Origin of the sequence: Microbacterium sp. NPDC057944, assembly GCF_042887445.1 — a bacterium.
Classification (GTDB): Bacteria; Actinomycetota; Actinomycetes; order Actinomycetales; family Microbacteriaceae; genus Microbacterium; species Microbacterium natoriense.
Map to the genome: position 1 here is coordinate 18,870 of NZ_JBHVPJ010000002.1, position 228,000 is coordinate 246,869.

Annotated in this window: 214 protein-coding genes and 4 tRNA genes (1 of these 218 cut by a window edge); 159 read left to right on the forward strand and 59 right to left on the reverse strand. The window is 68.3% G+C overall.

What is annotated here, in order from left to right; genetic code table 11:
* The first annotated feature begins 4 nt into the window (after positions 1-4).
* The 11 genes from ACFVRO_RS09480 to ACFVRO_RS09530 all read left to right on the forward strand — a co-directional run bounded on the left by ACFVRO_RS09480 (position 5) and on the right by ACFVRO_RS09530 (position 10,940).
* Positions 5-1,405 carry an aldehyde dehydrogenase family protein gene (locus ACFVRO_RS09480; protein ID WP_341941789.1) on the forward strand — a complete coding sequence of 467 codons (1,401 nt, stop codon included), beginning with the start codon at positions 5-7 and terminating at the stop codon, positions 1,403-1,405.
* Between the two features lie 46 nt (positions 1,406-1,451).
* Positions 1,452-2,231 carry a 3-oxoacyl-ACP reductase gene (locus ACFVRO_RS09485; protein ID WP_105676864.1) on the forward strand — a complete coding sequence of 260 codons (780 nt, stop codon included), beginning with the start codon at positions 1,452-1,454 and terminating at the stop codon, positions 2,229-2,231.
* Entirely contained in the window at positions 2,224-2,958 is a 735-nt protein-coding gene (locus tag ACFVRO_RS09490) for a gamma-glutamyl-gamma-aminobutyrate hydrolase family protein (RefSeq protein WP_386951673.1), read from the forward strand. Before ACFVRO_RS09485 ends, ACFVRO_RS09490 begins: the two co-directional genes overlap by 8 nt.
* Positions 2,959-3,002: 44 nt before the next feature.
* The gene (locus ACFVRO_RS09495) at positions 3,003-3,893 is read left to right on the forward strand and encodes a ParA family protein (protein WP_105676861.1); all 891 of its coding nucleotides are present in this window, start codon (positions 3,003-3,005) and stop codon (positions 3,891-3,893) included.
* A 172-nt stretch (positions 3,894-4,065) separates the two neighbouring features.
* On the forward strand, positions 4,066-4,827 hold the full coding sequence (locus ACFVRO_RS09500; RefSeq protein WP_386954438.1) for a segregation and condensation protein A: 762 nt from the start codon (positions 4,066-4,068) through the stop codon (positions 4,825-4,827).
* A complete protein-coding gene (scpB, locus tag ACFVRO_RS09505; protein ID WP_341941791.1) occupies positions 4,817-5,398 on the forward strand; it encodes an SMC-Scp complex subunit ScpB in 582 nt (193 codons plus the stop codon). The genes ACFVRO_RS09500 and scpB overlap by 11 nt, the downstream gene beginning before the upstream one ends.
* 256 nt (positions 5,399-5,654) lie before the next feature.
* Positions 5,655-6,458 (forward strand): pseudouridine synthase, encoded by an 804-nt coding sequence (locus ACFVRO_RS09510; protein ID WP_386951675.1) that lies wholly within the window; start codon positions 5,655-5,657, stop codon positions 6,456-6,458.
* Positions 6,455-7,594, forward strand: coding sequence for a prephenate dehydrogenase (locus ACFVRO_RS09515; RefSeq protein ID WP_223586215.1), 1,140 nt, complete (start codon positions 6,455-6,457; stop codon positions 7,592-7,594). The genes ACFVRO_RS09510 and ACFVRO_RS09515 overlap by 4 nt, the downstream gene beginning before the upstream one ends.
* Positions 7,587-8,294 (forward strand): (d)CMP kinase, encoded by a 708-nt coding sequence (cmk, locus tag ACFVRO_RS09520; protein ID WP_105676854.1) that lies wholly within the window; start codon positions 7,587-7,589, stop codon positions 8,292-8,294. The genes ACFVRO_RS09515 and cmk overlap by 8 nt, the downstream gene beginning before the upstream one ends.
* A gap of 40 nt (positions 8,295-8,334) precedes the next feature.
* Positions 8,335-9,807: a ribosome biogenesis GTPase Der gene (gene der, locus ACFVRO_RS09525; protein ID WP_386954441.1), complete on the forward strand. Its 1,473-nt coding sequence runs from the start codon at positions 8,335-8,337 to the stop codon at positions 9,805-9,807.
* Positions 9,808-10,046: 239 nt separating this feature from the next.
* A complete protein-coding gene (locus ACFVRO_RS09530; RefSeq protein WP_386951678.1) occupies positions 10,047-10,940 on the forward strand; it encodes an NUDIX domain-containing protein in 894 nt (297 codons plus the stop codon).
* 307 nt (positions 10,941-11,247) lie between these two features.
* Here ACFVRO_RS09530 and ACFVRO_RS09535 read toward each other — a convergent pair whose 3' ends face one another.
* The 3 genes from ACFVRO_RS09535 to ACFVRO_RS09545 form a co-directional block, all read right to left on the reverse strand.
* Positions 11,248-12,777: a DUF222 domain-containing protein gene (locus tag ACFVRO_RS09535; protein ID WP_386951680.1), complete on the reverse strand. Its 1,530-nt coding sequence runs from the start codon at positions 12,775-12,777 to the stop codon at positions 11,248-11,250.
* 91 nt (positions 12,778-12,868) lie between these two features.
* On the reverse strand, positions 12,869-14,242 hold the full coding sequence (locus ACFVRO_RS09540) for an MFS transporter (RefSeq protein ID WP_386951682.1): 1,374 nt from the start codon (positions 14,240-14,242) through the stop codon (positions 12,869-12,871).
* Positions 14,243-14,352: 110 nt separating this feature from the next.
* On the reverse strand, positions 14,353-15,495 hold the full coding sequence (locus ACFVRO_RS09545) for a PucR family transcriptional regulator (protein WP_386951684.1): 1,143 nt from the start codon (positions 15,493-15,495) through the stop codon (positions 14,353-14,355).
* 151 nt (positions 15,496-15,646) lie between these two features.
* On the opposite strand from ACFVRO_RS09545, the gene ACFVRO_RS09550 reads away from it, so the two are divergent.
* Positions 15,647-15,961, forward strand: a complete 315-nt coding sequence (locus ACFVRO_RS09550; protein ID WP_386951686.1) for a pyrimidine/purine nucleoside phosphorylase — start codon at positions 15,647-15,649, stop codon at positions 15,959-15,961.
* Between the two features lie 4 nt (positions 15,962-15,965).
* Here the strand turns inward: ACFVRO_RS09550 and ACFVRO_RS09555 are convergent, their stop codons facing one another.
* Genes ACFVRO_RS09555 through ACFVRO_RS09570 form a run of 4 tightly spaced genes read right to left on the reverse strand, consistent with a single transcriptional unit; the run spans position 15,966 to position 18,043 of the window.
* Positions 15,966-16,328: an RNA-binding S4 domain-containing protein gene (locus tag ACFVRO_RS09555; RefSeq protein ID WP_386951689.1), complete on the reverse strand. Its 363-nt coding sequence runs from the start codon at positions 16,326-16,328 to the stop codon at positions 15,966-15,968.
* Positions 16,328-16,987, reverse strand: a complete 660-nt coding sequence (locus tag ACFVRO_RS09560; RefSeq protein WP_386951692.1) for a lysoplasmalogenase family protein — start codon at positions 16,985-16,987, stop codon at positions 16,328-16,330. Before ACFVRO_RS09560 ends, ACFVRO_RS09555 begins: the two co-directional genes overlap by 1 nt.
* Positions 16,987-17,442, reverse strand: coding sequence for a hypothetical protein (locus ACFVRO_RS09565; RefSeq protein ID WP_386951695.1), 456 nt, complete (start codon positions 17,440-17,442; stop codon positions 16,987-16,989). The genes ACFVRO_RS09560 and ACFVRO_RS09565 overlap by 1 nt, the downstream gene beginning before the upstream one ends.
* Before the next feature lie 16 nt (positions 17,443-17,458).
* Positions 17,459-18,043, reverse strand: a complete 585-nt coding sequence (locus ACFVRO_RS09570; RefSeq protein WP_386951698.1) for a GNAT family N-acetyltransferase — start codon at positions 18,041-18,043, stop codon at positions 17,459-17,461.
* A gap of 110 nt (positions 18,044-18,153) precedes the next feature.
* Here ACFVRO_RS09570 and ACFVRO_RS09575 point away from each other — a divergent pair.
* Positions 18,154-18,227, forward strand: a tRNA-Pro gene (locus ACFVRO_RS09575).
* 98 nt (positions 18,228-18,325) lie between these two features.
* Here the strand turns inward: ACFVRO_RS09575 and ACFVRO_RS09580 are convergent.
* Positions 18,326-19,687, reverse strand: a complete 1,362-nt coding sequence (locus ACFVRO_RS09580; protein ID WP_386951701.1) for a metallophosphoesterase — start codon at positions 19,685-19,687, stop codon at positions 18,326-18,328.
* 275 nt (positions 19,688-19,962) lie between these two features.
* On the opposite strand from ACFVRO_RS09580, the gene ACFVRO_RS09585 reads away from it, so the two are divergent.
* The 6 genes from ACFVRO_RS09585 (at position 19,963) to ACFVRO_RS09610 (ending at position 29,260) form a co-directional block, all read left to right on the forward strand.
* Positions 19,963-20,559, forward strand: a complete 597-nt coding sequence (locus ACFVRO_RS09585; protein WP_386951703.1) for a hypothetical protein — start codon at positions 19,963-19,965, stop codon at positions 20,557-20,559.
* Positions 20,560-20,723: 164 nt separating this feature from the next.
* On the forward strand, positions 20,724-21,521 hold the full coding sequence (locus ACFVRO_RS09590; RefSeq protein WP_386951704.1) for a hypothetical protein: 798 nt from the start codon (positions 20,724-20,726) through the stop codon (positions 21,519-21,521).
* The gene (locus tag ACFVRO_RS09595; protein WP_386951707.1) at positions 21,514-22,620 is read left to right on the forward strand and encodes an XRE family transcriptional regulator; all 1,107 of its coding nucleotides are present in this window, start codon (positions 21,514-21,516) and stop codon (positions 22,618-22,620) included. Before ACFVRO_RS09590 ends, ACFVRO_RS09595 begins: the two co-directional genes overlap by 8 nt.
* Positions 22,621-23,350: 730 nt before the next feature.
* Entirely contained in the window at positions 23,351-26,326 is a 2,976-nt protein-coding gene (locus tag ACFVRO_RS09600) for a TrlF family AAA-like ATPase (protein ID WP_386951710.1), read from the forward strand.
* A 289-nt stretch (positions 26,327-26,615) separates the two neighbouring features.
* On the forward strand, positions 26,616-27,593 hold the full coding sequence (locus tag ACFVRO_RS09605) for a DUF4365 domain-containing protein (protein ID WP_386951713.1): 978 nt from the start codon (positions 26,616-26,618) through the stop codon (positions 27,591-27,593).
* Between the two features lie 611 nt (positions 27,594-28,204).
* Positions 28,205-29,260, forward strand: a complete 1,056-nt coding sequence (locus ACFVRO_RS09610) for a hypothetical protein (RefSeq protein WP_386951716.1) — start codon at positions 28,205-28,207, stop codon at positions 29,258-29,260.
* 549 nt (positions 29,261-29,809) lie between these two features.
* On the opposite strand, the gene ACFVRO_RS09615 is transcribed toward ACFVRO_RS09610, so the two are convergent.
* Positions 29,810-30,448 carry a hypothetical protein gene (locus tag ACFVRO_RS09615; protein WP_386951719.1) on the reverse strand — a complete coding sequence of 213 codons (639 nt, stop codon included), beginning with the start codon at positions 30,446-30,448 and terminating at the stop codon, positions 29,810-29,812.
* A 466-nt stretch (positions 30,449-30,914) separates the two neighbouring features.
* Between ACFVRO_RS09615 and ACFVRO_RS09620 the strand changes: the two genes are divergently transcribed.
* From ACFVRO_RS09620 to ACFVRO_RS09630, 3 genes are read left to right on the forward strand one after another with little or no spacing between them, the layout of a single operon-like run.
* Entirely contained in the window at positions 30,915-31,514 is a 600-nt protein-coding gene (locus tag ACFVRO_RS09620) for a TetR/AcrR family transcriptional regulator (protein ID WP_386951722.1), read from the forward strand.
* Positions 31,511-33,370 carry an alpha/beta fold hydrolase gene (locus ACFVRO_RS09625; protein ID WP_386951724.1) on the forward strand — a complete coding sequence of 620 codons (1,860 nt, stop codon included), beginning with the start codon at positions 31,511-31,513 and terminating at the stop codon, positions 33,368-33,370. Before ACFVRO_RS09620 ends, ACFVRO_RS09625 begins: the two co-directional genes overlap by 4 nt.
* A complete protein-coding gene (locus tag ACFVRO_RS09630) occupies positions 33,367-34,041 on the forward strand; it encodes a GNAT family N-acetyltransferase (protein ID WP_386951727.1) in 675 nt (224 codons plus the stop codon). The genes ACFVRO_RS09625 and ACFVRO_RS09630 overlap by 4 nt, the downstream gene beginning before the upstream one ends.
* Positions 34,042-34,100: 59 nt before the next feature.
* Here the strand turns inward: ACFVRO_RS09630 and ACFVRO_RS09635 are convergent, their stop codons facing one another.
* Positions 34,101-34,451, reverse strand: a complete 351-nt coding sequence (locus ACFVRO_RS09635) for a VOC family protein (protein ID WP_386951730.1) — start codon at positions 34,449-34,451, stop codon at positions 34,101-34,103.
* 54 nt (positions 34,452-34,505) lie between these two features.
* Positions 34,506-34,880: a PH domain-containing protein gene (locus tag ACFVRO_RS09640; RefSeq protein WP_223586235.1), complete on the reverse strand. Its 375-nt coding sequence runs from the start codon at positions 34,878-34,880 to the stop codon at positions 34,506-34,508.
* A 234-nt stretch (positions 34,881-35,114) separates the two neighbouring features.
* On the opposite strand from ACFVRO_RS09640, the gene ACFVRO_RS09645 reads away from it, so the two are divergent.
* Positions 35,115-37,124 (forward strand): MDR family MFS transporter, encoded by a 2,010-nt coding sequence (locus ACFVRO_RS09645; RefSeq protein ID WP_386951733.1) that lies wholly within the window; start codon positions 35,115-35,117, stop codon positions 37,122-37,124.
* Position 37,125: 1 nt separating this feature from the next.
* Positions 37,126-37,722 carry a TetR/AcrR family transcriptional regulator gene (locus ACFVRO_RS09650; protein ID WP_105676964.1) on the forward strand — a complete coding sequence of 199 codons (597 nt, stop codon included), beginning with the start codon at positions 37,126-37,128 and terminating at the stop codon, positions 37,720-37,722.
* 2 nt (positions 37,723-37,724) lie between these two features.
* Here ACFVRO_RS09650 and ACFVRO_RS09655 read toward each other — a convergent pair whose 3' ends face one another.
* The gene (locus ACFVRO_RS09655; protein ID WP_386951736.1) at positions 37,725-38,504 is read right to left on the reverse strand and encodes an alpha/beta fold hydrolase; all 780 of its coding nucleotides are present in this window, start codon (positions 38,502-38,504) and stop codon (positions 37,725-37,727) included.
* A gap of 119 nt (positions 38,505-38,623) precedes the next feature.
* Between ACFVRO_RS09655 and ACFVRO_RS09660 the strand changes: the two genes are divergently transcribed.
* Positions 38,624-39,271, forward strand: a complete 648-nt coding sequence (locus ACFVRO_RS09660; RefSeq protein ID WP_386951738.1) for a TetR/AcrR family transcriptional regulator — start codon at positions 38,624-38,626, stop codon at positions 39,269-39,271.
* 5 nt (positions 39,272-39,276) lie between these two features.
* Here ACFVRO_RS09660 and ACFVRO_RS09665 read toward each other — a convergent pair whose 3' ends face one another.
* Positions 39,277-39,645, reverse strand: a complete 369-nt coding sequence (locus ACFVRO_RS09665) for a VOC family protein (RefSeq protein ID WP_223586240.1) — start codon at positions 39,643-39,645, stop codon at positions 39,277-39,279.
* A 96-nt stretch (positions 39,646-39,741) separates the two neighbouring features.
* Here ACFVRO_RS09665 and ACFVRO_RS09670 point away from each other — a divergent pair, with 96 nt between their 5' ends.
* Both ACFVRO_RS09670 and ACFVRO_RS09675 read left to right on the forward strand, forming a co-directional pair.
* Positions 39,742-40,326, forward strand: coding sequence for an NADPH-dependent FMN reductase (locus tag ACFVRO_RS09670; RefSeq protein ID WP_386951741.1), 585 nt, complete (start codon positions 39,742-39,744; stop codon positions 40,324-40,326).
* Between the two features lie 276 nt (positions 40,327-40,602).
* A complete protein-coding gene (locus ACFVRO_RS09675; protein ID WP_105676952.1) occupies positions 40,603-40,983 on the forward strand; it encodes a hypothetical protein in 381 nt (126 codons plus the stop codon).
* Between the two features lie 18 nt (positions 40,984-41,001).
* Here ACFVRO_RS09675 and ACFVRO_RS09680 read toward each other — a convergent pair whose 3' ends face one another.
* Genes ACFVRO_RS09680 through ACFVRO_RS09690 form a run of 3 tightly spaced genes read right to left on the reverse strand, consistent with a single transcriptional unit; the run spans position 41,002 to position 46,747 of the window.
* The gene (locus ACFVRO_RS09680) at positions 41,002-44,463 is read right to left on the reverse strand and encodes an error-prone DNA polymerase (RefSeq protein ID WP_386951744.1); all 3,462 of its coding nucleotides are present in this window, start codon (positions 44,461-44,463) and stop codon (positions 41,002-41,004) included.
* On the reverse strand, positions 44,463-46,001 hold the full coding sequence (locus tag ACFVRO_RS09685; protein ID WP_386951746.1) for a DNA polymerase Y family protein: 1,539 nt from the start codon (positions 45,999-46,001) through the stop codon (positions 44,463-44,465). Before ACFVRO_RS09685 ends, ACFVRO_RS09680 begins: the two co-directional genes overlap by 1 nt.
* The gene (locus tag ACFVRO_RS09690; protein ID WP_386951749.1) at positions 45,998-46,747 is read right to left on the reverse strand and encodes a hypothetical protein; all 750 of its coding nucleotides are present in this window, start codon (positions 46,745-46,747) and stop codon (positions 45,998-46,000) included. The genes ACFVRO_RS09685 and ACFVRO_RS09690 overlap by 4 nt, the downstream gene beginning before the upstream one ends.
* Positions 46,748-46,901: 154 nt before the next feature.
* Between ACFVRO_RS09690 and ACFVRO_RS09695 the strand changes: the two genes are divergently transcribed.
* From ACFVRO_RS09695 to ACFVRO_RS09720, 6 genes are read left to right on the forward strand one after another with little or no spacing between them, the layout of a single operon-like run.
* Entirely contained in the window at positions 46,902-47,405 is a 504-nt protein-coding gene (locus ACFVRO_RS09695) for a prepilin peptidase (protein WP_386951752.1), read from the forward strand.
* 4 nt (positions 47,406-47,409) lie between these two features.
* Positions 47,410-47,622: a response regulator gene (locus tag ACFVRO_RS09700; protein WP_105676946.1), complete on the forward strand. Its 213-nt coding sequence runs from the start codon at positions 47,410-47,412 to the stop codon at positions 47,620-47,622.
* Complete coding sequence (locus ACFVRO_RS09705) at positions 47,615-48,247, forward strand: CYTH domain-containing protein (protein WP_386951755.1); 633 nt, start codon at positions 47,615-47,617, stop codon at positions 48,245-48,247. The genes ACFVRO_RS09700 and ACFVRO_RS09705 overlap by 8 nt, the downstream gene beginning before the upstream one ends.
* 52 nt (positions 48,248-48,299) lie before the next feature.
* Positions 48,300-49,460, forward strand: a complete 1,161-nt coding sequence (locus ACFVRO_RS09710) for a type III polyketide synthase (protein WP_386951758.1) — start codon at positions 48,300-48,302, stop codon at positions 49,458-49,460.
* Entirely contained in the window at positions 49,457-50,173 is a 717-nt protein-coding gene (locus ACFVRO_RS09715) for a methyltransferase domain-containing protein (RefSeq protein WP_386951760.1), read from the forward strand. The genes ACFVRO_RS09710 and ACFVRO_RS09715 overlap by 4 nt, the downstream gene beginning before the upstream one ends.
* A complete protein-coding gene (locus tag ACFVRO_RS09720; RefSeq protein WP_386951763.1) occupies positions 50,166-51,272 on the forward strand; it encodes an FAD-dependent oxidoreductase in 1,107 nt (368 codons plus the stop codon). The genes ACFVRO_RS09715 and ACFVRO_RS09720 overlap by 8 nt, the downstream gene beginning before the upstream one ends.
* A gap of 57 nt (positions 51,273-51,329) precedes the next feature.
* Here ACFVRO_RS09720 and lpdA read toward each other — a convergent pair whose 3' ends face one another.
* Both lpdA and ACFVRO_RS09730 read right to left on the reverse strand, forming a co-directional pair.
* The gene (lpdA, locus tag ACFVRO_RS09725) at positions 51,330-52,727 is read right to left on the reverse strand and encodes a dihydrolipoyl dehydrogenase (RefSeq protein WP_105676939.1); all 1,398 of its coding nucleotides are present in this window, start codon (positions 52,725-52,727) and stop codon (positions 51,330-51,332) included.
* Between the two features lie 9 nt (positions 52,728-52,736).
* Positions 52,737-53,369 (reverse strand): copper resistance protein CopC, encoded by a 633-nt coding sequence (locus tag ACFVRO_RS09730; RefSeq protein ID WP_386951766.1) that lies wholly within the window; start codon positions 53,367-53,369, stop codon positions 52,737-52,739.
* Between the two features lie 99 nt (positions 53,370-53,468).
* Between ACFVRO_RS09730 and ACFVRO_RS09735 the strand changes: the two genes are divergently transcribed.
* From ACFVRO_RS09735 to ACFVRO_RS09745, 3 genes are all read left to right on the forward strand, one after another.
* A complete protein-coding gene (locus tag ACFVRO_RS09735; RefSeq protein WP_105676937.1) occupies positions 53,469-53,954 on the forward strand; it encodes an FHA domain-containing protein in 486 nt (161 codons plus the stop codon).
* Positions 53,954-54,640, forward strand: coding sequence for a MerR family transcriptional regulator (locus tag ACFVRO_RS09740; RefSeq protein ID WP_223586247.1), 687 nt, complete (start codon positions 53,954-53,956; stop codon positions 54,638-54,640). The genes ACFVRO_RS09735 and ACFVRO_RS09740 overlap by 1 nt, the downstream gene beginning before the upstream one ends.
* 99 nt (positions 54,641-54,739) lie before the next feature.
* Complete coding sequence (locus tag ACFVRO_RS09745; RefSeq protein WP_105677517.1) at positions 54,740-55,285, forward strand: MerR family transcriptional regulator; 546 nt, start codon at positions 54,740-54,742, stop codon at positions 55,283-55,285.
* A 60-nt stretch (positions 55,286-55,345) separates the two neighbouring features.
* On the opposite strand, the gene ACFVRO_RS09750 is transcribed toward ACFVRO_RS09745, so the two are convergent.
* Complete coding sequence (locus tag ACFVRO_RS09750) at positions 55,346-56,158, reverse strand: ParA family protein (protein WP_386951769.1); 813 nt, start codon at positions 56,156-56,158, stop codon at positions 55,346-55,348.
* Between the two features lie 93 nt (positions 56,159-56,251).
* Here ACFVRO_RS09750 and ACFVRO_RS09755 point away from each other — a divergent pair, with 93 nt between their 5' ends.
* From ACFVRO_RS09755 to ACFVRO_RS09765, 3 genes are all read left to right on the forward strand, one after another.
* Complete coding sequence (locus ACFVRO_RS09755) at positions 56,252-59,659, forward strand: pyruvate carboxylase (protein ID WP_386951772.1); 3,408 nt, start codon at positions 56,252-56,254, stop codon at positions 59,657-59,659.
* A 68-nt stretch (positions 59,660-59,727) separates the two neighbouring features.
* Complete coding sequence (locus ACFVRO_RS09760) at positions 59,728-61,716, forward strand: MinD/ParA family protein (protein WP_386951775.1); 1,989 nt, start codon at positions 59,728-59,730, stop codon at positions 61,714-61,716.
* Positions 61,716-62,207, forward strand: a complete 492-nt coding sequence (locus tag ACFVRO_RS09765) for a peptide deformylase (RefSeq protein ID WP_386951778.1) — start codon at positions 61,716-61,718, stop codon at positions 62,205-62,207. The genes ACFVRO_RS09760 and ACFVRO_RS09765 overlap by 1 nt, the downstream gene beginning before the upstream one ends.
* A gap of 63 nt (positions 62,208-62,270) precedes the next feature.
* Here ACFVRO_RS09765 and ACFVRO_RS09770 read toward each other — a convergent pair whose 3' ends face one another.
* Positions 62,271-64,103, reverse strand: a complete 1,833-nt coding sequence (locus ACFVRO_RS09770; RefSeq protein WP_386951780.1) for an AMP-dependent synthetase/ligase — start codon at positions 64,101-64,103, stop codon at positions 62,271-62,273.
* Between the two features lie 128 nt (positions 64,104-64,231).
* On the opposite strand from ACFVRO_RS09770, the gene ACFVRO_RS09775 reads away from it, so the two are divergent.
* Both ACFVRO_RS09775 and ACFVRO_RS09780 read left to right on the forward strand, forming a co-directional pair.
* A complete protein-coding gene (locus ACFVRO_RS09775) occupies positions 64,232-64,930 on the forward strand; it encodes a lysophospholipid acyltransferase family protein (RefSeq protein WP_341941871.1) in 699 nt (232 codons plus the stop codon).
* Positions 64,931-64,956: 26 nt separating this feature from the next.
* Positions 64,957-66,297: a class II 3-deoxy-7-phosphoheptulonate synthase gene (locus ACFVRO_RS09780; RefSeq protein ID WP_105676486.1), complete on the forward strand. Its 1,341-nt coding sequence runs from the start codon at positions 64,957-64,959 to the stop codon at positions 66,295-66,297.
* Positions 66,298-66,363: 66 nt separating this feature from the next.
* Here ACFVRO_RS09780 and ACFVRO_RS09785 read toward each other — a convergent pair whose 3' ends face one another.
* The 3 genes from ACFVRO_RS09785 to ACFVRO_RS09795 form a co-directional block, all read right to left on the reverse strand.
* A complete protein-coding gene (locus ACFVRO_RS09785) occupies positions 66,364-69,126 on the reverse strand; it encodes an esterase-like activity of phytase family protein (RefSeq protein ID WP_386951783.1) in 2,763 nt (920 codons plus the stop codon).
* Between the two features lie 126 nt (positions 69,127-69,252).
* Positions 69,253-71,208: a Stk1 family PASTA domain-containing Ser/Thr kinase gene (pknB, locus tag ACFVRO_RS09790; RefSeq protein WP_386951785.1), complete on the reverse strand. Its 1,956-nt coding sequence runs from the start codon at positions 71,206-71,208 to the stop codon at positions 69,253-69,255.
* 76 nt (positions 71,209-71,284) lie between these two features.
* A complete protein-coding gene (locus tag ACFVRO_RS09795; protein WP_386951787.1) occupies positions 71,285-72,436 on the reverse strand; it encodes a LysM peptidoglycan-binding domain-containing protein in 1,152 nt (383 codons plus the stop codon).
* Between the two features lie 122 nt (positions 72,437-72,558).
* Here ACFVRO_RS09795 and ACFVRO_RS09800 point away from each other — a divergent pair, with 122 nt between their 5' ends.
* Positions 72,559-72,918: an Rv2175c family DNA-binding protein gene (locus ACFVRO_RS09800; protein ID WP_386951790.1), complete on the forward strand. Its 360-nt coding sequence runs from the start codon at positions 72,559-72,561 to the stop codon at positions 72,916-72,918.
* Here the strand turns inward: ACFVRO_RS09800 and ACFVRO_RS09805 are convergent, their stop codons facing one another.
* A complete protein-coding gene (locus ACFVRO_RS09805) occupies positions 72,919-74,019 on the reverse strand; it encodes a polyprenyl synthetase family protein (RefSeq protein WP_386951793.1) in 1,101 nt (366 codons plus the stop codon).
* Positions 74,020-74,104: 85 nt separating this feature from the next.
* On the opposite strand from ACFVRO_RS09805, the gene ACFVRO_RS09810 reads away from it, so the two are divergent.
* From ACFVRO_RS09810 to ACFVRO_RS09900, 19 genes are all read left to right on the forward strand, one after another.
* On the forward strand, positions 74,105-74,479 hold the full coding sequence (locus ACFVRO_RS09810; protein WP_105676479.1) for a DUF3040 domain-containing protein: 375 nt from the start codon (positions 74,105-74,107) through the stop codon (positions 74,477-74,479).
* A 260-nt stretch (positions 74,480-74,739) separates the two neighbouring features.
* Positions 74,740-75,171, forward strand: coding sequence for a division/cell wall cluster transcriptional repressor MraZ (gene mraZ / locus ACFVRO_RS09815; RefSeq protein ID WP_105676477.1), 432 nt, complete (start codon positions 74,740-74,742; stop codon positions 75,169-75,171).
* A gap of 102 nt (positions 75,172-75,273) precedes the next feature.
* Positions 75,274-76,212 carry a 16S rRNA (cytosine(1402)-N(4))-methyltransferase RsmH gene (gene rsmH, locus ACFVRO_RS09820; RefSeq protein WP_341941878.1) on the forward strand — a complete coding sequence of 313 codons (939 nt, stop codon included), beginning with the start codon at positions 75,274-75,276 and terminating at the stop codon, positions 76,210-76,212.
* On the forward strand, positions 76,209-76,775 hold the full coding sequence (locus tag ACFVRO_RS09825; RefSeq protein WP_386951796.1) for a hypothetical protein: 567 nt from the start codon (positions 76,209-76,211) through the stop codon (positions 76,773-76,775). The genes rsmH and ACFVRO_RS09825 overlap by 4 nt, the downstream gene beginning before the upstream one ends.
* Positions 76,776-76,807: 32 nt before the next feature.
* Positions 76,808-78,586 carry a peptidoglycan D,D-transpeptidase FtsI family protein gene (locus ACFVRO_RS09830; protein ID WP_386951798.1) on the forward strand — a complete coding sequence of 593 codons (1,779 nt, stop codon included), beginning with the start codon at positions 76,808-76,810 and terminating at the stop codon, positions 78,584-78,586.
* A 31-nt stretch (positions 78,587-78,617) separates the two neighbouring features.
* Entirely contained in the window at positions 78,618-80,030 is a 1,413-nt protein-coding gene (gene murF, locus ACFVRO_RS09835) for a UDP-N-acetylmuramoyl-tripeptide--D-alanyl-D-alanine ligase (protein ID WP_386951801.1), read from the forward strand.
* Positions 80,027-81,139 carry a phospho-N-acetylmuramoyl-pentapeptide-transferase gene (gene mraY / locus ACFVRO_RS09840; RefSeq protein WP_105676471.1) on the forward strand — a complete coding sequence of 371 codons (1,113 nt, stop codon included), beginning with the start codon at positions 80,027-80,029 and terminating at the stop codon, positions 81,137-81,139. Before murF ends, mraY begins: the two co-directional genes overlap by 4 nt.
* Positions 81,129-82,661 carry a UDP-N-acetylmuramoyl-L-alanine--D-glutamate ligase gene (murD, locus tag ACFVRO_RS09845; RefSeq protein ID WP_386951805.1) on the forward strand — a complete coding sequence of 511 codons (1,533 nt, stop codon included), beginning with the start codon at positions 81,129-81,131 and terminating at the stop codon, positions 82,659-82,661. The genes mraY and murD overlap by 11 nt, the downstream gene beginning before the upstream one ends.
* Entirely contained in the window at positions 82,630-83,838 is a 1,209-nt protein-coding gene (gene ftsW, locus ACFVRO_RS09850; RefSeq protein WP_386951808.1) for a putative lipid II flippase FtsW, read from the forward strand. The genes murD and ftsW overlap by 32 nt, the downstream gene beginning before the upstream one ends.
* Positions 83,835-84,914 carry a glycosyltransferase gene (locus ACFVRO_RS09855; protein ID WP_386951810.1) on the forward strand — a complete coding sequence of 360 codons (1,080 nt, stop codon included), beginning with the start codon at positions 83,835-83,837 and terminating at the stop codon, positions 84,912-84,914. Before ftsW ends, ACFVRO_RS09855 begins: the two co-directional genes overlap by 4 nt.
* A 12-nt stretch (positions 84,915-84,926) precedes the next feature.
* Complete coding sequence (gene murC, locus ACFVRO_RS09860) at positions 84,927-86,327, forward strand: UDP-N-acetylmuramate--L-alanine ligase (protein ID WP_386951813.1); 1,401 nt, start codon at positions 84,927-84,929, stop codon at positions 86,325-86,327.
* A 4-nt stretch (positions 86,328-86,331) separates the two neighbouring features.
* Positions 86,332-87,252, forward strand: a complete 921-nt coding sequence (locus tag ACFVRO_RS09865) for an FtsQ-type POTRA domain-containing protein (protein WP_386951816.1) — start codon at positions 86,332-86,334, stop codon at positions 87,250-87,252.
* 202 nt (positions 87,253-87,454) lie between these two features.
* The gene (gene ftsZ, locus ACFVRO_RS09870) at positions 87,455-88,597 is read left to right on the forward strand and encodes a cell division protein FtsZ (protein WP_386951818.1); all 1,143 of its coding nucleotides are present in this window, start codon (positions 87,455-87,457) and stop codon (positions 88,595-88,597) included.
* Positions 88,594-89,277, forward strand: a complete 684-nt coding sequence (locus ACFVRO_RS09875) for a YggS family pyridoxal phosphate-dependent enzyme (protein ID WP_386951821.1) — start codon at positions 88,594-88,596, stop codon at positions 89,275-89,277. Before ftsZ ends, ACFVRO_RS09875 begins: the two co-directional genes overlap by 4 nt.
* A 43-nt stretch (positions 89,278-89,320) precedes the next feature.
* Entirely contained in the window at positions 89,321-89,794 is a 474-nt protein-coding gene (locus ACFVRO_RS09880; protein ID WP_105676460.1) for a cell division protein SepF, read from the forward strand.
* 3 nt (positions 89,795-89,797) lie between these two features.
* Positions 89,798-90,094: a YggT family protein gene (locus ACFVRO_RS09885; RefSeq protein ID WP_341941887.1), complete on the forward strand. Its 297-nt coding sequence runs from the start codon at positions 89,798-89,800 to the stop codon at positions 90,092-90,094.
* A gap of 153 nt (positions 90,095-90,247) precedes the next feature.
* Positions 90,248-90,850: a DivIVA domain-containing protein gene (locus ACFVRO_RS09890; RefSeq protein WP_105676458.1), complete on the forward strand. Its 603-nt coding sequence runs from the start codon at positions 90,248-90,250 to the stop codon at positions 90,848-90,850.
* A 96-nt stretch (positions 90,851-90,946) separates the two neighbouring features.
* Entirely contained in the window at positions 90,947-91,492 is a 546-nt protein-coding gene (locus ACFVRO_RS09895) for a signal peptidase II (RefSeq protein ID WP_386951823.1), read from the forward strand.
* A gap of 2 nt (positions 91,493-91,494) precedes the next feature.
* Positions 91,495-92,424, forward strand: coding sequence for an RluA family pseudouridine synthase (locus tag ACFVRO_RS09900; protein WP_386951826.1), 930 nt, complete (start codon positions 91,495-91,497; stop codon positions 92,422-92,424).
* On the opposite strand, the gene ACFVRO_RS09905 is transcribed toward ACFVRO_RS09900, so the two are convergent.
* Positions 92,421-93,020, reverse strand: coding sequence for a TetR/AcrR family transcriptional regulator (locus ACFVRO_RS09905; RefSeq protein ID WP_386951828.1), 600 nt, complete (start codon positions 93,018-93,020; stop codon positions 92,421-92,423). The two genes, ACFVRO_RS09900 and ACFVRO_RS09905, sit on opposite strands and share 4 nt — an antisense overlap.
* Positions 93,021-93,118: 98 nt before the next feature.
* Between ACFVRO_RS09905 and ACFVRO_RS09910 the strand changes: the two genes are divergently transcribed.
* The 9 genes from ACFVRO_RS09910 to ACFVRO_RS09950 all read left to right on the forward strand — a co-directional run bounded on the left by ACFVRO_RS09910 (position 93,119) and on the right by ACFVRO_RS09950 (position 103,371).
* Positions 93,119-93,736 (forward strand): DUF6230 family protein, encoded by a 618-nt coding sequence (locus ACFVRO_RS09910; protein WP_386951831.1) that lies wholly within the window; start codon positions 93,119-93,121, stop codon positions 93,734-93,736.
* Entirely contained in the window at positions 93,727-94,176 is a 450-nt protein-coding gene (locus ACFVRO_RS09915; protein ID WP_386951834.1) for a DUF6114 domain-containing protein, read from the forward strand. The genes ACFVRO_RS09910 and ACFVRO_RS09915 overlap by 10 nt, the downstream gene beginning before the upstream one ends.
* Complete coding sequence (locus ACFVRO_RS09920; protein WP_386951836.1) at positions 94,173-94,895, forward strand: hypothetical protein; 723 nt, start codon at positions 94,173-94,175, stop codon at positions 94,893-94,895. The genes ACFVRO_RS09915 and ACFVRO_RS09920 overlap by 4 nt, the downstream gene beginning before the upstream one ends.
* A gap of 34 nt (positions 94,896-94,929) precedes the next feature.
* Positions 94,930-95,502, forward strand: a complete 573-nt coding sequence (locus ACFVRO_RS09925; RefSeq protein WP_386951839.1) for a GNAT family N-acetyltransferase — start codon at positions 94,930-94,932, stop codon at positions 95,500-95,502.
* A gap of 178 nt (positions 95,503-95,680) precedes the next feature.
* Complete coding sequence (dnaE, locus tag ACFVRO_RS09930; RefSeq protein WP_105676441.1) at positions 95,681-99,199, forward strand: DNA polymerase III subunit alpha; 3,519 nt, start codon at positions 95,681-95,683, stop codon at positions 99,197-99,199.
* Between the two features lie 67 nt (positions 99,200-99,266).
* Positions 99,267-100,535, forward strand: coding sequence for a hypothetical protein (locus ACFVRO_RS09935; protein ID WP_386951841.1), 1,269 nt, complete (start codon positions 99,267-99,269; stop codon positions 100,533-100,535).
* Positions 100,536-100,537: 2 nt separating this feature from the next.
* The gene (gene hisD, locus ACFVRO_RS09940) at positions 100,538-101,842 is read left to right on the forward strand and encodes a histidinol dehydrogenase (protein ID WP_386951844.1); all 1,305 of its coding nucleotides are present in this window, start codon (positions 100,538-100,540) and stop codon (positions 101,840-101,842) included.
* 9 nt (positions 101,843-101,851) lie between these two features.
* On the forward strand, positions 101,852-102,304 hold the full coding sequence (gene nrdR / locus ACFVRO_RS09945; RefSeq protein WP_105676437.1) for a transcriptional regulator NrdR: 453 nt from the start codon (positions 101,852-101,854) through the stop codon (positions 102,302-102,304).
* 29 nt (positions 102,305-102,333) lie between these two features.
* On the forward strand, positions 102,334-103,371 hold the full coding sequence (locus ACFVRO_RS09950; protein ID WP_386951847.1) for a quinone-dependent dihydroorotate dehydrogenase: 1,038 nt from the start codon (positions 102,334-102,336) through the stop codon (positions 103,369-103,371).
* 9 nt (positions 103,372-103,380) lie between these two features.
* Here the strand turns inward: ACFVRO_RS09950 and ACFVRO_RS09955 are convergent, their stop codons facing one another.
* The gene (locus tag ACFVRO_RS09955) at positions 103,381-103,950 is read right to left on the reverse strand and encodes a DUF3043 domain-containing protein (RefSeq protein ID WP_105676433.1); all 570 of its coding nucleotides are present in this window, start codon (positions 103,948-103,950) and stop codon (positions 103,381-103,383) included.
* A gap of 46 nt (positions 103,951-103,996) precedes the next feature.
* On the opposite strand from ACFVRO_RS09955, the gene ACFVRO_RS09960 reads away from it, so the two are divergent.
* The 5 genes from ACFVRO_RS09960 to ACFVRO_RS09980 all read left to right on the forward strand — a co-directional run bounded on the left by ACFVRO_RS09960 (position 103,997) and on the right by ACFVRO_RS09980 (position 109,013).
* Positions 103,997-105,400: a dipeptidase gene (locus ACFVRO_RS09960; protein ID WP_386951850.1), complete on the forward strand. Its 1,404-nt coding sequence runs from the start codon at positions 103,997-103,999 to the stop codon at positions 105,398-105,400.
* Between the two features lie 75 nt (positions 105,401-105,475).
* Positions 105,476-105,841, forward strand: a complete 366-nt coding sequence (gene erpA / locus ACFVRO_RS09965) for an iron-sulfur cluster insertion protein ErpA (RefSeq protein ID WP_386951852.1) — start codon at positions 105,476-105,478, stop codon at positions 105,839-105,841.
* 97 nt (positions 105,842-105,938) lie between these two features.
* On the forward strand, positions 105,939-106,841 hold the full coding sequence (coxB, locus tag ACFVRO_RS09970; protein ID WP_386951855.1) for a cytochrome c oxidase subunit II: 903 nt from the start codon (positions 105,939-105,941) through the stop codon (positions 106,839-106,841).
* A gap of 3 nt (positions 106,842-106,844) precedes the next feature.
* Complete coding sequence (ctaD, locus tag ACFVRO_RS09975) at positions 106,845-108,575, forward strand: cytochrome c oxidase subunit I (RefSeq protein ID WP_181155957.1); 1,731 nt, start codon at positions 106,845-106,847, stop codon at positions 108,573-108,575.
* Between the two features lie 3 nt (positions 108,576-108,578).
* Positions 108,579-109,013: a cytochrome c oxidase subunit 4 gene (locus ACFVRO_RS09980; protein WP_105676426.1), complete on the forward strand. Its 435-nt coding sequence runs from the start codon at positions 108,579-108,581 to the stop codon at positions 109,011-109,013.
* Positions 109,014-109,083: 70 nt separating this feature from the next.
* On the opposite strand, the gene ACFVRO_RS09985 is transcribed toward ACFVRO_RS09980, so the two are convergent.
* From ACFVRO_RS09985 to ACFVRO_RS10015, 7 genes are all read right to left on the reverse strand, one after another.
* Positions 109,084-109,503 carry a rhodanese-like domain-containing protein gene (locus ACFVRO_RS09985; RefSeq protein WP_386951858.1) on the reverse strand — a complete coding sequence of 140 codons (420 nt, stop codon included), beginning with the start codon at positions 109,501-109,503 and terminating at the stop codon, positions 109,084-109,086.
* A gap of 41 nt (positions 109,504-109,544) precedes the next feature.
* Complete coding sequence (locus tag ACFVRO_RS09990; protein WP_386951861.1) at positions 109,545-110,081, reverse strand: GNAT family N-acetyltransferase; 537 nt, start codon at positions 110,079-110,081, stop codon at positions 109,545-109,547.
* Complete coding sequence (locus ACFVRO_RS09995) at positions 110,078-110,491, reverse strand: RidA family protein (RefSeq protein ID WP_386951863.1); 414 nt, start codon at positions 110,489-110,491, stop codon at positions 110,078-110,080. Before ACFVRO_RS09995 ends, ACFVRO_RS09990 begins: the two co-directional genes overlap by 4 nt.
* Positions 110,492-110,585: 94 nt before the next feature.
* Positions 110,586-112,400, reverse strand: a complete 1,815-nt coding sequence (locus ACFVRO_RS10000; protein ID WP_386951866.1) for a cytochrome bc complex cytochrome b subunit — start codon at positions 112,398-112,400, stop codon at positions 110,586-110,588.
* Positions 112,397-113,473, reverse strand: a complete 1,077-nt coding sequence (locus ACFVRO_RS10005; protein WP_105674384.1) for a ubiquinol-cytochrome c reductase iron-sulfur subunit — start codon at positions 113,471-113,473, stop codon at positions 112,397-112,399. Before ACFVRO_RS10005 ends, ACFVRO_RS10000 begins: the two co-directional genes overlap by 4 nt.
* Positions 113,474-113,509: 36 nt before the next feature.
* Positions 113,510-114,313, reverse strand: coding sequence for a c-type cytochrome (locus ACFVRO_RS10010; RefSeq protein ID WP_105674386.1), 804 nt, complete (start codon positions 114,311-114,313; stop codon positions 113,510-113,512).
* A gap of 20 nt (positions 114,314-114,333) precedes the next feature.
* Positions 114,334-114,990 (reverse strand): heme-copper oxidase subunit III, encoded by a 657-nt coding sequence (locus tag ACFVRO_RS10015; RefSeq protein ID WP_386951869.1) that lies wholly within the window; start codon positions 114,988-114,990, stop codon positions 114,334-114,336.
* Between the two features lie 187 nt (positions 114,991-115,177).
* Between ACFVRO_RS10015 and trpD the strand changes: the two genes are divergently transcribed.
* Both trpD and ACFVRO_RS10025 read left to right on the forward strand, forming a co-directional pair.
* On the forward strand, positions 115,178-116,242 hold the full coding sequence (gene trpD, locus ACFVRO_RS10020; protein WP_105674390.1) for an anthranilate phosphoribosyltransferase: 1,065 nt from the start codon (positions 115,178-115,180) through the stop codon (positions 116,240-116,242).
* An 8-nt stretch (positions 116,243-116,250) separates the two neighbouring features.
* Positions 116,251-117,237, forward strand: a complete 987-nt coding sequence (locus ACFVRO_RS10025; RefSeq protein ID WP_386951872.1) for a PHP domain-containing protein — start codon at positions 116,251-116,253, stop codon at positions 117,235-117,237.
* A gap of 1 nt (position 117,238) precedes the next feature.
* Here ACFVRO_RS10025 and ACFVRO_RS10030 read toward each other — a convergent pair whose 3' ends face one another.
* Complete coding sequence (locus ACFVRO_RS10030; protein ID WP_386951875.1) at positions 117,239-118,168, reverse strand: 5'-3' exonuclease H3TH domain-containing protein; 930 nt, start codon at positions 118,166-118,168, stop codon at positions 117,239-117,241.
* Between the two features lie 70 nt (positions 118,169-118,238).
* Here ACFVRO_RS10030 and ACFVRO_RS10035 point away from each other — a divergent pair, with 70 nt between their 5' ends.
* From ACFVRO_RS10035 to ACFVRO_RS10055, 5 genes are all read left to right on the forward strand, one after another.
* Positions 118,239-118,967, forward strand: a complete 729-nt coding sequence (locus tag ACFVRO_RS10035; RefSeq protein ID WP_386951878.1) for a hypothetical protein — start codon at positions 118,239-118,241, stop codon at positions 118,965-118,967.
* Positions 118,968-119,156: 189 nt separating this feature from the next.
* A complete protein-coding gene (gene rpsA, locus ACFVRO_RS10040; protein ID WP_105674396.1) occupies positions 119,157-120,611 on the forward strand; it encodes a 30S ribosomal protein S1 in 1,455 nt (484 codons plus the stop codon).
* Positions 120,612-120,725: 114 nt separating this feature from the next.
* Entirely contained in the window at positions 120,726-121,325 is a 600-nt protein-coding gene (gene coaE / locus ACFVRO_RS10045; protein WP_386951881.1) for a dephospho-CoA kinase, read from the forward strand.
* Positions 121,322-122,533: an MFS transporter gene (locus tag ACFVRO_RS10050; RefSeq protein WP_105674400.1), complete on the forward strand. Its 1,212-nt coding sequence runs from the start codon at positions 121,322-121,324 to the stop codon at positions 122,531-122,533. The genes coaE and ACFVRO_RS10050 overlap by 4 nt, the downstream gene beginning before the upstream one ends.
* Before the next feature lie 26 nt (positions 122,534-122,559).
* The gene (locus ACFVRO_RS10055; RefSeq protein WP_386951883.1) at positions 122,560-123,351 is read left to right on the forward strand and encodes a GNAT family N-acetyltransferase; all 792 of its coding nucleotides are present in this window, start codon (positions 122,560-122,562) and stop codon (positions 123,349-123,351) included.
* Here the strand turns inward: ACFVRO_RS10055 and ACFVRO_RS10060 are convergent.
* The gene (locus ACFVRO_RS10060) at positions 123,324-123,941 is read right to left on the reverse strand and encodes a DUF4126 domain-containing protein (RefSeq protein WP_386951885.1); all 618 of its coding nucleotides are present in this window, start codon (positions 123,939-123,941) and stop codon (positions 123,324-123,326) included. The two genes, ACFVRO_RS10055 and ACFVRO_RS10060, sit on opposite strands and share 28 nt — an antisense overlap.
* Positions 123,942-123,998: 57 nt before the next feature.
* Between ACFVRO_RS10060 and uvrB the strand changes: the two genes are divergently transcribed.
* Positions 123,999-126,071 carry an excinuclease ABC subunit UvrB gene (gene uvrB, locus ACFVRO_RS10065; RefSeq protein WP_223586271.1) on the forward strand — a complete coding sequence of 691 codons (2,073 nt, stop codon included), beginning with the start codon at positions 123,999-124,001 and terminating at the stop codon, positions 126,069-126,071.
* Positions 126,072-126,139: 68 nt separating this feature from the next.
* Positions 126,140-126,472, forward strand: a complete 333-nt coding sequence (locus ACFVRO_RS10070; protein ID WP_386951888.1) for a TfoX/Sxy family protein — start codon at positions 126,140-126,142, stop codon at positions 126,470-126,472.
* A 30-nt stretch (positions 126,473-126,502) separates the two neighbouring features.
* Here ACFVRO_RS10070 and ACFVRO_RS10075 read toward each other — a convergent pair whose 3' ends face one another.
* Positions 126,503-126,745, reverse strand: coding sequence for a hypothetical protein (locus tag ACFVRO_RS10075; RefSeq protein ID WP_105674405.1), 243 nt, complete (start codon positions 126,743-126,745; stop codon positions 126,503-126,505).
* Between the two features lie 45 nt (positions 126,746-126,790).
* On the opposite strand from ACFVRO_RS10075, the gene ACFVRO_RS10080 reads away from it, so the two are divergent.
* The 11 genes from ACFVRO_RS10080 (at position 126,791) to ACFVRO_RS10130 (ending at position 138,671) form a co-directional block, all read left to right on the forward strand.
* Complete coding sequence (locus ACFVRO_RS10080; protein WP_105674407.1) at positions 126,791-127,243, forward strand: MarR family winged helix-turn-helix transcriptional regulator; 453 nt, start codon at positions 126,791-126,793, stop codon at positions 127,241-127,243.
* An 84-nt stretch (positions 127,244-127,327) separates the two neighbouring features.
* Complete coding sequence (gene uvrA, locus ACFVRO_RS10085) at positions 127,328-130,216, forward strand: excinuclease ABC subunit UvrA (protein WP_386951891.1); 2,889 nt, start codon at positions 127,328-127,330, stop codon at positions 130,214-130,216.
* Positions 130,216-132,090 carry an excinuclease ABC subunit UvrC gene (uvrC, locus tag ACFVRO_RS10090; RefSeq protein WP_386951894.1) on the forward strand — a complete coding sequence of 625 codons (1,875 nt, stop codon included), beginning with the start codon at positions 130,216-130,218 and terminating at the stop codon, positions 132,088-132,090. The genes uvrA and uvrC overlap by 1 nt, the downstream gene beginning before the upstream one ends.
* A 30-nt stretch (positions 132,091-132,120) precedes the next feature.
* On the forward strand, positions 132,121-132,993 hold the full coding sequence (gene rapZ, locus ACFVRO_RS10095; RefSeq protein WP_341941913.1) for an RNase adapter RapZ: 873 nt from the start codon (positions 132,121-132,123) through the stop codon (positions 132,991-132,993).
* Positions 132,994-133,061: 68 nt separating this feature from the next.
* Entirely contained in the window at positions 133,062-134,039 is a 978-nt protein-coding gene (whiA, locus tag ACFVRO_RS10100) for a DNA-binding protein WhiA (RefSeq protein ID WP_105674413.1), read from the forward strand.
* Between the two features lie 184 nt (positions 134,040-134,223).
* On the forward strand, positions 134,224-134,850 hold the full coding sequence (locus ACFVRO_RS10105) for a superoxide dismutase (RefSeq protein ID WP_105674415.1): 627 nt from the start codon (positions 134,224-134,226) through the stop codon (positions 134,848-134,850).
* Between the two features lie 104 nt (positions 134,851-134,954).
* Entirely contained in the window at positions 134,955-135,965 is a 1,011-nt protein-coding gene (gene gap, locus ACFVRO_RS10110; protein WP_105674417.1) for a type I glyceraldehyde-3-phosphate dehydrogenase, read from the forward strand.
* An 11-nt stretch (positions 135,966-135,976) separates the two neighbouring features.
* On the forward strand, positions 135,977-137,191 hold the full coding sequence (locus ACFVRO_RS10115; protein ID WP_105674419.1) for a phosphoglycerate kinase: 1,215 nt from the start codon (positions 135,977-135,979) through the stop codon (positions 137,189-137,191).
* 4 nt (positions 137,192-137,195) lie between these two features.
* On the forward strand, positions 137,196-137,987 hold the full coding sequence (gene tpiA, locus ACFVRO_RS10120) for a triose-phosphate isomerase (RefSeq protein ID WP_386951897.1): 792 nt from the start codon (positions 137,196-137,198) through the stop codon (positions 137,985-137,987).
* 82 nt (positions 137,988-138,069) lie between these two features.
* Positions 138,070-138,318, forward strand: a complete 249-nt coding sequence (gene secG, locus ACFVRO_RS10125) for a preprotein translocase subunit SecG (RefSeq protein WP_067352826.1) — start codon at positions 138,070-138,072, stop codon at positions 138,316-138,318.
* On the forward strand, positions 138,318-138,671 hold the full coding sequence (locus ACFVRO_RS10130) for an RNA polymerase-binding protein RbpA (RefSeq protein ID WP_105674423.1): 354 nt from the start codon (positions 138,318-138,320) through the stop codon (positions 138,669-138,671). Before secG ends, ACFVRO_RS10130 begins: the two co-directional genes overlap by 1 nt.
* A gap of 90 nt (positions 138,672-138,761) precedes the next feature.
* Here the strand turns inward: ACFVRO_RS10130 and ACFVRO_RS10135 are convergent, their stop codons facing one another.
* Positions 138,762-139,958 carry a hypothetical protein gene (locus ACFVRO_RS10135; RefSeq protein WP_386951900.1) on the reverse strand — a complete coding sequence of 399 codons (1,197 nt, stop codon included), beginning with the start codon at positions 139,956-139,958 and terminating at the stop codon, positions 138,762-138,764.
* Between the two features lie 55 nt (positions 139,959-140,013).
* A tRNA-Gly gene (locus tag ACFVRO_RS10140) sits at positions 140,014-140,084 on the reverse strand.
* Between the two features lie 106 nt (positions 140,085-140,190).
* On the opposite strand from ACFVRO_RS10140, the gene ACFVRO_RS10145 reads away from it, so the two are divergent.
* From ACFVRO_RS10145 to clpX, 11 genes are all read left to right on the forward strand, one after another.
* Positions 140,191-140,264, forward strand: a tRNA-Pro gene (locus ACFVRO_RS10145).
* Positions 140,265-140,327: 63 nt separating this feature from the next.
* Complete coding sequence (gene tig, locus ACFVRO_RS10150) at positions 140,328-141,791, forward strand: trigger factor (RefSeq protein ID WP_386951903.1); 1,464 nt, start codon at positions 140,328-140,330, stop codon at positions 141,789-141,791.
* Positions 141,792-141,859: 68 nt separating this feature from the next.
* Positions 141,860-142,354 carry a tetratricopeptide repeat protein gene (locus tag ACFVRO_RS10155; RefSeq protein ID WP_386951906.1) on the forward strand — a complete coding sequence of 165 codons (495 nt, stop codon included), beginning with the start codon at positions 141,860-141,862 and terminating at the stop codon, positions 142,352-142,354.
* A gap of 82 nt (positions 142,355-142,436) precedes the next feature.
* Positions 142,437-143,033: an ATP-dependent Clp protease proteolytic subunit gene (locus ACFVRO_RS10160; protein ID WP_105674431.1), complete on the forward strand. Its 597-nt coding sequence runs from the start codon at positions 142,437-142,439 to the stop codon at positions 143,031-143,033.
* A 20-nt stretch (positions 143,034-143,053) separates the two neighbouring features.
* Positions 143,054-143,695 (forward strand): ATP-dependent Clp protease proteolytic subunit, encoded by a 642-nt coding sequence (locus ACFVRO_RS10165; protein ID WP_386951909.1) that lies wholly within the window; start codon positions 143,054-143,056, stop codon positions 143,693-143,695.
* 141 nt (positions 143,696-143,836) lie between these two features.
* Positions 143,837-144,772 (forward strand): sugar-binding transcriptional regulator, encoded by a 936-nt coding sequence (locus ACFVRO_RS10170; protein WP_105674435.1) that lies wholly within the window; start codon positions 143,837-143,839, stop codon positions 144,770-144,772.
* Positions 144,769-145,770, forward strand: coding sequence for a deoxyribose-phosphate aldolase (gene deoC, locus ACFVRO_RS10175; RefSeq protein WP_105674438.1), 1,002 nt, complete (start codon positions 144,769-144,771; stop codon positions 145,768-145,770). The genes ACFVRO_RS10170 and deoC overlap by 4 nt, the downstream gene beginning before the upstream one ends.
* Positions 145,771-145,782: 12 nt before the next feature.
* Complete coding sequence (locus tag ACFVRO_RS10180) at positions 145,783-147,225, forward strand: aldehyde dehydrogenase family protein (RefSeq protein ID WP_386951912.1); 1,443 nt, start codon at positions 145,783-145,785, stop codon at positions 147,223-147,225.
* The gene (locus ACFVRO_RS10185; protein ID WP_386951914.1) at positions 147,222-148,073 is read left to right on the forward strand and encodes an aldehyde dehydrogenase family protein; all 852 of its coding nucleotides are present in this window, start codon (positions 147,222-147,224) and stop codon (positions 148,071-148,073) included. The genes ACFVRO_RS10180 and ACFVRO_RS10185 overlap by 4 nt, the downstream gene beginning before the upstream one ends.
* Before the next feature lie 20 nt (positions 148,074-148,093).
* Positions 148,094-148,558 (forward strand): DUF4304 domain-containing protein, encoded by a 465-nt coding sequence (locus ACFVRO_RS10190; protein WP_386951916.1) that lies wholly within the window; start codon positions 148,094-148,096, stop codon positions 148,556-148,558.
* A 227-nt stretch (positions 148,559-148,785) separates the two neighbouring features.
* Positions 148,786-150,054, forward strand: a complete 1,269-nt coding sequence (gene clpX, locus ACFVRO_RS10195; RefSeq protein ID WP_386951919.1) for an ATP-dependent Clp protease ATP-binding subunit ClpX — start codon at positions 148,786-148,788, stop codon at positions 150,052-150,054.
* A gap of 54 nt (positions 150,055-150,108) precedes the next feature.
* Here clpX and ACFVRO_RS10200 read toward each other — a convergent pair whose 3' ends face one another.
* Genes ACFVRO_RS10200 through ACFVRO_RS10210 form a run of 3 tightly spaced genes read right to left on the reverse strand, consistent with a single transcriptional unit; the run spans position 150,109 to position 153,564 of the window.
* A complete protein-coding gene (locus tag ACFVRO_RS10200; protein WP_386951922.1) occupies positions 150,109-150,603 on the reverse strand; it encodes a GyrI-like domain-containing protein in 495 nt (164 codons plus the stop codon).
* 4 nt (positions 150,604-150,607) lie between these two features.
* Entirely contained in the window at positions 150,608-152,659 is a 2,052-nt protein-coding gene (locus ACFVRO_RS10205) for a M3 family metallopeptidase (RefSeq protein ID WP_386951925.1), read from the reverse strand.
* Positions 152,656-153,564, reverse strand: a complete 909-nt coding sequence (locus tag ACFVRO_RS10210) for a LysR family transcriptional regulator (RefSeq protein ID WP_386951928.1) — start codon at positions 153,562-153,564, stop codon at positions 152,656-152,658. The genes ACFVRO_RS10205 and ACFVRO_RS10210 overlap by 4 nt, the downstream gene beginning before the upstream one ends.
* An 81-nt stretch (positions 153,565-153,645) precedes the next feature.
* On the opposite strand from ACFVRO_RS10210, the gene tdh reads away from it, so the two are divergent.
* From tdh to ACFVRO_RS10230, 4 genes are all read left to right on the forward strand, one after another.
* Positions 153,646-154,689, forward strand: coding sequence for an L-threonine 3-dehydrogenase (gene tdh, locus ACFVRO_RS10215; RefSeq protein WP_386951931.1), 1,044 nt, complete (start codon positions 153,646-153,648; stop codon positions 154,687-154,689).
* A gap of 15 nt (positions 154,690-154,704) precedes the next feature.
* Positions 154,705-155,883: a glycine C-acetyltransferase gene (locus ACFVRO_RS10220; RefSeq protein ID WP_386951934.1), complete on the forward strand. Its 1,179-nt coding sequence runs from the start codon at positions 154,705-154,707 to the stop codon at positions 155,881-155,883.
* A gap of 61 nt (positions 155,884-155,944) precedes the next feature.
* Positions 155,945-156,541, forward strand: coding sequence for an ArsR/SmtB family transcription factor (locus ACFVRO_RS10225; protein WP_386951937.1), 597 nt, complete (start codon positions 155,945-155,947; stop codon positions 156,539-156,541).
* Positions 156,538-156,756: a hypothetical protein gene (locus ACFVRO_RS10230; RefSeq protein ID WP_105674455.1), complete on the forward strand. Its 219-nt coding sequence runs from the start codon at positions 156,538-156,540 to the stop codon at positions 156,754-156,756. The genes ACFVRO_RS10225 and ACFVRO_RS10230 overlap by 4 nt, the downstream gene beginning before the upstream one ends.
* 120 nt (positions 156,757-156,876) lie before the next feature.
* Here ACFVRO_RS10230 and ACFVRO_RS10235 read toward each other — a convergent pair whose 3' ends face one another.
* A complete protein-coding gene (locus ACFVRO_RS10235; RefSeq protein ID WP_386951938.1) occupies positions 156,877-157,092 on the reverse strand; it encodes a hypothetical protein in 216 nt (71 codons plus the stop codon).
* Complete coding sequence (valS, locus tag ACFVRO_RS10240) at positions 157,092-159,686, reverse strand: valine--tRNA ligase (protein WP_386951941.1); 2,595 nt, start codon at positions 159,684-159,686, stop codon at positions 157,092-157,094. The genes ACFVRO_RS10235 and valS overlap by 1 nt, the downstream gene beginning before the upstream one ends.
* A gap of 164 nt (positions 159,687-159,850) precedes the next feature.
* On the opposite strand from valS, the gene ACFVRO_RS10245 reads away from it, so the two are divergent.
* From ACFVRO_RS10245 to ACFVRO_RS10260, 4 genes are all read left to right on the forward strand, one after another.
* A complete protein-coding gene (locus ACFVRO_RS10245) occupies positions 159,851-161,461 on the forward strand; it encodes an ABC transporter substrate-binding protein (RefSeq protein ID WP_386951943.1) in 1,611 nt (536 codons plus the stop codon).
* 61 nt (positions 161,462-161,522) lie between these two features.
* The gene (locus tag ACFVRO_RS10250) at positions 161,523-162,476 is read left to right on the forward strand and encodes an ABC transporter permease (protein ID WP_386951946.1); all 954 of its coding nucleotides are present in this window, start codon (positions 161,523-161,525) and stop codon (positions 162,474-162,476) included.
* On the forward strand, positions 162,473-163,276 hold the full coding sequence (locus ACFVRO_RS10255) for an ABC transporter permease (RefSeq protein ID WP_386951948.1): 804 nt from the start codon (positions 162,473-162,475) through the stop codon (positions 163,274-163,276). The genes ACFVRO_RS10250 and ACFVRO_RS10255 overlap by 4 nt, the downstream gene beginning before the upstream one ends.
* On the forward strand, positions 163,273-164,763 hold the full coding sequence (locus ACFVRO_RS10260) for an ATP-binding cassette domain-containing protein (protein ID WP_386951951.1): 1,491 nt from the start codon (positions 163,273-163,275) through the stop codon (positions 164,761-164,763). Before ACFVRO_RS10255 ends, ACFVRO_RS10260 begins: the two co-directional genes overlap by 4 nt.
* Here ACFVRO_RS10260 and ACFVRO_RS10265 read toward each other — a convergent pair.
* A complete protein-coding gene (locus ACFVRO_RS10265; RefSeq protein ID WP_105674552.1) occupies positions 164,748-165,398 on the reverse strand; it encodes a pentapeptide repeat-containing protein in 651 nt (216 codons plus the stop codon). The two genes, ACFVRO_RS10260 and ACFVRO_RS10265, sit on opposite strands and share 16 nt — an antisense overlap.
* Before the next feature lie 298 nt (positions 165,399-165,696).
* Between ACFVRO_RS10265 and ileS the strand changes: the two genes are divergently transcribed.
* Genes ileS through ndk form a run of 4 tightly spaced genes read left to right on the forward strand, consistent with a single transcriptional unit; the run spans position 165,697 to position 171,200 of the window.
* Positions 165,697-169,005, forward strand: coding sequence for an isoleucine--tRNA ligase (gene ileS / locus ACFVRO_RS10270; protein WP_386951953.1), 3,309 nt, complete (start codon positions 165,697-165,699; stop codon positions 169,003-169,005).
* Positions 169,002-170,354, forward strand: coding sequence for a bifunctional folylpolyglutamate synthase/dihydrofolate synthase (locus ACFVRO_RS10275; protein ID WP_386951955.1), 1,353 nt, complete (start codon positions 169,002-169,004; stop codon positions 170,352-170,354). The genes ileS and ACFVRO_RS10275 overlap by 4 nt, the downstream gene beginning before the upstream one ends.
* The gene (locus tag ACFVRO_RS10280) at positions 170,351-170,782 is read left to right on the forward strand and encodes a DUF4233 domain-containing protein (RefSeq protein ID WP_386951958.1); all 432 of its coding nucleotides are present in this window, start codon (positions 170,351-170,353) and stop codon (positions 170,780-170,782) included. The genes ACFVRO_RS10275 and ACFVRO_RS10280 overlap by 4 nt, the downstream gene beginning before the upstream one ends.
* 1 nt (position 170,783) lies before the next feature.
* Entirely contained in the window at positions 170,784-171,200 is a 417-nt protein-coding gene (gene ndk / locus ACFVRO_RS10285) for a nucleoside-diphosphate kinase (protein WP_102192635.1), read from the forward strand.
* 72 nt (positions 171,201-171,272) lie between these two features.
* Here the strand turns inward: ndk and ACFVRO_RS10290 are convergent, their stop codons facing one another.
* Positions 171,273-171,884: a vitamin K epoxide reductase family protein gene (locus tag ACFVRO_RS10290; protein ID WP_386951960.1), complete on the reverse strand. Its 612-nt coding sequence runs from the start codon at positions 171,882-171,884 to the stop codon at positions 171,273-171,275.
* A 277-nt stretch (positions 171,885-172,161) separates the two neighbouring features.
* On the opposite strand from ACFVRO_RS10290, the gene ACFVRO_RS10295 reads away from it, so the two are divergent.
* Positions 172,162-174,750, forward strand: coding sequence for an Rne/Rng family ribonuclease (locus tag ACFVRO_RS10295; RefSeq protein WP_386951963.1), 2,589 nt, complete (start codon positions 172,162-172,164; stop codon positions 174,748-174,750).
* Here ACFVRO_RS10295 and ACFVRO_RS10300 read toward each other — a convergent pair.
* On the reverse strand, positions 174,715-174,981 hold the full coding sequence (locus ACFVRO_RS10300) for a DUF4031 domain-containing protein (RefSeq protein ID WP_386951966.1): 267 nt from the start codon (positions 174,979-174,981) through the stop codon (positions 174,715-174,717). The genes ACFVRO_RS10295 and ACFVRO_RS10300 overlap by 36 nt on opposite strands.
* Positions 174,982-175,193: 212 nt before the next feature.
* Between ACFVRO_RS10300 and rplU the strand changes: the two genes are divergently transcribed.
* From rplU to ACFVRO_RS10355, 11 genes are all read left to right on the forward strand, one after another.
* Positions 175,194-175,502, forward strand: a complete 309-nt coding sequence (gene rplU / locus ACFVRO_RS10305; protein ID WP_181155890.1) for a 50S ribosomal protein L21 — start codon at positions 175,194-175,196, stop codon at positions 175,500-175,502.
* A 19-nt stretch (positions 175,503-175,521) separates the two neighbouring features.
* Positions 175,522-175,779 (forward strand): 50S ribosomal protein L27, encoded by a 258-nt coding sequence (rpmA, locus tag ACFVRO_RS10310; protein ID WP_017202370.1) that lies wholly within the window; start codon positions 175,522-175,524, stop codon positions 175,777-175,779.
* A 75-nt stretch (positions 175,780-175,854) separates the two neighbouring features.
* Positions 175,855-177,354 carry a GTPase ObgE gene (gene obgE / locus ACFVRO_RS10315; protein WP_386951968.1) on the forward strand — a complete coding sequence of 500 codons (1,500 nt, stop codon included), beginning with the start codon at positions 175,855-175,857 and terminating at the stop codon, positions 177,352-177,354.
* On the forward strand, positions 177,351-178,136 hold the full coding sequence (proB, locus tag ACFVRO_RS10320; RefSeq protein ID WP_105674483.1) for a glutamate 5-kinase: 786 nt from the start codon (positions 177,351-177,353) through the stop codon (positions 178,134-178,136). The genes obgE and proB overlap by 4 nt, the downstream gene beginning before the upstream one ends.
* Before the next feature lie 9 nt (positions 178,137-178,145).
* Positions 178,146-179,399, forward strand: a complete 1,254-nt coding sequence (locus ACFVRO_RS10325; protein ID WP_386951971.1) for a glutamate-5-semialdehyde dehydrogenase — start codon at positions 178,146-178,148, stop codon at positions 179,397-179,399.
* Positions 179,400-179,451: 52 nt separating this feature from the next.
* Complete coding sequence (locus tag ACFVRO_RS10330; protein ID WP_105674487.1) at positions 179,452-179,676, forward strand: hypothetical protein; 225 nt, start codon at positions 179,452-179,454, stop codon at positions 179,674-179,676.
* A 6-nt stretch (positions 179,677-179,682) separates the two neighbouring features.
* A complete protein-coding gene (gene nadD, locus ACFVRO_RS10335; RefSeq protein ID WP_105674489.1) occupies positions 179,683-180,285 on the forward strand; it encodes a nicotinate-nucleotide adenylyltransferase in 603 nt (200 codons plus the stop codon).
* The gene (locus ACFVRO_RS10340) at positions 180,282-181,499 is read left to right on the forward strand and encodes a hypothetical protein (RefSeq protein ID WP_386951974.1); all 1,218 of its coding nucleotides are present in this window, start codon (positions 180,282-180,284) and stop codon (positions 181,497-181,499) included. The genes nadD and ACFVRO_RS10340 overlap by 4 nt, the downstream gene beginning before the upstream one ends.
* A gap of 4 nt (positions 181,500-181,503) precedes the next feature.
* Positions 181,504-181,875: a ribosome silencing factor gene (gene rsfS, locus ACFVRO_RS10345; RefSeq protein ID WP_105674495.1), complete on the forward strand. Its 372-nt coding sequence runs from the start codon at positions 181,504-181,506 to the stop codon at positions 181,873-181,875.
* 1 nt (position 181,876) lies between these two features.
* On the forward strand, positions 181,877-182,566 hold the full coding sequence (locus tag ACFVRO_RS10350; protein WP_386951976.1) for an SDR family oxidoreductase: 690 nt from the start codon (positions 181,877-181,879) through the stop codon (positions 182,564-182,566).
* A gap of 101 nt (positions 182,567-182,667) precedes the next feature.
* On the forward strand, positions 182,668-182,952 hold the full coding sequence (locus tag ACFVRO_RS10355; RefSeq protein ID WP_105674499.1) for a hypothetical protein: 285 nt from the start codon (positions 182,668-182,670) through the stop codon (positions 182,950-182,952).
* A gap of 204 nt (positions 182,953-183,156) precedes the next feature.
* Here ACFVRO_RS10355 and ACFVRO_RS10360 read toward each other — a convergent pair whose 3' ends face one another.
* Positions 183,157-184,029 carry a hypothetical protein gene (locus ACFVRO_RS10360; RefSeq protein ID WP_386951978.1) on the reverse strand — a complete coding sequence of 291 codons (873 nt, stop codon included), beginning with the start codon at positions 184,027-184,029 and terminating at the stop codon, positions 183,157-183,159.
* 169 nt (positions 184,030-184,198) lie between these two features.
* Here ACFVRO_RS10360 and ACFVRO_RS10365 point away from each other — a divergent pair, with 169 nt between their 5' ends.
* On the forward strand, positions 184,199-184,858 hold the full coding sequence (locus ACFVRO_RS10365) for a TIR domain-containing protein (RefSeq protein WP_386951981.1): 660 nt from the start codon (positions 184,199-184,201) through the stop codon (positions 184,856-184,858).
* 156 nt (positions 184,859-185,014) lie between these two features.
* Here ACFVRO_RS10365 and ACFVRO_RS10370 read toward each other — a convergent pair whose 3' ends face one another.
* The gene (locus tag ACFVRO_RS10370; protein ID WP_386951984.1) at positions 185,015-187,312 is read right to left on the reverse strand and encodes an NACHT domain-containing protein; all 2,298 of its coding nucleotides are present in this window, start codon (positions 187,310-187,312) and stop codon (positions 185,015-185,017) included.
* A 581-nt stretch (positions 187,313-187,893) separates the two neighbouring features.
* A tRNA-Ala gene (locus tag ACFVRO_RS10375) sits at positions 187,894-187,966 on the reverse strand.
* A gap of 107 nt (positions 187,967-188,073) precedes the next feature.
* Here ACFVRO_RS10375 and ACFVRO_RS10380 point away from each other — a divergent pair.
* From ACFVRO_RS10380 to ACFVRO_RS10405, 6 genes are read left to right on the forward strand one after another with little or no spacing between them, the layout of a single operon-like run.
* Positions 188,074-188,514 (forward strand): GNAT family N-acetyltransferase, encoded by a 441-nt coding sequence (locus ACFVRO_RS10380; protein WP_386951986.1) that lies wholly within the window; start codon positions 188,074-188,076, stop codon positions 188,512-188,514.
* A 34-nt stretch (positions 188,515-188,548) separates the two neighbouring features.
* Positions 188,549-189,622, forward strand: coding sequence for an NAD(P)-binding domain-containing protein (locus ACFVRO_RS10385; protein WP_386951989.1), 1,074 nt, complete (start codon positions 188,549-188,551; stop codon positions 189,620-189,622).
* 46 nt (positions 189,623-189,668) lie between these two features.
* Entirely contained in the window at positions 189,669-190,460 is a 792-nt protein-coding gene (locus ACFVRO_RS10390; RefSeq protein ID WP_386951991.1) for a hypothetical protein, read from the forward strand.
* Complete coding sequence (locus ACFVRO_RS10395; RefSeq protein ID WP_386951994.1) at positions 190,457-190,984, forward strand: hypothetical protein; 528 nt, start codon at positions 190,457-190,459, stop codon at positions 190,982-190,984. The genes ACFVRO_RS10390 and ACFVRO_RS10395 overlap by 4 nt, the downstream gene beginning before the upstream one ends.
* Before the next feature lie 28 nt (positions 190,985-191,012).
* Entirely contained in the window at positions 191,013-191,669 is a 657-nt protein-coding gene (locus ACFVRO_RS10400; protein ID WP_386951996.1) for an SDR family oxidoreductase, read from the forward strand.
* Positions 191,669-192,889: a glycoside hydrolase family 3 N-terminal domain-containing protein gene (locus tag ACFVRO_RS10405; RefSeq protein ID WP_386951999.1), complete on the forward strand. Its 1,221-nt coding sequence runs from the start codon at positions 191,669-191,671 to the stop codon at positions 192,887-192,889. The genes ACFVRO_RS10400 and ACFVRO_RS10405 overlap by 1 nt, the downstream gene beginning before the upstream one ends.
* Here ACFVRO_RS10405 and ACFVRO_RS10410 read toward each other — a convergent pair.
* Genes ACFVRO_RS10410 through ACFVRO_RS10420 form a run of 3 tightly spaced genes read right to left on the reverse strand, consistent with a single transcriptional unit; the run spans position 192,867 to position 195,421 of the window.
* Complete coding sequence (locus ACFVRO_RS10410; RefSeq protein ID WP_386952002.1) at positions 192,867-193,718, reverse strand: 3-methyladenine DNA glycosylase; 852 nt, start codon at positions 193,716-193,718, stop codon at positions 192,867-192,869. The genes ACFVRO_RS10405 and ACFVRO_RS10410 overlap by 23 nt on opposite strands.
* Before the next feature lies 1 nt (position 193,719).
* A complete protein-coding gene (locus tag ACFVRO_RS10415) occupies positions 193,720-194,745 on the reverse strand; it encodes an App1 family protein (protein WP_386952004.1) in 1,026 nt (341 codons plus the stop codon).
* 4 nt (positions 194,746-194,749) lie between these two features.
* Positions 194,750-195,421 (reverse strand): DedA family protein, encoded by a 672-nt coding sequence (locus ACFVRO_RS10420; RefSeq protein WP_344009815.1) that lies wholly within the window; start codon positions 195,419-195,421, stop codon positions 194,750-194,752.
* 41 nt (positions 195,422-195,462) lie between these two features.
* Between ACFVRO_RS10420 and ACFVRO_RS10425 the strand changes: the two genes are divergently transcribed.
* The 6 genes from ACFVRO_RS10425 (at position 195,463) to ACFVRO_RS10450 (ending at position 204,103) form a co-directional block, all read left to right on the forward strand.
* Positions 195,463-196,758 (forward strand): anthranilate synthase component I family protein, encoded by a 1,296-nt coding sequence (locus tag ACFVRO_RS10425; RefSeq protein ID WP_386952006.1) that lies wholly within the window; start codon positions 195,463-195,465, stop codon positions 196,756-196,758.
* A gap of 36 nt (positions 196,759-196,794) precedes the next feature.
* On the forward strand, positions 196,795-199,371 hold the full coding sequence (leuS, locus tag ACFVRO_RS10430) for a leucine--tRNA ligase (RefSeq protein ID WP_386952008.1): 2,577 nt from the start codon (positions 196,795-196,797) through the stop codon (positions 199,369-199,371).
* Positions 199,372-199,464: 93 nt separating this feature from the next.
* Positions 199,465-200,052: a helix-hairpin-helix domain-containing protein gene (locus ACFVRO_RS10435; RefSeq protein WP_386952011.1), complete on the forward strand. Its 588-nt coding sequence runs from the start codon at positions 199,465-199,467 to the stop codon at positions 200,050-200,052.
* Positions 200,049-202,361, forward strand: a complete 2,313-nt coding sequence (locus ACFVRO_RS10440) for a ComEC/Rec2 family competence protein (protein ID WP_386952013.1) — start codon at positions 200,049-200,051, stop codon at positions 202,359-202,361. The genes ACFVRO_RS10435 and ACFVRO_RS10440 overlap by 4 nt, the downstream gene beginning before the upstream one ends.
* Positions 202,362-202,370: 9 nt before the next feature.
* A complete protein-coding gene (gene holA / locus ACFVRO_RS10445; RefSeq protein WP_386952015.1) occupies positions 202,371-203,414 on the forward strand; it encodes a DNA polymerase III subunit delta in 1,044 nt (347 codons plus the stop codon).
* A complete protein-coding gene (locus ACFVRO_RS10450) occupies positions 203,411-204,103 on the forward strand; it encodes a histidine phosphatase family protein (protein ID WP_386952018.1) in 693 nt (230 codons plus the stop codon). Before holA ends, ACFVRO_RS10450 begins: the two co-directional genes overlap by 4 nt.
* Before the next feature lie 77 nt (positions 204,104-204,180).
* On the opposite strand, the gene rpsT is transcribed toward ACFVRO_RS10450, so the two are convergent.
* Positions 204,181-204,441, reverse strand: a complete 261-nt coding sequence (rpsT, locus tag ACFVRO_RS10455; RefSeq protein WP_105674528.1) for a 30S ribosomal protein S20 — start codon at positions 204,439-204,441, stop codon at positions 204,181-204,183.
* Positions 204,442-204,667: 226 nt separating this feature from the next.
* Here rpsT and ACFVRO_RS10460 point away from each other — a divergent pair, with 226 nt between their 5' ends.
* A complete protein-coding gene (locus ACFVRO_RS10460; RefSeq protein WP_386952020.1) occupies positions 204,668-206,017 on the forward strand; it encodes a GH1 family beta-glucosidase in 1,350 nt (449 codons plus the stop codon).
* On the forward strand, positions 206,014-207,237 hold the full coding sequence (locus ACFVRO_RS10465) for an MFS transporter (protein WP_386952023.1): 1,224 nt from the start codon (positions 206,014-206,016) through the stop codon (positions 207,235-207,237). Before ACFVRO_RS10460 ends, ACFVRO_RS10465 begins: the two co-directional genes overlap by 4 nt.
* On the opposite strand, the gene ACFVRO_RS10470 is transcribed toward ACFVRO_RS10465, so the two are convergent.
* The 5 genes from ACFVRO_RS10470 to ACFVRO_RS10490 all read right to left on the reverse strand — a co-directional run bounded on the left by ACFVRO_RS10470 (position 207,228) and on the right by ACFVRO_RS10490 (position 213,732).
* Positions 207,228-207,950, reverse strand: coding sequence for an alpha/beta hydrolase (locus ACFVRO_RS10470; protein WP_341941976.1), 723 nt, complete (start codon positions 207,948-207,950; stop codon positions 207,228-207,230). The two genes, ACFVRO_RS10465 and ACFVRO_RS10470, sit on opposite strands and share 10 nt — an antisense overlap.
* Before the next feature lie 88 nt (positions 207,951-208,038).
* Positions 208,039-209,754 (reverse strand): ABC transporter family substrate-binding protein, encoded by a 1,716-nt coding sequence (locus ACFVRO_RS10475; protein ID WP_105674536.1) that lies wholly within the window; start codon positions 209,752-209,754, stop codon positions 208,039-208,041.
* A 129-nt stretch (positions 209,755-209,883) separates the two neighbouring features.
* Positions 209,884-211,812, reverse strand: a complete 1,929-nt coding sequence (locus ACFVRO_RS10480; protein ID WP_386952026.1) for a dipeptide ABC transporter ATP-binding protein — start codon at positions 211,810-211,812, stop codon at positions 209,884-209,886.
* Entirely contained in the window at positions 211,809-212,747 is a 939-nt protein-coding gene (locus ACFVRO_RS10485) for an ABC transporter permease (protein ID WP_386952028.1), read from the reverse strand. The genes ACFVRO_RS10480 and ACFVRO_RS10485 overlap by 4 nt, the downstream gene beginning before the upstream one ends.
* A 1-nt stretch (position 212,748) precedes the next feature.
* On the reverse strand, positions 212,749-213,732 hold the full coding sequence (locus tag ACFVRO_RS10490; protein WP_223586312.1) for an ABC transporter permease: 984 nt from the start codon (positions 213,730-213,732) through the stop codon (positions 212,749-212,751).
* Positions 213,733-213,973: 241 nt separating this feature from the next.
* On the opposite strand from ACFVRO_RS10490, the gene lepA reads away from it, so the two are divergent.
* The 3 genes from lepA (at position 213,974) to hemW (ending at position 217,764) form a co-directional block, all read left to right on the forward strand.
* The gene (lepA, locus tag ACFVRO_RS10495) at positions 213,974-215,827 is read left to right on the forward strand and encodes a translation elongation factor 4 (RefSeq protein WP_386952030.1); all 1,854 of its coding nucleotides are present in this window, start codon (positions 213,974-213,976) and stop codon (positions 215,825-215,827) included.
* A gap of 66 nt (positions 215,828-215,893) precedes the next feature.
* Positions 215,894-216,547 (forward strand): DUF1990 family protein, encoded by a 654-nt coding sequence (locus ACFVRO_RS10500; RefSeq protein ID WP_386952033.1) that lies wholly within the window; start codon positions 215,894-215,896, stop codon positions 216,545-216,547.
* A complete protein-coding gene (hemW, locus tag ACFVRO_RS10505; protein ID WP_386952036.1) occupies positions 216,547-217,764 on the forward strand; it encodes a radical SAM family heme chaperone HemW in 1,218 nt (405 codons plus the stop codon). The genes ACFVRO_RS10500 and hemW overlap by 1 nt, the downstream gene beginning before the upstream one ends.
* Here the strand turns inward: hemW and ACFVRO_RS10510 are convergent.
* Positions 217,754-219,175, reverse strand: coding sequence for a carboxylesterase/lipase family protein (locus tag ACFVRO_RS10510; protein WP_386952038.1), 1,422 nt, complete (start codon positions 219,173-219,175; stop codon positions 217,754-217,756). The two genes, hemW and ACFVRO_RS10510, sit on opposite strands and share 11 nt — an antisense overlap.
* 70 nt (positions 219,176-219,245) lie before the next feature.
* Here ACFVRO_RS10510 and hrcA point away from each other — a divergent pair, with 70 nt between their 5' ends.
* From hrcA to ACFVRO_RS10565, 11 genes are all read left to right on the forward strand, one after another.
* A complete protein-coding gene (gene hrcA / locus ACFVRO_RS10515; protein ID WP_386952041.1) occupies positions 219,246-220,274 on the forward strand; it encodes a heat-inducible transcriptional repressor HrcA in 1,029 nt (342 codons plus the stop codon).
* A gap of 38 nt (positions 220,275-220,312) precedes the next feature.
* Positions 220,313-221,428, forward strand: a complete 1,116-nt coding sequence (gene dnaJ / locus ACFVRO_RS10520) for a molecular chaperone DnaJ (RefSeq protein ID WP_105672952.1) — start codon at positions 220,313-220,315, stop codon at positions 221,426-221,428.
* Between the two features lie 3 nt (positions 221,429-221,431).
* Complete coding sequence (locus ACFVRO_RS10525) at positions 221,432-222,160, forward strand: 16S rRNA (uracil(1498)-N(3))-methyltransferase (protein WP_386952043.1); 729 nt, start codon at positions 221,432-221,434, stop codon at positions 222,158-222,160.
* Positions 222,161-222,184: 24 nt separating this feature from the next.
* Positions 222,185-222,532 (forward strand): HIT domain-containing protein, encoded by a 348-nt coding sequence (locus tag ACFVRO_RS10530; RefSeq protein ID WP_386952046.1) that lies wholly within the window; start codon positions 222,185-222,187, stop codon positions 222,530-222,532.
* A 64-nt stretch (positions 222,533-222,596) separates the two neighbouring features.
* Positions 222,597-223,622 (forward strand): PhoH family protein, encoded by a 1,026-nt coding sequence (locus tag ACFVRO_RS10535; RefSeq protein ID WP_223587460.1) that lies wholly within the window; start codon positions 222,597-222,599, stop codon positions 223,620-223,622.
* Complete coding sequence (ybeY, locus tag ACFVRO_RS10540) at positions 223,619-224,077, forward strand: rRNA maturation RNase YbeY (protein WP_105672956.1); 459 nt, start codon at positions 223,619-223,621, stop codon at positions 224,075-224,077. The genes ACFVRO_RS10535 and ybeY overlap by 4 nt, the downstream gene beginning before the upstream one ends.
* The gene (locus ACFVRO_RS10545; RefSeq protein WP_386952049.1) at positions 224,074-225,357 is read left to right on the forward strand and encodes a hemolysin family protein; all 1,284 of its coding nucleotides are present in this window, start codon (positions 224,074-224,076) and stop codon (positions 225,355-225,357) included. Before ybeY ends, ACFVRO_RS10545 begins: the two co-directional genes overlap by 4 nt.
* The gene (era, locus tag ACFVRO_RS10550; protein ID WP_344009843.1) at positions 225,350-226,246 is read left to right on the forward strand and encodes a GTPase Era; all 897 of its coding nucleotides are present in this window, start codon (positions 225,350-225,352) and stop codon (positions 226,244-226,246) included. Before ACFVRO_RS10545 ends, era begins: the two co-directional genes overlap by 8 nt.
* Positions 226,247-226,294: 48 nt before the next feature.
* Complete coding sequence (locus ACFVRO_RS10555) at positions 226,295-226,810, forward strand: sigma-70 family RNA polymerase sigma factor (protein ID WP_386952052.1); 516 nt, start codon at positions 226,295-226,297, stop codon at positions 226,808-226,810.
* Positions 226,810-227,799 (forward strand): hypothetical protein, encoded by a 990-nt coding sequence (locus ACFVRO_RS10560; protein WP_386952054.1) that lies wholly within the window; start codon positions 226,810-226,812, stop codon positions 227,797-227,799. Before ACFVRO_RS10555 ends, ACFVRO_RS10560 begins: the two co-directional genes overlap by 1 nt.
* A protein-coding gene (locus ACFVRO_RS10565; RefSeq protein WP_386952056.1) for a hypothetical protein crosses the window boundary here: on the forward strand, positions 227,796-228,000 show its start. Its footprint extends 269 nt past the window's final position; 205 of the gene's 474 nt are visible here — the first part of the coding sequence; the start codon lies at positions 227,796-227,798; its stop codon lies off the right edge, out of view. The genes ACFVRO_RS10560 and ACFVRO_RS10565 overlap by 4 nt, the downstream gene beginning before the upstream one ends.

The window sequence follows — 228,000 nt, forward strand, 5'->3', positions numbered from 1 at the left end:
GAGCATGACCTTCCAGATCCCTCTCTCTCCCTTCGACGGCGGCGGCACCTTCACGGTCCTCAACCCGTCCAACGGTCAGGCGATCGGCAGCGTGGCACTGGCCGACCTCGCGGCGACGGATGCCGCCATCGAGCGCGCCCATGCGGCCTTCCCCGCATGGCGTGCGATCGCACCCGGCGAGCGCGCGCGTCTGCTGCGCTCCTTCGCGGCGGCCGTCGACGCGCACATCGACGAGCTCGCCGCGCTCGAGGTGATCGGCTCCGGCCATACGATCGGCAACGCCCGCTGGGAGGCGGGGAACGTCCGCGACGTCCTCAACTACTACAGCGCGGCGCCCGAGCGTCATTTCGGGCGGCAGATCCCCGTCGCCGGTGGGGTGGACATCACGTTCCACGAGCCGCTCGGTGTCGTGGGCATCATCGTCCCGTGGAACTTCCCGATGCCGATCGCGGGCTGGGGCTTCGGACCCGCGCTGGCGGCGGGCAACACGGTCGTGCTGAAGCCGGCCGAGCTCACCCCGCTGACGGCGCTCCGGCTCGGGGAGCTCGCCAGGGACGCCGGCATCCCCGAAGGCGTGTTCACCGTGATCCCCGGTAAGGGGAGCGTGGTCGGCGAGAGGTTCGTGACCCACCCGCTGGTGCGGAAGGTCTGCTTCACCGGCTCGACCGATGTCGGCAAGGGCATCATGCGCGGCTGCGCCGACCAGGTGAAGAGGCTGACGCTGGAGCTCGGCGGCAAGAACGCGAACGTCGTGTTCGAGGACGCGGATCTCGAGAAGGCCGCGGCATCCGCTCCCGGCGCCGGACTCGACAACGCCGGACAGGACTGCTGCGCACGCTCGCGCATCCTCGTGCAGGCGAGCGTCTACGACAGGTTCCTCGAGCTGCTGCAGCCCGCGGTCGAAGCCTTCCGGGTGACGGACCCGTCGAGTCCCGACGCCGAGATGGGGCCGTTGATCTCCGCGAAGCAGCGCGACTCCGTGCTCGCGGGCATCGCGGACGCCGACGTCGCCTATCGCGGGCAGACCGTGGAGGGCACCGGCGGGTTCTGGATGCCCCCGACGGTGGTCATGCCGCGCAGCGCCGCCGATCCGGTGTGGTCGCAGGAGCTGTTCGGCCCCGTGCTCGCGGTGATGCCGTTCACCGACGAGGCCGATGCGATCGCGAAGGCCAACGACACCGAGTACGGCCTGTCGGGATCCATCTTCACCCGCGATCTCGGGCGCGCACTGCGCGTGGCGAGAGGCGTGGAGAGCGGCAACCTGTCGGTCAACTCGCACTCCTCCGTCCGGTACTGGACTCCGTTCGGAGGCTTCAAGCAGTCGGGGCTCGGGCGCGAGCTCGGACCGGACGCACCGGACAGCTTCTCCGAGGTGAAGAACGTCTTCATCTCGACCGACGACTGACACATCACAGCACTGACACACCCCGAGAAAGGCAGCAGGACACACGATGGGCAAGCTCGAAGGCAAAGTGGGCGTCATCACCGGCGGATGCAGCGGCATCGGCCTCGCGACGGCGAAGAAGTTCGTCGCGGAGGGGGCCAAGGTCGTCATCGGCGACCTCGACGAGGTGAACGGCCCGCGCATCGCGGAGGAGCTGGGCGGCTCCTTCATCAAGGTGAACGTGACGGATGCCGCAGAGGTGGAGGCGCTGTTCGCCCACGCCAAGGAGAAGTACGGGCGCATCGACATCGCGTTCAACAACGCGGGCATCTCGCCGGCATCCGACGACTCCATCCTGAAGACCGGAATCGACGCCTGGAACCTGGTGCAGGACGTGAACCTCACCAGCGTGTACCTGTGCTGTAAGGCGGTGCTGCCGTACATGCTGGAGCAGGGGAGCGGCTCGATCATCAACACGGCGTCGTTCGTCGCGATCATGGGCGCCGCCACCTCGCAGATCTCCTACACCGCGTCGAAGGGCGGCGTGCTGGCGATGACCCGGGAGCTCGGCGTGCAGTTCGCGCGCAAGGGCATCCGCGTCAACGCGCTCTGCCCCGGCCCCGTGAACACCCCGCTGCTGCAGGAGCTGTTCGCGAAGGATCCGGAGCGCGCCGCGCGCCGTCTGGTGCACGTCCCTATGGGGCGCTTCGCCGAACCGGAGGAGATCGCCAACGCCGTCGCATTCCTCGGCAGCGACGAGTCGAGCTTCATCACGGCGATGGACTTCCTCGTCGACGGCGGACTCTCCAACGCCTACGTCACGCCGCTGGATTCGGACTTTGACTGACCAGCGCCCGATCATCGGCATCACGACCTACCGCCAGGCGGCCTCCTGGGGCGCCTGGCGGGAGGTCCCGGCCGACCTGCTCCCCAGCGACTACGCCCTCGCGGTGGAGCGGGCAGGGGGCATCCCCGTGCTCGTCCCGCCTCTCGCCGATCGCGACGGGGCACGAGCCGTGCTCGGTCGGCTCGACGGTCTGCTCATCGCGGGCGGAGCCGACGTGAACCCCGCGCGCTACGGGCAGGAGCCGGACCCGAACGTCGTGCGCTGGTACGACGACCGCGACGCATCGGAGCTGTGGCTGCTCGGGGAGGCGGACGCGCTGCGGCTCCCTGTGCTGGGCATCTGCCGGGGGATGCAACTCATGGCTGTTGCCGCCGGCGGGTCGCTCGTGCAGCATCTGCCCGACGTCGTCGGCCACGATCGGCACGGGGGCGGCGAGAGCTCCTACGAGGCCATCCCCGTGGCGGTGGATCCGGGGCACCGGGTCTCCGCACTGCTCGGTGAGCAGATCACAAGCGCCAGCCATCACCACCAGGCGGTCGCGGACCACCCCGGTTTCGTCGCGACAGCGCGTGATGCCGACGGCGTGCTCCAGGCGATGGAGGCCGAGGGGGACCGCTTCGAGGTCGGGGTGCAGTGGCATCCGGAGACCACCGACGACGTGCGGGTGATCGAGGGACTGGTCGACGCAGCGAGGGACAGCGCCGCGCGCCGACGCGACGAGAGGTGAGCCTGCGACTACAATCGAGCAAGCACGAAGGAGCAGGAGAACCGGTGGCTGAGAGAGCGGCAACGTCCAGGGCGAAGGCGAAGAAGGCCGACGACACACCCATCGGACCCACCGGTCGTCCCTATCACGGGTTCCCGACACCGGAGCCGCTGGCGTCTCACGGCCCCGCGCGCATCATCGCACTGTGCAACCAGAAGGGCGGCGTCGGCAAGACGACGACCTCCATCAACCTCGCCGCGGCCCTCGCGGAGTACGGGCGCAAGGTTCTCGCGGTCGACTTCGATCCGCAGGGCGCCCTGTCGGCAGGTCTCGGCATCCAGACGCACGAGACGCCGACGGTCTACGACCTGCTGCTCGACACGAAGCGTGACGCGCACGATGCGATCGTGCGCTCCGGCGTCGAGGGACTCGACGTGATGCCCGCGAACATCGACCTCTCCGCCGCCGAGGTGCACCTCGTCAACGAGGTCGCGCGTGAGACGATCCTCGCCCGCGTGCTCCGCCAGGTGGCAGGGGAGTACGACGTCATCCTCATCGACTGCCAGCCGTCGCTCGGACTCCTCACCGTGAACGCCCTCACCGCCGCTCACGGCGTGATCATCCCGCTGGAGTGCGAGTTCTTCGCGCTCCGCGGCGTCGCGCTCCTCATCGAGACGATCGACAAGGTGCGCGACCGGCTGAACCCGTCGATCACGATGGACGGCCTCCTCGCCACGATGTACGACCCGCGCACGCTGCACTCGCGCGAGGTTCTCGAGCGCGTGGTCGAGGCCTTCGGCGACGACGTCCTGGAGACCGTGATCGGCCGCACCGTGAAGTTCCCCGACGCCTCGGTGTCGGGTGTGCCCATCACCGAGTTCGCGCCGGAGCACGCCGCCGCCCAGGCGTACCTGCGGCTGGCGCGGGAGCTGGTCGCCCGTGGCGCCGTCGCCTGACGAGACCCCTCGCCACGAGACCGACGCCGCTGCGTCGTCTTCGGGAACCGCGTCGCCTGACGAGACCCCTCGCCACGGGACCGACGCCGCTGCGTCGTCTTCGAGTACCGCGTCGTCCGGGGAATCCTCGGATACCTCATCTCCCGAGGAGAACTCCGGTTTCCGTGTCTCCCTGTCGAATTTCGACGGCCCGTTCGACCTGCTGCTGAACCTCATCTCGAAGCATGAGATGGACATCACCGAGGTCTCGCTCAGCGCCGTGACGAACGAGTTCATCTCCTACCTGAAGGAGCTGGACGACGACGAGGAGCTCGACCAGGCGTCGGAGTTCCTCGTGGTCGCCGCGACACTGCTCGACATGAAGGTCGCCGGACTCCTTCCGCAGGGAGAGCTGGTGGATGCCGAGGCAGTCGCACTGCTCGAGGCTCGGGATCTGCTGTTCGCGCGACTGCTGCAGTACCGGGCCTTCAAGGAGGTCTCCGCGTGGTTCTCCCGCTGCCTGCAGCGCGAGGATCGGCGGCATGTCCGCGCTGTGCGACTCGACGAGAAGCACCGCAAGAAGACGCCGGAGCTGGTCTGGTCTCTCTCGGTCGACGACTTCGCCGCACTCGCCCTGCTCGCGTTCGCGCCGAAGGAGATCCCGCACGTCGGACTCGATCACCTGCACGCTCCGCTCGTCAGCATCCGTGAACAGGCCGCGATCGTGGTGACGCTGCTCCGCGGCGCCGAGTCGCTGAGCTTCCGCGAACTCGTCGCCGGCATCCGCGAACCGGGTATCGTCGTCGCGCGCTTCATCTCGGTGCTGGAGCTCTACCGCCACGCGGCCCTCTCCTTCGAGCAACTGGAACCGCTCGGCGAGCTGACGCTGCGCTGGGCCGCCGACCACTGGTCGGACGAATCACTCGCCACCCTGGGAGCCGACTATGACCGATGACCTCGAACCGTCAGCCGGCGTGCTGACCGAGAAGATCGAGGCGATCATGCTCATCATCGACGAGCCGATCGGACTCGTGGCGCTGGCCGCCGCCGTGGGCTCTCCCGTGGCCGCCGTGCGGCAGGCGCTCGAGACGCTCGTCGACGACTACGACGGCAAGGGCCGCGGTCCGCGTCGCGGCTTCGAGCTCCGCGAGGTCGGAGGCGGCTGGCGGCTCTACGTGCGCGAGGACCACGACGACCTCGTCGCGGAGTTCATCGGCGGCCAGGCGCCGGCTCGGCTGTCCCAGGCCGCGCTCGAGACGCTCGCCGTCATCGCCTACAAGCAGCCGGTCACCCGCAGCCAGGTCGCGTCGATCCGAGCGGTGAACGTGGACTCCGTCGTGCGCACCCTGCTCGCACGCGGCCTCATCACCGAGCTCTTCGCCGACTCCGAGACGGGCGCCATCAACTACGGCACCACGGATGCACTGCTGCAGCACCTGGGCATCAACTCGCTCGACGAGCTACCTCCGATCTCCCCGCTGCTCGATGACGGCGCAGACGGCTTCGATGAGGGTCTGGTCCGATGAGCGCGCGTGTGGTTGGCGCCGTTGCGGCTCGGTTCGGGCGTGTCGATGAGGGTCTGGTCCGATGAGCGCGCGTGTGGTTGGCGCCGTTGCGGCTCGGTTCGGGCGTGTCGATGAGGGTCTGGTCCGATGAGTACGCGTGTGGTTGGCGCCGTTGCGGCTCGGTGGGGATGCGTCGATGAAGGTTTGGTTCGATGAGCGCTCGTGCGGATGTCGCCGGTACGGTGCCGCGCGGGTGCTTCGATGAAGGAATGGTCTCATGACTGATGGTTCGATGACAGACGGCTCCGCCCCCGAGGGCGTGCGCCTGCAGAAGGTGCTCTCCGGAGCGGGCGTGGCCTCACGACGCGTGGTCGAGAACTACATCGTGGAGGGCCGCATCCGCGTCAACGGCGTGGTCGTGACCGAGCTCGGCACCCGCATCGATCCGGAGACCGACCTCGTCGATGTCGACGGCACCGCTGTGCAGCTCGACGTCTCGAAGCGCTACGTGATGCTCAACAAGCCCACCGGCGTCGTGAGCAGCATGCGCGATGAGAGCGGACGCCCCGATCTGCGGCTCTTCGCGAAGGACTATGAGGAGCGCCTGTACAACGTCGGCCGGCTGGATGCCGAGACCAGCGGACTGCTGATCCTCACGAACGACGGCGCGCTCGCGCACGTCCTCGCGCATCCGTCTTTCGGCGTCACCAAGGTGTACATCGCGAAGGTCGAGGGGGAGGTCACCGCCCAGACGATCTCGAAGCTCACGAAGGGCATCGAGCTGGAGGACGGTCCCATCGCGGCCGACAAGGCGCGGCTGCTGGACACCTCGCGAGGGTCGAGTCTCGTCGAGCTCACGCTGCATTCCGGACGCAACCGGATCGTCCGCCGCATGATGGCGGCGGTCGGGCATCCCGTCACCGAACTCGTGCGACGCCAGTTCGGTCCGCTGCACCTGGGAACGCTCCCGGCGGGGAAGAGCCGCGAACTGACTAAAATCGAACTAGGCGCGCTGCTTACTCTGTCGCGCCGTGATTCCGGTGTCGCCGAGGCGCCAGGCGAGCAGCAGGAGAACGAGTGACCGACACGACGAGTGCGCCCAGCGCGCCGCGCACGGCGACCGCCGTCGCGTCGCGCCTCTCGGGCACCGTCCGCATCGTCGGCACGGGGCTGCTCGGTGCGAGCATCGGGCACGCGCTCAGCGCGAAGGGCGTCGATGTCGTACTCTCCGACACGTCTCCCGCACAGCAGCGACTGGCGATCGACTACGGCGCCGGTCGGGCTCCGTCGGCCGACGATGCGCCCGTCCTGATCGTCGTCGCCGTGCCGCCTGACGTCACCGCCGACGTCATCCAGGCGGAACTCGAGCGGTACCCGGATGCCGTCGTCACCGACGTCGCGAGCGTCAAGCTCGAACCCTTCCGCGCACTGACGTCGCGTGGTGTCGATCTCGCCCGCTACATCGGCTCGCACCCGCTCGCCGGTCGCGAGCGCGGCGGGGCGATCTCGGCGCGGGCCGACCTGTTCATCGGCCGTCCGTGGGTCGTGTGCCGCGACGGTGAGACGAAGGCCGCCGATCTCGCACTCGTCGAGGCGCTGGCTCTCGACGTCGGCGCGCAGCCGATCGAGATGACACCGGAGGAGCACGACCGCTCGGTCGCGCTGACCTCCCACGTACCCCAGGTCGTCGCGAGCCTGCTCGCTGGACGTCTCGCCGAGGCGGAGGAGGGCGCTCTGCGTCTCGCCGGTCAGGGCGTGCGCGACACGACGCGCATCGCGGCATCCGCCCCCGAGCTCTGGGTGCAGATCCTCGGCGCGAACGCGGCGCCCGTCGTGGAGATCCTCGATGCCCTTGCCGAAGACCTCCGCGAGGTGTCGGATGCGCTGCGCGCTCCCGAGGCGCCCGGCTCCCGGCGTGCGGTGGCGGAGACGATCCGTCACGGCAACGACGGCGTCGAGCGTCTGCCTGGCAAGCACGGACAGAACCGCCGCTTCGAGTCGTTGGTCGTCATGGTCGACGACACGGCAGGACAGCTCGGACGCCTCTTCGGCGAGCTCGGCGAACTCGGAGTCAACGTCGAAGACCTCCGCCTCGAGCACTCGCCCGGCGCGCAGTTCGGTCTGGCGGAGATCAGCGTCGACCCGGCCGCGCTGCACGGCGCGGTCACCGGACTCACCGAACGCGGCTGGCGGATTGCGGGGAACACCAATGACTGACACGACGACCGCCACCGCTGCGCGCACTCCCGACTTCATCGCCATCGACGGCCCTGCGGGGTCGGGCAAGTCCAGCGTGTCGAAGGCCGTCGCGCGCACGCTCGGCTTCGGCTACCTCGACACCGGCTCCGCCTACCGTGCGCTGGCGTGGCACGTCCTCGATCGAGGGGCGGACACGGCGGATGCCGCAGCAGTCCTCGCCGCGGCATCCGACTTCCCCGTGCGGCTGGGGCTCGACCCCGACGATCGCACGGTGCGCGTGGGCGACGTCGACGTCACCGAGGCGATCCGCGCACCGCACGTGTCGGGTGCGGTCAGTGGCGTGGCGCGCGTGCCCGAGGTCCGCGCGCAGGTGAACGAGCTGTTCCGCTCGCTCGTGGCCGAGGCCCCGTTCGACGCGGTCGTCGTGGAGGGACGCGACATCACCACCGTCGTCGCCCCCGACGCTCCCGTCCGCATCCTTCTCACCGCTGCCCCCGAGGTGCGCGCTGCGCGCCGGGCGGGCGAGCTCGCCGGTGAGAACGCTGCCTCCGTCGCCGCCGCGCTGCACAAGCGCGACGCATCGGACAGCGCCGTCGTCGACTTCCTCAACGCCGCAGAGGGCGTGGAGGTCGTCGATTCGACGGATCTTGATTTCCCCCAGACCATCGATGCCGTACTCGCGGTGATCGAACGACTCCGAGGAGCACACAGTGGCTGACGACGAATACGAAGGCGGCCCCGACCACCTCGCAGAGAAGATGGAGGCGCTCGACGAGCGCCTCGCCGAGCAGCGCGCGGAGACTCTGCGCGCGGGTCTCGCCGACTACGAGCTCGACGACGAAGACGCTGCGCTTCTCGCCGGGATCACGATGGACGAGGACGGCATCCAGTTCATGCCGGCCCTCCCGGTCGTGGCGATCGTCGGACGGCCGAACGTCGGCAAGTCCGCGCTCGTGAACCGCATCCTCGGCCGTCGTGAGGCCGTCGTGGAGGACACCCCCGGTGTCACCCGCGACCGCGTCACGTACAAGGCCGAGTGGAACGACCGCCGCTTCACGCTCGTCGACACCGGCGGGTGGGAGCCCGACGCCCGCGGCATCGACCGCTCGGTGGCGGCGCAGGCCGAGGTCGCGATCGACCTGTCCGACGTCGTGCTGTTCGTCGTCGACGCCATGGTCGGGGCGACGTCCACCGATGAGCACGTCGTGAAGATGCTCCGCAAGAGCGGCAAGCCCGTGTTCCTGGTCGCGAACAAGATCGACGACGCGCGCCAGGAGCCGGAGGCCGCAGCCCTGTGGAACCTGGGCCTCGGCGAGCCCCACCCGGTCTCCGCGATCCACGGCCGCGGCGTCGCCGACCTCCTCGACGCGATCCTGAAGACGCTCCCCGAGATCTCGGCCGTCGCCAAGCAGGAGATCGGCGGCCCTCGCCGCGTCGCGATCCTCGGGCGCCCGAACGTCGGCAAGTCGTCGCTGCTGAACAAGGCCGCAGGCGAAGAGCGGGTCGTCGTGAACGACCTCGCCGGAACCACGCGCGACCCGGTCGACGAGATCGTCGAGCTGGGCGGCAAGCTGTGGCGCTTCGTCGATACCGCCGGCATCCGTCGCCGCGTGCACATGGCACAGGGCGCCGACTTCTATGCGTCGCTGCGCACCTCCGCTGCGCTGGAGAAGGCCGAGGTCGCGGTCGTCGTTCTCGATGTGTCCGAGACGATCAGCGAGCAGGACGTGCGCATCATCGACCTCGTGCTCGAGTCCGGACGTGCGCTCGTGCTCGCGTTCAACAAGTGGGATCGCCTGAACGACGACGACCTGGAGAACCAGGACCGTCGTCGCTACCTCGAGCGTGAGATCGAGCAGGACCTCGCGCACGTCGCGTGGGCTCCGCGCGTGAACATCTCGGCGAAGACCGGTCGTCACCTCGACAAGCTGGTTCCTGCGCTGGAGACCTCGCTGGAGAACTGGGATCGCCGCATCCCCACCGGCAAGTTCAACGCGTTCCTCGCCGAGCTCGTCGCCGAGCACCCGCACCCGCTGCGCGGAGGCAAGCAACCGCGCATCCTGTTCGGCACGCAGGCGTCGACGCGCCCGCCGACGTTCGTGCTGTTCACGACCGGATTCCTCGACCCGGGCTACCGCCGGTTCATTCAGCGCCGCCTGCGCGAGCTGTACGAGTTCGAGGGAACTCCGATCGTCGTCAACATGCGTGTGCGGGAGAAGCGGCAGCGCTGATCGGCCCGGGAGTTCATTGACTGAAGGGCTGAGTAGCGGCGCTGTTCCGCGGTCCCTGTGCGTGGCAGGTCCTTTCCGTGCTTCGCGGTCTGCGCGTGGAAGCGGTGGCGCGACGTCGTGCAGACCGCTTCCGCGTCGTCTCCACGTCGATCTCGTGTCGACTCGTCTCTGGACCCACTCGGTTCCAGTTCGTGTCGGGTCAGTGCGCCGTACCCCGGATGCTGTGACAGGCTGAAGGGGTGACGGTCGTACCTCCCGCAGCTGGTGAACCGCGCCGCCCCGAGGGGCCGCGCAACCCGGGCGACGCCTGGGTGATCGCGGACACGGGAGAGCGGTACTGGGGCCGGTTCGGCGCCGCAGGGCTGCTCGCCTTCGACCCCGCGCGCGGCGTGCTCCTGCAGCACAGGGTCGCCTGGAGCCACTTCGGCGGCACCTGGGGTCTTCCCGGCGGTGCGATGCACGAGGGCGAGAGCGCCATCGTCGGCGCTGTGCGTGAGGCGCAGGAGGAAGCGGGCGTCCCGGACGGAGCGGTGCGCGTACGTGTGACGAGCGTGCTGGACCTGTCGATCTGGTCGTACACGACAGTCGTCGCCGACGTCGTCGAGCCCTTCGAACCGGTGATCAGCGACCCGGAGAGCGTGGCGCTGGAGTGGGTGCCGGTCGAGGACGTCGATGCGCGTCCGCTGCATCCGGGATTCGCTTCGTCCTGGCCGATGCTCCGGACCCTGCTCGACGAGCGTCCTGCGATCGTCGTCGACGACGCGAACGTCGTCGGCTCGGTGCCGAACGGCTGGTGGAAGGACCGAGCCGGAGCGGCAGCGCGGCTGCGGGAACGCCTGGTCGACCTCGCGGTGCCGGCGGAGGATCTCGGCATCGGAGCGACCTGGTTCCCCGAGGTGTCGCTGGTCGTCGAGGGTCAGGCGCGGGCGATCGAATCCGAGGAGTCTCACGTACGGGTGGTCAGGGCGGATGCTGCCGGAGACGATGCGATCATCGACGAGGCCGCTCGGCTGCTCTCGATAGGCCGCTCGGTCACCGTCGTCACCAGCGACCGCGGCCTCACTGCGCGGGTGGAAGCTCTCGGCGCCCGGGTTCTGTCTGCCGGGTGGCTGCTGCGCACTCTCGATCGCTGAGGCTCGTGCTCTGAGCTCTCTGCGCGCTCCCGATCACTGAGGCCCGTGTTCTGAGTCCACCGAGCCCTGAGAGCCGTCTGAGACCTCTGAACCCTCTGAGCCCTCTGAGCCCTCTGAGGCCTGTGAACGCCCGGCCCCCTCCAAGCCCCCGGCCCCCTCCAGGCCCCCGGTCCCTCTAAGCCCCCCGGCGCCCTCTAAGCCCCCCGGTCCCTCTAAGCCCCCCGGCCCCCTCCAAGCCCCCGGCGCCCTCTAAGCCCTGCCTTCCGAGCCTCGTCCTCGGAGCCTCCGAGATCTTCCGGCGTCCAGGTCAGACGAACATCACCCGTCGCGGTGTGCGGTCGGTGTACGCGCGCCCGAGCGGACTGAACCAGATGACGGAGCCGTCGGGACGCTGTTGAGCCGTCCACCTGTGGGGATCGGGCACGTCGGGATGCTTGAGCGCGTGGTGGGTTCTGCAGAAGTGCGCCAGATTGTCTATCGCCGTCCGCCCACCCCTCGCGTGATCGTGGTTGTGATCGATCTCGCTGCGGTGCACCGGCATCCGACATCCGGGGAAGCGACAGTGCTGGTCACGCGCCCGCAGGAACCTCTTCATCGCGGTGGTGGGCGTGTACGTGTCGGTCTGGACGACGAGGCCGGACGGATCGAGGAACAGCCGCGTCCATCCGCGGTTCCGCCCTGCGAGCGCTCGTGCGATGTCAGCGTCGAGCGCCCCGTGACCGTCGAGCTGCGCGGGTCGATCGTCGAGCCCCGCGAGTGTGGTCGCCGCGACCGTGACCTGAATCCGGGCGTGAACGTCGTCGAGGGCATTGCCGATGGCAGTGCTCGGAGTGGCGGTGAGGAGCATGTCGGCGAGGACGTCGGCGCGGATCTCGTCCAGGGAACGCTCGTCTGCGGGGATGTGCTCGACGTCGGTGAGCGGGTCACGCGCGAAAGTCGCTCGATCGTCGCTGAAGATCATGCCGGCATCGGTATCGGTCCCCGGCGTCGAGTCGCGCTCGGCAGAAGCAGCATCAGCGGTGGTGGCTTCGCTGGTATCGGCGAGGAGTGCGGGGGCGAACGGATCGGCGAGGAACGCGTCGAAGAAGGGACCGGCGAGATCGACGTCCTCGGCGTGGACGGCGTCCGCTCCGGGGTCCATGATGGACGGATCGAGTCGGGGCTCGCGGGCTTCCCTGGCCCCGATGACATCTCGCGCGACGTGAGTGAGCCGGTCTTGGATCGCGAGGGCGATCCACTCCGGGAGAACCGCCGTGAGCAGGGCTAGCCCGTCGTCGAGCGAGGTCACGGAGACGCTGCGATCCTTGGCGGCGCGGCGATGGCGTTCGACGAGCGTCTCTCCCGCGAGAGACGCGGCGACCTCGCGCGCGCGGGCACGGGTTCGTGCTGCAGTGTCGCACTCTGCCACGACAAGCGCGGCGGTCTCGAACAGGCCCATGACGGCGGCATCCGCTCTGCGGTTCGCGATCGCCTCGGCGACGACCGCTCCCGCCCGTACGATCTCGCGGACGTGGGCGGCGGTGATGCGACCGTCGGCGAACGCGGCACGGACGCCGGGCATGCTGTCTCGGAGGGATCGTGCATCGGCGAAGGCGAACTCCATCGACGACCTCGGGATGCGCGCGGCCGCCGAGAACTCCGCGATCATCGACCGGTAGATGGCGTCGCGATGATATGGGCTCTCGGTCACGTCCCGATCGTGGATGTCGAACTGCTCGATCAGCAGTTCTGCGGCCTCGGCCTCGAGCGCGGCGATCTGCCGGCGCTTCAGAGTCCAGGCATCGAGAACACGACGTCGTTCCTCGAGATCGAGGTCGAGATCGGTGCGGTGGGCCATGCCTCCAGATTAGAACAAAGATACTAGAGGCAGAACTGTCAGAACTGACGGATATCGGGGACGGATCAGAGGATCCGCCCCCGATATCCGTTCAGAGGGTTGGGATCGGACGCGTTCCGACCTCCTGCTGGTCATCGACCAGGTCGGTGCGGGTCGTCTCCGCGCTCATCAGGAGTCCCACCAGGGAGAGCACGCCGACGAGGATCAGGAAGAAGGCCGGAGAACTGGGGTTGCCGGTCTGCGCGATCAGCCAGGTGCCGATGAACGGCGCCACGCCTCCGAAGAGCATCGCGCCGACGTTGAACGGCACAGCGAAGCCGAGGTAGCGCGATCTGGTGCCGAACATCTCGGTGAAAAACGACGGGAACACCGCATCGTTCATCGCGAAGAAGATCAGCGAGAAGATCAGCACCGATGTCGCCAGCACCACGCCGCCGAAGGAGAAGAGCGTCATGATCGGATAGGCGAGGACGATGAACGCGATGCTGGAGATCATCAGCGTGCGCTTGCGGCCCACCCGGTCGGAGAAGTGCGCGGCCAGCGGGATCAGGCCGAGGTAGACGACCAGGGCGATCGTGACCACGAGTGTGGAGCTCGCCTCGCTCATGTGCGCCTCCTCGATGAGGAAGGTCGGAATGTAGCTGAGCAGCAGGTAGTACGCACCGGCGTTCAGAGACATGACGAGCAGGATCTTCAGCATCGACGGAATGCTCCTGCCTACCTCGCGCCAACGGCTGGCTCTGCTGATCGTGCGGTGCTGTTCCGCGGCGATACGACGCTCCTCGGCCTCGGCCTCCTGCGCGCGGCGGAACTGCGGGGAATCTTCGAGGCGCGAGCGCAGCCACAGGCCGAGGATGCCGAGCGGGCCAGCCACGAAGAACGGGATGCGCCACCCCCAGCTCTGCATGAACTCCGGCGACATGGTGGCGTAGAACACGGTGGCCATCAACGAGGCGACGAGGAATCCGGCGGCCGCGGCCATCGGCACCACGCTCGTGTAGAGCCCGCGCCGTCGCGGCGGCGCGTACTCGGCGATGAACGTGCCGGCGCCCGCATACTCGCCGGATGCGGAGAAGCTCTGGGTCATGCGCAGGAGCAGCAGTAGAAGCGGAGCGGCGACGCCGATCGCTGCGTAGTCGGGGATGAAGCCGATCAGGAAGGTCGAGCCCGACATGATCAGGATCGTGGTGGCGAGGATCGTCTTGCGGCCGATGCGGTCGCCGAGGCTTCCCCAGACGAAGGCGCCGACGGGGCGGACGAGGAAGGAGAGCGCGAACACGGCGAAGGTGCTCAGCAGGGCGACGGTGCGGTCCTCTGAAGGGAAGAAGACGATGGCGATCGTCGTGGCGAGGTAGCTGTAGCTCGCGTAGTCGAAGTACTCCAGCAGCGTTCCCAGCCCGCTGGCGAAGAGGACCTTTCGGAGGACGGAGCGGTCGTCCTGAGTCGTGGAGGGTGGGGGAGTCATGTGATGCTCCTGGCGGGATCGGGTGAGGGTGCGACGCTCGGGTGAACGTTGAAGCACATGCTGTCAGCGGCGCGTCCGTCGAGATATGGCCCCAGTGGCGAATCTTCGTGTCACCGACCTGACGCCAGGGCGAGGGCCGTCTCCCTCTCGAAGCCTCTGGCCTTCAGAGCGAGCCAGAGCTCGGTCTGGGTGTCGATGCTGTCGAGGTCGTGCCCGGTGAGCTGTGCGATCCGGTGGATGCGGTTTCGCACCGTGTGCCTGTGCACCTGCATCCGCTCGGCGGTGGCCTCGATCGAGCGTCGCTCGATGAGCCAGACGTGCAGGGTGTCGAGCAGTGCGTCACCGCCGCGAGAGCGCTCGATCGCGCCGAGCGTCGCCTCGGCGAATGCCTCCAGATACTCCGGGCTGGCAACCTGGAGCAGGAAATCGTGGGATGCGCCGTCGCGATACTCCATGGGTGAGCCGACTCTGCGACTGGTCTCCAGTGCGAGGCGGGCCTGTCGGATACTCCGCGCGGCGTGCACGGGGGCGAGCGGCGTGCCGAGCCCGACGGGGGTGCTGAGCCCGTAGTCGATGAGGGTCTGCCGCGGATCCGACGACGTCAGGCATTCGACGAGCCGCCCGCGATGGCGGACGTACGGGGTGGAGAACATCGCGGCCAGGTCGTCGATGAGCACCTCCGCGTGCGTCTCGTCCCTCGCCTCGATCACGAGCCCGCGCAGGGTGGAGATGTGCGGATCCAGTCCGTGCAGGAGTGCGACGGCATCCGCATCGTCGTCCAGTTCGAGCAGCTGGGTGAACTGGCGGTCCCTGTGACGGCGAGCAGGCTCGTCCATCAGCCAGTGCCGCTCGTACTCGAGCGCGAGGAGAGCCCGGAGTGCAGGGGCTGCGAGATCGGCGCTCGGGTCGTTCCCGGCACGGCGGGCGAGGAAACCGCGCACGGTGTCGTTGCCCGCGAACGGCGTGATGAGGGGGGAGCCGGCATCCTCGTGATCGAGTCGCACGGTCTCGCCGAGTCTCGGGGCCCGTGTCCGTAGTGCCTCGCGCGCTTCATCGAGCTGCGCTGCCGTGAAGTCGTCACTGCGGCCGAGCGGGGTTCCGAGCCGATCGAAGACGGCGACTCCTTCGCCCGTGCGCTGATGCCAGCCACGCAGCAGCCGTTCGACGCCTTTGCCTCTGGCAAGGATCGCGGTCAACTCGATCTGCAGAGCGAGGGCGCGCTCTGCCGGTGCAAGGGGAGTGGGCGACGGCATGTCTGCTCCAGGGGGCCAGTCGGGCGTGACGCCAGGGTGGATTCGGGTGGCATTGATTGTACGCCGCGGAGATTGTCGGGCACGATCGTGCCCTCTTGACTGGGTTCGGCGCGGCACTCGCGTCGACAGGTCCGTCACAAAGGAGACACGCATGATCGGCCAGAACGAGTACTACGACGGCCAGGTCCGCAGCCTCGAGTTCCAGAACGAGCAGGGCAACTTCACCGTCGGAGTGATGGAGCCGGGCGAGTGGACTTTCGAGGCGCCCGTCACGGAGTGGATGCTGCTCGTCCGCGGCTCGTGGGACGTGCAGCAGCCCGCGGGTCAGGGGGAATGGAAGACCTACCGCGAGGGCGAGCAGTTCGAAGTGCCCGGCGGCACCGACTTCACCGTGCGCGTCGCCGATACGGTCGCCTACCTGTGCCCGTACACCGGCGAGTTCCTCGGGTGGAAGGGCGACGAGTAGACCGTCAGTCGTCGTCGCGTCCGCGGAGCCGATCGATCTCCCGGCGTTCTCGCTTGGTGGGACGGCCCGCTCCGCGGTCGCGCAGCCCCAGCGCGGCCTGCGGCTCGCGCTCGGGCGTGCGGTCCTCGTAGGCGAGGGCCGCGACCGGGGCGCCGACGCGCTTGACGAGGAGCTGTCGCACGATGAGGATCCGGTCGAATCCGGAGATGCGGATGCGCAGCTCATCGCCGATCCGCACGGCCTGCGCCGCCTTGACCTTGTCGCCGTTGAGTCGTACATGCCCCGCGCGGCATGCAGTCGTCGCCGCGGAGCGCGTCTTGTACACGCGGATCGCCCAGAGCCAGCTGTCGACGCGTGCGGAGTCCATCAGGCGACCTTCCGTGTGCGGAGCGCGAGGAGCGCCCCGGCGATGATGAGGCCCTGCCCGATCGTGTAGGTGAGCATGACGGCGGGGCTGCTCCACGACGGGAGCGCGTCGGGCAGGAAGAGGCGGAACGCGAGGATCGAATCGCTCGCGAGGAAGAACGCGCCGCCCGTCGCGACCACCGGTCCGCACCGCGTGGAGAAGGCGGCTGTGCCGCCGAGCACGAGTCCGTAGACCGCGACCGCGGGGAACAGTCCTCCCGCGTGCGGCCCGATCACGCTGACCATGGCGATCCACCAGGCAGCGTAGACGAGCGCCCACCACGGCATCCGTCGTCGAGAAAGGTGTCGTGCGAAGAGCGCGATGTAGGCGAGATGAGCGATGCCGAAGAACGCGAGCATGAGCGGCAACTCGGGGGCTGAGGGGAAGAACGCGCCGGCGCCGTCGCCGAGCCAGGAGAGGAGCAGGGCGGCGAGGATCAGCGACATGGCGGCGCGGGGCTTCAGGCGTCGGGTCGACACCAGCACGGGAACCAGCAGGAGCGGCATCAGGATGAGCTTCGTCGGCGCAGCCAGCGGGCTGTGCACGGTGAGCAGGATCACGTGAAGCGTCGACGCGACGATGTAGGGCGCGAACGCCCAGAGGAGAGCGCGGTTCTTCATCAGGTCTCGACGGTGACCTGTTCGACCCGGTCATCAGCGCCGAGGTGCACGGCCGGCCAGTATCCATCGGGGAAGTGCTCGCCGCAGCCGTCGGTGAGGTGCAGGATGATCGTGCCGTCGGCCGATGCCTCGATCGTCTCGAGGGACAGGTCGGATGCCGCCTCCTCGAGCTCGTGCGGCTCGGGGTCTCCGGTGCTGAACTGCGTGACCACGGCATCCGAGGCGACGCGTCGCAGCGCGTCGAGACGCGAGACGACCTCGCGGAGCCGGGGGAGCAGGCGAGCGATCTCGTCAGGACTGGTGCCTTCGATCATGAGGTCGAGCTCTCCGCCGTCGGTCGTGATGCCGCCGATGTACCAGTCGGAGACGAGCACGTCGCCGTCGGTGAGCTCGGTGGTCGCACGGACGAGAGAGCCGAGCTCGGCGTCTTCGACGATCGGATGCTGGTCGCTCATGCCTCCACGCTAGTGGTCAAGGGGTGAGGTCGAGGGAGACGAGGGACCGACCCGGCTTGAGATCTGTCTTCTCCTCGAATCCTGCCGCGAGGAAGGTGCCGAGGGTGCCGTGGAACAGCTCGTTCGAGCGCTGCTTCTCGCCACCGGTGTCGACCGGATAGCCCTCGATCACGCGGGCGCCGGACTCGCGCGCATACTCGACGGCCGCGCGGAGCAGGTCGAGGTTGAGGCCGGAGCCCCGATGCTCTCGGCGCACCACGAAGCAGGTGACCGCCCAGACCGAGGCATCGTCGAACGGTTCGGCCGACGCTGCCGCGATGATGCGCGTTCGCGGAACCCGCGCCTGCCGCGTGCGAGGCCCGATGCGGATCCAGCCCGCGGCGTCGCCGTCGACGTAGGCGATGATGCCCGGGGGAGGCCCCTCGTCGATCTCCGCGCGCAGCATCTCGGTGCGCTGGTCTTTCGTCGTCGAATTCCAGTCTTTGTTGCTGAGAACGGGCCAGAGGCACTGGCAGCTCGCGCCATCCCCGCCGCCCGTGAGCGCGTGCTGCACATCGCTCCACCGGGCTGTCGTCGCCACCTCGGTCGTGATCGTCGCCATGCACGGGACGCTACGCCGGACCTCCGACACACGCAACGCTGCTCGGTTCGCGGACGGCCTCAGCATCAGGCTAAGATAGGGGAGTTGCCTGCGGCGAAAGCCACGGACAACGGGCTGTGGCGCAGCTTGGTAGCGCACTTGACTGGGGGTCAAGGGGTCGCAGGTTCAAATCCTGTCAGCCCGACCGAGGGGCTGTTGGCAATACTGATTGCAGAACAGCTATAGAAAAGGGAAGGGCACCTGCTTCGAGCAGGTGCCCTTCCTTTTTCCGTTTCGGCGGAGTCAGATTCTGATCCTGCGTACGCCCAATCGAGCGATTCTGGTCGTGAAACACGAACGCGCCCGGTTTTCGGGCGCGTTCGATTGTCCTTTGGTAGCGGAGAGCGTGCCGGGCGTGCCGCCGGCGGGCGTCGTCAGTGAGCGGGGCCGCTCAGGTGCGCATCGATGCCAGCGCGAGCTGATCCCGTTGGTCAGGTGGTGTGCTCGTTGATGACGACGTTCGACGGCCCCGGGGGATGCTGAGATCGCCGTCGCCCGTGGTCTTCGTATACCGGTTCGCCCAGACGCGGTCGCGGCGGCGGAGGATGTGCACGCGCGGAGCCGTTCGTGCTCGTTCGATCTCCTGGTCGCTGAGAAACGCGGCGATCTTTCGGAGATTGTGGTTGACGATGAGTGTGTGACGAGGATCTGAGCCGCGGTAATGCCTCGGACGCGGCGGCGACCAGCGGTTGCGATGTCCTCGTCGCCGGATGCCTTGAGCTGCTGGTTCTCGGACTCGACCGTGTTGCGGGCGTGGTCGTGGAAGGTCTCCCACTCTTCGGTGCCGTAGTCGAATGCCTGCTGTGGTGCCTGCATCTCGGTGAGATCGAATGCGGCCGAGTGCTTCAGCGTGTTCATGTCGAGGATCCCCAGGTTCCCCTCATGCCCTTCTCGCCCGAGACTCGCGACACGTCGGCCATCTTCGGCCTTCCCTCCGACCGCGACGTGCATGTGCCCGTGAGCGAGCAGCTCGGGGCGCACCGCGTTCCACACTTCGGCGATACGAGCACGTGATGTCGCGGACGCTTCGAGCGCGGTTGCGGGGAAGCGATGGGGGTTCGTGCGCAGGATCTCCCGGACCGGACGGACGGGCGTGCCAGCGGGACCCTCGTGTGTGAGCATTAGGTCTGCCGGGCCGCCAGCGATAGCCGCGGCGACGTGCTCATCGGTGATGGCCTCGTCCGGCCACCAGGTCAGTCCTTCGATGCGGGACTGACGGTCGACTGATGCGGCACCGCCTAGAGAGAGAACCCGACGACCGCTGATGGTTAAGCGTGCCGGTCTCGGGAGGAGCCAGGTGAGCTTCGAGACCCGCACGGCGCAACCGGGATGCTCGTCAAGCATCGGGCTGATCTGGTCCCAGGGTTCATGGTTGCCGAGGGTGACGAAGATACGGTCGATGTCGGTCTCGGCGAACGCGTCGTCGGTCTCCGTCGGTGGCATCCACCAATCACCGAGGTGAAGCAATGTCGTCACGTCAGGTGTCATGAAGGGAAGCACTCGGGCAACCGTGCGCGCCCATTCAACGTTTCCGTGCCAGTCGCCACAAACAGCGACGCGCTGGTCTGGCAGCGTGATCTCGGGTGCGTGTTCTAGAGCGTCCATGGGTTCTCCCATCGAGAGCGACGCGAGTCATCTCGCTCGTGCGTACGGTGACCATCAGGGTCACACTTGGGTGAAGCGCAAGCACAGAGCCGTCGCATGACTTGTCGTTGGGTCGGCGAAACATGCACGGCATCGACATATCCGACTCGAGCGGTTCGCGACGAGACGGGCCTGGCCGCGTGAACACGAGCGATCAAGGAGAGCGGCTCCAACCACCCAGTGCGTTGAACCGGATCAGCCGCAACAGTCCCGCTGCGTTCTGAGAAGATCGGCTCATGAAGCGTCCTCTCGGTTCCTGGCCTCTGCTCTCCGGGCCGAACAAGAACGGATCGCGCCACATCGGCATCCGCGTTCTTCCGGATGCCGCACGCCAGCTCGAAGAGCGAGGCTACATCGTCGCGAACAAGATGTACGAGCGCTCCGTCGACCGAAACGCGATTTCGAACGTACGCATCGGCGATGTCTTCGATGTGCGGTTCGATGGCGACAAAGGCTGGTGGGCGTGGCAAGACGACGTCCGGCTTGGATGCCTGACCTGGTCCTTGAGCAGCTTCGAAGCCAGGGAGTGGCGAGAGGCTATGCCACGCATCGACGAGGGGACTTTGCAGGTCATCCGCCTCGTCCTCGACGCGACCGGGATCGTGGTGAATGCTGGCGGGATCGTCCGACCGCTCGGCGATCCGATCCCGCCGGTCAAGAAGGCGGTGCCCGATGCTCAAGAGTATGTGCCGACCCTGCGTGCTGCTGTTGGTGTCGACGGCGATGTCCGTGTGGCGAAGGAGAACGTCGGCGGTGCTCCACGCGTGGGACAGTCACCTGCTCCGCTGCCGCGTTCACGCAAGAGCATTTGGGAGCGCCTGACCAGGCACTGACCCGGCGCGGCCTATCTATCGGCGCCCCGGACTGCGTGCCCCAGACACAGCAGTGAAAGTCTGCTCGCTCGAACTGCGTCCTATCCGGGACGACTTGCAAGCATTTGACACGCCGAAAGTAAAAATGCAAGCACCACCTACTGGTCTTCGTGTACATTGGTCCCATGACCGCAGAACACGACGCCCTCTCCGAGCTCCAGATGTCCGGACTGCTCGATGTCTTGAAGTGGGGTGCGCCCGTAGCGTTCGCTGCGACGGACCAGCTCTTCGACGAGGACCAGGGCCACGATCAGGGCGTCGTCGGCTATCTCAACTTCAAGCACCTTCGAGACCTCCTCGACCGGGCCACCGCGAATGGTCGTTTCAAGCTCGCCGAGGGCCTCGAAAGCGTCGGCGAAGATTTCCTCAAGCGTGGCATCACGCCCGAGGGCTTCAACTCGATGCCGAGCCTTCATGCAGACGTAGTCGGACGCCGGGACTATAAGCAGTCTCCCGGGTGGGTCATCGAGGGGTACCGCGTGCTGCTGCAGTCCTTCCCCTTCGGAAAGATTGACGAGATCAAGTGGGTGCAGCGTAGCGACGCGAAGAAGCGTGTCGCTGACCAGCTGTTCCTCCGCGACAACGCACTCTTCGACGATGAAGAGTTCGGCTTGGAATCCATCTCAGGCATCCCGGACGATGATGACTTCGCTGGTGTGACGCTTATCGCAGCGCATGCCTTCCACCCCGTAACCAAACAGTTCGAGCTGTATATCGGACAGAGCAAGAACCCCGGGTACCCGGGGGACTCGTGCTGGCACTGGAAGGAACTACTGCTCTCCGGCGGAGCTCCGACGGGTGGTACGGGTCTGCCGGTCACACATCAGATGCCGAGCGGTGGAGCCTCGACCGACGTCGAGGACGTGCCGGTACGGATTAAGCGGGCTGGTGCGGGCGAAGGGTCGGGCGCGGCGAATGGTTGAGGTGCGTCGACCGTCTCAGACGCTCGCCGCCGCGGCTTCGTTCTTCAACGGTGAGCGCCTCACCATGGCACGCCAGCTCAAGGGCCTGAAGAAGTCCCACCTGGCGAACCGTATCGAGATGTCACCGGCCTCGGTGACGGCATGGGAGAGCGGCGCCAAGCAGCCTAACCGTGCCACGGTGGCGAAGCTCGCTTTAGCGCTGCAGGTCGAGCCACAATTCTTCGGGGGAGGAGCGCCGCCGAAGGCGAACAAGCCGCACTTCCGATCGCTCCGCTCGACGCCGCAGATCGCACAGGACGAGGCTGAGGCCTACGGCCGGTTCGTGGCGGAGATCGCCGGGATGCTCGAGAACGCCGTCGAGTTCCCTGAGGCGCTCCTGCCCGACCTGCCGGTGGATCCCGACGAACGTGCGATGACTCCCGAGGAAGCCGCGCGCGAGGCCCGCCAGTTCTTTGGCGTTGGCCCGGGACCGGTGCAGCACGTCGTGCGGCTTGTCGAGCGTAGCGGTGTAGTTGTGGTTTTCAGCGAGCCGGGGTTGGCGGCCATCGATGCGTACTCCCTGCATTCGGCAACCCGGCCGATCATCGTGCTGAACCCGGTGAAGGACGACTACTACCGGCAACGCTTCGACGCCGCTCATGAACTCGGGCATCTGATCATGCACCACGACGCGGAACCGGGTGGCAAGGTCGCCGAGGAGCAGGCTAACCGTTTCGCTTCCGAGTTCCTGATGCCCGCCGAAGAGATCGCCCCTTTCCTACCCATTTCCACTGCGGGCAAAGCGTGGGCAACGCTGGCCGAGTTAAAGGAGTACTGGGGCGCCAGTCTCGCCGCGCTCCTCTACCGCGCGCGTGCTCTGGGCGTCATGAGCGACGTCTCGTACCGCAACGCGGTCATCCGCATGTCACAGAATGGTTGGCGCCGAGCAGAACCGGGCCGAATCTCTTCGCTGGAGATGCCGTCGATATTGCCACGCGCCCGGGAAGTGCTGCATGAGGCCGGCATAGACGAGGCCTCCTTCCTCGCCGGATCAGGCCTGCCAGTGGGGCTTTACAAAATCGCGGCGAGCCGAGTGCCTGTTGTGGAGGCAGCCTCATGAGGGTTGCGAGTCGGGAGATAACAATGCTCTGAAACGCGGAGCCTTACAGACCGGTGACAACCCGCTCGATGGAGCCCGCGGATGGATCCGGGAGATTCACGTACACCTGCGGAGGGGTCCAGGCGGCTCTGAGCCGGCGGCTTCCCTGATGTGCCGGACCGAGGGCGAAGAAGTCGATGCACGCAGGATCCGAACTTCTACCAGGCCGCGCCGAGCAATCTATCAATCGTGAAGATTAGGGTAGGCCCCGGAACAACTTCGCGACGGAATTGGCGCGTCTGCGGCCACTGCTCGACGCGAACGGCTACCCCTCGGTCAAGCTTGTAAAGTCCACGAGTCCGTTCCGCGATCAACTGAGTCTCATTTGCCGAAGCCTTCTGTGTGGACCGTCGGAGGGCAGAGCGTCAGACAGGACCGCGACGCTGTCGTTACGAAACATGGGGCGCGCCACGTCGTCACGACGGTCATCTGGCGACGTCTGGCAACGCACAGGGCTCTTGGTTCGTTGGAAAGGCGTGTCGCCCCGATATCGTTGCAATGGTCTGCCAGTTCGTTCCCAGCCCTATACATCGACACTGATTCGCGCATCGAAGCGCATTGGAGATTTCTCACTTATGGTCAAGTCGCTCCTTGCTCAACCGCTTCAGCGTCGCCACCGTGCGGGACGGCGTGAGCTATCTGCGGCGATCTCCGAAGTGAGCAGAATAGCTGGTCGCCTGGAGACGGGGCTGTGACTACCGCGGCGGACCCGCGTGGTTCGCTCTGGAGGAGATGGGACCCGCACATCCATGCGCCCGGGACGGCGCTGAACAATCAGTTCGGCGCGAACGCTTGGGAGCCCTATCTCGCTGCGATAGAACAGTCTGAGCCGCGCATCGAAGCGCTTGGCGTAACGGATTACTACAGCATCGATACCTACGAGGTCGTCATTGGTTACAAGGCGGCTGGTCGGCTACCGGGTGTTGGACTGGTGTTCCCAAATATCGAGCTTCGCCTGCCGACAGCAACAGGGAGCGATCATCCGGTCAACCTTCACCTACTGGTCTCGCCCGAGGCTACGGACCACGTCGAACAGACTCGACGCTTTCTCCGAACTCTGAAGTTCGAGTCCAACGGGGAGTCGTACGCCTGCGACCGCGAAGACCTCATCCGCCTCGGTAGAGCTCACGATACGTCGATCACGGACGATGGTGCTGCGTTGCGCACGGGCACCAATCAATTCAAGGTCACGGTCGGCAACCTGAAGGACTCCTTCGCTAAGAGCGCCTGGGCGCAGGACAACATCCTGGTCGCCGTCGCCGGTGGAAGTAACGACGGCACATCCGGCGTGCAAGCCGCAGGAGGATCGCTCGAAGCCACGCGACAGGAGATTGAGCGCTTTGCGCACGTGATCTTCGCCGGTGCACCGAAGCAGCGGGAGTTCTGGCTCGGGGACGGAGTTCTGAGCCGGGAGGAGTTGGCATCGAAACTCGACGGCCCGAAGCCGTGTCTGCATGGGAGCGACGCACACAGCCTTGCTAAGGTCGGCAAACCGGACAATGATCGCTATACCTGGATCAAAGGTGACGCGACGTTCGAGACGCTACGCCAAGCGTGCCTTGAGCCGCGCGAGCGAGCTGTCGTGGCAATCGATCCACCATCAGGCGCTCTGCCTCACCGTGTGATCAAGGAGATCGCCGTCGGCGGAGCGACCTGGTTCGGGAACGGAGCGATTCCGCTCTCACCTGGACTTGTGGCGATCATTGGTGCCCGCGGTTCGGGCAAGACAGCCCTCGCGGACCTTATCGCCGCGGGCGCCGGTGCTGCAAGCGATGATGCAAGCGAGAAGACCTTCTTGCAGCGTGCGCGACCGCACATCGGCGGTTCGTCCGTTGCGCTGACATGGGCCGACGGCAGCTCGGCGACAACTGAGTTGCCGCCGAGCGTCGATCCAGATGCAGCTGCCGGTGTTCAGTACCTTTCTCAGCAATTCGTGGAGCGCCTCTGCTCCGCCGAAGGCATGACTGACGAGCTGCTGACCGAGATCGAGCGTGTCATCTTCGAGGCGCATGGATACGAGGATCGTCTCGGCACGTCATCGTTTCGTGAGCTGCTCGATATCCGGGCGAGCCACGGGCGCAACTTGCGCGCCCACGCTAACCAAGCCATCGCAAGCCTCTCCGACCAGATCGAACACGAGCGGTCAGCGCGCGCTCAACTGCCGGCTATCACCGCTGACCAGGCCCGCCTAACCAAGCTGCTCGACGAGGATAAGAAAGCCCGCACGGCACTCGTCGTCACAGGAGGGGAAGCGCGCTCAGAGCGACTCGAGGCCGTGAACGCGGAACTAGGCGTGCGTCAGGGCGCGGTCGACATCGCTCGCCGTCGAGAACAATCTCTCGTAGAACTCGAGGCCGCCATCGCCGACATGACAGCGCGCCGACTCCCCGCGCTCGCCGCGGATCTTCAGCGTGCCCATGCGGGCGCCGGCCTCAGCGCAAGTGACTGGCAGGCCTTCGAACTGAAGTTCACCGGAGATCCTGCTCACGTCGTCGCCAAGCATCTCGTCGAACTCCGCGAACAGATCGCGGACCTGACCGGACGGCCCATCCCGCGGCCGACTAGTCCAGCAGCGGAGTGGCCGCCCTTCATTGCGGATGGCGTGGGCCTTGGGACTGAACCCCTGAGCACGCTGAAGGCCGAATCAACGCGCCTCGGCCAACTCATCGGTCTCGATGGCGCCAAACAGAAGCAGCTCACTGCTCTCAACGACAAGATCACCAAGAATGAGGCCGCGCTCGCTGCTGCCAATACGGCAGCGGCGAACGCCACGGGCGCACAAGCGAGGATCAAAGTACTCGCCGGGAACCGGAAAGCATCATACGCATCCCTCTTCGACGGTTTTGCATCTGAGCAAGCGGAGCTAACCAAGATGTACGAGCCGCTCTCGACCATGCTTTCCTCGCAGCGCGGCACCCTAGGAAAACTTAGCTTCAGTGTGCGCCGCGTAGTAAACGTAGAGGCCTGGGCCGCTCGCGGCGAAGACCTCATGGACTTGCGAACCGGGACAACATTCCGCGGGCGCGGAGAACTCCTGAGAGTCGCGACCGACACCTTGCTGAACGCGTGGGAGAGTGGTGCCAGCGCAGACGTTGCCGATGCCATGGCAGCTTTCCGCAACGACCACGACCAGCACATCATCGAGCAGGCCAAGGTTCCGCAGTCCAACGCCACTGCATTCCGCGCCTGGGCTAACGACGTCGCGGCCTGGCTGAATAGCACGGACCATATCTCCGTTAGTTACGGCATCCAATACGACGGCGTCGATATCGAGCAGCTATCGCCAGGAACCCGTGGCATCGTGCTGCTCCTCCTTTACCTAGCCGTCGATCAATCCGACGACCGGCCATTGATCATTGACCAGCCCGAAGAGAACCTCGACCCGAAATCGATCTTCGTCGAGCTCGTTGGACGGTTCGTCGAGACCAGGCATCGCCGCCAGATCATCATCGTGACGCACAACGCGAACCTTGTCGTGAACACCGATGCCGACCAGGTGATCGTGGCGAGCGCTGGCGCACACGTGCCCGGAGGACTTCCCGTGCTCACTTACCTGAGCGGTGGACTGGAGAACCCGGTGGTGCGAGACGAGGTCTGCGAGATCCTCGAGGGCGGGAGGCCAGCGTTTGAGGAGCGGGCTCGGCGGCTTCGGATTCGACTGGTGTAGAAGCGTCGCTGGAACCACAGGCGTCTGACGCAGGAATCGGCGACGGGTTGATTAGTCGGTCGGCTTTGGCGGAGGGGTCCCACGTAGCCAGCTCGTCAGAGACCGATGGCGCACGAATGCTCTTCGTGGAGTACTTCGAGCCCGAGGAGCTGCAGCGGTCGTCTTGAATGACGAGGGGTGGGGCTTCGACGAGCCCTCGAGGGACGCTCCGCGCCCTCGCTTATGACGACCCGAACGCTTTGCGCTTGCTACGAACGCGGCGCAGCCTTCCCGAAACTATGATGGTGTGATGCCGAAGAAGGTGAAGCACTCCGCGAAGCAAGACCGCAAAGGGATCGCTGCTGTTCAGCAGATCATTGCGAGCGACTTCGAATGGATCTTTCGCGAGCAGCCCACCGATGACTACGGCATTGACGCTCAGTTTGAGGTTGTCGAGGACGATGCAGCGACTGGGGAACTTCTGGCAGCGCAGATCAAAACGGGTCCGAGCTACTTTAAGAGGGAGGTCGACCAGGGTTGGTGGTACCCGCTCGACAAGGATGATCTTTCGTACTGGCTCGAACACGCGCTTCCAGTCATTGTCATCATCTGCGATCCGGTCACCAAGTCCGCGTATTGGCAGGCGGTGAACGAACACACAGTGGTCACCGGAAAACGCGGAGGTAAGAAACTCCTCATCTCAAGGAAGCAGGAGCTCAGCCGGCGTTCGAAGTACGAGCTCGAAAGAGCCGCTGAAGGAAAACCATACGAACTCCGGGTTCGGAAGCTCCGGTTGTCACTTCCCTGGATGAAGTTACTTCAAGACGGTCGCCGCCTCTTGCTTGAAGCAGACGAATGGGTCAACAAGAGCTCGGGGCGTGGCGACATTCAGATCGTGTCGGTTGATGACGCCAACGAAGACCGCGTCGAACTCGGCGGCTGGTTCATCATGGTCGGACTGCGGCCCTACGAGGACGTACTGGGTTCTTTGTTCCCTTGGGCAGATGCAATTCTCCATGAAGAGACCTACGACGAAGCTGATCATGAGGCATGGGAAGCTGAGTGCGTCCGCTACGACCGCGAAGGAGACCGGTTTGTCTTCGAGTCCTTCGAGGACTGGATGACGGGACGCGAAGGTAACGGCAGTTTGCGCCCCTACGCCAACTCCGCAAACGAGGTAGACCATTGGCGACTTGAACTCGTTCTAAACGATCTCGGCAAGGGCTTTCTCGCAGTGGACGAGTATGCGGAAGGCAGGGGTATGGTGCTGGCGCCGAGACGGCGGTAGTAGTCAGCCGACTCAGCCGAGTCTTGCTCCTGGTTCGTTAGGGATCGGCCACGCGCGAGAGGCTTCCAAGTTGAGGTCAACCGTGAGGCGCTGCGTAGGCTCCCGGCCTCAGCGGGCACGCCCCCGACGTTCTAGTGTCCTTTCTCACGACCCGCTTGCGAGGCTCGTGACTCGCTGTCAGCACTTCCCTCATGCTCGGCTAGCGTCATACATCGCAAGCGAGCGAGCGGTCGTTTTCGCCTCGGCTGGAAGCATCGCCGGGATAGTGGTACGGGGCTTCGAGATTTTCCAGCGGATCTGAGGGCGGCTGCGCACGAGGCAAGCGCGAACTTCACTGAGCTGTTCACCGAGGGTGCCGGGATGAGTGCTGGCGCGAAGTTCGACTTCACTCAGAACGGCGGGAAGTTCACCATCAAGGTCGATGAAACAGCGAATTCCCCATCCTGGTGACCCGCTGGTCGAATTGTGGAGCGACAGCGATCTACTTGAACGGAGACACTCGCTCCTTCGGTGAACCCTCGAGCACGACGTACCCAATACCGCCGCGTCGTGTCGATGCTTCGCGCCGCGGTCCTCGTTCACACCGGTTCAGCCCTGGATATCATCGCATCGTGACAGTCATCATCCTCGACACGAACTCGATGTCTCGCGGGCAGTACTCTCGCTCGGCACTCGACTCGCTGATATCAGCAGCAGGGAGGGCCGCTTCGGTGGTAATTCCAGAGGTCGTCATCTGGGAATGGGCCGAGCACGCTCACTCGGCGCACGTGGCGCTCGAGGAAGCAGTCCGGAGTAACCGAGTCGACGATGTCGTCATTCGCCGCACGATAGTTGAACCCGTGCCACCTATCGACGAGCTTGTTCGCCGAATCGAGGTCAGCTTACCCGCAGGCGTTCAAGTGTGGCGACCGGACAGCCAGGCGTGGCGTCTCGCGCTGCGGGAACAGATCCTCCAAATGGGCTCCGGCGAGACGAAGAACAACGTCAAAACCGGGGCCTCCGACGCTGTGGTCCTCGCCTGTGTGGAAAGCGAGTCAGCGGTTGCGGAGGACGTTGTCGTGATCCTGACCGGAGATAAACGGCTACAGCGCAGTGCTGCCCGGTTTGGGAACGTTCGTCATGCGACCGGTGCAGGCGGGCTTCTCGCAGCGCTGAGAACATTCACGCCGGCGACCGACGACTTGGCAGTCCGCCTGATGGAGCAACTCCCCGAGTACCTGAATGAGAGGTTCGGTGACCACGCCGAGACGCTCTCGTTCCACGAACACGGGGTCATCATCGAGGTCGGCACTGACCGGACGGCCCTGAAAGGAAAAGCTGAGCTTGCAGAGCTCATGATCACGCAGATCGACATCGCGGAGATCGGAGACCTCCGCGTCGAAGTCGACGGAAACGAACGTGTCGGGCTCGCGGAGCTTCGAGTATTCGGCAACATCCTCGGCGACATCGTGACCTTCCACGAGGTTGCTCCGGGCGTCGTCGGAGCATCGCGTGAGACGGTCGACTTCTCGAGTGACTTCGTTGACGTCACCATCGCTGTCCGGTGGGATCAGACCTGGCGGATTGACGCAGTTCTGACGACAGGCGAAGCCGTGTTGGTCTTGGTCGATCCCTCTTTCGAAGAGGACGAAGAGGCGCTTCGATTCAGGGCCGAGGTGAAGGCATAAAGCGAAGCGTCGGACGTTCGGGTCCCGCCCACAGGAAGAAACCGCAAGCGCCGGAGGAAAGCGACGGTGGACCCGAGCTAACCGTCCGCTCCACGGCAGGTTCTGCCAACAGCCCACCGAGAAAGGCCCGGAAACTCGCAAGAGTCTCCGGGCCTTCTGCGTGTCCCGGAAACGCCAAGGGCTCATGCCGTGTGAGGTTCGGCATCCCGAGCTCATCGATCAGCTGCTCCCTTTTTGCCACGTCTCTCGAACGGTCGCGGTGCTGAGCGCCCCGCTCCGCGGTCTGCTCAAGAGCACGCTCTTTGAGAGCCCTCGCCCATGGACTCGAGGCAGAGTTCTGGTTCGAGGAGCGGATGGTCAGCGCTCAGCGACCTTTCCTGCCCGGGGTCTGCCTGCAGACGACACCGCGCTACCTGGGTAGATGTGCCGACGATGCGGCCTTCCCGTCGATGCCAGCAAGTCTGCGACGTCCTGGCCGTGCGCAGAGGACAGCGCGCAGAGCAGCGCCTCGTCATCTGTGCCCTGGTCGAAGGTACCAAATGCGCTCCGCTACGTCGCGGCGCCGTCGTCCGTTCGAGGAAGGTACGGGTACGCGTTGCGGAGCCAGGCGCGGATCTCATCCGAGACGTGCTTCTCCAGTAGGTCCCGGAACGGCCCCTGAACAAGCGGCCAGATGCAGTGCTTCACCACGACGGGGTGACGCTCGGGGTCCGGGCACACCACTGCGCCAATGAGACGCAGGTACTTCATGGCGACGTCCTCGCCGAGCTCTTGGAACGCGACCTTCACGCTCAGTACCGCGTGTCGGATGACCAGGCGCAGCCAATCGAACGTGTCGAAGTCGAACGCTCGTCGAACACCGGTCTTGCGGGAGTAGATGGCAGTGACCTCGATGTCTTCTGTGCGATCTGGCTTCACCGCCTGCCGCAGCCACTCCACGATGTCGTCCACGACGCTGTCGACGGACTTCGAGACGAAATCCGTCATCTCATCGTACGCACGGCAGATCGCCGCGAGCACGACGCACCAGAGGTGTCGGTTGCTGGTCTTCGGCGCCTTTCCACCTGAGAGGCGCTTGTCGAACTCGTCACTGACCTCGACAGAGATCTGCTTCGCGAACACGTCGACAGCGTCAAGATGTCCATGTTCCTGTATGTCGGTGATGAGCGTCGAGATGAGTTCGCTCACAACGCCGTTCAGCGCAGGACGGCGCTCTTTGGAGGAGCTGTTCGACGTTGTCCTCTTGCGGGCGTCGTCAAGATGAATCCAGCGGTGTGTCTCGACCTTCGCTGATGCTGTTGCCCAATCGGCTGGTGTCGTGGACGTGAACCCCCGTACCAGGACGTGGCCGTGACGTGTGTTTCCGCACGGACAGACACAGGTGTTCCCGTCCGCGTTCTCGCAACTGGATGTATGGCTCATCGTGAGACCCCCCCTTGGCTCTTGGGAAATGCATACCATGGCGCCCCGACGTTGGTCCTGCAACCGGACAGTTGCGCGCGCCCTCGGAGTCGAGATCCGCCAGGGATGCCTGTTGACGAGCACCGATCGCCAGGTGCGGCGACACTGTGGCGGGATCGCGTCGGGGGCAAGGTCCGATGTTCCCGCAGCACTCCGGATTGTAAAAATATGTAGACCGGTCTATTCTGGTCGCATGACCTCCAAAGGCGATCAGACCCGGGCGCGACTCGCGGCGTCCATGCTCGAACTCATCCAGACCAGCGGCTACAGCGGCACGGGCTTGAACGCGGTGATCGACCACGCTGACGCCCCGAAGGGATCGATCTACTTCCACTTCCCCGACGGGAAAGTCGGCTTGGGTGTCGCAGCGGTCGAGCTCGCGGCGACGCAGTTCGAGGCGCTGATCGCCGAGGCTGCGGTCTCGACGGGCAGCGCGGCCGGTGCGGCCCGCGCGGCGATCGAGGCGCTGGCGAGCATCGTCAGCGAGAGTGACTACCGGCTCGGTTGCCCGGTCTCCGTGGTGACGCTGGAGATGGGCGCCGAGAGCGAAAGGCTGCGGCAGGCCTGCGCCAGCGCGTTCGAGTCGTGGATCGCGCCGACGGCCGCACTCCTCGAGGGGAACGGCGTCGCCGCCGAGGAGTCCCGCTCTCTGGCGACCGTCGTCGTCTCGATGATCGAGGGCGCGGTCATCGTCTCACGCGCCACGCGCAGCACCCAGCCCCTGGAATCGGCTGCTGAGGTCGTCGCGGAGTTGATCGAGCGGCGCGTCGAGAACGCCGGGGGAGCCAGATGAGCGCCCAGAACGCACCGCGTCACGCCCTTGTGCTCGGGGCTTCGGGGCTGGTCGGACGACACCTCGTGCTGACCCTCGCGAGGGCCGGCGCGGACGTCACCGCGGCAGTGCGGAGCGCCGCATCCGGCGCGCGCGTCGAGGCATGGCTGCGGGAGCATGGCCTGGCCCGGAGCATCGACATCGCGATCGCCGACTTCGACGCGCCGGAGATCCTGGTGGGTGGCGCGACGGCCTTCGCGCACGTCACCGAGATCCACAACTGCGCCGGTGCGTATCGATTCGGGATGCCCGCCGAGGAAGCGCGGGCCGCGAACGTCGGCATCGTCGAGAAGGTCATCGATCTCGCCGCAGAACTCCCGATGCTGCAGCGCGTGGTTCACGTCTCGGGGTACCGCGTCGGTGGGCAGGACCCCGACGCCGTTCCCTGGTCGGAGGGGCACCGCACGGCGGTCTACGCGGAACTGGGCGGCTACGAGGCGTCGAAGGTGGAATCGGACGCCGTCTTCCAGGCCCGGGCCCGGGAGCGCGGCATTCCCTGGACCATCGTCAATCCGGCCAGCGTGATCGGAGACAGCGCGACGGGGGAGTCCGACCAGCACATCGGGTTGGCGAGCACCATCGAGCAGATCTGGGACGGGACTGCGACCGCGCTGCCCGGAGGCGCCGCGACCTTCCTTCCGGTCGTCACCGTCGACTATCTGGCGGCGTTCATGGCCACGGCAGCGGTCGATCCCGAGGCCGTGGGTACGGCCTATTGGATTCTCGACGACGCGACCCCGCTGCTGGCTGATCTGCTCACGGACGTCGGGCGGCACCTCGGGGCGAACATCCCGAGGCTGAAGGTGCCGGCGAGCGTGATCAAGCGGCTGCCTCGATGGATCACCCGGGCCGACCCCGAGACTCTCGGCTTCCTGTCCGCCGATCGCTATCCCATAGCATCCGCGATCGAGCTCGCTGACCGGCACGGGCTCCGTCTGCCCGACGTGCGGGTGTCGCTCGAACGGTGGGCTGACCACCTCGCCGCGCACCGTTTCGGCGCGGCCGTAGGGGACGAGCGCCGATTCGTCGACGTCGCCGGTATGCGGACCTTCGAGCTGGGATCGTCGGGATATCGTCGGGTGATCCTCCCCGGGCTGCCGGTCAACGCAGACACCTGGTCGGACGTGGCATCGGGCATCGGCGCGCGAGCGGTCGATCTTCCCGGTCTCGGGCTGAGCGGCGGAACGGGCATTCGCGACTGGGAGCGCTGGCTGCCCGCGATGCTCGGGGACGAACCCGTCGAACTCATCGGCCACTCGATCGGCGCAGCAGCGGCGGTCATCGCCGCCGACCGGTTCCCCGAACGGATCGAGTCCCTCACTCTGATCGCGCCCTTCTTTCTGCAGGCGCCGGTGCGCGGGGCGGCACGTCTGCGGATGCTGGTTCGCGCCTTCTTGCGGCGCGCCGATCCCGTGCAGCTGTCACGCCGACTCACCGGCGCGGATGCGAGCGCGAAGGCTCTCGAGACCAGCATCCGCGACCTCCGGAGAGGTCGTGCGAAGCGGGCAGCCGAGCAGCTCGCCTCCGCTGGATCGGCGCGATGGCGTGCTGAGCTCCGCGACGCGCTGGGGCGATTCCACGGCCCGGTGCGCATCATCACCGGGAGCGAGGACCCGCTCGACCCTGCCGCGGTCGCGCACCTGGAGTCGCTTCCCCACGTCGAGCTGATCTCTGTGCCCGGAGCCGGGCATCATCCGCAGCTCACCCACAGCGACGTGCTCATCGATCTGCTCGGTCATCCCGCGACCCTTCCGCAGATCGGGAAGGCTCGTCCGCCGACCGCCGCGTACGCCAGCTACGAGATGAGGACCGCATGACACACGAGACACTCCCGCACGGACTGCGACCGGCAACGTCCGGCGACCTCGACGAGATGACGCGAATCCTTACGGCGGCGTTCTTGGACGATCCCGTCTGGGGACCCTCGTTCCCCGATGTCGAGACGCGTCCGCAGGTGGCCGGTGCGTACTGGCGGTTCATGGTCGGACAAGCCCTGCGCTTCTCCGAGTCGCGAGTGCTCGAGGGCGGCTCCGATGGCGAGGGCGCGTCGCAGGGTGCGAGCACGCGCGGCGCTCTTCGCGCGGTCTCCGTGTGGTACCCGCCGGGTGAGGACGAGATCTCCGTCGAGGCCCATGCTGCCTACGACGCGCTGGTCGGCGAGTTGCTCGACCCGGAGGCTGCTGCCGCCTTGGAGCAGGCCGGTGCCAGGTTCGCCGATGCCCGGCCCAGCGATCCGCATGCCTACCTGACACTGCTCGGGGTGGCGCCCGAGGCCCGCGGCGGCGGGCACGGCATGGCATTGCTCCGGGCGGCCCTGGCCCACTATGACGATGCCGGGATCCCCACCTACCTGGAGTCGTCGAACCCGGCGAACGATGCGCGTTACGAAAGGCTCGGGTACCGTCCCCGCGCGGTGGTGGAACTCGTCGAAGGCGTTCGGGTGCAGACCTACTGGCGTGATCCGCGGGGTGCTCGGCCGGCGCTCTGACGCGCTTCCGCTCATCGTGCCTAGAGCGGACGGTGAGCAGTGCGACCGCGCCGGGCCGCTCACGCGACGGTGTGCATGCCGATGTTCACGACCCGTCCGTCGTAACCACGGTAGAAGAAGCGCGTGACGCCCCAGGGCTCGTCCGTGAGCGGATGGACGATCTCCAACCCGGCCGACTCCACGCGGGCGAGCGCGGCGCGGACGTCGTCGACGAAGACGGAGATGTCGGGTGTGACGGATGCCGTGGCATCCCGCGTGATGAGACTCAACTGATGACCCTCGTCGTCGCCGAGGGTGACGATCCATCCGTGGTCCATGAGCACGCGGAGGCCGAGCGCAGCCGTGTGCTCGGCGACCGCGCGCGGGAGGTCGGTCACGGTGAGGTTCGGAACGATCCGGTGCACGTCCATGCATTCATTCTGGTGACGGCATCCGACATCGCGGGAGGAGCGGCTCTCCGGGTGTCAGTGCTGCAGGATCGCCCAGGCGAGCAGGCTGTCGATGCGACGGATGTCGGCGCCCTTGGTGAGCTTCACCTTGATGTGGCCGGCGCGGGTCCACAGCTCGACCTCGGCATCGCGGTCGAGCAGCCCTCCGGCGTTCTCCGTCGACCACATGTTGATCGCGGAGTAGGGGAGTGAGTAGATCTCGACCTTCTTGCCCGTGATGCCCTGTGCATCGCGGACGATGAGCCGCTTGGTCGTGAACGTGGCGCTGTCGCGGAACGTCTTGAACGATGCCACCGGCTGCTCGCCCTCGACGAGCAGCGGCATCACGTCCGCCGGCACGGGGATCTCCTGCTGCAGCGTCCAGGCCAGGATCGGTGCGGACTCGACCATGTCGTCTCCTCGTCGGGGTTCGGCGCGGTCGGATGCCGCGCGATCGCACTCAGGCTAGCGAATCGAGGCTCCGTCCGGACGGCATCCGACTCTCTCAGCCCGCACTAATCTTGCAGTCGTGTAATATTGCACGTCTGCAATAATCCTCACGCCTTCCGAAGGGCTGGAATGTCAACTGTCTCCACCCGCACCGGTGCCACGCCGGTCGCGAAATCTGACGCGTCGAAGCCGATCATGACGCACCGTCAGATCCTCCTCGTGATCTACGGCCTCATGGCCGGAATGTTCCTGTCGTCTCTCGACCAGACCATCGTCGGCACGGCGATCCGCACGATCGGCGACGACCTGCACGGCCTCGACCAGCAGGCCTGGGTCACCACGGCGTACCTGATCACGTCGACCATCTCCGTGCCGATCTACGGCAAGCTCTCCGACATCTTCGGGCGCCGCCCGCTGTTCATCTTCGGCATCTCGGTGTTCATCATCGGCTCCGTGCTGTCGACGTTCTCGACGTCGATGCTGATGCTGGCCGGCTTCCGTGCCTTCCAGGGCATCGGCGCCGGCGCGCTGATGTCGCTGCCGCTCGCGATCATGGCCGACATCCTCGCTCCGCGCGAGCGCGCCAAGTACCAGGGCTACTTCTTCGCCGTGTTCGGCATCTCCTCGCTGATCGGCCCGCTCGTCGGCGGTCTCTTCGCAGGTGCCAACGAGATCCTCTGGATCTCCGGCTGGCGCTGGGTCTTCCTCATCAACCTGCCCATCGGCCTCATCGCGCTCGGCATGGTGATCACCTTCCTGCACCTGCCGAAGGTCGCGAAGCACGACAACCCGCGCATCGACTGGTGGGGAGCGACCGCAGTGATCGTCGCGCTCGTGCCGCTGCTGCTGGTCGCAGAGCAGGGCCGCGAGTGGGGCTGGGGCTCCGTCGCCTCGATCGCCTGCTACGTGATCGGCGGCCTCGGCGCCATCGGATTCGTGCTCATCGAGATCGCCATGAAGAACGACGCGATCATCCCGATCCGCCTCTTCCGCTCGAACACGTTCTCGTGGGCGACCATCATCGGCGTGCTCGTGGGCTTCGGCATGTTCGGCGCCATGATGACGATCCCGCTGTACATGCAGATCGTCGCCGGTCTCACCCCGACCGAGTCGGGCTTCGCGATGCTGCCGATGGTGGTGGGCCTCATGGCCTCCTCGATGGCGGCCGGTCAGATCACCGCGCGCACCGGCAAGTACGGGATCTTCCCGCGCACCGGCACCCTGACCACGGCGGTGGGCTTCCTGCTCCTGACGTTCGTCTCGTCGACCACCTCGGTGTGGTTCATGATGATCGGCATGTTCGTGGTCGGTCTCGGCCTCGGGCAGCTGATGCAGTCGCTCACCATGGCGAGCCAGAACGCGGTCGAGGCGCCCGACATGGGCGTCGCCACCAGTGCGGCGACGTTCTTCCGCCAGATCGGTGGAACGCTAGGTACCGCGATCATGCTGTCGGTGCTGTTCACCCTGCTTCCGACGAACATCACGCACAGCATGGGCGACAAGCCCACGCTGACGGCCGCTCTGAACGCCGCGCTGGATCCCGCCGTCGCCGGCGAGAAGCAGAACAAGGCCGTCATGGAGCAGCTGTGGACGCCGATCGTCGGCCCGCTGCAGGAGAACATCCAGTCGCAGCTCGACAAGGGCGTGACCGAGGCGAAGGCCTCGGCGAGCGAAGCCGTGACGACCGCGGTGACCGACTCCGTGAACCAGGCCGTCGCCGCGGGGCAGCTTCCGGCCGCCGCCGCGCAGACGGTGATCGACCAGAAGGTCGCGGAGGCCACCCCGGCCGCCGAGGCCAAGGCGCTCGAGGCCGTCGCCGACAAGGCCCACGCCTCCGTGACGGACGGCACCGTGTCTGTGGACTGGTCGGACAAGGCCCAGCGCACCTACTGGGTGGACCAGCTCGTCCCCGACATCGCCGAGAAGATCAACAAGGGCACGTCAGAGGCATCGAACGGATCGAGCAGCTCGGTCAGCGACACGTCGTTCCTGAACGGCGCGGATGCCGCGCTCACCAAGCCCTTCATGGTCGGCTTCACCCAGGCGATCGACGTGATCTACTGGGTAGGCTTCGGGGTGCTGATGCTCGCGTTCGTGCTGAGCTGGTTCTTCAAGGCTCCGCCGCTGCGCACCCGCTCGGCTCTGCAGGAGATGGCGGACGACGCCGGCATCAGCGAGACCGGGACGATCAAGGTGCAGAGCTGATATGACGAACGACCAGAGCGCAGGGGAGCCCGAGGGGCTTCGCGAGCGCAAGAAGAAGCTGCGGCGGGAAGCGCTGCACGAGGCTGCCCTGCGCCTGGTCGAACGTCAAGGGCTCGACGGAACGACCGTCGAGCAGATCTGCGAGGAGGTGGGGGTCTCGCCCCGCACCTTCTTCAACTACTTCCCGTCGAAGACGGCGGCGGCCCTCAACCTGCCGGAGCAGATCATCTCTCCGGAGGCGGCTGCGCGGTTCCGCTCGGCGACGGGGGAGCTCATGCCCGCGATCTGCGATCTCCTCGCCGACTCGATGAGCTCGGGCGTGGAGCGCACGAGGCTCAAGAAGCTCGTCACGGAGCAGCCGCAACTCGTCGCGACCTTCACGCAGTGGATGGGAGCGCTGAAGGCCGAGTTCGGTCTGCTCATCGAGGAGCGCGCCGGGTCGCCCGAGGTGGCGGATGCCGCGATCCTCCTCGCGCTGAGCTCGCTGCGCACCCTCATGCACCGTCCGGCAGACGACACCCGACCGGACTCGGTCAGGCTTCTGGAGACGATGGACCGTCTGATCGCCGTGCGTCACGCGCCGATGGTCGGCCCGTAGGCTCAGGCCACCCCGGCGAGACGGGCGAGCCTCTCGGCCATCGCCTGCGGCTCCCAGGAGTGCCACGCGCCGGCCAGCTGCTCGGAGCTGCCGTCCGACGCTGCCTCCGCGAGCGCGTCAGCCGTCGCGATCATGCCGGGGAAGGTCTCCGCGCCGACGATGGCGACGACGGGTGCGGCGACAGGGGCGAGCGCCTGTCGATAGCCGCTCTCCTCGACCTCCGCCAGAGCCTCTCCGTCGGGGATCCAGCTGTGGATCAATCCGGGGTAGTCGGAGGACTTCTTGAGCCCCTCGAGCCATTCCGGCGGCATCCCGACCATGTACCTCGCGACGGCCTCCTCGAGGTCACCGGCGTCGATCGACTCGCGCACGCGCGCCCACCACGACGGCGCGCCGCCCTCGAAGAGTCCGAGCGGAGCCTCCCACAGCACGAGACCGGCCAGCTCCGCCACGCGAGACGTCGCGAGCATCGCGATCGCGCACCCGGAGGAGTGGCCGATCAGGATGACGGGAGCCTCCTCCTCTCGGGCGAGCGCCTCGATCGCGTCGAGCTGGGCGGTGAGCTCGATCGGACCCGCCGATGTGCTCTCGCCGCGCCCGAGTCGGTCGGCGATCAGGGCACGTCCGCCGAGCGCGGCGAAGGCCTCACCCGTGGCGTGGGTGATCGGATCGTCGGCCCGGGTGGGGCCGGCGCCGGCGATGAAGATCGCCGTGGGTGCGCCTGGCGTTCCGAGGTCGTCGTAGACGATGCGGTCGCCTCGCGAGGTGGTCAGAGCGCTCATGCCCCGGCCTCGATCGGATGAATGAGCTCTGCGTCGAACTCGAGGGTTTTCCTGCTGTCCATCGTCATCTCCAATTTCAAGACTGGTCGGTATGATTTCTATAAACTAGACTCATGAGTATGAAATCGTCAAGGGGTGCAGCGGATCTCCGCCCGAGCTCGGTGCGCAAGCGCGAGTCGATCCTCGCCGCCGCCCAGGAGCAGTTCCTCGCCCACGGGTACGAGGCGGTGACGATGGACTCCATCGCTCGGGTGTCTGGAGTGGCCAAGCAGACGCTGTACAGCCACTTCGGCGGCAAGGAAGGCCTGTTCCTCGCGCTGGTCGGATCGCAGACCAGCGCGGCGAGCGAGCGCGTGCTCGGCGCACCTCCGGTCGTGCGCGACGGAGCGGATGCGCGCACCGTGCTCGCCCCGATCCTCGAGCAGCAGCTCTCGACCGTGCTCGACCCGGGTCTCCTCGCGCTCCGCCGACTGGTCATCGGCCTCACGCCGCAGTTCCCCGACCTCGCCCGCTCACTGCACCTCAACGGCCCGCAGCGGGCGATCGACTCCCTCGCCGAGGTGATCGGCAGGATGGATGCCGCCGGCATCCTGCGTGCGTCCGATCCCGTCCTCGCCGCGACCCAGCTCAACTGGCTGGTGATGGGAGAGCCCGTCAACCGGGCCATGCTCCTCGGCGACGACGAGGCTCTGCCGAACGGAGATGCGGCAGGGCACGTGGCCCGTGCGCTCGACGTGTTCCTCGCGGCCCATCGATCCGAGGGGTGATGTGTTCAGGCGGGGCGCTGCTCGACCAGGCCGATCGTGTTGCCCTCGCTGTCGACGATGAACGCCTGCCACTCGTCGGTGCCCGCGGGGCCGAGAGTGCCGTCCGCATGGCTGAAGATCACGTGCGGCTCGCTGACGATCGTCGTGCCCGCGGCCCGCAGCCGCTCGACGGCGCCGTGGATGTCGACGACCTCGATGTAGAGCAGCGCGCTCGCCGCTCCCGCATCGAGCAGCAGCCGCACGCCGTCGAGGTCGAAGAAGAGCAGTCCGGGCGGATCGAAGCGTGCGGCGGGTTCTGTGCCGAGCAGGTCGCTGTAGAACGCGGCGGCGCGGTCGAGATCCGTGGCGCGCTGCGCGACCTGGATGAGCTTCATGTCGACTCCCTCTGCCCGAGATCCTAGATCTTCTGGCGCCCGGCGGGCCAGAGGGCGTATACCGGAGACGACACCCCGACCGTGAAGGAGCACTCCATGACCTACCGCATCGGCTATCTCGTCGGCAGCCTCTCCCGGGACTCGATCAACCGCATCCTCTCGAAGGCGCTCGTACGGCTCGCGCCTCCGAGTCTGGAGCTGACCGAGATCTCGATCCGCGACCTGCCGCTCTTCGATCGTGACGACGAGCAGAGTCCGGCCCCTGCGGTGACCGCGTTCAAGAGCGCGGTCGAGGAGTCGGAGGGGCTGCTGTTCGTGTCGCCGGAGTACAACCGGTCCATCCCCGGTCCGCTCAAGAACGCGATCGACTGGGGATCCAGGCCCTGGGGGCACAACTCCTTCGCGCGCACCCCCACGGGGATCATCGGCGCCTCGACCGGGGCGATCGGCACCGCGGTGATGCAGTCATCCATGCGCAGCGTCCTGAGCTTTCTCAACGCGCCGCAGCTGAACGCACCGGAGGCGTACATCACGTTCAAGCCCGACGTGTTCGGGCCCGATGGCGAGGTGGCGGATGCCGGTACGGAGGATTTCCTCCGGCATTACATGGAGGAGTACGCGGCGTTCGTCGAGCGCGTGCTCTCCGTCACGGCGCCGGGGCACGTCGGGGACCGAGACTAGGTCGGCGCCGGGGGAACTGGTTGCCCTCCCGAGTCGCTTCGCCCCAGATCGAATCGCTCGAGAGGGCTCACCGCCCATCCCGGACGGTAGGGGAGGCGGCGAAGATCTCGCTGCTCTCGTCGGCTGCTTCCCCAGTTCTCAGCCGGTAGCCCCCGCTACTAATATCAGAATATCGCGAAAATGTCTTGTCCGCCATTTGGGGGACAAAGAAATCTACGAATATTTCTGAGCGCCCGTGGGTCTTGTCTTCTCCGCGCCGGATCATAGGGTGGTTCCATGGACAGAAAGCTCGTGCTGAACGCGCAGCTCGCCATCGCGCGCGGGCACCGCGTCGAGGTGACGGAGCAGAGGGACGACGCCGCCGACGAGGCGGTCGTCTTCGCCGTCATCGACCTCGACACCGGCATCCGCTACCGCCGCGCCGAGGATCCGCGCGGCGAGGTGAGCCGGTGGCTCGGGCGCGTCCTCGACTGCACCGTCATGATCGGCGGGCACGGCGCGCACACCGTGCTCTCCGTGATGCCCGACGGCGGCGGTGCGAGCGCCAAGGCGGCACTGCGCGGAGCGGATGCCGCCGCCGAGGCGGCGAAGGCCGAGGCCGACCGCTGGGGTGGAGCCGATCGCACTCCGGAGCCCCCTGCCGAACGCGTCTGGTGACGTCGGAGCGGGGCCCGTTCACTGGAAGTCCCGCGATCGGTGGGCGAGTCCGGTCCGCAGATCCTCGAAGGCATCGGCGAGCACGTTCACGACCCCCTCAGCGGATCTCTCCAGGATGCCGCGGATGATGAGGGCGGGGGAGTCTCGGGCGATGCGCCGGTAGCGCGCCCACACGCCCCGTGAGCAGATCACGTTGACCAGCCCGTGCTCGTCCTCCAGATTGATGAAGGTCACGCCGGCGGCGGTCTCCGGACGCTGCCGGTGCGTGACGAGCCCGGCGACCTCGATCCGACGCCCGCTCTCGTGCGCCCGCAGCTGCGCAGACGTGATCACCCCGCGCTCCCTCAGCTGCACGCGGAAGTGCGTCATCGGATGGTCGTCGGTGGACACCCCCGTCGCCCAGAGATCGGCCGCGAGCTGCTCGTAGCCCGACTGGTCGGGGAACAGCGGCGGCTGCACGGCGATCGTCGTGCCGGGGAGGAAGCGCGCGCGGTCCTCGGCGGCCGCCCCGGCCAGCCAGATGGCCTCGCGTCTGGTCAGACCCAGGCAGTCGAAGGCGCCCGCGGTCGCGAGGGCCTCGAGCTGGACGGTCGTGGCATCCGTGCGGCGCACCAGGTCGTGGAGATCGCGGTAGGGGCCGTGTGCCTCTCGTTCGCCGACGATCCTCTCGGCCAACGGCGTGCCGATCCCGCGGATGCCGCCCAGGCCGAGCCGCACGGCGTAGCCGCCGTCGCGACGGTGCGCGGCCGTCTCATCGGGGGCGGTGCGGTCGAACCGGGTCTTCAGGGGCGGCTCCGCCTGGATGAGGCAGGAGTCCCGCCCGGTGGCCGCCCGGGAATCCGACAGGGCCTCCAGGGTCTCGGTCGCTCCGGACAGGTGCAGATCGGGCCTGCGCACCTCCACGCCGTGTCGACGCGCATCGCCCGTCAGCGTCGACGCCGAATAGAAGCCCATCGGCTGAGACCGCAGGAGTCCCGCCAGGAACGCGGCGGGGTAGTGCAGCTTGAGCCAGGAGCTGGCGTAGACGAGTAAAGCGAAGGAGAGGGAGTGGGACTCGGCGAAGCCGAAGTTCGAGAACGCCTGGATCTGCGCGTAGATCCGGTCGGATGCCTCCTGTGACAGTCCGTGTCGCGCCATCCCCGCGTAGAGCTGCTTCTGGATGCTGTCGATCTTCTCCAGACCGCGCTTCGACCCCATCGCCCGACGCAGCGTATCGGCCTCGTCCGCCGTGCAGTCGCCGATGATCGTCGCCATGTGGATGAGCTGCTCCTGGAAGATGGGGATGCCGAGCGTGCGCTCCAGCACCTTCTTCAGGGCGGGATGCGGATACGGGACGTGCATCGTCAGCGGCTCCTCGCCGCGCTCCTCGCGCCGTTCGTTCTCGGCATCGGTCCTGTCCTTCTCCATCTTCAGCCGGACGAACGGGTGCACGGCTCCGCCCTGGATGGGGCCGGGGCGGATGAGGGCGATCTGGATCGCGAGGTCGTAGAAGCAGCGCGGCTGCAGGCGGGGGAGCAGACCCATCTGCGCCCGCGACTCCACCTGGAAGACGCCGATGGAGTCGGCCCGGCAGAGCATGTCGTAGACCGCCGGCTCCTCCTTGGGGATCGTCTCGAGCTTCCAGACCTCGCCGGTGCTCCCCTCGATGAGGTCGAAGCAGTGCCGAAGGGCGGAGAGCATGCCCAGCCCCAGCAGGTCGAACTTCACGAGCCCCATCCAGGCCGCGGAGTCCTTGTCCCACTGGATGACGGTGCGGTTCTCCATCCGCGCGTGCTCCACGGGCACGACCTCGCCCACGGGGCGCTCGGTGAGCACCATGCCGCCGGAGTGGATGCCGAGGTGACGCGGCGCCTTCATCAGCTGGTTCGCGTAGTCGCGGACGATCTCGGGGAGGTCGGTGTCATCCTGCTCCGACAGCTGAGAACCCCAGCCGTCGACCTGGCGGGACCAGGCGTCCTGCTGGCCGGGGGAGAACCCCAGCGCCCGCGCCATGTCGCGCACCGCGTTCTTCGGCCGGTACTGGATGACGTTCGCGACCTGCGCGGCCCGATCGCGCTTGTACTCGTCGTAGACCCACTGGATGATCTCCTCCCGGCGACTGGAGTCGAAGTCCACGTCGATGTCGGGCTCCTCCTCGCGGGTGGTGGCGAGGAAGCGCTCGAAGGGGAGGTCGTAGAGGATCGGATCGACCGCAGTGATGCCCAGCAGGTAGCAGACCGCGCTCGCCGCGGCCGAGCCCCGCCCCTGGCAGAGGATGCCCAGCTCCCTCGCCTTCGCGACGATCCCGTGCACGATGAGGAAGTACCCGGGGAAGTCCTTCTCCTCGATGACGTTCAGCTCCCGTTCGATCCGGCTGCGGCCGCCGGCGTCGAGGTTCGGATACCTCTGGGGCACGGCATCCCACACGAGCCTGCGCAGCCAGCTCATCGGGGTGTGTCCGGCCGGCACCTTCTGCGTCGGGAGGGCGGGCCGCGCGCGTCGGAGGGGGAAGGCGGATGCCGCGGCCAGCTCCAGCCCGTGCTCGATCGCCCCGGGGTAGCGCCGGAACCGGGCGGCCATCTCCGCACCGCTGCGCAGGTGGGCCCCGTCGTGAGCGGGGAGCCAGCCGTCGAGATCGTCCATGCTGCGCACCGCCCGCACGGCGGACATGGCCTCGGCGAGCCGGGCGCGGTCGGGGGACGCGTAGTGCACGTTGTTCGTCGCGACCACGGGCAGCCGCATCCGCCTGGCGAGGTCGGCGAGGGCGTCGTTGCGCCGGGTGTCCAGGGGGTCGCCGTGGTCGAAGAGCTCGACGGCGACGTGATCGCGGCCGAACAGGTCGACGAGTCGCCGCAGCGGGGTCTCGGCGTCGCCCTGCTCCAGACCTCGGCGCACGGCGCCCTTGCGGCATCCGGTCAGGATCGCCCACTCGCCGCCCGCGCGATCGGCGAGCGCGTCGAGGTCGTAGACCGGACGTCCTTTCTCTCCGCCGCGCAGCTGCGCCTGGGTGATCGCCCCGGAGAGGCGGTGGTATCCCTCCATGCCCCTGGCGAGGACGAGCAGATGCTCGCCCGCGGGATCGGCGGCTCCGCGCTGCGGTGCGGGCAGATCCAGGGACAGCTCGGCGCCGAACACGGTCTGCACCTGGACCTTCATGTGTTCGGCGACCTCGCCGAAGCGTGCGGCGCCGTAGAAGCCGTCGTGGTCGGTGATCGCGAGGGCGGAGAGGCCGAGCCGCTCCGCCTCGGCGAGGAGCTCCTCGGGGGAGGACGCGCCGTCGAGGAAGGAGTACGACGAGTGCGCGTGCAACTCGGCGTAGGGCACGGCGTCTTCGGGGCGGGGGATCTCGGTCGGGAGCATGCGCTGCCGGCGCCGGCTGACCGGACCTGCGTCCTCCCTCGTGCCCTGCGGCTCGGCGGGGGTCGGAGTGGAGAGCGGCTCCTTGCCGCTCAGGGTGCGCTCCAGCTCCGTCCAGGAGAGCGGCGGGTTGTGCCAGCCCATCAGCGGTACCTCCCCTCGGCCCACCAGCGGACGCCGGTGCGGAACACGAGCCACGCCCTGTCGCTCTCGTCGACGATCTGCAGCCGATGCCCGACCCGCCCCTGAGCGCGATCCCAGAGCCGCTCGTGCACGGGCCAGGGGCCGGCCCAGGCCTGCACCGCGGCGCCGTCGATCTGCGCGGGAGGCGCCGAGAGCGCCCCGCGCTCGTCGATGTCGACGGATGCTCCGGCGGCATCGACCACTCCGATCGGCCGCGGCGGTGCGAACACCTCGGCGGGGACCGGGTCAGGGAGGCTGCCCGGCCATGGACGCTCCGGATCCCTGGGGGCGGTGCCGCGCTCTCCCCACGGCGTGAGCACCTGACGGTCGGAGAGCCAGCGGCCCCCGGAGACCGTCGCGGTGACGACCCCCTGGTGTCCGAGCATCGTCTGCACGCGCGAGACGGCGTGGTGCAGCCGCTCGTCGGTGCCGGAACCGAACAGCCCCGGCTGATGATGGGCGGCGTCGTCGACCGCGGCGGGGATGATGCGCACCGCCACGATGCCGCCGAACGCCCTGGCCTCATCGATCGGCTCCTTCGCCTGCGCGGTCGCCAGCGCCTCCAGCTGCCAGCGCACCCTGTCGACGAGATCGGCGGCGTCGAAGCAGGTCGGATGCAGCCAGGTGCGGGAGAACACCTTCCCGTTGTCGTCGGTCAGATCGATGCGCACCTCGGTGCACACGACGGAGGCGTCGGCGAGCGCGAGCAGCACGGCATCCGCTGTCTGCCGCACCGCGAACGCCACCTGATCGGCGCCGGCCAGGGCAGGTTCGAACTCGACCGTCCGCACCAGCTCCGGGTCGGGAGGCAGCGGCGTCAGGGGGCGGGAGTCCGCGCCGGCGGCGAGGCCGTGCAGGCGCGCCCCGCGCTCGCCGAACCGGTCGCGCACCTCGAGTCCGTCGAGTGCGGCGAACGCGCCGAGGGTGCGTACGCCGAGCCTGGTCAGGAGCCCCGAGAGATGCTCGTCGCGGAGCACCTGGACGGGCAGTGGGGCGAGGAACTCCCGTGCTCTCCCCGCCGGGACGACGGCGCAGGGTTCGGCTGCCCGCGCGGCGAGCTCTGCGGTGAACGGGCCGTCGGCGATGCCGATGCGCACCTCGGGGAAGCCGGCGTCGGCGAGGATGGCGATCAGCGCGCGACCGGCTTCATCCTCTCCGCCGTGGTAGCGGGAGACGCCCCTGGCGCGGATGGCGGCGAGCCCCGGTCGCAGGATCGTCGCCCCGGGGGCGTGCCGCTCGAGGATCCGCAGCACGGGGAGGAAGGCCCGCTCGTCTGCGGCCGGGTCGTGGGGGAGCACCCGCAGCGAGGAGAGGTGGCCCTGGGCGACGCGGCGGCGCTGGCCGATGCGCACGCCGTGCTCCCGAGCCGATGCGGTGCAGACGACGACCGTGTTCGCCTGCACGAGAGCCGTGGGCGGATGCGGTGGGGCGCCGCCCAGAGCGGCGCGCAGCGGCCAGTCGGGGAACCACAGCACGATCACGCGGAGAGGAGCAGTCATCCCGCCACCGCCCAGGACGCCTCATCGGCGGGAGCATCTGCGGTCCTGTCGCGCAGGGGAGGCAGCGCGGTGAGAGAGGGGGTCGGCGACACGGTCTCGATGGCGCCGCTGCTCCCCGGCAGCCGCACCAGCACGCTCGACGGCGCGGGGCTCCGTCTGGTCTGCGCCGTCACCGTCGCCGTGCAGTCGGAGAGCAGGCCCCAGCCGGCGCCGAGCCCGTGCCAGTGCTGATCGTGGAGGCGGATGCTGCCCTCGCTCTGCGGCCAGAGGCCGAGCGCGGAGGACTCGGCGACGAGCAGCGTGGTGCCGCGGTCTCGCAGTCGAGCGCTCAGGCGTGAGACATCGGCATCGCGCACACGGGAGCCGGGCTGCACGACGATCAGCGGGACGACCTCGGCGAGGGCGGAGGTCGCGGCCAGCCAGCGATCGCCGGGAGCCGGAACGAGGATCAGTCGGGAGAGATCGATGCCGAAGGCGGATGCCGCCTCCACGCCGAGCGTCGGCATGCCGATCACCGCGCACCAGTGCCCCTTCTGCGATGCCGCACTGAGGAGGGCGAGCACGAGGGACGGGGACGGGGAGACGGTGTAGGCGCTGCCCGTCAGCAGGCCCTCCTCCGGCAGCAGGGAGGAGAGCGCGGGGTCGAGGGGGAGCAGCGGATGCTCGCTGCGGCGGCGCTGCATCCGGCTGATCTCACGGCGCAGCCGCAGCACCTCCACGGCGCGGACATCGGCGGACTGACCCATGCATCCATCCTCGAACATATATACGAATAAAACAAGGTGACGTGATGACGATAGTTCGAACGTCGGACATGACGTGCGATGCCGGAGAACAGGCGCAACCGAGGTTCTCCACAGGGGTCGGGCGCGGGTGCTCCCGCTCGCCTAGCCTTCCGTCATGGATCTCCGCACTGTGCTCGTGGTGCTCGCCCACGCGGCCCTCCTCGTCATCGCCGTCGCGCTCGCCGTGATCGACGCCCGCACGCATCGACTGCCGAACCGCATCGTGCTGCCGACCCTGGCGGGGGCCGCGCTGCTCGCGGCGACCGAGGCGCTGCTCACGGGGGAGAGCGCGGCGCTCATCCGCGCCGGGTGGGGGATGGTGATCCTCGGCGGCTTCTACGCGGCGCTGCGGATCCTCGGAAGGTCGGGGATGGGCGGCGGCGACGTGAAGCTCGCCGCCCTCATCGGCCTGGTGCTGGGGTGGCACGGCTGGACGGCGCTCGCCGCGGGGGCGGCATCCGCCTTCGTCCTCGCCGCGCTGTACGCCCTGGTGCTGATGGTGCTGCGCAGGGCGGATGGGGCCACGCGCATCGCCTTCGGTCCGTGGATGCTGCTCGGGGCGCTTCTCGGCATCGCCGTGACGTGGGCGCCCCTGCCGACGGTGACGGCGCTAGGGTGAGCACATGGCACTCGCACGACTCCACGGCGGCCCGCTGGACGGGCAGATCATCCCCCTCGGCGACGCGGACGACAAGCTGATCGTCCCCTACAGCGAGACCCAGGTGGTGTACAACCGACGGGGCGAACCGCAGAACACCGGTTCGCACGACGGCCCCACCGAGATCGACTACTGGTACGACGAGTCCCTCGAGGACATCAATCCCGCGGATGTCTGAGGCGCCGTCCGGATCCGAGCCCTCGCGCACCGTCGAGGTCGAGCGCAAGTACGACGTCGACGCGGACACGACGCTGCCCGACTGGCGGGACATCCCCGGAGTCGACGCGGTGTCGGAGGGAGAGCTGCGCGAGCTCGACGCGCGCTACCTCGACACGGCCGACGCCGCCCTCTCCCGATCCGGCGTGGCGCTGCGACGTCGCACGGGCGGGCCTGACGCGGGCTGGCACATCAAGGGACCCCGCGAGGGTGACGGTCGGCTGGAGATAGGCTGGCCGCTCGGCGAAGATGACGGCATCCCGGACGCCGTCTCCGCTGCTCTCGCACGGTGGACCACCGCGGAGCTGACACCCCTCGCGCGCATCGAGAACAGCCGCACGGCCTATCTGCTCACGGGGCCGGGCGGCGTCGTCGCCGAGTTCGTGGACGACAGGGTCAGGGCGACCGACCTCCGCCACGGAGTGCGGCGCGAGTGGCGGGAGTGGGAACTGGAACTCGGCTCCGCAGCCCCCGACGATCCCGAGGGGCGGGAGGAGCTGTTCGCCGCCGCGGAGAGGGTGATCTTCGCCGCCGGTGGTCGCGACGCGGCATCCGGCTCGAAGCTCGCGCGCGCACTGGGGTTCTGAGGGCGAGCGCAACCCCCTTCCGCGCGGACCCGGCGCGTGCTTGAGTGACAGCATGCGCCCACCCGCCAGGCTCCGTTCCCTGCAGACGATCGTCCCCGACACCCTCCTCGTGCAGGACGAGGTGCGCGACGTCTTCGCCGCCCAGCCCGACATCGGACGGCTGGCGCAGCGCATCGTCGGGGCCTCGTTCAACGGCTCCGGCATCGACACCCGCCACACGGTGATCGACGAGCTGTCGCTGACGGCCGACGTCGCCGACCCGGTGTTCTTCGATCGGGCGAGCGGGCGTCTGCTGTCCCCTGGCACCCGGGAGCGCAACGAGCGGTACGTCCGCGAGGCCTCGCGGCTGTTCGTCGAGGTCGCCCGGCGCGCCATCGCGGCCGATCCCGACATCGAGGCGGCCGACATCACCCACGTGGTCACCGTGTCCTGCACCGGCTTCCACGCGCCGGGCCCTGAGTACGAGATCGTCAGGGCGCTCGGCCTCCCCGACGGGGTGCAGCGGTACCACCTCGGCTTCATGGGCTGCTACGCGTCGATGCCGGCGTTGCGAGCGGCGAGCCAGTTCTGCGCCGCGGACCCCGAGGCGGTGGTCCTCTTGGTCAGCGTCGAGCTGTGCACGCTGCACCTGCGCTCCTCGGAGGACCCCGACACGATCGTTGCGTCGTCGCTGTTCGCAGACGGGGCCGCCGCGGGCATCGTCACCGCGCGCGACCTGCCCACGCCGGTGACGGCGCTCAGGCTCGACCGATTCCACACGGCCATCGCCCCCGAGGGGGAGAAGGACATGGCCTGGACCATCGGAGACAACGGCTTCGAGATGATCCTCTCCACCGCGGTCCCGCAGATCATCGGGGAGGCGATCATCGGCGCCCTGCGACCGCTGTATGCGGGCGAGCAGGAGCTGCTCGAGGCCTACGACGGCGGAGAGGTCTCCGAGGCCGTGCAGCACTGGGCGATCCACCCCGGAGGGCGCAGCATCCTCGACCGCGTGCAGGAGCGGCTGCACCTGAGCGATGTCCAGCTGCACCCGGCGAGAGAGGTGCTCCGGGTGAACGGCAACATGTCGAGCGCGACCGTGCTGTTCGTGCTGAGGAGCATCCTGGAGCAGGAGGACTCCCGCGACGGCGACCGCGTCGCGGCCATGGCGTTCGGACCCGGGCTCACCGCGGAGAGCGCATTGATGACGGTCGAGTCCCCCGAGGGGTCATGAGCCCCGACCTCTCGGCCAGGGCCGTCGACGCCAGGGAGCTGATGGACGACCCCGAGGCGGACCAGCGGATGCTGGAGCGCACCTATCTGCGCTTCGAGATGGTGAACCGCGTCGTCTCCGGTCCTGGAGCGCTGTACCGCCGCGACATCCGTCCGCGAGCCCGACAGCGACCTCTGCGGATACTCGACGTGGGATCCGGCGGCGGCGACCTCTGCCGCGGGCTCGCGGCCCGTCTCCGTCGCGACCGGCTGGATGCCGACATCACGGCGCTCGACGCCGACGGCAGGGCGACCCGGTGGGCGCAGGCGCATGACGGCGGCGCGGGCGTGCGGTACCGCTGCGCGCTCACGGCCGAGCTCGTGCGCGACGGCGAGGTCTTCGACGTCGTCCTGTCCAATCATCTGCTGCACCACCTCGAACCGGGCGAGCTGCAGCAGCTGCTCCGGGAGACCAGGCAGCTCGTCGGAGAGGGCGGGATCGTGGTGCACGGCGACATCGCGCGGAGCCGGACGGCCTATGCGCTGTTCGCGGCATCCACCCTGCCGTTCTCGCGGAACCTGCTCGCCGGATCGTTCATCCGCGCCGACGGTCTCACCAGCATTCGCCGCTCCTACTCACCGCGGGAGCTGGTCGCCGTCGCCCCTCCGGGGTGGCTGGTGCGTCGGCGTCTGCCTGCACGGATCGAGCTGAGATGGGAGGCGGAGGATGCCTGATCACGATGCCGTCGTGGTCGGCGCGGGTCCAGTGGGTCTCCTTGCCGCGTGCCTGCTGATCGGGCGCGGGTTCGACGTGGCGGTGCGGGAGAAGCGGGAGGGGCCGGACCCGCGCAACAGGGCGATCGGGATCCACCCGCCCGGCCTCGGCGCGCTCGATGCGGCAGGTGTCGGAGACGCGGTGCGCGCGGAGGCGCTGGCGCTCCGCGGAGGCGACGTCCTCAGCCGGGGCCGGATGCTCGCCTCCGTCGACTTCGCCGAAGGGCGGCGGGTCCTGATCCTTCCGCAGCGTCGAACCGGGGCGCTGCTCGCGGAACGGCTCGAGGGGCTCGCACCCGAGGCTCTCCGCCTCGGGTGCGCCGTGGTCGACATGCGGGAGGAGCACGACCGCGTGCGGGTCGTCACAGAGTCCGAGGGCGCCCGCGAGGAGCTCACCGCGTCGTTGGTCATCGTCGCCGACGGAGTGCGCAGCGGCCTCCGCGATGGTCTGGGGCTCTCGTGGACGCAGCGTCCGGGAGCGGCGACGTACGCCATGGCCGACGTCGTCGACCGGTCAGGAGGAGATCGCGCGCGCCTCCACTGCGAGCCGGGGGGACTGGCGGAGAGCTTCCCGCTTCCGGGCGGCAGGCGGCGATGGGTGCTGCGCGAGGACGGGCGGGGTCTCGGCGATCCTTCCGCGTTCCGGACCGCGCTCGCTCAGCGCGTCGGCGCCGAGCTGGAGGCGGATCCGGCGCCCGTCGTGTTCGAAGCCGCTCAGCACCGGGTCGACCGTGTCGTCGTCGGAGGGCGCATCGTGCTGCTCGGCGACGCCGCTCACGAGATCAGTCCGATCGGCGGCCAGGGGATGAATCTCGGCTGGATCGATGCGCAGCGTCTCGCGGCATCCGTCAGCGCCTCGGGCGCCGCCGATCTGTCGGAGTTCGCGCGGCGCGGAGTCAGAGCGGCTGCGCGGGTGCAGCGGCGAGCACGGTTCTACATGTCGATGGGCGCCCCCGCCGGCGGGATGCCCCTCCGCGTGCGGGAGGGCCTGATCCGGGCGCTCGGCGCGCCCCTGCTGCGTGAGCGCACGGCGGACATCCTGACGATGGGGCGCCTCTAGCAGACGCAGAACGGGGTGACTACGAAACCGTAGTCACCCCGTTCGATCCTGCGTCGATCAGAAGTTGATCATGTGCCCCGCGAGGCCGTGGAAGCCCTCCTGCAGCGCCTCCGACAGCGTCGGGTGGGTGTGCACGTTGCGGGCCAGCTCGAGGGCCGTGAGGTCCCACTTCTGCGCGAGGGTGAGCTCGGGAAGCAGCTCAGACACGTCGGGGCCGATCATGTGGGCGCCGATGAGCTCGAGGTGCTCGGCATCCGCGATGAGCTTGACGAAGCCGACGGGCTCGCCGAGGCCGTGGGCCTTGCCGTTGGCCATGAACGGGAAGGTCGCGACCTTGATCTCGCGGCCCTCGTCCTTCGCCTGCTGCTCCGTGAGGCCGAACGAGGCGACCTGGGGGGAGCAGAACGTGGCACGCGGCATCATGCGGTAGTCGCCGAGCGTCTGTGTCTCGGCGCCGCCGATGGTCTCGGCCGCGACGACGCCCTGCGCCTCCGCCACGTGGGCGAGCTGCAGCTTGGCGGTCACGTCGCCGATGGCGTAGATGCCCTCGACGTTGGTGCGCATGTGGTCGTCGATGTCGATCGCACCGCGCTCGGTGAGCTTCACGCCGGTGTTCTCCAGGCCGAAGCCCTCGACGTTCGGGGCGAACCCGACGGACATCAGCACCTTGCCGGCCTCGATGGAGGCCTGCTGGCCGTCCTTGCCGGTGTACGTGACGGTGACGGACGAGCCGTTGTCGACGATCGTCTCGACCTTGGTCGAGGTGAGGATGTCGACGCCGTAGTTCTTGTACTGCTTCGTGATCTCCTTCGACACGTCGGCGTCCTCGTTGGGGAGGGCGCGGTCGAGGAACTCGATGATCGTGACCTTCACGCCGTAGTTCGTCAGCACGTAGGCGAACTCCATGCCGATCGCGCCGGCGCCGACGATGACGATCGACTCGGGGAGCTCGCGGGTCATGATCTGCTCTTCGTAGGTCACGACGTTCTGGCTGAGCTGCACTCCCGGCAGCAGGCGCACCCTCGAGCCGGTCGCGATGATCACGTTGTCGAACGTGACCTCCTCGGTCGTCCCGTCGGCCTTGGCGACGGAGATCGCCTTGGGGCCGGTGAAGGTGCCGCGACCGTTGTACTCGGTCACCTTGTTCTTCTTCATCAGGAAGTGGATGCCCTTGACACGGCCCTCTGCGACCTCGCGGCTGCGGTCGAACGCCTTGCCGAAGTCGATCGTGAACTCGCCCGAGATGCCGAAGAAGTCGGCCTTGTGGTTCAGGGTGTGTGCGAGCTCCGCGTTCTTCAGGAGGGCCTTGGAGGGGATGCAGCCCACGTTGAGGCAGACACCGCCCCAGTACTTCTCCTCGATGATGGCGGTGGAGAGGCCGAGCTGCGCGCTGCGAACTGCAGCGACGTATCCGCCAGGACCTGCACCAAGGATGACGACGTCGTAGTGTGGCATGCTCCCAGCCTATCGTTCCGAGGGGGCGTCGGAGCCGGCCGGAGGACGGTTTCCACGTCGTGAAAGAAGCACGATGACGATGGCCGCGACGACGAGGACGCCGACGATCCCGAGGACCCAGAACCCGACCGGGTCCGTGCCCTCGGCGGCATCCTGCGGCCCCTGAGTCGCGACGGCCTCAGGGGTCTCCGACGGTGTCGTGGAGGCGGTGGCGGTCGGCGTGGCGGTGGGGGCCGTGACCGTGCTCGTCGTCACGGTGAAGGAGAACTCGCCCGAGGTCGGGTGGCCGTCGCTCGAGACGATCTTCCAGACGACGTGATAGACCCCGGCGTCGCCCTCGGTGGCGAGCGGCTGCGTGACGATGGCGCCGTCCACGGTCGCGGGCCCGTCGGTGACCGAGGCGCCGGCGGCATCCGTCACGACGACCTCGGTCGCGCCCTCGCCGGTGATCAGCTTCTCGCTGAAGGTGAGGGTGATCTCGCCGGGCAGCGTCTCGACCGTGCCGTCCGCGGCGGGGGATGACGCGATGAGCGCATCGTGCGCCGAGGCGGAGAGCGGCGCGAACAGCACGACGAAGGCGGTGAGCAGGGCCGCCGCCAGCGCTGCGGGAGCGAGAGGGATGCTGCGAGCTGTGGTCTTCACTGCTCCAGCCTATGAATCCTCCGTATGGGATGGCTGAGTGCACCTGCACCTCCCGGAGGCCGCCTTCGATCGGTTAGTCTGGACGATCAGGAGGGCACAGTGACAGACAACGACAGCCGACCGGCCGGCGACGCCGCGATTCACCGTTCCGGTGAGCAGAAGCACGACGTGACGCAGACGTTCGGGCACGATTCGGATCTTTCCTTCGTGCCGTTCGGCGTGGAGCTCACAGACGTGGAGCAGAGCGCCATCGCCTCCCTTCCGTCGGGATCCGCCCTGCTGCTGGTCCGCTCCGGCGCTCTCGCAGGGGCCCGCTACCTCCTCGACACCGACGTCACCACGGTCGGCCGTCACCCGGAGGCCGACATCTTCTTCGACGACGTGACCGTGTCGCGCCGTCACGCCGAGATCACCCGCACGGGGACCTCCTTCGAGATCATCGACCAGCGGTCGCTCAACGGCACCTACGTCAACGGCGAGCGGGTCGACCGCAGCCCCATCGTCGACGGCTCCGAGCTGCGCGTCGGCAAGTTCCGGCTGAACTTCTTCGCTTCACCGCTCGACCGCGTCGCGGCGAACGACTGATGGCGGCCGCTCCCGCCCGCGAACGGTCTGCGTCCGCGGGCCTGCTGAGCATCGGTCAGGTCCTCGCCCGGCTCACGCCGGAGTTCCCCGACCTGACCTCCAGCAAGCTGCGCTTCCTCGAAGTGCAGGGGATCGTCACCCCGTCCAGGACCGAGTCCGGATACCGCAAGTTCTCGACCGCCGACATCGAGCGGCTGCGCCTGGGGCTCACGCTGCAGCGCGACCACTACCTGCCGCTGAGCGTCATCCGCGAACAGCTCGACGACGCCGATGCGAGCGGCGAGGCTGCGGGAATCGTCCCGCCTCCGTCGATCACCCCCACCCCTCGGCGCTACCGCCGAGAGGAGCTGCTGGCCGCGGCGGGCGCCGGGCCCCAGCTGCTCAACGACGCGATCAGCACCGGAGTGATCACGGCGCAGGAGAACTACCCGGAGGCGACGGTCACGCTGCTGCGCAGCCTCGTGGGCCTCGACCGCCACGGCATCGAGCCGCGGCACCTCCGGTCGCTGCGACAGGGGGCCGAGCGGGAGGTCGCGCTGATCGAATCCGCGCTGTCCGCACTGCTGCGTCGCACCGATGCGGCATCGCGGGCGAAGGCGAGCGAGATGGCTCCCGAGCTCGCCGCGAAGATCGACGAAGTGCGCTCGCTCTTCGTCAAGGACGCGCTCACCAGGGTGCTTTCGTAACGAACTGATTGCGACACACCTTCGAGGTCGCACGGATGTCATTGCCGCTGCCTGGACGCTGCTCTAGCGTGGAGGTAACAGCTCCAGGGAGGACTTCAGATGAGTGCGGATGAGCGTGCAGGCGACCCGCGGTTCGTGACCGAACTCCTCTTCACCGACGGTCTTCCGGCGATGGACGACGAGGTCGGCTACCGCGGTGCGGTGGCTGCTCGCGCAGCCGGGATCACCTATCGTCAGCTGGACTACTGGGCGCGCACCGAGCTCGTGGAGCCGACCGTCCGCGGCGCCAGCGGCTCGGGTTCGCAGCGCCTCTACGGCTTCCGCGACATCCTCGTGCTCAAGCTCGTGAAGAGCCTTCTCGACACGGGCATCTCACTGCAGCAGATCCGCACCGCGGTCGAGGAGCTCCGCCGCGCCGGCATCCGCGACCTCGCGGGCACCACGCTGATGAGCGACGGCGCCTCGGTCTACCTGTGCACCTCGAACGACGAGGTCATCGACCTCGTGAGCCGCGGCCAGGGCGTGTTCGGCATCGCCGTCGGGAAGGTCCTGCGCGAGGTGGAGTCCACTCTCGTGGAGTTCGATCCCACGGCGCCCGACCCCGTCGACGAGCTCTCGGCCCGACGGTCCAAGCGCTCCGCCTGAACGTCACCGGAAACGGAAAACGCCCGCTCATCGAGCGGGCGTTTCGCGTAGCGGTGGGGATCAGGCCTGAGGGCCGGTCTCCGCGACCTGGATGCGTCCGGTGCGGATGATCCGGTCGAGCAGCTGGTCGAAGTCGGAGGCGAGCTCCTGTGCGGAGTCTCCCGGCCAGATGTGCAGGGGCTTCGCCGCACCCTGCGCCTGCTGCAGAGACGTGCGCTCCGGCAGCTGGGGCGAGAGGACCAGCGGGCCGAACATGTCGCGCAGCTCCTTGATGCGGAACTGGTGCTCGATCGACTGCGGGCGCACGCGGTTCACGACGATGCCCAGCGGCTGCAGACGGGGGGAGAGGCCTCGACGGATCTCCTCGATCGCGCGCAGGGCGCGATCCGCCGCGGCCACGGAGAACAGGCCGGGCTCGGTGACGACCATGACGCGGTCGCTCGCGGCCCACGCCGTACGGGTCAGCGCGTTCAGCGATGGAGCGCAGTCGATCAGGACGAGGTCGTAGTCGGCCTCGACGGATGCCAGCGCCTCCTCGAGCTTCCACACGTCGCGGACGCTGGGGTGCGGCCCGTCGAAGTTGATCGCCGAGGGGCTGCCGATGAGCACGTCGATCGTGCCGGGGTGCACCTTCGCCCAGCCGCTGGAGGTGATCGCCTGACGGACGACCTTCTCCTTCGGGTTCGCCAGGACGTCGGCGATGTTGAGCCGGCCGGCCACCTGGATATCCATCCCGGTGGACACGTCGGACTGCGGGTCGAGGTCGACGACGAGCGTCCGGACACCACGGGCGAAGGCCGCTGAGGCCAGGCCGAGGGTCACGGTCGTCTTGCCGACGCCTCCCTTGAGAGAGCTGACGCTGAGTACGTGCACGGACACCACGTTACCTTCCCCTAGGCTGGGGGAACACTCAGCCCCGCCCCATGCGCGTCGAAAACGCCGTGCATCGAGCTCTTAGAGGTGTGCATGTTCACGAAGATCCTTGTGGCGAACCGCGGTGAGATCGCGATCCGCGCCTTCCGTGCGGCCTTCGAGGTGGGAGCGAGGACCGTGGCGGTCTTCCCCCACGAGGACCGCGGATCCGTTCACCGGCTGAAGGCCGATGAAGCATACGAGATCGGGGAGCGCGGTCATCCGGTCAGGGCCTACCTGAACGTCGACGAGATCATCCGCGTGGCGCTGGAGGCCGGAGCGGACGCGATCTACCCGGGTTACGGTTTCCTCTCGGAGAACCCCGAGCTCGCAGAGAAGGCGGCCGCCAACGGCATCGTCTTCATCGGGCCTCCCGCGAACGTGCTCGAGATGGCGGGGAACAAGGTCGAGGCCAAGCGCCACGCGATCGAGGCGGGCGTGCCCGTCCTCCGCTCCACCGAGGCGTCGGATGACGTCGAGGCTCTCGTGGCCCAGGCCGACGGGATCGGCTTCCCGCTCTTCGCGAAGGCCGTCGCCGGCGGCGGCGGACGAGGGATGCGCCGCGTGGAGACGAAGGGTGAGCTGGCCCCCGCTCTCGCGGAGGCCATGCGCGAGGCGTCCAGTGCCTTCGGCGACCCGCGCATGTTCCTGGAGCAGGCCGTCCTGCGACCTCGCCATATCGAGGTCCAGATCCTCGCCGACAAGACCGGCGAGACCGTGCATCTCTTCGAGCGGGACTGCTCGGTGCAGCGACGTCACCAGAAGGTGGTCGAGATCGCTCCGGCCCCCAACCTCGACGACGGTGTCCGCACAGCCCTGCACGGTTATGCGGTCGCCTTCGCCCGCTCGATCGGGTACGAGAACGCCGGCACCGTCGAGTTCCTGCTGGAGACGGCGGGGGAGCGCGCGGGAGAGGTCGTCTTCATCGAGATGAACCCGCGCATCCAGGTCGAGCACACGGTCACCGAGGAGGTCACCGACGTCGACCTCGTGCAGAGCCAGATGCGGATCGCCGCGGGGGAGACCCTCGCCGACCTCGGGCTGCAGCAGGAGAACCTGCACCTGCGCGGTGCGGCCCTGCAGTGTCGGATCACCACGGAGGACCCGACCCAGGGGTTCCGGCCCGATACGGGCAAGATCACCACGTACCGGTCGCCGGGCGGTGCGGGCGTCCGTCTCGACGGCGGCACCGTGCACCAGGGCGCGCAGATCAGCCCGCACTTCGACTCGATGCTGGCGAAGCTGACCTGTCGAGGACGCGACTTCCCCGCTGCGGTCGCCCGCGCACGCCGCGCCCTCGCCGAGTTCCGCATCCGTGGCGTCTCCACCAACATCCCGTTCCTGCAGGCGCTGCTCGACGACGACGCCTTCGTGGCCGGAGACGTGAGCACGTCATTCATCGACGAACGTCCTGAGCTGCTCCGCGGACGGATCTCCAAGGACCGCGGGACGAAGATCCTGAACTGGCTGGTGGACGTCACGGTGAACAAGCCGCACGGCGCGCACCCCGGCGTCATCGATCCGGTGGCGAAGCTCCCTGCGATCGACCTCGCCACCGCGCCCGCTCCCGGATCACGGCAGCGGCTGCTCGAACTCGGACCGGAGGGGTTCGCGAAGAGCCTGCGTGCGCAGTCGGCCCTCGCCATCACCGACACGACGTTCCGCGACGCTCACCAGTCGCTGCTCGCGACGCGTGTGCGCACGAAGGACCTGGTCGCCGCTGCTCCCTACCTCGCCCGCCTGACCCCCGGACTGCTGTCGGTGGAGGCCTGGGGTGGCGCCACCTACGACGTCGCGCTGCGGTTCCTCGGCGAGGACCCGTGGGAGCGGCTCGACAAGCTGCGGGCGGCCCTGCCGAACGTCGCCATCCAGATGCTGCTGCGGGGGCGCAACACGGTCGGCTACACGCCGTACCCCACTGCGGTCACCGAGGCGTTCGTCTCGGAGGCGGCCGCCAGCGGCGTCGACATCTTCCGCATCTTCGACGCGCTCAACGACGTCGAGCAGATGCGTCCAGCGATCGAGGCCGTACGTCGGACGGGCACCGCGGTCGCGGAGGTCGCTCTCTGCTACACGGGAGATCTGCTGAACCCCGCCGAGGACCTCTACACCCTCGACTACTACCTGGCGCTCGCGGATCAGATCGTCGCTGCCGGAGCGCACATCATCGCGATCAAGGACATGGCGGGCCTGCTCCGCCCCGCAGCGGCGGCGAAGCTCGTGGCGGCTCTGCGCGAGCGCTTCGATCTGCCCGTGCACCTGCACACGCACGACACGCCAGGCGGCCAGCTTGCGACCCTGCTCGCCGCGAGCGCTGCGGGCGTCGACGCGGTGGATGCGGCATCCGCTCCGCTCTCGGGCACCACGAGCCAGCCCTCGCTCTCGTCTCTCGTCGCGGCGCTCGCGCACACCGAGCGCGACAGCGGCATCGACCTCGACGGGGTCTCCGACCTCGAGCCGTACTGGGAGGCCGTGCGCCGTCAGTACGCGCCGTTCGAGTCCGGCCTGCCCGGACCCACGGGGCGCGTGTACCACCACGAGATCCCGGGCGGCCAGCTGTCCAACCTGCGCCAGCAGGCGAAGGCTCTCGGACTCGCCGACGACTTCGAGCTGATCGAGGACATGTACGCGGCGGCCGACCGCATCCTCGGTCGCGTGCCGAAGGTGACGCCCTCCTCCAAGGTCGTCGGCGACCTCGCGCTGCACCTCGCCGCCGTCAAGGCGGATCCTGCGGACTTCGAGGCGAACCCCGAGAAGTACGACGTGCCGGACTCGGTGGTCGGATTCATGGCCGGCGAGCTGGGCGATCTTCCCGGCGGCTGGCCCGAGCCCTTCCGCACGAAGGTGCTCGCCGGGCGCGCGGTGCGCACCGGAATGACCGAGATCTCCGCCGACGACGAGGCCGCACTCGCGGGAGACAGCGCCGCGCGTCGGGAGCGACTGAACACCCTGCTGTTCCCTGCTCCGACGAAGGAGTTCGCTCAGATGCGCGAGCTCTTCGGCGATCTCTCGGTCCTCGACACGAGCGACTACCTCTACGGGCTCGTCCAGGGACAGGAGCACCTCATCGAGATCGACCGCGGCGTGCAGCTGTACGTCGGGCTCGAGGCGATCGGCGAGGCGGATGACAAGGGCATGCGCACGGTCATGACCACCCTGAACGGGCAGCTGCGCCCGGTGTTCGTGCGCGATCGCTCGATCGTCGTCGACGCCCATGAGGTCGAGAAGGCCGACACCTCCGTACCCGGTCAGGTGGCGGCGCCGTTCTCCGGCGTGGTCACCCTGAAGGTCGAGGTCGGGTCCGCCGTCAGGGCAGGGGAGCCCGTCGCCTCGATCGAGGCGATGAAGATGGAAGCCGCGATCACGGCACCGGTCGACGGGGTCATCGAGCGCCTCGCGATCGGAGAGACGCAGCAGGTGGACGCAGGAGATCTTTTGGTCGTGATCCGCCCCGCGCACTAATCTTGTGCGGGCGAGGGCCGCGCACGCACGTGACGCACCCGAGGCCCGCACAAGCTTGGAGTGACATCGTGACCGTGAAAAAGGGGTCCACCCCGAAAGACGAAGAGTCGAGAGGAGTGCTCGACGAAGCCGCGTCCCTGGACACGTCCGGAATCGGCATCCTCGGCGGCACGGCCCAGGTGAACGTGATCCTTCCGCAGGCGGACGATGACGATCTCGCCGACGACGACGGCGTCGTCGACGGCGAGGTCGTCGATCTGATCATCGACGACGAACCGGTCTTCGATCGCACAGCGTTCGTCGAGAACGAGATTGCGCCCGAGGCGGATGCCGTCATCGAGTCGATCGTCATCGAGCTGCCCGCGGACGCGGAGATGCCGTCGACCGTGCCGTCCGCGGAGGCGGTGGAGGTGCCGGCGTCGTCTGCCGGGACCGTCGAGGAGTCCGCGCCCGAGGCCGTGCTGCCCGAGACTCTCGAATCCGAGTCTCTCGGATCCGAGGTCGTCGAGTCGGAAGTCGTCGAGTCGGAGCCCGTCGAGGCCACCGACGCCGAGGTCGAGATCACAGCGGCCGATCGCATCGCAGCGGCCGATCACATCGAGGTCGACGAGCCCGCGGTCGCCGAGAGCGCAGCCGCGGTGGTCTCGGCTGAGGCTGAGGCTGAGGCTGAGGCTGAGGCTGAGGCTGAGGCTGAGGCTGAGGCTGAGGCTGCGCCCACGACTGAGCCCGAACCTGAACTCGCAGCTGAGCCCGAGCCGGAAGCCGTGACTGAGCCGGAAGCCGTGACTGAGCCCGAGACTGCGACCGAGACTGCGACCGAGACCGAGACCGAGACCGAGACCGAGACCGGGACGGAGCCGGAGCCTGAGCCCGAGCCCGAAGACGTCGTCGCTGCCGAGGCGGCAGCGGCCGCTGCCTTCATCGCGCGGGCGAAGGCCGATCTCGAGGCCAAGGCGACGGCTCTCGCCCCTTCGCCGTCTGCCGCATCCCGAAAGGAGATCCCCGTCGTGAACGATGCGAAGGAGAAGTCCGTGGCGACGCAGCCCACCCGTGCGTCGCGCACAGAGGTGGCGCTCTCGTCGAAGCGCCTCGACGATCTGGGGGAGGCCTCGCGCGAGAGCGCCGATCTGCTCACCGCCGACCGTCTGCTCGACCCGAGCCGCGTCACCAGGCCGGAGCCGGAGGGCGCGTGGAGCCACTTCCTCTACACGGTCTCCGGGCGTCGCATCAACATCGGCGACGGCCGGCGTGCTCGCGAGCGAAAGGCGCTCAGCGCGAGGATCGCGGCCCCGCTGTCCGGCGGCGCGCGCTTCGTGCCCGTTCTGTCGCGCAAGGGCGGCGTCGGCAAGACGACGATCACCGCGCTCCTGGGGATGGCGCTCGCGGATGCTCGCGAGGACAGGGTCATCGCGGTCGACGCCAATCCCGACAGGGGCACTCTCGCCGATCGCGTCGTGCGGTCGGCCCACAGCCGGACGGTGCGCGATCTCGTGCGCATCCACGATGACGTGAAGGGCTACCACGACATCTCCTCGATCGTCGCACGCGACGCCACCCGTCTCGATGTGCTGGCCTCGGATTCCGACCCCCGCATCGCGGAGGCGTTCAGCGACAGCGACTACCGCGATGTCGCAGGAGTCGCGGCGCACTACTACTCCCTCGTCCTCACGGACACGGGCACGGGCATCGTCCACTCGGTGATGTCGGCGACGCTCGACCTCGCCGACCAGGTCGTGATCGTGTCGGGTCTCAGCGTCGACGAGGCGCGGTTGGCGTCCGAGACGCTGACCTGGCTGGAGACCAACGGATACGCGGAGCAGGCACGGGAGGCCATCGTGGTGCTCAACCAGTCCACGCCCGGTGCTCCGCTGGTGCGCCTGAACGAACTCGAGGCGCACTTCCGCACCAGGGCCAAGAAGGTCGTCCGGGTGCCGTACGATTCCCAGATCGCGGGAGGCGGCACGATCGTCTTCGCGAACCTGCAGCCGGAGACCCGGGTCGCGGCGCGAGAGCTCGCGGCGCTGCTGGTCGAGGGCCTCCGGGCGAAGGCCGCCTGATGGCCGTCCGTGAGATCCGCGTGTTCGGCGACCCCGTGCTGCGCACCGTGTGTGCGCCGATCGGGGAAATCGACGACGGCGTGCGCGCCCTGGTGACCGATCTGGTGGAGACCGTGGAGCTGCCAGGACGGGCGGGCGTCGCCGCGCCGCAGATCGGCGTCGCGCTGCGCGCCTTCAGCTACAACATCGACGGCGACATCGGCTACGTGTTGAACCCGGTGCTGACGGAGGTCCGCGGTGAGGCCGTGCCGACCGGCGAGGGCTGCCTCTCGGTGCCAGGGCTCTGGCACGACGCTCTGCGGCATCCGTGGGCCCGTGTGGAGGGCATCGATCTCGACGGCAACCTCGTGGTACTGGAGGGCGACGGTCTGCTGGCCCAGGCCCTGCAGCACGAGACGGATCACCTCGACGGCAAGCTGTACCTGACCCGCCTCGATCCGGAGACCCGCAAGGTCGCCATGCGCGAGGTGCGCGAGAGCTCCTGGTTCTGACCGGTCATGCAGAAGGGCCCCGCCTCGGCGGGGCCCTTCTGCATGACCGTGGTGGATCCGAGCTCAGCCGCCGATCGCGACGTTCGTGGTGGCGACAGGCTCGTCGTAGATCGCCGAGATCTCGTCGGCGAAGTCGCTCATGATGACATTCCGCTTGATGGAGAGCTTGGGCGTGAGGTGGCCCGATGCCTCAGTCCACTCGCTGTCGAGGATCGTGAACTTGCGGATCGACTCCGCGCGGGAGACGCGGGTGTTCGCGGCATCCACCGCCTTCTGCACCTCGGCGCGCACGGCGGCGTTCGTCGACGCCTCCGCGAGGGACATGTCGGCCGGGAGCCCGTTGTTGCCCAGCCAGGTCGGGAGCATCTCGGGATCCAGCGTGATGAGGGCGGAGATGAACGGCTTCTGATCGCCCACGACGACCACCTGACCGATGATCGGGTTCGCGCGGATCGGGTCCTCGAGCGCGGCGGGGGCGACGTTCTTGCCGCCCGCCGTCACGATGATCTCCTTCTTACGACCCGTGATGGTGAGGAAGCCCTCTGCGTCGAAGGTGCCGATGTCGCCGGTGCGGAACCAGCCGCCCTCGCTGAACGCGTCGGCGGTCGCCTGCGGGTTGTTCCAGTACTCCTTGTACACGTTGATGCCGCGGACCTCGATCTCGCCGTCCTCGGCGAGACGGATGCCGACGCCGGGGAGCGCGGGGCCCACCGTGCCGATCTTCGACTTGTCCGCGAGGTTGACCGTGGCGGGCGCCGTGGTCTCGGTCAGGCCGTAGCCCTCAAGGATCACCACGCCGAGGCTGTGGAAGAAGTGGCCGAGACGCGCGCCGAGGGGGGCGGAGCCGGACACGGCGTAGACGACGTTGCCGCCCATGGCCTCGCGCAGCTTGCTGTAGACGAGCTTGTTGAAGAGTGCGAACTTCAGGCGCATGCCGAACGGGATCGGCTTGCCGGCCTCGAGGAGCTTCGAGTGCTCGATCGCGACCTCTGCGGCGGCGCGGAAGATCTTGCCCTTGCCGCCGGCCTCGGCCTTCTGCTCCGCCGAGTTGTAGACCTTCTCGAACACGCGGGGCACCGCGAGGAGGAAGGTCGGCTTGAAGGATCCGAGCGCCGGCAGCAGCTGCCGGGTGTCGGGCTGGTGGCCGGTGCGGACGCCGGCGTGCACGTCGAGGATCGAGATGAAGCGCGCGAACACGTGCGCCGTGGTGATGAACAGCAGCGTGGAGGCGCCGGGCGTCTGCACCACTTCGTTGAGGGACTTCGCCGCGTTGCGGGAGAGCTCGACGAAGTTGCTGTGGGTGAGGACGCAGCCCTTGGGGCGGCCGGTCGAGCCCGACGTGTAGATGAGGGTCGCGATGTCGCTGCCGACCGCGAGGTTGCGTCGACGCTCGATCTCGTCATCCGTCACCGCGGCACCCTGCGCGGTGAGGGCGTCGATCGCGCCGAGGTGCATCTGCCAGACCTCGCGGATCAGGGGGAGGTCGCCGCGGACCTCGTCGACCCGGGAGAAGTGCTCGGGGGACTCCACGAGGAGGGCGATGGCGCCGGAGTCCTCGAGGATCCACTGGATCTGCGACGGCGAGCTGGTCTCGTAGATCGGAACCATCACGGCCCCGGCGTAGAACAGCGCGAAGTCGACGAGCGTCCACTCGTACGTCGTGCGAGCGAGGAAGCCGACCTTCTCTCCCGGCTGGATGCCGGCGGCGACGAACCCCTTGGCCAGCGCGATCACGGCCGTCTGGAAGTCGGCGGCGGTGATGTCGCGCCAGCCTTCTCCGTCGGGCACGGAGAAGAGCGCGAGGTTCGGAGTGGCTTCGACGCGCTTCGCCAGGATGTCGGAGATGTTCGCATCTGGGTCGGCGGGGACGACGGCGGGGACTTCAAACTGGACCACGGCAGCTCCTTCGGTACCGGTCGGGCACGTGTTCACCCGAGTCTAAGGCATGGGACTGAATTTCATTCAGGGTGAAACTCAGTCGCCACCGTGAACGGAAGCCATCCACGGCGCTAGACTTCACCACGATGTTCTACTGGCTGATGAAGTACGTCGTGATCGGCCCTCTGGTGAAGGCGATCTTCCGACCATGGGTGGTGGGCCGAGCGAACGTGCCCGCCAGCGGCGCGGCGATCCTCGCCAGCAACCATCTGTCGTTCGCCGACTCGATCTTCCTGCCGCTCATGCTCGACAGGTCCATGTCCTTCCTCGCCAAGAGCGACTACTTCACCGGACGCGGCATCAAGGGTCGGGCGACGAAGTTCTTCATGAAGGCCACGGGTCAGCTGCCGATCGACCGGTCGGGTGGCAAGGCATCCGAGGCATCCCTCAACACGGGACTGCAGGTGCTGGGCGGCGGCGACCTCCTCGGCATCTATCCCGAGGGGACGCGCAGCCCCGACGGCAAGCTGTACCGCGGGCGCACCGGCATCGCCCGGATGGCGCTCGAGGCCAAGGTCCCCGTCGTCCCGGTGATCATGGTCGACACCGACACGGCGATGCCGATCGGCCGGCGCATCCCGCGGATCATGCGCGTGGGGATCGTCATCGGCGAGCCGCTCGACTTCTCGCGCTACGCGGGCATGGAGAACGACCGCTACATCCTCCGGTCCGTCACCGACGAGATCATGGTCGCTCTCCAGCGACTGGGGGAGCAGGAGTACGAAGACGTCTACGCGTCGACCGTCAAGGACCGCCTTCCGGCCGCTGCCACACGGCGCTCCTGAGCCTCAGCTCCCGCTAGGCTGGGGGCATGCTCCCGCACCACATCGACGCCCTTGACGCGTGGCGCTCGCTCCCGATCAAGCAGCAGCCGCAGTGGCCCGACGCAGAGCGCGTCGCCGAGGTCTCCCGCCAGATCTCGACCCTCCCTCCGCTGGTCTTCGCCGGTGAGGTCGACAACCTCCGGGATCGCCTCGCTCGCGCGGCATCCGGCCGGGCGTTCCTGCTGCAGGGTGGCGACTGCGCCGAGACGTTCGCCGGAGCGACCGCCGAGCAGATCCGCAACCGCATCAAGACGGTGCTGCAGATGGCCGTCGTGCTCACCTACGGCGCGTCGATGCCCATCGTGAAGATGGGACGCATGGCCGGGCAGTTCGCCAAGCCGCGCTCCAGCGACTCCGAGACCCGCGGCGACGTCACGCTCCCCGCCTACCGCGGCGACATCGTCAACGGCTACGACTTCACCGAGGGATCCCGTCAGGCCGACCCCGGCCGACTGCTGCAGGGGTACCACACGGCCGCGTCCACCCTGAACCTCATCCGCGCGTTCACACAGGGTGGTTTCGCCGACCTCCGCGAGGTGCACTCGTGGAACAAGGGCTTCGCGCAGAACCCGGCGAACCAGCGCTACGAGCGCATGGCCGCCGAGATCGACCGCGCGATCAAGTTCATGGAGGCCGCGGGTGCGGACTTCGACGAGCTCAAGCGCGTCGAGTTCTTCACCGGTCACGAGGGCCTGCTGATGGACTACGAGCGGCCGATGACGCGCATCGACTCCCGCACGGACACCCCGTACAACACCTCGGCGCACTTCCTCTGGATCGGCGAGCGGACCCGAGAGCTCGACGGCGCGCACGTCGACTACTTCTCGAAGATCCGCAACCCCATCGGCGTCAAGCTCGGCCCGACGACGTCGCCCGACACGGCGCTCGCGCTGATCGACAAGCTCGACCCGAACCGTGAGCCCGGTCGCCTGACCTTCATCACGCGCATGGGCGCCGGAAAGATCCGCGATGCGCTTCCGCCGCTGCTCGAGGCCGTCCGTGATTCAGGTGCGCAGCCGCTGTGGGTCACCGACCCGATGCACGGCAACGGCATCACCACGCCGACCGGGTACAAGACCCGTCGCTTCGACGACGTCGTCGACGAGGTCCGCGGATTCTTCGAGGCGCACCGCGCGGTGGGCACGTTCCCCGGAGGCATCCACGTCGAGCTGACCGGCGACGACGTCACCGAGTGCCTGGGCGGTTCCGAGCAGATCGACGAGGCAGCGCTCGGCACCCGGTACGAGAGCCTGTGCGACCCGCGTCTGAACCACATGCAGTCGCTCGAGCTCGCCTTCCTCGTGGCCGAGGAGCTCGAGAAGCGCTGACACGCGCCGAACGCCGAATGAAGAAGGGCCGGAACCTCCTGGGTTCCGGCCCTTCTCCGTGTCGGGTCAGGAGCGCGTGCGGCGGCGGACGATCAGCAGCACGGCGCCCGCGAGGAGCAGGATGCCGGCGCCCACGGCCACCGGCAGGAGCCAGGACGCGTCACCGCCGGTCGTGGCCAGGTCGCCAGGTCGCACGGAACCTCCGGTGCCGGGGGCCGTCGCCCCGCCGGACGCGGTCACCGTCAGCGGGGTGCGGGCCGTGACCTCGCCCGCGACGGCGACGATCTCGTGCGCTCCCGGCGCGGTGCCCGCGGGGACCGCCCCGGTGAAGCGCAGGGCGCCCTGGGCGTCGGTCGAGGCGGTGCCCAGCACGACCGGATCGCTGTGCAGCTCGATGCGCACCTCCGTCGAGGCGGGGAACCCCGTTCCCGTGACGGTGAGTTCGGCGCCGGCCTTCACGCTCGACGCACTCAGGGTGAGCAACGGCACCGCGGGCGTCGACGTGTCGGGGAAGGCCTCGGAGGCGGCGCCGAGGCGCAGGAACACGGTCTCGCCCGTGGCGTCCTTCAGCCCGTCGTTGTCGGTGACCCCGTACAGGCGGCCGTCCGCCGCGATCGCGAAGCCCTCGAGCTTCTCCTGGGTCCAGCCGGCCGTCGCCCTCAGCTGCGGCAGCACGTCGATCGCGGTCGTCTTCTCGAGCACGGTCAGAGGCTGTCCGAACGCGCTGGGCGCGGCATCCGCCGGGATGTCGACTCGCGTCACGCGCTTCACCGCGGCCGAGGGGCCGTTGAGCTTGTCCCGCTCGATGATCGCGAACGTGTCATCGTCGATCGCCGTGATCTCCGACAGCCCCATCCAGTCTCCCTGGGTGGTCGTCGCGTCGAGGCGGTAGCCGAACCACTCCCATGCGCCCGTCGCCGGGTCGAGGCGGCCGATACGGGTGATGTCGGCTCCGTCCACGGTGCCGGCGGCGAGGTTCGATGGGTCGGTCCAGAGCGGACGCTGGATGACGCTCCACACGCGGAGGTCGGCGCCCTCGCCGGTCACGGTGACGCCCTCGAAGCCCCACTTGCCGACGTGCGCGGCGACCTCGGCCGGCAGCGGGTGACGCGAGAGCACGGCTCCTGCGGCATCCGTGTGGACGATGGTGTTGCCGGCTCCCGCCGCGCCCTCCACGGCCAGCCAGAAGGTGCCGTCCGCGGCGGCGGAGATGCCCTCCACGTCCAGCGCGACCGGCGAGCCGTTCTTGGTGACGGCCGTCGAGGCGGTGATGCGGGCAGGAGTCTGCGACACGTCGACCGTGTAGATCGTCGCCGGGGAGACGACGGCGTCGCTCGCGGCGTACACGAGCGAGGAGTTCGTCGGGTGCCCGGAGAGCGCGCCGAGCGCGGACCATCCGATCGGCGCTCCGTCGACGGTATCGGACAGGATGCTGGGCTGCGCGGGCGCATCGGAGCCGAAGGAGAACAGGCTCACGGAGGCGCGGACGCCGACGCTCGCGTCGTCCGTCTCGCTGGACACGACGAGCAGATCGCGCCCCGGCACCGGGAGGATGCCCTCGGGGCCGTTGGTCGTGAACAGGATCTGATCGAACACGGGGGAGGCCGGGTCGGTCATGTCGTACACGGCGACGAAGTTGGAGCGCTCACTGGCGACGAACACGTACGGCGTGCCGCCGAACTCGGCGAACGCGAGCCCTTCGGGCTCGGCCCCCTTCTTGGCCGCGCGGTCCTCGTTGTGCAGGCCGTACTGCACGGCGATGTTCGCGAAGCTGTTCCCCGCGTCCCACACCGGCAGACCGGTCGCGGTGTCGAACACCGTCCAGCCGCGGGTGCCGCCCTTCCAGTCGCCCTCGTTGGCCGTGGCCACCAGCCCGTCGCCGACCCACGCGATCGAGTCGGGTTCGCGAGGCGTCGCCGGCAGCGATCCGGTGAGGTCGATGCGGCCGTCCTTCACGGTGTCCACACCGCTGAGTGCGACCGCGCCCGCCGAGAAGACGGACGTGAGCGTCTTGGTCTCCAGGTCGATCACGGCGATGCCGTTGTTCTCCTGGAGCGTCACCGCGAGCCGGTTGCGATCGTCGATGGTGACGTACTCCGGCTCCGGGTCCTGCGGGGTGTCGATTCCGGATGCCGCGACGATCGGCAGCGGGCTGCCGTCCTCGGCGAGGAAGCGCACGGGGGTCGTGGTCCAGGCAGCGGGGTCCTCGCCGAGGTCGAGCACCTGGACGAATCCGCCGGGCAGCTGGGGGAGATCCCCCTTCTTGCCGCCGGCGGGCTTGATCTCCTCGTCGCGCTGGTTCTCCATCGCGATCGCCGCGTACGCGCCGTCGTGCGAGATCGCGATGGAGTCGGGCTGGCCGCCCAGGTCGATCGAGCGCACGAGGGAGCGGTCGGATGCGCGCAGCACGTCGAGCCGCCCGTGCGGATCGGTGAACTGCCCGCCGGTCTCGTCGATCACGACGAGGATGTAGTCGCCGTAGGAGGCGACCGACGTGGGCTGGTCGTCGGGGTGGCCGAGGTCGGCGAGGGAGACCGTTCCGGTTCCGCGGGGGTTCGACGGGTCGGTCACATCGACGAAGCCGATCCGCTTTCCGAGAGCGTCGGTGTAGACGACGGTGCCGTCGGCGGTGATCGTGGAGATCTCCGCGACGGTGGCGGATGCCGGGTCGACCCCCGCAGGAGCGTTGAGGTACACGGGATAGGTCGCGGCGCGGGAGAAGACGTCGGCGGTGCGGGGGGCCGCGGATGCCGGGACGGCGGCGACAGTGATCGTGCCGGCCAGAAGGCAGGTCGCGAGCACCGCGGCGGAGAGGGGACGAGAGGGCATGGGCACACTCCGGGTCGGCGAGTACGGGGGTACTCGACAGAGTGTGGGCGTCAGGCATCCGGCAGATGCCGGGGGAGTTGCCCCGCCGTGGCCGGGAGGTGAACGGCGGGTGACGTGCGGCGGATGCTAGCCGCTGAGCCCCATCTGGAGCACGATCGTGGCGCTCTTGCGCTGCGGCTCGGTCGGGCTGTAGGAGACGACCTTGGTGTTCTTGTTGTCGAGCAGGTCCCACGCGCCGTCCGGGATCATGGTGTCGCTGGTATAGCTCCACTTGAACCCGGCGTTGGTGAGGGCCTCCTTCGCCTTGTCCCGCGTCATCCCCTTCACATCGGGGACGTCGAACAGCTCTGGCCCCTTCGAGACGATGAGCTGGATGGTGTCGCCCGGTCGCCAGGATCCCGCCTCGGCGCGGTCGGCGTACCCGATCACCTTGTCCTTGGCGACGTCCTCGCTGAACCTGAGGTCGCTCTCCGGGTTGACCACAAGACCCTTGTCGGTCAGCGTCTTGGTCGCCTGGTTGACGTTCATGCCGCTGACGTCGGGGACAGGGCCCACCGACACCTGGATGGTCGCCGTGTCCTTCTCGTGCACCGTGCAGCCCTGGTCGCAGCCGAAGGCGTCGCCGCCGCCACGAGGGGTGATGCGCACGTTGAGGACCTTGCCGTCGTCGAGGTCGTCGAAGTACTTCTCGTCGTCGGTGATGTCGAGGTTCGCCGCGTCGAGCTGACCGCGGACGGTCTCGACGTCCACCCCGGCGACGGGGGCGAGATCGTGCGGTGCGGGTCCGGTGGAGACGATCACCGTGACCGTCACGCCTCTGTCGAGACGCTGGCCCTCTCCGGGGTCCGTCTCGATGACCTCTCCTGCGGGGATGTCGACGGAGAACTCGTCCTTCTGCGCCGGCACGAATCCCTCGGCCGTCAGCGTATCCGCGGCGTCCTGGTACGACATCCCGGCCACACCGGGCACGGCCACGAGTGAACCGGGGCCCGATCCGAACCACCAGCCGACGCCGCCGGCGACCGCGGCCAGCAGCAGCACGAGCGTGAGCAGGAAGGCGCCGCGGGTGCGTCGCTTCGACGACCGGCGACGCAGCAGGGTCGCGTTGTCGACCGTCTGCGGCACGGGAGCCGTGGGGTCGGCGATGGGCAGCGTTCCCGGCATGACCTTGGTGAGATCGCCGGAGTCGGCGTGCGCGCGCTGCGGCGCGGTGGCCGAGGCGACAGCGGGGGCGATGCCGAGAGAACGCTCGATCTCGCGAAGGCGCTCCAGCATCTGGCCCGCGTCGTCCGGGCGGTCGTCCGGGGACTTCTCGGTGGCCCAGAGCACGAGCTCGTCGAGCTGCTCTGGCACGCCGGGGTTGCGCGCGCTCGGCCTCGGCACCGATTCCGTCGCGTGCTGGAAGGCGATCTGCATGGGCTGCTCGCCCTTGTAGGGCTGCTCGCCGACCAGCATCTCGTAGAGCATGATGCCGAGCGCGTAGATGTCGCTGCGGGCATCGGCGGTGCCGCGCGTGACGAGCTCGGGGGCGAGGTAGGCGATCGTGCCGAGCAGCTGCTGACCGGTCGCGGTGTTCGCGGTGGTGGCCCGTGCGAGGCCGAAGTCGCCGATCTTGATGCGGCCGTCCTCGGCCAACAGCACGTTCTCGGGCTTCACGTCGCGGTGCACGATGCCGGCGCGGTGAGCGGCGGAGAGACCGGAGAGCACCGCATCCATGATCGTGATCGTCTGCGAGATCGTGAGGCGCTTCTGCTCGCGGAGGAGCTCGCGCAGGGTGATGCCCGGCAGGTACTCCATCACCAGATAGGCGAGCTCGCCGTCCTGGCCCTGGTCGAAGACGTTGACGACGTGCGGGTCGGCCAGACGTGCCGCCGAACGGGCCTCCTGGATGAACCGGCTCTGGAAGGCCGAGTCGTCGCTGAGGTGCGCGTGCATGACCTTGAGGGCGATGCGCCGCTCGAGGCGGAGGTCGGTGGCGACGTACACCGTCGCCATGCCGCCTCGTGCGATCCGGGCCCTGACCCGGTACCGACCGTCGACGAGCCGCCCGATGAGGGGGTCGGCCTGCTGATTGGTCGTCACGTCAAGATTCTATGGAAGACAGGCTGAAAGCCTGCGGAACGGCTCGCCCCTGAGGGCTGCGGGTTTGCCGGGAGCTTCACCCGAGGTGGGCGAGCCACTGGTATGCCTGGGACTCCCACTGGCCGTAACGCAGGGGATATGCGGAGATCTGCACCGCCTGGGCGGCGTCCGTGAAGGCCATGCCGTCCCAGCCGGGGATGTCGAGCAGACCGCGGGAGTTCTGCCCGTTGGGGTCGCTCTGCCCGCCGTAGAAGACGCGGGTGCTGCGATCGGCGTCCATGATCTGCTCCGCGGCGCCCCACCCGGTGCTCGGGCGCTGCTGGAAGAGTCCGAGCGAGTCGCGGTCTCCGTAGGAGAGGTTGCGCATGCCCGACTCGACCATCGCGGTGGCCAGTGCGATCGCGACGCCGCGATCGGAGACCCCGAGCTGGCGGCCGATGCGGACGATGAGCGCCGCGTTCGCCGTCTGCTCCGCGTCGAGGCTCGCGCTGAGCTGCTCGGTGCCGGATGCCGCTGCGGCAGGGGGAGCGGAGACGGTGATGCTCTGCCCCGGATAGATGATCGATCCCGGGCCCAGGCCGTTCCACGCGTACAGGTTCGCGGTCGAGGTGCCGTGGTTCTGGGCGATCGCGGAGAGCGTGTCGCCCGCGACCACCGTGTAGGCCTGCCCGCCCGTCGGCGCCGGTGCGGCGACGACCGCCGGAGCGGCCGCAGGGGCCGAGGCTCCGGTGACCGCAAGGGTCTGACCCGGGTAGATCACGGATGCCCTGGTGAGACCGTTGGCAGCGAGCACGGCGTCGACTGTGGTGCCGTACTTCTGCGCGACGCCGTAGACGGTGTCCCCGGCGACGACCAGGTGGCTCTGCCCGACCGCAGCCGACGGCGCGGGAGAGGCGGGCGCTGCGGCGCCCGTGAGGGTGAGCGTCTGGCCGGGGTGGATCACCGAGCGCCAGCTGAGGCCGTTCCATGCGAGCACATCGGTGGTGCGCAGACCGTGCTGCTGCGCGATGGCGGACACCGTGTCGCCGGGCTGCACGACGTAGCTCGTCGGCGAAGCCGTGGCGGGCACGATCCGAAGGCCGGAGAGATGGAGGCGCTCGATCTGCGTCGATGACGCGTCGGCGGATGCCGGGGCTGCGGCGATCGTTCCGGCGAGGGTGCCGAGCACGGCAGCGGGCACCCCCAGCTGCAGGTAGCGCATGCGTCGCGCTGCGGAGTTCGGTCTCACGGGTCCCCCTTGTTCGACGTCTGCCCACGCTGACACGTAAGTAAACAGAAGTCAACAATAGTGACTCAAGTGAAAGATGTGACGGGTGTGACGATATGCGCCGCGCGCGCAGAGGTGAGATAGTGGGCAACGTGTCTGAGAACGTCGCTGCATCCACCGAGTCCGCCTGGCTGACCATGCCCGATCTCGTCGAGGTGCTCGATGTGCCGCTCGGCCGCGTGCGCCGCCTGATCGACGAGCACTACCTCATCGGCTCCAAGCGCGGCGGCGTCTTCGCCGTTCCCGCCGAGTTCATCGTGGACGGCCACCCGCTCCCGTCGCTGCGCGGCACCATCATCGCGCTGCAGGACGCCGGATTCAGCGACGACGAGGTCATCGACTGGCTCCGCGGCGAAGAGGAGACGCTCGGCCGCTCGCCGATCGCCGCGCTGCTCGCCGGGCACAAGAGCGAGGTGCGGCGCATCGCGCGCACGCTCGCCTGATCAGGCTGATCGCGTCGTCGCCGCCCTGGCGAGGTCGCGCAGGCCGCCGACGGCGGCGTTGTCGAGCCGAGCGCCCGAGAGTGCGCGGTCGGCATCCTTCGCATAGGCGTCGATCATCTCCTCGACGCGGGCGAGAGCGCCGGAGCCGTCGATCGTCGCCTGCAGGAAGGACACCTGCTGCGCATCGAGGTCCGGATCCCCGAGCATCTCGTCGAACAGATTCCTGGCTGAGGCGTCGAGGGTCTGCCTCGTCAGTGCGACGAGGACGGTGCGCTTGCCCTCACGGAGATCGTCTCCGGCCGGCTTGCCGGTGACCGCCGTGTCGCCGAAGACGCCGAGGACGTCGTCCCGCAGCTGGAACGCCATCCCCACCGGATTCCCGAACCGGCGCAGCGCCCGCAGCTGCTCCTCGTCGGCGCCCGCGAGGGACGCGCCCAGCACGAGCGGCTGCTCGATGCTGTAGCGGGCCGACTTCAGGGAGACGACGCGCAGTGCGCGCTCGACGTGGGAGTCGGCGGCGTTCACGCTCCATGCCGACTCCTCCGCGATGTCCAGGAACTGGCCGACCGTGACATCGCGGCGCATCCGTGCATACTCCCGTCGCACGCGAGCGGCGTGCGGATGCGTCTCCAGCGCGTCCTCCAGCAGATCGTCGCTCCACGCGACGAGGAGGTCTCCGAGCAGGATGGCCGCCGAGCGTCCGAACGCAGCGGCGTCTCCGGTCCAGCCCGAGCTCTCGTGAGCACCCTCGAGGGCGCGATGCGCGGCCGGCCGGCCCCGTCGCGTGTCGGAGTTGTCGATCAGGTCGTCGTGGACCAGCGCGGCCGACTGGAAGATCTCCAGTGCGGCGCAGACGTCCCAGAGAGAAGATGTCTCGGCGACGTCGCGGTCGCGGAACCGTGCCACGGCGCTCCAGCCCGAATGGCAGAACCGGGCGCGCAGCCTCTTGCCTCCGACGAGGGTGTCCGCGGCCGCGTGAAGCATCGCGGCTGCGTCGGGGCCGTACTCGACGGACTCGACGCGCATCCTCCCGATGAAGAGATCGAGGCGTTCGGCGACGGCGTCGGGGACGGGAGTGGGTGACGGCACGACTCCCAGCATACGTAAAGGGAATCCCGCCACGAACGGCTACCCCGAGGCGCCGAGGCGCGCGTAGAATGGTCGGAAGAAACCCGAGGGGGACGAAATGCCACTCTCCGAACAGGAGCAGCGTCTGCTCGATGAGATGGAACGCCATCTCCTCCACAACGACGCGGATGTCGTGAGCGCGCCTACCGGCGACCGCACTCTGAGCTATCGCAATCTCGTCTACGGAGCCCTGCTGCTCCTGGCAGGCGTGGGCGGTCTGATCGTCGGCGTCATCCTCGGTGACGTCTGGGGGATCGTGGTCGGCGTCGTCGCCTTCGCCGCGATGCTCGGCGGTGTGATGCTCGCCGTCACCCCGGTTCGACGCCCCGTCTCCGCCGTTCCCCGCGAGCGCGCGAAGAAGCAGCAGCAGAATTCGGCCTCCTTCATGGATCGCATGAACGATCGATGGGATCGCCGCCAAGACGGTCACTGACCGCAAGAACTTCTCAAGGCCCGGATGCTCAGCATCCGGGCCTTTTTCGTGTCCGCTGTGGGGCTGGAGCCGTCCTCCACGGGCTTCCACCCGTCCTCCACTGGCACTCCACTCTCCTCCACCGCGTCTTTCCGCGGAATCTCGGGGTGCACTGATCGAACGATGCTGGTATTTCACCGAATTGTCGTAGGAAAGTGGAGGGAAGTGGAGTAAAGTGGGGCGTACCTCGAGTTGGCCGGACGGAGAGGGGGTGATGGCCGATGCTGCTGGGTACGCACTCACCGAAGCTGGACGACAAAGGGCGGGTCATCCTGCCCGCGAAGTTCCGCGAGGACCTGGGCGGCGGCATCGTCGTCACCCGTGGTCAGGAGCGCTGCCTCTACGTCTTCAGCACGGCCGAGTTCGAGTCCATGCACGAGCGGATCCGTCAGGCGCCGCTCGCCAACAAGCAGGCGCGCGATTTCATGCGCCTGTTCCTCTCCGGTGCGAGTGCGGAGATGCCCGACAGCCAGAACCGCATCACCATCCCCGCTCACCTGCGTCAGTACGCCGGGCTTCAGAAGGAGCTCATCGTCACCGGTGTCGGCGCACACGCCGAGATCTGGGACGCCGAGAGCTGGAACACCTACCTCGCCGCCGGCGAGGAGACCTACTCCGAGCTGGAGCAGGAGGTGATTCCGGGACTCTTCTGACCACGGCTGTGATGCCCCGCCGCTCCCGCCCCGACACACTTCCCCGGTGCCGGGTCGAGCAGCGGAGGGGGATCAGAGCCGAAGGTCACCCCGAGAAAGATCATGAACCTCCGAGACATACACACCCCCGTCCTGCTCGAGCGCTGCATCGAGCTGCTCGCTCCCGCCCTCCAGGCGGACGGAGCGGTGCTCGTCGACGCCACCCTCGGGATGGGCGGGCACTCCGAGGCTCTGCTCGAGCGGTTCCCGAACATCCGCCTCGTGGGTCTCGACCGCGACACCGACGCCCTCCGCATCGCGGGGGAGCGGCTCGCGCGCTTCAAGGACCGCATCACCCTCGTGCACACGGTCTACGACGAGATCGGCCTGCACGCGCAGGGCGCCGCGGGCATCCTCTTCGACCTCGGCGTCTCCTCCCTGCAGCTCGACGAGGCCGAGCGCGGCTTCGCGTACTCGAAGGATGCGCCGCTGGACATGCGCATGGATCAGACGAAGGGCATCACCGCCGCCGAGGTCATCGCGACCTACAACGAGGGCAACCTCCGTCGCATCTTCGAGCGGTACGGCGAGGAGAAGCTGGCCGGCCGCTACGCGCGCTTCATCATCGACGCGCGGCAGAAGCAGCCGATCACCCGATCGGGAGAGCTCGTCGAGATCCTCATCGCCGCGACACCGGCGGCCGCTCAGCGCGCGGGTCACCCCGCAAAGCGGGTGTTCCAGGCGCTGCGGATCGAGGTGAACGCCGAGCTCAACGTGCTCGCCGACGCCATCCCCTCCGCGATGGACGCGCTCGCGGTCGGCGGGCGGATCGTGGTCATGTCCTATCAGTCCCTCGAAGACCGCCTGGTCAAGCAGGCGTTCGCGGCGGGCGCGGCATCCACCGCTCCGAAGGGTCTGCCGGTCGAGCTTCCCGAGCACGCACCGAAGTTCCGCATCATCACGCGGGGAGCAGAGCTCGCCGACGACGAGGAGCGCGCGCGCAATCCGCGTGCGATCCCGGTACGGCTGCGCGCAGCCGAGAAGGTGCGGGAGAGCGCATGAGTCTGAACGCCGTCGTCCGCACGCCCAAGGTCGCCCCGGAGGCGTCGTCTCGGGCGCCTCGTGCGCGTCTCGAGCCGGTCACCGCGCCCCGGGCTCGACGCAAGCCGAAGCTCGCCTACGCGCTCGTCGCGCTCGGGGGAGCGATGGCGATCGGCGCTGCGCAGATCGGGCTCTCGCTCGCGATCACCCAGGACTCCTTCACGCTGGCCTCCCTGTCGTCGCAGCAGGGGGACCTCAACCTGCGCACGCAGGCGCTGCAGGAGGAGCTCACCGGAATGAGCTCCCCACAGGCGCTGGCGACGAGCGCCTCCGCCCTCGGCATGGTCGTGGCGGGCGCTCCCTCCTACCTGCGGCTCAGCGACGGCGCCGTGATCGGTGCGGGCACCGGGGCGGGATGGGCCTCGACGGTCGATCCGAACGGAGCGGGAGCGGTGAGCAACTCGCTGTTGCAGGCGCCGACGAACGACGCGACCGACGGCCCGGTGACAGAGGGCGCGACGACGCCCACAGAGCAGTTGCCGCCTGCGATCACCGACGGCCTTCCCAGCCCCACGACCCACTGACCACCACGACCACCATCTGACGGAGAGAGTCCATGACGACACGAGCCACCCGGAGCCCCCGGCGACGCACCGTCGTCGCACTCGCCGTCATCCTGTCGATCCTCTGCGTGTTCATCGTGCGCCTCGTCGACATCCAGGTCGTGAGCGCCGACGAGCACGTCAACCAGTCGTTGAAGTACCTCGGCGCGGGGGAGTCCATCCCCGGGCAGCGCGGCGCCATCGTGGACGCCGACGGCACGGTGCTCGCCGAGAGCGTCACGGTCTACGACTACGTCATGGACCCGAAGGCGATGAAGGCGGTGGAGGAGAACGAGAAGAACCCGCCGAAGCTCCCGTGGGCCGAAGCCTCGACGAAGATCGCCGAGATCATGGGCCTGAACGCCGACGAGCTGCGCGCAGGCGTCGCCGCCGCTCAGACGGAGAACCCTGACACGCAGTGGTACCAGCTCAAGAACGGCCTGAACGCCGAGCAGTACACGCAGCTGCGGGCGCTCAAGCTCCCCTATCTCCACGCCTCCGAGCGCGAGAAGCGGGTGTACCCGAACGGTGCGGTCGCCGGAAACGTGATCGGCTTCCTCAACGGCTCGGGCGATGCCCAGGCCGGGATCGAGAAGATGGAGGGGCAGTGCCTCGCGCCGAGCAACGGCACGCAGAGCTACCGCAGGGGCATGGACGGCGTCGTGATCCCGGGCAGTGAGCGCACGGTGGACGCTGTGAACGGCGGCACCGTGCAGCTCACGATCAACAGCGACCTGAACTGGTACATGCAGCAGATGATCGCCGAGGAAGCCCAGGCACAGGGAGCGCAGGGCGGCACCGTCACGGTCGTCGATGTCAAGACGGGCAAGATCCGCGCGGCCGCCGAGTGGCCTACGGTCGACCCCAACAACCTCGACGGATCGTCGCCGAGCTCCTGGTACAGCAAGCTGTTCACGTACGCCTTCGAGCCCGGATCGACGTTCAAGCCGGTGACGGCCGCAGCGATCATGGAGAACGCCGGCGTGACACCGACCAGCCCCACCGTCACCGCTTCCTCGAAGGAGAAGTTCGAGAACGGCGCCGTGATCAATGACGCGTTCGTGCACCCGACCTACAACTACACGCTCGCAGGGGCCCTGATCGACTCCTCGAACGTGGCGCTGTCGAAGTTCGGCACCATGGTCAGCCCCGATGTGCGCTACGACTACCTCCAGCGCTTCGGCGTCGGCACCGAGACGGTCGGGTTCCCGAGCGAGACGAGCGGAGAGCTGCACCCCACCAGCGAATGGGACAACCAGTCGCTGTACACCACGACGTTCGGCCAGCACTTCACCGTCACCGCCCCGCAGGTGGCCGGCGCATACCAGGCCATCGCGAACGGCGGAGAGAAGATCGACCTCTCGCTCATCGAGTCGTGCACCGACGCCGACGGCACCGTTCACGAGGCGGCCGCGCCGAAGAAGGAGCAGATCATCACGCCGGAGACGGCCGCGGAGCTCACGCGCATGCTGGAGAACGTCGCGGTGCAGGGTGGCAACGCCGAGCGGATCAAGGTTCCCGGCTACCGGGTGACCAGCAAGACCGGCACCGCGCAGATCCCTGACGGCAACGGCGGCTACAAGTCGGGCGTCTACTACACCAGCATGGTGGGCTTCGCGCCGGTCGACGATCCGCAGTACGTCGTGATCGTCACTCTCGACCAGCCGACTAGAGTTACATCGTCCGCTGCGACGGCATCCGCCTTCCAGAAGGCGATGACGCAGGTGATGAAGACCTACCGCGTGATGCCCTCGACCGTCCCCATGGACGCCCTTCTTCCCAAGTTCGAATAGCCGGCACCCCCATGCCGCGCCTGGAGATGTCATGATCGCCCTGTCGCTCGCTGAGATCGCCGCCATCCTCGGCGGTGAGCTGCGCCTCATCGGAACCGATACGGCGGAGACCGTCCTGGACGGTGTCGTCGACACCGACTCCCGCACGATGTCCGCGGGGTCGATCTTCGTCGCCAAGCCCGGCGCCGAGACCGATGGCCACCGCTTCGTCGGCGCGGCCGTGACCGCGGGTGCCCGCCTCGCCATCGTCGAGCACCCCGTGGACGAACCGGTCTCGCAGATCGTCGTGGCCGACGCCGTCGCCGCCCTCGCCGATCTCGCCCGTGAGGTCGTCTCGCGCGTGCGCGCGCGGGGAGATCTCAAGATCGTCGGCATCACCGGATCCAACGGCAAGACCACGACGAAGAACTTCCTCGCGCGCATCGTCTCGGACGAGGGCGAGACGGTCGCCCCGATCAACTCGTACAACAACGAGGTCGGAGCGCCGGTGACGATGCTGCGCGTCACGGAGAGCACCCGGTACCTGGTCAGCGAGTTCGGGGCCGCCGCTCCCGGCAGCATCGCGCGTCTCGCGGGACTCGTCGAGCCCGACGTCGCCGTCGTCCTCATGGTCGGCATGGCGCATGCGGGCGGCTTCGGAGGCATCGAGGAGACCGCCAAGGCCAAAGCGGAACTGGTCACCGCGGCGACGCCGAACGGGGTCGCCGTGCTCAACCTCGACGACCCGCGGGTCGCAGCGATGCGCGAGCTCGCCGAGTCCCGCGGCATGAGCGTCATCGGCTTCGGCCAGGCCGCCGCGGCAGAGGTGCGGGCCCACGACCTCGTCGTGTCGGCATCCGGCACCTCCTGCATCATCGAGGCGGACGGGCAGCGGATGCCGCTGCGCCTGCGCGTGCTCGGAGCCCATCACATCAGCAACGCCCTCGCCGCGATCGCGGCAGCCGGGGCACTCGGCATCCCGGCCGCCGATGCGATCGCCCGCCTGGAGACGCTCGACATCGCCGAGCGCTGGCGCATGCAGCCGATGGGCAACGACAGCATCCGCATCATCAACGACGCCTACAACGCGAGCCCCGACTCGATGGCGGCCGCCCTGAGGACCCTCGCGCAGATCACCGGACCGGGGGAGCGCACGGTCGCGGTCCTCGGCGCGATGAGCGAGCTCGGCGAGACCGCTGGCGAGGAGCACGACCGCATCGGTCTGCTCGCGGTGCGACTCAACATCCAGCGCATCGTCGTGGTCGGACCCGAGGCGCGTCGGCTGTATCTCTCCGCCGTCGGCGAGGGGTCATGGGACAGCGAGGCCGTGCATCTGCCCGATCAGGATGCGGCATTCGAGTATCTGCGCACCGAGCTGCGCGACGGGGACAGGGTCCTCGTGAAGTCATCAAACTCCGTAGGCCTCAGGCATCTCGGCGATCGTCTGGGAGAATTGTTCTCGTGAGGTCTCTCATCATCGCGGCGGCGATCTCGCTCGCCTTCACCCTGTTCCTGACCCCCGTCTTCCTGAGACTCTTCCGGAAGTGGGGATGGGGGCAGGTCATCCGCACCCCCGAGGCGGTCGAGAACCCCAGCCACGAGGCCAAGCGCGGCACCCCGACGATGGGCGGCGTGATCTTCATCGTCGGCACCATGGTCGGCTACTTCGCCGGTGTCTTCGCCGGCGGGCGGGTCCCCGCGCTCTCGTCGATCCTGGTGATCTGGCTCATGGTCGGCTTCGGCGTCGTGGGGTTCATCGACGACTACATGAAGGTCCGCAGTCAGCGCAGCCTCGGCCTGTCCGGCTGGCGCAAGGTGATCGGCCAGCTGCTCGTCATCGTGCCGTTCGGCATCGTCGCGCTCAACTTCCCGAACCACGCTGGGCAGACTCCGGCGTCCGGGGCCGTCTCGCTGTTCCGCGACATCCCGTGGCTCAACTTCTTCGCGTTCGCCGCTGTCATCGGCTGGGCGCTCTACCTCGTCTGGATCTCGGTGATCGGCGTCGCCACGTCGAACAGCGTGAACCTCACCGATGGGCTCGACGGTCTCGCGGCCGGCGCCGGCATCATCGTCGTCGGCGCCTACGGCCTCATCTCCTTCCGACAGTTCCAGCAGTCCTGCGTCGGCGAGTCGATCGAGAAGGCCGCCCTCGGAGGCTGCTACGAGGTGCGCGATCCGCTGGACCTCGCGATCGTCGCCGCCGCCTTCGCCGCCGGCCTCATCGGCTTCCTGTGGTGGAACGCCCCCAAGGCCAAGGTGTTCATGGGCGACGTCGGCTCGATGGCGATCGGCGGCGTGATCACCGCGATGGCGATCCTCACCCGCACCGAGCTGCTCCTGTTCGTGATCGCCGGCGTCTTCGTGCTCTCCTCCGGCTCGGTCATCCTGCAGCGCACCTACTTCAAGATCACGCGCGGCAAGAGGCTCTTCCTCATGAGCCCCTTCCACCACCACCTCGAGATGCGCGGATGGTCCGAGGTCACGATCGTCGTGCGGATGTGGATCATCGCCGGACTCCTCGCGGTGACGGCGGTGGGCCTGTTCTACGTGGAGTGGCTGACGCGTGTCAGCTGAGCGCCTCTCGACCCTGACGAGCTGGCACTCCGACTGGTCCGGTCTGCGGGTCGCCGTGCTCGGACTGTCGATGACCGGCTTCTCCGTCGCCGACACCCTCGCCGAGCTGGGCGCCGACGTCCTCGTCCTCAGCGAGTCCGCCGAGGACGAGTATGCGCGACTGCTCCCGGTGATCGGCGCGCGCCTCGAGCTGGGCTCCCTCTCCGAGGTGCCCGAGGCGCTCGAGAGCTTCGACGCCGACGTCGTGATCGCCTCGCCGGGGTTCTCTCCGTCGCATCCGGTGATCCGCTGGGCGCAGGAGTCGGGGATCGCCATCTGGGGCGACATCGAACTCGCCTGGCGCGTGCGCGACAAGGTGACCCGTGCGGACGGCACTCCGGCGGAGTGGGTCCTGATCACGGGCACGAACGGCAAGACCACGACGACGCAGCTCACGGCATCCCTCCTCGTCGAGGGCGGGCTGCGAGCCGCGCCGTGCGGCAACATCGGAGTGCCCGTGCTCGACGCCGTGCGCGACCCCGCAGGGTTCGACGTGCTCGTCGTGGAGCTCTCCAGCCACCAGCTCTGGTACATCGGCCAGTCGAGCGCGGAGGGCCAGCTGTGTCCGTACGCGTCGGTGTGCCTGAACCTCGCCGACGACCACCTCGTCTGGCACGGCAGCGCCGACGCCTATCGCGAGGCGAAGTCGTACGTGTACCGCAACACCAGGGTCGCGTGCGTCTACAACAAGGCGGATGAGGCGACGAGGCGGATGGTCGAGGACGCCGACGTGATCGAGGGGGCGCGAGCGATCGGCTTCGACCTCGGCACCCCCGGCCCCAGCGACCTCGGCGTCGTCGAGGGGCTGCTCGTCGACAGGGCCTTTCTCGACGATCGCGCGCGCAGCGCCCTCGAGCTCACGACCCTGCGGGATCTCGACGACGTCGGTCTCGCCGCGCCGCACATCGTGCAGAACATCCTCGCCGCGAGCGCGCTCGCTCGGTCGCTCGGCGTGGAGCCCGAGGCGATCCACTCCGCGCTGCAGAGGTTCCGTCTGGACGCCCATCGCATCCAGGTGATCGCGCGGCACGCGGGCATCACGTGGGTCGACGACTCCAAGGCCACGAACCCGCACGCTGCGGCGTCGTCCCTGCGCGCCTTCCCCGGCGCGGTCTGGGTGGTCGGCGGCGATCTCAAGGGGGTCGACATCGCTGAACTGGTCGCCGACGTGGGCGGCACCGCCCGTGCGGCCGTGGTGATCGGCGTGGAGCGTGAGGCCGTCGTCGCGGCATTCCGGCGACACGCGCCGACGGTGCCGGTGTTCGAGGTGGATGCTGACGAGACTGGACAGGTCATGAACCGCGTCGTGGAGATCGCTGCGGGGATCGTCGACGAGGGCACCGTACTGCTGGCCCCCGCCGCGGCATCCTTCGATCAGTTCTCCAGCTACGCGGATCGCGGCCACCGCTTCGCCGAAGCGGTGCGGGAATGGATCGACCGGGGGAGCACCGATGACGCAGGTGGCTCGCACACCTCGCTCTGATCCCGCGCGCTCCGAGTCGCGCGGTCTCGCCGCCAGGGTCTCGCTCGGTCGCCGGTTCACCCCGGTGTCGACCGAGTTCATGATGATCGCGTCGACGGCTCTGCTGCTCACGATCTTCGGCCTGGTGATGGTGCTGTCGGCGACGAGCGCCGTCGCCGTGTCCAAGGGTGAGAACCCCATGGACGGCGCTCTCCGCCAGGGCATCTTCGCGGTGCTCGGCATCCCGCTGATGTTCGTCATCTCACGGTTCCCGATCGACTTCCTCAAGAAGATGGCGTGGCCCGCCCTGATCGGCGCGACGATGCTGCAGCTGCTCGTGTTCATCCCCGGGCTCGGCGTCGAGGATGGCGGAAACCGGAACTGGATCAGGGTCGCCGGATTCACCCTGCAGCCCTCGGAGTTCCTCAAGCTCGCTCTCGCTCTCTGGATCGCCTACGTGCTGCTCCGCAAGAGAGCCATGCTCGGGACCTGGCATCAGGTGTTCATCCCCGTGATCCCGGTCAGCGCGCTCGCGATCGGAACCGTCCTCGCGGGCAAGGATCTGGGAACGGCGATGGTGCTCGTGCTCATCCTCCTCGGGTGTCTGTTCTTCTCCGGGGTGAAGCTGCGGCTGTTCATCATCCCGGTGCTGCTCGGCGTGCTCGCGGTGATCCTCCTCGCCGTGACCAGCACCGACCGGATGCGCCGCATCACCGCGGTCTGCTCCGACATGAACAACTACACCGGCGACTGCTACCAGTCGATCCACGGCATGTGGGGAATGGCATCCGGGGGGATCTTCGGCGTCGGACTCGGCAACTCCCAGGAGAAGTACGGCTGGCTGCCGGCCGCCGGCAACGACTTCATCTTCGCGATCGTCGGCGAGGAGCTCGGGCTCATCGGATGCCTCGTGGTGCTCGCCCTGTTCGCCACCTTCGCTGTCGGCGTGTTCCACATCATCCGCAAGACGCAGGATCCGTTCATCCGGGTCGCCGCCGGCGGGATCACGGTGTGGATCGTCGGCCAGGCGATCTTCAACATCGGCGTCGTGATCGGGCTCTTCCCGGTCATGGGCGTGCCGCTGCCCTTCATGTCCCAGGGCGGTACGGCGCTGCTCGCCGTGCTCATCGCGTGCGGAGTGCTGCTGGCCTTCGCGCGCACGATCCCCGCAGCCGAGCGGGGTAAAGTCACACGGTGACCACGTACCTTCTCGCCGGCGGGGGCACCGCCGGCCATGTCAACCCCCTGCTCGCCGTCGCCGATGGGCTGCGCGAGCGGGACGCCGACGCATCCGTCCTGGTGCTGGGCACGGCCGAGGGCCTCGAGGCCCGTCTCGTCCCCGCCCGCGGCTATGAGCTGCTGATCGTCGCCAAGGTGCCGTTCCCTCGTCGCCCGAACAGGCAGGCTCTCGCGTTCCCCGGGCGCTTCCGCCGTGCGATCGCACAGGTGCGGGAGCACATCCGGACGCACAGTGTCGACGTCGTGGTGGGCTTCGGCGGCTACGCCTCGGCTCCGGCTTACGTGGCGGCGCGCCGAGAAGGCGTTCCGTTCGTCGTGCACGAGGCCAACGCGAAGCCCGGACTCGCGAACGTGCTCGGCGCACGCCGCGCCGCCGCGACGGGAGTCGCCTTCGACGGCACCCCGCTGCGGGGGAGCGAAGTGGTGGGCATGCCGCTGCGCCGCGAGGTCATCGAGCTCGATCGCGCCGCCCGCCGCGCCGAGGCCGCCGAGTACTTCGGCCTCGACGACTCCCGCCCCGTGCTCCTCGTCTTCGGCGGATCGCTCGGGGCGCAGCGTCTCAACGAGGCGCTGTCGGGCTCGTGGGGCGACATCCTCGCGTCCGGGTGGCAGCTGCTGCACGTCACGGGGGAGCGCAGCGACCTCGCGGACCCCGGCGTGCCCGGATACGCGCTGCGGCGCTACGTCGACCGGATGGACCTCGCGTTCGCCCTGGCCGATCTGATCGTCTCCCGCTCCGGAGCCGCGACCGTGAGCGAGGTGAGCGCCCTCGGCATCCCCGCGCTCTATGTGCCGTACTCGGTGGGCAACGGGGAGCAGCGCCTCAACGCCGCCTCCGCTGTGGCCGCAGGCGCCGCTGAGCTGCTGGACGACCCGACCTTCGACGCCGACGCCGTGCGCCGCATCGTCGTGCCGCTCCTCGGCGACCCCGAGCGGATCGCGCGCATGGCCGCGGCCGCCGAGCGCGTCGGAACCCGCAGCGGCACCGACAACGTCATCGCCCTCGTCGACCGTGCGCTCGACGCCTCGAACTAAACTGAGACGGACATGATCAGACCCGACCTCTCCCTCCCGATCCCCGAGAACATCACCTCCGCGCATTTCATCGGCATCGGCGGTTCCGGTATGAGCGGCCTCGCCCGGATGTTCCTCGACGCCGGCATCCGCGTCTCCGGTTCCGACCGTGCGGACAGCGACAACCTGCGCGCCCTCGCCGCGGCAGGGGCCACCGTGCACGTCGGACACGACGCCGCCCACCTGGGCGACGCCGACACCGTGGTGCACACCGGAGCGATCTGGCCGGAGAACCCGGAGTTCCTCCTCGCCAAAGAGCGCGGGCTGCACGTCATCCACCGTTCGCAGGCCCTGCACTGGCTCATCGGCTCGCGTCGACTGGTCTCGGTCGCGGGAGCCCACGGCAAGACCACCTCGACCGGCATGATCGTGACGGCGCTGCAGGCGCTGGGCGCCGACCCCAACTTCGTCAACGGCGGCGTGATCGAGCAGCTCGGCCTCTCCAGCGCCACCGGAGCGGACGACCTCTTCGTCATCGAGGCCGACGAGTCCGACGGCACCTTCCTGCTGTACGACACCGCGGTGGCTCTCATCACGAACGTCGACCCCGATCACCTCGACCACTACGGCTCCGACGAGGCTTTCCACGACGCCTTCGTGCGGTTCGCCGATGCCGCGTCCGAGGCCGTCGTGATCTCCAGCGACGACGCGGGCGCTCTGCGCGTGGGTGCGGGCCTCTCGCACCGCAACGTCATCACGTTCGGGCAGGCCGACGACGCCGACGTGCGCGTCTCCGACGTCATCGCCGCGGGGCCGGTCGCCGCGACGATCACGCGCGGTGACGACAGCGTCCGGCTGCAGCTCGCGGTCCCGGGGCTGCACAATGCGATCAACGCCGCGGGCGCCATCGCGGTGCTGGGCGCACTCGGCTACGGCCTCGAGGAGTCCGCCCGTGCCGTCGAGGGCTTCGCCGGCACGGTTCGCCGCCTCGAGAAGCACGGCGTCGAGCGGGGCGTGTCCGTCTACGACGACTACTCGCACCACCCGACCGAGGTGCGCGCCGCGCTTGAGGCGATGCGTTCCATCGCCGACGGCGGACGTGTCATCGCGATCCAGCAGCCGCACACGTACTCGCGCACGCAGCACATGTTCCGCGAGTTCGCCGAGGTCCTCGAGCACTACGCCGACCACACCGTCATGCTCGACGTGTACGGGGCGCGCGAAGACCCGGTGCCCGGCGTGACGGGCGAGCTCGTCAGCGACGCCTTCCAGGATCAGGGCAACGTGCACTACGTCGCCGACTGGCAGCAGGCGGCCGACTACACGGCGAGCGTCGCACGCGACGGCGACTTCGTGGTCACTCTCGGATGCGGCAACGTGTACCAGATCATCCCGCAGGTCCTCGAGTCTCTGCGCGCGTCGTCAGAGGACTGAGCCGATGCGTCGCCCCGCTCCGCTCCCGGCCGCGCGGGAGAATCCGGACGAGAAGGAGACCCCGCTGCGGCCGGTCTCCCGCATCCGGGGGCGTGCAGAGGCGGATGCCGCGTCCGAAGACCTGAACGACATCGACGAGGCGAGCTCGGGGCTGGAGCCCGAGGTGCAGCCGACATCGGCGCGCGACGTCTGGCGCGCTGCTCGCGCTCGTCGCAAGGCGCTCCGCGCCGAGATCCGCCGCTTCACTCAGCGCTCCCGGCGCCGCAGGATCATCTGGCTCAGCGTGATCGGCGCCGTGCTGCTGCTCATCGGCGGCAGCGTCGCCGCGGCGTACAGCCCCCTGTTCGCGGTCCAGCGCATCACGGTCGTCGGCGCGACGACGCTGGACCCGGCTGCCGTCGAGGCCGCGCTCGCGGACCAGATCGGCACGCCGCTGGCGCTGGTCAGAACGAGCGAGGTCAAGGCCGCTCTCCTCGCTTTCCCCCTCATCGAGACGTACGCGCTCGAGGCGAAGCCGCCGAACGATCTGACGGTCCGGATCGTCGAGCGCACGCCGATCGGCGTCATCCGCTCCGACGCCGGGTACACCCTCGTCGACGCGGCAGGGGTCGCCCTCGCGACGACGACGGATCAGCCCCCGGGGCAGCCGCTGCTCGACATCGACGGCGGCATCGACTCCCGCGCGTTCGAGAGCACGGGGCTCGTCATCCGGTCCCTCCCCGCCGACGTCCGGGCTGCGCTGACGGGGGTTCGTGCGAGCACGGCGGACGACGTGACCCTCACGCTGAACAGCGGGCTCACGGTCATCTGGGGGAGCTCCGACGAGTCGGCGCTGAAGGGCCTGACACTCGCAGCCGCGATGGCCGCGAACCCGGGCGCCGCATCGATCGACGTCACCTCGCCGCACGTCGCCGTCATCGGCTGACCGCGCCGCGGTCGCGTGATCGGCGAATCGGCACGCCAAACAGACGACACGCCCGTGTCGCTGCGGGCGCGCGCGTATGCGGCGCTTACCTTCGAACAAGAGAAACCAATACCGGGAAATACTTTACACCTCTAGTTGAGGTTTAAGGTTCAACCCTCGGCATTCGTCAGAAATCCAGGCTCGAATACTTCGGAGGCCGGCCATGAGCCAGAACCAGAACTACCTCGCCGTGATCAAGGTCGTCGGCGTCGGCGGTGGCGGCGTCAACGCCGTGAACCGCATGATCGATCTCGGCCTGCGCGGTGTCGAGTTCATCGCAGTCAACACCGACGCCCAGGCGCTGCTCATGAGCGACGCCGACGTCAAGCTCGACGTGGGCCGCGAGCTCACGCGCGGCCTCGGCGCCGGCGCCGACCCCGAGGTGGGTCGACGTGCGGCGGAGGACCACGCGGAGGAGATCGAGCAGGCGCTCACCGGCGCCGACATGGTCTTCGTCACCGCGGGCGAGGGCGGCGGAACCGGCACCGGCGGCGCACCCGTCGTCGCGCGCATCGCCAAGTCGATCGGCGCACTGACCATCGGTGTCGTGACCAAGCCGTTCTCCTTCGAGGGGCGTCGTCGGCAGAGCCAGGCCGAGGCCGGCGTCGCGAAGCTCAAGGAAGAGGTCGACACCCTCATCGTCGTCCCGAACGATCGACTGCTGGAGATCAGCGACCGCGGCATCTCGATGATCGAGGCCTTCGCGACGGCAGACCAGGTGCTCCTCGCCGGTGTGCAGGGCATCACCGACCTCATCACGACCCCCGGTCTGATCAACCTCGACTTCGCCGACGTGAAGTCGGTCATGCAGGGCGCGGGCTCCGCGCTCATGGGCATCGGCTCCGCCCGCGGCGCCGATCGTGCGATCAAGGCCGCCGAGCTCGCGGTCGAGTCGCCGTTGCTCGAAGCGTCGATCGAGGGCGCGCACGGTGTGCTCCTCTCGATCCAGGGCGGTTCGAACCTCGGCATCTTCGAGATCCACGACGCGGCCGACCTCGTCAAGGAAGCCGCTCACCCCGAGGCGAACATCATCTTCGGAACGGTCATCGACGACACCCTCGGCGACGAGGTGCGCGTGACCGTGATCGCGGCAGGCTTCGACGGCGGAGAGCCGTCGCTGCGCCTCGACCCGATGGTCGTGTCCCGCCCGGCGGCGACGACGCTGCCGGAGGTCGCCCTCACCGAGGAGCCCGAGAACGCCTCGTCCGAGAAGGTCGACGCCGAGCCGGTGCAGCGCTTCACCACGACGAGCATCGAGCCCGCCATCGTCGACGACGACATCGACATCCCCGAATTCCTGAAGTGACCGACCTGGGAGCGCGGCTGTCGGCGATCGACGAGCAGATCGCCGACGCCGCGCGCCTGGCCGGAAGGGACGCGGACGAGATCACCCGCATCGTCGTCACGAAATTCCACCCGGCATCCCTCGTTCGGGAACTCCACGGCCTCGGCGTTCGCGAGGTGGGGGAGAACCGGCAGCAGGAGCTCAGCGCGAAGAGCGCGGAGCTGTCCGAACTGGACGACCTGCGCTGGCACTTCATCGGGCAGGCGCAGACCAACAAGGCGTCGGCGATCCGGCGCAGCGCTCAGGTCGTGCACTCCATCGATCGCGATCGGCTGGCGGATGCGCTGCACCGAGCGGCGGAAGACGACAGCGTGCTCGATGTCCTGGTGCAAGTGAACCTCACCGACGACATCGGACGCGGAGGCGTCGCTCCCGACGCCGCTGCCGCTCTTGCCGAGCACGTGATGACCCTCCCCTCCCTGCGTCTGCGCGGGGTCATGGCGGTCGCACCGCTCGACGAGGAACCGGCATCCGCCTTCGCACGTCTGCGCGGCGTCGCCGACGGCATCCGCGCACTCGACCCATCCGCCACCTGGATCTCCGCCGGCATGACCGGCGACTTCGTCGAGGCGGTACAGGCGGGCGCGACACACCTGCGGATCGGCTCCGCAATCACCGGACCCCGGCCAGACCGGGGTTAACCTGTCACAAGACCAACCCGAATCGTTCGAACCGGAGGACACAATGGGTAACCCGCTGAAGAAGACCATGGTGTATCTCGGCCTCGCCGACGAGGAAGAGGTCTACGAAGAAGAGACGCAGGCACCGGCCCGCTCCCACCGGGAGCGCGAGCGCGCGAGCGAAGAGCCGACCCCGGCTCCCATCACGCCGCTGCGCCGCCCGGTCGCCGTGCGTCAGCCCGCAGGAGGGGCAGTGAACGAGATCCTCACCGTGCACCCGAAGCAGTACCGCGACGCTCAGCTCATCGCTGAGAGCTTCCGCGAGGGTGTGCCGGTCATCATCAACCTCTCGCAGATGAGCGATGCCGACGCGCGGCGTCTCATCGACTTCGCCAGCGGGCTCTCGCTCGGCCTCTACGGCCGTATCGAGCGGGTCACCTCGAAGGTGTTCCTGCTGTCTCCGGAGAACATCGCGATCTCCGGTCACGGGGGAATCGCGCACGCAGACGCCGAGTCTGCGGGCTTCGATCAGTCGTAGCCCGTGGAGCTGGTCTCCGTCGTCGCCGGCATCGTCCACCTGGCTTTGCTGCTGTACCTTCTGGTGCTCTTCGCGCGCCTGATCCTCGACTACATCCCGATGTTCAACAGGGAGTGGCGTCCCAAGGGCGCCGGCCTCGTCGCCGCCGAGTTCGCCTACACGCTGACGGACCCGCCGATCCGGTTCTTCCGGCGGTTCATCCCTCCGCTGCGCATCGGCTCGATCTCCCTGGACTTCGGCTTCTCGCTGACGATCCTCGTCGTGTTGATCCTCATGAACATCGTGCGGATCTTCATCTGAGAGATTCCCGACTTTCGTCGCGCCCTGGTGTTGCGGCGTCGCGGCTGACAGGAGCGAGGACTATGCTTGGCTCCCAGGTGCGCGCCCCGGGTTCGCGCCACATCACGACCGCGCCATTCACAACTGGCAACCGAAATCATCGAAGGAGCCACCATGGCACTCACCCCGGATGACGTCGTCACCAAGCAGTTCCAGCACGTCCGCTTCAAGGACGGCTTCGACCCGGACGAGGTCGACGACTTCCTCGACGAGATCGTCATCGAGTGGCGCAAGGCCATCGAGGAGAACACCGAGCTGAAGGCGAAGCTCGCCGCCTACGAGTCTGGCGCAGCGCCCGCAGAGGCCGCACCGGTCGCCGAGGCTCCCGCCCCTGCTCCCGTCGCCGAGGTGCCCGCTCCGGTCGCCGCCGAGCCCGCTCCGTCCGGCTCCGCCACGGCTACCGCCGGCATCATCGAGCTCGCGCAGCGTCTGCATGACGAGCACGTCGCCGAGGGTGAGGCGAAGCGCAACCAGCTCATCGCCGACGCCGAGAACGAGGTCAACCGCATCCGCACCGAGGCTGAGGCGAAGCAGCGCGAAGAGACCGCTCGTCTCGAGCGCGAGCGCAACACGCTCGAGGCCCGCATCACCGAGCTCCGCAACTTCGAGCGCGACTACCGTTCGCAGCTGCGCGGCTACATCGAGGGTCAGCTCCGCGACCTCGACGAGAAGTCGGCGTCGACGGACTCCACGCCGGTCTCCGCGATCGGTCTGTAAGGCGCCCTCTTGTCAGGACGCCGTCCCCTTCGTCGGTCGGCGGCCGGTGCGATCGTTGCGATTCTCGCAGCGGTCGTGCTGGCCGCCGATCAGTTTGTGAAGCACCTCACCATCGAGAACCTCCCCAAAGAGGAGGCCGTTCCGGTCCTGGGTGACTTCCTGCAGCTCTTCTACATCCGCAACTCCGGCGCCGCGTTCTCGCTCGGCTCCGAGGTCACGTGGATCTTCACGATCGCGCTCACCGTGGTCGCCGGCGTGATCGTCTGGAAGGCCTTCGGCCTGCGTTCGCGACTGTGGGCCGTCGTGCTCGGCGCGCTGCTCGGCGGCGTGCTCGGAAACCTCACCGATCGCCTGTTCCGCGAGCCCGGCTTCGGCGTCGGGCACGTCGTCGACATGATCTCCATGCCGTGGATGCTCCCGGCGATCTTCAACGTCGCGGACATCTTCATCGTCACCGGCATGATCTCCGTCGCCCTGCTGGTCGTGTTCGGACTGCGCTTCGACGGCACGCGCGAGCGCGATCACGTCGCTGTCGAGACCGACGAGGAGGCCGAGGCGGTCGCGATCGCCGAGAGTCGTGCAGAGGGCCAGGATCGCGTCGACGGCGAATCCAGCGACGACGCGCCCTCCGAGAGCCGCTGACCGTGGAATCGCGGTCCCTCCCGGTCCCGGACGGGCTCGACGGCGTACGCGTCGATGCGGCTCTCGCGAAGATGCTCGGGTTCTCCCGCACCTTCGCCGCCGATGTCGCGGCCGCGGGCGGTGTGCGGCTCGACGGCGCGCTTCTCGACAAGTCCGACCGCCTGCGCGGCGGCGGCTGGCTGGATGTCGAGTGGCAGCCCAAGGAGGAGCCGCGGATCGTGCCGATCGCCGTTCCGGAGCTCGGCATCGTGTACGACGACGATGACATCGTCGTCGTCGACAAGCCCACCGGCGTCGCGGCGCACCCTTCTCTGGGCTGGGAGGGACCGACCGTCGTCGGCGCGCTGGCCGCGGCCGGCTTCCGCGTGGCGACCACCGGCGCCCCCGAGCGTCAGGGCGTCGTCCATCGGCTCGACGTCGGCACCAGCGGCCTCATGGTCGTCGCGAAGACGGAGTCCGCGTACACCGCTCTGAAGCGGGCCTTCAAGGAGCGCACGGTCGAGAAAATCTACCACGCGGTCGTGCAGGGGCACCCCGACCCGCTGGTCGGGACGATCGACGCCCCGATCGGACGGCATCCGAACCATTCGTGGAAGTTCGCCGTCACGCCGGACGGCAAGCCGTCGGTGACCCACTACGAGACACTCGAGGCCTTCCCCGGCGCCTCTCTGCTCGAGATCCATCTCGAGACGGGGCGTACGCACCAGATCCGCGTGCACATGGCCGCGCTGCGGCATCCGTGCGTGGGCGACCCGCTCTACGGCGCCGATCCGACTCTCTCCGCGCGGCTGGGACTCACCCGTCAGTGGCTGCACGCCCACCAGCTGGGGTTCACCCATCCCGCGACGGGGGAGTGGGTGCAGTTCGAGTCGCCGTACCCCGCGGACTTCCGGCATGCGCTCGCTGTGCTGCGCGGCGAAGCCGGCGTCTAGAAGCGGGCTCTCCCCGCGGCGTCCACGACGCCGTCCAGTGTCTGCTCCAGGAACTCGACGACCGCGTCGTCATCGGCGCGGCGATCGACGATGAGCTCGAGCAGAGTCTCCTCGGTGAACGACACCCACGCGCGCAGCGCCACCCGGAGTGCCGCGGAGTCGGGTATGCCGAGTTCGGTGAAGGCCTCGAGGAGGCGCAGGGCGTTCAACTCGCGCGACTCGTCGACGATCGCGCGCACGGCGGAGTCGCCGCTGGCGACGCCCCGGACGAGCGAGGAGAAGGTCCCGCTGTGCTCGCGGACGAATCCGGCGATGCGCAGGAGCGTGTCGTGGATGCGCTCGCGCGGCGGCAGCTCAGGGCGGGGCTCGCTGGCCAGGAGGAGGCTGTCGCGCGCGGTGGTCACGATCGCGCGCTCCACGCCCTGCCTGCTGTCGAAGTAGTGGAAGATCAGTGCCTTGGACACTCCCGCGCGGGCGGCGAGCTCCTCGATCGTCAGCTCCTCCAGCGGGTGCTCGGCGAGAAAGCCCACTCCGATGGCGATGAGCTGCGCGCGGCGCTGATCGGGGCTGAGGCGAGATCGCTGCTCGGAGGACATGCGAGAAGCCTAGCCAGAATGGTATTGACTCCTGGTCAATTGTGCTTAGTATCGAGATATCGCGTGGACGCCGTCGTCCGTGCGAAGGAGGAGGATCGATGAAGTTCCCGAAGCTCTCTCAGGCGCTGTCGAAGGCCACGGCATCCCACGCCGGCCGGATCACGCTCGTCGCCGTCCCCGTCGGCATCGTCGCGGCGTCCCTGCTCGGGGGAGTGGCGCAGGGCGCCGTTCCCGTGTCGTTCGCCGTCTCGGGCAGCCAGTTCCAGATCGGCGCCAGCCAGCTCGAGGGCACCGGCTTCTCGCAGTACGCGGGAGTGGCCACCGACTCCGAGGGCGTCGAGCACACGGTCGCGATCGCGAACATCAAGAGCGCGACGCTGAGCGATCTCTGCCAGTCCGTCATCACGGAGACGCCCCTCGGCACGGTCGGAGTGCTCATCAAAGCGGGTGGCGGCGGCAACCCGGCGACGGCGAGCGATCTGCAGATCGGCATGACCGGACTCAAGGGCGATGCCTCCTTCGGCAAGATCAGGATCGGCGTCGACGCCTCCACAGTCAACACCGAGGCCAAGGGCAGCGCCGGCGCCTTCGCCCAGGACTCCGACACGGTCTCGATCAAGAACCTGCAGCAGACGGCATGGAGCACCCAGGCGTCCGTGTTCACGCTGACCGGCATGACGCTCGAGCTCACGGACGGTTCGCAGGGATGCTTCTGAACGGAGCGGATGCCGTGATCGATGAGGAAGCCGCAGTGGTTCCTGCCGCGCCCGGAGGGTTCCGCTCCTGGCGAAGGCGGCGCCCCTTCATCGGCGGGGTGCTCGTCGCGCTCGGCGGCGTGGAGATGTTCTTCTCCGGGCAGCTGGACATCGGGCACCTGCACGTGCAGATGGGTATCGAGGGCATGCAGGCCACGATCATCCCGGTGCTCCTGCTGCTGCTCGGCATCCTCGCCATCGCGATGCCGACGCATCACATCTTCTACGGCGTCATCGCCCTCGCCGTCGCGATCTACTCGCTGATCGGGGTGAACCTCGGCGGATTCCTGATCGGCATGCTGCTCTCTACGGTCGGCGGGATCCTCGTCGTCGCCTGGATGGGCCCGAAGGCGACACCCGCGGCGGCGACGGACGGAGCGGACGAGGTGGCGACGTCGTGACCTCCCGCCGCCCGAGCCTCGCCGCTCTGCTGGTGGCGTCCCTGGTCGTGATGCCGTCGATCCTCGGCGCCGCGGCGGCGCCGCAGTACCGCGACGCCGGCTTCTGCATCCCGCTGATCTACTGCCCGTCGCCCTCGCCGAGCCCGACACCCTCGGCGCCGTCCCCGACGGATCCGGCGCCCCCTGCCGCCCCGGAGGCGCCCGCGGTTCCGACGATCCCCGTCGACCCGGCGGCGCCCGTCGATCCGTCAGCGACGCCGGAGCCGGTCGAGCCCGTGCCTGCGCCGATCGACGATGGTGCGCCGGTGTTCACGGGCACGCCCGCGTCGATGGGGTCGAGCTCCCTCTCGTTCACGGGGCTGAAGGGGATATCGATCGTCAGCGTGCCGACGGTCGGCGGAGGCAGCGTCCGCGCGCTGAAGATCACCGCCGACTCCATCACGATCGAGGGCTTCTCCCTCACCGTGCGGCCGCCGAACGGGCCGGGCCTGGTCACGACGGCCGACACCATGTCCCTGCAGGGCGACGTCACCGTCTACATCGGGTCGGTGACCGCTTCGTCGATGGGCGGCGCCCCGCTGACGCTCGGCACCGACACGCCGCCGCCGCTCACCGACGTCGAACCGGGGCTGCTGAACGTCAGCATGGGCCTCGTGGGCAGCATCGCCGATCGGATCACCTACTCGAACACCGATCAGCGCATCGTCGCAGCGAAGTAGAAGGCATGTCGGAGGCGTGCGCGAGACTGGGCGCATGAGCATCGAGGTGCGTCCGGCGACCGAGTTCGACGATGTGGCGCTGCTCGTCGGCCCCAAGAAGCCGACGTCCAACGTGTGCTTCTGCCTGAGCTACCGGATCGGGAACAGGGAGAACGTCTCCCTTCGCGGCCCTGAGCGCGCAGATCGGGTGCGCGGGCTGTGCCATCAGGATCCGCCGCCCGGGGTCATCGCCTATCTCGACGGGGAGCCGGTGGGGTGGGCCGCGCTCCACCCGCGGCGGGACACGAGCTTCGCGACCAACCGGCTCATCCCGCATGTCGACGATCTCGACGTGTGGTCGCTGTGGTGCTTCCGCGTGCGTCCGGGGTTCCGCAAGCAGGGTGTCTCGCACGCCCTGATCCAGGGCGCGATCGCCTACGCACGCGAGAGAGGCGCCCCTGCCGTCGAGGGGTATCCGGTCGACAACGGCGGCGAGAAGGTGAACCTGACGATGGCCTACGTCGGCACGAGGATCCTCTTCGAACAGGCGGGTTTCACGAAGGCCGCCGAGACCGGGTCGGTGCTCGACGGCTTCCCTCGGGTGCTGATGAGACTCGACCTGAGATGAGCGATTCGTGAAGCCGATCCCGCGATCTCCCAGGACGCACAGGGGAGCGATCATCCGACGATCGGTCGGTGAATCCGGCGGACCCTCCCTCGCGGACGATGCGCCCCCGGCGCGGCATGCCTCCATCGGAGCCCCCGCCCCGGCCTCCGGTGTCGGGGCTCCGCCGTAGACTCGAAGCATGGCATCCGACTCCTTCGTGCACCTGCATGTCCACAGCGAATACTCGATGCTGGACGGCGCTGCGAAGATCGGTGCGATGACCCAGGCGGCCGCCGACTACGGCATGCCGGCCATCGCCGTGACCGACCACGGCAACACCTTCGCGGCGTTCGAGTTCTACCGCGCGGCACAGGCCGCGGGCGTCAAGCCGATCATCGGCCTCGAAGCCTACGTGACCCCCGGCACGCACCGCAGCGACAAGTCCCGTGTGCAGTGGGGATCCCCCGACCAGAAGAGCGACGATGTCTCGGGCTCCGGCGCCTACACCCACATGACGCTGTGGAGCCAGAGCACCCAGGGCATGCACAACCTGTTCCGGCTGAGCTCGCGCTCGAGCATGGAGGGCTACTACTTCAAGCCCCGCATGGACCGCGAGCTGCTGCAGACCTACGGCAAGGGGCTGATCGCGACGACCGGATGCCCGTCCGGCGAGGTGCAGACACGCCTTCGCCTGGGGCAGTACGACGCGGCGCGCGCGGCGGCGGCCGAGTTCCAGGATATCTTCGGCAAGGAGAACTACTTCGCCGAGATCATGGATCACGGCCTCTCGATCGAGCGCAGGGTCATGACCGACCTGCTGCGGCTCTCGAAGGACCTCGGCATCCCTCTCGTCGCCACGAACGACTCTCACTACACACACCAGCACGAGGCAGACGCGCATGCAGCCCTCCTCTGCGTGCAGTCCGGCTCGACTCTCGACGACCCGAACCGCTTCAAGTTCGACGGCGACGGCTACTACATCAAGACCGCCGCCGAGATGCGCCAGATGTTCCGCGATCACCCGGAGGCGTGCGACAACACGCTGCTGATCGCCGAGCGCTGCGAGGTCGAGTTCAACACCTCGGCGAACTTCATGCCGCGCTTCCCCGTGCCCGACGGTGAGACGGAAGACAGCTGGCTCATCAAGGAGGTCGAGAACGGCCTCCAGTACCGCTATCCGGGCGGCATCCCCGACAAGGTGCGCAAGCAGGCCGAGTACGAGACCGACATCATCCTGCAGATGGGATTCCCCGGCTACTTCCTCGTCGTCGCGGACTTCATCAACTGGGCGAAGGACAACGGCATCCGCGTCGGACCCGGGCGTGGTTCCGGTGCCGGATCGATGGTCGCCTACGCGATGAAGATCACCGACCTCGACCCTCTCGAGCACGGCCTCATCTTCGAGCGCTTCCTCAACCCCGATCGCGTCTCGATGCCCGACTTCGACGTCGACTTCGACGACCGTCGTCGTGGCGAGGTCATCGACTACGTCACGGCGAAGTACGGGTCTGAGCGCGTCGCGCAGATCGTGACGTACGGGACGATCAAGTCCAAGCAGGCGCTCAAGGATGCCGGACGCGTCCTCGGGTTCCCGTTCAGCATGGGGGAGCGGCTGACCAAGGCGATGCCGCCGCCCGTCATGGGCAAGGACATGCCGCTCGACGGCATGTTCGACTCGGCCCACCCCCGTTACAAGGAGGCCAGCGAGTTCCGCGCGCTCATCGAGACCGACCCCGAGGCGAAGACGGTCTTCGACCGCGCCCTCGGTCTCGAAGGCCTGAAGCGCCAATGGGGTGTGCACGCGGCCGGTGTGATCATGTCGTCCGAGCCGCTGCTCGACATCATCCCGATCATGCGCCGCGAGCAGGACGGCCAGATCGTCACGCAGTTCGACTACCCGTCGTGCGAGACCCTCGGCCTCATCAAGATGGACTTCCTGGGTCTGCGCAACCTCACGATCATCTCGGATGCGCTCGACAACATCCGGATGAACCGTGGTGAGGAGCTCGACCTCGAGCACCTCGCCCTCGACGATCAGGGCGCATACGACCTGCTGGCCAAGGGCGACTCGCTGGGCGTGTTCCAGCTCGACGGCGGACCCATGCGCGCGCTGATGCGTCTCATGAAGCCCGACAGCTTCGAAGACATCTCGGCACTCATCGCGCTGTACCGGCCGGGACCCATGGGTGCGAACTCGCACACGAACTACGCGCTGCGCAAGAACGGCCAGCAGCCGATCACGCCGATCCACCCGGAGTTCACGGAGTCTCTCGCCGACATCCTGGAGGAGTCCTACGGACTGATCATCTACCAGGAGCAGGTCATGGCCATCGCACAGCGCGTGGCGGGCTTCTCTCTCGGTCAGGCAGACATCCTCCGTCGCGCGATGGGCAAGAAGAAGAAGTCCGAGCTGGACAAGCAGTTCGAGGGCTTCCAGGCGGGCATGCACGCAAACGGCTATTCGGATGCCGCGGTCAACGCGCTGTGGGAGATCCTGCTCCCGTTCTCCGACTACGCGTTCAACAAAGCGCACTCGGCGGCCTACGGTGTCGTGTCGTACTGGACCGCCTACCTCAAGGCGCACTATCCCGCCGAGTACATGGCGGCGCTCCTCACGAGCGTCGGCGACTCCAAGGACAAGATGGCCCTCTACCTCAACGAGTGCCGTCGCATGGGCATCAAGGTCCTCCCGCCCGACGTCTCGGAGTCGATCAACTTCTTCGCCGCCGTCGGCGACGACATCCGCTTCGGGCTCGGCGCCGTCCGCAACGTCGGCAGCAACGTCGTCGACGGCATCGTCCAGTCGCGCAAGGACGAGCGGTTCACGTCGTTCCACCACTTCCTCGACAAGGTGCCTCTGCACGTCGCGAACAAGCGCACGGTCGAGTCCCTGATCAAGGCCGGAGCCTTCGACTCGATGGGCGACTCCCGACGAGCGCTCATGGAGATCCACGAAGACGCCGTCGAGGCCGCGGTGGACCGCAAGCGCAACGAGGCACAGGGCGCCATCGGATTCGACTTCGACAGCCTCTACGACGAGATGGAGGAGGCGCCGCCGGCGAAGGTCCCCGATCGTCCGGAGTGGATCAAGAAGGACAAGCTCGCGTTCGAGCGGGAGATGCTCGGTCTGTACGTCTCCGACCATCCCCTCGCCGGACTCGAGGTGCCGCTCGCCAAGCACGCCTCGATCTCGATCCACGACCTCAACAACTCCGAGGACATGCAGGACGGAGACCAGGTCACGGTCGCAGGACTGGTGACCAGCGTCCAGCACCGCGTCGCCAAGGCCAGCGGCAATCCGTACGGCATGATCACGGTCGAGGACTTCAACGGCGAGGTCACCGTGATGTTCATGGGCAAGACCTACACCGAGTTCCAGCACATCCTGCAGCAGGACTCGATCCTCGCGGTGCGAGGGCGCGTGTCGCGACGTGACGACGGTCTGAACCTCCATGCGCAGTCGGCGTTCGCCCCGGACATCGGCTCCTTCGACGCCGCAGGGCCACTCGCCCTGGTGCTCGCGGAACAGCGCGCGACCGAGCGGGTCATGAACGAGCTCGCCGAGGTGCTGCGCAGGCACAACGGGGAGACGGAGGTCGTGCTCCGCGTCCACCGCGGCGGGACCGCCAAGGTGTTCGACGTCCCGATGCCGGTCAAGGTCTCGGCCGACCTCTTCGGTGACCTCAAATCTCTGCTCGGACCTTCCTGTCTAGGGTGAGCGGGTAATATCGGGACGCGTTAGGCTCGCGGGTCCCCTCGCCGCGCGCCGTGACGAAAGGAACACCATGACCGATCTGCCGGAGACTCCCGAATCCGACACCCTCGACACCGACAGCGGATTCGTCGACGACGGCGTGCTGTATGACGACGATGTGACGCCGGAGTACGGCATCCTCGGATTCACCCTGCGCGAGCTGCTCATCGTGGGCGTGTGGCTGGTGACGTTTGTGCTGTCGTTCTTCCCTCTGGGATGGTCGCCGGCGCTGTGGGCGCAGGGGGTGGCCTGGATCCTCCCCATCGGCGTCCCCACGGCCGCGGTGTTCCTCATCGTCCTCCGACGCTTCTCGCCCGATGGCATCCGCCGGGTCGGATCCCTCGGGATCGACCAGTTCGCCTCCGTGGCCTTCTCCGTCGCCGCGGTGTGGTGGGTGCAGATGCTGTGGGAGTACCTCGCGACCGTGATCGCGACAGGACTCGACGCCGTCGTCTGGGTGCCGTGGGCGCAGCTCATCCTCTCCCTCGCACTCGTGGCGCTGACCGTCTTCGCGCCGATCATCCCCGGCCTGAAGGACGACTTCCACGGTCGGCTGGTCACGCTCGCACACCGCAACGCCAACCCCGTCCGGCCCGTCATCCCGCGCCCCCGACCGGAACCGGTCGTCGCCCCCGAGCCGGCTCCGGTCGATGAGGCCGAGGCAGTCGTGGAGCCCGCTGCGGCTGCTGAGGCCGAGCCCGCGCCGTCGGAATCCGTCACCGTCGCCTACTCGCCCGCTGCCGAGCTCGACGTCGAGCTCTCCGGCCAGCACGCGACCGACGAGATCGCTCGCGTCGACCTGGCCGCACAGGTGCCGCTGGCGGCCCACGCCTCGGGCGGGGGAACCGGCACGGAGCAGGTGACCGCAGACGAGGAGTACACCCCGGTCTACTCCCGTCGTTCGCGAGGCGAGGAGATCGTCTCGGACACCGACAGCATCGTCGCGCTCGTGACCCCCGACACCGACGCGGTCGAGCCGATCGCCGTCGAGCCGGTGCCGTCTCGACGGTCGGGGCGTGACGCGGATGCCGAGGCATCCGACGTGGACGTCGAGGCGACGAACCCCCGCGAGTCCTCGGTCGACAGCGCTCGGGAGGCCGCCGTCGAGCCGCAGCAGCCGTTCTGGGTCCTCGCCCCGAGCGAGCGCGATGTGCACGACGAGCGCGGTGATGTGATCTTCACGATCGGCCCGACCGCGTGGGCGCTGGTGATCGAAGACCGCGGCGGCGCATTCGTCGTGCGACATGACGACGGCCGCATCGGCTATCTGCACGACATCTCCGACATCACGAAGGGCTGACATTGCGCACGATCGATCTGCGGGGGCGCGAGCTCTCGCCGGCTGACATGCTCGCCGCCGTCCCTCGCGCCACGCAGGCGCGGGCAGAGGCACTGGACACGGCGGCACGCATCGTCGACGACGTCCGCGACCGTGGCGAGGAGGCGCTGCGCGAGCAGGCTGATCGCTTCGACCGCGTGAGCGGACACGATATCCGCGTCCCCGCCGCGCACATCGCCGAGGCGCTGGAGGTGCTGCCGGCAGACGTCCGCGCCGCGCTGGAGGAGGCGATCCGTCGCGTGCGGATCGCTTCGGCCGCACAGGTGCCGCAGACGCAGATCACCGAGATCGGCCCCGGTGCGCGCATCACTCAGCGCTGGCAGCCGGTGCAGCGCGTCGGCGTCTACATCCCCGGCGGCAAGGCCGTCTATCCGTCCAGCGTGATCATGAACGTGGTTCCGGCGCAGGTCGCCGGCGTCGAGCAGATCGCACTCGCCTCTCCTCCGCAGGAGGATCAGGGCGGCCGCATCCACCCCACGATCCTCGCCGCCGCCGGTCTCCTCGGCGTGACCGAGGTGTACGCGATGGGCGGTGCCGGCGCCATCGGCGCCTTCGCACACGGCGTGCAGGGGATCGGCCTGGATCCCGTGGACGTGGTCTCGGGTCCCGGCAACAACTACGTCGCATCGGCCAAGCGCGCCGTCGCGGGTGTGGTGGGCACCGACTCCGAGGCCGGAGCGACCGAGATCCTCGTCGTGGCGGACGCGCCCGCGGATCCGCGTCTGATCGCGGCCGATCTGGTCAGCCAGGCGGAGCACGACGAGCAGGCCTCCGCCGTGTTCGTCACCGACTCTCCCGAGCTCGCGGAGCGCGTCGCGGTGGAGGTCGCGGAGCACGCGGCCAGGACGCGCCACTCGGCGCGCGTGTTCGCGGCCCTGGACGGCCCTCAGTCGGCGATCGTCCTCGTCGACGACCGCGCCATGGCGACCGCATTCAGCAACGCCTATGCGCCGGAGCACCTGGAGCTGCACCTGCAGGATGCGGAGGACGCGGCATCCGCCTTCACCAGCGCCGGCGCCGTCTTCGTGGGCGACCAGACCCCCGTGAGCCTCGGTGACTACATGGCCGGGAGCAACCACGTCCTGCCGACCGGTGGGCAGGCGCGCTACGCCCCTGGACTCGGGTCGTACACGTTCCTTCGGCCGCAGCAGGTGATCTCCTACGATCGCGATGCGCTCCGCGTGGTGCGGGAGGGCGTCGTCGCGCTCGCGAACACCGAAGTGCTCCCCGCGCACGGTGAGGCGATCGAGGCCAGGTTCACGGCGTAGGATCTTCAGGTGCATTGCCCCTTCTGCCGTCACCCAGACTCGCGCGTGATCGATTCCCGCACGAGCGATGATGGACTCTCCATCCGTCGTCGTCGTCAGTGCCCCGAGTGCGGCGGCCGCTTCACGACCACCGAGACGGCGAGCCTGAACGTGATCAAGCGTTCGGGGGTGATGGAGCCGTTCAGCCGCGACAAGGTGATCCTCGGCGTCCGCAAGGCGTGTCAGGGGCGTCCCGTGACCGAGGCCGACCTGGCGATCCTCGCGCAGCGCGTCGAGGAGGCCGTGCGTCAGACCGGGGTCTCCCAGCTCGACGCGAACGAGATCGGACTCGCGATCCTCGGTCCGCTCCGTGATCTGGACGAAGTCGCCTATCTGCGCTTCGCGAGCGTCTACCAGGCATTCGACTCTCTCGAGGACTTCGAGAGCGCGATCAGCGACCTCCGGGCCGATCACGCCGAGTAGACACAGCGCCGCGCGGTAATCTGGCAGTGATGTATCCGCTGCTCTTCCGCGCTGTCCTCTCGCGCTTCGATCCCGAGTTCGCCCACCACGCAGGCATGGCGGTGATCCGCGTGCTCGGCGTACCGCCCTTCTCCTGGGCGACCCGTGCGGTCACCCGGCCCGATCCGTCGCTCTCGGTCGAGGCGCTGGGGCTGACCTTCCCCTCGCCGTTCGGGATCGCCGCAGGCTTCGACAAGAACGCGGTGGGAGTGCGCGGCCTGGCAGCGCTCGGCTTCGGACACGTCGAGGTCGGAACCGTCACGGCGATCCCGCAGGACGGCAACCCGAAGCCGCGGCTGTTCCGTCTGATCGCCGACCGCGCTGTCATCAACCGCATGGGATTCAACAACGAGGGAGCGGATGCCGCCGCTCGCCGACTCGCGACGCTGCGTCGCGGCGCGCCCGACACGGTGATCGGCGTGAACATCGGCAAGAGCCGCGTCGTCGAGGTGGAGAACGCCACCGCCGACTACGTCGCATCGGCCACCCGTCTCGCGCCCCTCGCCGACTACCTCGCGGTGAACGTCTCGTCGCCGAACACCCCCGGCCTGCGCGGACTCCAGGCGGTCGAGACCCTCGCGCCGCTGCTCCGCGCGGTGAAAGCGGCATCAGGCAGCACACCCCTCCTGGTGAAGATCGCCCCCGACCTCCCCGACGACGAGATCACGGCGATCGCGCAGCTCGCGGTGGACGAGGGTCTCGCGGGGATCATCGCGCACAACACGACGATCTCCCGTGAAGGACTGCTGACGGAAGCCGCCGTGGTCGAGGCGGCCGGTGCGGGCGGGCTCTCCGGAGCGCCGCTGAAGGAGCGGTCGCTGCAGGTGCTGCGGCTCGTGCGCGATGCCGTGCCCGAGGACTTCTGTGTGATCGCGGTCGGGGGAGTGGAGACGCCCTCCGACGTGCAGGAGCGCCTGGATGCCGGGGCGACTCTGGTTCAGGGTTACACGGCGTTCCTCTACCGAGGGCCCTTCTGGGGTCGCGAGATCAACCGCGGGCTCATCGCCCTCCGGCGTCGAGCCCGCTGAGCCGGCGGGTCAGGCGGGGTAGTCGCCGCGCTTGACCTGCGGCTTCGGCAGGCGCATGAAGCGCATCTGCAGCGATCGCATCGCGGCGTACCAGCCGAGACCGCGCTCGAGGCGGTCCTTGCCGAACTTCGCCGCCGCCTTGCTCTTCACGCGGATGCCGAGCAGGACCATCCCGCCGATCGCGAGCACGATGTACCCCATCATGACGAGGTACGCCCAGTAGGCGATGGCGGTGACGGGGATGAGCGAGGCGACGATGACCAGCACCATGATGCCCATCACGAACTCGGCGGGGTGCCAGCCGGCGTCCACGTAGTCGCGCACCCAGCGGCGCTGAGGGCCCTTGTCGCGAGCGGGGAGGTACTTCTCCTCGCCGGCGGCCAGCCCGGCCTGAGCGCGGTTTCGGCGCTCGTTGAGGTCGGCGCGGGCAGCGGCCCTGGCCTCCTTGGTGTTCGCGACGAGGGGGCGGCGTCGAGCCGCCTCCTGCTCCGCGCGGGTCGGCGTCGCGCGTCCCTTGCCGACGGCGGGCGTCTCGGGGGCGTCGTCGTTCGTCGAAGGGGAGGCGGGGTTGTTGGGCACGAGGTTCCTCGGTTCGCTTGCGGTGGATCACCTTAAGATTACTCGCATGACCTCTCCCGTTCCTCCCCGTGATAACGACTCGACGATCCTCGACGCGGTGGCCACCGGCATCCCGGCGGCTCTCAGCGATCTCGGGCACCTGGTGCGCATCCCCGGGATGGCGTGGCCGGCGTTCGACCAGTCCCAGCTCGAGCGCAGCGCGGACGCCGTCGCGGCGCTGGCGACGGCGACCGGAGTCTTCGACGAGGTGCGGGTGCTCCGAGCGGCGATCCCGGGAACGGACGAGCACGGGCAGCCCGCGGTTCTCGCGACGCGAGCGGCGCGCGGCGGCAAGCCGACGATCCTGCTCTACGCCCACCACGACGTGCAGCCCCCGGGGGACGACGCGCTGTGGGAGACTCCACCTTTCGAGCCGACCGTCCGCGACGGACGGCTCTACGGTCGCGGCGCCGCGGACGACAAGGCCGGGATCATGGCGCACATCGCATCGATCCGCGCGGTCGCCGAGGTGCTCGGAGACGACCTCGAGCTCGGCATCGCGATGTTCATCGAGGGGGAGGAGGAGTACGGCTCCCGCTCCTTCGCGCAGTTCCTCTCCGACAACAAGGAGGCTCTGCGCGCCGATGCGATCGTCGTCGCGGACTCGGGCAACTGGGACTCGGTCACCCCTGGGCTGACGGTCTCGCTCCGGGGCAACGCCCGCTTCACGATGCGCGTCCGCACCCTCGATCACGCATCGCACTCCGGGATGTTCGGGGGAGCGGTGCCCGACGCGATGATGGCGACCGTCCGCCTGCTCGCGACGCTCTGGAACGAGGACGGCTCCGTCGCCGTCGCCGGGATGACCTCCAGGGATGCCGACACGCCCGAGTACACCGAGGCGACGCTGCGCGATGAGGCAGGACTCCTGCCCGGCACCTCGCCGATCGGCGAAGGCACCATCCTCAGCCGGATCTGGAACAAGCCGTCCGTCACGGTGATCGGCATCGATGCGACGAGTGTCGCCGCGGCATCCAACACCCTTCTCCCCGAGGTCACCGTCGTGATCAGCGCCCGCGTGGCTCCCGGGCAGACGGGCGAGGAGGCCTACCGCGCGCTCGAGGAGCACCTCCGCGCGCACGCCCCGTACGGCGCAGAGCTGACCTTCTCCGACGTCGATCTCGGCAACGGATTCCTCGTCGACACGAGCGGCTGGGCCGTCTCGCTCACCCGCGACGCGATGCGCGACGGCTACGGCGTTCCGCCCGTCGACCTCGGCGTCGGGGGCTCGATCCCGTTCATCGCCGACCTCGTCCGGGAGTTCCCCGCCGCGCAGATCCTGGTCACCGGGGTCGAGGACCCGCACTCCCGCGCGCACAGCCCCAACGAGTCCCTGCACCTCGATACGTTCCGCCACGCGGTCGCCACCGAGGCGCTGATGCTGTCGCGGATGAACGAGATCACCCTCTGAACCGCCCCTCCGGACACGCCGGAGGGTAAAATCGAAGCACCTGCCGTGCGAGCGGCGCCCGTCACAAGGAGCGACATGAGCGACACCACCCTGACAGCAGCAGACACCACCCGCGCACACGGCGTGAGCCTCACCGACGCCGCGGCGAGCAAGGTGAAGAACCTTCTCGAGCAGGAGGGCCGCGACGACCTGCGTCTGCGCGTCGCCGTCCAGCCGGGCGGATGCTCGGGCCTGATCTACCAGCTCTACTTCGACGAGCGCTATCTCGAGGGCGACGAGACCGTTGACTTCGACGGCGTCGAGGTCATCATCGACAACATGAGCGTGCCCTACCTGGACGGCGCGTCGATCGACTTCAAGGACACGATCTCGGAGCAGGGCTTCACGATCGACAACCCCAACGCGGCGGGCAGCTGCGCCTGCGGCGACAGCTTCCACTGACCCGACGGGCCTCGGTCAACCTGCGTGGTTGGCATGAATCAGGTGTGAGGTTGCCCTAGACTTGGGTGTGCCCTGTCCGCAATCTGAAAGGTGCATCGTGCCCTCGAAACGCCGCCTTCGTTGGGCCGCACTCCCCGTGGGAGTCGTGGCAGCCGTGATCCTGGCGGGATGTACCACCACCGAGCTGAACGGCTACCTGCCGGGCTTCGTGGAGGGTGAGCCTGCGGCCACCAACCAGACCGAGCGCGTGTCGTCTCTCTGGGTCAACTCCTGGATCGTCCTGCTCGCCGTCGGCGTGATCACCTGGGGCCTGATGGCCTGGGCCGCGATCGCCTACCGTCGCCGCAAGGGCCAGACGGGTCTGCCGGTGCAGATGCGGTACAACATGCCGATCGAGATCTTCTACACGATCGTGCCGCTCATCCTCGTCCTGGGCATGTTCTTCTTCACCGCTCGTGACCAGACCGAGATCGAGACGAAGTGGGACAACCCCGACGTCGAGATCACGGCGATCGCCAAGCAGTGGGCGTGGGACTTCCAGTACGACGGCGAGAAGGAGGACAACTCCGACGCCGTCTGGACCATGGGCATCCAGGCCCAGCCCGACGCCGAGGGCAACATCGACCGCTCGACGCTGCCGACCCTGGTGCTCCCGGTCGACCAGAAGGTCACGATCAACCTCCAGTCGCGCGACGTCATCCACTCCTTCTGGATCATCGACTTCCTCTACAAGAAGGACATGTTCATCGGGAGGGACAACTCCTGGTCCTTCATCCCGACCCGCATCGGCGAGTACGACGGCAAGTGCGCAGAGCTCTGCGGCGAGTACCACTCGATGATGGTCTTCAACGTCAAGGTCGTCTCCCAGGCGGACTACGAGGCCTACCTCCAGTCCCTCAAGGAAGAGGGCAACACGGGCGACATCACCGAAGCCTACGATCGCCTGTCGAACTATCCCGGAAAGACCGGCGCGACCGGCACCGAGGAAGGAGAGGAGTAAGCCATGTCGACCACTGAAGCACCCCGCACCGACGAGGCTCCTCGCTCCCGTCCGACTGCTGTTCCCGCGCGTCAGGCTGCTCTGATGAGCTCCTCGCGCGTCGAGCAGAAGGGCAACATCGTCGTCAAGTGGATCACCTCCACCGACCACAAGACGATCGGGTACATGTACCTCATCGCCTCCGTGCTGTTCTTCCTCCTCGGCGGCGTGATGGCTCTCGTCATCCGCGCCGAGCTGTTCGCGCCGGGCATGCAGATCATCCCGACGAAGGAGCAGTACAACCAGCTGTTCACGATGCACGGCACGATCATGCTGCTGATGTTCGCGACGCCGCTCTTCGCCGGCTTCGCGAACGCGATCCTGCCGCTGCAGATCGGCGCCCCCGACGTCGCGTTCCCGCGTCTGAACGCCTTCGCCTTCTGGCTCTTCCTGTTCGGCTCGACGATCGCCGTCGCCGGCTTCCTCACCCCGCAGGGTGCGGCCTCGTTCGGCTGGTTCGCCTATCAGCCGCTCGCGAGCGCGTCCTTCTCGCCGGGTGCGGGTGGAAACCTCTGGATGCTGGGACTCGGCATCTCCGGTTTCGGCACGATCCTCGGCGCGGTGAACTTCATCACGACGATCATCACGATGCGCGCCCCCGGTATGACCATGTGGCGCATGCCGATCTTCTCGTGGAACACGCTCATCACGAGCCTCCTGATCCTGATGGCGTTCCCCGTGCTCGCCGCGGCGATCTTCGCCGCAGGAGCCGACCGCGTCCTCGGCGCGCACATCTATGACCCGGCCAACGGCGGTGTCCTGCTCTGGCAGCACCTGTTCTGGTTCTTCGGGCACCCTGAGGTGTACATCATCGCGCTGCCGTTCTTCGGCATCGTCTCCGAGATCTTCCCGGTGTTCAGCCGCAAGCCGATCTTCGGATACAAGACCCTCGTCTACGCGACCATCGCGATCGCGGCGCTGTCCGTGGCGGTGTGGGCGCACCACATGTACGTCACCGGCTCCGTGCTCCTGCCGTTCTTCGCAGTCATGACCATGCTCATCGCGGTCCCGACCGGTGTGAAGATCTTCAACTGGATCGGCACGCTGTGGCGCGGCTCGGTGACCTTCGAAACCCCGATGGTCTTCGCCCTCGGCTTCCTCGTCTCGTTCGTCTTCGGTGGTCTGACCGGTGTCATCCTCGCGGCTCCGCCGCTGGACTTCGCCCTCTCCGACTCGTACTTCGTGGTCGCTCACTTCCACTACGTCGTCTTCGGCACCGTCGTCTTCGCGATGTTCGCCGGCTTCTACTTCTGGTGGCCGAAGTGGACCGGCCGGATGCTCAACGAGCGCCTCGGCTACATCCACTTCTGGATGCTGTTCATCGGCTTCCACATGACGTTCCTCATCCAGCACTGGCTGGGCGTCGACGGCATGCCGCGTCGTTACGCCGACTACTCGTCGTACGACAACTGGACGTGGCAGAACCAGGTCTCGACGATCGGTGCGATCATCCTCGGCGCCTCGATGCTGCCGTTCTTCCTGAACGTCTGGATCACGGCACGCAAGGCGCCCAAGGTCACGGTCAACGACCCGTGGGGCTATGGCGGATCGCTCGAGTGGGCGACCTCTTGCCCGCCGCCGCGCCACAACTTCACGTCGATCCCGCGCATCCGCAGCGAGCGTCCCGCGTTCGACCTGAACCACCCGGAGGCGGCCGACTTCCCGGTCGCGGCCGGCGAGCGAGAGGTGCACTGAGCCATGCGCGACAACGTCATCCTCTGGTGGGTCCTCACCGCGTTCTTCGCCCTCATCGGCGTGATCTACACGGGCTGGCACATCCTGGCCACGCCGTCGGACAACTTCGCCGAGCGCATCGAGTGGGTCGGCACGGTCGCCCTGTTCTTCGCGGCGTTCATGGGCGCGATGGTCGCCTTCTACCTCGACCGCACGCACCACGCTCAGCAGGGCGAGCTGCCCGAAGACATCCTGACGGCCGACATCGACGACGGCGATCCCGAGCTCGGCGAGTTCAGCCCGTGGTCCTGGTGGCCGCTGGTTCTCGCGGCGTCCGCCGCTGTGTTCGTCGTCGGCCTCGCCGTCGGGCACTTCCTGCTCCCGATCGGTCTCGCGATCTTCGTGGTCGCGATCGTCGGATGGGTCTACGAGTACTACCGCGGCAACTTCGCCCGCTGATCCACATGCGGAAGGCCCCCGGAGATGTCTCCGGGGGCCTTCCGCATGCGCGGGGTATGTCCCTCGCGCGTCAGGCTCGAGTGCGTACGCGCGCGATTCCCGTGAGCGGGTCGACGGGACGCCGATGGACTCCGTCTGCGTCTTCGACGGGGTAGCCCTCTCGCACCCAGTACTCGAATCCGCCGATCATCTCGCGGACCTCGTACCCGAGCCTCGCGAACTCGAGAGCCCCCTTGGCGCCGGCGTTGCACCCGGGGCTCCAGCAGTACACGACCACGGGCGCCCCCGCGGGGATCTCGGCAGGCGCGCGGGTGGCGATCTCGCTGTAGTGCATATGGACGGCTCCGGCGACACGACCCTGAGCCCATGCCTCATCGGAGCGGACGTCGATCACGTAGATCGTCTCGCCGGCCGCGCGCGCAGCGTGGACATCGCTGGCATCGGTCTCGTAGGCGAGCTTGGCGGCGTAGTAGTCGGCACGTTCGATCATGCCCTCAGCCTAGAGCGGGGCCGAGCGAGACGTCGCCGACTTTACGGACGCGCGGGCGAGGATTGCTGCCAGTCGCCGAGGCGAGCCGACATCTGCACCCGCGGACCATGGTCGAAGAGTCCCAGAGCACGCTCGACGTCGACGAGAGACCGCAGGAAGTGCGTGTCAGGATCCGCCTCGATGAAGCCGCAGGAGGAGTAGAACGGCGCGTTCCAGGGGACGTCCGCGTAGGTGCGAAGGGTGACCTCCTCGTATCCGCGCTTCGTCGATTCGTCGAGTGCCGCCTGGACCAGACGACGTCCCAGACCCCGACGCGAGAAGGACGGGAGAACCGAGAGCTGCTCGAGGTGGGCTTGGTCGTCGATCTCCAGCACCTGCACGAATCCGACCGCCTCGGCCGTGTCCTGGTCCTCGGCGACGAGGACGAAGCCGGGAGCCGCCTCGCGCTCCGCCGCACTCGTGGCGCCCGGCCAGTCCCGAGCGGCGAAGCGATCGATCAGGAGCGCGTCGGCATCTGCCTCGATGCGTTCGGTCGCACCGTAGTCTCGGGACTCGGCGAGGCGGATGAGGACGCTCACGGCTGCCCGTCCTTCACCGCGGCGACCGCCTCGATCTCGACGAGCTGATCCGGATATCCCAGCACGGTCACGCCCAGCAGGGTGCTGGGGACATCGTGGTCTCCGAAAGTGGCGTGCACGACGTCCCACGCGGCGACGAGATCGGAGCGAGACGTGGAGGCCACGAGCACGCGCGTGCTGATCACGTCCGAGAGCTCAGCGCCTGCGGCCGTCAGGGCCTCCCTGAGGTTCGTCACACACCGTGCGGCCTGTGCGGCATGGTCGCCCGGGGAGACGGTGGCCCCGTCGGCATCCAGGGGACAAGATCCGGCGAGGAAGAGGAGCCGCGCATCCGCAGGTGCGGTGGCGGCGTAGGCATACGGAGCATCGGCCAGAGCGGGGGCGCGGAGCAGCTGGACTACGGAGGTCATCGATCCATCCTGTCAGGCCGGGGCGGCGGGAACGAAGAAGGCCCCGGTCGTGCTGAACGGATCAGCACGACCGGGGCCGGGGGAGGAGGCGAGCTTACTCGCCGTCCTCCGACTTCTTGCGAGGCTTCTTCACCGGTTCGGTGGCGATCACCGTGCTCGGCGTGTTCGGCGTCTCGTCGATATGGGTCTCGTCGGCCGGGGCGAGCGGGGCATCCGGGAATCCGGCACGCTCATGAGCGCCCTGGATCTCGGCGGCCTCGGTCTCATCGGTGTGAGCCGTGACGTGGTGCTGGTGAGCATCCGCCTCGTCGATCTGAGCCTGCGTGAGCGGAGCCAGACGGTCCTCGAAGAACCAACGCGACATGGAGGAGCGCAGGTTCTGCGTCCACGGGATGCGGCCCTTGTCGTTCGGTCGCACCACGAGGGGCTCGTAGCCGTCGATGTCGACGAGCTTCCACCGGTCGTACGTGTCGACCGGCTGGTGCACCTCGATGAACTCGCCGCCGGGGAGGCGGACGATGCGTCCGGACTCGTAGCCGTGCAGGACGATCTCACGATCCTTCTTCTGCAGGGCGATCGCGATGCGCTTGGCGACGAAGTAGCCGAGCACCGGGCCCACGAAGAGCAGAGCCTGCAGGGTGTGGATGACACCCTCCATGGTGAGCATGAAGTGGGTCGCGATGAGGTCGGAGGACGCCGCAGCCCACAGGACCGCGTAGAAGATGACACCGGCCACGCCGATACCCGTGCGGGTCGCCGCGTTGCGGGGGCGCTGAGCGATGTGGTGCTCGCGCTTGTCGCCCGTGACCCAGGCCTCGATGAACGGGTAGATCGCCACGAGCACGATGAACAGTCCGAGGACGATCACCGGAAGCAGGATGCCGAACGACCAGGTGCGGTCGAGGAACACGACGTCGAGGTTCGACGGCGCCAGACGCAGCGCACCATCCGCGAAGCCGATGTACCAGTCGGGCTGGGTTCCGGCCGACACGGGGGACGGGTCGTACGGGCCGTAGTTCCAGATCGGGTTGATCTGGAAGAACGTCGCGATCAGCACGATGGTGCCGAACACGATGAACAGGTAGCCGCCCATCTTCGACATGTACACCGGCATCATCGGGTAGCCGACGACGTTCTCGTTCGTCCGGCCGGGGCCGGCGAACTGGGTGTGCTTGTTGACGATCATCAGCATCAGGTGCACGACGATCAGACCGATCACCAGGAGCGGCAGGAGCAGGATGTGCAGCGTGTACAGGCGGCCGACGATCGCGGTCCCCGGGAACTCCCCGCCGAAGAGCAGGAAGGAGATCCAGGTGCCCACGAGCGGGAAGCCCTTGATCATGCCGTCGATGATGCGGAGGCCGTTGCCCGAGAGCAGGTCGTCGGGAAGCGAGTAGCCGGTGAAGCCCTCGGCCATCGCGAGGACGAACAGCACGAAGCCGATCACCCAGTTGAGCTCGCGAGGCTTGCGGAACGCGCCGGTGAAGAACACGCGGAGCATGTGCACGCCGATGCCCGCCACGAACACGAGGGCCGCCCAGTGGTGGATCTGGCGGACCAGCAGGCCACCGCGCAGGTCGAAGGAGATGTGCAGCGACGACTCGAGTGCCGCCGACATCTCGATGCCGCGCATCGGCGCGTAGGCGCCCGTGTAGTGCGTGGGCACCATGGAGGCCTCGAAGAAGAACGTCAGGAAGGTTCCGGAGAGGAACACCGCGACGAAGCTCCACAGCGCGATCTCGCCGAGCATGAACGACCAGTGGTCGGGGAAGATCTTACGTCCGAGCTCCTTGACGAAGCCGGAGAGGCTGGTGCGCTCGTCGATGTAGTTCGACGCGGCACCGACGAAGCGGCCGCCGAGGGGCGCCTTGGTGTCCTTCTCGTCCTTGGACAGCGTTGCGGTGCTCAATGGCGCTCCCAGAAGCTCGGGCCGACGGGTTCGTGGAAGTCACTGCGTGCGACGAGGTAGCCCTCGTCGTCGACGGTGATGGGCAGCTGAGGCAGCGGACGTGCGGCCGGGCCGAAGATGACCTTGGCGTGATCCGTCACATCGAACTGCGACTGGTGGCAGGGGCAGAGCAGGTGGTGCGTCTGCTGCTCGTAGAGGGCGACGGGGCAGCCGACGTGGGTGCACACCTTCGAGTACGCGACGATGCCGTCGTAGGACCAGTCCTTGCGGTCATCAGCCTCGATCAGCTGCTCCGGGCGGAGGCGCATCATCAGGACGATGGCCTTGGCCTTCTCCTCGAGGTAGCCGTCGTGGTGGCTCAGCTCGGCCAGGTCCTCCGGGATGACGTGGAACGCCGAGCCGAGGGTGACGTCCGCCGCGCGGATCGGAGTGCCGTCGGGATCGCGCACGAGACGCATTCCCTTGTCCCACATGGTCTGCTTGAGCAGGGCCACGGGGTCGCCGGCCTCGGGGTCGTCGGGCGTGGAGTGCGGTGCGAGGCCGCGGAACAGCGTGACACCGGGGATGATCGACGCGACGATCGCTGCGAACAGCGAGTTGCGGATCATCGTGCGGCGGCCGAAGCCGGACTCCTCGTTGGCGTCGGCGAACGCCTTGACAGCGGCCTCGCGCGTCGAGTCCTTGCCCCGGGTGGGGTGGCGGTACTCGATGTGCTCCTTGTCGCTCATCAGCGCCTTCGACCAGTGGATCGCTCCGAGGCCGAGGGCGAGCAGCGCGAGAGCGATGCCCAGACCGATGAAGAGGTTGTTCTGGCGGATGTCGATCAGCGCGCCGCTCTCGATCGGGAACAGCATGTAGGCGGCGACCGCCCAGATGCTGCCCGCGAGGGAGAGGTAGAACAGGGTGTAGACCGTGCGCACTGCAGCCTTCTCGGCGCGCGGGTCCTTGTCGGTCATCCGCTCGCGGTGCGGCGGCAGCCCCGGGTTCTCCACGGGGTCGCTGACTGCGACGCCCAGCCCCGGAGAGGGCTGGTAGGCCCTGTCAAGAGCCTGCGAGTCGTCGTCGTGTGCCATGGTGCTCCTCGTACGTTCCTCTTCGATGATTAAGCGTCAGTTGGACTTCGCCGTGATCCACACGGTGATGGCGACGAGAGCGCCGATGCCGAAGATCCAGACGAACAGGCCCTCGGACACGGGGCCGAGAGACCCGAGCGTCGCGCCACCGACCTGCACGGACTGCTGCTGGAAGAGCAGCGCGGAGATGATGTCGCGCTTGTCTTCGTCCGAGAGGTTCATGTTGCCGAAGACCGGCATGTTCTGGGGTCCGGTGACCATGGCCGCGTACATGTGCAGCGCGCTGGTCTCGGTGAGCGCGGGGGCGTACTTGCCCTCGGTGAGCGCTCCACCGGCTGCGGCGACGTTGTGGCACATCGCGCAGTTGACGCGGAACAGCTCGGCGCCGTGCGCGACGTCGCCCTTGCCGTCGAGGATGCGATCCTCGGGGAAGGTCGGACCGGGGGCCTCGGACTGGATGAAGGACGAGATCGCGAGGATCTGGTCCTCCGTGAACTGCGGCTTCTTCTGCGGGGCCTGCGGTCCCTGCATCTGCAGCGGCATGCGGCCGGTCGACAGCTGGAACTCAGCGGCCAGCTCGCCCACGCCGTACAGGCTCGGCCCGTTGGCGGTGCCCTGCATGTCGAGGCCGTGGCAGGTCGCGCAGTTGGCCTGGAACAGCTTCTCGCCGTCTTCGACGGTCAGCGTGGTGGACGCGGAAGCCTTGGTGTCGGTCGCGGCGAACGCCGCCGACGCTCCGGCGTACACGGCGCCGGTGATCATGAGGCCTGCTCCGATGAGGGCCGCGGCAGCCAGGGGACTGCGACGACCGTTCGAACGGCGCTTCTTCTCTCGTGCCATCTCGGGGATCAGCTCCGCTCTTATTTCAGGAAGTAGATAACGATGAACAGCACGATCCAGACGACGTCGACGAAGTGCCAGTAGTAGGACACCACGATCGAGGAGGTCGCCTCCTTGTGCCGGAAGTTCTTCACCGCGTACGCGCGGCCGATGACGAGGAGGAACGCGATCAGGCCACCGGTGACGTGCAGGGCGTGGAAGCCGGTCGTCAGGTAGAAGGCCGAGGCGTAGGAGTCGGCGCTGATGGGCATGCCCTCTGCGACGAGCTGCGCGTACTCCCAGACCTGGCCGGACACGAAGATCGCGCCGAGGGCGAAGGTGAGGAAGAACCACTCGACCATGCCCCAGCCGAACAGGCGGCGACGGCCGGCCGCGTTCTTCTCGCCCTTGGCGAGGCGGTACGGCTGCAGGTCCTCCGCAGCGAACACGCCCATCTGGCAAGTGAACGAGGAGAACACCAGGATGAGGGTGTTCACGAGTGCGTACGGGACGTTCAGCAGCTCGGTGCGCGCCGCCCACAGTTCGGGGGAGGTGCTGCGAAGGGTGAAGTAGATCGCGAAGAGTCCCGCGAAGAACATCACCTCACTGCCGAGCCACACAATGGTTCCGACAGCTACCGGGTTGGGCCGCTTGATCGTTCTCGCCGCCGGGGCATACGTCGCTGAGGTCGTCACCATTCCATTATGGCCGATCCGCGAGCGTGATTCTTGCACCGGGGACCGTCGTTTTGCCGTCCGCAGACTTAGGGGACCCTAAGAAAACACTGCGAATCCTCGGTGAATCCGCGGGAAACAGCGGATGCCGTCGGCATCCGCGATCGTCTCGCCGCATGCACGTTTTCCCGACGCCGATAGGATCGCACACATGGCTGAATCCCTGACCTGGTCCGATGTGCTCACCACTCTCCTGGAGCGTCGCGATCTCAGCGTCTGGGAATCGACGTGGGCGATGCGGCAGATCATGCGGGGCGATGTGACCCAGGCGCAGCTCGCCGGGTTCCTCGTCGCGCTCCGCGCGAAGGGCGAGACGATCGACGAGATCGTCGGCTTCCGTGATGCCATCCTCGAAGCAGCCGTGCCGCTGCCCGTGTCGCCGAACGTGCTCGACATCGTGGGGACCGGCGGCGACCGCGTCGGAACCGTGAACGTCTCCACGACGGCGGCGATCATCATCGGTGCGACCGGCATCCCGGTCGTGAAGCACGGGAACAGGGCCGCGAGCTCGGCCTCGGGCTCCTCGGACGTCCTGGGCGCACTGGGGCTGGAGCTGTCGCTCGACCCCGCAGCCGTGGCATCGATCCTCGATCGCACGGGCATCACGTTCGCGTGGGCAGGGGCGTTCCACCCCGGCTTCAAGCACGCGGGACCCGTGCGCGCCGAGCTCGGCGTGCCGACCGTGTTCAACATGCTCGGCCCCCTCTGCAACCCTGCGCGTGCCGAGGCCAACGCGGTCGGAGTCGCCCAGATGGAGCGCGTCCCTCTCATCACCGGTGTGTTCCGCACACGGGGCGCCACGGCGCTGGTCTTCCGCGGCGACGACGGGCTCGACGAGCTCACGACCACCGGACACAGCCGGATCTGGGAGGTCACCCGCGGCGACATCCACGAGCACGACCTCGACCCGCGCGATCTCGGCATCCCGATCGCCGAGCTCGCCGACCTCATCGGCGGATCCCCCGAGCACAATGCGGACGTCCTGCGTCGCACGCTCTCGGGCGAGAAGGGAGCCGTGCGCGACATCGTCCTGCTCAACGCCGCAGCCGGCATCGTCGCCTTCGAACTGTCGCAGGACGCCGGACAGGTGCAGCGCCCGATCCTCGAGCGGCTGCGCGAGGGCTACGAGCGCGCGGAGGCCGCCATCGACGACGGGCGGGCCGCAGCCAAGCTCGACCAGTGGATCGGCGTGAGCCGGGAGCTGGCTTCGGCCTGAGGTCCGTCGTGGAACCGATCGCCGCGCTGCTCGAGATCGCCTCTCTGCTGGAGAGGGAGCGCGCGTCTCGCTACCGGGCGAAGGCGTTCCGGGTGGCGGCCGCGGCGCTGGAGGGCCTCCCCGATGACGTGAAGGGCGATCCCACCCGCCTTCGGGCGGTGAAGGGGATCGGCGAATCCACCTTCGGCGTCATCAGAGAGGCGCAGTCCGGCGCGGTTCCGCAGTATCTCGTGGAGCTCAGGGGAGAAGTCGAGCCGGAGATCGTCTCGACCCTCCGACCCGCGCTTCGCGGCGACCTGCACGCGCACACGGACTGGTCGGACGGGACCACGCCGATCGCGGTGATGGCGGAGGCCGCCCGCGCGCTGGGGCACGAGTACCAGGCGATCACCGATCACTCGCCTCGACTGCGCGTCGCCCGCGGGCTGACGGCCGAGCGTCTCCGGACGCAGATCCCTCTCGTGCGAGCGGAATCGCGAGAGGGCTTCACGCTCCTCGCGGGCATCGAGGTCGACATCCTCGAAGACGGCGCGCTGGACCAGGAGGACTCCCTCCTCGGCGAGCTCGACATCGTGGTCGCCTCGGTCCACTCGAAACTGCGGATGGAAGCGCGGCCGATGACCGCGAGGATGATCGCCGCCGTCTCGCACCCGCGGGTGAACGTGCTGGGCCACTGCACGGGGCGACTCGTGGAAGGCGAGCGCGGAACCAGACCGCCGTCCCTGTTCGACGCCGCGGCCGTCTTCGCCGCGTGCGCGGAGAACGGCGTCGCCGTCGAGATCAACTCGCGACCGGAACGACAGGATCCCCCGGACGAGCTGATCTCGATCGCGCTGGAGGCGGGGTGCCTGTTCTCCATCGACTCCGATGCGCACGCGCCCGGTCAGCTGTCGCTGCTCGACCACGGCGCCCTGCGTGCGGAGCGGGCGGGTGTCCCCGCGAGTCGGATCGTCACCACCTGGGGCCTCGAGCGCCTGCTCGCCTGGGCCGACTGAGTCAGCGCGACATCGTCGCGACGGCGGCGACCGCGCGCGTCATCGACCCGCCGAGGTTCCACTTCTCCGCGACGGCGGACGCCGCATCCTCCTCCGCGGGGTCGAGCGGTCGCAGGGGATCCGTCGGCGGCTCGACGTCGAGGGACCTGGCCACCTCGACCACGGTGGGGGCGACGTCGAGGTAGGCGGACGCCGCGAGGACCTTTGCTCGGACGCCGGCGCTCATGCCTTCGCCCGCCTTAGCCGCCGCGCGGATGCCGTCGAGGTCGCCGTGCGCCTGCAGCAGCGTCGCCGCCGTCTTCTCGCCGACCCCGGCGACGCCGGGGAGGCCGTCGGAGGCGTCGCCGCGCATCGTCGCGAAATCGGCGTACTGCGAGGGGAGGACGCCGTACTTCGCCACGACGACGGCATCGGTCACGATCTCGAGGTTGCTCATGCCGCGCGCCGTATAGATGACGCGGACGTCCCTGCCGTCGTCGACGAGCTGGAACAGGTCGCGGTCACCGGTCACGATGTCGACCGGGATTGCGGACTTGGTGGCGAGGGTGCCGATCACGTCGTCGGCCTCGTGCGCGGCGACGCCCACGATCGGGATGCCGAGGAGCCCGAGGGTCTCGCGGATGAGCGGGATCTGCGCCTCGAGCGGGTCTGGCACCTCCTCGACGTCGGGGCCTGCGGCCACGACCTCGACGACACGGTGCGTCTTGTAGCTCGGGATGAGGTCGACACGCCACTGCGGGCGCCAGTCGTCGTCCCAGCAGGCGACGATGTGCGTCGGCTCGTAGAGGGTGATCAATTTCGCGATGATGTCGAGCAGGCCGCGGGCGGCGTTGATGGGGGAGCCGTCGGGGGCGGTGACCTTGTCGGGCACTCCGTAGAACGCGCGGAAGTAGAGAGAGGCGGTGTCGAGCAGCATCAGACGATCGGTCACGGACCACAGTCTTGCATGCGGTGCGGACAACGATGTGAGACGATCGCGGGCCGCTCGACACCAGATGGGTATGAAGACCTCCGCCCGTTCCCTGTCCGTCGTCGCCGCGCTCGTCCTCGCCGCATTCGTCTCGGGCTGTGCGTCGGCGCCCGGCGCTGCACCCACGCATCAGCCGAGCACTCCGGACGGCCAGTCGTCGAAGATCAGCCCCGAGGACGCGCCGCGCGCGGCGTGGTTGGACGCCTCCTCCTTCGTGATCGCGACGAGGGGAGACGGATGCGCACCGGAGATCAGCGATCTCGTCACCGGGGAGCAGCGAATCGAGGTGACTCTCACCGCTCCCGCCGGCGGTGCGTGCGCCGATTCGGAGACATCGTCGACGATCCACGGCACGTACCTCGGAGTCCCCGCCGGACTCGACTCCTCGAAGCCGCTCACGATCGCGGTCACGCAGCACGGCGGCGAGGCCACGCTGATCGAGCTCCCCGGACTTCCCCAGGGGGAGATCGCGCCGGCGGACAGGATGCCGCCGCAGCTCCCCGCCGCCGCGTGGATCGGCGAGGGGGAGCTCGCCGTCCTCACCTGGGGCTCCTCGACCTGTGTTCCGGAGTCCGGTGCTGTCGAGGGGAGCGTGCTCACCCTCGACGAGCCGAAGGACGGCGTGTGCACGATGGACCTCGTGCCGCGGATCACCTTCGTGGACGCGCCGGACGTCGCTCCCGACGCCGCGCTCACGCTGGCCGGCTACACGGGGGAGGAGGGCGAGCCGATCGTGCTCGCGCTCGTCCCTCGCGCATAGAGATAACGGACTGGCATCCGTCCTCCGGGCATCCGAGATGTCTGATAGCCTGAAGTGTCACTCGTGGCGTGCCTATGCATGCCCTCGTGGCAAGGCAATCAAAATCCAACCGCTGCGAAGCATGCTGTCGGACGTGCGCGTCCGTTGCCCCGCAGCCCGAGTCTCCATTCAACAAGGACAACCCACTACATGACTACCGCAACGACCGCCCCGGCCACCAAGCAGGTCGCCATCAACGACATCGGATCTGCTGAGGACTTCCTGGCCGCGGTCGAGAAGACCCTGAAGTTCTTCAACGACGGCGACATCATCGAAGGCACGATCGTCAAGATCGACCGCGATGAGGTTCTGCTCGACGTCGGATACAAGACCGAGGGCGTCATCCCCTCGCGCGAGCTCTCCATCAAGCACGACGTCGACCCCAACGAGGTCGTCAAGGTCGGCGACGAGGTCGAGGCTCTCGTTCTCCAGAAGGAGGACAAGGAAGGCCGCCTGATCCTCTCCAAGAAGCGCGCACAGTACGAGCGCGCCTGGGGAGACGTCGAGAAGATCAAGGAGAACGACGGCGTCGTCACCGGTACGGTCATCGAGGTCGTCAAGGGTGGACTCATCGTCGACATCGGCCTCCGCGGCTTCCTCCCGGCCTCGCTCATCGAGCTGCGTCGCGTCCGCGACCTCACGCCCTACCTGGGTCAGGAGATCGAGGCGAAGATCCTCGAGCTCGACAAGAACCGCAACAACGTCGTCCTCAGCCGCCGTGCGCTGCTCGAGCAGACGCAGTCGGAGTCGCGCACCACGTTCCTGAACAACCTGCACAAGGGTCAGGTCCGCAAGGGTGTCGTGTCCTCGATCGTCAACTTCGGCGCGTTCGTCGACCTGGGCGGCGTGGACGGCCTCGTGCACGTCTCCGAGCTGTCCTGGAAGCACATCGAGCACGCCTCCGAGGTCGTCGAGGTCGGCCAGGAGGTCACCGTCGAGATCCTCGAGGTCGACCTCGACCGCGAGCGCGTCTCCCTGTCGCTGAAGGCGACGCAGGAGGACCCGTGGCAGGTCTTCGCCCGCACCCACGCGATCGGTCAGGTCACGCCGGGTAAGGTCACCAAGCTCGTTCCGTTCGGTGCGTTCGTGCGCGTCGCAGACGGCATCGAGGGCCTCGTCCACATCTCCGAGCTCTCCAGCAAGCACGTCGAGCTGGCCGAGCAGGTCGTCTCCGTCGGCGAAGAGGTCTTCGTCAAGGTCATCGACATCGACCTCGAGCGTCGCCGCATCTCGCTGTCGCTCAAGCAGGCCAACGAGTCGGTCGACCCCAACGGCACCGAGTTCGACCCGGCGCTGTACGGCATGCTCGCGGAGTACGACGAGAACGGCGAGTACAAGTACCCGGAGGGCTTCGACGCCGAGACCGGTGCGTGGAAGGAAGGCTTCGACGCTCAGCGCGAGGCATGGGAGCAGGAGTACGCAGCTGCTCAGTCCCGCTGGGAGGCTCACAAGGCTCAGGTCGCCAAGGCGGCCGAGGCCGAGGCGGAGGCCGGTGCCGACTTCGGCGGCCAGTCCTTCTCCAGCGAGTCCGCCGGCGCGGGCACGCTTGCTGACGACGAGGCTCTCGCGGCTCTGCGCGAGAAGCTCTCGGGCGGCAACGCGTAAGCATTTCGCTCAGGAACGGGCCGTCACCTTTCGAGGTGGCGGCCCGTTCCGCGTATCGGGCCGACCGGCGCGCACGGGGGATGCCGACGCTCGACAGGTGCGAGGATGGACGTCATGCCCCTCATCGCGCTCACCGGCGGAATCGCGTCCGGAAAGTCGACCATCGCCCGTCGTCTCGCCGAGAAGGGCGCGGTGGTCGTCGACGCCGATCAGATCGTGCGCGACGTGCAGGCGCCGGGCTCACCCGTGCTGCGGGGCATCGAGGAGGCCTTCGGCGAAGACGTCATCGGGGCGGACGGATCGCTCGACCGCCCCGCCCTCGGGGCGAAGGTGTTCGGAGACCCGATGCTCCTCGCGCAGCTGAACGCGATCGTCCACCCCGCGGTGGGCGCCGAGTCCCGGCGCCGGTTCGAGGAAGCCCTCGCCGCGGATCCGGATGCCGTCGTGGTCTACGACGTGCCGCTTCTCGTGGAGGCGCGGCCGGACGATCCCTGGGATCTGATCGTCGTCGCCCACGCGCCGGCATCCGTCCGCAGGCAGAGGCTCGTCGAGCTGCGCGGGATGGACGAGCGCGCGGCGCAGGAGCGGATCGATGCGCAGGCATCCGACGATCGGCGTCTCGCCATCGCCGACGTCGTGATCGACACCGCCGGCGACCTCGCGCACACCGAGGAGCAGACGGACGCGCTCTGGGAGCGGATCCGCGCGAAGTGACCTTCTCCGGCCACGTCCCCGGGACGCGCGAGTACCGGCGTCTCATCATCGGCCTCTTCTTCGCCGGGATCGCGACCTTCGCGCAGCTGTACTCCGCTCAGGCCGTCCTTCCGCTCATCTCCGTCGACCTCGAGGTGAGCCCCGCGACCGCGGCGATCACCGTGTCGGCCGCCACCCTCGGGCTCGCCGTCGCGGTGATCCCGTGGTCATCCGTGGCCGATCGCATCGGGCGGGTGCCGGCCATGGCGATCGGCGTCCTCACCGCCACCGCGCTCGGGCTCCTGGCTCCCCTGAGCGACGGGATCGTGCTGCTCCTGACTCTGCGATTCGCGGAGGGACTGGCGCTGGGCGCCGTCCCCGCTGTCGCCCTCGCCTATCTCAGCGAGGAGGTCGAGCCTCGTCATGCGGCGGCCGCGGCCGGGAGCTACATCGCCGGCACCACCGTCGGGGGCCTGCTCGGTCGCATCGTGTCGGGAACCGTCGGTGAGGTCGCGGGCTGGCGAGCCGGCGTCTGGGCGGTCGCCGCGGTGTGCGCCGGGGCTGCGGTGCTGTTCCTCTGGCTCACACCCCGCGCGCGCGGCTTCGTCCCGGGGAGGCTGCGCAGCGAGCGCGGTCCCGGCATCCTCGAGCGTCTCCGATCGCCGCTGCGCTCCTCGCGGCAGTGGGCTCTGTATGCGCAGGGCTTCCTGCTGATGGGCGCGTTCGTCGCGGTGTACAACTACCTCGGGTTCCATCTCTCGGCCGCCCCCTTCTCCCTGCCGGCCTGGCTGGTGACGCTGCTGTTCCTCGCCTATCTGGCCGGCACCGTCTCCTCGCCGTGGGCGGGTTCCTGGGCGGCCCGGATCGGCCGGTTCCCCGTGCTCGTGCTCTCGATCGCGGTCATGGCGGTCGGCGCTCTGCTGATGCTCGCGCCCTCCGCGGCGATCGTGCTCGCGGGCCTCCTCCTGTTCACGGCCGGCTTCTTCGGCGCGCACGCGATCGCCTCCGGATGGACCCCGGTCGCTGCGGGAGCGGAGAGCAGAGCACAGGCGTCGTCCCTGTACTACTTCGCCTACTACGCCGGATCGAGCCTGTTCGGCTGGGCGCTCGGGCTGGTGTTCGGAGCGGTCGCGTGGGGATGGTTCATCGTCGCGGTCGTGTCCATGTGCGCGCTGGCGGCGTCGGCCGCGGTCGCAGCGCTCAGGGCGACGCCGACGGGTCGGCCCTGACCGCGATCCTCTGCGAGCATGGAGACATGCAGACGCAGTATCTCGACGCCTACGACCGCCAGCTCCGCACAGGGCCGGAGACCGCGCACGCGGAGCGGGTCGTGCAGCTCGGACCGCTGAGCCTCGCGACCTTCCACGGCGGGCGAGGCTTCATCACGTACGCGGACCTCGGGGGAGCGGATGCCGACGGCATCCGCGAGCTGGTGGAGGGAGCGCTCGCGCGCTTCGCCGCCAGCGCGGAGGTCGCGGAGGTGGAGTGGAAGACCCGAGGGCACGACACGGCCCCCGGTCTCCACGAGGCCCTGCTGGCAGGGGGATTCGTGCCGGAGGAGCCGGAGTCGATCATGATCGGCGAGGCCGCTCTGCTCGCCCAGGACGTCGTCATCCCCGGTGAGGTGACGATCCGCCGCGCGTTCTCGGAGGACGAGGTGCTCGCCGCCGGCGAGATGCAGGGACGCGTCTTCGACGACGCGGACTGGCGCTCGCGCGCCGAGTCGCTGATCGAACGCATGCGCGTCGACGACACGGTGGAGCTGTGGATCGCGGTCGTCGACGGCGAGGTGGTCAGCGCGGGGCGGTTGGAGCCCGTCGCCGGCACCGAGTTCGCCGGTCTGTGGGGCGGCTCGACCCTCGAGGAGTGGCGGGGCCGCGGCATCTATCGCGCGCTCACCGCCGAGCGGGCCCGATCCGCTCTGGCCCGCGGCGTCCGCTACCTGCAGTCGGACTCGACGGAGTTTTCCCGCCCGATCCTGGAGAGGTCGGGACTCGTGAAGGTCTCGACCACGACGCCCTACGTGTGGTCGCGCCCGGCGGACTGATCCGAGCGCTCCCGTCGGCGCCGTGCGCGGCGCCTCACCGCAGCCATGATGACCACGATCAGCCCGATGAGCAGCACCGCTGCGAGGACGGGGATCACGATGGCGGCGGCCGCGAGGGCGAAGGAGGCTCCGTCCTCTGCGGTGCTGAGGACAGGCGCGGCGAGTCCTCCGGTCGTGGCGTTCGCGGCGACGCGCGCCGTGGCCTTGACGACGTGGACGACGAGCGCGATCGCGATGCCGACGACGACGGGGACCCAGGTGTTCTCGGAGAAGAAGGATGCGGGGTCGTCGACGGCGATCGTCTGCGCGCTGGAACCGGCGCCGAACGCGATGCCGCCAGCCGCAGGCCGCAGGATGCTCTGGATGACGTCGTTGACCGAGTCGAGCGCGGGGATCTTGTCGGCCACGATCTCGAGCAGCAGGAGCGCTCCGATGATCCACAGTGCGAGATCGCCCGACAGCCACGACCAGGTGGCCGGGAGCTGCACCGCCGGCAGCACGCGGTCGGCGAGACCGAGCAGGAACAGCGGCATCCAGGCGTTGAGGCCGGCGGATGCCGCGAGGCTGGTTCCGATGACGAACTCGATCACCCCCTCAGACTAGGCGGAGCCGGCCTCGATGTCCGTGGTCCCGCCTACGCTGGAGGTATGCAACCCACGCGCAGTGTCCGTCCGTTCGAGGTCATCAGCGAGTACGTCCCGGCCGGTGATCAGCCGAAGGCGATCGCCGACCTCGCAGCGCGGATCAACGCGGGCGAGACCGACATCGTGCTGCTCGGCGCAACCGGCACCGGAAAGTCGGCCACGACGGCGTGGCTCATCGAGCAGGTGCAGCGTCCGACTCTCGTGCTGGCGCACAACAAGACGCTCGCGGCGCAGCTCGCCAACGAGTTCCGCGAGCTCATGCCCAACAACGCCGTCGAGTACTTCGTCTCGTACTACGACTACTACCAGCCAGAGGCCTACGTGCCGCAGACGGACACCTTCATCGAGAAGGACTCGTCGATCAACTCCGAGGTCGAGCGGCTGCGGCACTCGACGACGAACTCGCTGCTCAGCCGTCGCGACGTCGTCGTGGTGTCGACCGTGTCGTGCATCTACGGCCTCGGCGCTCCGGAGGAGTACCTCCGCGCCATGGTCGCCCTGCAGGTGGGGGAGCGCTACGACCGCGACGCCCTGATCCGCCAGTTCATCGCGATGCAGTACAACCGCAATGACGTCGACTTCTCCCGCGGCAACTTCCGGGTCCGCGGCGACACGATCGAGATCATCCCCGTGTACGAGGAGCACGCGATCCGCATCGAGCTCTTCGGCGACGAGATCGAGGCGCTGTACTCCCTGCACCCGCTCACGGGCGAGGTCATCGAGAAGCTCGACGCCGTGCCGATCTTCCCCGCATCCCACTACGTCGCCGGCACCGACGTCATCCAGCGCTCCATCGGCACGATCGAGGCGGAGCTGGAGGAACGGCTCGCCGAGTTCGAGAAGCAGGGCAAGCTCCTCGAGGCCCAGCGCCTGCGCATGCGGACGACCTTCGACCTCGAGATGCTGCAGCAGCTCGGATTCTGCTCCGGCATCGAGAACTACTCGCGCCACATGGACGGTCGCGAGGCCGGGGAGCCGCCGCACACTCTGCTCGACTTCTTCCCCGACGACTTCCTCCTGGTCATCGACGAGTCGCACGTCACCGTCCCGCAGATCGGCGCGATGTACGAGGGCGACGCCTCGCGCAAGCGCACGCTCGTCGATCATGGCTTCCGTCTTCCGAGTGCCATGGACAACAGGCCGTTGCGGTGGGACGAGTTCAAGAACCGCATCGGTCAGACCGTCTACCTCTCGGCGACCCCGGGCAAGTACGAGATGGGCATCGCCGACGGCGTGGTCGAGCAGATCATCCGCCCCACCGGACTCGTCGACCCGCACATCATCGTGAAGCCGTCGAAGGGTCAGATCGACGACCTCCTCGAGGAGATCAGGATCCGCGCCCAGAAGGACGAGCGCGTCCTCGTCACAACCCTCACCAAGAAGATGGCCGAGGAGCTCACCGACTTCCTGGGCGAGCACGGGGTCCGCGTGCGCTATCTGCACTCCGACGTCGACACGCTCCGACGAGTGGAGCTGCTCAGCGAGCTCAGGGCGGGCGTCTATGACGTGCTGGTCGGCATCAACCTTCTTCGCGAGGGTCTCGATCTGCCAGAAGTGTCGCTGGTCGCGATCCTCGATGCCGACAAGGAAGGCTTCCTCCGCTCGGGGACCTCCCTGATCCAGACGATCGGGCGCGCAGCCCGCAACGTCTCCGGCGAGGTGCACATGTACGCCGACAACATGACCGACTCGATGGCCAAGGCGATCGAGGAGACCGATCGGCGCCGCGACAAGCAGATCGCGTACAACACCGAGCACGGGATCGATCCGCAGCCGCTGCGCAAGCGGATCGCCGACATCACCGAGGTGCTCGCCCGCGAGGGGGCCGACACGGCCGACATGATGTCGAGTCGTGGACGTGCCACGGGCAAGGGCAAGTCGCCGACGCCGAACCTGCGACGCACGGGCATCGCCGCCGAAGGAGCGCTGCAGCTGGAGGCGACCATCCAGGATCTCTCCGATCAGATGCTGGCCGCCGCCGGAGAGCTGAAGTTCGAGCTCGCCGGGCGACTTCGCGATGAGGTGCAGGATCTGAAGAAGGAGCTGCGCGCCATGGAGCGCGCCGGACACGCCTGATCGGCGAAGATCTGGACAGAGCGCGAGAGGACACGACCTCTCGCCGGCTCGACGAGGAGAGGCACGCGATGGACGCGGCAGGAGAAGAGCTCGCCGATCGCATCCGTGCGCTCATGGGAGCGGATCCGTCGATCGAGGAGAAGCGGATGTTCGGAAGCCGGGCTTTCCTGATGGACGGTCGCATCCTGGTGGGTGCGCGCAAGGGCGGGGTGCTGCTGGTGCGGCTGTCGGAGGAGCAGGGCGCCGCGCTGGCGGTGAGGCCGGGAGTCGCCAGGGCCGTGATGGGCGCCAAGACGATGAGTGCGAGCTGGCTGGACGTCGACGCCGTCACCGTGGCCGATGACGACGCTCTCATGTTCTGGATCGACGCCGCCAGGGAGGACTCGACGGGTCGCCCGTGAACGGGCCGTCCCGCGCGAGGACGCTCGAGCTCAGGGGCAGTGCATGAGGGGCTTCGGGCCCGAGCGGTCGATCTCGTGCTCCGTCATCGGCGCGCCGCACAGCGGGCACGCACGTTCGGCGCGTTCGGCGGCGCTGGGCGGCGGCGTCTTCTCGTACGGGCCGACCGAGGCGGGGCCGGCGAAGCGGATCAGATTCGTGTTGAACCAGGCGTAGAGACCGCCCGCCTCGCGGATGCGGGTGCGAAGGGGAGCGCGGTCGGAGTTCGTTGCCATGTTCATTAGTGTACTAACTATTAGTGCCTATGTATACTCGGAGCCGTGACGGCATCCGATGACCTGCTCAAGCTCGAGAACCAGCTGTGCTTCGCCGTGGTCACGGCCGCGCGCAACGTGGTGGCGATCTACCGTCCGATCCTCGAGCCCCTCGGCCTCACGCACCCGCAGTATCTCGTCATGCTCGCGCTCTGGGAGCGGGCGCCTCGCACCCTCGCCGACCTCGCCGCCGATCTCGCCATGGAGCCGGCCACCGCGTCGCCGCTGGTCAAGCGCCTCGAGGCGGACGGACTCGTCACCCGACAGCGCAGCCCGCAGGACGAGAGGCGGCTGGAGATCGCGCTGACGGATGCCGGCGCCGCGCTGCGGGAACGGGCTCTCGACGTTCCGCATCAGGTCATGGCCGCCGTCGACATGGACATCTCGCAGGTGTCCGTCTTGAGAGACGGCCTGTCGGCCTTCGCGGGTCGGCGCGTCACGGAGCTGTCCGGGGCCTAGCCTCGGCTGTGCTCCGCCACGGAGGAGGAGCGCACCGAGGCCGCCGGCGGAGCCGATGTCCGTGGCCCCTCGTAGACTTGACCGGTGCCTATCGTCCCGGTTGCAACCCCAGGAAAACTCAGTGTTCGCGGTGCCCGCGTGCACAACCTCAAGAACGTCGACATCGACATCCCGCGCGACTCCCTCGTCGTGTTCACCGGCCTGTCCGGCTCCGGGAAGTCCAGCCTCGCGTTCGACACGATCTTCGCAGAGGGGCAGCGCCGCTACGTCGAATCGCTGAGCGCGTACGCGCGCCAGTTCCTCGGGCAGGTGGACCGCCCAGACGTCGACTTCATCGAGGGGCTGAGCCCCGCGGTGTCGATCGACCAGAAGTCGACCAACCGCAATCCGCGCTCCACCGTCGGCACGATCACCGAGATCTACGACTACATGCGTCTGCTGTGGGCGCGCATCGGCATCCCGCACTGCCCGGAGTGCGGGGAGAAGATCCAGCGTCAGACCGTGCAGCAGATCGCCGACCAGCTCATGGAGCTCCCCGAGCGCACCCGCTATCAGATCGTCGCGCCGGTCGTCTCGCAGAAGAAGGGCGAGTTCGTCGACCTGTTCCGCGAGCTGGGGGCCAAGGGCTACTCGCGCGCGATCGTCGACGGCGACCTGATCCAGCTCGCCGAGCCGCCCACGCTGAAGAAGAGCTACAAGCACGACATCGCCGTCGTCGTCGACCGCCTCGTGGCCGCCGATGACATCCTCGGCCGCGTCACGGACTCGGTCGAGACGGCCCTCGGTCTCGCCGGTGGGGTCGTGCAGGTCAACTTCGTCGACGAGGAGGGCGACGACGCCTGGCAGTCGTTCTCGGAGAAGCTCGCGTGCCCCAACGGCCACGCGATCACGCTCACCGAGATCGAGCCGCGGACCTTCTCGTTCAACGCACCGTTCGGTGCGTGCCCCGCGTGCTCGGGTCTCGGCACGCGCATGTCGGTCGACATCGATCTGATGCTCGGCGATGAGGAGCTCTCGATCCGCGAGGGCGCCATCATCCCCTGGACCACACAGGGCAAGGGGCTGTTCCAGTACTACGAGCGTCTTCTCGAGGGGCTCGCGTCCGACCTCAACTTCTCGCTCGACACGCCCTGGCAGGATCTGCGCGTCGACGTGCAGGATGCGATCCTCCGCGGTGAGAACTACAAGGTCACGGTCAAGTGGAAGAACCGGTACGGCCGCGAGATGCGCTACGCCTCCGGATTCGAGGGGGTCGTGCCCTACATCGAGCGGCAGTACGCGCAGGCGGAGTCCGACACGCAGCGGGCCCGCTGGGGAGAGTACCTCCGCGAGGTGCCGTGCCCGGTGTGCGACGGCAACCGCCTCAAGCCCGAGGTTCTCGCGGTGCAGGTGCACGGACACTCGATCGCCGAGGTCTCGCACCTCAGCCTCGCCGATGCGCGTGAGTTCATGGGCACGCTCACACTCACCGACCGCGAGGCGAAGATCGCCGCGCAGGTGCTGCGCGAGATCCGTCTCCGCCTCGACTTCCTGCTGCAGGTCGGTCTCTCGTACCTCAACCTGAGCCGATCCGCAGGGTCGCTCTCCGGCGGCGAGGCGCAGCGCATCCGGCTCGCGACGCAGATCGGTTCCGGCCTCACCGGCGTGCTGTACGTGCTCGACGAGCCGTCCATCGGACTGCACCAGCGCGACAACCGCCGGCTCATCGACACGCTGCTCAAGCTCCGCGATCTCGGCAACACCCTCATCGTCGTCGAGCACGATGAGGAGACCATCGAGGCGGCCGACTGGGTCGTCGACATCGGCCCCGGCGCCGGCGTCAACGGAGGAGAGGTCGTCCACTCCGGGCCGTACGCCGCGCTGCTGAGCGAGTCCGCGTCGATGACGGGGGAGTACCTCTCCGGGCGCCGCGAGATCCCCGCACCGAAGAAGCGCCGCAAGATCGACAAGAAGCGGATGCTGAGCGTCGTCGGAGCGCGGGAGAACAACCTCAAGAACGTGAACGCCGACTTCCCGCTCGGCCTCCTCACCGCCGTGACGGGTGTGAGCGGTTCGGGGAAGTCGTCGCTCGTCAACGACATCCTGTACCAGGTGCTCGCCTCGCGACTCAACGGAGCGCGCACGGTCCCCGGCAAGCACACCCGCGTCTCCGGCCTCGACAACCTCGACAAGGTCGTGCATGTCGACCAGGCGCCGATCGGGCGCACCCCGCGGTCGAACCCGGCTACCTACACGGGCGTGTTCGACCGCATCCGCACGCTGTTCAGCGAGACGCCGGAGGCGAAGGTGCGCGGCTACCAGCCCGGGCGCTTCAGCTTCAACGTCAAGGGCGGACGCTGTGACGCCTGCTCTGGCGACGGCACGATCAAGATCGAGATGAACTTCCTCCCCGACGTCTACGTCGACTGCGAGGTGTGCCACGGCAAGCGGTACAACCGCGACACCCTGGCCGTGCACTACAAGGGCAAGAACATCGCCGAGGTGCTCGAGATGCCGATCGCCGAGGCCGCCGAGTTCTTCGAGCCGATCCAGGCGATCCACCGCTACATGAAGACGCTGGTCGACGTCGGCCTCGGCTACGTGAGGCTGGGGCAGTCCGCGACCACCCTGTCGGGCGGCGAAGCGCAGCGCGTGAAGCTCGCGACCGAGCTCCAGCGTCGCAGCAACGGACGCAGCATCTACGTGCTCGACGAGCCGACGACCGGTCTGCACTTCGAAGACGTCCGCAAACTCCTCGAGGTGCTGAACGGACTCGTCGACAAGGGCAACACGGTCATCGTCATCGAGCACAACCTCGACGTCATCAAGTCGGCGGACTGGGTCATCGACCTCGGCCCCGAGGGCGGCTCGGGCGGTGGTGAGATCCTCGCCGTCGGCACCCCGGAGCAGATCGCCCGCGTCGAGGAGAGCCACACCGGTCAGTTCCTCGCGGAGATCCTCGGCGACGGGCGGGCGGCTCGGAAGGCCAGCTGATGGCCGACGTGCTGCCGTACAAGCCGCGGACCGGTGAGATCCCCACCGACCCCGGCGTGTACAGGTTCCGCGATGCGGAGGGGCGCGTGCTCTATGTCGGCAAGGCGAAGAACCTGCGCCAGCGTCTCTCGAACTACTTCGCCCCGCTGCGCACCCTGCATGAGCGCACCAGGCGGATGGTGACGACGGCGGCGTCGGTGGAGTGGACGGTCGTGTCGACCGACGTGGACTCCCTGCAGCTGGAGTACATGTGGATCAAGGAGTTCGATCCGCCCTTCAACGTGCGCTACAAGGACGACAAGTCCTACCCCTTCATGGCGGTGACCCTCGGAGACGAAGCTCCTCGCGTGATCGTGACCCGCAACCGCAAGATCGCCGGCGCGCGCTACTTCGGTCCGTACCCCAAGGTGTGGGCCGTGCACGACACGATCGACCTGATGATCAAGGTCTTCCCCATCCGCACGTGCAGCGACGCCAGCTACAAGCGCGCCATGCAGACGGGGCGTCCCTGCTTCCCCGGGCAGATCGGCAAGTGCGGCGGACCGTGCTCGATGACGGTCACGATCGAGGAGCACCGTGCCATGGTCGACGACTTCGTCGCCTTCATGGCCGGGGGCGATGAACGGTTCACGAAGGACCTGACGGCGAGGATGCTCGCCGCATCCGCGGCCATGGACTACGAGGCCGCGGCGAAGTACCGCGACCGGCTCTCCGCGATCGAGGCCGTGCTCGGCAAGAGCGCTCTCGTGCTCTCGCCCGACGAGGATGCCGACCTGTTCGGGATCGCGGAGGACGAGCTGTCGGCGGCTGTGCAGCACTTCGTCATCAGAGGCGGTCGGGTGCGGGGCGTCAGGGCGCTGGCGCTCGACAAGGAGATCGACATCTCGGGTGCGGAACTCGTCGATCAGGTGCTGCAGCGCGCCTACGGAGATGCTCAGGACGTGCCCCGCCGCATCCTGGTGCCGACGTTGCCCGACGACGCGGCGGAGCTGGAGCTCTGGCTCAGAGAGCGCCGCGGCAAGAAGGTCGAGATCGCCGTCGCTCAGCGAGGTCAGCGCGCCGACCTCATGCGCACGGCGACGCTGAACGCGCAGCAGGCGCTCATCAGGCACAAGACCAGACGCACCAGCGACTACGTCGCCCGCACGCAGGCGCTCACCGATCTGCAGGACGCCCTGGGAATGGCGGATGCTCCGCTGCGCATCGAGTGCTACGACATCTCCCATCTGAGCGGCACGAACGTCGTGGCGTCGATGGTCGTCTTCGAGGACGGACTCCCGCGCAAGGACCAGTACCGCTCGTTCAACATCGCAGAGACGACCGACGACACCGACTCGATGTACCAGGTGCTCACCAGGCGCCTCGCCTACCTCGACAGGCCGGAGCCACTGGAGGAGACCGAGGGCGAGGAGGCGACGGGGCGCAGGAAGCCGCGTTTCGCGTACCCGCCGCAGCTCCTGCTCGTCGACGGAGGTCAGCCGCAGGTGGAGGCCGCCGCACGGGCGCTCCGCGACTCTGGACACACCGAGATCGCGGTCTGCGGCATCGCCAAGCGCCTGGAGGAGATCTGGCTGCCCGGCGAGGGCTTCCCGGTGATCCTCCCGCGCACGAGCGAGTCCCTGTACCTTCTCCAGCGTCTCCGCGACGAGGCGCATCGCTTCGCGATCACGCACCAGCGCAAGCGCCGGCGCAACGACATCACGACGATCCTCGCCGAGGTCCCGGGGCTCGGCGCTGCCCGCATCAAGGTGCTGCTCAAGCACTTCGGTTCGGTCACCGCGCTGCGTGCGGCGCAGCCGGGGGAGATCGAAGAGGTCCAGGGCATCGGCCCCGTGCTCGCACAGAGCATCCACACGCATCTCTCCACTCGCTAGGCTGGTGACGGCGGGGGAGAAGGAGCAATGATGGCAGACGGGGACAAGGGCGAGTTCCTCATCGTCACGGGGATGTCGGGCGCGGGGCGCACGACCGTCGCGAACGCACTCGAGGACCTCGGCTGGTACGTCGTCGACAACCTCCCACCGCAGATCCTGCGGCCACTCCTCGACCTCACCGACATGGGCGGTGATGCGCTTCCGAAGATCGCCGCCGTGGTCGATGTCCGCGGTCGCAACCTCTTCGACGACTTCCCCGGGGTCGCGCGCGCGCTGCGCTCGCGCGGATCCGTGCGCGTGCTTTTCCTCGACGCCTCCGACGACGTGCTCGTGCGTCGATTCGAGTCGGTCCGCCGGCCACACCCGCTGCAGGGCGACGGCACGCTGCTCGACGGCATCCGCATCGAGCGCTCGCGTCTCGCGGCGATCCGCGAGGCGGCGGATCTCGTGATCGACACGTCCTCGCTGAACATCCATCAGCTCGCGACCCAGGTGTCCGATCTGTTCTCCGAAGAGGGTGCCGCCCGCCACCGCGTGACGCTGATGAGCTTCGGCTTCAAGTACGGTCTGCCCACCGACGTCGACCTCGTCGCCGACATGCGCTTCCTGCCCAATCCGTTCTGGAACGAGGAGCTCCGCGGACAGACCGGTCAGGATGAGGCGGTGCGCGACTACGTGCTCTCGCGGGAAGGGGCGACGGAGTTCCTCGACGCCTACACCGCCGCCCTCACGCCGGTCCTCGAGGGCTACCAGCGTGAGAACAAGAGCCACTCCACCGTGGCCATCGGATGCACCGGCGGAAAGCACCGCTCGGTCGCCATGGTGGAGGAGCTCGCTCGACGCCTCGCGGCTGTCCCCGGAGTCGCCGTCAGCGTGCGTCACAGAGACCTGGGCCGGGAGTAGCCGAGCCGCAAAGCCGGGTAGGCTGGAGGTTTGCGTCGCGACCCGGCGCGTGAACGTGAAGGAGTCCCGTGGCACTAACCACCGACGTCAAGGCTGAGCTGGTCAGCATCCGCAATGCACCCCCCACGGTGCGTGTCGCGGAGGTCACCGCCATCCTCCGGTTCGCCGGCGGACTGCACTCGATCGCCGGCCGGGTGGCCGTCGAAGCCGAGGTGGATGCGGAGGTGCTCGCACAGCGCGTCGCCAGGGACCTCGCGGAGATCTACGGCGTGCGCCCGGAGATCGCCCAGGTGCAGTCGAGCACCGCGAACGACGGCGCTCGCTGGGCCGTACGCGTGATCGCCTCGGGGGAGACCCTCGCACGCCAGACCGGTCTCCTCGACCAGCGCCGTCGCCCCGTGCGCGGCCTGCCGAACCGTCTGACCACCGGCTCTCGCGCAGAGGTCTCCGGGCTGTGGCGCGGAGCGTTCCTCGCTGCGGGAACGCTCAGCGAGCCCGGCCGTTCCGCGATGCTCGAGGTGTCCTGCCCCACGTCCGAGGCCGCCATGGCCCTCGTCGGCGCCGCACACCGTCTCGGCGTCGCCGCGAAGGCCCGCGAGGTCCGCGGGATGCCGCGCGTCGTCGTCCGCGAGGGCGAGGCGATCCGCACGATCCTCAGCGAGATGGGCGCTCAGCGCACCGCCGTCGCCTGGGAGGAGATGCGTCAGCGCCGCGAGGTGCGGGCCGGCGTGAACCGCCTCGTGAACTTCGACGACGCGAACCTCCGCCGCTCCGCGCAGGCCGCCGTCGCCGCGTGCGCGCGCGTGGAGCGCGCACTGGAGATCCTCGCCGACGACGTGCCCGACCACCTCAAGGTCGCCGGCGAGCTGCGCCTGGCGCACCGCGATGCGAGCCTCGACGAACTCGGCCACCACGCCGAGCCTCCCATGACGAAGGATGCTGTCGCAGGGCGCATCCGCCGACTCCTCGCGATGGCCGACAAGCGCGCGCAGCAGGAGGGCATCCCCGGTACCGAGGCCGCCGTGCCGGCAGGACTCGACGTCTGATCTCACGACCGACGAAAGAGAGCCGACCCCCGACGGGCCGGCTCTCTTTCGTCATACGGCGGAAGGAACGGGTCCCTCGCCGCGTTGTCGTCAGTAGGATGAAAAGCGTCCGCTCCGCACCGCACTTCGGTGGCGCGGAGGATCGGCAAGCGCCGCGGCGCGGCGCGGATTGGATGAAAGCGAAATGGCGACCTACACGCTCCCCGACCTTCCGTACGACTTCGCAGCCCTCGAGCCGCACATCAGCGGCAAGATCATGGAGCTGCACCACGACAAGCACCACGCGGCCTACGTCGCCGGTGCCAACGCCGCGCTCGACGGTCTCGCTGAGGCCCGTGAGACCGGAAACCTCGCGAACGTGAACAAGCTCGAGAAGGACCTCGCGTTCAACCTCGGCGGTCACGTCAACCACTCCATCTTCTGGACCAACCTGTCGCCGAACGGCGGAGGCGAGCCCGAGGGTGAGCTCCGCGCCGCCATCGACGAGTTCTTCGGCTCCTTCGAGAAGTTCCAGGCGCACTTCACCGCGAACGCCCTCGGCATCCAGGGCTCCGGCTGGTCGGTGCTGAGCTGGGACTCGATCGGACAGCGACTGATCATCCAGCAGCTGTTCGACCAGCAGTCGAACACGGCTCAGGGCACGGTCCCGATCTTCCAGCTCGACATGTGGGAGCACGCCTTCTACCTCGACTACCTGAACGTGAAGGCCGATTACGTCAAGGCCGCTTGGAACATCGCGAACTGGGAGAACGTCGCACAGCGCTTCGACATCGCCCGTGAGAAGACCGCTGGCCTGCTGGTACTGTCGTAAACAAGACGGGCGTCCCGATGGACTCTTCGCCCGTCGGGACGCCGTTGTCCATGCTCTCTCTAGTTGAAACCGCGCGCGAGCGCATAAGAAATCAGGAGACCTGAGTGTCTGTCAAGATCGGTATCAACGGCTTCGGCCGCATCGGACGCAACTACTTCCGCGCGGCTCTCGCGCAGGGGGCTGACCTCGAGATCGTCGCGGTCAACGACCTCACCGACAACAAGACGCTGGCGCACCTGCTGAAGTACGACTCGGTCGGAGGCGTCCTCGACGCCGACATCAGCTACGACGACGACAGCATCACCGTCAACGGCAAGGAGATCAAGGCGTTCGCTGAGCGCGACCCCGCCAACCTCCCGTGGGGCGAGCTGGGCGTCGACATCGTGATCGAGTCGACCGGCTTCTTCACCAAGGCGGAGCTGGCCAAGAAGCACATCGAGGCCGGCGCCAAGAAGGTCCTGATCTCGGCTCCCGGCACGGGTGTCGACGGCACGTTCGTCATGGGCGTGAACGAGGACACCTACAACCCGGAGACGGATCACATCATCTCCAACGCCTCCTGCACGACCAACTGCCTCGCGCCGCTGGCTCAGGTGTTCAACGACGCGTTCGGCATCGACCGCGGCTTCATGATGACCGCGCACGCCTACACGGCCGACCAGAACCTGCAGGACGGCCCGCACGGCGACCTGCGCCGCGCGCGCGCCGCAGCGATCAACATCACCCCGGCCTCCACCGGTGCTGCCAAGGCGATCGGCGAGGTGCTCCCGGAGCTCCAGGGCAAGCTGAGCGGCTCGTCGTACCGCGTTCCGGTTCCCACCGGCTCGATCGTCGACCTCACGCTGATCACCGACCGCGAGGACCTCACGGTCGACGAGGTCAACGAGGCCTACAAGAAGGCCGCTGCCGAGGGTCGCCTCGCCGGCTACCTGCAGTACAACGAGGATCAGATCGTCTCCAGCGACATCGTGCACAACCCGCACTCGTCGATCTTCGACGCGACGCTGACCAACGTCAGCGGCAACCTCGTCAAGGTCTCGAGCTGGTACGACAACGAGTGGGGCTACTCCAACCGTCTCGTCGACCTGACCGAGTACGTCGCCGAGCGTCTCTGAATCTCAGACACATGACTCTGCGCACCCTGGACTCACTGGGTTCGCTCGAGGGCAAGCGCGTCATCGTCCGTTGTGACCTGAACGTCCCCCTGCGGGACGGGGTCATAACGGACGATGGCCGTGTACGCGCCTCGCTGCCGACCCTCAACGCCCTCATCAACGCCGGCGCCCGCGTCGTCGTCTGCTCGCACCTCGGTCGTCCCGACGGTGCACCCGACCCGCAGTACAGCCTGGAGCCGGTCGCGCAGCGACTGTCCGAGTTGCTCGGCGCTCCGGTCGCGTTCGCGCGCGACACGGTCGGCGAATCCGCGAAGGATGCCGTCGCCTCGCTCGAAGACGGCGGCGTCGTCGTCATCGAGAACCTGCGGTTCAACGCGGGGGAGACCTCCAAGGACGACGAGATCCGCGGCGCGTTCGCGGCGCAGCTCGCCGAACTGGGCGACGTCCTCGTCTCCGACGGATTCGGCGTCGTGCACCGCAAGCAGGCCAGCGTCTACGATCTCGCCGAGATCCTGCCGTCGGCCGCCGGTCTGCTGATCGCCGCCGAGCTCGATGTGCTCGACCGCCTCACCGAGAACCCGGAGCGTCCGTACGCGGTCGTCCTGGGCGGCTCGAAGGTCAGCGACAAGCTCGGCGTCATCTCGCACCTGCTCCCGCGCGTCGACCGCATCCTCGTCGGAGGCGGCATGCTGTTCACCTTCCTCAAGGCTCAGGGTCACGACGTGGCCTCGAGCCTCCTGGAGGAGGACCAGCTCGACACCGTTCGCGGATACATCGCCGAGGCGGCGGAGCGCGGAGTCGAACTCGTGCTCCCCACCGACGTCGTGGTGGCATCGGCCTTCGCCGCGGATGCCGCGCATGAGATCGCTGCGGCCGACGCGATCGAGGACACCGCATTCGGCGCCTCGGGAATCGGTCTCGACATCGGCCCGGAGACCGCCGCGCGGTTCGCGGAGGTCGTACGCGGCTCGAAGACGGTGTTCTGGAACGGCCCGATGGGCGTGTTCGAGTTCCCCGCCTTCGCCGGTGGCACCAAGACCGTCGCGCAGGCTCTCACCGAGGTCGACGGACTCAGCGTCGTCGGCGGCGGCGACTCCGCTGCGGCCGTGCGCCAGCTCGGCTTCGCCGACGACCAGTTCGGTCACATCTCGACCGGCGGCGGCGCCAGCCTCGAGTTCCTCGAGGGCAAGAAACTACCCGGACTCACCGTCCTGGGATGGGAGTGACATCGTGGCGACGAACAAGCGCACCCCGCTGATCGCGGGAAACTGGAAGATGAACCTCGACCACCTGCAGGCGGTCGCCTTCGTCCAGAAGCTGCACTGGACGCTGAAGGACGCGAAGCACGAGGACGGGTCCGTCGAGGTCACGGTCTTCCCTCCGTTCACCGACATCCGCAGCGTGCAGACGCTGATCGACGCCGACAAGATCCCGTTCGCCCTCGGCGCGCAGGACGTCTCGGCGCACGACTCCGGCGCATACACGGGCGAGGTCTCGGGCGCGTTCCTGGCCAAGCTCGACGCGAAGTACGTCATCATCGGGCACTCCGAGCGCCGTGAGTACCACGCGGAGTCGGACGATGTCGTGGCCGCGAAGGTGAAGGCCTCGCTGAAGAACGGACTCGTTCCGGTCATCTGCGTCGGTGAGACCGCGGAGGACCTCGAGAAGTTCGGTGCGAGCGCGGTTCCGGCCGGACAGCTGGAGGCAGCGCTCCAGGGCGTCTCGAAGGATGCCGACATCGTCGTGGCCTACGAGCCGGTCTGGGCCATCGGCTCCGGCCAGGCGGCGACGCCGCAGCAGGCGCAGGACGTCTGCGCCGCTCTGCGCGGTGTGATCGCGAAGGTCCTCGGCGACGAGGCCGCCGCACGCACGCGCATCCTCTACGGCGGTTCGGTCAAGTCGGCGAACATCGCCAGCTTCATGCGCGAGCCCGATGTGGACGGCGCTCTGGTCGGCGGGGCGAGCCTCGTCGTCGACGAGTTCGCCGCGATCATCCGGTTCGAGAAGCACGTCGGAGTGTGAGTTGTGGCGGGGCTTCGGCCCCGCCGCACCGTATACTTGACCGTTACGGGGGCAGTCGTGCCCCAGCGAAAGGCTCTTCCTCGTGGAAATTCTCGAGTTCGTCCTGCAGGTCGTGCTGGGCATCACCAGCGTCCTGCTGACCCTCCTCATCCTGCTCCACAAGGGTCGCGGCGGCGGCCTGTCCGACATGTTCGGCGGAGGCATGTCCTCGGCGGTCGGCTCGTCCGGTCTGGCCGAGCGGAACCTCAACCGCTTCACGGTCGTCCTGGCGCTGGCCTGGTTCGTGGCGATCGTCGCGCTCGGCCTCATCACCAAGTTCGAGGTGATCTGATGGCTACCGGCGGCAACGCGATCCGAGGCACCCGGGTCGGCTCCGGCCCGATGGGCGAGCAGGACCACGGTTATCACGCAGACCGCATCGCGGTCTCCTACTGGGACGGGCTCGGCAATGAGACCGTCCGCTACTTCGCCGCAGGTCTCCCCGAAGAGGAGATCCCGGAGATCATCGATCACCCGCAGTCGGGTCTGCCGGCCGGCCGAGACAAGGAGAACCCTCCCGCTCTCGCCAAGACCGAGCCCTACAAGACCCACCTGGCGTACGTGAAGGAGCGACGCACCGACGAGGAAGCTGTTCAGCTCCTCGAGGACGCGCTCACCCAGCTGCGCGAGCGCCGGGGTCAGTAAGACCCGGTTCCTTCGCGAGAGGCCGCCACGACGATCCGTCGCGGCGGCCTCTCGCGTCGTCGGGCTCGGTCCACGGTCAGGTCGGTGCGGTCACCGGCAGCCGGTGGCGGCGTCGATGTACGACTGCGGGGGATAGCCGTAGGCCCAGACCCCGTTCGCGTCGTCCGTGTACCCCATGCTGATCGCCCAGGCCGTCGCCCACTTCTCGATGCTGTCCTGGGTGGACGAGTCGTACATGTCCTCGCACTTGACGCTGATCGCGTGGCCGACCTCGTGCGCGACGAGCGACTTGCTGCTGTACGAGGGCCACCGTTCCGCCACCGAGTTCGAGAGCTCGATCACCGCACGTCCTGGCGTATCCCACCACCAGGTGGTGAGTCCGCCCATGCTCCCGCTGCCTCCGGCTCCGCTGACGATGGGGTTCCAGTCGAACTCCAGGAGAACGCCGGGCGCCAGGGCGCGGGCGAACGCCTCGATCTCCAGCCGCTTCGACAGCAGCGGTCCCGCCTTCTCGGCCAGCTCGGCCTGCTCGGACGAGACGACCAGGGCGGCGGCGCTCTGCAGAGAGGTGAGCGACGTCGCGGCGCTGGCATCGATGCCGGTCGTCGCGGACGCCTTCGCCGCCGCATCGCGGAGAGCGATCACCGCATCGTTCTTCGCCGAGGGATGCGCGGCCTCGAACCCTGCAGCGGTCGATGCCGCCGTCGTGAGCAGTGTCAGACCGGCGTCCGACAGCGCCGTCCGCGCCTCGTCGATCGCAGGAGTCTCATCGGCGAGGTCATCCGCCAGATCGTCGAGACCGTCGCGGTCGTCTGTGAGCCGATCGGACGCCGCGAAGAGCTCCCAGAACCAGGCAGGCTTCTCGCCGGGCTCGGGGATGCGCGAGTCCAGGACGTCCTCTGCGTCGGATGCGGCGGCCTCCGCTCCGGACACGGCGGCGGTGAGGGCGTCCTTCGACGCGGAATCCACCAGCGTCCCGTCATCACTCTGGATCAGCTGGGAGGCGTAGCCGGTGGTCGACTGCAGGTCGTCGGTGTCCGCTCGCACCTCGGCGATGGTCTCGCGTGTCGTCTGCACGGCGGAGTCGTACCGCTCGGCCGCGTCGTCGTAGCTCAGATTCGCACCCAGCTGAGCCGCGGCGAGACCGCCGGCGACGACGAGAGCGCCGACGACCCCGAGCACCAGCCCCGTGCGCCTTCTCCTCGGACGGGGCGAGGCGAGGGGCGCACTGGAGAAGAGGAGCGGAAGGTCATGTGGGCCGCGCAGAGGGGAGTCCGGGTCGGTCACGGCATCCCTCCCTGTAGAAAAGGTCCTCGCCGTGGGCGAGGACCTGATCAGATCGAGGGGGTGACGGGAATCGAACCCGCGCAATCAGTTTGGAAGACTGAGACTCTACCATTGAGCTACACCCCCGACGCGGGCCATTGCTGGCTCCGCACCGACTCATCGATCATAGCGGACAGTCAGGGGTGCTCTTGTCCGTTAGACTCGATGGGGCTGAATCTGCGCGCGGATTCCCCGGGGCGTAGCTCAGTTTGGTAGAGCGCCCGCTTTGGGAGCGGGAGGTCGCAGGTTCAACTCCTGTCGCCCCGACACGGCTTTCTCAAGCCTCAGCGCCGCGATTCAGCGCGGAAACTACAAGGAGAACAAACCAGCATGGCGAACAGCACCGTCGAGAAGCTGACCCCGACCCGGGTCAAGCTCAGCATCACGGTCACCCCGGAAGACCTCAAGCCCAGCATCGCCCACGCCTACGAGCACATCGCTCAGGACGTGCAGATCCCCGGCTTCCGCAAGGGCAAGGTCCCTGCTCCCATCATCGATCAGCGCATCGGCCGCGGTGCGGTCATCGAGCACGCGGTCAATGAGGGCCTCGACAAGTTCTTCCGTGACGCCACGGTCGAGCACAAGGTCCGCGTCGTCGGCCGCCCGTCGGCCGAGATCACGCAGTGGCCGAACGAGAAGGACTTCTCGGGCGACCTACTCGTGGACATCGAGGTGGACGTCCGCCCCGAGATCGAGCTGCCCTCCTACGACGGCATCACCCTGACCGTCGACGCCGTCGAGGCCGACGACGCCGCTCTCGACGAGGAGCTCGAGAACCTGCGCGCCCGCTTCGGCACGCTCGTCCCCGTCGACCGTCCCGCTGCGAAGGGCGACTTCGTCGAGCTCGACCTCGTCGCCACGATCGACGGCGCCGAGATCGACCGCGCGGAGGGCGTCTCCTACGAGGTCGGCTCCGGCGAGCTGCTCGAGGGCATCGACGACGCGATCGAGTCGCTCACCGCCGGTGAGGACACGACCTTCCGCTCCGCTCTCGTCGGCGGTGACCACGCCGGCTCCGAGGCCGAGGTCTCCGTGACCGTCAAGGCCGTCAAGGAGCGCGAGCTCCCCGAGGCCGACGACGACTTCGCGCAGATCGCCAGCGAGTTCGACACGATCGCCGAGCTCCGCGCGAGCCTGGCCGAGCGCGTCTCGCAGCAGGGCGTCTTCACGCAGGGCTCCGCTGCTCGTGACAAGCTCGTCGAGACGCTGCTCGAGAAGATCGAGATCCCCGTTCCGCCGCAGCTCATCGAGGACGAGGTGCACAACCACCTCGAGGGCGAAGGCCGTCTCGAAGACGACGTGCACCGTGCCGAGGTCACCGAGGCGAGCGAGAAGCAGTTCCGCACGCAGGTGCTGCTCGACACCATCGCCGAGCAGGCTGACGTGCAGGTCTCGCAGGAGGAGCTCTCGCAGTACCTCGTGCAGTCCGCCGCGCAGTACGGCATGGCGCCGCAGGAGTTCGTCGAGGCGCTGCAGTCGTCGAACCAGCTGCCCGCGCTCGTCGGCGAGGTCGCCCGCAACAAGGCCCTCGCGATCGCCCTGGGCAAGGTCAAGGTCGTCGACACCAACGGCAAGGCCGTGGACCTGAGCGACTTCGTCGTCGTCGACGACGAGACCGCGGACGAAGAGGCTCCCGCCGAGGAGAAGCCCGCCAAGAAGGCTCCCGCGAAGAAGGCTCCGGCCAAGAAGGCTCCGGCTGACAAGGCCGACGCCGCCGCGGAGGACAAGCCCGCCGCGAAGAAGCCGGCCGCCAAGAAGGCTCCGGCCAAGAAGGCCGCCGACAAGGCTGAGTGATCGAACGATCATGAGAAGGGGCGGATGCTGCGGCATCCGCCCCTTTTTCGTCACCGGAAGGACAGGGCATGAAGAGCTGGGACCAGCGGATCGACGACGTGTGGGATGACGCCTCGGGCGAGGAGGTCGGCGACGAGACCATCGCACGCATCGACGCACTCGCCGCGGAGCGCGGGGAGGACGATGCGCGAGCGGAGTTCGAGCGCGCGGGCGCGCGGGATTCGGCGGGGCATCCTGCCGAAGCCGTGGTGCTCTACCGTCGCGCGCTCGAGCTCGGCCTCGATGAGGAGCACCGCCCGCAGTGCGTGATCCAGCTGGCGAGCTCCCTGCGCAACCTGGGAGAGTACGACGATGCTCTCGCCGTGATCACGGCGGAGGAGGAGCGCTCGCCCGACGGACCGTATCGGGATGCCGTGGCGACCGTGCACGCGCTCATCCTCGCGAGCGCGGGGCAGCCCGCACGGGGCCTCTCGGTGGCGCTGCTCGCCCTCGTTCCGCACCTGCCGCGCTACCACCGCTCCATGACCGCGTACGCCCACGAGATCGCCGACGCCGACACCTGATATGCCGACGGCGAACACGGCCTGAACGCCGCGTTGTCGCCGGTAGATTCGAAATCACTGAAACACGGAATCAGGAGCTGACATGGCTGCAGAACCCCTCCTCGCGACGAGCGTCTTCGACCGTCTGCTGAAGGACCGCATCATCTGGCTGGGGTCGGAGGTGCGCGACGAGAACGCCAACGAGATCTGCGCGAAGATCCTTCTTCTCGCCGCAGAGGACTCCGAGAAGGACATCTTCCTCTACGTCAACTCGCCCGGTGGCTCGATCACCGCGGGTATGGCGATCTACGACACGATGCAGTTCGTCCCGAACGACATCGTCACCGTCGGCATCGGCATGGCGGCGTCCATGGGGCAGCTGCTGCTGACCGCCGGCACCAAGGGCAAGCGGTACATCACCCCGAACGCCCGTGTGCTGCTGCACCAGCCGCACGGCGGCTTCGGCGGAACGTCGAGCGACATCCAGACGCAGGCGCAGCTCATCACCTCGATGAAGAACCGCCTCGCGGAGATCACCGCGGCGCAGACCGGCAAGTCGGTCGAGCAGATCAACGCCGACGGCGACCGTGACCGCTGGTTCACGGCCCAGGAGGCGCTCGAGTACGGCTTCGTCGATCACATCCGCGAATCGGCCTCCGACGTCATCGGCGGCGGCGGCACCGAGCAGGACTCCAAGTAAGCGGAAAGAGAAGGAATCACATGTACACCCCCACCTTCCAGTCCGCTGGCAACCTCCCGTCCAGCCGCTACGTGCTCCCGCAGTTCGAGGAGCGCACGGCCTACGGCTTCAAGCGTCAGGACCCGTACAACAAGCTGTTCGAAGACCGCGTGATCTTCCTCGGCGTGCAGGTCGACGACGCGTCCGCCGACGACGTGATGGCGCAGCTCCTCGTCCTGGAGAGCCAGGACTCCGAGCGCGACATCACGATGTACATCAACTCGCCCGGCGGATCCTTCACCGCGATGACGGCGATCTACGACACGATGCAGTACGTCGCGCCGCAGATCCAGACCGTCGTGCTCGGACAGGCGGCGTCTGCCGCATCCGTGCTGCTCGCGGCAGGAGCCCCCGGCAAGCGTCTGGCTCTGCCGAACGCTCGTGTGCTGATCCACCAGCCGGCGATGGGCGAGGCGGGCCACGGGCAGGCGTCCGACATCGAGATCCAGGCGGCGGAGATCCTCCGCATGCGGACCTGGCTCGAGGAGACCATGGCTCACCACACCAACCGCACCGCCGAGCAGGTCAACCGCGACATCGACCGCGACAACATCCTCTCCGCCGAGCAGGCGAAGGAGTACGGCATCGTCGACCAGGTGCTCACGACGCGCAAGCGCGCCTGAGCTCCGCTCCACTCCGCAGAAGGACGCCGGTCATCAGGCCGGCGTCCTTTTGCGCATCCTCTCGCGCACCGGGTGCTCATATGAGCAAACGGGTGCACGAACGCAGATGACCCTCTATCCTGGTGAAGGAAGGAGGATGCCGTGGAAGAAGAGCTGGTCATGGTTCGCGTCGCCGAGCTGTACTACGACGAGGACAAGACTCAGGACGAGATCGGCGCCCTTCTCAAGATCTCCCGCTGGAAGGTCGGCCGCCTGCTCACGCAGGCTCGCGAGCGCGGCATCGTCCGCATCGAGATCGTGCATCCGCGCGCCCGCAGACTCGGCCTCGAGCGCCAGCTCGTGGAGAAGCACGGCCTCGCCGCCGCCATCGTCGTGCCGGCGCCCGAAGGCGATGAGGGCACGCTCGAACGCGTCGCCCAGGCCGCAGCGGACTATCTCACCGCGATGCGTCCCGTTCCCCGCACGCTCGGGGTCAGCTGGGGCCGCACGCTCCGCGCGGTCGCCGAGGCGCTGCCCGACGGCTGGGCCACGGGAGTGACGGTCGTGCAGCTGAACGGGGGAGTGAGCCTCAACCGCCGTTCCGGTGGTGCGGCCGGTCTCGCGGTCACGATCGCCCAGCGGGCATCGGGACACGTGTCGCTGCTGCCGAGCCCGGCGATCCTGGAACGCGTCGAGACCAAGCAGGCGATCGAAGCCGATCGCACGGTCGCTGCAGTGCTCGAGGAGGCTGCGGAGGCGCAGGCCTTCCTCTTCACCGCAGGGCCCTGCGACGCGACATCGGCGCACGTCGAGAACGGCTACCTGACGGCATCCGATGTCGAGGAGCTGGCGCGCCGCGGAGCGGTCGGCGACGTCCTCGGCCGCTACATCGACGCCGACGGCAACATCGTCGACCCCCAGCTCGACGCCCGCACGGTGGGTGTCGAGCTCGACAGACTCCGCGCCGCCACGAGGGCGGTCTTCGTCGCCACGGGTGCGGCGAAGCATGACATCGCGCGCACGGTCGTCACCAGCGGCCTGTGCAGCGTGATCGTGACAGATGAGAACACAGCCAGAGCATTGTTGGAGGAACAGTGACGACCAAAGAACTCAGCCGCCGATCGGCGGTGGACGTGCTGGGCGGTGAGCCCGACGACGCCACGCTCCGGCGCTTCCTGCACGGACTCCCCGGTGTGGATGCGGTGGGACTGGAACAGCGAGCGGCCGGACTCGGCACGCGATCGATCAAGACGACGTCGAAGGCCTGGGCGCTCGACACGATCATCACGCTGATCGACCTCACCACCCTGGAGGGCGCAGACACGCCCGGCAAGGTGCGCTCCCTCGTCGCGAAGGCGAAGAATCCGGATGCGGCAGACCCGACCACGCCGCGCGTCGCCGCGGTGTGCGTGTACGGCGACATGGTCGGCGACGCGGTCACCGCTCTCGGTGACCTGCACGGCGACCCCGACGACGGCCGCATCTCGGTCGCGGCGGTGGCCACGGCGTTCCCCAGCGGGCGCTCATCCCTCGCCATCAAGCTCGCAGACACGGCAGAGGCCGTCGCCGCGGGCGCCGATGAGATCGACATGGTGATCGACCGCGGGGCGTTCCTATCGGGTCGCTACGGTCTGGTGTTCGACCAGATCGCCCAGGTGAAGGAGGCCTGCCGTCGCGAGGACGGCAGCTATGCCTCGCTCAAGGTGATCCTGGAGACCGGCGAGCTCAACACCTACGACAACATCAAGCGCGCCTCCTGGCTCGGCATCCTCGCCGGCGGCGACTTCATCAAGACCTCCACCGGCAAGGTGCAGCCCGCTGCGACACTGCCGACCACGCTGCTCATGCTGGAGACCGTGCGCGACTGGCACCGCGGCACCGGCGAGAAGATCGGCGTCAAGCCGGCCGGCGGCATCCGCTCGTCGAAGGACGCGGTGAAGTACCTGGTGACCGTCGCCGAGACCGTCGGCGAGGAATGGCTGCAGCCGCACCTGTTCCGCTTCGGCGCATCGAGCCTCCTCAACGACGTGCTGCTGCAGCGTCAGAAGCTCGCCTCCGGCCACTACTCCGGCCCCGACTACGTCACGATCGACTGAGTGGAACCGAACATGTCATTTCCGGAATACGCCCCCGCGCCCGAGTCGAAGGCCATCCTGAACCTCAGGGACAGCTACGGACTGTTCATCGACGGCGAGTTCGTCGACGGATCGGGGAAGAGCTTCACGACCATCTCGCCGTCGGATGAGACCCGCATCGCGGAGATCGCGACCGCGAGCGACGAGGACGTCGACGGTGCCGTCGCCGCCGCACGTCGCGCCTACGACCGGACCTGGTCGAAGATGAGCGGGCGGGACCGCGGCAAGTACCTGTTCCGCATCGCACGTCTGGTGCAGGAGCGCGCCCGCGAGCTCGCGGTCGCCGAGAGCCTCGACAACGGCAAGCCGATCAAGGAGAGCCGCGATGTCGACGTTCCTCTCGTCGCATCCTGGTTCTTCTACTACGCCGGCTGGGCAGACAAGCTCGACTACGCCGGACTCGGCGCCAACCCGCGAGCGCTCGGCGTCGCAGGCCAGGTCATCCCGTGGAACTTCCCGCTGCTCATGCTCGCGTGGAAGCTCGCCCCTGCGCTGGCTGCGGGGAACACCGTCGTGCTCAAGCCCGCCGAGACCACGCCGCTCACGGCGCTGATCTTCGCGGAGATCCTGCAGCAGGCCGACCTCCCCGCCGGTGTGGTGAACATCATCACCGGCGCCGGTGCGACCGGGGCGGCGCTCGTCCGCCACCCCGACGTCGACAAGGTCGCGTTCACCGGCTCCACCGGAGTCGGTCGCGACATCGCCAAGGCCGTCGCGGGAACCGGCAAGAAGCTCACGCTCGAACTCGGCGGCAAGGCGGCGAACATCGTGTTCGACGACGCGCCGATCGACCAGGCCGTCGAGGGCATCGTCAACGGGATCTTCTTCAACCAGGGGCACGTCTGCTGCGCAGGCAGCCGGCTGCTCGTACAGGAGTCGATCCACGACGAGGTCATCGACAGGCTCAAGAACCGCCTGTCGACGCTGCGCCTGGGCGACCCGCTCGACAAGAACACCGACATCGGCGCGATCAACTCCGCCGCTCAGCTGGCCCGCATCCGCGAGCTCAGCGACATCGGCGAGGCCGAGGGCGCCGAGCGCTGGACCGCGGACTGCGCGATCCCCGAGAAGGGCTTCTGGTTCGCTCCCACGATCTTCACCGGCGTCGAGGCGTCGCACCGGATCGCCCGCGACGAGGTGTTCGGACCAGTGCTCTCGGTGCTCACCTTCCGCACCCCGGCGGAGGCGATTGCCAAGGCCAACAACACCCCCTACGGCCTGTCCGCGGGAATCTGGTCGGACAAGGGGGCGCGCATCCTCGCTGTCGCCGACCGTCTGCGCGCCGGAGTGATCTGGGCCAACACCTTCAACCGCTTCGACCCGTCCAGCCCGTTCGGCGGCTACAAGGAGTCCGGATACGGCCGCGAAGGCGGACGTCAGGGTCTGACCGCCTACCTCCAGGGAGCAGCATCATGAGCAAGCGACTCACCGTGCCCAAGACCTACAAGCTCGCGATCGGCGGAGCGTTCCCGCGGAGCGAGTCCGGACGCACCTACGAGGTGCTCTCCGCGAAGGGGACGTTCCTCGCGAACGCGGCCAAGGGGTCGCGCAAGGACGCTCGGGATGCTGTCGTCGCCGCGCGCGCCGCGGTGAAGGGCTGGTCCGGTGCGACCGCCTACAACCGCGGTCAGGTGCTCTACCGTGTCGCGGAGGTCTTGGAGGGGCGCCGTGCGCAGTTCGTCGACGAGATCGTCGCCCAGGAGGGCGTGTCCGCCGCCGTCGCGGGTGCACAGGTCGACGAAGCCATCGACCTCTGGGTCTGGTACGCGGGGTGGTGCGACAAGTACGCGCAGGTCGCAGGCAACGCGAACCCGGTCGCCGGCCCGTACTTCAACATCTCGGTGCCGGAGCCGACCGGCGTCGTCGCGATCGTCGCGCCGCAGGACTCCGCTCTTCTCGGCCTGGTGTCGGTCGTCGCTCCGGCGCTCGTCGCGGGCAACACGGTCGTCGTGATCGCCAGCGAACGGCATCCGCTCTCCGCGATCAGCCTGGCCGAGGTCCTCGCGACCAGCGACGTGCCAGGGGGCGTCGTGAACGTCCTCACTGGTTCGCCGGCCGAGATCGCGCCGTGGCTCGCCTCCCACCAGGACGTGAACGCACTCGACCTCGCCGGAGCCGGTGACCTGGACTGGGTCGACATGCAGATCGCCGCGGCCGAGACCCTCAAGCGGGTTCTCACCCCCGGCGCCGTCTCGGCCTCTCCCGAGCGCATCGGGGCCTTCACCGAGGTGAAGACCGTCTGGCACACGAAGAGTCTCGTTTGATCTGAGTGGGAGGCGAGGCGATGGTTACCGCGCAGGAGCAGCTGCGTTCGATGCTGCGAGACGATGTAGCGCCGATTCTCCGAACGGCGGGGTTTCGAGGGACGGAGCGGAAGTTCGTGTTCCCGGATGCTGACTGGTTCGCTCAGGTCGGTGTTCAGACGTCGACTGCAAGTACGAGCAGTCTGTCGAGGTTCACGATCAACGCGCAGGTGATCCCGAAGGCCTTCTGGAACCAGGTGCGCGCGGAAAGACATTATCCGGCGAAGCCGTCACCGAACACCGGATACGGGCGCATAGGAGAGTTCTGGGAGGTGCGAGCAGGTCAACTCATCGATGGCCAGGACCGGTGGTGGTCGCTCGATGCAAGCGGCACAGGTCGTCGAGAGCTTGCGGTCGAGATCGCCGACCTGATCGTCGACGTCGTGCTTCCGGCGATGCAACTCTGCATGGTGACCGGCGACCTGACCGAGCCAGGAACCACGTAGACGGTCTGGCACACGAAGAGCATGGTCTGACCCCGCCGAAGCGCTTCGCCGACGCCCCAGCTGACCGTCCACGCCCCACCGGGCCGACGTCGATCAGCTGGGGCGTCGTCGTTCATCGGGAGGCCTCGATGCGTGCCGGGGACAATCGTGACCGCGCCAATGCGTCCCGGTGTCCGGTGCAGAGGTTAGGCTCGGATGACGATCTCGGCATCCTGAGGAGGACGCGCATGGCCCGTATCGGTGAAAGCGCTGACCTGTTCAAGTGCTCGTTCTGCGGAAAGAGCCAGAAGCAGGTGCAGCAGCTCATCGCTGGCCCCGGTGTGTACATCTGCGACGAGTGCGTCGAGCTGTGCAACGAGATCATCGAGGAGCGGATGGCGGAGTCCGCCGCCACAGGCACCGCCGACTTCGATCTGCCCAAGCCGCGCGAGATCTTCACGTTCCTCGAGGAGTACGTCGTCGGGCAGGAGCCCGCGAAGAAGGCCCTCGCCGTCGCGGTCTACAACCACTACAAGCGCATCCGCGCGCACGGCACGCTTCAGACCGCTGAGCAGAAGGCCGAGAGCGTCGAGATCGCCAAGAGCAACATCCTGCTCATCGGCCCGACCGGCTGCGGCAAGACCTATCTCGCGCAGACGCTCGCGAAGCGCCTCAACGTCCCCTTCGCCGTCGCCGATGCGACGGCGCTGACCGAGGCAGGGTACGTCGGAGAAGACGTCGAGAACATCCTGCTCAAGCTCATCCAGGCGGCGGACTACGACGTCAAGCGCGCAGAGACCGGCATCATCTACATCGACGAGGTCGACAAGATCGCCCGCAAGGCCGAGAACCCGTCGATCACGCGCGACGTCTCCGGTGAGGGTGTGCAGCAGGCCCTGCTGAAGATCATCGAGGGCACGGTCGCATCGGTGCCGCCGCAGGGCGGTCGCAAGCACCCGCACCAGGAGTTCCTGCAGATCGACACCTCGAACGTGCTGTTCATCGTCGCCGGCGCCTTCGCAGGCCTGGAGGACATCGTCTCGGCTCGCGTCGGCAAGCACGGCATCGGCTTCGGCGCTCCGCTGCACGACAAGGGCAAGGACCTCGATCTGTTCAGCGAGGTCCTGCCCGAGGACCTGCACAAGTTCGGCCTCATCCCCGAGTTCATCGGCCGTCTTCCCGTCGTGACCTCGGTGTCGCCGCTCGACCAGAGCGCGCTGATCGACATCCTCACCGGTCCGCGCAACGCGCTGGTCAAGCAGTACCAGCGCATGTTCGAGATCGACGGGGTGCAGCTCGAGTTCGAGGAGGACGCGCTCCGCTCGATCGCCGACCTCGCCGTCGAACGCAAGACCGGTGCTCGTGGTCTCCGTGCCATCCTCGAAGACGTGCTCGGACCGATCATGTTCGAGATCCCCTCGGCCGAAGACGTCGCCAAGGTCATCGTGACCCGCGCTGCCGTCGACGAGGGCGCCCCGCCCACCATCGTGATGGAGCGCAAGCGCAAGAGCGCCTGAGCGTCGAGGCGGTCTCGCCTCGACGGGAGCGTTCGTGCCCTCTCGTCGTGCTCGTCAGGCGACGGGCAGGATGAGATCCGTGCGCAAGGCGTCCGTCGCCGTGGACGGGTCGGAGACGTACACCTCGATCCAGATGCCCCTCGGATCGAGTCCCTCGGCGCGGGCTCGGTCGGACAGGCCCATCCAGCCGGCGCCGAGCTCGTCGTACGACCCCAGGACGGTCGTCGCGGCCGCCGGACCCGCCGGGAGAGCGGATCCCGTGACTTCGAGACCGTTCACGAGGATCGGCTGCTCGGGTGCGAGAACGACGGGGAAGCCGAGCTCGAGGTCGAACACGCGCATCGGATCGCCGTGGTACACGGCCACCGCGGGGCCCGCCGGCACCAGGGCGCCCGAGGCGAACAGCGACCCCAGTGCCGAGTAGCCCGCGTCGAACACGTCGCGGAGATCCGCGATCGTGATGCCCTCGTGGCGGATCACCGCCAGCGCCACGGCATCCAGTTCGATGCGGTCGATCAGGCCGAACGGGGTCTCGGGGAAGGCGCTCATGCGGTCAGTCTTCCAGCCCTCGCCGCTTCAGCAAAGGGGCGATCTCGGCATCGCGACCGCGGAAGTCACGGTACGCCTCCAGGGGATCCTTCGATCCGCCGACGCCGAGGAGTCGGTTGCGGAAGCGGTCGCCGTTCTCCCGTGTGAGACCACCGTTCTCGCGGAACCAGTCGACCGTGTCGGCGTCGAGCACCTCGCTCCAGATGTACGAGTAGTAGCCGGCGCTGTATCCGCCGGAGAACACGTGCGCGAAGTACGTCGACGAGTAGCGCGTGGGGACCACCGGGTCGTTCAGGCCGATGTCGGCGAGGGCCGCCGCCTCGAACGCGGCGACGTCGTCGACGTCGGCATCCGCACCCACCCGATGCCACGCCTGATCCAGCCAGGCGGCGGCGAGGTACTCGCTGGTGGCGTGTCCCTGGTCGAAGGTCTCCGTGGCGCGGAGCCGGTCGACGATCGCCGGGTCGAGCGGCTCGCCGGCCTTGTGGTGCCGTGCGTAGTTGTCGAGGACCTCCGGCCAGAGGATCCACATCTCGTTGACCTGGCTGGGGAACTCGACGAAGTCGCGGTACACGTTGGTCCCGGAGAAATGGGGGTAGGTCACGACCGCGAACAGCCCGTGCAGCGCATGCCCGAACTCGTGGAACAGCGTCGTCACCTCATCGAGCGTCAGCAGAGTCGGCTCGCCGTCTCCCGGCTCCGGCACGTTGAGATTGTTGACGACGACCGGGGCGGTGCCGCGTAGACGCGACTGGCTGACGATGGGGTTCATCCACGCTCCACCGCGCTTCGAATCGCGCGTGTAGAGGTCGAGGACGTACAGCCCGAGCGCGCTGCCGTCGGCGTTGAAGACCTCGAACACCCGCGCACCGGGGTGGTACGCCGCCAGATCGGGCCGCTCCTGGAACGTCACCCCGTACAGCCGCGTGGCGGCGAAGAACACCCCGTCCTGCAGGACCCGCTCCGCCTCGAACCACGGACGGAGCGCGCTGGTGTCGATGTCGTAGGTCGCGGCCCGCACCCGCTCGGTGTAGAACGCCCAGTCGTGCGCCTCGATCTCGAACGGCTCCGCCTCGGTCCCGTCGACGATGGCCTGCAGCGCCGCTCGCTCCGCGCGAGCATTGCGGGCCGACGGCGCCGCGAGCGCGCGCAGCATCCGTTCGACGGCGTCTGGGGTCTTCGCCGTCTCGTCTGCGGTGACGTACGCGGCGTGGGACTCGTACCCGAGGAGTGCGGCGCGTTCGGCACGGAGGCGAACGATCTCGCGCAGCACGGGACGGTTGTCGTCCGCGTTGTCGCGCGATGCCCGGCTGCGCGACGCGTCCATGATGCGGCGGCGGGCGTCGCGATCGCGCAGCTGTGCGAGGTACGGATGCCCGGTGAAGAGGGGGAGGGACACGAGGAGCTTCCCGTCGAGGCCGCGGCTCTGGGCAGCCCGTGCGGCGGCGGAGAGCTCTCCGGCGCTGAGCCCGTCGAGCTCGGATGCGGAGTCGAAGACCACCGCGAGGTCGTTCGTGTCGTTGAGCAGGTTCCGCTCGAACGTGTTGCTCAGGGTGGACAGCTGCTGATTGAGGAGCGTGAGATGCGCCTTGGCCTCGTCGTCGAGCGCCGCCCCGGCGTGCGTCATCTCGCGGAACCGCCGTTCGACCAGGTAGCCCTGCTCCGCGTCCAGGTCGAGGGAGTCCCGCTGCTCGTGCACGAGCCTGACGCGCCAGTACAGGGCGCCGTCGAGGGTGATAGCGTCGGTGTGCGCGGCCATCAGCGGAGCGAGCTGTTCGTCGACGGCCTGGATCTCGGGCGTCGCATCCGCTGAGCTCACCGTATAGAACGCGTGGGCGACCCTGTCGAGGAGCTCCCCGGAGCGCTCCAGCGCCTCGATCGTGTTCTCGAACGTCGGCATGGATCTGACCATCGTGATCCGCGCGACCTCGCCCAGCTGCTCGGCGAACGCCGCGCGGAACGCGGGCAGATAGTGCTCTGGCCTGATGCGGGCGTAGTCGGGAAGGCCGTAGGGGAGCGAAGACGGCTGCAGCAGCGGGTTGGACGCGTCGGTCATTCCTTGAGCCTAGCCATGACCCGTTCGAGCGCCTCCACGACGATCCGCACCGAACGCCGGCGCAGGTTCTCCGGACGTGCGAGCACGTCGATGAGCCGGTGCGTGCTCACTCCGAGGAGAGGGAGTCGCACGATGTCCCGGTCGTCGACGCTGCGCGACGTGTAGCGCGGCAGCATCCCCAGCACGTCGCCGGCGGCGACGACCGCGGAGACCGCGCCGTAGTCGTTGATGCGATGCCTGATCTCGAGTGCACGCCCCGCGACGGCGGAGACGGCCCGCAGCACATCATCGGGGGAGTAGCCGATGCGGCTGGTCACCCACGGCTGCTCCACGACGTCGTCTGGGGTCAGGGAGTCGCGGGCGGCGAGGGGGTGGGATGCCGCGACCGCGACGTCGAGGGGCTCGCTGACGAGCGTGAGGCTGCGGATGCCGGCTTTCGGCCAGGGCTCGGAGTGCTCCATGCGGTGAGCGAGCACGAGGTCGTAGCGTGCCGTGAGCGCGGGGAAGTCGCTCTGAGCGACATCCTCATCGGTGAGCTGCACCGTCGGGGCGGCGTCACTCTCGGACAGCTCGCGCACGAGGGATCCGAACAGCGCCTGCCCAGCGCTGTGGAATCCGCTGACGGTGACGACGCCTGTCGGCTCGCTCTCGAACTCGTCCAACGCGCTGCGCGCAGCGGCCATCGCGTCGATCGCCTCCGTGCCGGCCGCCGCGAGCACCTCTCCCGCCGGAGTGAGGGCGAGACGCCGGCCGTCTCTGCGAGTCAGCGGGGTGCGGACTCCCCGCTGAAGGGCGGAGAGGTGCTGGGACACGGCGGACGGTGTGACGTTCAGGGCCTCGGCCACGGCGGTGACGCTGCCGAGGGCCCCGAGTTCGCGCAGGATCTGCAGTTGGTGGAGTTCCATGTCGTCAGTTTAGCTTTTGCTACACAGATAGTGCAGGAATCGGCGATTGCTCTACAACGTCGTGTGCGGTGTGATCGAAGCATGAGGGCTTTGTTCAAGGCAGAACGCGCAGCAGGACTCGAGCTGGTGGAGCGCCCCGATCCGGTGGCCGCGGCGGACGAGGTCGTGATCCGCGTGCTCCGCACCGGCATCTGCGGAACCGACCTGCACATCCGCCGCTGGGACGACTGGGCCGCGTCCGCGATCGACGCGCCGCTGATCCCCGGCCACGAGTTCTACGGCGAGGTCGTGGAGGTCGGTCCGCTCGTGCGCGACATCGCCGTCGGCGACCGCGTCTCCGGCGAGGGGCACATCGTGTGCGGAACCTGCCGCAACTGCCGCGCCGGCCGTCGGCAGATGTGCATCCGCACGATCGGCCTCGGACTCCAGCGCGACGGCGCCTTCGCCGAGTACCTCTCCCTGCCGGCGACGAACGTCTGGGTGCACCACTCCGACGTGACGCCGGAGCTCGGGGCGATCTTCGATCCGCTCGGCAACGCGGTGCACACCGCCCTCACCTTCCCCCTCATCGGAGAGGACGTCCTCGTCACGGGATGCGGCCCGATCGGGCTGATGGCGATCGCCGTGGCACGCCATGCGGGCGCACGCTTCATCGTCGCCACGGACGTCAGCGCTCCTCGCCTCGCGATGGCGCGGCAGATGGGCGCCGACGAGGTGGTCGACGTGTCGAGGAGCGACATCCGCGACGCGCAGCGGGCGCTCGCGATGCGGGAGGGGTTCGACGTCGGCTTCGAGATGAGCGGCGCAGCCACCGCGCTGCCCGCGATGATCGACAACATGAACCACGGCGGCCGCATCGCGATGCTCGGTCTGCCGAGCGCCGGCTTCGACATCGACTGGGGCAAGCTCGTCACCCACATGCTCACGATCAAGGGCATCTACGGTCGAGAGATGTTCGAGACGTGGAACGCGATGGGTGCGATGCTGCAGAGCAGCGCGACCCTGCGCGAGTCGATCGGCCGCGTGATCGCGGAGGTGCTCCCTGCGCGCGACTGGGAGAAGGGCTTCGCCGCCGCGGAGTCGGCGGGAACGGGGAAGATCATCCTCGACTGGACGCAGCTGTAAGCGAAGGAGTTTGCGATGTACGGGACATTCCAGAACCATGTGACGGCAGAGCTCAGCGGGATCGAGGAGGCGGGGCTCACCAAGCACGAGCGCGGCATCCGCGGACCGCAGAGCGCCGAGATCGTCGCCGACGGTGCAGAGGTGCTGAACTTCTGCGCGAACAACTACCTGGGCCTCGCCGACGACGCCCGCATCCTCGACGCCGCCAAGGGTGCGCTGGACGAGTGGGGGTACGGACTGGCGAGCGTGCGCTTCATCTGCGGCACGCAGGAGCAGCACCTCGAACTCGAACGTCGTCTCGCCGGATTCCTCGGCACCGGCGACGCCATCCTCTACTCCTCCTGCTTCGATGCGAACGGGGGAGTGTTCGAGACGCTGTTCGGCGCCGAGGATGCGATCATCTCGGACGAGCTCAACCACGCATCGATCATCGACGGCATCCGTCTCTCGAAGGCCCGCCGCCTGCGCTATCGCAACCGCGACATGGCCGACCTCGAAGAGCAACTGAAGGCGGCCGCCGACGCGCGCTTCCGCGTCGTCGTCACGGACGGCGTCTTCTCGATGGACGGCTACATCGCTCCGCTGGCGGAGATCTGCGACCTCGCGGAGCGCTACGACGCCCTCGTCTTCGTCGACGACTCCCATGCCGTCGGCTTCGTGGGTGAGAACGGACGCGGCACCCCTGAGCTGTGCGGCGTCGCGGACAGAGTGGACATCTACACCGGCACGTTCGGCAAGGCGCTGGGCGGCGCGTCAGGGGGCTACGTCGCCTCGCACGCCGACATCGTCGCCCTGCTGCGTCAGCGCTCGCGCCCTTACCTCTTCTCGAACACCCTCGCGCCGGCGATCGTCGCGGGAACCCTCACGGCGCTCGACCTCGTCGAGGGGTCCGCCGATCTCCGTGCTCGGCTTCGGGAGAACGCCGCGCTGTTCCGTGAGCGGATGAGCGCAGAGGGTTTCGAGCTGCTGCCGGGGGAGCACCCCATCGTGCCGGTGATGTTCGGGGATGCCGCGCTGACCGCCCGCATCGCGAAGGAGATGCAGGCCAGGGGCGTCTACGTCACGGCGTTCAGCTTCCCGGTCGTCCCGCGGGGTCTTGCGCGGATCCGCGTGCAGCTCTCCGCTGCGCACACGCCGCAGCAGATCGAGCGCTGCGTGGCCGCATTCGTGGCGGCGCGGGCTGCCGTGAGCTGACCTCGGCGAACTTGCAAAGGAAGGCTTGCAAAGAAATATTTGCAAGAGTATCTTTGCATGCATGACGAACCCCCCGAAGTCCCGCAGCCTCGACCCCGGTGCGCTGAAGGCGCTCGCTCATCCGCTGCGCGTGCGGATCTTCGACCTGCTCAGCGAGAGGGGGCCGCAGACGGCGAGCTCCCTCGCGACTCTCGTCGGCGAGACGTCCGGTTCGATGAGCTATCACCTGCGGGCGCTGGCCGCGCACGACCTGATCCAGGAGGTCGAGGGGCGCGGCACGGCGCGCGAGCGCTGGTGGGAGAGGCCCAAGGGGCGCATCGATCTGCCGGGTCCCGACGACTCGATGACGCCGTCGAACCGCGCCTCCGCGCAGATCGTCACGGCGGAGTTCTTCCGCCTCCGTCACGAGGCGCTGATGGCCTACCTGAACCGCAACGAGTCCGCAATCCCGGAGGAGTGGCGCGACGTCGGGATCATCATGACGACGTACCTCGACCTGACGGCGGCGCAGATGGAGGAGGTCAAGGCCGAGCTCAGCGCCGTCGTCGATCAGGTCGTCGACCGCTACCGCGGCCAGTCCGGCCCCGACGTCCGGCGCGTGACCCTGCGCGCTGAGCTCTTCGACCTGCCCACGACCACCAGTACGGAGGAATCATGACCAGCGCCGCTCTCCACCTCACCGCGCCGACGCAGGCCGAGCGCCGCCTCCTGCATCTGGCGGAGCACCTCACGGCCTACGTCGAACGCCGCATCGCCGCCAGGGCCGAGCGCCGGGAGATCGCGCTCGACCTGCTCCGCGAGCAGCAGGCCCGGAGACAGGATCCCCGCGCCGTCGAGCACCTCCTCGCCCAGGTCGGTCTTCCTCGGAGGTGAGGGAGCCACGTCGCCGAGAGACACGAAACGCTTCACCCGATGTCAGACATCAGGTGAAGCGTTTCGTCTCCTCGCTTCGCTTCGCTTCTCGCTCGACGATCGGGCGGTGGTGAGCGGAGGTCAGTCCTCGAAAGGACGGGCTACGACGTCGCCGGAAGCCGTCTGCAACACTTCCCAGCCGGCGTCGAGCTCGGCGATCGCACGGCCCTCGAGCCACGTGAGCGTCCAGTGGCCGCTCACGCCGCGTGATTCGACCTCGGCGATGGCGGGGCGCAGCGCGGCGGGCACCGACGCCGGCGGCTCGGAACCCGTGGCCCACCGCGTGCCGAGCTGCATCACACGGCCTCGACGGGAGCGAGCTCGATCGCGGTGACCGCGAACTCGTCGCCAACGGCGAGTCCGAGCTCCGCGATGCGACCCACGGCCGACAGATCGGCGGCAGCGGCCTGAAGCGCCTCGTACTTCTCGGCCGGGGCGGTGATCATGGCGCTCGCGACGGGGGTCTTCTGCGACGCCTTCGCCTCGGTCTTCGCACGACGGATGCTGATCAGGGCCTCGCTGGCCACCGACAGCACCGCGGCGTCTCCCTCGATGCCCAGCGGCTCGGGCCAGGACGCCGTGTGCACGGAGCCCTCCTCGAACCAGGACCACACCTCTTCGGTCGCGAAGGAGAGGATCGGCGCGAGCAGTCGCAGCAGCGTCGACAGAGCAAGGCGCAGCGCGAGGGCCGCGGATGCCTGACCCACGTCGTTCTGGTTGTACGCGCGCTCCTTGACGAGCTCGAGGTAGTCGTCGCAGAAGGTCCAGAAGAAGGCCTCGGTGACTTCGAGGGCCTTGGCCTGGTCGTAGTTCTCGTAGGCCCTCGTCGCCTCGGCGATGACGCCGTCGAGCGCCGTCAGCATGGACGCGTCCAGCGCGTGCGTGACCTGCGCGCCCTCTGGCACGGGGAACGAGAGCACGAACTTGGCCGCGTTCAGCACCTTGATGGCGAGTCGGCGGCCGATCTTCACCTGCGTCGGGTTCTGCGGGTCGAAGGCGGCGTCCATGCCCAGTCGGCTCGACGCCGACCAGTAGCGCACGGCATCCGATCCGTGCGTGTCGAGGATGTCGGCGGGCGTCACCACGTTGCCCTTGGACTTCGACATCTTCTTGCGGTCGGGGTCGACGATGAAGCCGCTGATCGCGGCGTTGCGCCACGGCGAACGGCCGTCTTCGAGGGTCGAGCGCAGCATGGTCGAGAACAGCCAGGTGCGGATGATGTCCTGACCCTGCGGGCGCAGGTCGAACGGCGCGGTGAGCTCCCAGAGCTCCTCGTCGCGCTGCCAGCCGCCGGCGAGCTGCGGGGTGAGCGAGGACGTCGCCCAGGTGTCGAGGATGTCGGCCTCGGCGTCGAAACCACCGGGCACGCCGCGCTGCTCTGCGGTGTACCCCGCCGGCACGTCGGTGGTCGGGTCGATCGGAAGAGCGGAGTGATCGGGCGTGAGCACGCGGTCGTAGTCGCGGTCGCCGTTCTCGTCGAGGCCGTACCACAGCGGGATCGGCACGCCGAAGAAGCGCTGGCGGGACACGAGCCAGTCGCCCGTGAGACCGCCGACCCAGTTCTCGTAGCGCACGCGCATGAAGTCCGGGTGCCAGGCGAGCTCGGCGCCGTGGCCGATGAGGGCATCGCGCAGCTCGGCGTCGCGGGCGCCGTTGCGGATGTACCACTGCCGGGTCGACACGATCTCGAGGGGGCGGTCGCCCTTCTCGAAGAACTTCACCGCGTGGTTGAAGGGCTTGCCGACCGCGGTCATCGCGCCGGTCTCCTGCAGCTTCTCCACGATGGCCTTGCGCGCGGAGAACACGGTCTTGCCCGCGAGCTCCTCGGCGTACCACTGCTGCGCCGCCGCATCCGCCACCGAGGAGGGGGCGTCGGGGAGGAATCGGCCGTCGAGGCCGATGGTCGTCATGTTCGGCAGGTGATCGCCCGACACGGTGCGCAGCTCGCGCCACCACACGATGTCCGTCACGTCGCCGAAGGTGCAGACCATGGCCGCGCCGGTGCCCTTGTCGGCGAGCGCGAGGTGGTGGCCGTGGATCTCGATCTCGGCGCCGAAGAACGGCGTGGTCACCTTCGTGCCGATCAGGTGCTTGTGCGGTCCCTCCGGGTGCGTCACGATCGCGATGCACGCGGGGAGGAGCTCGGGACGGGTGGTCTCGATGGTGATCGAGCCGGAGCCGTCGGAGAACGGGAAGTCGATGGTGTGGTACGCGGCCTGCTGGTCGCGGTCCTCGAGCTCGGCCTGCGCGATCGCCGAGCGGAAGTCGATGTCCCACAGCGTCGGCGCGAGAGCCTGGTAGGCCTCGCCGCGCTCGATGTTGCGCAGGAAGGCGAGCTGGCTCTGCCGGATCGTGTCGTCGGAGATCGTCCGGTAGGTCTGGGTCCAGTCGACGCTGAGGCCGAGCTGGCGGAACAGCGCCTCGAAGTGCTTCTCGTCCTCGACCGTCAGCCGCTCGCACAGCTCGATGAAGTTGCGGCGGCTGATCGGCAGCTGGTCGGCAGCGCGCGAGGACTTGTTGTCTCCGCCCTCGAACGGCGGGGTGAAGTCGGGGGTGTAGGGGAGTGAGGGGTCGCAGCGCACCCCGTAGTAGTTCTGCACCCGACGCTCGGTGGGGAGGCCGTTGTCGTCCCAGCCCATGGGGTAGAAGACGGTCTTGCCGCGCATGCGCTCGAACCGCGCCTTGATGTCGGTGTGCGTGTAGGAGAACACGTGCCCGATGTGCAGGGAGCCGGATGCCGTCGGCGGCGGAGTGTCGATCGAGTAGACGCCGTCACGGCCGGTCTGCGCGGCTCGGATGCGGTCGAACAGGTAGGTGCCCTGCTCCGCCCATGCGTCGTTCCACTTCGCTTCGAGACCTTCGAGTGCGGGCTTGTCGGGAATAGCGGACATGGGAGGTCTCCTCGAGCGATGTATGCGGCACTGTGTGAGCGTGCCTGAGTGTGGATTGTGCCTCCAGTGTACCGACCGCATAACAAGGGGGTCGTACATCGACCCCGTCCAAGAATCCACCGTAGAATCGAAGCATCCCGATCCGTTCTTCCTGAGGAATCGCCATGCCCGCACGCTCCCTGCGTCGCCTCCTGCCCGCCGTGGCACTCGCGGCCGCCTCCGCCCTGGTTCTCAGCGCCTGCACCTCCGCCGGCAGCGGCGACGCCTCCGACGAGATCGTCTGGTCCATCGAGGGAGCCAACCTCTCGGCGGGGCACATGGACCCGCAGGTGAGCCAGCTCGACGTCTCCGGCATGGTGCAGCGCGCCGTGCTCGACTCGTTGGTGTTCCAGGAGGACGACGGCAGCTTCACCCCGTGGCTCGCGACGAAGTGGGAGGTCTCGCCCGACAGCACGGAGTACACCTTCACGCTGCGAGACGACGTCACCTTCACAGACGGAGAGAAGTTCGACGCCGCGGCCGTCAAGGCCAACTTCGACCGCATCGTCGACCCGGCGACGAAGTCCGCGCAGGCCGCGAGCATGCTCGGCGCCGACTACTACAAGGGCACCGAGGTCGTCGACGACCACACCGTGAAGGTGTCCTTCACCCAGCCCTACGCTCCCTTCCTCCAGGCGGCGAGCACTCCTCAGCTCGGGTTCTACTCGCCGAAGGTGCTGAAGGAGTCCGCCGACAAGCTCAAGGCGGGCGGTCCGGGGATCACCGTCGGGACCGGGCCCTTCGAGCTCACCGAGTACACGCCCGATCAGGAGATCGTCTACACCCGCAACGACGACTACGCCTGGGGACCGCACGACGCCACGGCGCCGAAGGTCGAGACCCTGCGCGTCGAGATCCAGCCCGAGGCGTCGGTCCGCGCCGGAGTCGTGAAGAGCGGCGAGTCCGACATCGCCAGCAACATGCCGCCGAACCTGGTGAAGGGGCTGGGCGATGGCGTCACCGTGGACTCGGTCGAATACCCTGGCCTGCCGTACTCGCTGTACCTGAACGAGAAGTACGGCGTGTTCGCCGACGAGAAGGTGCGCCAGGCGTTCTCGCGGGGCATCGACATCGACTCCGCCGTCGAGGAGATCTTCTTCGGCCAGTTCCCGCGGGCGTGGAGCATCCTCGGCTCCACGACGCCCGGGTACGACGCATCGCTCGAGGGCACCTGGCCCTACGACGAGGACGCGGCGAACGCCCTCCTCGACGAGGCCGGCTGGACGGAGCGCGACGCCGACGGCATCCGCATGAAGGATGGCACGCGCCTCTCCGTTCGCTGGATCGCCTGGACTCCGATCCCCGATGACCGAGCGGCGCTCGCGAACGCCATCCAGTCCGACCTCAAGAAGATCGGCTTCGAGGTCGTCCGGGAGACGCTCGAACCGGGCAAGTACAACGAGCAGTACGGTCCGAAGACCTTCGACCTCACGGACTGGGACTTCTCCGGAGTCGACCCGGACTTCCTGCGCAACCACCTGCACACGGACGGCTTCCAGAACGCCTCGCAGGTCTCCGACCCCGCTCTCGACGCGCTCCTCGAAGAGGCGGTCGCGACGAGCGACCAGAAGAAGCGCGACGAGCTCTACACCCAGGTGCAGCAGTGGAACGCCCAGCATGTCGCCATCGTCCCGCTCTACAGCCCCTCGGCGATCACCGCGGTGGGCGAGCGGGTCAAGGGCCTCGACTACGACCTGTACGGGCGGCCGCTGTTCTACGATGTGAGCGTCGGCTGACGCCCCTCGGCCGCCGAGGGAACGAGACGAGCGCCGTCCCGAGCGAACGGAGCGAGTCGAGGTGACGAGACGGGTGAAGGCCGTGCTGCTCCGCATCGCCGGGATCGTCGCATCGGCCGCCGCCGTGCTCTGGGGCGCCGCCACGCTGGCCTTCCTCGCCTTCCGGGTGATCCCCGGAGATCCGGTCTCGGTCATGCTCGGCCCGCAGGCCCAGGTGAGCGAGGCCGTCAAGGACTCGATCCGCGCCGAACTCGGGCTGGATCGACCGCCGCTGGAGCAGTATGCGAGCTTCATCGGGAGGCTGGCCCGCGGTGATCTGGGCGAGTCGTATCAGCTGCGTCTGCCGGTGACCGAGGTCATCGGCAGACAGCTCGGTGCGACGGTGCAGTTGGCGGCACTCGCGCTGCTGATCGCGATCGTGCTCGCGCTCGCCGTGTCGTTCCTCGTACGCGGGCGGGCCGCGCGCGCCGTCGCGGCCGGAATCGAGCTCGTCGTGCTGTCGTCGCCGGTGTTCTGGATCGGCCTCGTGCTGCTGAGCGTGTTCGCGTTCGGACTGGGGTGGTTCCCGGTCTCCGGCACCCGCAATCCCGCCACGATCGTGCTGCCCGCCATCACCCTCGCCCTGCCCGTGGCCGCCCTGCTCAGCCAGGTGCTGCGCGACGGGCTCGTACAGGCGGAGCGGATGCCGTTCGCCGAGACGGTGCGCGCGCGGGGAGCGAGTCCGCTCCGGTTCACCGCACGGCACGGGCTGCGTCACGGCGCCGCCGGCGCGATCACCCTGGCCGCCTACCTCACCGGCTCCGTGCTGGGCGGGGCGGTGCTCGTGGAGACGGTGTTCGCCCGTCCGGGCCTCGGTCGCGTCACCCTCGCGGCGATCAGCGATCGCGATCTTCCCGTCATCACGGGGATCATCCTGCTCAGCGCCGTGGTGTTCGTGATCGTGAACGTGGTGGTCGAGCTGGTCCATCCGCTCATCGACCCGCGTCTGCGCTCCCGATCGGCGGGTGTCCGATGAGGCGCGTTCTGCTGTGGACGGCTGTCGTCATCCTGGCCGTCATCGCGTTCGCGGCGCTGCTGCCCGACGTCCTCGCGACGCACGATCCGCTCCAGACCGACGTGCGCTCCGCGCTGCTGCCCCCGAGCGCCGAGCATCTCTTCGGCACCGACCAGAGCGGGCGGGACGTGTACTCGCGGGTCGTGCACGGAGCCGGGCGGTCCGTGGGCATCGGGCTGCTCGCCACCGGCATCGCCCTGGTCGTCGGCCTCGCGATCGGCTCTCTCGCCGGCGTATCGCCCCGCGGTCTCGATGTCGCGCTCATGCGGGTGAACGACGTGCTGATGGCCTTCCCGGAGTTCCTCGTCGCGCTCGTCGTGATCGCCGTGCTCGGGCCGGGACCCGCGAACATCGCGATCGCGGTGACGCTCGCCGCTGTTCCCGTCTACGTCCGACTGGCACGGGTGCAGACCCGTACGCTGCGCCTCGCCGAGCACGTCGAGGCGGCGCGGATCCTCGGCGTCCCTCGCTTCTCGGCGTTCCTGCGGCACGTGGCGCCGGGGGTGCTCGGTTCGCTGAGCGTCCTCGCCACGATCGGCATCGGATCCAGCATCCTCGCCGCCGCAGGGCTCAGCTTCCTCGGGCTCGGCCCTGCCGAGCCGACCCCGGAGTGGGGTCTCATGCTCTCGGGAGGACGCAACGTGCTCGGACAGGCCTGGTGGATCTCGGTGTTCCCCGGGGCGGCCATCACCCTGACCGTCGTCGCTGCGACCGTCGTCGGCCGCATGCTCCGAGCGCGCGCCGACGGGGTGAGGTCATGACGGCCGCGCTGGAGGTGGAGGGGCTGCGCATCGGCTTCGACGGGCCGGCGGTCGTCGACGGCGTGTCGTTCTCGGTGGCGCCGGGGGAGTGCGTCGCGATCGTCGGGGAGTCCGGTGCGGGCAAATCCCTCACGGCGCGGGCGCTGCTCGGGCTGAGCGCGGGGCGCGTGCACGTCGATCGCCTGCTGATCGACGGCGAGGATGCCGCGGGCCTCGGCGAGCGCGCATGGCGACGGCTCAGGGGCGCGCGCATCGCGCTGGTGTCCCAGGATGCGCTGGTGTCGCTCGACCCGCTGCAGAGGATCGGCAGCGAGGTCGCCGAGCCGCTGCGCGTCCACGGGCTCGACGCGGGACCCGAGCGCGTGCAGGAGCAGCTGCGCCGAGTGTGGATGCCCGATCCGGAGCGCCGCGCGCGCCAGTACCCGCATGAGCTCTCCGGGGGGCTCCGCCAGAGGGCGCTGATCGCCTCCGCCCTCGCGGCGGGGCCTGCCGTGCTCGTTGCAGACGAGCCCACCACGGCGCTGGACGCCACCGTCCAGGCGCGCATCCTCGCACTGCTGAGGGAGATCGCCGACGCCGGCACCGCGGTGCTGTTCATCAGCCACGACTTCGCGGCGGTCCGCAGACTGGCGGACCGGGTGCTGGTCATGCGCGGGGGCATCGTCGTCGAGGAGGGGAATACGGCGGACGTGCTGGAGAACCCTCGGCACGACTACACGCGCGAGCTGATCGCCGCGACCCGTCACACGCCGAGAGAGACGGAAGAGGGAGACCCGACCCCTGTGCTCGTGGGCAGCGGGGTCGCGAAGAGCTTCGGAGGCGTGTCGGCGGTGGGCGATGCGGACTTCGCCGTGCCGGAGGGGCGCACACTCGGCGTGGTGGGGGAGTCGGGATCGGGCAAGACGACGCTCGCTCGCATGATCGTCGGCGTGGAGACTCCGGATGCCGGGGAGCTGCGCTGGCAGGGGACCCATCGGGTGCAGCTCGTGCATCAGAATCCGCTCGGCGCCTTCGACCCCCGCTGGACGATCGGACGATCGCTGCGGGAGGCGCTCGCCGCTGGCGGGGTGTCCCGTGCGCAGCGCGCGGCGAAGACGGCGGCACTGATGGCGGAGGTCGACCTCGATCCGGGGCTCGCAGACCGGCGTCCCATCGCGCTGTCCGGCGGTCAGCGGCAGCGGGCGGCGATCGCCCGCGCGCTCGCCGCCGAGCCGGACGTGCTGGTGCTCGACGAGCCGGTCTCCGCCCTCGACCCCTCGGTCCGGGAGCGCGTGCTGCAGCTGCTGGTGCGGCTGCAGCGGACGCGCGGGCTGACCATGATCTTCGTCTCGCACGATCTCGACGTCGTCGGGGCGGTCTGCGACACGGTGCTGGTGATGCAGGACGGACGGATCGTGGAGCAGGGTCGCGTGTCTGAGGTCTTCGCGGCCCCGCGGCACCCGTTCACGAGGGAGCTGCTGGCGGCGAGCGGTCAGTCCTTGACCTGAATGCCGATGCTCGCGGCGAGGACGGGTGCGAGCTGCTGCACCTGGAAGCCGGAGAGCGTCGTGCCGCGCAGGCTGTTCGCGTCGAGGTAGCTCAGCGCGTCGAGGCCGCGGAGATCGACGTCGACGGCCCGCATCCCCCGTGGGTCGACCTCGTCGCTGGACGTACCGCGGAAGCGCACCCTCGTGAGCTCGGACTGGGGGAGATCGACCGTGCGGATGCTGCAGTCGACGACATCGACGTCGACCGCCTTCGCGCCACCGAGGTTCAGGTAGTCCACGCGGAGGTCGCGGAGCTCGAGCTCGTCGATCCTGGCGTCGCTGAGATCGAGGGTGCCGATTCGTCCGCCGGCTATCCGCAGGCGACGGACGCTCGCACCCCGCATGCGGAGGGAGGCGATGCGGACTCCGGTCATCTCGACGTCGAGGAGCGTGGCTCCGGTGAGATCGACGGCATCCGCGTCGGCGACGACGACGCACTGCTCGAGCGACGCGTACGCGAGATCTGCCGGTCCGTCGAGGTCGAGACGCGCTGCCACGAGGTCGGCGCTGCGCGCGGGGGCGGCGTCGACGTATTCACGAGGAAGGTCGGGGGGAGAGACGCGAGGAGCGGCGGGGGAATCGGACGAACGTGCCATGGTTCGAGGGTAGGGGGTGCCGCCGACGCTCAGTGAGCGGTGGAGCACGACGGTCCTCGACTGCTGCTGTGCCGCGTACAATGGGGGCACGAGCATCGATCCGGCCATCACCGGGGAGCTCTCGGAAGAACGCATCGACAGGCTGAGCCCGTCGGGGCAAGTAGAACCGAGCGGGGCAGGCCCGTCACAGCCGCAGTGAGAGTGGCCCCGCCGTGAGGCGCGGTAAGCGAGGTGGTACCGCGGTCCGTGAGGATCGTCCTTGCAGCAGCATCCGCCACGACGATCACTGCGAGACGACATGACCTACCCGCGTTCCTCCTTCGGCCCCGCCGCCGATCAGGCTGCCTCCGTCGCACCGAGCCCCCGCTTCCCCGCCATCGAGCGCGAAGTGCTCGACTTCTGGGAGTCCGACCAGACGTTCCGCGCCTCGATCGAGCAGCGCGAGGGCGCCGACGAATGGGTCTTCTACGACGGCCCTCCGTTCGCGAACGGCCTGCCGCACTACGGACACCTGCTCACCGGGTACGCGAAGGACGTGTTCCCGCGCTTCCAGACGATGCTCGGCAAGAAGGTCGACCGCGTCTTCGGCTGGGACACGCACGGTCTGCCGGCAGAGCTCGAGGCGATGAAGCAGCTCGGCATCACCGAGAAGAGCGAGATCGAGGACATGGGGATCGACGTCTTCAACGCGAAGGCGAAGGACTCGGTGCTCACGTACACGCGCGAGTGGCAGGACTACGTCACGCGTCAGGCGCGCTGGGTCGACTTCGACCGCGGCTACAAGACGCTCGACCTCGGCTACATGGAGAGCGTGCTCTGGGCGTTCAAGACCCTGTACGACAAGGGTCTCGCCTACGAGGGCTACCGCGTGCTGCCGTACTGCTGGCGCGACGAGACGCCCCTCAGCGCCCACGAGCTGCGCATGGACGACGACGTCTACAAGGACCGTCAGGACCCGTCCGTCACGGTGTCGTTCCCGCTGATCGGCGCCGAGGCTGAGCAGCTCGGCCTCGCCGGGGTGCGGGTGCTGGCCTGGACGACCACCCCGTGGACGCTCCCGACCAACCTCGCGCTCGCCGTGGGGCCCGACATCGAGTACGTCGTCGTGCCCGCGGGGCCGAACGGCGCCTCCGAGGGCGTCGACGGTGCGCGCTACCTGCTCGCCCGCGACCTGCTCGGCGGCTACGCGAAGGACCTCGGCTACGAGGATGCCGCGGCCGCTCTGGACGCCGCGAGCGGAACCGTCAAGGGTGCGCTGCTCGGCGGTCTCCGCTACGAGCCCCTGTTCTCGTACTACGCCGACACCGAGACCTACGGCACGCAGAACGCGTGGCAGATCCTCGTCGACGACTACGTCACGACCACCGACGGCACGGGCGTCGTGCACCAGGCGCCCGCGTACGGTGAGGACGACCAGCGGGTGGCCGAGGCCGCCGGCATCCCGACCATCCTGTCGCTCGACGACGGAGGGCGCTTCCTCCCGAACGTCACCGACGTCGCCGGCGAGCTGTGGATGGACGCGAACACGCCGCTGATCCGTCTGCTCCGCGCGGAGCAGCGCCTGGTCCGCGAGCAGAGCTACGTGCACTCCTACCCGCACTGCTGGCGCTGCCGGAACCCCCTGATCTACAAGGCCGTGTCGAGCTGGTTCATCCGTGTCACCGACATCAAGGACGATCTGCTCGCGAACAACGAGCAGATCACGTGGGTGCCCGAGAACGTCAAGCACGGCCAGTTCGGCAAGTGGCTCGAGGGCGCGCGCGACTGGTCGATCAGCCGCAACCGCTACTGGGGTTCGCCGATCCCGATCTGGAAGAGCGACGACCCCGAATACCCGCGCGTCGACGCGTACGGGTCGCTGGAGGAGCTGGAGCGCGACTTCGGTGCGCTGCCGCGCAACCCCGAGGGCGAGATCGACCTGCACCGCCCGTGCATCGACGACCTGACCCGACCGAATCCCGACGACCCGACCGGGCGCAGCACCATGCGGCGCATCGAGGACGTCTTCGACGTGTGGTTCGACTCGGGCTCGATGCCGTACGCGCAGGTGCACTACCCGTTCGAGAACCAGGAATGGTTCGACACGCACGCGCCCGCGGACTTCATCGTCGAGTACATCGGACAGACCCGCGGATGGTTCTACGTCATGCACGTGCTGTCGACGGCGTTGTTCGACCGGCCCGCGTTCACCGGGGTGAGCTGCCACGGCATCGTCCTCGGCAGCGACGGCTACAAGATGTCGAAGTCGCTGCGCAACTACCCCGACGTCAGCGAGGTGCTCGACCGCGACGGCTCCGACGCCATGCGGTGGTTCCTCATGTCCAGCGCCGTGCTCCGCGGCGGCAACCTGGCCGTCACAGAGGAGGGCATCCGTGCCGGCGTGCGCGAGTTCCTGCTGCCGCTGTGGAACTCGTGGTACTTCTTCGCGACGTACGCCAACGCGGCGACCGAGGGCGGTTACCAGGCGTCGTGGCGCACCGACTCCACCGACGTGCTCGACCGCTACATCCTCGCCCGCCTCGGCGACCTCGTGCGCGAGGTGCGCGTCGACCTCGAGGGGCTCGACTCGACCACGGCCTCGGCGCGCCTGCGCGACTTCGCCGAGGTCCTCACGAACTGGTACATCCGCCGTTCGCGCGACCGGTTCTGGGAGGGTGCGTCGACCGAGGCGTTCGACACCCTCTACACGGTGCTCGAGACGCTGTGCCGCGTGGCGGCGCCCCTCGTGCCGCTGGTGAGCGAGCGCGTGTGGCAGGGACTCACCGGCGGGCGCAGCGTGCACCTGCAGGACTGGCCCGACGCCTCCGCGTTCCCCGCGGCCGACGAGATCCGCGATGCGATGGACGCCGTGCGTGAGCTGTCCAGCGTCGGCAACGCGCTGCGCAAGAAGGAGAAGCTGCGCGTGCGGCTGCCGCTCGCGCGGCTCACGGTCGTCTCGCCGCTCGCCGCGACGCTCGGCCAGTTCGAGGACATCCTCCGCGAGGAGCTGAACGTCAAGTCCGTCGAACTGGTGCCGCAGACCGAGACCACCGCATCCGAGTACGGTATCGACCACCGCCTCAGCGTCAACGCGCGCGCCGCCGGTCCTCGCCTGGGCAAGGACGTGCAGAAGGCGATCCAGGCCGCCCGCAGCGGCGACTGGTCGGAGACCGACAGGGTGGTGACCGCGGGCGGCATCGCCCTGGAGCCCGCCGAGTACGAGCTCGTGCTGGAGACGACGGGGCGCCCCGAGGGCGAGGCGCTCGCGATCGTGCCGACCGGCGGCTTCGTGCTGCTCGACACCCGGACCACCCCCGAGCTCGAAGCCGAGGGCCTGGCGCGCGACGTCATCCGCGCCGTGCAGGAGACCCGCAAGAACGCGGGCTTCGACGTCAGCGACCGGATCCGTCTCGACCTCCGATTCGACAGCGATGCGGACGCGGATGCCGTGGCCGGCGCATTCGAGATCGCCGATGTCGCGGGGGAGACCCTCGCGCTCCAGCACGGCGTCCACCGCGGCGGCGCCGAACTGCCCGCCGCGGAGTTCGAGGCCGTCATCTCGACGGGCACCTACGCCAACACGGGCGACTTCACGGTCGCCGTCAGCCGGATCGGAGGCGCAGCATGAGCGCACGCGAGCGGGCGGATGCCGTCTACGAGGCACTGCTGAGCCGTGCGGGGGAGCGCTGGGTGCAGCCGCGCAAGGAGCGCGTCGCCCGCATCCTCGCCTTCCTCGACGACCCGCAGAAGACGTATCGGGTCGTGCACATCACGGGCACGAACGGCAAGACGTCGACCGCGCGGATGATCGAGAGCCTGCTGCGGGCTCACGACCTGCGCACCGGACTGTTCACGAGTCCGCACCTGGAACGATTCACCGAGCGCATCATGATCGACGGGGAGCCGATCTCCGACGAGGCCGTCGCCGACGCCTGGGACGAGATCGAGCCCTTCGTCGGGATCGTCGACGCCGAGCTGGAGGCCGCGGGCGATGCGCCGCTGACGTTCTTCGAGCTGCTCACCGTGCTCGCCTTCGTGGCCGTGGCGGATGCTCCGGTCGACGTGCTCGTGCTCGAGGTCGGCATGGGGGGCGAGTGGGACTCGACGAACACCGCCGACGGCGACGTCGCGGTCTTCGCGCCGATCGACATCGACCACGCCGACCGCCTGGGAGACACGATCGCCGCGATCGCCCAGGTGAAGGCGGGGATCATCAAGGAGGGTGCAGCGGTGGTCTCCGCGCAGCAGCCCGCCGAGGCTGCCGAGGTCCTCCGCCGGGTCGCCGCCGAGAAGAACGCGGACATCGCGTTCGAGGGCGAGGAGTTCGGACTCACCGAGCAGAAGCTCGCCGTCGGCGGGCAGCTGCTGACGATCCGCGGGCTCGCGGGGGAATACGTCGAGGAGTACCTGCCCCTCTACGGGGCTCACCAGGGCCACAACGCCGCCCTGGCCGTCGCTGCCGTGGAGTCGCTCATCGGGGGCGGTGCCAAGCCGATCGCGCCGGACGTGGTCACCGACGGTCTGCAGTCCGCGACCTCTCCCGGCCGCCTGCAGCTGCTCGGCATCGCTCCGACCGTGATCGTCGACGCCGCGCACAACCCGCACGGCGCCGCCGCCCTCGCGCAGGCGCTGGACGACAGCTTCGACTTCGACGAGTGGGGTGTCGTGCTCGGCGTCCTCGCCGACAAGGACGCCGCAGGGATCGTGGCGAAGCTCGCCCCGGTCGCCGCGCACGTCTTCGCGACCGCTCCCGAGTCCGACCGCGCCAGCGACGCCGACGCGATCGCGGACCTCGTCGAGCAGACGGGGCACCGCGCCACCGTGCATCCGACCCTCGCCGAGGCCGCCGACGCGGCTCGCGAGTGGGCCGCCTCGTCGGATCGGCGCGCCGTCGTGATCGCGGGCTCCGTGGTGCTCGCGGGTGAGGCGATCGCCCTCGCCGAGGAGGAGGACTGGAAGTCGGGGTGGCGCGCGTGAGCGCAGCATCCGCTCCCGCGCGCTCTCCTCGACCGCCGCGCACCCTCGTGCAGAAGCTCGCGCCGGTGGTGCTCGGCTTCGAGTCGATCGTCGTCTTCCTCGCCGGACTCACGGTGTTCGGGTTGAAGGCGCTCCCCGACGGCGTCGAGCCGTGGTGGGGGATCGTCGGCGGCGGCATCGTCGCTCTCGCCTGCATCGCCGTGGCCGGCATGATCACCCGTCCGTGGGCGATCACCGCGGGCTGGGTGATCCAGGCGGTCATCGCGCTCTCCGCGGTCCTCGTGCCCGCCATCCTGCTCGTCGTCGTGATTTTCGGCGGCATGTGGGCGTATGCGACGATCGTGGGGGCGCGCGTGGATGCACGACGTCCCGCCGACCCGCAGAACTCGACTCAGACCACGCAGACCTCAGACACAGAGAGTGAATGACATGGCCACCGAAGAAACCCTCGTCCTCGTCAAGCCGGACGGCGTCGCCCGCGGCCTCACCGGAGCGATCCTGGCGCGCATCGAGGCGAAGGGCTATGCCCTCGTCGACATCCGTCTCGTCGACCCCGACCGCGACCTCCTCGCCGCGCACTACGCGGAGCACGAGGGCAAGCCGTTCTACGAGCCGCTGCTCGAGTTCATGCTCTCCGGCCCGTCGGTGGCGATCCGTCTCGCGGGCAACCGCGTGATCGAGGGCTTCCGTTCCCTCGCGGGCACCACCGACCCGACCACGGCGGCTCCCGGGACGATCCGCGGCGACTTCGGCCGCGACTGGGGCCTCAAGGTGCAGCAGAACCTCGTGCACGGTTCGGACAGCCCCGAGTCCGCCGCCCGCGAGCTCGGCATCTGGTTCGACTGAGCCCGTCCTCCGCGACGAGAGCCCTCCCGCATCTTCGCGATGCGGGAGGGCTCTCTCGTCTCCGTACGAGGCTCAGAAGATGATGCGGATCATCTCGCCGATGAAGTCGATGCCCTTGAGCTGAGCCATGGCGATGATGATGGCGTAGGCCACGATCGCGGCCAGCGGGACCCATGCCATGAGGCTCCCCGCGCGCTCCTGGACCTTCTCGTTCCGGGTGAAGGTGCCGTTGCGGGTGAGATGCAGCATCGTCGCGAAGAAGGTCGGGATGGTCACGGCCCACGTCACCATGCACCAAGGGCAGAGGACGACGAGCTCGTAGATGCTCTGCGAGATCAGCCAGCAGACGAAGCCGAAGGCGAAGGTGATGCCGGCGCCGAAGATCGCCCAGAACCACCGGGGGAAGCGCGCTCCGGCGAGGACCGCCACACCGATGACCAGGGGTGCCATCCAGCCGGTCAGCCCGAGGATCGGGTTCGGGAAGCCGAAGACCGATCCCTGCCACGACTCCAGGTTCTTGCCGCACTGGATGAGCGGGCTGATGTCGCAGCTCAGTGCGGCCTCGGGGTTCTGCAGCACGACGAACTTCTCGATCGTGAGCTGGAATGCGGCGAACCAGCCGACCACACTCGCGACGATCAACCAGATTCCGTAGCCGATGGGGCGGGTGCGCTGCTCGCTCATATGTGGATTATCACAGCGATTGCTATGCGCCCGACGAGAACGCGCCAGCGGCGCGCGAGGGAGCGGATGCCGCGAACACGCCCACATGGTGCGATAATGGCCTGTGATGCACCGCTCGGCACACGCCGTGGCACGCATCGACGCAGACTTCGGGGCCGTATGCCCCACGTGATCAGAGCCGTGAGCCGGTCACACACCGAGTGAGTTCGCGGCACCTGCGGGTGCCGCATGAGATTTCGCGAGGCACCGGGTGCCGCGCGCGAGGAGTTCGCCAGAGATGGCCGATGAGACCAATGACTACGACGCCCCTACCCTCGACTTCTCCGCGGATGCTGACGCACCCGCAGAGGTAGTCGTCGACGCTGCGGAGGACGCTGAATCCTCCGAGGCGACCGACGCCCCCGAGGTCGACGCCCCCGCCGATGCGGCCGAGGCAGACGCCCCCGAGGGCGGTGCCCCGATCGCCGGCACCCCGGAGCCCGACACTGCCGAGGCCCCAGAGGGTGACGCTCCTGAGGGGGCTGACGCTCCCGAGGGTGACGCCTCCGAAGCCGACGCCCCGGTCGCTGACGCCCCCCGCTCGTCGAGCGAGGACGGCGGAGCCGACCGAGACGAGACGCCCGCTGCGACGGACGAGCCCGGTGCTGCGGCATCCGCTGCCGCCGACGCGGCAGACGCCCAGCCCGCCACCGTGGAGTCCGCACCCGTCGAGGAGCCGTCTGCTCCCGCCGCGGAGCCGAAGGTCGAAGAGCCTGTCGCGGTGGAGGAGCCGGCTGCTCCCGCGCCGGTGACCGCCGTGTCGCTCGGCCTGCTGCCCGAGGTGTTCGTCTCGCAGGTGTCCACGCAGTTGCACTTCTACGCTCCCGAGTTCGTCCCGCTCCCGGCACGCCCCGGTCGCGTCTTCGACCGCATCGCCGAGCGCGACCCGCAGCGCGAGCCTGAGGAGTCGGCATCCGCACGAGGACGCCGTCGCCGCCGTGGAGGCTCCGAGGGCGACGACGAGCGCTCCGAGCCCCGTCAGCCGCGCCAGCGCGTCGTCGAGTACATCACCGAGCCGAAGGCGATCAAGGGATCGACCCGCCTGGAGGCGAAGAAGCAGCGCCGTCGCGACGGTCGCGATGCCGGTCGCCGCCGTCCCGTCGTGACCGAGGCCGAGTTCCTCGCTCGCCGCGAGTCCGTCGACCGCAAGATGGTCGTCCGCTCCAAGAACGGCCGCACCCAGATCGGTGTCCTCGAAGACGGCGTTCTCGTCGAGCACTACGTCGCCCGCAACCAGGACGCGTCGCTGATCGGCAACGTCTACCTCGGCCGCGTGCAGAACGTGCTCCCGAGCATGGAAGCCGCCTTCGTCGACATCGGCCGCGGCCGCAACGCCGTGCTGTACTCCGGCGAGGTCGACTGGGACGGCGTCGAGACCGGCAACCAGCCCCGCCGCATCGAGCTCGCGCTCAAGCCCGGTGACCGCGTGCTCGTCCAGGTCACGAAGGACCCGGTCGGCCACAAGGGCGCCCGCCTCACCAGCCAGATCTCGCTCCCCGGCCGCTACCTCGTGTACGTGCCCGGCGGATCGATGAACGGCATCAGCCGCAAGCTGCCCGACAACGAGCGCGCGCGACTCAAGCGCATCCTCAAGGAGGTGCTCCCCGAGTCCTCCGGCGTGATCGTCCGCACGGCGGCAGAGGGCGCCACGGAGGAGCAGCTGACGCGCGACGTGCAGCGCCTCACGACCCAGTGGGAGCACATCCAGAAGCAGGTGGAGAACCAGCAGGCTCCCGCGCTGCTGCACGCCGAGCCGGATCTGCTCGTCAAGATCGTCCGCGACGTCTTCAACGAGGACTTCACGAAGATGCTGATCCAGGGCGACGAGTCGCAGCGCACCATCCGCGCTTACCTGGAGAGCGTCGCTCCCGATCTGCTCGAGCGTGTGGAGTCGTACGAGGACGAGACCGACCCGTTCGACGCGTTCCGCATCACGGAGCAGATCGAGAAGGCCCTCGACCGCAAGGTATGGCTGCCCTCGGGCGGCTCCCTCGTGATCGACCGCACCGAGGCCATGACGGTCGTCGACGTCAACACCGGGAAGTTCGTCGGCTCCGGGGGAAACCTCGAGGAGACCGTCACCAAGAACAACCTGGAGGCGGCAGAGGAGATCGTACGTCAGCTGCGGCTGCGCGACATCGGCGGCATCATCGTCGTCGACTTCATCGACATGGTGCTGGAGTCGAACCGCGACCTCGTGCTGCGCCGTCTCATCGAGTGCCTCAGCCGGGACCGCACGAAGCACCAGGTCGCCGAGGTCACCTCGCTCGGCCTCGTGCAGATGACCCGCAAGAAGCTCGGACTCGGCCTCCTGGAGACCTTCAGCGAGGCGTGCGAGGTCTGCGCCGGCCGCGGTGTCATCGTGCACCACGACCCCGTCGTGAAGCACCGAGCGCCGTCGAACGGGAACGGACAGCAGAACCGTCGCCAGCGCGGCAACTCCGCGCCGGCCCAGAGCGCGCCGCCGGCCCCGAACGTGACGCACAGCATCCCCGAGGGCGCGAAGTCGGCCCTCGCGCAGATCGCCGCGTCGACGCTCGCCCCGAACGCGGAGGGAGCGACGGATGCCGCCGCGCCCGCCGTCGAGCAGACCGTGGCGCAGGAGCGTCCGAAGAAGGCCCGCAAGAAGCGCGGGTCCGATCGGAAGGCGCCGAAGTCTCCCGCAGAGCAGCTGCTCGACTCGGTGCTGGACGCCCTTCCCGAGCCGAAGGCGCCCGGTCAGGGCCGGGGCCGTCGTCGGGTGACCACGGCGGCTCTCACGGGCACGCCCGTGTCGGTGAACTCCGAGTCGTCAGCTCCGGTCGCGGGCGGGGACGCGCAGTCCTGAGGCGATCAGCCTGCGCACCAGCTCCTTGCCGCCGACGTGCTGAGCGCCGGCGGTGATGAGCCGGGGGATCATGTCCTCCGGCACGTCGTAGTGGTCGAGGTCGAAAGCGCGCTCCGGCACGCTCAGAGAACTCGCGAAGGCGTGCAGCTCGTCCAGGCTCTCATCGCTCACGAGATGCGCCCACAGGCGCCCGTGCGCGGGCCAGAGCGGATCATCGACGAGCACGGTCATGCTGCCAGCCTACGACCGGACACACCCCGCAGGACGTTTTGCGACACCGCCCGGCATCCGGTAAAGTAGTCCCTTGGTGCGTATGCCGCCCCGTCCTCGACGGTCGGTGCGGAGAGTCTTGCGTTCGCACCCGTCGCCCCGCGATGAATGCAAGCAACAGTCTTCCCGTGAGATTCTCGGAGCACCGTGCTCCCCAACGAAACAGGTATGAAGTGGTTTACGCAGTAGTGCGCGCCGGTGGGCGGCAGGAGAAGGTCGAGGTCGGCACGATCGTTCAGCTCGACCGTGTTCAGGCTGCCCAGGGCGAGAAGATCGAGCTGCCCGCTGTGCTGCTCGTCGACGGCGCCACGGTGACCACCGACGCTGACAAGCTCGCGAAGGTCAAGGTCACGGCAGAGGTTCTCGGCAACCTCCGCGGCCCGAAGATCATCATCCAGAAGTACAAGAACAAGACCGGCTACAAGAAGCGTCAGGGCCACCGCCAGGAGCTCACGCGCGTCAAGATCACCGGCATCAAGTAAGACCGAGGAGACCCAGGACATGGCACACAAAAAGGGCGCAAGCTCCACCCGCAACGGTCGTGACTCCAACGCACAGCGACTCGGCGTCAAGCGCTTCGGCGGCCAGCAGGTCCTCGCCGGCGAGATCATCGTCCGCCAGCGCGGCACGCACTTCCACCCCGGCGTGAACGTCGGCCGTGGTGGCGACGACACGCTGTTCGCTCTCGCCGCCGGTGCGGTCGAGTTCGGCGCGAAGGGCGGCCGCAAGGTCGTCAACATCGTCGCCGCTGCTGAGTAATCGCAGCACGACACATCTACATCCGATTCGGGGCGGGCTTCGGCCCGCCCCGAATTCGTCTATGAGGAGAGAGACATGGTCACCTTCGTCGACACCGTGACGCTGCATCTGCGCGCGGGCAAGGGCGGCAACGGCTGTGTCTCCGTGCACCGCGAGAAGTTCAAGCCGCTCGGCGGCCCCGACGGCGGCAACGGCGGAGACGGCGGCGACGTCGTGCTCGTCGCCGATCCACAGACGGGCACCCTGCTGTCGTATCACCACTCGCCGCACCGCTCCTCCGGCAACGGCGGCCCCGGCATGGGCGACCACCGCTCCGGATTCCTCGGCGAGACGCTGGAGCTTCTGGTTCCGGTCGGCACCGTGGTGAAGAACCCCGCGGGCGAGGTCCTGATCGACATGATCATCCCGGGGGAGCGCTTCGTCGTCGCCGCGGGAGGACAGGGCGGTCTGGGCAATGCCGCCCTCGCCACTCCGAAGCGCAAGGCTCCAGGCTTCGCACTCCTCGGCACTCCCGGCTACGAGGGCGATGTCGTCCTCGAGCTCAAGACCGTCGCCGACGTCGCTCTCGTGGGCTACCCGTCGGCTGGCAAGTCGAGCCTGATCGGTGCGATCTCCGCGGCGCGCCCGAAGATCGCCGACTACCCGTTCACCACGCTGCACCCCAACCTCGGCGTCGTGCAGCAGGGCGACTTCCGCTACACGGTCGCCGATGTGCCCGGTCTCATCGAGGGCGCGAGCGAGGGGCGCGGGCTCGGCCTCGAGTTCCTCCGTCACGTCGAGCGCTGCTCCGCGCTGCTGCACGTCCTCGACTGCGCCACTCTCGAACCGGGGCGCGACCCGATCTCCGATCTCGACGTCATCCTCGCCGAGCTCGCGGCATACGAGGTCCCCGAGGGGCAGACTCCGCTCCTGGAGCGCCCGCAGCTCATCGCTCTGAACAAGGTCGACGTGCCGGAGGCCCGCGATCTCGCCGAGCTCGTGCGCCCCGAGCTCGAGGCCCGCGGCTTCCGCGTGTTCGAGATCTCCACGGTCTCCCACGAGGGGCTCCGTCCGCTCACCTTCGCGCTGGGCGAGATCGTCGACAAGCACCGGGCCGAGGCCGCTCTCGAGACGCCGCCGGAGCGCGTCGTCATCCGCCCTCGGGGTTCGAAGAAGGACTTCTCGATCCGCGTCGAGGGCGGCACGTACGGCAACATCTACCGCATCCTCGGCGAGAAGCCGGTGCGCTGGGTGCAGCAGACCGACTTCCAGAACGAGGAGGCCGTGGGCTTCCTCGCCGACCGACTCGAGAAGCTGGGCGTCGAGGACGAGCTGTTCCGTCTGGGCGCCGTGCAGGGCTCCACCGTCGTGATCGGCGAGGGCGACAGCATCGTCTTCGACTGGGAGCCGACGATGACCTCCGCCGCCGAGCTGATGGCGGCTCCTCGTGGCACCGACCCGCGTCTGGCGCCGAACGCGCGCCGCACCACCTCCGAGCGTCGTGAGCAGTACTACGAGCGCATGGATGCCAAGGCCGAGGCTCGTGCGGAGGTGGAGGCTCAGCGTCTCGCGGCATACCGCGAGGATGAGAAGTGACCGCCCGCACCAGGGCGGACATCGCGACGGCGTCCCGCATCGTCGTCAAGGTGGGATCCTCGTCGATCAGCGGTGAGGCCTCGTGGCGGATCCCGGTTCTCGTGGAGGCTCTCGCCGCCGCTCATGCGCGTGGGTGCGAGGTCATCCTCGTCTCCTCGGGCGCCATCGCCACCGGCATCCCGTTCCTCCGCCTCGACGCGCGTCCGACCGACCTCGCCACGCAGCAGGCCGCAGCGGCGGTCGGGCAGAACATCCTCGTCTACCGGTATCAGGAGGCCATGCGCCCCTTCGACATCGTCGCGGGGCAGGTGCTCCTCACCACGGGCGACCTGGAGAACCCGACGTCGCGCAGCAACGCCCGACGGGCGATGGAGCGGCTTCTCGGACTGCGCATCCTCCCCATCGTGAACGAGAACGACACCGTGGCGACGCAGGAGATCCGCTTCGGCGACAACGACCGGCTGGGTGCGCTCGTCGCACAGCTGATCGAGGCCGACGCGCTCGTGCTGCTCAGCGACATCGAGTCGCTGTACACGAAGCCGCCGACCGACCCTGGCGCCGAGCCCATCGACGTGGTCGCTCCCGACGCCGATCTGTCGGGTCTGGAGTTCGGCTCGACGGTCGTCAACAGCGTCGGCACCGGGGGAGCGGCCACCAAGGTCTCCGCCGCGCGTCTCGCGGCGGCATCGGGGATCGGCGTTCTCGTGACGAGCGCTGACCTCGTCGACCAGGCCCTTGCGGGCGCCGAAATAGGGACCTGGTTCGCGCCCGCGGTCTCCTAGACTGACGGGATGACCGACCTGACCCCGCAGGTGCGCCTGGAGCGCGCCAAGGAGGCCTCCCGCGCCACCGCCGCGCTCACCAGCGACGACAAGGCCCGCGTCCTCGAATCGATCGCCGTGGCGCTCGAGCAGAACGCGCCGCGCATCATCGAGGCGAACGCCGCGGACATCGTCCGGGGTCGGGAGAGCGGCATCGGCGAATCGCTGATCGACCGGCTCCGTCTCGACGAGAAGCGGGTGTCGGCCCTCGCCGCAGCCGTCCGTGAGGTCGCCGCCCTCGCCGACCCCGTCGGACGGGTCGTCGGAGGGCATCGGATGCCGAACGGCGTCTCGCTCGAGCAGGTCAGGGTGCCGTTCGGGGTCGTCGGCGCGATCTACGAGGCGCGCCCCAACGTCACGGTCGACATCGCCGCTCTGGCATTGCGTTCCGGCAACGCCGTCGTCCTCCGCGGCGGCAGCGCCGCCCTGGAGTCGAATACCGTCCTCGTCGCGATCATGCGCGAGGCCCTCGAAGGCGCCGGCCTCACCGCCGAGGCCATCCAGACCGTCGACGACTTCGGTCGCGACGGCGCCAAGGCCCTCATGCACGGCCGCGGGTTCATCGACGTGCTCGTGCCCCGCGGCAGCGCCGGCCTCATCGAGACCGTCGTCACCGAGTCCACCGTCCCCGTCATCGAGACCGGCGCTGGCGTCGTGCACATCGTGCTCGATGAGAGCGCGCCAGACGACTGGGCGCGCGACATCGTCGTGAACGCGAAGGTGCAGCGTCCCAGCGTGTGCAATGCGGTCGAGACGGTGCTGGTGCACCGCCAGGCAGCCCCGCGCCTCATCCCTCTCGTTGCGAGCGCCCTGCAGAGCGAGGGCGTCGCGATCCACGGAGACGACATCGTCGCGGGGCTCGTGTCGAACGTGATCCCGGCGACCGAGGAGGACTGGGCGACCGAGTACCTCAGCCTCGACATCGCGATGAAGGTCGTCGACTCGCTCGACGACGCGCTGGAGCACATCCGGCGCTACAGCACCGGGCACACCGAGTCGATCATCTCCACCGATTCCCGCAGCATCGAGCGCTTCCTGGCGGAGGTGGACTCCGCCGTCGTGATGGCGAACGCCTCCACGCGCTTCACCGACGGCGGGGAGTTCGGGTTCGGCGCCGAGGTGGGCATCTCGACGCAGAAGCTGCACGCTCGAGGCCCGATGGGGCTCGCCGAGCTGACCAGCACGAAGTGGTTGGCGCGTGGATCAGGGCAGACCCGCGGCTGAGGACTAGACTAGGGGGCGCTGTACCGCCCGAAGGTCATGAATTGGAGCCAGGATGAACCTCGTCGCACAGATCGCGATGGCCGCTGCCGAAGCCGAGCATGAGGGCAACATCCCGCTCGAGACCGTGATCTTCGGCATCGTCGCCGTGATCGTGTTCACCGCGCTCGCGCTGGTCACGCTCTCCTACAAGAACGTCGCCAACCGCCACTCGGCGAAGGCCGAGGCGTTCGCCGCGAAGCACGGCAAAGACGGCCACGAGGCAGGACACGGCCACTAGGCCCACATGAGCACCACGACCTCGCGCCCGGCGCGCATCGGCGTGATGGGCGGGACGTTCGATCCGATCCATCACGGGCACCTGGTTGCCGCCAGCGAGGTCGCGCACTCCTTCGGCCTCGACGAGGTCGTCTTCGTGCCGACGGGAGTTCCCTGGCAGAAGTCCGACGTCACGCCCAGCGAGCACCGCTATCTGATGACCGTGATCGCGACGGCATCCAACCCGCAGTTCACGGTCAGCCGGGTCGACATCGACCGCGAGGGCCCGACCTACACGATCGACACCCTGCGCGACCTCAAGCGCGACCGGCCGGATGCGGAGCTCTTCTTCATCACCGGAGCCGACGCCGTGGCGCAAATTCTCAGTTGGAGGGACCATGATGAGTTGTGGGAGCTGGCCCATTTCGTCGCGGTCTCTCGCCCAGGGCATGTCCTGAGCACAGACGGCCTCCCACCCGGTGACGTCAGCCAGCTCGAGGTTCCGGCGCTGTCGATCTCATCGACGGCCTGCCGTGAGCGGGTGCACGACGGAGAGCCGGTCTGGTACCTCGTTCCCGACGGGGTCGTTCAATACATCGCGAAGCATCATCTGTATCGGAGCAAGGCATGAGTACATCGGATCAGCAGGAGCAGGGTCCGCTGACGCGAAAGCAGCTGCGGGAGATCCGGTTGACGGGTTCGACCCCGGTCATCACGGAGGAGGAGGCCGCGGCCGCCGCCGCGGCGCCGACGATCCCCCCTGCACCGCCGCTTCCGCGTGCCGCCGAGCCCGTCGACGTCGCGCACGCTCCCGTTGTGGATGCCGATGTCGATCCGGGCTCCGCTCCGCTCACTCGCCGACAGGCCCGCGAGCAGGAGCGCATCAAGACCGCCTCCGTGCCGGTGATCGGCGGAGACGTCGAGGATGACAGCGCTGCGGATGCCGCGGACGACGAGGCCGACGCCATCGAGGCCGTCGAGGCCGAGGTCGTCGAGGAAGCTCCGGCCGAGGAGATCGTCTCAGCGGTTCCCACCTTCGCTCCGCCTGTCCCGGGCTCTTCCGACGACGACCTCGACGACGACCTCGGCGATCAGGTCGACGTCGCCCCCGTGAGTGCGGCGGCGGCCGTCGAGACCGCCGGCGACGTGCCGATGCACGCCAACGCCGAGAGCGCTGCAGAGCCGGTGGAGATCGACCTGGGGCACGTCGACGACGATCCCGTTGTGGCCGTCGCCGCCCTCGGCATCGAGGTCGAGGAGCCGGAGGACGAACACGACGAGGATGACGTCCTCGCCGACGCCGCGGCGGGGGATGACGACGTTATCTCCGAAGACGAGCGCCCGACCGTCAGCCCCGAGTTCGGCAGCGGACTGCTCGCCGATGACGCCGAGGCGCAGAAGCTGACCGTGCCGTCGTTCGACGAGCTGCTCACGTCGAACGACTCCAGCGGCTCCCAGCACTCCGCCTCCAACACCCTGATCTTCAACCCTCCGTCGGGGGAGGCCACGCTCGACGGTCCTGTCGCGTCCACGGGCGAGATCCTCGTCACCGGCTCCTACGAGCTGCCCCAGGGCATCGGCTCGCAGGGCCACGCACACGGCATCGCCGACGGCAAGGACGTCGACGCCGTGCTCATCGACGGAGAGCTGCCCCCTGCATCCTCTCCCACACCGATCGCCGCCAGCTCGGCGATCAGCACCATCAAGCCCGCCGGCGAGGTCATCCGTCCGCCGGCGCCCGAAAAGGGCAACAAACTCATGCTCACCCTGATAATCGTGGCGGGTGGTCTCGCCCTCGCGGTGGGCGTCGTCGTGGTCATCGCTCTCACCACGAAACTGATCTGATCTGATGCAATCACCTGAAACCGCCGAAGAGATGCTGCAGCTCGCAGTAGACGCCGCCGTCAGCAAGGGCGGAGAGGATCTGGTCGCGCTCAACGTGTCGGAGCCGCTGCCGCTCGTCGACATCTTCCTGCTCGTCACGGGCAACAGCGAGCGCAACGTCGCCGCCATCGCCGACGAGATCGAGGACAAGCTCATCGAGTCCGGACACAAGCGGGTCCGCCGTGAGGGACGTGCGGAGGCCCGCTGGGTGCTGCTCGACTTCGGTGACCTCATCGTGCACGTCTTCCACCAGGAGGAGCGGGTCTACTACGGCCTCGAGCGCCTGTGGAAGGACTGCCCCGTGGTCCCGTTCGAGCTCGCCGCCGACCCCGCCTGACATGGCTGCGCACCTGATCACCGGAGCGGGCTCCGGCATCGGTGCGGTGGTCGCCCGTCGGCTGCTCGACCGCGGCGACGAGGTGATCCTGCTGGTCAGGGATGCCGGGCGCGCCCGGCAGCTCGCCGAGCGGTTCCCCGGTGCGTCCACGCTCGTCGGTGACCTCGCCGTTCCGGGTCGTCTGTCGTGGGCGCTGTCGAAGCAGGCTCTTCCCGATCGGCTCGACTCGCTGATCCACGTCGCGGGCGTCGTCGACCTCGGTTCCGTCGCCGACCTTCCGCCCTCGCTGTGGGAGCAGCAGCTCGCGGTCAACCTGGTGGGACCGGCCGAGCTGACGAGGCTCCTCCTTCCGGTGCTGCGGGTGTCGCAGAGCCGCGTGGTGTTCGTGAACTCGGGTGCAGGGCTGCACGCCCATGCCGGATGGTCGGCGTACGCCGCGTCCAAGCACGGTCTGAAGGCCCTGGCCGACGCTCTGCGGGCCGAAGAGGCCGAGCACGGGGTCAAGGTCACCTCGATCTACCCGGGGCGCACAGCGACGCCCATGCAGGAGCGCGTGCACCAGCAGGAGGGGCGCGAGTACGATCCCTCGCGGTTCATCGCCCCCGAGTCCGTCGCCGAGACGATTCTCCTGGCGCTCGATCTCCCCGACGACGCCCACCTCACGGAGCTGACGGTCCGACCGAACGGCTGAGAGTCGCTGTCTCGGAGCGGCCCGGATGTCAAGGGTCTTCCGTCGCGGCATCCGCTGGGCGAGACTCCCTCACGGGGAGAGAGTCTTGGAGGGCCCACCAGATGTCCGTCGATCCTGATCCGCGCTTCGTGCTGCATCGCCTCACGCCGTCCGAGTGGGTGATCAACGACCTGCGCTACGAGGCGGACGACACCCGGCATGTCGTCGCCTGCGTGTACGAGCTCGCCCCGACGGAGGTCGAGGTGGTGTGGCTCAGGGAGCTCCCGCTGTCGAGCACCTACGGCACCCCGTTCGAGGTGCTCGAGCAGATCGAACGGATCCAGGGGACGAGCAGAGCGACGCGGCCGGTGCCGATCCCGCACCGCCCGCCGCCTCGGGCACGCTGACGCGGAGACGGGAAAAGCCCCTGGCGAACCAGGGGCTTTCTCGGTGGACCTGAGGGGACTCGAACCCCTGACCCCCTGCATGCCATGCAACCTCTTGGTTCCTCGCGAACCCCCGTGTTCCGCGGTGCGTGTTCGTTCCGAGGTTGTGGTTGGTTGTGCCTGGCCGTGGTTGAAGACTTGCTCAAGACTTGCGCAGGCCGTGTGCTAGCGGGAGGCATCGCGCTCGGCACCGTCGAACAACGAGAGCACGGCACCCATCGCTCGCTCTGACGTTGCTTCAAGGCGTGCAATGTGCGGAGCTTGGTCGCCGAAAACTCTGCACAACTCCGCAAGGTGCTGGATGGCTGCCAGCACCAGGACCGAAACAAGCTCTAGGATGAGCTCGCGACGGAGGGTCAACTTTCCCCGGTTTGCCTCGCGGTCGAATGAGTAAAAGTTGGCGAGCCCGATGTGCTCGGCATGGGCCACGGACGATAAGCCCGAGTAGTTCTTTCGCCCGCCCTCGCTGCCATCGGCCGCGTCCAGTAGCGCCGCAACCCTCGATGAGATGTCCACCTTCTCAGGTCTGGCGAATCCCAGGCGGGAAAGCTCGCGGAGCGTCTCGGCAGCGCCCTCCGTGGGGTCGACTTCTTCGCCGCCGAGACTCAGCAATGATTCATTGAAGTGCATCGGGTAACGATATTCGGCGTGTCGCGAGGAGAGGTAGCGCAATAGGAATTCGGTCACGTTAGGAGCGGTTGTGAAGTACCACGCCTTGGCAGTGGACTCTAAGGCGCCTCGAGCGAGCGTTACAGCCGATGTGGTGAGGGGCGGCACGCTCCGTACGAGGACGTTGAGCCCGCGGAGGTGGTCCGCCGCCGACAGGGTCGCAAACTCCACAGCAAGGAAGCCCTGCATCACATGCTTCGCAACATCCGATGGGTCTCGTGAACGGAACCAGACGCTGGCCTGGGACTGTTCTGGCGGACTGGCGCTCATACAATCTCCGATCGTCTCCTCGAGGGCGCGCGCTACGGACAGTAGTGCGCGCGAGATGAGTTGAGCCTCGCGCCGGCTCGGGATGAAGGGGAGGGGCATCTGACTGAGCGTAGTCGAGAGCCTCTGAAGAGGACTGTGTCGCTCTCCGGGAGTGTGCGAGTTTGTCTGAATCATCGCCTCGGGTCTTCATAGGTTCCTCGTCGGAGAACATTCAGACCGCTCGATATCTTCAGAGCGAACTGGAGAAGTTGGTCGCATGTGAGGACACTTGCTGGGACGAGGACATATCTTCGAGCTTTCTTCGTACTCCCTCGAGTCCCTTCTGGCTGCCGCTTCGAACTCGGATTTCGCTGTGCTGCTTGTGATACCAGACGACACAACTAGTCGGAGAGGAGAGACGGCGAACGCTCTTCGGGACAACGTGATTTTCGCCCTGGGACTGTTCATGTGCGCGCTGGGTCGCAGCCGGACATTTCTTGTCGCGGACCGCACGGATAAGAATCTGCAACTTCCATCCGACGTCGCAGGGCCTACCTACGCTTCGTATCGACCGCGAGCAGACGGAAACCTTCGGGCCGCGCTCAACGACCCAGTCTTGGCCATCACGAATCGTGTGAAGGCGCTAGGGGTCCTTCGGGCGAACCCGACTGAGACAGAGCGCCTGGTGCGTTCCACCCACGCGCTGGCGTCGGAGCTCGACAGTGTCTGCCGTAGCGCAGACGCACAGGGATGGGTTTTCAAGACCCGCACGACGACGCTCCGCTTGGTTGACTGGGCGGGGGCGAAGCACACCCTGTCGGTGGGCAAGGAAGAGCAAGCAAGGGAGCAGTTGCGCGCATTCGCAAAGGACCTCCGCGCGCACGGTCTACGGCTAAATTATAGGGTTCGTCAACCCATCAGCGAGTCCCACCTACAGCGAAGTCCCTAGTACAAGACAATCGTCTCGTACGAGGGCTGCACTCCAACCCAGTCTCTACTTGAAGCACCGCGAGGGTCGCCGCGCAACAATGGTTTCTTCTCCGAGAGAACAGCGCGACTGTACACCCGCTCCGTCGGTTCATGAAGGTTCCTAACTCCGAGACCGTCATCGTGCCGCGAGGAACAAGCTGTCGTTTCCTGCAGCACCGGCGGCGAGCATGTCGCGTGCACGCTTAGCTTGACCTCGAACGGCTGCGTATATGACGTTGGTGCCAGCCTTGGTTTTCACGAGCAAGCCTTCAGCAATGAGAGCATCCAGGGTAGCTCCGACAAGGTTGCGCTGCGCTAGGTCGAGTCCCCTCGCGAACGCCCCTTCGCGTCGACCACCGCCGGCTTGCAAGTACACCTTCTTCAGAATCGACAACAGCACCTTCTGCCGGTCGGAAAGCCCGGGCATCGCGAGAATGCCCCGGGTCGTGCGGGTCGAAGCGTCGAACGAACCGAAGGTGCATCCGATGAAGGTATCTGAGGGCAGGGCCTCTGGGGTGCCAGCTCCCAAGACCCTCTCCACCATGCAGTTTGAAAAGACCGGCAACGTGTGGTTGCCGTCAAACTCAGTCAAGTCCAGCGTGGCAATCAGGCACGACTGGAAGCTTATGTTGGACAGGTCCACATCGCTGTCGTCGAAGTGCAAGGTGTCAATCGAGACCTCGTTGATGGTGAGGTTGGGTGGGCTTGTGGTCGCGCCCATGCGCAGCGCCAGCGCGACACAGTCGAGAACGTAGGCGTCGCGCCGTCCAGCCCTATCGAGGACAACGGCCGCGCCGAACGAGGTTGATGAGTCGAGCCCCTGTTCGTGCGCAATGAGTGCCGCAACGTCTAGCCCAAGCGCGCCGATGGGCGCCATGTCGGCATACTCATCTCGAGATGCTACTCCGTCGGCTGGACTATGAATCAGCCGGATTAGGTCGCCAGCCCGAGCGGCGTCACCGAGGTCGGCGTCGACGAAGTGTCGGGCTCCGTCAACAGGGTCAAGCACTCCTAGCCCGGGCATCCGCTGAATAATGACGTACGAGCCTTCATCTAGGTCGTAGCCGCAAACCTGCTTGAATGCCTCAGCGAGGTCGTCCGGTCGCAAGGGGCCCAATCCGTCCCCACGGGACCGAGCGACAGTCGCGAGTCGTTCCAACACCCGCCGAACGGTATCGCCATCAAGACCTAGCTCAATCTTCGCCTCGCGTTGGCAGATACGGTCCAGAAGGATGTTCCATCCCTCCGCCGCGCTAACCGGCTGCTCCGCGACCATGCCCTCAAGCGAGCCCGATGCGGCCAGATACCCAAGGAGAAGCGGTCTCGACGGTAGCCACTCAGGAAGCGCTCCGCTCCAACCGCTTTGCGTCAAGTACTGCGTGACCTGCTCCTGGCTAAACTCGTCTGTCTTCAGGACGACGGGTTTGTGAACGGTCAAACCCAAGGCGTTGAGCATCTCTTGATGCGAGTCGAAGAGATGTTCCCGCCCGCTCACTAGTAGTCCGGAACCGCTGGGGCTTTGGTCGACAAACTTGCGTACCAGTTCCACCGAGCGGTGCCGAACGGCCTTAAGGTTTGGAGCTTGACCGAGCCACCCTGAGGTGGCGATTTCGTCGAACCCGTCGAGTAAGAGATGAATCTCGCCCGCCCGCCAGGCACGAACCAGCTTCGTTCCTTCGTCGAACCCGATGGTCAGTGCGTGACGACGCAGTGCCTCATCCGGGTCCTTTTGGCCCTGATGGTCTCGCAGGTTGAGCGAGACTGGGAAAGGCGTCCCCGGTTGCTTCGAATGTTTGGCCGCGAGACGTTTGTGAACTTCCCGAAGGGTCATGCTCTTGCCCGCGCCGAAGTCACCGAGCAGGACGGTGGCTGCGCCACTGCTCACGCGGTCTGCGATGTCATTTGCTGACACCGTTTTGGAGTTGCCGACAGACGACTCTAGGAAACCCATGTTGATGTACTTGTCGAGGTCCGTGGTATCGCCAGTTGCGGGGTTCCGCGCTGAACCGAACGGATAAGTCTCACGAGTCGAAAGATACTCGCGTGAGTTGATGAGTTGCGCCCTTAGCTGAGCGAAGCTGAGGACCGCTATACCTGCTCGGAGCTTGTCGATGTAACCACGCTGCTCTGCCGTTGGTTCATCGCGGGTCACAAAGAATCCCTTAACCGCCTTCATTGGGTGTTGCTTTGACAGCTTTTCGCATGCCACCTTAATCTTGTCGCCATCCTTGGCGGCTTTGTCCAAACGACGTGACACTGTCGCTTCCACGACAGCGATCATGTCGGGCCCGATGAATATCCCGTCACGTTCGAGGCCATCCAACATCGCTGAGCCCTGGAACGGTCGCTCCCTAGCCCAGAGCGCGCGCGAGACTCGCAATACTTCTGCTTCAAACTGCTCTTCTTCCTCGAAGTGCGATTGCTTGGGGCTCACGGTGCTCCTGTCTGACTTCTTGCGAGCTCGTTCCGGTGCTCGTGCTCGACACTCTAGTGGGGAACCCGTAACTTGAGTGCGCGACCTGAGCATCGGACTCAGTGCGCCTCCAACCGTTCCTCGAGTCACGATTGCATCGTGCTACCGCGTCCACAGGGGAGGAGCTGACGACAGGCGACGCGCGGTCAGGCATATCGTTCAAGACTGAGGGGACCGACTTCGGCAGAATCATGCGTCGCCCATGGCGCCAAGTCGTTCAGCACGTGCCGCATGTCAGGTGCCTGCTTCATCCCCTTGGCGTAGTGGTCTTCGGTAACCCGGCTCTCTTTGTGTCCTAGCGTGTCCGCTGCCGCCCGGAGGCGTCCCTTGTCGGCAATCGTGCTCGCGACGCTCTTGCGCAGTTGTCTGTTGTCGTCATGACACCTCTATGCGCGAGGTGCGCTTGCTGATGGCGACGAGCGGTATTTAGTCGTGGATGACCATGCCTCAAGACTTTCGCGACGTCCTCACTGCGAAAGTCTTGAAGACTCTGCACCAGCCGCAGAAACCAAGAAACCCGCGATCTCTCGCGGGTTTCGTTGTGGACCTGAGGGGACTCGAACCCCTGACCCCCTGCATGCCATGCAGGTGCGCTACCAGCTGCGCCACAGGCCCATCTGTTGCCCCGATCCTTCCGGGGCAACTCGAAAAGCGTACTACAGGTGTCGGCATCAGCACCAATCCGGCGCTCGATCCCGGGCGCGTCGTTCTAGGCTGGGCGCATGACGAGCATCCACGCGATCACCCCGGCAGACTTCGACGAGTGGTTCGCGCTGTGGAACGGATACCTGACGTTCTACGAGTCCGATGTGGCGGAGGAGATCTCGCGCACCACGTTCCGTCGGATCGCCGAGGATCAGGAGCTGCACGGGGCGCTCGCACGCGATGACGAGGGCCGTGCGATCGGTCTGGTGCACTGGCTCACTCACGCGGCGACGTGGAGCCCCGCGGGCTACTGCTACCTCGAAGACCTCTTCGTGGTGCCCGACGTCCGCGGCGGCGGGACGGGGCGCGCTCTCATCTCGCACGTGCAGGACTGGGCGCGGGCGCACGGCTCGTCCAAGGTGTACTGGCTCACGCAGGAGGGCAACACCACCGCTCGACGCCTCTACGACAGCGTCGCGACGCACACCGGCTACACCCACTACGAGATCGACCTCTAGGAACAACGCGGATGCTGCGGATGTTGACCTCGGCGTGAGCATCCTCGACAGTCTCGTGATCGGCGCCGGCCAGGCCGGCCTGTCGACGTCGTACCATCTGATGCGCCTCGGCATCCGCCACGTCGTGCTCGACGCCGACGATGAGCCGGGTGGAGCGTGGAGGCACCGCTGGGACGCCCTGACGATGCGTGATGTGCACGGGGTGGCCGAGCTCCCCGGAGACACGCCGCCGCCGCGAGATGATCAGCGAGCCAACCAGGCGGTGCCCGCGTACTTCGCAGCGTACGAGCGGGCGCACGCGCTGCCCGTCGTGCGACCGGTCCGGGTGGACCGCGTGGACGATGAGGACGGCATCCTCGTGGTCAGAGCAGGTGATCGCGAGTGGCGGACCCGCACGCTGGTGAACGGGACCGGCACGTGGACGCACCCGTTCCTGCCCCACTACCCGGGCATGGAGACCTTCCTCGGCGAGCAGCTGCACACCGTCGACTACCCGGGTCCCGCGCATTTCGTCGACAAGCGGGTGCTGGTCGTCGGCGGGGGAGCGTCGGCCGTGCAGTTCCTCGGCGCCCTCGCCCCACTCACCGAGACCCTGTGGGCGACCCGTCGTGAGCCCGTCTGGCGCACCGACGACTTCACGCCGGAGGCCGGCGCCGCCGCTGTCGCCCTGGTTGAGCAGCGCGTGGCTCGCGGGCTCCCGCCCGAGAGCGTCGTGAGCGTCACCGGCCTCATGCTGCGACCCCAGGAGCGCGAGGCAGAGAGGCTCGGCGCCTATGCGGCTCGGCGCCCGATGTTCGAGCGCATCGAGCCGGACGGCGTTCGCTGGGCCGACGGGTCCTTCGAGCGCGTCGACGTCATCCTCTGGGCGACGGGATTCCGGCCTGCGATAGGCCACCTCGCACCGCTGCACCTGCGCTCCGCGGCGGGCGGCATCCAACTGGACCACGGCGGTCGCGGCACGACGTCCGTGGCGGACCCCCGCGTGCAGCTCGTCGGTTACGGCCCTTCCGCGAGCACCATCGGCGCGAATCGCGCAGGGCGTTCCGCCGCGAAGGGCGTCCAGCGAGTGCTCATGGCGAAGCCGGCCGAGAGCACGACCGCGCACTGACCCACGCGTCCCTGTACTTGTGGGCTCGCGCCGATATTCTGGGGCGATGCTGCGCATCGCGTTCCTGATCATCTGGCTGCTGCTGTCGGCCTGGCTCGTCGTATGGACGGGTGAAGGGCTGTTCGGGGTGAACCAGCGCGAGTCGATCCTGCCCTTCTCGGGAGAGGACACGCTGGGAGGGCCGATCCTCATCGGCGTCGCCTGGGGCCTGATCCTCACGTTCGGGGGGACGATGTCGGGTCTCGGGCGCCGCAAGCGGGTGCGCGGCGACTCGCAGATCGGCGTCGGCCGCATCGTCGAGGTGACCCGCACCGGTCTCACGGTGAACGACGTGCCGCAGTACGACATCTTCATCCGCGTGGCGCCGGGCTCCGGTGGGGAGTTCGTCAGCCAGCTGCGGATGCTCGTCGAGGCGACCGACGCCGGGAGCCTGCAGGTGGGCCAGCCGATCCCGGTCCGCTACAGCCTCACCGACCAGGACACCGTCGAGCTGGCGGACATGACCGATCCCGTCGTGCGCGAGGCGATGCTGACGTGGCGTATCGAACGCGGGCTTCTCGACCCGCGTCTCGTGCGGGCGCGGACGACCGGCACGCAGGTCCCGGCATCCGTCCTGGCGATGCGGCCCACAGGCCGACGCCTCGAAGGGCAGAGCGAGCTCGCGCTCACGGTGCTGATGGCGCCGGAGGGCGCGGCGACCTGGGAGGCCGACACCACCGCGTTCGTCTACCCCGAGGCGCTGTCGCACTTCCAGGTCGGCGCGCCCCTGTGGGCGTTCTACCGCCGGGAGGATCCGCAGACCGTGGCGGTCACCGTCGAGAAGGAGGCGGGGCGATGAACGTGCTGGACACCCTGATCTGGCTGGTGAACTTCCCGGCATCCCACGGCTACGCGATGGTGTTCATCGCGGGGTTCTCGATCCTCGGCCTCTTCGCCATGTCGGTGAGCGGTGCGAGCCCGGTGAGCGCGCTGCGCCGGGTCAGGGAGCGCGAAGGGCTGCTGCACGATCAGCGCCCTCCCCGTGGTCGCACCCGGGGTCGCGTCGCGAGGATCACGTTCCGCATCCTCGCATTCCTGATGCTCGCGAACCTCGTGATCGGCATTCTGAGCCTCACCGGAGTGCCGGTGACCCGGGCCTACATCTACGAGCACGGCGAGACCGCGCAGGCGACGAGAGACGGCGACTGGGTGACCTTCACGGCATCCGATGGGGTCGAGTACACGCTGGAGAGCAACTTCTTCACGCCCGCCGTGTACCCCGACCGCGACGTCTACCTCCCCTCCGGGGATCCGGTCACCGTGCGATACCTGCCCGGCCATCCGCAGGCGTTCGTGATCGACAGCGCGAGAGGGCAGCGCTGACGTCGGAACACGAGCGTAGGGTGAGAGCATGCCTCGCGTCATCGTCTTCGGCGGCCACGGCCGTATCGCGCTCCTGCTCGCACCGCTCCTCGTCGCCCGCGGCGACGAGGTGACCTCCGTCATCCGGAATCCCGACCACGTCGCAGAGGTCGAAGCCGGGGGAGCGCACGCCCTCGTCGCCGACGTCGAGAGCCTCGACACGGCGGCCCTGGCAGAGCTCATCCGCGGGCACGACGCCGTCGTCTGGTCGGCCGGCGCCGGCGGGGGCGATCCGCAGCGCACCTACGCCGTCGACCGCGACGCGGCGATCCGCACGATGGATGCCGCGGCCATCGCCGGGGTGCGCCGATACGTGATGGTGTCCTGGCTCGGTTCGACCGCCGATCACGGCGTCCCCGAGGGAGCGGACTTCTTCCCCTACGCCGACGCGAAGTGGGCGGCAGACGAGCACCTCCGCGGCACCGAGCTGGAGGGCACGGTCCTCGCCCCGGGCACGCTGACGTTCGAGGAACCCACCGGGCGGATCCGGATCGATCCTGATGGCCGAGGGGCGGTGTCGCGGGCCGACGTCGCCGCGGTGATCGCCGAGACACTCTCCGACATGTCGACGATCGGCCGCACGATCCGCTTCGGCAACGGCACCCCCGAGGCCTCGGCGCCGATCGTCGAGGCGCTGTCGAGCTGATGCGCGCGCGCCGCGCCCGGTGGCTCTCGGTCGTGGCGGCGATCGTGCTCACGGGGCTGTGCACTCCGGTGCTCGGTGCCGCCGCCTCTTCGCCTCCACCCGCGACGACGCCTCCACCCGCGACGACGGCTCCGCCCACCACTGCGTCTGCGCCGACCCAGGACGGACCCGGTGCGGACGCCGCTCGGACGGTCGCGGGCATGACCACCGCCGAGCAGGCGGCGAGCGTCGTCATGGGGCACATCCCCTCGACGGATGCCGCCGCGCTGACCGCCTATATGTCGCAGGGCCTCGGCGGGTTCATCCTGATGGGGGCGAACATCCCCGCGACCTCCGCCGAGCTGGAGACGCTGACGGCTGCTCTCGTCGTCGATCCGTCGCTGCCGCCGCTCATCGCCGTGGACCAGGAGGGAGGTCTGGTCTCCCGTCTGCCGGCCGACGGCTACGCGTCGTCCCGGACGCTGAAGGGCCTCCCCGTGGAGGCGACCTCCGCCGCGTTCTCCGCCCGAGGCGCTCTCGTCGCCCAGTCGGGCATCGACGTGGACTTCGGCACGATCGCCGACGTGACCGCCGACCCCTCGTCGTTCATCTACGGGCGTGCACTCGGCACGGATCCTCAGGGCGCCGCGGAGAGGGTCGCCGCGGCGACGACCGCCCAGGAGTCGTTCGTCGCGTCGACCCTGAAGCACTTCCCGGGGCATGGGGCGGCCCCCGGGGACTCGCATCACGCCATCCCCACGACCGACGAGAGCCTCGAGCAGTGGCGCGCATCCGACGCCCTGCCCGTCGTCGCCGGCGTCGACGCGGGGGCGTCGCTGCTCATGTTCGGGCACCTGGCCTACACCGCGGTCGACGCCGCGCCGGCCTCCCTCTCGGCGCGCTGGCATGAGATCGCCCGTGACGAGCTGGGTTTCCGCGGGGTGATCGTGACCGACGATCTCGGGATGCTGCAGTCCTCCGGCATCCCCGAGTACCGTGATCCCGTCGCCAACGCCGTGGCGGCCCTCGCGGCGGGCAACGACCTCGTGCTGATGGTCGCGGGCTCCACACCCGAGACCGCGGGTCAGATGGTCGCGGGCATCGTCGCCGCCGTCGAGAGCGGGACGCTCTCCGCAGAGCGCCTCGCCGACGCCGCGACGCGCGTGCTGACCCTGCGCCTGCGACTGTCGGCGACGTCGGCCGACTGGACGCTGTGCCCTACGTGCGAACCGGTGAACTGAGCCAGGCGTCGAGCAGGGCCGAGCGCAGCGCTGCGCCGCGCTCGGCGAATCCGCGCTGGCGTCGCACGTACTCGGCCTTGCCCTCGACGGTCTCGATGGGCACGGGCACGACATCCCACGCCGACAGATCATACGGGGCGGCCTCCATGTCGAGGAGCCGGATGTCGCGGGCGAGCTCGAACGCGTCGAGCAGCAGCTCTCCGGGGACGAGCGGCCCGAGCTTCATGGCCCACTTGTACAGGTCCATGCCGGCGTGCAGGCACCCCGGCTGCTCGAAGAGCGGCTGATCCTCGCGGGTGAGCGATCTGCGGTTCCGCGGTACGGCCTCGGGGGTGAAGAACCGGAACGCGTCGAAGTGCGTGCAGCGCAGATCGTGGTTCTCGACGACGGCATCCGTTCCCGCCTGTCCGAGTCGCAGCGGCACGGGGTGCCTGTGCTCGTCCTGGCGGTACACCATGGCCCACTCGTGCAGCCCGAAGCAGCCGAACTGGCCGGGTCGCGCCGCAGTGCGACGCAGCATCCGCTCGATGAGGGCCGCGAGCTCCGGCTTGGCCGCTGCGAACGCGGACGCGTCCGGCGTCAGGCCCGATCCCGCGGGGGTGTACCACCGCCAGCCGATGCGCTCGGGGGCGTCGTCGATGATGACGCCCGCCCCGGGGTGCCAGCGCCGCAGCTGCGCGGGCTTGTAGGCGTAATACGTGAAGAGGAAGTCCCACACCGGGTGCTTCTCGCGACGGGACGCACGATCGCGGCGCGCCGCGGTGAGGGCGTCCGCTCTCCGCTGGTGCGCCTGTTCGCGCTCCGTCCACTCGGACCGGGTGAGGGACATGTCAGTGCAGGATGCCGGCTTCGCCGAGCAGATCGCGCAGACCGGCGCCGTCCTCAGCGCTCACCCAGGGCGCGACGTGCTCGGAGTGCTCCTCCTTGCCGGTGCGTCCTCCGGCGAGGACCGCCTCGGCGGGGAGGAGTCGACGGATCGCGACGCCGGCGACGGAGTCGGGGTGCTCGTCCATGAACTCGGAGTAGATGGACTCGTCGTGCTGCCCGTCGTCGCCGATGAGCAACCACTGCACGTGGGGGAACTCGGCGGCCAGACGGCGCAGGTTGGTGAGCTTGTGCTCGCGTCCGCTGCGGAACCACCGGTCGTGCGTCGGACCCCAGTCGGTGAGCAGCATCGAGCCCGTCGGGAACAGATGACGCCCGAGGAAGCGCGTGAGCGTCGGAGCGACGTTCCAGGCACCGGTGGAGAGATAGACCATGGGGGCGCCGGGATGCTGGCGGAGCAGCTGGTCGAGCAGCACCGCCATGCCCGGTACGGGGAGGCGGGCGTGCTCGTCGACGACGAAGGAGTTCCACGCGGCGATGAACGGGCGGGGGAGTGCGGTGACCATGACGGTGTCGTCCACGTCGGACACGACGCCGAAGCGGGTCTCCTCTCCGACGATGAACGCGGTGGCGTCGACGGGAGGCTGCCCCTCGACGGTGACGGTGAACGTCTGCCAGCCGGCGGGGAGGTCGGCGTCGATGACGGCGTCGATCACGCCGCCGCGGTCGGCCACCACGTCATGAGTCGCGTCTCCGATCCGCACCGTGACCTTCGCGAAGCTCACGGGGATGCTGACGAAGCTGCGCCAGCCGCGGACGCTCGCCGGTTCGCCGTCTCGTGTGCGGCGCTGCGGCGGGACGATGAGCACCCGCCCGACCACACGAACCCAGCCGGGACCCCCGTAGCCGGGGAACGGGACGATCGTGGCTGTGCGTCCCCGACGGCGCGCTCGACCCTCTCGCCACACGTGGAAGCGGTGCTCGAGACGGGCGAACCAGTGGATCCTGGGGGCCGGGGGTGCAGAGGCCATTGCCTCAGTCTTTCACGTCGGCGCCCGCGTCCGCTTCCGTGGTGTCGAGGTGACGCGCCTCGAGGCGGGTCAGCACCTTCTTGCCCACGACGATGAGTATGAGGAACAGCGCGATGACGCCGACGAAGATGTACCCCGCGAAGTGCACGCGGTCGACCATCTCGCGGAAGCTCCCCGCGGCGAGGGAGGTGACGCTCACATAGGCCGTCGCCCACAGCAGACAAGCCGGCGCGGTCCACGCGAGGAAGCGGCGATAGGAGTAGCCGCTCATCCCCACGGTGAGCGGCACCAGGGAGTGCAGCACGGGAAGGAAGCGGGAGAGGAAGATCGCGATGCCTCCACGACGGGCGAGATAGGTCTCCGCCCTGACCCAGTTGTGCTCGCCGACCTTCCTGCCGATCCAGGACGTGCGGATGTGCGGACCGAGCCAGCGGCCCAGCACGAAGCCGATGCTCTCGCCGATCAGCGCGCCCACCACGACGGCGATCACCATGGCGACCGCCTCGGTCGGGCTGGAGACGCCCATCGACGCGATGATCACCACGGTGTCTCCGGGGAAGATGAGCCCGATGAGGATGCTCGTCTCGAGCATGACCGCCAGTCCCGCGATCAGGGTGCGTGCGACCGGATCGATCGACTGCACGGTGTCGAGAAGCCAGAGCAGGAACCCATCCATGTCATGAGAGTACGGGAGGCACCGGGATCTAGGCTGGAAAGGTGCCCGAACGACTGACCGCCCGAGCGCTGCCCGGCGATGCGGATCCGGCGGCCCTCTTCCTCGCGCTCGAAGCCCTGTGCCCCGATGTCTTCTGGCTCGACGCCGGCGCAGCGGCGCAGGAGGGGTGGAGCTTCGTCGGAACGGGTGGGGTCTCGTCGCTGCCCGGCTCCGTGCGGGTGGACGGTGCTGCGGCCTCCGGCATCCCCTTCCAGGGCGGGTGGGTCGGATGGTGCGACTACGAGTCCGGCTCGCACACGGCGGGGGCCCCGACGGCGGACGCCGAGGGCGACGTGTGGCTGCGGGTGACCAGGGTCGCAGCCTTCGAGCACGCCACGGGGCGGGTCTGGGCGCTCGCCGACGATGAGGACCTCGACGAGTGGTCGGCGTTCGTGTCTGAGCGCAGGACGCCGCCGCCCGTTCCCCCTGTCGCGACGGCGCCGCGCACGGCCGAGGCCCGGCACACCCCTGGCGAGTATGCGGACCTCATCGAGCAGTGCAGAGAGCTCATCAGAGCCGGCATCGCGTATCAGCTGTGCCTCACCACGCGCTTCACCGTCAGGGGACCGCAAGACGAGGTCGGCTCCTACCTGCGGCTGCGTGCCGCGACGCCCGCCCACCACGGCGGGTTCCTGCGGATCGGCGGGCGTGCCCTGCTGAGCGCCAGTCCCGAGCAGTTCCTCCACGCGAGCGGCGGAGTCATCCGCACCAGGCCGATCAAGGGCACCCGCCCGCGCAGCGCCGATCCGGAGACGGATGCCGCGCTCGCCGCGGAGCTGCAGGCAGACCCCAAGGAGCGCGCCGAGAATGTCATGATCGTCGACCTCATGCGCAACGATCTCTCCCGGGTGTGCGAGCCGGGGTCGATCCGCGTCGACGGGCTCTGGGTCGTGGAGAGCTATCCGGCGGTGCACCAGCTCGTCAGCACGGTGAGCGGAACCGCGGCCGCGGGCACCACGGTCGGCGACCTGCTGGCCGCGACGTTCCCCGCCGGCAGCATGACCGGTGCCCCCAAGCTCTCCGCCATGACCCGGCTGCACGACCTCGAAGGCGGACCCCGCGGCGTCTACGCGGGGTGCTTCGGCTACGTCGGCGTGAACGGCGACGTCGACCTGGCGATGGTCATCCGCAGCATCCTGATCGATGACGAGAAGGCGGTGGTCGGCGCGGGCGGCGGGATCACCTGGCGCTCCGTCGCGGCATCCGAGGTGGCGGAGGTGGCGACCAAGGCGCGAGCCCCGCTGGCAGCCCTCGGCGCGGAAACGCCCGCGCTCTGGGGTTCCGATATCCTGAACTGATCCCGCTTTTTTGTTCAGATTGGTTGTGCGTTCGTTTTGACTGAGAACTTCTCCACCGCTCCCGTCGACGACGAGGTCTCCTCGGCGCACGCCATCCAGGCCAAGTGGCAGAAGTACTGGGCCGAGAACGAGACGTTCCTCACCGGCGGCGACGACGACACACGTCCCCGTCGGTATGTGCTGGCGATGTTCCCCTACCCCTCCGGCGACCTGCACATGGGGCACGCGGAGAACTACCTGTACTCCGACATCGTGGCGCGTTTCTGGCGTCACCGCGGACACAACGTCCTGAACCCGATCGGGTGGGACTCCTTCGGCCTGCCCGCCGAGAACGCGGCCATCCGCAGGGGCGCCGACCCGAAGGAGTGGACCTACCAGAACATCGCCCAGCAGAAGACGGGCTTCCAGGCCTACGGCGTCTCGTTCGACTGGAGCCGTGTGCTGCACACCTCCGACCCCGAGTACTACCGCTGGAACCAGTGGCTGTTCCTGAAGCTGTACGAGCGGGGTCTGGCGTACCGCAAGAAGAGCCCGGTGAACTGGTGCCCCAACGACCAGACGGTGCTCGCGAACGAGCAGGTCGTCGACGGACGCTGCGAGCGCTGCGGCGCCGAGGTCGTCAAGAAGAAGCTCACGCAGTGGTACTTCCGCATCACCGACTACGCCGACCGCCTGCTGGACGACCTGAACCAGCTGGAGGGCTTCTGGCCGTCGAAGGTGCTGCAGATGCAGCGCAACTGGATCGGCCGCTCCGTCGGCGCCGACGTCGACTTCCGCATCGAGGGCCGTGACGAGCCGGTCACGGTGTTCTCCACGCGCCCCGACACGTTGCACGGCGCGACGTTCTTCGTCGTCGCCCCCGACGGCGACCTGGCCGCCGAGCTGGCCGCCGAGGCGCCCGACGAGGTGCGCGAGCGCTTCCAGGGCTACCTGACGGAGGTGCAGAAGACCACCGACATCGATCGTCAGGCGACCGACCGCCCGAAGACCGGCGTGTTCCTGGAGCGCTACGCGATCAACCCGGTCAACGGCGAGAAGCTGCCGATCTGGGCCGCCGACTACGTGCTGGCCGACTACGGCCACGGCGCCGTCATGGCCGTGCCTGCGCACGACCAGCGCGACCTCGACTTCGCCCGCGAGTTCGGCCTGCCGATCAAGGTCGTCGTGGACACCACCGCTCCCATCACCGGCGCGATGCCCGTGATCGAGGTCGATGAGGACGGCGTGCCGATCGACACGATGCCCTCGCTCGACGACCAGCACCCGTCCGTCACCGGCACGGCGCTGACCGGCGAAGGCCGCATGATCAACTCCGGCGAGCTGAACGGACTGTCCAAGCGCAACGCGATCGCCCGCGCGATCGAGCAGCTCGAGGCATCGGGAACCGGCCGCGCCGCGAAGAACTACCGCCTGCGCGACTGGCTGATCTCCCGCCAGCGCTTCTGGGGCACGCCGATCCCGATGCTGCACGCCGACGACGGCCGCATCATCCCGGTCCCCGAGGACCAGCTCCCCGTGAAGCTGCCCAGCGTCGAGGGTCTCGACCTGTCGCCGAAGGGCGCGTCGCCGCTGGGCGCCGCCGAGGGCTGGGTGCGCACGGTCGACCCGGAGTCCGGCGACCCCGTGCTGCGCGATCCCGACACGATGGACACCTTCGTCGACAGCTCGTGGTACTTCCTGCGCTTCCTGTCGCCGAACAGCGACACCGTGGCGTTCGACCCCAAGCAGGCATCACGCTGGGCGCCGGTGGACTCCTACATCGGCGGTGTCGAGCACGCCATCCTGCACCTGCTGTACGCGCGGTTCATCACGAAGGTCCTCTTCGACATGGGGCTCATCGACTTCACCGAGCCGTTCTCGAACCTGATCAACCAGGGCATGGTCATCCTCAACGGCACCAAGATGTCGAAGAGCAAGGGCAACCTGGTCCTCTTCCAGGAGGAGCTCGACGCGCACGGCGCCGACGCGCTGCGCGTCGGCCTGGCCTTCGCCGGCCCCGTGGAGGACGACAAGGACTGGGCGGACGTCTCGACGACGGGCGCGCAGAAGTTCCTGGCGCGCGCCATGCGCATCGCCGGCGAGGTGTCGAGCCCCGTGGACGTCGTGTTCGACGGCGGGGACGCTGCGCTGCGCCGTGCCACGCACAAGCTGCTGTCCGAAGCGCCGGCCCTCGTCGAGCAGACGAAGTTCAACGTGCTGGTCGCCCGGCTCATGGAGCTGGTGAACGTCACCCGCAAGACGATCGACGGCGCCGCGGGCGCCGCCGACCCCGCCGTGCGCGAGGCCGCCGAGACCATCGCCGTGATGCTCGACCTCATCGCCCCGCACACCGCGGAGGAGATGTGGGAGATCCTCGGTCATGAGCCCTCCGTCGGTCTGGTGACCTGGCGCTCGGCGGACTCGGCGCTGCTCGTCGAGGACACGGTCACGGCCGTGGTCCAGGTGGGCGGCAAGGTGCGCGCCCAGCTCGAGGTGCCCGCCCGAATCGGCGAGGCCGAGCTCGAGGCACTGGCCCGCGCCGACGAGCGCGTGATCCGATCGATCGGCGACAGGGAGATCGTGAAGGTCGTCGTGCGAGCCCCGAAGATCGTCAGCATCGTCGTCAAGGGCTGAGAGCTCGTCCACAGTCCGCGGGTGTCGGCGGCTTGTCCACCGGCCCCGGTCTCACGGCTCCTGAGCATCCGTCCACGCCCCTAGCGTGGGCGGATGCCGCAGCCGACGTCGTCCTCCGCACCACGCACGCTCCGACTGAGCATCGGCGCCGCCGTCGTGCTCGGTCTCGTCGTGCTGTCGGCCGCGGTGGGCCTCGGGATCATGCGGGGTCAGGCCGCGCCGACGGAGTCCGTTCCGGTCGCCGATGCATCCGCCGCGCCGTCCGGCGACCTCTACGTGCATGTGCTGGGGGCGGTGCAGAGCCCTGGACTGTACGTGCTGGATCTGGATTCGCGGGTGGTCGATGCCGTGGCGGCCGCCGGGGGAACGACCGACCAGGCCGACCTCACCGCCGTCAACCTCGCCAGGGTGCTCGCAGACGGGGAGCAGATCGTGGTGCCCTCGATCGGAGCGGGCGTCGAGGCTGGTGCGCCTGCGGCGCCGACCGATGAGCGCATCGATCTCAACACGGCCGACCAGACCGCGCTGGAGACGCTGCCGCAGATCGGCCCCGCTCTGGCCGAGCGCATCATCTCCTGGAGGGAGGAGAACGGGCGATTCGGCTCGGTCGACGACCTGCTGGCGGTGCCGGGGATCGGAGAGAAGCTGCTCGCCGGCATCCGCGACGGAGTCCGGGTGTGAGGCGCGACCTGCGGCTGCTTCCGGTGGCGGGTGCGACGTGGGGAGCGGCCCTCCTCGGAGTGTTCGCACCGGAGGCCGCACCCTGGGTCGCCGGAGGAGGGGTGCTCGGGGCTGTCATCGCGGTGGTGCTCGGATCGGTGCGCTCGTCGGCGAGCGGATCGGGTCTGTCGGCCGTCGTCCTCTCCGCAGCGGCGGCCGCGTCGCTGGCGGTGTGCGTCGCTCTTCCGGCCAGGGACGTCGCTGGCGCTTGGGACGGCAGGTTCGTCGAGGCGACCTGCGAGATCACGTCCTCCGCGTCGGTGGGTCGCGACGGGCAGCTGTGGGTGGATGCCGAGCTCACGGGCATCGGGTCACCGGGCGACGTGCGACCTGCGTCAGCGCCGGTGCGGCTGGGTCTCGACCCCGGGGAGGGATATGACCTCGGCGCCGCCGTCCGCATACGGGGAGAGGCCGCATCGACCGACCCGGGGGAGCGCGCAGCGCTCGTGGTGTTCTCGAGCTCTGCCGCGATCGAACGGCCGGCCGCGGGGATCTTCGCGGTCGCTGCGGGCGCCAGGCGCGAGTTCATCGCGAGGTCGACGCGGCTGCCGGAGCCCGGAGCCGGGCTGCTGCCCGGACTGGCCGTGGGGGATACGAGGGCGGTCGGCGCCGAGCTGAACGACGACATGCGGATCAGCGGGCTGAGCCACCTCACCGCGGTGTCGGGCGCCAACTGCGCGATCGTGGTCGGTGCGGCGTTCTGGCTGGTGGCGCTGTGCGGGGGAGGGCGGAGGCTGCGTGTGGTCCTCGCGGCGTTCGCGCTGGCCGGTTTCGTCGTGCTCGTCACGCCCGAGCCGAGCGTCGTCAGGGCGGCCGTCATGGCGGGCGCGGCCATGCTGTCGGTGCTGCTGGGGCGGCCGAGCGCGGGGGCGGGGCTCCTCGCCCTCTGCGCGAGTGCGATCCTGATCGTCGATCCCTGGCTCGCGGCGACACCGGGGTTCGCGCTGTCGGTGGCGGCCTCCGGCGCTCTCATCCTGCTCGCTCCCTCGCTCGCGAGAGGAATGGCGCGATGGATGCCGCAGCCTCTCGCTCTGGCCATCGGCGTCCCGCTCTCGGCGCAGCTCGTCTGCGCCCCGATCATCGCCCTGTTCGCGGAGCAGCAGTCGCTCGTCGGCGTCGTGGCGAACATGATCGCCGACCCCGCGGCGCCCGTCGCCACCGTCGTCGGGCTGCTCGCCTGTCTCGCGGCGCCGCTGCCTTTCCTTGCAGACGTGCTCGCGGTATCGGCCTGGCTCCCCGCCGCGTGGATCGCCGCCACCGCCGAAGTGAGCGCCGAACTGCCGCTCGCCCAAGTGTCGCTCGTGCCCGGCATAGGCAGTTCCCTCCTTGTCGCCGTCCTCAGCGCCGCAGCGGCGCTGTTGCTGGTCCGGCCGAAGGAGAGGGTCGCGCTCATACGGCCGGTGCGCTGGGCGCGAGCCGCGGCGGCCGTCGTGATCGTCGTCGCCGTCGCGCTGGGTGGAGCGCAGGTTCTGCTCCGCGGACCGCTCGCGACGGCGACGAGCCCCGACGGGTGGGCGATCGCCGCGTGCGACATCGGACAGGGCGATGCCCTCGTCGTCCGATCGGCGGGCAGAACGGCGCTGATCGACACGGGCCCCGACCCCGGCCTGCTCGGGGAATGCCTGCGCTCTCTCGGCATCGAGCGCGTCGACCTGCTCGTGCTCACGCACTTCGATCTCGACCATGTCGGGGGAGTCGACGCCGTGCAGGGCCGGGTGGACCGGGTGCTGCACGGACCCTCCGATGCGCCTGATGACGTCAGGCTGCTCCAGCGCCTTGCCGCAGGAGGCGCCCATCTCGTCGACGCGGCGGCCGGCCTCGAGGGAATGCTCGGTGACGCATCGTGGCGCGTGCTCTGGCCGCAGCGGGGTTCGTCAGCCTTCCCCGCCGGCAACGACTCCAGCGTCGTCGTCGAGTTCGGAGGCGGTGGCGTGCCGCGATCGCTGTTCCTCGGCGATCTCTCGGCGGAGTCGCAGCGGATGCTTCAGCGCACGGCGCATCTCGGCTCCGACATGACCGTCGTGAAGGTCGCGCATCACGGAAGCGCCGATCAGGACGCCGGGCTGTACGAGGCGCTGAGGCCCGCCGTCGCCGTGATCAGCGTCGGGGAGGGGAACGACTACGGGCACCCGAGAGCGGAGATCCTCGCGATCCTGCAGGCCGTCGGGGCGCACGTCCTGCGCACCGATCAGCGGGGTCGCATCCTGATCGGCCTGAAGGACGGCGCCGTCGAGGTCTGGACCGAGAGGAGCGTCGGCGGCCCCGGGTAGGCTGGAAACATGGCAGCTTCGCGTACTCCGGCCCGTGGGGGCGCCAAGCCCAGCAAGATCCGTCAGGTGCCGTGGCGCGAGCCGCAACCGGCCCCGGTCGTGCTGGTCTTCGGCCCGGAGGAGGTCTGCGCCGAGCGCGCGATCGCCGGTGTGCGCGACTACCTGCGGGCGGAAGATCCCGCGCTCGAGGTCAGCGATGTCCGTGCCGACGACTACGCCCCCGGCACGTTGCTCTCCCTCACCTCGCCCTCGCTGTTCGGCGAGCCTCGGCTGGTGCGGGTGTCAGGGGTGGAGAAGTGCTTGGATGCGTTCCTGCAGGAGGCCGTGTCGTACCTCGACCACCCGCAGGAGGGCGCCACGGTCATCCTCCGCCACACCGGCGCGAGCGTGCGGGGCAAGAAGCTCCTCGACGCCCTCCGTGCCGGCACGGGTGACGGCATCGAGATCGCCTGCCCCGCGATCAAGCGCGACGGCGACAGAGCCGACTTCGCGGCGGGGGAGTTCAAGGCCGCGAAGAAGCGCATCGCCCCGCCGGCGCTGCGTGCGCTGGTCTCCGCCTTCTCCGATGATCTGACCGAGCTCGCGGCGGCATGCCAGCAGTTGATCGGCGACGTCGAGGGCGATGTCACCGAAGACGTCGTCACCAAGTACTACGGCGGGCGCGTGGAGGTCTCGGCCTTCGTGGTCGCCGACACCGCCATCTCCGGACGATACGGAGAGGCGCTGGTGTCGCTGCGTCATGCCCTGGCCTCCGGCGCCGACCCTGTTCCGATGGTCGCCGCCTTCGCGATGAAGCTGCGCACCATGGCTCGTGTGGCGGGCAACCGTGAGCCCAGCCGCCAGCTCGCCCAGCGGCTCGGCATGAAGGACTGGCAGGTCGACAGGGCGCGCCGAGATCTCGCGGGGTGGAACGAGCGGTCGCTCGGCATGGCCATTCAGGCGACCGCGCGAGCGGATGCCGAGGTGAAGGGCGCCGCGCGCGACCCGATCTTCGCGCTGGAGCGCATGGTCACCGTCATCGCTACCCGCCAGCCGTTCGGAGAAGACGCATGAGACTCATCCTCATCCGCCACGGACAGACGCCGAGCAATGTCATCGGCGCTCTCGACACCGGTCGCCCCGGACCCGGTCTCACGTCGCTGGGAGCGCTGCAGGCTGCGGCGATCCCGGCGGCTCTCGCCGACGAGGCGATCGATGCCGTCTACATCTCTCCGCTGACCCGCACCGGGCTCACGGCTGCACCGCTCGCGGCTGCCCGCGGGCTCACCCCAGAGGTGGTCGAGGGGCTCGAGGAGATCAGCGCGGGCCGGTGGGAGATGCGCAGCGATCGGGAGGCCGTGCAGGCCTACGTCGGCGCGGCGCGGCGCTGGCTGACCGGGGACCCGGAGTTCGCGATCGAGGGCGGAGAGAGCGGTACGCAGTTCTTCGACCGCTACGACGCGGCCATCGCGCGAGTGGCACGGGAGAACGTCGACGGTGCAGCGGTCGTGGTCAGTCACGGTGCGGCGATTCACGTCTGGGCGGCTGCGCGGGTGGGCGGTGTCGATCTCGAGGACGCCGTGCACTGGCGCCTCTACAACACGGGCATGTGCATGCTGGACGGCGATCCCGATGCAGGGTGGAGGCTCATCCGGTGGCAGCAGGAGCCGTTGGGCGGACTCGATCTCGAAGATGCCCTCGCACAGGACGTTCCGGCTGCGCCGGTCGGAGAGCCGGGGGAGCCCATCGCCACCGCTCCGTGACATCACCGTCGGGAAGCACCCCCGTCGCACGAAGAAGGCCCGTCTCGAAAGAGACGGGCCTTCTTCAGAAGCGGGGCTCAGAGAGCGGCAACCTGCTTGGCGATGGCCGACTTGCGGTTCGCAGCCTGGTTCTGGTGGATGACACCCTTGCTGACGGCCTTGTCGAGCTTGCGGGAAGCGGTCTTCAGCGCGGCCTCGGCAGCAGCCTTGTCGCCGCTGGCGACGGCGGCGCGGGTGGCGCGGACGTGCGTCTTCAGCTCGCTCTTCACGGCCTTGTTGCGCTCGTGAGCCTTCTCGTTGGTCTTGTTGCGCTTGATCTGCGACTTGATGTTTGCCACGTGTGGACGCTTTCTGTACAGGAGTTGTTTCGGAAATGCCGGCCGGAGAAGAGGGCTCCTGCGCGACGGTCGTGAGGGAAGAACCCACACGCAAGCCAAGAGTCAAGTCTACCAGCATCCGAGACCATCTCCCTAAACGGGCGTCGAGTTGCGGAACTCAGTCGCGCACGGGGCGGTACTGGGTGCAGAATCATCACTATCCCGACACTGACGTCAAGGACCCTTCATGACACTCGCCCTCCCGCCGGGCCTCCGGTTCTCCGCAGCCACCTCCGCGTTCCAGATCGAAGGATCGCGAACAGCCGACGGCAGGGGGAGATCGATCTGGGACGACTTCCTGGAGCGTCCAGGGGCGATCATCGACGGCAGCACCGCTGAACCCGCGTGCGACAGCTACCGTCATCCTGAGCGGGACGTGGCTCTGGCCGCCGGCCTCGGTCTCGACCGCTACCGGTTCTCCATCCAGTGGGCGCGCATCCAGCCGGATGGCTCGGGGCCCGGGAACAGCACGGCGCTCGACCACTACTCGCGATTCGTCGACCTTCTTCTCGAGGCCGGGGTCGCGCCGTTCCCGACGCTCTTCCACTGGGAGATGCCGAGTGCCCTCGAGGCCGACGGAGGCTGGTTGAACCGCGACACCGCATCGCGCTTCGCCGAGTACGCAGCACTCGTCGTCGATCGCCTCGGGGATCGGGTGAGGCACTGGTACACCCTCAACGAACCGGCCATGATGACGCTGCAGGGGTATGCCACCGGTGCTCTCGCGCCGGGGAAGCAGCTGCTGTTCGGGGCGCTCCCCACCGTCCACCACCAGCTTCTCGGGCATGCCGGAGCAGCCGCCGTGCTCCGCGCGAGCGGGGCCGCGAGCGTCGGACTCGTCAACAACCACACCTGGGTCCTGCCGCTGCGCGACTCGGAGGAGGACGCGGCGGCCGCGTTCACGTACGATCTCGTCCACAACCGGGTCTTCAGCGAGCCGCTGCTCGACGGCGTCTACCCCGATCTGGAGGCGCTCGGTCTGCCGAGCATGCCCGTACAGGACGGCGACCTCAAGAGCATCCACGGCTCCATCGACTTCTACGGCATCAACTTCTACAACCCGACCACGGTGACGACAGCGGATGCCGACAGCCCGATCCCGTTCGACATCGTGCCGACACCCGGAGTGCCCGTGACCGGCTTCGGACCGGAGTGGCCGATCATGCCGAGCGCGCTCCGCGATCTCCTGATCGATCTCAAGAGACGGCACCCGCAGCTGCCGCCGGTCATCATCGGCGAGAACGGCGCGTCGTTCCCCGAGCCGGAACGGGCGGGACGCGTCGACGACGATGACCGCATCTCGTACCTGACGGGCCATCTGGGAGCGGTCGCCGAGGCGATCTCCGCCGGAGTCCCGGTCGAGGAGTACACCGTGTGGTCGCTGCTCGACAACTGGGAATGGGCCGACGGCTACACCCAGAGGTTCGGTCTCGTGCACGTCGACTTCGAGACGGGGGAGCGCACCCCCAAGGCGTCGTACGACTGGTATCGCGAGCTGATCGCGGCCGTCCGCCGCGGGACGGAGGAGGGACGGTGAGCTCTTCGACGAAGGTCGGCGCCCGATGGATGTCACTGTTCACGCTCGCCTGGCTGGCGATCTGGACCGTGCAGCTCACCCCCGTCCAGCTGCTGCTCCCGCTGCAGTTGGACACCCCGGAAGACGACTGGATCAGGGGAGTCGTCTCGTCCGGGCTCGTGCTCGGCATCGGAGGCCTCGCGGGTATCGTCGCCGGCCCCGTGGCCGGCGCCCTCTCGGATCGTGCGGGGGCAGGCCGCCGTCGTCGCCGCCCGTGGGCGCTCGGCGGCGTCTGGCTCACGGTCCTCTGCCTGGTCCTCACCGGCTTCACCGAGGGGCCGTGGGCGGTCGGAGCGGCCTGGGTGGGCGTGTCCATCGGCGTCGCCGTGTCGTCCGCGGCGTTCACCGCGCTGATCGCCGACCAGCTGCCGCCCACGCAGCGGGGCGCCGCATCGGCGGCGGTGGGCTCGAGCCAGGCCGTCGGCATCGTGCTCGGCGTCGGACTCGTCGTGCTGCTCGGTCTCGGCATCCTCTCCGGGTATCTGCTGCTCGCCGGCATCATCGCCGTCGTGGGGACCGCCGCGGCGCTGCTGCTTCCCGACCCGCCGGCATCCGTAGCTCTGCTGCCGACGCGTGGCGAAGGGCGGCTGCTCGCGTCGCTGCGAGATCGGGACTTCGCCTGGATGCTGTCGGGGCGCCTGGTCGCCAACGTCGGCAACGCCCTCGGCACGGCCCTGTTCCTCTTCTTCTTGCTGCACGGACTCGGCCAGCCCAACGCCGAGGCGCAGGACAACCTCCTGCTGCTGATCGTCGTCTACACCGTGTTCGTGGTGATCGCCTCCGTGCTCACGGGCGTGATCTCCGACCGCACCGGGAACCGCCGCACTCTCACCGTGGCCTCGACCCTCGTGCAGGCGTCGTCCGGAGTGCTCATCGCTCTCGTCCCGACGTTCGAGGCGACGATGGTCGCCGCGGCGCTCATGGGGCTCGGCTACGGCGCCTTCTCGACGGTCGGTCTGGCGTTCGCCGCCGACCTCCTGCCCGACGAGAAGGACCATGCGCGGGATCTGGGCATCGTGAACGTCACCGCCGCGCTCGGACAGCTCATCGGCCCCGTGCTCGGAGCCGGTCTCGTCGCACTCGTCGGAGGCTTCTGGCTCGTGTTCGTGATGGCAGCCGTGCTGTCCGTGGTCGGGGGGATGCTCACCGCCTTCGCGCGGCAGCGGGTGCGTCAGGCCTGAGCCTCGATCGTCGCGATCGCGAGCTGCAGTGCCGCGTTGAACACCCGTGGGCGCATCGCGGTGACCAGGTGGGTCGTCCGTGGGACCACGATGAGCTCGGCGTGCGGGGCGAGCCGCTGGAACAGCCCCTCGTTGACCCGCAGCTGGTCGTACTGGCCGTTGATGAACCAGAGCGGGACGCGGATCCTCTCGACGGCGGAGGCGATGTCCAGCGTGGTGAGACTGCGCAGGGCGGCGTCCTGAGTGTCGAGAGCGTACCCGCCCGCGGCGAAGTCCGACCGGGTCTCCAGGGGGATCGTCGCGTCGAGGATCTTCTCGGTGAGCCACAGGCCCCGGTCTGGGAGCGAGTTCACCGCTCCGGCGATGAGACGATAGGCCGCCAGACCCGCGCCGTGGGGGAGTGAGGTGCAGGATGCCGCGATGAGACCCGTGACCGGCGGGGTCTGCGCGCCTCCTGTGTAAGCGAGCGACAGCAGGCCGCCCATCGAATGCCCGACGAGCAGTACGGGTCCCTTCTCCGCCGCCGCCCGCACGGCGGCGTCGATCGTGTGCAGCGCCTCGTGCAGGGTGAAGTCCTCGTGCAGACGCGTGCCGTGTCCGGGGAGGTCGACGGCGGTGGCGGTCATGCCGCGCTCGTCGAGATAGGCGAGCTGAGACCGCCACATCGTCGCAGATGTGCGGATGCCGTGCACGAAGACGATCTGGACGCTCACGGACTCAGCTTAGATACGCCCTCCGACAACGCGAAAGCGGGGCCGGTGGATGTCCACCGGCCCCGCTCCCTTCTCTCAGATCAGAGAGTTACTTCTGCCATCCGAAGTCCTCGATCGGCGTGACGCCGAAGAGGTCCAGGCCGACGTACGGCCAAGGCGTGAGGTTCGCCAGGCCGTTCTTGACCACGTAGATCGACGGGCCGTTGTAGAGCGGGATGACGCCCCACGTCTCGTCGATGATCTTCGGCTCGAGCTTCTCCGCCGCGGCGGTCCAGCTCTTCGCGTCCTTCTGCGACTCGACGTCGTCGGCGATCTGCTTGTCGATGTCGGCGTTGCCGGTGCCCGACAGGTTCAGCTCGCTCTCCGAGCAGTAGAGCTGGCACATCCAGGCCGGTCCGAACGGGTCGGAGTCGCTGAAGCGCAGGCCGGCGATGTCCCAGTTCTTGGTCGGGAGGTCCTTGGCGAAGTCGGCGGAGGCACGCACATCGACCTTGACGTCGATGCCGATCTCCTTCTCCTGCGCCTGCAGCGACTTGGCGAGAGCCTCCTGCGTCGGGTCGGAGCCGAACACCGGGTAGACCACGCTCAGCTTGACGCCGTCCTTCTCGCGGATGCCGTCAGAGCCTTCCTTCCAGCCGGCGTCGTCGAGGAGCTTCTTGGCTGCCTTGACGTCGTGCTTCAGGCCGGCCTCGGCGAACGCGTCGACGTAGCCTTCCTGGAACGCGTACATGTTCAGCGAACCGGCGGCGGGCTCTTCGTAGCCGAGGCCGTTCCAGGCGATCTGCTTCTGCTGGTCGATGTTGATGCCCAGGAAGAACGCCTTGCGGACGTTGACGTCCTCGAACTGCGGCTTGTCGCCGTCGAGCATCAGGATCGTCTTCGCGGTCTGCTGGGCGCGGCGCACGACCGTGTCCTTGACCGACTTGACCTGCTCGAGGCGGTCCTTGGAGTTCGCGCCCACCATGTCGATCTCGCCGTTCTTGAAGGCGTTGATCGCGGCGTCGGGCTCGAGCTGCTGGAAGGTCACCTTGTCGAGCAGAGGAGCGTTACCCCACCACTCGGGGTTCGGCTTGAACGAGATGAAGCCCTTGTTGGCGTCGAACTCGTCGACGATGTACGGGCCTGCACCCCACTCGGAGTGCGGGTTGCCGATGTACGCGTTATTGAACGTGTCGACGTCGGCGTGCTTCGGGTTCAGGACACCACCGGTGAGGAACACCATGGACGGCCAGGCGTAGATGCCGTCGAACGTGACCACCGCGGTCTTCGCGGTGTCGCCCTGCTCGACCGACTTGACCTGCTTGTAGCCGTCGGTCGCGTTGGGGCTGTAGCCCTCGTCGGACGAGCGGTTCGCCTTCCAGGTCGCGTCGATGGCGGTCCAGTCCATGTCGGTGCCGTCGTTGAAGTGCGCCTTGTCGGTGAACGTGAAGGTGACGGTCGTGTTGCCGTCCTTCTCGCCGATCTCGTACTTGTCGAGGTAGGCGTCGTTCTTGTAGACCTCGCCCTCCGGCTTCACCAGCAGGATCTGCGGCATGTAGAAGTACCAGAGCGTCGAGGTGTCGGCGACTCCGTCGCCGTGGAAGGCGTTGAGCTGCTCGGGGATGCCGTTGATGCCGAGGTGGACTTCGCCGCCCTCCTTCATGTCGGCCCGAGCCTGGGGGTTGTAGTCGGCGGACTTGGTCTCGACCGGCTTCTCCGAACCGTTCCCGCCACCGGTGTTTCCGGATCCGCTCGCGCAACCCGCGAGGGCGAGTGCGAGGACGCCGCTGATCGCGACAGCCCCCAACAACTTCTTGTGCTTCATGGTGCTCCTTTCGCCTTTCGGCGTTTCATAAAGGGAAGAATAGTTCGCTGTTGATCACCGCACAGCGGCGGACAGTGAATACCGGCTAACCGTTATCGGACGGTGACCAGACCTCGCATCGGCATCCGCTCAGACCGTCGCAGGCTTCGTCGACATGGTCTCCGGGTCGAACACGACGCGCTGACGCGTGCGCTCGATGTCCGGATCCGGCACCGGGATCGCCGACAGGAGAGCCTTGGTGTAAGGATGCTGCGGGTTGTCGAAGACATCGTCGACGTCGCCGTGCTCCACGAACTCGCCGAGGTACATCACGGCGACGCGATCGGCGATGTGCCGCACGACGGACAGGTCGTGTGCGACGAACAGGTACGACAGACCCAGCTTGACCTTGAGCTCGTCCAGCAGGTTGATGACGCCGGCCTGGATCGACACGTCCAGCGCCGACACCGGCTCGTCGAGCACGACGATCTTCGGGTTCGTCGACAGGGCTCTCGCGATGCCGATGCGCTGGCGCTGCCCGCCGGAGAACGCCTGCGGGAACCGGTCGCTGTGCGCCGGGTTGAGGCCGACGATGTCCATCAGCTCGTCCACTCGCCGGTGGACCTCGGCCTTGGGCGTGCCGATCGCGCGCATCGGCTCGGCGATGATGTCGGCGACGGTCATGCGCGGGTCGAGTGCGCCCATCGGGTCCTGGAACACGATCTGGATGTCGCGGCGGAGCTCGCGCTCGATCTTCCTGCTGTGGAGATCGTTCACGCTGGTGCCGGCGATGACGATGTCACCGTCGGTCTGCTTGACCATGTCCATGATCTGCAGCAGCGTGGTGGTCTTGCCCGAGCCGGACTCGCCGACGATCGCCATCGTCTCGCCCTCGCGGACGTCGAAGCTGATGCCCTTGATCGCCTGGACCTCGCCCACCTTGCGCTTGAGGAACGCGCCCTTGAGGAGCGGGAAGGTCTTGGTGAGGTTCTTGACCTCGAGCGTCACGGGGCGCTCCTCGCGCGGCGTCCGGGTCAGGTCACTCTCCGGGATCACCCTGGCGGGGAAGACGGGGAGGCCGCCGAGCAGACCGCCGTCCTCGATCTCCTGCGAGCGGATGCACGCGGCCAGGTGGCGCTCGCCCGTGCCGGTCGACACCGGCAGCAGCTCCGGTTCGCCCGTGCGGCAGGCATCCATCGCGATCGGGCAGCGGTCGGCGAACGGGCACGCGTCTGGGAGGTTGACCAGCAGCGGCGGGTTCCCCTTGATCGGGGTCAGCGGCTCCTTCTCGGCCTTGTCGACGCGGGGGATCGCCCCCAGGAGCCCGATCGAGTACGGCATCCGCGTGCGGTGGAAGAGCTCGCGGGCGGGTGCGTGCTCCACGGGCTTTCCGGCGTACATCACCATGACGTCGTCGGCGGTGCGCGCCACCACGCCCATGTCGTGGGTGATCATCATCACCGCGGCGCCGGTCTCGTCCTGCGCCTTCTCGATCAGATCGAGGATCTGCGCCTGGATCGTCACGTCGAGAGCGGTCGTCGGCTCGTCGCAGATGATGAGCTTGGGGTTGTTGGCCATCGCGATCGCGATCACGACGCGCTGGCGCATGCCGCCGGAGAACTCGTGCGGGAACGACTTCATGCGCCGCTCAGGGAACGTGATGCCCACGAGCGTCAGCAGCTCCACCGCGCGATCCCATGCGTCCTTCTTGGAGAGGCTGCGGTGCACCGTGAGCGCCTCGATCAGCTGGTCGCCGACCGTGAACACGGGGGTGAGGGAGGTCAGCGGGTCCTGGAAGACCATGGACATGCCGTTGCCGCGGATCACGGACAGCTGCTTGTCCGACTTGCCGATCAGCTCCTGGCCGTCGTAGACGATGGAGCCGGTGACCTTCGCGTTCTCGTCGAGGAGGCCCATGATCGCGAGGGACGTGACGGACTTGCCCGAGCCGGACTCGCCGACGATCCCGAGGGTCTTGCCTGCCTCCAGATCGAAGGAGACGCCGCGCACGGCGTCGACGCGGCCCGCTTCCGAGGCGAAGCTGACCCGGAGGTCGCGGACGGAAAGGACGGTGCTCATGCGCGGCCTCCCGCTGCAGACGTGGGATCGAGGGCATCACGCAGGCCGTCGGCGACGAGCGCCATCGACACGGTGAGAAGGGTGAGGGCCGCGGCGGGGAAGTAGAACAGCCAGGGCGCGGTCGTGAGGCTGCTGGAGCCGGTGCCGATGAGCGCGCCCAGCGAGACATCGGGGATCTTGACGCCGAAGCCGAGGAAGGACAGACCCGTCTCGGTGACGACGGCGTTGACAACACCGAGGGTGAAGTTGATCACCAGGAGGGATCCGATGTTCGGCAGCAGGTGGCGGAGGACGATCCTCATGCCGCCGACGCCCATGTAGCGGGCGGCGCTGACGTACTCGCGTTCACGCAGGGAGAGCGCCATGGTCCAGATCACCCTGGCGGGGAAGTACCAGCCGATCACGAAGATCATGATGAGCGCGATGACCCGCCAGTCGCCTCCCGACTTGTTGGAGATCATCGCGAGGATGAGGAAGCTGGGGATGACCATCATGAAGTGGATGACCAGCAGCGCGATGCGCTCGGTCCAGCCGCCGAAGTAGGCGGCTGCTGTGCCGACGAGCGCCGAGACGATCGTGACGCCGACCGAGACGCTGACGGCGATCATGAGCGAGCGCTGCAGACCGAGCGCCACCTGAGCGAACAGGTCGTTGCCGGCGTTGTTGGTTCCGAACCAGTGCTCGGACGACGGTCCGGTGCTGAGGTTGAGGAAGTCGAGCTCGACCGCGTCGTATCGGGCGATGAGCGGTCCGAAGATCGCGAAGAGCACCAGGAGGACGAAGATCACCAGGCCGGCGAGAGCGCCCTTGTTGCGGGCGTAGCGGCGCCAGTAGAGGGTCCACTTGGAGAGCCGCTTGGTCGCGACACGCGTGGTCTCAGGTCCCGCGATGCCGGAGGGCGGCTGGACCGTGGGGTCGATCATGTCGGTGGTCATGTCAGCTCACTCTCACTCGTGGGTCGAGCACCACGACGGCGATGTCGGCGAGGATGGCGCCGATCGCCGTGAGGACGGCGCCGAAGGCCGCGATGGCGACCGTGCCGTGGATGTCGTTCGTTCCGATGGTCTTGATGAAGTACTGGCCCATGCCGTTCCAGGCGAAGATCGTCTCCGTGAGCACCGCGCCGGTGAACACACCGGGGATCGTGAAGGCCACCTGGGTCGCGACGGGGATCAGCGAGGTGCGCAGCGCGTGCTTGCGGATGGCCTGCTGCTTGGTGAGGCCCTTGGCGCGCGCCGTGCGCACGTAATCGGCGTTGATGTTGTCCAGCAGGAGTGAGCGCTGGAGGAAGTGGATACCGGCGTAGCCGGTGAGCACCAGGGCGATCGTCGGCAGCGTCAGATGCTGCAGCACGTCGACGAGGACGGGGAAGAACCCTTCGACGTCCTGGCTCGACGAGCCGGTGACGTAGAAGATGCGCACGCCCGTCGCCTCGTTCAGCGCGATCGCGAGGATGACGACCGCGAAGGCGGCGACGACGATGGGGATGTTCATCGTGATGATGCTCGTGGCCTGGCCGATGCGGTCGGCGAGCTTGTACTGGCGGGATGCCGTGTACACGCCGAGCGCGATGCCGAGGACGGTGAAGAGGATCGTGGCTCCCAGGACCAGCTCGGCGCTGACCCACATGCGGTAGCCGACCTGCTCGTTCACCGAGCCGCCGGTCGGGCTCACGCCCCAGTCCCACCGCAGCAGGATCCCCGTGAGCCAGTTCCACCACCGTTCGATGAGAGGGACGGTGTCGCTGAGGTTGCGCGGCTTGAGGAGGTGGACGATCTGCTCCTCCGTCACCGGAGGGCGGCGACCGACGTAGTTGCTGCGCGGGTCGAGGAAACCCCACGCGAGGAAGTACGTGAGATTGGTCGCGACCACGATCATGAGCAGCCAGCCGAGTGCTCGGCGCACGAGATACTTGATCAAGGGTGTGATTCTTTCTCTTCTACAGACGCGCGCGGGATCTGCCGACGCAACGCTGAGCCGGGTAGTCATTCAACCACCAACTGCTGGACTGCGCGACACGACACCTGCACGCTGTCTGTGACGGAGTCTTGTCGCTCATGGGATCCGGTGTCACCGATTGCTCCCGGGCAACTTCGCGAGACTACCACCAGTTATGAGGGAATCTCGGATCGGCCCGCGCTCACCCTAGACTTGAGGCGACATGTCACCACGCGCTCTCACTCCTCTTCAGCCTGCCGCGACTCCGGCCACGCAGATCCGCAACTTCTGCATCATCGCCCACATCGACCACGGCAAGTCGACCCTCGCCGACCGGATGCTCCAGATCACCGGAGTGGTCTCCGACCGCGACATGCGGGCCCAGTATCTGGACCGCATGGACATCGAGCGCGAGCGCGGCATCACGATCAAGAGCCAGGCGGTGCGGATGCCCTGGCAGATCGGCGAAGAGACCTTCGCGCTGAACATGATCGACACCCCCGGTCACGTGGACTTCACGTACGAGGTGTCCCGTTCCCTCGCCGCGTGCGAAGGGGCGATCCTCCTCGTCGACGCGGCTCAGGGCATCGAGGCCCAGACGCTCGCCAACCTGTACCTCGCGCTGGAGAACGACCTCCACATCATCCCGGTCCTGAACAAGATCGATCTCCCGGCCGCCGATCCGGAGAAGTACGCCAAGGAGCTCGCCTCCCTCATCGGCGGGAAGCCGGAGGACGTGCTGCGCGTGTCGGGCAAGACCGGCGTCGGCGTCGAGGAGCTCCTCGACCGGCTCGTGCAGGAGATCCCCGCGCCGAAGGGCGACCCCGAGGCGCCGGCGCGAGCCATGATCTTCGATTCCGTGTACGACGCCTACCGGGGCGTCGTCACTTATGTGCGAATGGTCGACGGCAGCCTGTCGCCTCGCGAACGCATCCAGATGATGTCGACCGGCGCGAACCACGAGCTCATCGAGATCGGCGTGTCCAGCCCCGAGCCGATTCCGAGCAAGGGCCTCGGCATCGGGGAGGTCGGGTACCTGATCACCGGCGTGAAGGATGTGCGACTCTCCAAGGTCGGCGACACGGTCACGGCATCGCGGAAGCCGGCATCCACGGCCCTCACCGGATACACCGACCCGAAGCCGATGGTCTTCTCGGGCGTGTACCCGATCGATGGCAGCGACTACGCAGAGCTCAGGGAGGCGCTCGACAAGCTCAAGCTCTCGGACGCATCGCTGGCCTACGAGCCGGAGACGTCCGTCGCACTCGGCTTCGGCTTCCGCTGCGGGTTCCTCGGGCTCCTGCATCTCGAGATCATCACCGAGCGCCTGTCGCGCGAGTTCGGACTCGATCTCATCACCACGGCGCCGAGCGTCATCTACGAGGTGCTCACGAGCGACACCGGTGAGACGGTCACGGTGACCAACCCGAGCGAGTATCCGGACGGTCGCATCGGCTCGGTGTCTGAACCGATGGTGAAGGCGGCGATCCTGCTGCCCAAGGACTACGTCGGCACCGTGATGGAGCTGTGCCAGAGCCGCCGGGGCACCCTCCTGGGCATGGAGTACTTCTCCGAGGAGCGCGTCGAGCTGCGCTACAACATGCCGCTCGGCGAGATCGTCTTCGACTTCTTCGACCAGTTGAAGTCCAAGACCCAGGGGTACGCCTCGCTGGACTATGAGCCCTCCGGTCAGCAGGAGGCGGATCTGGTCAAGGTCGACATCCTGCTCCAGGGCGAGAAGGTCGACGCCTTCAGCTCGATCGTGCACCGCGACAAGGCCTACGCCTACGGCACTCTGATGACCGAGCGGCTTCGCAAGCTCATCCCGCGGCAGCAGTTCGAGGTGCCGATCCAGGCGGCGATCGGCGCCAGGATCATCGCTCGCGAGACGATCCGCGCGATCCGCAAGGACGTGCTCGCCAAGTGCTACGGCGGTGACATCACCCGAAAGCGCAAGCTCCTCGAGAAGCAGAAGGAGGGCAAGAAGCGCATGAAGATGGTGGGTCGCGTCGAGGTCCCCCAGGAGGCGTTCATCGCCGCGCTCTCCGGCGACGTCGAGGGCAAGGACAAGAAGTAGTCCGGTTCTGGGTGCCCGCGGCGCGTGGGGGTGATCGCTCAGGCAAGCCGAAGTAGGGTGGAGATCATGCGGCGCGGGACTTTCCGAGACGACACGGTTGACTATGCGGCCGTGGGTGCCACCCACGCCCCGGATCTGATGCAGTACCCGCCGGAGCGCAGCATCCCGGCGGAGCAGTCCTGGCGGATCGGCAGCGGCTCCGAGCGGTTCCAGACGGCAGGGGAGTCCCTGCTGTCGTGGACGGCGCAGCGCGCCGCAGGGCTCGGCATCCAAGACGTGCGCCCGGCCCCCGGTCCCGCGTACGCAGGAGTGAGCTTCGACGCCGAGGGAAACCCCATCGCGCCGAGCAAGCACGACATCGAACAGCGCTTCGACGCGGAGGGCACGCCCTTCGTCGGCCCGGGAATGACCCTGAAGCTGCACGGCCATGTGGCAGGCATGAGCGCCGACGCCGAGCTGCGGGTGATCTCCGTGACGGAGGAGAAGCGCCGCATCGGCTTCGTGCTCGGCACGGTCGGAGGATCGGTCGTGAGCGGCGAGGAGTCGTTCGACATCGACTGGCGCGAGGACAACGATGAGGTGTGGTTCACCGTCCGCGCCTTCGACGCGCCGAACGCGATGCTGTACCGGATGGTCCCCGCGCTCGTGAAGCGGCGCAGGAAAGAGCTGTTCGCCCGGTACCTGCGGGCGATCTCCCCGCTCTACTCGACCCCCGTCTGATGGCGGGTCCCCTTCCCCTCGGCGATCCGGCCCCGGCGGACGGCGGGCTCCCCGCCGATCTCTCCGTCGATCCCTCCGTGCCGTTCTCGGCGTACCTGCACATCCCGTTCTGCCGTGTGCGGTGCGGGTACTGCGACTTCAACACCTACACCTCGGGCGAGCTGCGCGGCGCCAAGCAGGAGGACTACGCCGACACCCTCGCCGCGGAGATCTCCCTCGCCCGTCGTGTGCTGTCGGACGCCGGGGCGCTCCGGCCGATGGACACGGTGTTCTTCGGAGGCGGCACGCCCACGCTGTTGCCCGCGGGCGACCTCGCGCGGATGCTGGATGCGGCGGTGTCGGCCTTCGGGCTCGCCGACGGCGCGGAGGTGACGGTCGAGGCGAACCCCGACACGGTGACCCCCGAGGTCGCCAGGACTCTCGCCGATGCCGGTGTCACCAGGCTCTCCATCGGCATGCAGTCCGCCGTGCCGCACGTGCTCGCTGCGCTGGATCGCACGCACCGGCCGGAGAACGTCCGCACCGCCGTCGAGGCGGCGAAGGGCGCCGGTCTCGCGGTCAGCGTCGACCTCATCTACGGTGCGCCGGGGGAGTCCCTGGCCGATTGGGAAGCCTCTCTCGACGCCGCGCTCGACCTCGAGTCGGACCACATCTCCGCGTACGCGCTGATCATCGAAGACGGCACGAAGCTGGCCAGGCAGATCCGCCGCGGCGAGGTGCCGACACCCGATGACGATCTCCAGGCTGACATGTACGAGCTCGCCGACTCGCGGCTCGCCGCCGCCGGTTTCGAGTGGTACGAGGTCAGCAACTGGGCGCGCTCCGCGGAGCAGCGTTCGCGTCACAATCTCGCGTACTGGCGGGGGAGCGACTGGTGGGGCTTCGGCCCCGGGGCGCACAGTCACGTCGCGGGCCTGCGCTGGTGGAACGTGAAGCACCCGGCCGCATACGCGCAGCGGCTCGCGGCATCCGAGTCCCCGGCTGCTGGAACCGAGCGTCCGGATGAGGCGTCGCGGATGCTGGAGCGGGTGCTGCTGCTGAGTCGTCTCGCCGAGGGCATCGCCGTGGCAGACCTCCCCGCAGGGAACCGAGCCCGCGTCGCCGGCCTGATCGCCGACGGTCTGGTGGATCCTGCCTCCGCCGTTCGCGGCCGCGTTCGGCTGACGCTCCGCGGCCGGCTGCTGGCCGATGCGGTCGTGCGGGAGCTCACCGACTAGGGAGCAGATCCATGCCGGTCGTGCGTCGCTGGGGAACCGTGGTGGTCACGGCATCGAACAGGCGCGTCCTGCGCTCGGAGCCGAAAGCGGGCCATCCGGGGTCGCCCGTGGTGACGAAGGAGACCCACGCGCGGTGCATGTCGGCGGCGAGCTCGCGCGGAGCGTCGGTCCCCGCCATGCGCTGCGTCTCGGGGTCGTCGAGCCGGTCGAACACGAACCCGAGCTCGAGCGCGTGCGCGGCGCGGAGATCGCGCACGGGGCTGGGCCACGCGAACTCGTAGACGTGGGTGTTCGCGGGGCGTGCCCCCGCGACGCGGCTGAGCGGAGCGCGGAGCATGACGTCGGTCGCGAGCTGTCCGAAGATCTCCCCGGTCGACGCCGAAGGGAAGTCGGCGCGGTACGCGGCCACCGCACGGCCGGGGATGCGCAGCGCGAGACGCGCGATCAGCAGCTTCGCCCTGCTGATGCCGGCGAGCGCCTCCGGGGGGAACCACAGCCGGTACTCGTCGGTGTTGCTGCCGATGAGCAGCGGGGTGTCGATCTCGCCGAGCACCTCGTGGGGAGACCGGGGGAGGCTGTCGGGGTCGATCGAGAACTGGAATCCCGGCGCGCCCCCGAGGGGTGAGGAGCCTGCCGCCTGCGCGCGACGGGCCTGCAGGAGTTGATCGGGATCGACGCCGGCGAAGGACTCCCTATCGGGGCGGATGCCGAGCCGCTTCGCCAGCTGCGCGGTGACGCGCCCGGCCTTCTCCGGCGTCTGCGCCTCCAGAAGACCGGACTCGATGATCGCCTGAGCGATCAGCGCACGCGACTCCGGACGGGCCAGGAGACCGGCGACGATCGCGCCGCCCGCCGACTCGCCCATCACCGTGATGCGTGCCGGGTCGCCGCCGAACGCCGCGATCTCGCGGTGGACCCAGTCGAGGGCGGCCGCGGCGTCGCGCAGGCCGAGGTTGCGCGGTGCGTCCTCGAGCACGGAGAAGCCCTCCGAGCCCAGGCGGTAGTTGATCGAGGCGAAGACGATGCCGGCGCGCGCGAAACCCGTGCCGTCGTAGATCGAGAGCGCGGCGGTGCCGCGTTCGAGGGCGCCGCCGTGGATCCACAGCAGCACGGGCGCGTCCGAGGCGTCGACCGGCGACCAGACGTTGACGGTGAGGATGTCCTCGCCGTCGATGCGCACCGAACCCAGCAGCTCGCCGGTCGCGCCGGAGTAGGGGAGCTGAGGAGACGTGGGGCCGAAGGACGTGGCGTCGCGCTCGCCTGTCCACGCGGCAGCGGGCTGCGGCTCGCGGAACCGGTTGTCCCCGAACGGCGGCGCGGCATACGGGATGCCGAGGAAGCGACGGACGCCGTCCTCGACGGTTCCTCGGAGGACCCCGGTGCTGACGGAAGCGGTGGACGGCGTGGTCATGAGCGCCATCCTAGGGTGCACGCGATAGGATTGGCACTCTATCGGTCCGAGTGCCAGGCGGGAGGGTGAGATGGTCACAGAGCGAGGCCTGCAGGTGCTGCGCGCGATCGTGCAGGACTACGTCGAGACGCACGAACCCGTCGGCAGCCGCACGATCGTCGATCGTTACTCCTTCGGCGTCTCCGCGGCCACCATCCGCAACGACATGGCGCTGCTCGAGGACGAGGAGCTGATCGCCGCTCCGCACACCTCGTCGGGGCGCGTGCCGACCGACAAGGGGTATCGCGTCTTCGTGAACCACCTGGCTCAGCTGCGGCCGCTCACCGTGGCGCAGCGCAGCGCGATCGAGTCCTTCCTCGCGGACCCCGCCGATCTCGACGACCTGATGGCGCGCACCGTCCGTGTGCTCACGCAGCTCACGGGGCAGGTCGCCCTGGCGCAGTACCCGTCGTTCGCCCGCGCGCATCTGACCCACCTGGAACTCGTGGCGCTCGCGCCGAGCCGGATGCTCGTCGTGCTCGTCACCGACGCCGGCGGCGTCTCACAGCGCATGACCCCGCTCCCGGTCGAGCTCGACGAGGCCGACGTGGCGGTGCTGCGGGCGCGGCTGTCCGCGCTGATCACGGGCCGTGCGGTGAGCGACGCCGCTGAGCGCCTGCAGACCCTTCTCACCGATGACACGACGACGGATGCCGCGCTGCGCGCGCTCGCGACCGTCATCATCGACGAGCTGGGCGAGTTCCGCCAGGAGCGCCTCGTCATGGCGGGGGCCGCGACTCTGGCCCGGCGCGAACAGGACTTCCGCGGCAGCATCCATCCTCTCCTCGAGGCGATCGAGGAGCAGGTGACGCTGCTGCGGCTGATGAGCGAGATGGAGACCGACGTGCACGGGCTCGCCGCGAGCATCGGCACGGAGAACGCTCCGTTCGGTCTCGGCGAGGCATCGATCGTCGCCAGCAACTACGCCGCACCGAGCGGCACCGCGCGCGTCGGCGTCATGGGCCCGACCCGCATGGACTATCCGAGCAACCTCGCGGCGGCGCGGGCCGTGGCCCTCTACCTGTCGCGGATGCTCGACGAAGACGAGGCGAGCCGCTGAGGCGGCCGCCGAACGAACACACACGGAGAAGGGCCATCGTGGCGGATCACTATGAGGTTCTCGGGGTATCCCGAGAGGCGTCCACCGACGAGATCAAGAAGGCGTACCGACGCCTCGCGCGTCAGCTGCACCCGGATGTCAACCCGGGCGAGGAGGCGGCGGAGCGCTTCAAGCTCGTCACGCACGCGTACGACGTGCTCAGCGACGACGAGTCGCGACGCCGGTACGACATGGGCGGCGGAGACGGCGCCGCAGGCAACTTCGGCGGATTCGGAGGCTTCGGCGACATCTTCGAGACCTTCTTCGGCGCCGCGCAGGGCGGCGGGCGCGGCGCGCGTCCGCGGTCACGGCGCGAGCGCGGCCAGGACGCGCTCGTGCGTGTGACCCTCGAGCTCGGCGACGTGGTGTTCGGCGCGCACCGCGACATCGAGGTCGACACGGCGGTGCTGTGCGAGACGTGTCAGGGATCCTGCTGCCAGGAGGGCACGTCGCCCGTCACCTGCGACATCTGCGGCGGCTCCGGCCACGTGCAGCGTCAGGTCCGCAGCCTTCTCGGCAACGTGATCACCTCGCAGCCGTGCGGCACCTGCGAGGGCTACGGCACGACGATCCCGTACCCCTGCGGAACCTGCGCCGGTCAGGGGCGGGTGCGGTCGCGTCGCACGGTGTCCCTCGACATCCCCGCCGGCGTGGAGACCGGGCTGCGACTGCAGCTGCCGGGCTCCGGCGAGGTGGGCAAGGCCGGTGGCCCCAACGGCGATCTGTACGTCGAGGTCACGGTGAGCCCGCACGCGGCGTTCAGCCGTGACGGCGACGACCTCCTCGCCACGCTCGAGGTCTCCATGACCGACGCGATCCTCGGAACGGACACGAAGATCCAGGGGCTCGACGGCGAGGTCGACCTGGAGATCCGCTCCGGCATCCAGTCGGGTGACGTCCTGACGATCAAGGGCCGCGGCATCACCCCGCTGCGGGGATCCCAGCGTGGTGACCTCAGGGTCGGCGTGCAGGTGGTCACGCCCACCAAGCTCGACTCCGCACAGCGCGCGCTCATCGAGGACTTCGCGAAGAAGGCGAAGTCGCCGGGACCGCAGCTCGCCCAGTTCCAGCAGGGGCTGTTCTCCAAGCTCCGCGACCGCTTCCGCTCGCACTGAGCCATGGCGCTGCACTTCCTGGTCGAGACGTCGAGCGATGCCGCGGTCGGCGACCTCGTGTCGCTCACCGGCACGGAGGCGAAGCACGCGGCGGTCGTCCGGAGACTGCGTGTGGGCGAATCCGTGACGATCGGCGACGGTGCAGGCGTCTGGCTCACCGGTGTCGCCGAGGAGGTCTCTCCGACCCGGGTGGATGTGCGCGTGTCCGACCGTGCGGTCCACGACGCGCCGACGCCCCGCATCGTCCTCGTTCAGGCACTGGCCAAGGGCGATCGCGATGAACTCGCCGTCCAGGCGGCCTGCGAGCTCGGCGTCGACGAGATCGTCCCGTGGCAGGCGAGCCGCAGCGTGACGCGCTGGGACGGACCCAAGGCCGTCAAGGGGCGCGAGCGCTGGGCGACGATCGTGCGCGAGGCCGCGAAGCAGGCGCATCGGCCCTGGATCCCCGAGGTCTCGGAGCCTCTCACGACGGGACAGCTCGCGCAGCGCGCGGGGGACGCGCGGATGCTCCTGCTCGACCCGACGGCGACCATCAGGCTCTCCGAGCGGGAACCGGACGGACGCGACCTGATCCTCGTCGTCGGCCCCGAGGGCGGCATCGCCCCCGAGGAGCTGGACCGCCTCGTCGCGGCGGGAGCCGAGCGCGTGCTGCTCGGCGACACGGTGCTGCGCACCTCCACGGCCGGTCCGGCCGCGATCGCGGTGCTGTCGGTGGCGCTCGGCCGCTGGTGAGCGTCCCCTCAGTAGACTGAGAGCATGAGCGAGCCCTCGATCTTCACCCGCATCCTCACCGGCGACATCCCCGGGGAGATCCTGCTGGAGACCGATCGGGTCTTCGCGATCCGCGACATCAACCCGCAGGCGCCGCTGCACGCCCTCGTCATCCCGAAGACCGAGGAGTACCGCGACGTCACGGAGCTCGCTGCAGGCGACCCCGTGCTCCTCGCAGACATCGTGGCCGCGGCGAAGCGGCTCGCGGAGGAGCATGCGAACGGCGAGTACCGCCTGATCTTCAACAACGGCGCGAGCGCCGGCCAGTCCGTCTTCCACGTGCACGCCCATGTGCTCGGCAACATCGAGGAGAGCAAGCTCGTTGGCTTCTGACGATTTCGATTCCGCTCCCGACCGCGGCAGCGCCGTCGAGAAGATCTACGCAGACGGCGTCGCCATGGTGCAGCTGCTGGGGCCGCAGGACCGGCTGCTGCGGATGCTGGAGAAGGAGCATCCCCAGGTGCAGGTGCTCGTCCGCGGCAACGAGATCACGCTGTCGGGAGACGCCGATGCCGTCGCCGACGCCAAGCGTCTCGTCGACGAGCTGCTCACGATGACCAGGCGCGGCCACGATCTCGCTCCGAGCGACGTCTCGAGCTCCGCCAGGATGCTGCGTCAGGACGGGGGTCCGCGTCCGAGCGAGGTGCTCGGCGAGGCGATCCTCTCCACCCGCGGCAAGGTGATCCGTCCGAAGACGCTCGGCCAGAAGGAGTACGTCGACGCGATCGACGAGAGCACGATCGTGTTCGGCATCGGTCCGGCCGGTACCGGCAAGACCTATCTCGCGATGGCGAAGGCCGTCCAGGCGCTGCAGCGCAAGGAGGTCACCCGCATCATCCTCACGCGTCCTGCCGTCGAGGCGGGGGAGCGACTGGGGTTCCTGCCCGGCACGCTCAACGACAAGATCGATCCTTATCTGCGACCGCTGTACGACGCGCTCAACGAGATGATGGACCCCGAGATCGTCCCGCGTCTGATGGCGACCGGCACGATCGAGGTCGCCCCGCTCGCCTACATGCGCGGTCGCACGCTCAACGACTCGTTCGTGGTGCTCGACGAGGCGCAGAACACCACCCCGGAGCAGATGAAGATGTTCCTCACCCGGCTGGGGTTCGGCACGAAGATGGTCGTCACCGGCGACATCACCCAGATCGACCTCCCGCAGGGAGCATCGGGGCTGCGGACCGTGACGCGCGTGCTGAGCGACATCGACGACATCCACTTCGCCCGCCTCACCAGCGATGACGTGGTGCGCCACTCGCTCGTCGGACGCATCGTCGACGCTTACAGCGAGTACGACGAGAAGCGCACGGCGCAGCGGTTCGAGCGCGAGCAGGCGGCGGAGTTCGCCAATCGCGCCGATCGACGCGGCGCCCAGCGACCAGGACCACGCGACCGGATGCCGAAACGAGGACTCTCATGATCGAGATCAACAACGAGTCGGCGATCGACGTCGACGAGACCGTGCTGCAGCGGCTGACGGACTTCAACCTCGCGCAGCTGCATGTCAGCGCCGACGCCGAGGTGGCCATCGTCCTCGTGGACGAGGGCGCCATGGAGGCGCTGCACGTCCAGTGGATGGACGAGCCCGGCCCGACCGACGTGCTCAGCTTCCCGATGGACGAGCTGCGCCCCGGCACGGAGGACCGCCCGACCGCCCCCGGGCTCCTCGGCGACATCGTGCTGTGCCCGCAGGTCGCGGAGACGCAGGCGCAGGCGGCCGGCCACACGCTGATGGACGAGCTCATCCTGCTGACCACGCACGGGCTCCTGCACCTGCTGGGCTTCGACCACGCCGAGCCCGATGACGAGCGCGAGATGTTCGGTCTTCAGAAGGAGCTCATCCAGGGCTTCGCGGCCTCTGAACGCCGACGATGACCGCGGCCTTCCTCCTCGCGGGGGCGGTGCTGCTCGTCGCGTTCGGTGGTCTCATGGCCGCTATCGATGCGGCCTTCGCGGTGACCTCGCGCGCCGACCTCGAGGAGATGGGCGCCGAGGGGCGCAACGCAGGGCAGCTGTCCCGCATCGCCGCCGACCCCGACGCGCACGTCAACGCGGTGGCGTTCATCCGCGTGCTCGCGGAGACGACGGCCGCCGTCCTCGTGACGGTCGCCTTCTCCAGCCTCTTCGACAACATCTGGTGGGCGATGCTCGCCGCCGCCGTGCTGATGACGGGCATCACCTTCGTGCTGGTCGGCGCGAGTCCGCGTACGTTCGGCAGGCATCACGCCGACGCGATGCTCCGTGCGTGCGCTCCCGTCGTGCGCGGAGTGCGGATCATCCTCGGACCGCTCGCGCAGGGCCTCGTCGTTCTCGGCAACCGCGTCACCCCCGGTGCGGGACGCAGCACATTCAGCTCGGAGGAGCAGCTGCTGAGCATGGTGGACGAGGCGGCGTCGAACGACCTCATCGAGGCGGACGACCGCGATCTCATCCACTCCGTGTTCGACTTCACGGACCAGTTCGTGCGCGCGGTCATGGTGCCGCGCACCGAGATGGTGACGGTGGATGCGACGGCGACCACGAGCGAAGCCATGGCGCTGTTCCTGCACCGCGGCGTCTCGCGCATGCCCGTCGTCGACGACGAGGCGGACGACGTCGTCGGCGTGCTCTATCTCAAGGACCTCGTGCAGTTCGCGTTCCGTGACGAGAGCGCCTGGCGGACGGCTCCCATCAGGCCCATCTCCCGGCCGGCGACCTTCGTCCCCGAGTCCATGCGCGCGGAGACGCTGCTGCAGCAGATGAAGCGCGACGCGGTGCACGTGTGCCTGGTGATCGACGAGCACGGCGGCATCTCGGGGCTGGTGACGCTGGAGGATCTCATCGAGGAGCTCGTCGGCGAGATCTCGGACGAGTACGATCAGGTGTCGGCCGAAGTCGTCGATCTCGGCGAAGGCAGATACCGCGTGAGCGCCCGGCTCTCGTTGGAGGACGTCGGCGATCTCTTCGGACTCGAACTCGAGGATGAAGACGTCGACTCGATCGGCGGACTGCTCGGCAAGGCTCTCGGACAGGTTCCCCAGCCGGGGGCCACGGCGACGGTCGACGGCGTCGTGCTGACCGGCGGGGCCTCTCGCGGGCGAGGGCGCGGCATTGCGACGGTGTTCGTCGAACGGGCGCAGGACGCGGCCCATGAAGGAGACACGGAAGATGACTGAGAAGACCAGAAGCGGCTTCGTGACCTTCGTCGGGCGCCCCAACGTGGGCAAGTCCACGCTGACCAACGCCCTGGTGGGCGAGAAGATCGCGATCATCAGCGACAAGCCCCAGACGACGCGACGCGCGATCCGCGGCATCGTGAACCGTCCTGACGGCCAGCTCGTGATCGTGGACACCCCCGGCATCCACAAGCCGCGCACGCTCCTCGGCGAACGACTGAACGACCTCGTCGAGCAGGTTCTCGGAGATGTCGACGTCATCGGGTTCTGCGTGCCCGCGACGGAGAAGGTCGGACCCGGCGACCGCCGCATCGCCGCGTCCCTCGACGGGTATCCGCGCGCGAAGAAGATCGCGATCGTCACCAAGACGGATGCCGCAGGGCGAGACGAGATCACCGAGCGCCTGATCGAGGTCGACGCGCTGCGCGAGGACTGGGCGGCCGTGATCCCGCTGTCCGCGCTCACCCGGGATCAGCTCGAGGTCCTCTCCGACGAGATCATCCGGCTGCTGCCGAAGGGCCCTGCGCTGTACCCGGAGGGCATCACCACCGACGAGTCCGAGGAGGACCGGATCGCGGAGATCATCCGCGAAGCCGCTCTCGACGGCGTCAGGGACGAGCTCCCGCACTCGATCGCGGTGGTCGTCGACGACATCGCGCCGCGCGAGGACGGCAGCCTGACGGACGTGCACGCGTCGATCGTCGTGGAGCGCGACAGTCAGAAGGCCATCATCATCGGGCACAAGGGGTCGCGTCTTCGGGACGTCGGCGCCCGCGCCCGCGGCGGTATCGAGGAGCTCCTCGGGGCCCGCGTGTTCCTCGGTCTGCACGTCAAGGTCGCGAAGGAATGGCAGCGCGATCCCAAGCAGCTCGGCAGACTCGGCTTCTGAGATGCGCCCGCGTCGACCTCGGGCGGACGACCCGCCTCCCTCGCCGACATGAGCGCCGGCAGCGAAGACCCGAACTCGCTGCGCAATGAGGTCTTCTCCCGCGTCTTCGACGAGAACTGGGCGGCCGTCAGACATCACATCGAGTGCGTGATCGACGACGACGCCGAGGTCACGGAGCTCGTCTCGGTCGTGTTCTTCAACGCCTGGACGAGGCTGAAGCCGAATCGACCACTCGGCCGCGTGTGGCTGCTCCGCGAGGCGGATCGATCACTGCGGCACCGCCTGGGGCGCACCGCCGACCGCCCGGCCGTCACCGAAGCCGTGCACGCGGGGGTGGCGGGAGAATCCGTATCGGAGTGCCCGGCGAGCCACGCCGAGATCCTGAGAGCGCTCTCTGGCCTCAGCGTGCGGGAGAGGCGTATCATCATGTTCACGTACTGGGACGGACTCGCGGTGGGGGATATCGCCGAGTCGATGGGTGTTTCTCGTGCCTGTGCGGAACGGACGAAGCGTCGCGCGCACAGGAAACTGCGTCGCGGCCTGGGCCTGGAGGGGACGGACTGATGCCACAGCTGACCGATGAGGAGCTGGATCGGCTGCTCTACGCAGCCGGTGATCGCGCGCGCACTCCGATCGACGCCAAGCCCGACGCTGAGGCTCTCGCGATGCTCGACCGCATCATGGCGACCGACCCGCACCCGCACCGCACCCGCAACCGCGTCGTCGGCTGGGGGTCCAGTCTCGTCGCTGCGGCTGCTGCCGTCGCGATCGGCGTGAGCGTCGTGGGATCCGGGGGAGCGGCTGTTGCAGGTACGCCCTCTCCGTTGACCTTCGAGGGCTCTGCCACCGTGACGGAGACGATCAAGGACGCGCAGGCGGCGCTGGCGGCAGGCACAGGCCCTGCGGAACCCGCGCGCTACGTGCGAACGGCTGACTGGTCGATGGACATCAACGGCATGACCGGCGAGATCAAGGTGGTTCCCCAGCTGGTGACGCTCGAGTGGGAGCCCGATCAGTCCGGGCGCAGGACCCATGTGGAAGGAGCCGAGTACGACTCCACCGACGCCGGGGCGAACGCGTCCTCCCAGATCACGAGCACGGGAAAGGTGACCAGCGAACTGGTGTTCGAACCCGGGCAGTTCGAGACGCCCATCGTCGATCCGCCGGGAACGAGCAAGGAGGAACTGTTCGCGGCGCTCGTCGCTCTCGGGATGCCCGAAGAACCGTCCGCACAGCAGGCGGTGTCGGCGATCAGGTCTCTCATCCAGCAATGGACCCTCACCAACGCGCAGGAGTCCGTGCTTCTCGGCATCCTCGGTGAGACCGAAGGAGCGGTTGCGCTCGGATCCTCGATTGACCGTCTCGGCCGACCCGTGGCGGGAGTGCGGGTGGTGAGAGCGGATGGCGCGACCAGCGAGGTGCTGTTGATCTCGATCCAGTCCGGACGAATCGTCGGGGTCGAGAAAACGGTCGTGAAGGGCGACGATCTGCTGCCGACCGGTGCGGTGCTCGGGTACCAGGTGTTCGACATCGATGAGGTGATTCCGAAGTGAGACTTGTCAAGAGCATCACCGCCACAGGGGCGGGCATCGTCCTCGCGCTGACCGGTTCGCTTCCGGTTCTCGCGAGCGACATGCCAGAGACGGATCCGCAGGTCGTCCAGATGCTGGAAGCTGTGCCCGGCGGAATCCTGGTCGATGCGCAGACCGCGGTCTGGCCGGGGCTGGGTATGGAGTTGTCGGTACCCTCGTCGG

Coding starts and splice junctions, on each gene's coding strand:
- valS (WP_386951941.1), bottom strand. CDS start 159,686: ATGTCCGCTATTCCCGACAAGCCCGCACTCGAAGGTCTCGAAGCGAAG.
- hrcA (WP_386952041.1), top strand. CDS start 219,246: ATGGTCACAGAGCGAGGCCTGCAGGTGCTGCGCGCGATCGTGCAGGAC.
- ACFVRO_RS09550 (WP_386951686.1), top strand. CDS start 15,647: ATGATCGGCCAGAACGAGTACTACGACGGCCAGGTCCGCAGCCTCGAG.
- hemW (WP_386952036.1), top strand. CDS start 216,547: ATGGCGGGTCCCCTTCCCCTCGGCGATCCGGCCCCGGCGGACGGCGGG.
- ACFVRO_RS10295 (WP_386951963.1), top strand. CDS start 172,162: ATGGCCGATGAGACCAATGACTACGACGCCCCTACCCTCGACTTCTCC.
- ACFVRO_RS10500 (WP_386952033.1), top strand. CDS start 215,894: ATGCGGCGCGGGACTTTCCGAGACGACACGGTTGACTATGCGGCCGTG.
- ACFVRO_RS09595 (WP_386951707.1), top strand. CDS start 21,514: ATGGTTGAGGTGCGTCGACCGTCTCAGACGCTCGCCGCCGCGGCTTCG.
- ACFVRO_RS09995 (WP_386951863.1), bottom strand. CDS start 110,491: ATGACCTCCGTAGTCCAGCTGCTCCGCGCCCCCGCTCTGGCCGATGCT.
- ACFVRO_RS10225 (WP_386951937.1), top strand. CDS start 155,945: ATGACGAACCCCCCGAAGTCCCGCAGCCTCGACCCCGGTGCGCTGAAG.
- ACFVRO_RS09890 (WP_105676458.1), top strand. CDS start 90,248: ATGGCACTCACCCCGGATGACGTCGTCACCAAGCAGTTCCAGCACGTC.
- nadD (WP_105674489.1), top strand. CDS start 179,683: ATGAGCACCACGACCTCGCGCCCGGCGCGCATCGGCGTGATGGGCGGG.
- ACFVRO_RS09695 (WP_386951752.1), top strand. CDS start 46,902: ATGGATCTCCGCACTGTGCTCGTGGTGCTCGCCCACGCGGCCCTCCTC.
- ACFVRO_RS09910 (WP_386951831.1), top strand. CDS start 93,119: ATGAAGTTCCCGAAGCTCTCTCAGGCGCTGTCGAAGGCCACGGCATCC.
- ACFVRO_RS09780 (WP_105676486.1), top strand. CDS start 64,957: ATGCTCCCGCACCACATCGACGCCCTTGACGCGTGGCGCTCGCTCCCG.
- ACFVRO_RS10300 (WP_386951966.1), bottom strand. CDS start 174,981: ATGACCGTGCTCGTCGATGATCCGCTCTGGCCCGCGCACGGGCGCCTG.
- ACFVRO_RS10475 (WP_105674536.1), bottom strand. CDS start 209,754: ATGAAGCACAAGAAGTTGTTGGGGGCTGTCGCGATCAGCGGCGTCCTC.
- ctaD (WP_181155957.1), top strand. CDS start 106,845: ATGTCGACCACTGAAGCACCCCGCACCGACGAGGCTCCTCGCTCCCGT.
- ACFVRO_RS09985 (WP_386951858.1), bottom strand. CDS start 109,503: ATGATCGAACGTGCCGACTACTACGCCGCCAAGCTCGCCTACGAGACC.
- ACFVRO_RS10390 (WP_386951991.1), top strand. CDS start 189,669: ATGCTGCGCATCGCGTTCCTGATCATCTGGCTGCTGCTGTCGGCCTGG.
- ACFVRO_RS10185 (WP_386951914.1), top strand. CDS start 147,222: ATGAGCAAGCGACTCACCGTGCCCAAGACCTACAAGCTCGCGATCGGC.
- ACFVRO_RS10255 (WP_386951948.1), top strand. CDS start 162,473: ATGAGGCGCGTTCTGCTGTGGACGGCTGTCGTCATCCTGGCCGTCATC.
- ACFVRO_RS09665 (WP_223586240.1), bottom strand. CDS start 39,645: ATGAAGCTCATCCAGGTCGCGCAGCGCGCCACGGATCTCGACCGCGCC.
- rapZ (WP_341941913.1), top strand. CDS start 132,121: ATGGCAGACGGGGACAAGGGCGAGTTCCTCATCGTCACGGGGATGTCG.
- ACFVRO_RS10075 (WP_105674405.1), bottom strand. CDS start 126,745: ATGGCAACGAACTCCGACCGCGCTCCCCTTCGCACCCGCATCCGCGAG.
- ACFVRO_RS10265 (WP_105674552.1), bottom strand. CDS start 165,398: ATGGCACGTTCGTCCGATTCCCCCGCCGCTCCTCGCGTCTCTCCCCCC.
- ACFVRO_RS10480 (WP_386952026.1), bottom strand. CDS start 211,812: ATGAGCACCGTCCTTTCCGTCCGCGACCTCCGGGTCAGCTTCGCCTCG.
- ACFVRO_RS10435 (WP_386952011.1), top strand. CDS start 199,465: ATGCCGCAGCCGACGTCGTCCTCCGCACCACGCACGCTCCGACTGAGC.
- ACFVRO_RS09720 (WP_386951763.1), top strand. CDS start 50,166: ATGCCTGATCACGATGCCGTCGTGGTCGGCGCGGGTCCAGTGGGTCTC.
- ACFVRO_RS09625 (WP_386951724.1), top strand. CDS start 31,511: ATGAGCGCCCAGAACGCACCGCGTCACGCCCTTGTGCTCGGGGCTTCG.
- ACFVRO_RS10165 (WP_386951909.1), top strand. CDS start 143,054: ATGTACACCCCCACCTTCCAGTCCGCTGGCAACCTCCCGTCCAGCCGC.
- ACFVRO_RS10105 (WP_105674415.1), top strand. CDS start 134,224: ATGGCGACCTACACGCTCCCCGACCTTCCGTACGACTTCGCAGCCCTC.
- ACFVRO_RS10190 (WP_386951916.1), top strand. CDS start 148,094: ATGGTTACCGCGCAGGAGCAGCTGCGTTCGATGCTGCGAGACGATGTA.
- ACFVRO_RS10160 (WP_105674431.1), top strand. CDS start 142,437: ATGGCTGCAGAACCCCTCCTCGCGACGAGCGTCTTCGACCGTCTGCTG.
- ACFVRO_RS10450 (WP_386952018.1), top strand. CDS start 203,411: ATGAGACTCATCCTCATCCGCCACGGACAGACGCCGAGCAATGTCATC.
- clpX (WP_386951919.1), top strand. CDS start 148,786: ATGGCCCGTATCGGTGAAAGCGCTGACCTGTTCAAGTGCTCGTTCTGC.
- ACFVRO_RS09700 (WP_105676946.1), top strand. CDS start 47,410: ATGGCACTCGCACGACTCCACGGCGGCCCGCTGGACGGGCAGATCATC.
- ACFVRO_RS10235 (WP_386951938.1), bottom strand. CDS start 157,092: ATGCAGCTCGGCACGCGGTGGGCCACGGGTTCCGAGCCGCCGGCGTCG.
- ACFVRO_RS10355 (WP_105674499.1), top strand. CDS start 182,668: ATGTCCGTCGATCCTGATCCGCGCTTCGTGCTGCATCGCCTCACGCCG.
- rpsA (WP_105674396.1), top strand. CDS start 119,157: ATGACTACCGCAACGACCGCCCCGGCCACCAAGCAGGTCGCCATCAAC.
- ACFVRO_RS10035 (WP_386951878.1), top strand. CDS start 118,239: ATGAAGACCTCCGCCCGTTCCCTGTCCGTCGTCGCCGCGCTCGTCCTC.
- ACFVRO_RS09485 (WP_105676864.1), top strand. CDS start 1,452: ATGGGCAAGCTCGAAGGCAAAGTGGGCGTCATCACCGGCGGATGCAGC.
- ACFVRO_RS10415 (WP_386952004.1), bottom strand. CDS start 194,745: ATGGCCTCTGCACCCCCGGCCCCCAGGATCCACTGGTTCGCCCGTCTC.
- obgE (WP_386951968.1), top strand. CDS start 175,855: ATGGTCACCTTCGTCGACACCGTGACGCTGCATCTGCGCGCGGGCAAG.
- ACFVRO_RS09565 (WP_386951695.1), bottom strand. CDS start 17,442: ATGAGCGACCAGCATCCGATCGTCGAAGACGCCGAGCTCGGCTCTCTC.
- der (WP_386954441.1), top strand. CDS start 8,335: ATGGAGGCGCTCGACGAGCGCCTCGCCGAGCAGCGCGCGGAGACTCTG.
- ACFVRO_RS09925 (WP_386951839.1), top strand. CDS start 94,930: ATGAGCATCGAGGTGCGTCCGGCGACCGAGTTCGACGATGTGGCGCTG.
- ACFVRO_RS09605 (WP_386951713.1), top strand. CDS start 26,616: ATGCCGAAGAAGGTGAAGCACTCCGCGAAGCAAGACCGCAAAGGGATC.
- ACFVRO_RS10400 (WP_386951996.1), top strand. CDS start 191,013: ATGCCTCGCGTCATCGTCTTCGGCGGCCACGGCCGTATCGCGCTCCTG.
- ACFVRO_RS10420 (WP_344009815.1), bottom strand. CDS start 195,421: ATGGATGGGTTCCTGCTCTGGCTTCTCGACACCGTGCAGTCGATCGAT.
- ACFVRO_RS10275 (WP_386951955.1), top strand. CDS start 169,002: ATGAGCGCACGCGAGCGGGCGGATGCCGTCTACGAGGCACTGCTGAGC.
- ybeY (WP_105672956.1), top strand. CDS start 223,619: ATGATCGAGATCAACAACGAGTCGGCGATCGACGTCGACGAGACCGTG.
- ACFVRO_RS09535 (WP_386951680.1), bottom strand. CDS start 12,777: ATGGCCCACCGCACCGATCTCGACCTCGATCTCGAGGAACGACGTCGT.
- ACFVRO_RS10360 (WP_386951978.1), bottom strand. CDS start 184,029: ATGCCCCTCCCCTTCATCCCGAGCCGGCGCGAGGCTCAACTCATCTCG.
- murC (WP_386951813.1), top strand. CDS start 84,927: ATGATCAGACCCGACCTCTCCCTCCCGATCCCCGAGAACATCACCTCC.
- ACFVRO_RS10005 (WP_105674384.1), bottom strand. CDS start 113,473: ATGGCACACGACGACGACTCGCAGGCTCTTGACAGGGCCTACCAGCCC.
- ACFVRO_RS10155 (WP_386951906.1), top strand. CDS start 141,860: ATGAAGAGCTGGGACCAGCGGATCGACGACGTGTGGGATGACGCCTCG.
- erpA (WP_386951852.1), top strand. CDS start 105,476: ATGAGCGACACCACCCTGACAGCAGCAGACACCACCCGCGCACACGGC.
- tdh (WP_386951931.1), top strand. CDS start 153,646: ATGAGGGCTTTGTTCAAGGCAGAACGCGCAGCAGGACTCGAGCTGGTG.
- scpB (WP_341941791.1), top strand. CDS start 4,817: ATGACCGATGACCTCGAACCGTCAGCCGGCGTGCTGACCGAGAAGATC.
- ACFVRO_RS09755 (WP_386951772.1), top strand. CDS start 56,252: ATGTTCACGAAGATCCTTGTGGCGAACCGCGGTGAGATCGCGATCCGC.
- ACFVRO_RS10395 (WP_386951994.1), top strand. CDS start 190,457: ATGAACGTGCTGGACACCCTGATCTGGCTGGTGAACTTCCCGGCATCC.
- ACFVRO_RS09705 (WP_386951755.1), top strand. CDS start 47,615: ATGTCTGAGGCGCCGTCCGGATCCGAGCCCTCGCGCACCGTCGAGGTC.
- ACFVRO_RS09635 (WP_386951730.1), bottom strand. CDS start 34,451: ATGGACGTGCACCGGATCGTTCCGAACCTCACCGTGACCGACCTCCCG.
- tig (WP_386951903.1), top strand. CDS start 140,328: ATGGCGAACAGCACCGTCGAGAAGCTGACCCCGACCCGGGTCAAGCTC.
- ACFVRO_RS10205 (WP_386951925.1), bottom strand. CDS start 152,659: ATGACCGACGCGTCCAACCCGCTGCTGCAGCCGTCTTCGCTCCCCTAC.
- ACFVRO_RS10180 (WP_386951912.1), top strand. CDS start 145,783: ATGTCATTTCCGGAATACGCCCCCGCGCCCGAGTCGAAGGCCATCCTG.
- ACFVRO_RS09830 (WP_386951798.1), top strand. CDS start 76,808: ATGACGACACGAGCCACCCGGAGCCCCCGGCGACGCACCGTCGTCGCA.
- ACFVRO_RS10485 (WP_386952028.1), bottom strand. CDS start 212,747: ATGACCACCGACATGATCGACCCCACGGTCCAGCCGCCCTCCGGCATC.
- ACFVRO_RS10015 (WP_386951869.1), bottom strand. CDS start 114,990: ATGGTGACGACCTCAGCGACGTATGCCCCGGCGGCGAGAACGATCAAG.
- ftsW (WP_386951808.1), top strand. CDS start 82,630: ATGACGCAGGTGGCTCGCACACCTCGCTCTGATCCCGCGCGCTCCGAG.
- ACFVRO_RS09805 (WP_386951793.1), bottom strand. CDS start 74,019: ATGCTGGGAGTCGTGCCGTCACCCACTCCCGTCCCCGACGCCGTCGCC.
- ACFVRO_RS09950 (WP_386951847.1), top strand. CDS start 102,334: ATGTATCCGCTGCTCTTCCGCGCTGTCCTCTCGCGCTTCGATCCCGAG.
- ACFVRO_RS09865 (WP_386951816.1), top strand. CDS start 86,332: ATGCGTCGCCCCGCTCCGCTCCCGGCCGCGCGGGAGAATCCGGACGAG.
- ACFVRO_RS09675 (WP_105676952.1), top strand. CDS start 40,603: ATGGACAGAAAGCTCGTGCTGAACGCGCAGCTCGCCATCGCGCGCGGG.
- ACFVRO_RS10200 (WP_386951922.1), bottom strand. CDS start 150,603: ATGAGCGCCTTCCCCGAGACCCCGTTCGGCCTGATCGACCGCATCGAA.
- ACFVRO_RS10380 (WP_386951986.1), top strand. CDS start 188,074: ATGACGAGCATCCACGCGATCACCCCGGCAGACTTCGACGAGTGGTTC.
- ACFVRO_RS10525 (WP_386952043.1), top strand. CDS start 221,432: ATGGCGCTGCACTTCCTGGTCGAGACGTCGAGCGATGCCGCGGTCGGC.
- uvrB (WP_223586271.1), top strand. CDS start 123,999: ATGCAACCCACGCGCAGTGTCCGTCCGTTCGAGGTCATCAGCGAGTAC.
- ACFVRO_RS09960 (WP_386951850.1), top strand. CDS start 103,997: ATGACCTCTCCCGTTCCTCCCCGTGATAACGACTCGACGATCCTCGAC.
- ACFVRO_RS10115 (WP_105674419.1), top strand. CDS start 135,977: ATGACTCTGCGCACCCTGGACTCACTGGGTTCGCTCGAGGGCAAGCGC.
- holA (WP_386952015.1), top strand. CDS start 202,371: ATGGCAGCTTCGCGTACTCCGGCCCGTGGGGGCGCCAAGCCCAGCAAG.
- lepA (WP_386952030.1), top strand. CDS start 213,974: ATGTCACCACGCGCTCTCACTCCTCTTCAGCCTGCCGCGACTCCGGCC.
- ACFVRO_RS09540 (WP_386951682.1), bottom strand. CDS start 14,242: ATGACTCCCCCACCCTCCACGACTCAGGACGACCGCTCCGTCCTCCGA.
- ACFVRO_RS10560 (WP_386952054.1), top strand. CDS start 226,810: ATGCCACAGCTGACCGATGAGGAGCTGGATCGGCTGCTCTACGCAGCC.
- ACFVRO_RS09935 (WP_386951841.1), top strand. CDS start 99,267: ATGACCGATCTGCCGGAGACTCCCGAATCCGACACCCTCGACACCGAC.
- ACFVRO_RS10405 (WP_386951999.1), top strand. CDS start 191,669: ATGCGCGCGCGCCGCGCCCGGTGGCTCTCGGTCGTGGCGGCGATCGTG.
- ACFVRO_RS09980 (WP_105676426.1), top strand. CDS start 108,579: ATGCGCGACAACGTCATCCTCTGGTGGGTCCTCACCGCGTTCTTCGCC.
- ACFVRO_RS09560 (WP_386951692.1), bottom strand. CDS start 16,987: ATGAAGAACCGCGCTCTCCTCTGGGCGTTCGCGCCCTACATCGTCGCG.
- ndk (WP_102192635.1), top strand. CDS start 170,784: ATGGCCACCGAAGAAACCCTCGTCCTCGTCAAGCCGGACGGCGTCGCC.
- ACFVRO_RS09690 (WP_386951749.1), bottom strand. CDS start 46,747: ATGGGTCAGTCCGCCGATGTCCGCGCCGTGGAGGTGCTGCGGCTGCGC.
- ACFVRO_RS10210 (WP_386951928.1), bottom strand. CDS start 153,564: ATGGAACTCCACCAACTGCAGATCCTGCGCGAACTCGGGGCCCTCGGC.
- ACFVRO_RS09905 (WP_386951828.1), bottom strand. CDS start 93,020: ATGTCCTCCGAGCAGCGATCTCGCCTCAGCCCCGATCAGCGCCGCGCG.
- ACFVRO_RS09680 (WP_386951744.1), bottom strand. CDS start 44,463: ATGGGCTGGCACAACCCGCCGCTCTCCTGGACGGAGCTGGAGCGCACC.
- ftsZ (WP_386951818.1), top strand. CDS start 87,455: ATGAGCCAGAACCAGAACTACCTCGCCGTGATCAAGGTCGTCGGCGTC.
- rsmH (WP_341941878.1), top strand. CDS start 75,274: ATGAACCTCCGAGACATACACACCCCCGTCCTGCTCGAGCGCTGCATC.
- rsfS (WP_105674495.1), top strand. CDS start 181,504: ATGCAATCACCTGAAACCGCCGAAGAGATGCTGCAGCTCGCAGTAGAC.
- ACFVRO_RS09880 (WP_105676460.1), top strand. CDS start 89,321: ATGGGTAACCCGCTGAAGAAGACCATGGTGTATCTCGGCCTCGCCGAC.
- ACFVRO_RS09740 (WP_223586247.1), top strand. CDS start 53,954: ATGGCGGCCGCTCCCGCCCGCGAACGGTCTGCGTCCGCGGGCCTGCTG.
- ACFVRO_RS09580 (WP_386951701.1), bottom strand. CDS start 19,687: ATGGACGCTCTAGAACACGCACCCGAGATCACGCTGCCAGACCAGCGC.
- ACFVRO_RS10010 (WP_105674386.1), bottom strand. CDS start 114,313: ATGGCACGAGAGAAGAAGCGCCGTTCGAACGGTCGTCGCAGTCCCCTG.
- ACFVRO_RS09715 (WP_386951760.1), top strand. CDS start 49,457: ATGAGCCCCGACCTCTCGGCCAGGGCCGTCGACGCCAGGGAGCTGATG.
- ACFVRO_RS09510 (WP_386951675.1), top strand. CDS start 5,655: ATGACTGATGGTTCGATGACAGACGGCTCCGCCCCCGAGGGCGTGCGC.
- ACFVRO_RS10535 (WP_223587460.1), top strand. CDS start 222,597: ATGGTGCAGCTGCTGGGGCCGCAGGACCGGCTGCTGCGGATGCTGGAG.
- ACFVRO_RS10530 (WP_386952046.1), top strand. CDS start 222,185: ATGAGCGAGCCCTCGATCTTCACCCGCATCCTCACCGGCGACATCCCC.
- ACFVRO_RS09650 (WP_105676964.1), top strand. CDS start 37,126: ATGACGAACGACCAGAGCGCAGGGGAGCCCGAGGGGCTTCGCGAGCGC.
- coaE (WP_386951881.1), top strand. CDS start 120,726: ATGCCCCTCATCGCGCTCACCGGCGGAATCGCGTCCGGAAAGTCGACC.
- ACFVRO_RS10410 (WP_386952002.1), bottom strand. CDS start 193,718: ATGTCCCTCACCCGGTCCGAGTGGACGGAGCGCGAACAGGCGCACCAG.
- ACFVRO_RS10350 (WP_386951976.1), top strand. CDS start 181,877: ATGGCTGCGCACCTGATCACCGGAGCGGGCTCCGGCATCGGTGCGGTG.
- trpD (WP_105674390.1), top strand. CDS start 115,178: ATGGCTGAATCCCTGACCTGGTCCGATGTGCTCACCACTCTCCTGGAG.
- ACFVRO_RS10545 (WP_386952049.1), top strand. CDS start 224,074: ATGACCGCGGCCTTCCTCCTCGCGGGGGCGGTGCTGCTCGTCGCGTTC.
- ACFVRO_RS10070 (WP_386951888.1), top strand. CDS start 126,140: ATGGACGCGGCAGGAGAAGAGCTCGCCGATCGCATCCGTGCGCTCATG.
- ACFVRO_RS09480 (WP_341941789.1), top strand. CDS start 5: ATGACCTTCCAGATCCCTCTCTCTCCCTTCGACGGCGGCGGCACCTTC.
- ACFVRO_RS09685 (WP_386951746.1), bottom strand. CDS start 46,001: ATGACTGCTCCTCTCCGCGTGATCGTGCTGTGGTTCCCCGACTGGCCG.
- ACFVRO_RS09570 (WP_386951698.1), bottom strand. CDS start 18,043: ATGGCGACGATCACGACCGAGGTGGCGACGACAGCCCGGTGGAGCGAT.
- ACFVRO_RS09590 (WP_386951704.1), top strand. CDS start 20,724: ATGACCGCAGAACACGACGCCCTCTCCGAGCTCCAGATGTCCGGACTG.
- ACFVRO_RS09765 (WP_386951778.1), top strand. CDS start 61,716: ATGGCCGTCCGTGAGATCCGCGTGTTCGGCGACCCCGTGCTGCGCACC.
- ACFVRO_RS10340 (WP_386951974.1), top strand. CDS start 180,282: ATGAGTACATCGGATCAGCAGGAGCAGGGTCCGCTGACGCGAAAGCAG.
- cmk (WP_105676854.1), top strand. CDS start 7,587: ATGACTGACACGACGACCGCCACCGCTGCGCGCACTCCCGACTTCATC.
- ACFVRO_RS10460 (WP_386952020.1), top strand. CDS start 204,668: ATGACACTCGCCCTCCCGCCGGGCCTCCGGTTCTCCGCAGCCACCTCC.
- ACFVRO_RS09585 (WP_386951703.1), top strand. CDS start 19,963: ATGAAGCGTCCTCTCGGTTCCTGGCCTCTGCTCTCCGGGCCGAACAAG.
- ACFVRO_RS09710 (WP_386951758.1), top strand. CDS start 48,300: ATGCGCCCACCCGCCAGGCTCCGTTCCCTGCAGACGATCGTCCCCGAC.
- mraZ (WP_105676477.1), top strand. CDS start 74,740: ATGCTGCTGGGTACGCACTCACCGAAGCTGGACGACAAAGGGCGGGTC.
- ACFVRO_RS10245 (WP_386951943.1), top strand. CDS start 159,851: ATGCCCGCACGCTCCCTGCGTCGCCTCCTGCCCGCCGTGGCACTCGCG.
- dnaE (WP_105676441.1), top strand. CDS start 95,681: ATGGCATCCGACTCCTTCGTGCACCTGCATGTCCACAGCGAATACTCG.
- ACFVRO_RS10325 (WP_386951971.1), top strand. CDS start 178,146: ATGACCGACCTGACCCCGCAGGTGCGCCTGGAGCGCGCCAAGGAGGCC.
- ACFVRO_RS09810 (WP_105676479.1), top strand. CDS start 74,105: ATGCCACTCTCCGAACAGGAGCAGCGTCTGCTCGATGAGATGGAACGC.
- ACFVRO_RS09620 (WP_386951722.1), top strand. CDS start 30,915: ATGACCTCCAAAGGCGATCAGACCCGGGCGCGACTCGCGGCGTCCATG.
- ACFVRO_RS09630 (WP_386951727.1), top strand. CDS start 33,367: ATGACACACGAGACACTCCCGCACGGACTGCGACCGGCAACGTCCGGC.
- rpmA (WP_017202370.1), top strand. CDS start 175,522: ATGGCACACAAAAAGGGCGCAAGCTCCACCCGCAACGGTCGTGACTCC.
- ACFVRO_RS09915 (WP_386951834.1), top strand. CDS start 93,727: ATGCTTCTGAACGGAGCGGATGCCGTGATCGATGAGGAAGCCGCAGTG.
- ileS (WP_386951953.1), top strand. CDS start 165,697: ATGACCTACCCGCGTTCCTCCTTCGGCCCCGCCGCCGATCAGGCTGCC.
- uvrC (WP_386951894.1), top strand. CDS start 130,216: ATGGCCGACGTGCTGCCGTACAAGCCGCGGACCGGTGAGATCCCCACC.
- ACFVRO_RS09655 (WP_386951736.1), bottom strand. CDS start 38,504: ATGAGCGCTCTGACCACCTCGCGAGGCGACCGCATCGTCTACGACGAC.
- ACFVRO_RS09785 (WP_386951783.1), bottom strand. CDS start 69,126: ATGCCCTCTCGTCCCCTCTCCGCCGCGGTGCTCGCGACCTGCCTTCTG.
- ACFVRO_RS10290 (WP_386951960.1), bottom strand. CDS start 171,884: ATGAGCGAGCAGCGCACCCGCCCCATCGGCTACGGAATCTGGTTGATC.
- ACFVRO_RS10555 (WP_386952052.1), top strand. CDS start 226,295: ATGAGCGCCGGCAGCGAAGACCCGAACTCGCTGCGCAATGAGGTCTTC.
- ACFVRO_RS10220 (WP_386951934.1), top strand. CDS start 154,705: ATGTACGGGACATTCCAGAACCATGTGACGGCAGAGCTCAGCGGGATC.
- ACFVRO_RS09545 (WP_386951684.1), bottom strand. CDS start 15,495: ATGCCGTCGCCCACTCCCCTTGCACCGGCAGAGCGCGCCCTCGCTCTG.
- ACFVRO_RS09745 (WP_105677517.1), top strand. CDS start 54,740: ATGAGTGCGGATGAGCGTGCAGGCGACCCGCGGTTCGTGACCGAACTC.
- ACFVRO_RS09775 (WP_341941871.1), top strand. CDS start 64,232: ATGTTCTACTGGCTGATGAAGTACGTCGTGATCGGCCCTCTGGTGAAG.
- ACFVRO_RS09640 (WP_223586235.1), bottom strand. CDS start 34,880: ATGGTCGAGTCCGCACCGATCCTGGCCTGGACGCTGCAGCAGGAGATC.
- ACFVRO_RS10130 (WP_105674423.1), top strand. CDS start 138,318: ATGGCTACCGGCGGCAACGCGATCCGAGGCACCCGGGTCGGCTCCGGC.
- ACFVRO_RS10510 (WP_386952038.1), bottom strand. CDS start 219,175: ATGACCACGCCGTCCACCGCTTCCGTCAGCACCGGGGTCCTCCGAGGA.
- era (WP_344009843.1), top strand. CDS start 225,350: ATGACTGAGAAGACCAGAAGCGGCTTCGTGACCTTCGTCGGGCGCCCC.
- ACFVRO_RS10055 (WP_386951883.1), top strand. CDS start 122,560: ATGCAGACGCAGTATCTCGACGCCTACGACCGCCAGCTCCGCACAGGG.
- ACFVRO_RS10330 (WP_105674487.1), top strand. CDS start 179,452: ATGAACCTCGTCGCACAGATCGCGATGGCCGCTGCCGAAGCCGAGCAT.
- ACFVRO_RS10260 (WP_386951951.1), top strand. CDS start 163,273: ATGACGGCCGCGCTGGAGGTGGAGGGGCTGCGCATCGGCTTCGACGGG.
- lpdA (WP_105676939.1), bottom strand. CDS start 52,727: ATGCCACACTACGACGTCGTCATCCTTGGTGCAGGTCCTGGCGGATAC.
- murF (WP_386951801.1), top strand. CDS start 78,618: ATGATCGCCCTGTCGCTCGCTGAGATCGCCGCCATCCTCGGCGGTGAG.
- ACFVRO_RS10230 (WP_105674455.1), top strand. CDS start 156,538: ATGACCAGCGCCGCTCTCCACCTCACCGCGCCGACGCAGGCCGAGCGC.
- ACFVRO_RS09555 (WP_386951689.1), bottom strand. CDS start 16,328: ATGGACTCCGCACGCGTCGACAGCTGGCTCTGGGCGATCCGCGTGTAC.
- ACFVRO_RS09825 (WP_386951796.1), top strand. CDS start 76,209: ATGAGTCTGAACGCCGTCGTCCGCACGCCCAAGGTCGCCCCGGAGGCG.
- ACFVRO_RS09670 (WP_386951741.1), top strand. CDS start 39,742: ATGACCTACCGCATCGGCTATCTCGTCGGCAGCCTCTCCCGGGACTCG.
- ACFVRO_RS09660 (WP_386951738.1), top strand. CDS start 38,624: ATGAAATCGTCAAGGGGTGCAGCGGATCTCCGCCCGAGCTCGGTGCGC.
- ACFVRO_RS09645 (WP_386951733.1), top strand. CDS start 35,115: ATGACGCACCGTCAGATCCTCCTCGTGATCTACGGCCTCATGGCCGGA.